This is a genomic window from Rhodococcus tibetensis (assembly GCF_024438035.1).
Classification (GTDB): domain Bacteria; phylum Actinomycetota; class Actinomycetes; order Mycobacteriales; family Mycobacteriaceae; genus Rhodococcus_F; species Rhodococcus_F tibetensis.
Genome location: NZ_JANFQF010000001.1, coordinates 226,101 through 456,786, shown reverse-complemented (window position 1 = coordinate 456,786; position 230,686 = coordinate 226,101). Strand labels below are relative to the sequence as shown.

The 230,686-nt window shown below is 66.1% G+C and carries 210 protein-coding genes, 5 tRNA genes, 6 pseudogenes and 3 riboswitches (1 of these 224 running past the window's edge); of the genes and pseudogenes, 107 read left to right on the top strand and 114 right to left on the bottom strand.

Going from position 1 to position 230,686, the window contains the following annotated elements:
* Positions 1-68 precede the first annotated feature (68 nt).
* Together NOF53_RS02255 and NOF53_RS02250 are read left to right on the top strand one after the other, a co-directional pair.
* Complete coding sequence (locus NOF53_RS02255) at positions 69-1,106, top strand: alpha/beta hydrolase (protein ID WP_255965330.1); 1,038 nt, start codon at positions 69-71, stop codon at positions 1,104-1,106.
* Between the two features lie 100 nt (positions 1,107-1,206).
* Positions 1,207-3,126, top strand: a complete 1,920-nt coding sequence (locus tag NOF53_RS02250) for a propionyl-CoA synthetase (RefSeq protein WP_255965329.1) — start codon at positions 1,207-1,209, stop codon at positions 3,124-3,126.
* A gap of 21 nt (positions 3,127-3,147) precedes the next feature.
* Here NOF53_RS02250 and NOF53_RS02245 read toward each other — a convergent pair whose 3' ends face one another.
* Complete coding sequence (locus NOF53_RS02245) at positions 3,148-3,732, bottom strand: TetR/AcrR family transcriptional regulator (protein WP_255965328.1); 585 nt, start codon at positions 3,730-3,732, stop codon at positions 3,148-3,150.
* A 93-nt stretch (positions 3,733-3,825) separates the two neighbouring features.
* Here NOF53_RS02245 and NOF53_RS02240 point away from each other — a divergent pair, with 93 nt between their 5' ends.
* Complete coding sequence (locus NOF53_RS02240; protein WP_255965327.1) at positions 3,826-5,052, top strand: MFS transporter; 1,227 nt, start codon at positions 3,826-3,828, stop codon at positions 5,050-5,052.
* Here NOF53_RS02240 and NOF53_RS02235 read toward each other — a convergent pair.
* Positions 5,039-6,379, bottom strand: a complete 1,341-nt coding sequence (locus NOF53_RS02235) for a cryptochrome/photolyase family protein (RefSeq protein ID WP_255965326.1) — start codon at positions 6,377-6,379, stop codon at positions 5,039-5,041. The two genes, NOF53_RS02240 and NOF53_RS02235, sit on opposite strands and share 14 nt — an antisense overlap.
* A 28-nt stretch (positions 6,380-6,407) precedes the next feature.
* Positions 6,408-7,325: a mechanosensitive ion channel family protein gene (locus tag NOF53_RS02230; protein WP_255965325.1), complete on the bottom strand. Its 918-nt coding sequence runs from the start codon at positions 7,323-7,325 to the stop codon at positions 6,408-6,410.
* A 71-nt stretch (positions 7,326-7,396) separates the two neighbouring features.
* On the opposite strand from NOF53_RS02230, the gene NOF53_RS02225 reads away from it, so the two are divergent.
* Positions 7,397-8,110, top strand: a complete 714-nt coding sequence (locus NOF53_RS02225) for a response regulator transcription factor (protein WP_255965324.1) — start codon at positions 7,397-7,399, stop codon at positions 8,108-8,110.
* Entirely contained in the window at positions 8,107-9,477 is a 1,371-nt protein-coding gene (locus tag NOF53_RS02220; protein ID WP_255965323.1) for a sensor histidine kinase, read from the top strand. Before NOF53_RS02225 ends, NOF53_RS02220 begins: the two co-directional genes overlap by 4 nt.
* A gap of 29 nt (positions 9,478-9,506) precedes the next feature.
* Here the strand turns inward: NOF53_RS02220 and NOF53_RS02215 are convergent, their stop codons facing one another.
* The 5 genes from NOF53_RS02215 to pdxH form a co-directional block, all read right to left on the bottom strand.
* Complete coding sequence (locus tag NOF53_RS02215; protein WP_109327431.1) at positions 9,507-9,869, bottom strand: FKBP-type peptidyl-prolyl cis-trans isomerase; 363 nt, start codon at positions 9,867-9,869, stop codon at positions 9,507-9,509.
* 46 nt (positions 9,870-9,915) lie between these two features.
* Positions 9,916-11,211, bottom strand: a complete 1,296-nt coding sequence (locus tag NOF53_RS02210; RefSeq protein ID WP_255965322.1) for a citrate synthase — start codon at positions 11,209-11,211, stop codon at positions 9,916-9,918.
* A 437-nt stretch (positions 11,212-11,648) separates the two neighbouring features.
* Complete coding sequence (locus tag NOF53_RS02205) at positions 11,649-12,611, bottom strand: aldose 1-epimerase family protein (RefSeq protein ID WP_255965321.1); 963 nt, start codon at positions 12,609-12,611, stop codon at positions 11,649-11,651.
* A gap of 41 nt (positions 12,612-12,652) precedes the next feature.
* Positions 12,653-13,942 (bottom strand): MFS transporter, encoded by a 1,290-nt coding sequence (locus tag NOF53_RS02200; protein ID WP_255965320.1) that lies wholly within the window; start codon positions 13,940-13,942, stop codon positions 12,653-12,655.
* Positions 13,939-14,640, bottom strand: a complete 702-nt coding sequence (pdxH, locus tag NOF53_RS02195; RefSeq protein ID WP_374212554.1) for a pyridoxamine 5'-phosphate oxidase — start codon at positions 14,638-14,640, stop codon at positions 13,939-13,941. Before pdxH ends, NOF53_RS02200 begins: the two co-directional genes overlap by 4 nt.
* A 243-nt stretch (positions 14,641-14,883) precedes the next feature.
* On the opposite strand from pdxH, the gene NOF53_RS02190 reads away from it, so the two are divergent.
* The gene (locus NOF53_RS02190) at positions 14,884-16,014 is read left to right on the top strand and encodes a citrate synthase 2 (RefSeq protein WP_255965319.1); all 1,131 of its coding nucleotides are present in this window, start codon (positions 14,884-14,886) and stop codon (positions 16,012-16,014) included.
* A gap of 41 nt (positions 16,015-16,055) precedes the next feature.
* On the top strand, positions 16,056-17,177 hold the full coding sequence (gene serC, locus NOF53_RS02185) for a phosphoserine transaminase (protein WP_255965318.1): 1,122 nt from the start codon (positions 16,056-16,058) through the stop codon (positions 17,175-17,177).
* Positions 17,178-17,226: 49 nt separating this feature from the next.
* Here serC and NOF53_RS02180 read toward each other — a convergent pair whose 3' ends face one another.
* Positions 17,227-17,712 (bottom strand): nucleoside deaminase, encoded by a 486-nt coding sequence (locus NOF53_RS02180; RefSeq protein ID WP_255965317.1) that lies wholly within the window; start codon positions 17,710-17,712, stop codon positions 17,227-17,229.
* Between the two features lie 440 nt (positions 17,713-18,152).
* Between NOF53_RS02180 and NOF53_RS02175 the strand changes: the two genes are divergently transcribed.
* The 4 genes from NOF53_RS02175 (at position 18,153) to NOF53_RS02160 (ending at position 21,167) form a co-directional block, all read left to right on the top strand.
* Positions 18,153-18,425 (top strand): WGxxGxxG family protein, encoded by a 273-nt coding sequence (locus tag NOF53_RS02175; protein ID WP_255965316.1) that lies wholly within the window; start codon positions 18,153-18,155, stop codon positions 18,423-18,425.
* 190 nt (positions 18,426-18,615) lie between these two features.
* Complete coding sequence (locus NOF53_RS02170; RefSeq protein WP_255965315.1) at positions 18,616-19,269, top strand: PAS and ANTAR domain-containing protein; 654 nt, start codon at positions 18,616-18,618, stop codon at positions 19,267-19,269.
* Positions 19,270-19,430: 161 nt separating this feature from the next.
* Positions 19,431-20,291 (top strand): septation protein SepH, encoded by an 861-nt coding sequence (gene sepH / locus NOF53_RS02165; RefSeq protein WP_255965314.1) that lies wholly within the window; start codon positions 19,431-19,433, stop codon positions 20,289-20,291.
* 78 nt (positions 20,292-20,369) lie between these two features.
* The gene (locus NOF53_RS02160; protein WP_255965313.1) at positions 20,370-21,167 is read left to right on the top strand and encodes a DUF6928 family protein; all 798 of its coding nucleotides are present in this window, start codon (positions 20,370-20,372) and stop codon (positions 21,165-21,167) included.
* 4 nt (positions 21,168-21,171) lie between these two features.
* On the opposite strand, the gene NOF53_RS02155 is transcribed toward NOF53_RS02160, so the two are convergent.
* Both NOF53_RS02155 and NOF53_RS02150 read right to left on the bottom strand, forming a co-directional pair.
* Positions 21,172-21,465, bottom strand: a complete 294-nt coding sequence (locus NOF53_RS02155; RefSeq protein ID WP_374212553.1) for a DUF2537 domain-containing protein — start codon at positions 21,463-21,465, stop codon at positions 21,172-21,174.
* Positions 21,462-22,268 (bottom strand): TrmH family RNA methyltransferase, encoded by an 807-nt coding sequence (locus tag NOF53_RS02150; protein ID WP_255965312.1) that lies wholly within the window; start codon positions 22,266-22,268, stop codon positions 21,462-21,464. The genes NOF53_RS02155 and NOF53_RS02150 overlap by 4 nt, the downstream gene beginning before the upstream one ends.
* A gap of 70 nt (positions 22,269-22,338) precedes the next feature.
* Here NOF53_RS02150 and NOF53_RS02145 point away from each other — a divergent pair, with 70 nt between their 5' ends.
* The 6 genes from NOF53_RS02145 to NOF53_RS02120 all read left to right on the top strand — a co-directional run bounded on the left by NOF53_RS02145 (position 22,339) and on the right by NOF53_RS02120 (position 29,106).
* Positions 22,339-23,178: an SDR family NAD(P)-dependent oxidoreductase gene (locus NOF53_RS02145; protein ID WP_255965311.1), complete on the top strand. Its 840-nt coding sequence runs from the start codon at positions 22,339-22,341 to the stop codon at positions 23,176-23,178.
* Positions 23,179-23,238: 60 nt separating this feature from the next.
* Positions 23,239-24,132, top strand: coding sequence for an AAA family ATPase (locus NOF53_RS02140; protein WP_255965310.1), 894 nt, complete (start codon positions 23,239-23,241; stop codon positions 24,130-24,132).
* A 5-nt stretch (positions 24,133-24,137) separates the two neighbouring features.
* Positions 24,138-25,253: a vWA domain-containing protein gene (locus tag NOF53_RS02135; protein WP_255965309.1), complete on the top strand. Its 1,116-nt coding sequence runs from the start codon at positions 24,138-24,140 to the stop codon at positions 25,251-25,253.
* 96 nt (positions 25,254-25,349) lie between these two features.
* Positions 25,350-25,883: a (2Fe-2S)-binding protein gene (locus tag NOF53_RS02130; protein WP_255965308.1), complete on the top strand. Its 534-nt coding sequence runs from the start codon at positions 25,350-25,352 to the stop codon at positions 25,881-25,883.
* Positions 25,880-28,255 (top strand): xanthine dehydrogenase family protein molybdopterin-binding subunit, encoded by a 2,376-nt coding sequence (locus tag NOF53_RS02125; RefSeq protein ID WP_255965307.1) that lies wholly within the window; start codon positions 25,880-25,882, stop codon positions 28,253-28,255. The genes NOF53_RS02130 and NOF53_RS02125 overlap by 4 nt, the downstream gene beginning before the upstream one ends.
* Positions 28,252-29,106 (top strand): FAD binding domain-containing protein, encoded by an 855-nt coding sequence (locus tag NOF53_RS02120; RefSeq protein ID WP_255965306.1) that lies wholly within the window; start codon positions 28,252-28,254, stop codon positions 29,104-29,106. Before NOF53_RS02125 ends, NOF53_RS02120 begins: the two co-directional genes overlap by 4 nt.
* 16 nt (positions 29,107-29,122) lie before the next feature.
* On the opposite strand, the gene NOF53_RS02115 is transcribed toward NOF53_RS02120, so the two are convergent.
* From NOF53_RS02115 to NOF53_RS02105, 3 genes are all read right to left on the bottom strand, one after another.
* Positions 29,123-30,454 carry an MFS transporter gene (locus NOF53_RS02115; protein ID WP_255965432.1) on the bottom strand — a complete coding sequence of 444 codons (1,332 nt, stop codon included), beginning with the start codon at positions 30,452-30,454 and terminating at the stop codon, positions 29,123-29,125.
* 95 nt (positions 30,455-30,549) lie between these two features.
* Entirely contained in the window at positions 30,550-30,981 is a 432-nt protein-coding gene (locus tag NOF53_RS02110; RefSeq protein WP_255965305.1) for an Rv0880 family HTH-type transcriptional regulator, read from the bottom strand.
* 33 nt (positions 30,982-31,014) lie between these two features.
* Positions 31,015-32,469 (bottom strand): NCS2 family permease, encoded by a 1,455-nt coding sequence (locus NOF53_RS02105; protein ID WP_255965304.1) that lies wholly within the window; start codon positions 32,467-32,469, stop codon positions 31,015-31,017.
* A gap of 77 nt (positions 32,470-32,546) precedes the next feature.
* Between NOF53_RS02105 and NOF53_RS02100 the strand changes: the two genes are divergently transcribed.
* Positions 32,547-32,795: a DUF2530 domain-containing protein gene (locus NOF53_RS02100; RefSeq protein ID WP_255965303.1), complete on the top strand. Its 249-nt coding sequence runs from the start codon at positions 32,547-32,549 to the stop codon at positions 32,793-32,795.
* 19 nt (positions 32,796-32,814) lie between these two features.
* Here NOF53_RS02100 and NOF53_RS02095 read toward each other — a convergent pair whose 3' ends face one another.
* From NOF53_RS02095 to NOF53_RS02085, 3 genes are all read right to left on the bottom strand, one after another.
* Positions 32,815-33,372, bottom strand: a complete 558-nt coding sequence (locus NOF53_RS02095) for a phosphatase PAP2 family protein (RefSeq protein WP_255965302.1) — start codon at positions 33,370-33,372, stop codon at positions 32,815-32,817.
* The gene (locus NOF53_RS02090) at positions 33,362-35,929 is read right to left on the bottom strand and encodes an ATP-binding protein (protein ID WP_255965431.1); all 2,568 of its coding nucleotides are present in this window, start codon (positions 35,927-35,929) and stop codon (positions 33,362-33,364) included. Before NOF53_RS02090 ends, NOF53_RS02095 begins: the two co-directional genes overlap by 11 nt.
* 176 nt (positions 35,930-36,105) lie before the next feature.
* Positions 36,106-36,909 carry a DUF3027 domain-containing protein gene (locus NOF53_RS02085; protein ID WP_255965430.1) on the bottom strand — a complete coding sequence of 268 codons (804 nt, stop codon included), beginning with the start codon at positions 36,907-36,909 and terminating at the stop codon, positions 36,106-36,108.
* Between the two features lie 89 nt (positions 36,910-36,998).
* On the opposite strand from NOF53_RS02085, the gene NOF53_RS02080 reads away from it, so the two are divergent.
* The 3 genes from NOF53_RS02080 (at position 36,999) to NOF53_RS02070 (ending at position 40,038) form a co-directional block, all read left to right on the top strand.
* A complete protein-coding gene (locus tag NOF53_RS02080) occupies positions 36,999-37,805 on the top strand; it encodes a glutaminyl-peptide cyclotransferase (RefSeq protein ID WP_255965301.1) in 807 nt (268 codons plus the stop codon).
* Positions 37,806-37,875: 70 nt separating this feature from the next.
* Complete coding sequence (locus NOF53_RS02075) at positions 37,876-39,546, top strand: MFS transporter (RefSeq protein ID WP_255965300.1); 1,671 nt, start codon at positions 37,876-37,878, stop codon at positions 39,544-39,546.
* 6 nt (positions 39,547-39,552) lie between these two features.
* A complete protein-coding gene (locus NOF53_RS02070) occupies positions 39,553-40,038 on the top strand; it encodes a DUF2771 domain-containing protein (RefSeq protein WP_255965429.1) in 486 nt (161 codons plus the stop codon).
* Between the two features lie 70 nt (positions 40,039-40,108).
* Here NOF53_RS02070 and NOF53_RS02065 read toward each other — a convergent pair whose 3' ends face one another.
* Positions 40,109-40,519 carry a cold-shock protein gene (locus tag NOF53_RS02065; protein ID WP_255965428.1) on the bottom strand — a complete coding sequence of 137 codons (411 nt, stop codon included), beginning with the start codon at positions 40,517-40,519 and terminating at the stop codon, positions 40,109-40,111.
* 143 nt (positions 40,520-40,662) lie between these two features.
* Between NOF53_RS02065 and NOF53_RS02060 the strand changes: the two genes are divergently transcribed.
* From NOF53_RS02060 to NOF53_RS02050, 3 genes are all read left to right on the top strand, one after another.
* On the top strand, positions 40,663-40,902 hold the full coding sequence (locus tag NOF53_RS02060; protein ID WP_255965299.1) for a hypothetical protein: 240 nt from the start codon (positions 40,663-40,665) through the stop codon (positions 40,900-40,902).
* Between the two features lie 53 nt (positions 40,903-40,955).
* Entirely contained in the window at positions 40,956-41,333 is a 378-nt protein-coding gene (locus tag NOF53_RS02055) for a YccF domain-containing protein (protein ID WP_255965298.1), read from the top strand.
* A gap of 235 nt (positions 41,334-41,568) precedes the next feature.
* Positions 41,569-41,782: riboswitch (cyclic di-AMP (ydaO/yuaA leader) on the top strand.
* Positions 41,783-41,791: 9 nt separating this feature from the next.
* Positions 41,792-42,373, top strand: coding sequence for a resuscitation-promoting factor Rpf1 domain-containing protein (locus NOF53_RS02050; protein ID WP_255965297.1), 582 nt, complete (start codon positions 41,792-41,794; stop codon positions 42,371-42,373).
* A 64-nt stretch (positions 42,374-42,437) separates the two neighbouring features.
* Here the strand turns inward: NOF53_RS02050 and NOF53_RS02045 are convergent, their stop codons facing one another.
* Entirely contained in the window at positions 42,438-42,626 is a 189-nt protein-coding gene (locus NOF53_RS02045; RefSeq protein WP_255965296.1) for a hypothetical protein, read from the bottom strand.
* A gap of 60 nt (positions 42,627-42,686) precedes the next feature.
* Here NOF53_RS02045 and NOF53_RS02040 point away from each other — a divergent pair, with 60 nt between their 5' ends.
* Entirely contained in the window at positions 42,687-45,002 is a 2,316-nt protein-coding gene (locus NOF53_RS02040; RefSeq protein ID WP_255965295.1) for a helicase-associated domain-containing protein, read from the top strand.
* Between the two features lie 108 nt (positions 45,003-45,110).
* Entirely contained in the window at positions 45,111-46,094 is a 984-nt protein-coding gene (locus NOF53_RS02035; protein ID WP_255965294.1) for an alpha/beta hydrolase, read from the top strand.
* A gap of 232 nt (positions 46,095-46,326) precedes the next feature.
* Here NOF53_RS02035 and NOF53_RS02030 read toward each other — a convergent pair whose 3' ends face one another.
* Together NOF53_RS02030 and NOF53_RS02025 are read right to left on the bottom strand one after the other, a co-directional pair.
* Positions 46,327-46,605: a hypothetical protein gene (locus tag NOF53_RS02030; protein WP_255965293.1), complete on the bottom strand. Its 279-nt coding sequence runs from the start codon at positions 46,603-46,605 to the stop codon at positions 46,327-46,329.
* Between the two features lie 214 nt (positions 46,606-46,819).
* Positions 46,820-48,229 (bottom strand): MFS transporter, encoded by a 1,410-nt coding sequence (locus tag NOF53_RS02025; RefSeq protein ID WP_255965292.1) that lies wholly within the window; start codon positions 48,227-48,229, stop codon positions 46,820-46,822.
* A 50-nt stretch (positions 48,230-48,279) separates the two neighbouring features.
* Between NOF53_RS02025 and soxR the strand changes: the two genes are divergently transcribed.
* Entirely contained in the window at positions 48,280-48,720 is a 441-nt protein-coding gene (soxR, locus tag NOF53_RS02020) for a redox-sensitive transcriptional activator SoxR (protein ID WP_255965291.1), read from the top strand.
* A gap of 199 nt (positions 48,721-48,919) precedes the next feature.
* Positions 48,920-49,435, top strand: a complete 516-nt coding sequence (locus tag NOF53_RS02015) for a ClbS/DfsB family four-helix bundle protein (protein ID WP_255965290.1) — start codon at positions 48,920-48,922, stop codon at positions 49,433-49,435.
* Positions 49,436-49,640: 205 nt separating this feature from the next.
* Here NOF53_RS02015 and NOF53_RS02010 read toward each other — a convergent pair whose 3' ends face one another.
* Positions 49,641-50,393 (bottom strand): LppU/SCO3897 family protein, encoded by a 753-nt coding sequence (locus tag NOF53_RS02010; protein ID WP_255965289.1) that lies wholly within the window; start codon positions 50,391-50,393, stop codon positions 49,641-49,643.
* Positions 50,394-50,565: 172 nt separating this feature from the next.
* Between NOF53_RS02010 and NOF53_RS02005 the strand changes: the two genes are divergently transcribed.
* Positions 50,566-52,245 (top strand): DNA repair helicase XPB, encoded by a 1,680-nt coding sequence (locus NOF53_RS02005; RefSeq protein WP_255965288.1) that lies wholly within the window; start codon positions 50,566-50,568, stop codon positions 52,243-52,245.
* 38 nt (positions 52,246-52,283) lie between these two features.
* The gene (locus NOF53_RS02000) at positions 52,284-52,952 is read left to right on the top strand and encodes a DUF3239 domain-containing protein (protein WP_255965287.1); all 669 of its coding nucleotides are present in this window, start codon (positions 52,284-52,286) and stop codon (positions 52,950-52,952) included.
* A gap of 1 nt (position 52,953) precedes the next feature.
* Here NOF53_RS02000 and NOF53_RS01995 read toward each other — a convergent pair whose 3' ends face one another.
* Both NOF53_RS01995 and NOF53_RS01990 read right to left on the bottom strand, forming a co-directional pair.
* Positions 52,954-53,517, bottom strand: a complete 564-nt coding sequence (locus NOF53_RS01995) for a GNAT family N-acetyltransferase (protein WP_255965286.1) — start codon at positions 53,515-53,517, stop codon at positions 52,954-52,956.
* Between the two features lie 29 nt (positions 53,518-53,546).
* Entirely contained in the window at positions 53,547-54,533 is a 987-nt protein-coding gene (locus NOF53_RS01990) for an LLM class F420-dependent oxidoreductase (protein WP_255965285.1), read from the bottom strand.
* An 88-nt stretch (positions 54,534-54,621) separates the two neighbouring features.
* Here NOF53_RS01990 and NOF53_RS01985 point away from each other — a divergent pair, with 88 nt between their 5' ends.
* From NOF53_RS01985 to NOF53_RS01970, 4 genes are all read left to right on the top strand, one after another.
* A complete protein-coding gene (locus NOF53_RS01985) occupies positions 54,622-55,800 on the top strand; it encodes a sensor histidine kinase (protein WP_255965284.1) in 1,179 nt (392 codons plus the stop codon).
* Between the two features lie 9 nt (positions 55,801-55,809).
* Positions 55,810-56,502, top strand: coding sequence for a response regulator (locus tag NOF53_RS01980; protein ID WP_255965283.1), 693 nt, complete (start codon positions 55,810-55,812; stop codon positions 56,500-56,502).
* Positions 56,503-56,638: 136 nt separating this feature from the next.
* Positions 56,639-57,388, top strand: coding sequence for an ABC transporter ATP-binding protein (locus NOF53_RS01975; protein ID WP_255965427.1), 750 nt, complete (start codon positions 56,639-56,641; stop codon positions 57,386-57,388).
* Positions 57,385-59,832, top strand: coding sequence for an ABC transporter permease (locus tag NOF53_RS01970; protein ID WP_255965282.1), 2,448 nt, complete (start codon positions 57,385-57,387; stop codon positions 59,830-59,832). Before NOF53_RS01975 ends, NOF53_RS01970 begins: the two co-directional genes overlap by 4 nt.
* Positions 59,833-59,867: 35 nt before the next feature.
* On the opposite strand, the gene NOF53_RS01965 is transcribed toward NOF53_RS01970, so the two are convergent.
* Genes NOF53_RS01965 through NOF53_RS01945 form a run of 5 tightly spaced genes read right to left on the bottom strand, consistent with a single transcriptional unit; the run spans position 59,868 to position 64,232 of the window.
* Positions 59,868-60,032 (bottom strand): hypothetical protein, encoded by a 165-nt coding sequence (locus NOF53_RS01965; protein WP_255965281.1) that lies wholly within the window; start codon positions 60,030-60,032, stop codon positions 59,868-59,870.
* Positions 60,029-61,372 (bottom strand): LLM class flavin-dependent oxidoreductase, encoded by a 1,344-nt coding sequence (locus tag NOF53_RS01960; RefSeq protein ID WP_255965280.1) that lies wholly within the window; start codon positions 61,370-61,372, stop codon positions 60,029-60,031. Before NOF53_RS01960 ends, NOF53_RS01965 begins: the two co-directional genes overlap by 4 nt.
* Before the next feature lie 24 nt (positions 61,373-61,396).
* The gene (locus tag NOF53_RS01955) at positions 61,397-62,290 is read right to left on the bottom strand and encodes an ABC transporter permease (protein ID WP_255965279.1); all 894 of its coding nucleotides are present in this window, start codon (positions 62,288-62,290) and stop codon (positions 61,397-61,399) included.
* A complete protein-coding gene (locus NOF53_RS01950) occupies positions 62,283-63,119 on the bottom strand; it encodes an ABC transporter ATP-binding protein (protein ID WP_255965278.1) in 837 nt (278 codons plus the stop codon). Before NOF53_RS01950 ends, NOF53_RS01955 begins: the two co-directional genes overlap by 8 nt.
* Before the next feature lie 42 nt (positions 63,120-63,161).
* Complete coding sequence (locus NOF53_RS01945) at positions 63,162-64,232, bottom strand: ABC transporter substrate-binding protein (protein WP_255965277.1); 1,071 nt, start codon at positions 64,230-64,232, stop codon at positions 63,162-63,164.
* Between the two features lie 282 nt (positions 64,233-64,514).
* Here NOF53_RS01945 and NOF53_RS01940 point away from each other — a divergent pair, with 282 nt between their 5' ends.
* Complete coding sequence (locus NOF53_RS01940; protein WP_255965276.1) at positions 64,515-65,435, top strand: sigma-70 family RNA polymerase sigma factor; 921 nt, start codon at positions 64,515-64,517, stop codon at positions 65,433-65,435.
* Here NOF53_RS01940 and NOF53_RS01935 read toward each other — a convergent pair.
* Positions 65,410-66,012 (bottom strand): carboxymuconolactone decarboxylase family protein, encoded by a 603-nt coding sequence (locus NOF53_RS01935; RefSeq protein WP_255965275.1) that lies wholly within the window; start codon positions 66,010-66,012, stop codon positions 65,410-65,412. The two genes, NOF53_RS01940 and NOF53_RS01935, sit on opposite strands and share 26 nt — an antisense overlap.
* A 144-nt stretch (positions 66,013-66,156) precedes the next feature.
* On the opposite strand from NOF53_RS01935, the gene NOF53_RS01930 reads away from it, so the two are divergent.
* Together NOF53_RS01930 and NOF53_RS01925 are read left to right on the top strand one after the other, a co-directional pair.
* The gene (locus NOF53_RS01930) at positions 66,157-67,344 is read left to right on the top strand and encodes a pyridoxal phosphate-dependent aminotransferase (protein WP_255965426.1); all 1,188 of its coding nucleotides are present in this window, start codon (positions 66,157-66,159) and stop codon (positions 67,342-67,344) included.
* Positions 67,341-68,372 (top strand): AraC family transcriptional regulator, encoded by a 1,032-nt coding sequence (locus tag NOF53_RS01925; protein WP_255965274.1) that lies wholly within the window; start codon positions 67,341-67,343, stop codon positions 68,370-68,372. The genes NOF53_RS01930 and NOF53_RS01925 overlap by 4 nt, the downstream gene beginning before the upstream one ends.
* 16 nt (positions 68,373-68,388) lie before the next feature.
* Here the strand turns inward: NOF53_RS01925 and NOF53_RS01920 are convergent, their stop codons facing one another.
* Positions 68,389-68,814, bottom strand: a complete 426-nt coding sequence (locus NOF53_RS01920; protein WP_255965273.1) for a VOC family protein — start codon at positions 68,812-68,814, stop codon at positions 68,389-68,391.
* 66 nt (positions 68,815-68,880) lie between these two features.
* Complete coding sequence (locus NOF53_RS01915) at positions 68,881-69,528, bottom strand: LysE family translocator (RefSeq protein WP_255965272.1); 648 nt, start codon at positions 69,526-69,528, stop codon at positions 68,881-68,883.
* A gap of 241 nt (positions 69,529-69,769) precedes the next feature.
* Here NOF53_RS01915 and NOF53_RS01910 point away from each other — a divergent pair, with 241 nt between their 5' ends.
* Positions 69,770-70,417: an alpha-ketoglutarate-dependent dioxygenase AlkB gene (locus NOF53_RS01910; protein ID WP_255965271.1), complete on the top strand. Its 648-nt coding sequence runs from the start codon at positions 69,770-69,772 to the stop codon at positions 70,415-70,417.
* Here NOF53_RS01910 and NOF53_RS01905 read toward each other — a convergent pair whose 3' ends face one another.
* Complete coding sequence (locus NOF53_RS01905) at positions 70,418-71,506, bottom strand: 3-deoxy-7-phosphoheptulonate synthase (protein WP_255965270.1); 1,089 nt, start codon at positions 71,504-71,506, stop codon at positions 70,418-70,420.
* A 243-nt stretch (positions 71,507-71,749) separates the two neighbouring features.
* Here NOF53_RS01905 and NOF53_RS01900 point away from each other — a divergent pair.
* From NOF53_RS01900 to NOF53_RS01885, 4 genes and pseudogenes are all read left to right on the top strand, one after another.
* Positions 71,750-71,938 (top strand): annotated as a pseudogene (locus tag NOF53_RS01900) (GntT/GntP/DsdX family permease); the annotation flags it as partial.
* Between the two features lie 25 nt (positions 71,939-71,963).
* Positions 71,964-73,217, top strand: a complete 1,254-nt coding sequence (locus NOF53_RS01895; RefSeq protein WP_255965269.1) for a CaiB/BaiF CoA transferase family protein — start codon at positions 71,964-71,966, stop codon at positions 73,215-73,217.
* Positions 73,214-74,152 (top strand): hydroxymethylglutaryl-CoA lyase, encoded by a 939-nt coding sequence (locus NOF53_RS01890; protein WP_255965268.1) that lies wholly within the window; start codon positions 73,214-73,216, stop codon positions 74,150-74,152. The genes NOF53_RS01895 and NOF53_RS01890 overlap by 4 nt, the downstream gene beginning before the upstream one ends.
* Positions 74,149-75,006: an NAD(P)-dependent oxidoreductase gene (locus tag NOF53_RS01885; RefSeq protein ID WP_255965267.1), complete on the top strand. Its 858-nt coding sequence runs from the start codon at positions 74,149-74,151 to the stop codon at positions 75,004-75,006. Before NOF53_RS01890 ends, NOF53_RS01885 begins: the two co-directional genes overlap by 4 nt.
* Before the next feature lie 20 nt (positions 75,007-75,026).
* On the opposite strand, the pseudogene NOF53_RS27655 reads toward NOF53_RS01885, so the two are convergent.
* A pseudogene (locus NOF53_RS27655) lies at positions 75,027-75,813 on the bottom strand (IclR family transcriptional regulator).
* 288 nt (positions 75,814-76,101) lie between these two features.
* Between NOF53_RS27655 and NOF53_RS01875 the strand changes: the two are divergent.
* Positions 76,102-76,569 (top strand): DIP1984 family protein, encoded by a 468-nt coding sequence (locus NOF53_RS01875; RefSeq protein WP_255965265.1) that lies wholly within the window; start codon positions 76,102-76,104, stop codon positions 76,567-76,569.
* A 265-nt stretch (positions 76,570-76,834) separates the two neighbouring features.
* On the opposite strand, the gene NOF53_RS01870 is transcribed toward NOF53_RS01875, so the two are convergent.
* Both NOF53_RS01870 and NOF53_RS01865 read right to left on the bottom strand, forming a co-directional pair.
* The gene (locus NOF53_RS01870) at positions 76,835-79,255 is read right to left on the bottom strand and encodes an ATP-dependent Clp protease ATP-binding subunit (protein WP_255965264.1); all 2,421 of its coding nucleotides are present in this window, start codon (positions 79,253-79,255) and stop codon (positions 76,835-76,837) included.
* A 175-nt stretch (positions 79,256-79,430) separates the two neighbouring features.
* A pseudogene (locus NOF53_RS01865) lies at positions 79,431-81,043 on the bottom strand (FAD-dependent monooxygenase).
* A 119-nt stretch (positions 81,044-81,162) separates the two neighbouring features.
* Here NOF53_RS01865 and NOF53_RS01860 point away from each other — a divergent pair.
* Entirely contained in the window at positions 81,163-81,354 is a 192-nt protein-coding gene (locus tag NOF53_RS01860; RefSeq protein WP_255965263.1) for a hypothetical protein, read from the top strand.
* 12 nt (positions 81,355-81,366) lie between these two features.
* On the opposite strand, the gene NOF53_RS01855 is transcribed toward NOF53_RS01860, so the two are convergent.
* From NOF53_RS01855 to NOF53_RS01845, 3 genes are all read right to left on the bottom strand, one after another.
* On the bottom strand, positions 81,367-82,773 hold the full coding sequence (locus NOF53_RS01855; RefSeq protein ID WP_255965262.1) for a CitMHS family transporter: 1,407 nt from the start codon (positions 82,771-82,773) through the stop codon (positions 81,367-81,369).
* Positions 82,774-82,881: 108 nt separating this feature from the next.
* Positions 82,882-84,180: an LLM class flavin-dependent oxidoreductase gene (locus NOF53_RS01850; RefSeq protein ID WP_255965261.1), complete on the bottom strand. Its 1,299-nt coding sequence runs from the start codon at positions 84,178-84,180 to the stop codon at positions 82,882-82,884.
* Entirely contained in the window at positions 84,180-84,944 is a 765-nt protein-coding gene (locus tag NOF53_RS01845) for a 3-oxoacyl-ACP reductase (protein ID WP_255965260.1), read from the bottom strand. The genes NOF53_RS01850 and NOF53_RS01845 overlap by 1 nt, the downstream gene beginning before the upstream one ends.
* A gap of 48 nt (positions 84,945-84,992) precedes the next feature.
* Positions 84,993-85,097: riboswitch (TPP riboswitch) on the bottom strand.
* 82 nt (positions 85,098-85,179) lie between these two features.
* On the opposite strand from NOF53_RS01845, the gene NOF53_RS01840 reads away from it, so the two are divergent.
* A complete protein-coding gene (locus NOF53_RS01840; protein WP_255965259.1) occupies positions 85,180-85,638 on the top strand; it encodes a MarR family winged helix-turn-helix transcriptional regulator in 459 nt (152 codons plus the stop codon).
* Positions 85,639-85,642: 4 nt separating this feature from the next.
* Positions 85,643-86,065, top strand: a complete 423-nt coding sequence (locus NOF53_RS01835; protein WP_255965258.1) for an organic hydroperoxide resistance protein — start codon at positions 85,643-85,645, stop codon at positions 86,063-86,065.
* Between the two features lie 19 nt (positions 86,066-86,084).
* Here NOF53_RS01835 and NOF53_RS01830 read toward each other — a convergent pair whose 3' ends face one another.
* Both NOF53_RS01830 and NOF53_RS01825 read right to left on the bottom strand, forming a co-directional pair.
* Positions 86,085-86,963 carry an oxidoreductase gene (locus NOF53_RS01830; RefSeq protein ID WP_255965257.1) on the bottom strand — a complete coding sequence of 293 codons (879 nt, stop codon included), beginning with the start codon at positions 86,961-86,963 and terminating at the stop codon, positions 86,085-86,087.
* A 40-nt stretch (positions 86,964-87,003) separates the two neighbouring features.
* Positions 87,004-88,986: a CocE/NonD family hydrolase gene (locus NOF53_RS01825; protein ID WP_255965256.1), complete on the bottom strand. Its 1,983-nt coding sequence runs from the start codon at positions 88,984-88,986 to the stop codon at positions 87,004-87,006.
* 191 nt (positions 88,987-89,177) lie between these two features.
* On the opposite strand from NOF53_RS01825, the gene NOF53_RS01820 reads away from it, so the two are divergent.
* Entirely contained in the window at positions 89,178-90,095 is a 918-nt protein-coding gene (locus NOF53_RS01820) for a pseudouridine synthase (protein WP_255965255.1), read from the top strand.
* Between the two features lie 22 nt (positions 90,096-90,117).
* Here NOF53_RS01820 and NOF53_RS01815 read toward each other — a convergent pair whose 3' ends face one another.
* Positions 90,118-90,687, bottom strand: a complete 570-nt coding sequence (locus NOF53_RS01815; RefSeq protein WP_255965254.1) for a transglycosylase family protein — start codon at positions 90,685-90,687, stop codon at positions 90,118-90,120.
* A gap of 288 nt (positions 90,688-90,975) precedes the next feature.
* On the opposite strand from NOF53_RS01815, the gene NOF53_RS01810 reads away from it, so the two are divergent.
* Positions 90,976-91,857: a universal stress protein gene (locus tag NOF53_RS01810; RefSeq protein WP_255965253.1), complete on the top strand. Its 882-nt coding sequence runs from the start codon at positions 90,976-90,978 to the stop codon at positions 91,855-91,857.
* 8 nt (positions 91,858-91,865) lie between these two features.
* Here the strand turns inward: NOF53_RS01810 and NOF53_RS01805 are convergent, their stop codons facing one another.
* On the bottom strand, positions 91,866-92,594 hold the full coding sequence (locus NOF53_RS01805) for a VIT1/CCC1 transporter family protein (protein WP_255965252.1): 729 nt from the start codon (positions 92,592-92,594) through the stop codon (positions 91,866-91,868).
* A 141-nt stretch (positions 92,595-92,735) separates the two neighbouring features.
* Here NOF53_RS01805 and NOF53_RS01800 point away from each other — a divergent pair, with 141 nt between their 5' ends.
* A complete protein-coding gene (locus NOF53_RS01800) occupies positions 92,736-93,518 on the top strand; it encodes an SDR family NAD(P)-dependent oxidoreductase (RefSeq protein WP_255965251.1) in 783 nt (260 codons plus the stop codon).
* Between the two features lie 16 nt (positions 93,519-93,534).
* Positions 93,535-94,599 (top strand): lysylphosphatidylglycerol synthase transmembrane domain-containing protein, encoded by a 1,065-nt coding sequence (locus NOF53_RS01795; RefSeq protein ID WP_255965250.1) that lies wholly within the window; start codon positions 93,535-93,537, stop codon positions 94,597-94,599.
* 1 nt (position 94,600) lies between these two features.
* Here the strand turns inward: NOF53_RS01795 and NOF53_RS01790 are convergent, their stop codons facing one another.
* From NOF53_RS01790 to NOF53_RS01770, 5 genes are all read right to left on the bottom strand, one after another.
* The gene (locus NOF53_RS01790) at positions 94,601-95,254 is read right to left on the bottom strand and encodes a TetR family transcriptional regulator (protein WP_255965249.1); all 654 of its coding nucleotides are present in this window, start codon (positions 95,252-95,254) and stop codon (positions 94,601-94,603) included.
* A 196-nt stretch (positions 95,255-95,450) separates the two neighbouring features.
* A tRNA-Phe gene (locus tag NOF53_RS01785) sits at positions 95,451-95,527 on the bottom strand.
* Positions 95,528-95,593: 66 nt separating this feature from the next.
* A tRNA-Asp gene (locus tag NOF53_RS01780) sits at positions 95,594-95,667 on the bottom strand.
* 94 nt (positions 95,668-95,761) lie between these two features.
* Positions 95,762-95,834: transfer RNA gene (locus NOF53_RS01775), tRNA-Glu, on the bottom strand.
* 98 nt (positions 95,835-95,932) lie between these two features.
* Complete coding sequence (locus tag NOF53_RS01770) at positions 95,933-96,589, bottom strand: TetR family transcriptional regulator (protein WP_255965248.1); 657 nt, start codon at positions 96,587-96,589, stop codon at positions 95,933-95,935.
* A 317-nt stretch (positions 96,590-96,906) separates the two neighbouring features.
* Here NOF53_RS01770 and NOF53_RS01765 point away from each other — a divergent pair.
* A tRNA-Lys gene (locus tag NOF53_RS01765) sits at positions 96,907-96,979 on the top strand.
* A 49-nt stretch (positions 96,980-97,028) separates the two neighbouring features.
* On the opposite strand, the gene NOF53_RS01760 is transcribed toward NOF53_RS01765, so the two are convergent.
* Complete coding sequence (locus NOF53_RS01760; RefSeq protein WP_255965247.1) at positions 97,029-97,613, bottom strand: TetR family transcriptional regulator; 585 nt, start codon at positions 97,611-97,613, stop codon at positions 97,029-97,031.
* Between the two features lie 126 nt (positions 97,614-97,739).
* Between NOF53_RS01760 and NOF53_RS01755 the strand changes: the two genes are divergently transcribed.
* The gene (locus NOF53_RS01755) at positions 97,740-98,213 is read left to right on the top strand and encodes a DUF4334 domain-containing protein (protein WP_255965246.1); all 474 of its coding nucleotides are present in this window, start codon (positions 97,740-97,742) and stop codon (positions 98,211-98,213) included.
* Positions 98,214-98,261: 48 nt separating this feature from the next.
* Entirely contained in the window at positions 98,262-99,350 is a 1,089-nt protein-coding gene (locus NOF53_RS01750; RefSeq protein WP_255965245.1) for an NAD(P)-dependent alcohol dehydrogenase, read from the top strand.
* Between the two features lie 10 nt (positions 99,351-99,360).
* Here NOF53_RS01750 and NOF53_RS01745 read toward each other — a convergent pair whose 3' ends face one another.
* A complete protein-coding gene (locus tag NOF53_RS01745; RefSeq protein ID WP_255965244.1) occupies positions 99,361-99,948 on the bottom strand; it encodes a hypothetical protein in 588 nt (195 codons plus the stop codon).
* Between the two features lie 471 nt (positions 99,949-100,419).
* On the opposite strand from NOF53_RS01745, the gene NOF53_RS01740 reads away from it, so the two are divergent.
* The 4 genes from NOF53_RS01740 (at position 100,420) to phoU (ending at position 105,522) form a co-directional block, all read left to right on the top strand.
* Positions 100,420-101,376, top strand: a complete 957-nt coding sequence (locus tag NOF53_RS01740; protein ID WP_255965243.1) for an acyl-ACP desaturase — start codon at positions 100,420-100,422, stop codon at positions 101,374-101,376.
* A 79-nt stretch (positions 101,377-101,455) separates the two neighbouring features.
* Entirely contained in the window at positions 101,456-102,598 is a 1,143-nt protein-coding gene (gene dusB, locus NOF53_RS01735; protein ID WP_255965242.1) for a tRNA dihydrouridine synthase DusB, read from the top strand.
* 119 nt (positions 102,599-102,717) lie between these two features.
* Positions 102,718-104,745 (top strand): LCP family protein, encoded by a 2,028-nt coding sequence (locus tag NOF53_RS01730; protein ID WP_255965241.1) that lies wholly within the window; start codon positions 102,718-102,720, stop codon positions 104,743-104,745.
* 81 nt (positions 104,746-104,826) lie between these two features.
* On the top strand, positions 104,827-105,522 hold the full coding sequence (gene phoU / locus NOF53_RS01725) for a phosphate signaling complex protein PhoU (protein ID WP_255965240.1): 696 nt from the start codon (positions 104,827-104,829) through the stop codon (positions 105,520-105,522).
* A 60-nt stretch (positions 105,523-105,582) separates the two neighbouring features.
* On the opposite strand, the gene pstB is transcribed toward phoU, so the two are convergent.
* From pstB to NOF53_RS01695, 6 genes are all read right to left on the bottom strand, one after another.
* A complete protein-coding gene (gene pstB, locus NOF53_RS01720; RefSeq protein WP_255965239.1) occupies positions 105,583-106,359 on the bottom strand; it encodes a phosphate ABC transporter ATP-binding protein PstB in 777 nt (258 codons plus the stop codon).
* 31 nt (positions 106,360-106,390) lie between these two features.
* The gene (pstA, locus tag NOF53_RS01715; RefSeq protein ID WP_255965238.1) at positions 106,391-107,299 is read right to left on the bottom strand and encodes a phosphate ABC transporter permease PstA; all 909 of its coding nucleotides are present in this window, start codon (positions 107,297-107,299) and stop codon (positions 106,391-106,393) included.
* A gap of 3 nt (positions 107,300-107,302) precedes the next feature.
* Complete coding sequence (pstC, locus tag NOF53_RS01710; RefSeq protein WP_255965237.1) at positions 107,303-108,388, bottom strand: phosphate ABC transporter permease subunit PstC; 1,086 nt, start codon at positions 108,386-108,388, stop codon at positions 107,303-107,305.
* A gap of 65 nt (positions 108,389-108,453) precedes the next feature.
* A complete protein-coding gene (gene pstS, locus NOF53_RS01705; RefSeq protein ID WP_255965236.1) occupies positions 108,454-109,572 on the bottom strand; it encodes a phosphate ABC transporter substrate-binding protein PstS in 1,119 nt (372 codons plus the stop codon).
* Positions 109,573-109,791: 219 nt separating this feature from the next.
* Complete coding sequence (gene mshD, locus NOF53_RS01700) at positions 109,792-110,703, bottom strand: mycothiol synthase (RefSeq protein WP_255965235.1); 912 nt, start codon at positions 110,701-110,703, stop codon at positions 109,792-109,794.
* Positions 110,703-111,458: a winged helix-turn-helix transcriptional regulator gene (locus tag NOF53_RS01695; protein ID WP_308213773.1), complete on the bottom strand. Its 756-nt coding sequence runs from the start codon at positions 111,456-111,458 to the stop codon at positions 110,703-110,705. Before NOF53_RS01695 ends, mshD begins: the two co-directional genes overlap by 1 nt.
* Positions 111,459-111,663: 205 nt before the next feature.
* Between NOF53_RS01695 and NOF53_RS01690 the strand changes: the two genes are divergently transcribed.
* The 5 genes from NOF53_RS01690 to NOF53_RS01670 all read left to right on the top strand — a co-directional run bounded on the left by NOF53_RS01690 (position 111,664) and on the right by NOF53_RS01670 (position 114,812).
* Entirely contained in the window at positions 111,664-112,443 is a 780-nt protein-coding gene (locus NOF53_RS01690; protein ID WP_255965234.1) for an LmeA family phospholipid-binding protein, read from the top strand.
* On the top strand, positions 112,440-112,904 hold the full coding sequence (locus NOF53_RS01685; protein ID WP_255965233.1) for a thioredoxin family protein: 465 nt from the start codon (positions 112,440-112,442) through the stop codon (positions 112,902-112,904). Before NOF53_RS01690 ends, NOF53_RS01685 begins: the two co-directional genes overlap by 4 nt.
* 234 nt (positions 112,905-113,138) lie before the next feature.
* On the top strand, positions 113,139-113,591 hold the full coding sequence (locus NOF53_RS01680) for a DUF4395 domain-containing protein (RefSeq protein ID WP_255965232.1): 453 nt from the start codon (positions 113,139-113,141) through the stop codon (positions 113,589-113,591).
* Between the two features lie 76 nt (positions 113,592-113,667).
* Complete coding sequence (locus NOF53_RS01675; RefSeq protein ID WP_255965231.1) at positions 113,668-114,504, top strand: sulfurtransferase; 837 nt, start codon at positions 113,668-113,670, stop codon at positions 114,502-114,504.
* A gap of 2 nt (positions 114,505-114,506) precedes the next feature.
* A complete protein-coding gene (locus tag NOF53_RS01670; RefSeq protein WP_255965230.1) occupies positions 114,507-114,812 on the top strand; it encodes a DUF1416 domain-containing protein in 306 nt (101 codons plus the stop codon).
* Positions 114,813-114,876: 64 nt separating this feature from the next.
* On the opposite strand, the gene NOF53_RS01665 is transcribed toward NOF53_RS01670, so the two are convergent.
* Positions 114,877-116,166 (bottom strand): cutinase family protein, encoded by a 1,290-nt coding sequence (locus NOF53_RS01665; RefSeq protein WP_255965229.1) that lies wholly within the window; start codon positions 116,164-116,166, stop codon positions 114,877-114,879.
* Between the two features lie 244 nt (positions 116,167-116,410).
* On the opposite strand from NOF53_RS01665, the gene NOF53_RS01660 reads away from it, so the two are divergent.
* Positions 116,411-117,133, top strand: a complete 723-nt coding sequence (locus NOF53_RS01660; RefSeq protein ID WP_255965228.1) for a heme-binding beta-barrel domain-containing protein — start codon at positions 116,411-116,413, stop codon at positions 117,131-117,133.
* A 279-nt stretch (positions 117,134-117,412) separates the two neighbouring features.
* Here NOF53_RS01660 and cydC read toward each other — a convergent pair whose 3' ends face one another.
* From cydC to NOF53_RS01635, 5 genes are all read right to left on the bottom strand, one after another.
* On the bottom strand, positions 117,413-119,092 hold the full coding sequence (cydC, locus tag NOF53_RS01655) for a thiol reductant ABC exporter subunit CydC (protein WP_255965227.1): 1,680 nt from the start codon (positions 119,090-119,092) through the stop codon (positions 117,413-117,415).
* The gene (gene cydD / locus NOF53_RS01650; RefSeq protein WP_255965226.1) at positions 119,082-120,785 is read right to left on the bottom strand and encodes a thiol reductant ABC exporter subunit CydD; all 1,704 of its coding nucleotides are present in this window, start codon (positions 120,783-120,785) and stop codon (positions 119,082-119,084) included. The genes cydC and cydD overlap by 11 nt, the downstream gene beginning before the upstream one ends.
* The gene (cydB, locus tag NOF53_RS01645; protein WP_255965225.1) at positions 120,782-121,819 is read right to left on the bottom strand and encodes a cytochrome d ubiquinol oxidase subunit II; all 1,038 of its coding nucleotides are present in this window, start codon (positions 121,817-121,819) and stop codon (positions 120,782-120,784) included. The genes cydD and cydB overlap by 4 nt, the downstream gene beginning before the upstream one ends.
* 11 nt (positions 121,820-121,830) lie before the next feature.
* Positions 121,831-123,324, bottom strand: coding sequence for a cytochrome ubiquinol oxidase subunit I (locus NOF53_RS01640; RefSeq protein WP_255965224.1), 1,494 nt, complete (start codon positions 123,322-123,324; stop codon positions 121,831-121,833).
* Between the two features lie 147 nt (positions 123,325-123,471).
* A complete protein-coding gene (locus tag NOF53_RS01635) occupies positions 123,472-124,344 on the bottom strand; it encodes an aminodeoxychorismate lyase (protein WP_255965223.1) in 873 nt (290 codons plus the stop codon).
* Between the two features lie 62 nt (positions 124,345-124,406).
* Between NOF53_RS01635 and ygfZ the strand changes: the two genes are divergently transcribed.
* From ygfZ to NOF53_RS01615, 4 genes are all read left to right on the top strand, one after another.
* A complete protein-coding gene (gene ygfZ / locus NOF53_RS01630; RefSeq protein ID WP_255965222.1) occupies positions 124,407-125,528 on the top strand; it encodes a CAF17-like 4Fe-4S cluster assembly/insertion protein YgfZ in 1,122 nt (373 codons plus the stop codon).
* Positions 125,525-126,208 (top strand): MOSC domain-containing protein, encoded by a 684-nt coding sequence (locus NOF53_RS01625; RefSeq protein ID WP_255965221.1) that lies wholly within the window; start codon positions 125,525-125,527, stop codon positions 126,206-126,208. Before ygfZ ends, NOF53_RS01625 begins: the two co-directional genes overlap by 4 nt.
* Entirely contained in the window at positions 126,205-127,158 is a 954-nt protein-coding gene (locus NOF53_RS01620; RefSeq protein ID WP_255965220.1) for an asparaginase, read from the top strand. Before NOF53_RS01625 ends, NOF53_RS01620 begins: the two co-directional genes overlap by 4 nt.
* A gap of 181 nt (positions 127,159-127,339) precedes the next feature.
* Positions 127,340-127,540, top strand: coding sequence for a DUF3073 domain-containing protein (locus NOF53_RS01615; protein WP_109327228.1), 201 nt, complete (start codon positions 127,340-127,342; stop codon positions 127,538-127,540).
* 106 nt (positions 127,541-127,646) lie between these two features.
* On the opposite strand, the gene purM is transcribed toward NOF53_RS01615, so the two are convergent.
* From purM to NOF53_RS01565, 10 genes are all read right to left on the bottom strand, one after another.
* On the bottom strand, positions 127,647-128,726 hold the full coding sequence (gene purM / locus NOF53_RS01610; protein ID WP_255965219.1) for a phosphoribosylformylglycinamidine cyclo-ligase: 1,080 nt from the start codon (positions 128,724-128,726) through the stop codon (positions 127,647-127,649).
* Between the two features lie 118 nt (positions 128,727-128,844).
* Positions 128,845-130,428, bottom strand: coding sequence for an amidophosphoribosyltransferase (gene purF / locus NOF53_RS01605; RefSeq protein ID WP_255965218.1), 1,584 nt, complete (start codon positions 130,426-130,428; stop codon positions 128,845-128,847).
* Between the two features lie 391 nt (positions 130,429-130,819).
* A complete protein-coding gene (locus NOF53_RS01600) occupies positions 130,820-131,203 on the bottom strand; it encodes a sterol carrier family protein (RefSeq protein WP_255965217.1) in 384 nt (127 codons plus the stop codon).
* 4 nt (positions 131,204-131,207) lie between these two features.
* Entirely contained in the window at positions 131,208-131,852 is a 645-nt protein-coding gene (locus tag NOF53_RS01595; RefSeq protein ID WP_255965216.1) for a CPBP family intramembrane glutamic endopeptidase, read from the bottom strand.
* Positions 131,849-133,618, bottom strand: coding sequence for an alpha/beta hydrolase (locus NOF53_RS01590; RefSeq protein ID WP_255965215.1), 1,770 nt, complete (start codon positions 133,616-133,618; stop codon positions 131,849-131,851). The genes NOF53_RS01595 and NOF53_RS01590 overlap by 4 nt, the downstream gene beginning before the upstream one ends.
* Before the next feature lie 3 nt (positions 133,619-133,621).
* Complete coding sequence (purL, locus tag NOF53_RS01585; RefSeq protein ID WP_255965214.1) at positions 133,622-135,943, bottom strand: phosphoribosylformylglycinamidine synthase subunit PurL; 2,322 nt, start codon at positions 135,941-135,943, stop codon at positions 133,622-133,624.
* Between the two features lie 144 nt (positions 135,944-136,087).
* A complete protein-coding gene (locus NOF53_RS01580; RefSeq protein ID WP_255965213.1) occupies positions 136,088-137,374 on the bottom strand; it encodes a M18 family aminopeptidase in 1,287 nt (428 codons plus the stop codon).
* A gap of 25 nt (positions 137,375-137,399) precedes the next feature.
* Positions 137,400-137,753: a VOC family protein gene (locus NOF53_RS01575; RefSeq protein WP_255965212.1), complete on the bottom strand. Its 354-nt coding sequence runs from the start codon at positions 137,751-137,753 to the stop codon at positions 137,400-137,402.
* A 57-nt stretch (positions 137,754-137,810) separates the two neighbouring features.
* Positions 137,811-137,975: a hypothetical protein gene (locus NOF53_RS01570; RefSeq protein WP_255965211.1), complete on the bottom strand. Its 165-nt coding sequence runs from the start codon at positions 137,973-137,975 to the stop codon at positions 137,811-137,813.
* A gap of 251 nt (positions 137,976-138,226) precedes the next feature.
* Positions 138,227-138,874 (bottom strand): nucleotide disphospho-sugar-binding domain-containing protein, encoded by a 648-nt coding sequence (locus NOF53_RS01565; protein ID WP_255965210.1) that lies wholly within the window; start codon positions 138,872-138,874, stop codon positions 138,227-138,229.
* On the opposite strand from NOF53_RS01565, the gene NOF53_RS01560 reads away from it, so the two are divergent.
* Positions 138,873-139,202, top strand: a complete 330-nt coding sequence (locus NOF53_RS01560) for a TetR-like C-terminal domain-containing protein (protein ID WP_255965209.1) — start codon at positions 138,873-138,875, stop codon at positions 139,200-139,202. The genes NOF53_RS01565 and NOF53_RS01560 overlap by 2 nt on opposite strands.
* Here NOF53_RS01560 and malQ read toward each other — a convergent pair.
* Positions 139,180-141,327, bottom strand: coding sequence for a 4-alpha-glucanotransferase (gene malQ, locus NOF53_RS01555; protein ID WP_255965208.1), 2,148 nt, complete (start codon positions 141,325-141,327; stop codon positions 139,180-139,182). The genes NOF53_RS01560 and malQ overlap by 23 nt on opposite strands.
* A 237-nt stretch (positions 141,328-141,564) precedes the next feature.
* Here malQ and NOF53_RS01550 point away from each other — a divergent pair, with 237 nt between their 5' ends.
* From NOF53_RS01550 to NOF53_RS01535, 4 genes are all read left to right on the top strand, one after another.
* Positions 141,565-142,212, top strand: a complete 648-nt coding sequence (locus tag NOF53_RS01550) for a HemK2/MTQ2 family protein methyltransferase (RefSeq protein ID WP_255965207.1) — start codon at positions 141,565-141,567, stop codon at positions 142,210-142,212.
* Between the two features lie 414 nt (positions 142,213-142,626).
* Positions 142,627-142,872, top strand: a complete 246-nt coding sequence (locus tag NOF53_RS01545) for a hypothetical protein (protein WP_255965206.1) — start codon at positions 142,627-142,629, stop codon at positions 142,870-142,872.
* 17 nt (positions 142,873-142,889) lie between these two features.
* On the top strand, positions 142,890-143,027 hold the full coding sequence (locus NOF53_RS01540; RefSeq protein WP_255965205.1) for a hypothetical protein: 138 nt from the start codon (positions 142,890-142,892) through the stop codon (positions 143,025-143,027).
* A gap of 14 nt (positions 143,028-143,041) precedes the next feature.
* Entirely contained in the window at positions 143,042-143,410 is a 369-nt protein-coding gene (locus NOF53_RS01535) for a hypothetical protein (protein ID WP_255965204.1), read from the top strand.
* Between the two features lie 15 nt (positions 143,411-143,425).
* On the opposite strand, the gene purQ is transcribed toward NOF53_RS01535, so the two are convergent.
* Positions 143,426-144,103 carry a phosphoribosylformylglycinamidine synthase subunit PurQ gene (gene purQ, locus NOF53_RS01530; RefSeq protein WP_255965203.1) on the bottom strand — a complete coding sequence of 226 codons (678 nt, stop codon included), beginning with the start codon at positions 144,101-144,103 and terminating at the stop codon, positions 143,426-143,428.
* Complete coding sequence (gene purS, locus NOF53_RS01525) at positions 144,100-144,339, bottom strand: phosphoribosylformylglycinamidine synthase subunit PurS (RefSeq protein ID WP_255965202.1); 240 nt, start codon at positions 144,337-144,339, stop codon at positions 144,100-144,102. The genes purQ and purS overlap by 4 nt, the downstream gene beginning before the upstream one ends.
* Before the next feature lie 115 nt (positions 144,340-144,454).
* Here purS and NOF53_RS01520 point away from each other — a divergent pair, with 115 nt between their 5' ends.
* Entirely contained in the window at positions 144,455-145,102 is a 648-nt protein-coding gene (locus NOF53_RS01520) for an MBL fold metallo-hydrolase (protein ID WP_255965201.1), read from the top strand.
* Positions 145,103-145,106: 4 nt separating this feature from the next.
* On the opposite strand, the gene NOF53_RS01515 is transcribed toward NOF53_RS01520, so the two are convergent.
* The 3 genes from NOF53_RS01515 to NOF53_RS01505 form a co-directional block, all read right to left on the bottom strand.
* The gene (locus tag NOF53_RS01515; RefSeq protein ID WP_255965200.1) at positions 145,107-145,811 is read right to left on the bottom strand and encodes a DUF2334 domain-containing protein; all 705 of its coding nucleotides are present in this window, start codon (positions 145,809-145,811) and stop codon (positions 145,107-145,109) included.
* 97 nt (positions 145,812-145,908) lie between these two features.
* Positions 145,909-146,403: a glutathione peroxidase gene (locus NOF53_RS01510; RefSeq protein WP_255965199.1), complete on the bottom strand. Its 495-nt coding sequence runs from the start codon at positions 146,401-146,403 to the stop codon at positions 145,909-145,911.
* A gap of 100 nt (positions 146,404-146,503) precedes the next feature.
* Positions 146,504-147,892: a cation:dicarboxylate symporter family transporter gene (locus NOF53_RS01505; protein WP_255965198.1), complete on the bottom strand. Its 1,389-nt coding sequence runs from the start codon at positions 147,890-147,892 to the stop codon at positions 146,504-146,506.
* Between the two features lie 160 nt (positions 147,893-148,052).
* Between NOF53_RS01505 and NOF53_RS01500 the strand changes: the two genes are divergently transcribed.
* Together NOF53_RS01500 and NOF53_RS01495 are read left to right on the top strand one after the other, a co-directional pair.
* Complete coding sequence (locus tag NOF53_RS01500) at positions 148,053-149,630, top strand: sensor histidine kinase (protein ID WP_255965197.1); 1,578 nt, start codon at positions 148,053-148,055, stop codon at positions 149,628-149,630.
* Positions 149,627-150,316, top strand: coding sequence for a response regulator (locus tag NOF53_RS01495; protein WP_255965196.1), 690 nt, complete (start codon positions 149,627-149,629; stop codon positions 150,314-150,316). Before NOF53_RS01500 ends, NOF53_RS01495 begins: the two co-directional genes overlap by 4 nt.
* A 21-nt stretch (positions 150,317-150,337) precedes the next feature.
* On the opposite strand, the gene NOF53_RS01490 is transcribed toward NOF53_RS01495, so the two are convergent.
* Together NOF53_RS01490 and NOF53_RS01485 are read right to left on the bottom strand one after the other, a co-directional pair.
* On the bottom strand, positions 150,338-151,621 hold the full coding sequence (locus tag NOF53_RS01490) for an NADH:flavin oxidoreductase/NADH oxidase family protein (RefSeq protein ID WP_255965195.1): 1,284 nt from the start codon (positions 151,619-151,621) through the stop codon (positions 150,338-150,340).
* Entirely contained in the window at positions 151,618-153,216 is a 1,599-nt protein-coding gene (locus NOF53_RS01485; RefSeq protein ID WP_255965423.1) for an MFS transporter, read from the bottom strand. The genes NOF53_RS01490 and NOF53_RS01485 overlap by 4 nt, the downstream gene beginning before the upstream one ends.
* 225 nt (positions 153,217-153,441) lie before the next feature.
* Between NOF53_RS01485 and NOF53_RS01480 the strand changes: the two genes are divergently transcribed.
* Positions 153,442-154,056, top strand: a complete 615-nt coding sequence (locus tag NOF53_RS01480) for a TetR/AcrR family transcriptional regulator (protein WP_255965194.1) — start codon at positions 153,442-153,444, stop codon at positions 154,054-154,056.
* On the opposite strand, the gene NOF53_RS01475 is transcribed toward NOF53_RS01480, so the two are convergent.
* Entirely contained in the window at positions 154,053-155,399 is a 1,347-nt protein-coding gene (locus tag NOF53_RS01475; protein ID WP_255965193.1) for a M20/M25/M40 family metallo-hydrolase, read from the bottom strand. The genes NOF53_RS01480 and NOF53_RS01475 overlap by 4 nt on opposite strands.
* A 127-nt stretch (positions 155,400-155,526) precedes the next feature.
* Between NOF53_RS01475 and NOF53_RS01470 the strand changes: the two genes are divergently transcribed.
* Entirely contained in the window at positions 155,527-155,877 is a 351-nt protein-coding gene (locus NOF53_RS01470; protein WP_255965192.1) for a MerR family transcriptional regulator, read from the top strand.
* A gap of 2 nt (positions 155,878-155,879) precedes the next feature.
* Here the strand turns inward: NOF53_RS01470 and NOF53_RS01465 are convergent, their stop codons facing one another.
* Together NOF53_RS01465 and NOF53_RS01460 are read right to left on the bottom strand one after the other, a co-directional pair.
* Positions 155,880-158,009, bottom strand: coding sequence for a S9 family peptidase (locus NOF53_RS01465; RefSeq protein WP_255965191.1), 2,130 nt, complete (start codon positions 158,007-158,009; stop codon positions 155,880-155,882).
* Positions 158,010-158,012: 3 nt separating this feature from the next.
* A complete protein-coding gene (locus tag NOF53_RS01460; protein ID WP_255965190.1) occupies positions 158,013-158,897 on the bottom strand; it encodes a phosphoribosylaminoimidazolesuccinocarboxamide synthase in 885 nt (294 codons plus the stop codon).
* A gap of 192 nt (positions 158,898-159,089) precedes the next feature.
* On the opposite strand from NOF53_RS01460, the pseudogene NOF53_RS01455 reads away from it, so the two are divergent.
* The 5 genes and pseudogenes from NOF53_RS01455 to NOF53_RS01435 all read left to right on the top strand — a co-directional run bounded on the left by NOF53_RS01455 (position 159,090) and on the right by NOF53_RS01435 (position 165,073).
* Positions 159,090-160,533, top strand: a pseudogene (locus tag NOF53_RS01455) (MDR family MFS transporter).
* Positions 160,534-160,648: 115 nt separating this feature from the next.
* Positions 160,649-161,785 (top strand): isochorismate synthase, encoded by a 1,137-nt coding sequence (locus NOF53_RS01450; RefSeq protein ID WP_255965189.1) that lies wholly within the window; start codon positions 160,649-160,651, stop codon positions 161,783-161,785.
* A complete protein-coding gene (locus NOF53_RS01445) occupies positions 161,782-162,555 on the top strand; it encodes an SDR family oxidoreductase (RefSeq protein ID WP_255965188.1) in 774 nt (257 codons plus the stop codon). Before NOF53_RS01450 ends, NOF53_RS01445 begins: the two co-directional genes overlap by 4 nt.
* A gap of 32 nt (positions 162,556-162,587) precedes the next feature.
* Complete coding sequence (locus tag NOF53_RS01440; protein ID WP_255965187.1) at positions 162,588-164,240, top strand: (2,3-dihydroxybenzoyl)adenylate synthase; 1,653 nt, start codon at positions 162,588-162,590, stop codon at positions 164,238-164,240.
* Positions 164,241-164,311: 71 nt separating this feature from the next.
* Positions 164,312-165,073, top strand: coding sequence for an NRDE family protein (locus NOF53_RS01435; RefSeq protein ID WP_255965186.1), 762 nt, complete (start codon positions 164,312-164,314; stop codon positions 165,071-165,073).
* 1 nt (position 165,074) lies between these two features.
* On the opposite strand, the gene NOF53_RS01430 is transcribed toward NOF53_RS01435, so the two are convergent.
* From NOF53_RS01430 to NOF53_RS01405, 6 genes are all read right to left on the bottom strand, one after another.
* Complete coding sequence (locus tag NOF53_RS01430) at positions 165,075-165,488, bottom strand: HIT family protein (protein WP_255965185.1); 414 nt, start codon at positions 165,486-165,488, stop codon at positions 165,075-165,077.
* A gap of 76 nt (positions 165,489-165,564) precedes the next feature.
* A complete protein-coding gene (gene purB, locus NOF53_RS01425) occupies positions 165,565-166,986 on the bottom strand; it encodes an adenylosuccinate lyase (RefSeq protein WP_255965184.1) in 1,422 nt (473 codons plus the stop codon).
* A 22-nt stretch (positions 166,987-167,008) separates the two neighbouring features.
* Positions 167,009-167,638: a TetR/AcrR family transcriptional regulator gene (locus NOF53_RS01420; protein ID WP_255965183.1), complete on the bottom strand. Its 630-nt coding sequence runs from the start codon at positions 167,636-167,638 to the stop codon at positions 167,009-167,011.
* Between the two features lie 77 nt (positions 167,639-167,715).
* Positions 167,716-168,141: a DUF1707 SHOCT-like domain-containing protein gene (locus NOF53_RS01415; protein ID WP_255965182.1), complete on the bottom strand. Its 426-nt coding sequence runs from the start codon at positions 168,139-168,141 to the stop codon at positions 167,716-167,718.
* 73 nt (positions 168,142-168,214) lie between these two features.
* A complete protein-coding gene (locus tag NOF53_RS01410; RefSeq protein ID WP_255965181.1) occupies positions 168,215-169,381 on the bottom strand; it encodes a pyridoxal phosphate-dependent aminotransferase in 1,167 nt (388 codons plus the stop codon).
* Positions 169,382-169,404: 23 nt separating this feature from the next.
* Positions 169,405-170,313, bottom strand: a complete 909-nt coding sequence (locus NOF53_RS01405) for a LysR family transcriptional regulator (RefSeq protein WP_255965180.1) — start codon at positions 170,311-170,313, stop codon at positions 169,405-169,407.
* A gap of 119 nt (positions 170,314-170,432) precedes the next feature.
* Here NOF53_RS01405 and NOF53_RS01400 point away from each other — a divergent pair, with 119 nt between their 5' ends.
* Both NOF53_RS01400 and NOF53_RS01395 read left to right on the top strand, forming a co-directional pair.
* The gene (locus tag NOF53_RS01400; protein ID WP_255965179.1) at positions 170,433-171,803 is read left to right on the top strand and encodes an MFS transporter; all 1,371 of its coding nucleotides are present in this window, start codon (positions 170,433-170,435) and stop codon (positions 171,801-171,803) included.
* Complete coding sequence (locus NOF53_RS01395) at positions 171,800-172,552, top strand: 3-hydroxybutyrate dehydrogenase (RefSeq protein ID WP_255965178.1); 753 nt, start codon at positions 171,800-171,802, stop codon at positions 172,550-172,552. Before NOF53_RS01400 ends, NOF53_RS01395 begins: the two co-directional genes overlap by 4 nt.
* Before the next feature lie 73 nt (positions 172,553-172,625).
* Here the strand turns inward: NOF53_RS01395 and purD are convergent, their stop codons facing one another.
* Positions 172,626-173,879 carry a phosphoribosylamine--glycine ligase gene (gene purD, locus NOF53_RS01390; RefSeq protein WP_255965177.1) on the bottom strand — a complete coding sequence of 418 codons (1,254 nt, stop codon included), beginning with the start codon at positions 173,877-173,879 and terminating at the stop codon, positions 172,626-172,628.
* Positions 173,880-173,926: 47 nt separating this feature from the next.
* On the opposite strand from purD, the pseudogene NOF53_RS01385 reads away from it, so the two are divergent.
* Positions 173,927-174,070, top strand: a pseudogene (locus NOF53_RS01385) (ArsR/SmtB family transcription factor); the annotation flags it as partial.
* 21 nt (positions 174,071-174,091) lie between these two features.
* Here the strand turns inward: NOF53_RS01385 and NOF53_RS01380 are convergent.
* Complete coding sequence (locus NOF53_RS01380; protein ID WP_255965175.1) at positions 174,092-176,194, bottom strand: ArnT family glycosyltransferase; 2,103 nt, start codon at positions 176,192-176,194, stop codon at positions 174,092-174,094.
* Entirely contained in the window at positions 176,191-177,435 is a 1,245-nt protein-coding gene (locus NOF53_RS01375) for a bifunctional glycosyltransferase family 2/GtrA family protein (RefSeq protein ID WP_255965174.1), read from the bottom strand. Before NOF53_RS01375 ends, NOF53_RS01380 begins: the two co-directional genes overlap by 4 nt.
* Before the next feature lie 85 nt (positions 177,436-177,520).
* Here NOF53_RS01375 and NOF53_RS01370 point away from each other — a divergent pair, with 85 nt between their 5' ends.
* Together NOF53_RS01370 and NOF53_RS01365 are read left to right on the top strand one after the other, a co-directional pair.
* Entirely contained in the window at positions 177,521-177,946 is a 426-nt protein-coding gene (locus NOF53_RS01370) for an HIT family protein (protein WP_255965173.1), read from the top strand.
* Positions 177,947-178,334: 388 nt separating this feature from the next.
* Positions 178,335-178,832: an SRPBCC family protein gene (locus NOF53_RS01365; RefSeq protein ID WP_255965172.1), complete on the top strand. Its 498-nt coding sequence runs from the start codon at positions 178,335-178,337 to the stop codon at positions 178,830-178,832.
* A 56-nt stretch (positions 178,833-178,888) separates the two neighbouring features.
* On the opposite strand, the gene NOF53_RS01360 is transcribed toward NOF53_RS01365, so the two are convergent.
* Positions 178,889-180,049 carry a helix-turn-helix transcriptional regulator gene (locus tag NOF53_RS01360; protein WP_255965171.1) on the bottom strand — a complete coding sequence of 387 codons (1,161 nt, stop codon included), beginning with the start codon at positions 180,047-180,049 and terminating at the stop codon, positions 178,889-178,891.
* 88 nt (positions 180,050-180,137) lie between these two features.
* Here NOF53_RS01360 and NOF53_RS01355 point away from each other — a divergent pair, with 88 nt between their 5' ends.
* Positions 180,138-180,608: a grhN gene (locus NOF53_RS01355; protein WP_255965170.1), complete on the top strand. Its 471-nt coding sequence runs from the start codon at positions 180,138-180,140 to the stop codon at positions 180,606-180,608.
* Between the two features lie 11 nt (positions 180,609-180,619).
* Positions 180,620-181,423: an MBL fold metallo-hydrolase gene (locus NOF53_RS01350; RefSeq protein ID WP_255965169.1), complete on the top strand. Its 804-nt coding sequence runs from the start codon at positions 180,620-180,622 to the stop codon at positions 181,421-181,423.
* Between the two features lie 116 nt (positions 181,424-181,539).
* On the opposite strand, the gene NOF53_RS01345 is transcribed toward NOF53_RS01350, so the two are convergent.
* The 3 genes from NOF53_RS01345 to NOF53_RS01335 all read right to left on the bottom strand — a co-directional run bounded on the left by NOF53_RS01345 (position 181,540) and on the right by NOF53_RS01335 (position 184,668).
* Positions 181,540-181,869 carry a glycosyltransferase gene (locus NOF53_RS01345; RefSeq protein WP_255965168.1) on the bottom strand — a complete coding sequence of 110 codons (330 nt, stop codon included), beginning with the start codon at positions 181,867-181,869 and terminating at the stop codon, positions 181,540-181,542.
* Complete coding sequence (locus tag NOF53_RS01340; RefSeq protein ID WP_255965167.1) at positions 181,853-182,719, bottom strand: glycosyltransferase family protein; 867 nt, start codon at positions 182,717-182,719, stop codon at positions 181,853-181,855. Before NOF53_RS01340 ends, NOF53_RS01345 begins: the two co-directional genes overlap by 17 nt.
* A 131-nt stretch (positions 182,720-182,850) precedes the next feature.
* Positions 182,851-184,668, bottom strand: a complete 1,818-nt coding sequence (locus NOF53_RS01335; protein ID WP_255965166.1) for an ABC transporter ATP-binding protein — start codon at positions 184,666-184,668, stop codon at positions 182,851-182,853.
* Positions 184,669-184,972: 304 nt separating this feature from the next.
* On the opposite strand from NOF53_RS01335, the gene NOF53_RS01330 reads away from it, so the two are divergent.
* A complete protein-coding gene (locus NOF53_RS01330) occupies positions 184,973-185,863 on the top strand; it encodes an alpha/beta fold hydrolase (protein ID WP_255965165.1) in 891 nt (296 codons plus the stop codon).
* Positions 185,864-185,921: 58 nt separating this feature from the next.
* Here the strand turns inward: NOF53_RS01330 and NOF53_RS01325 are convergent, their stop codons facing one another.
* Complete coding sequence (locus tag NOF53_RS01325; protein ID WP_255965164.1) at positions 185,922-186,542, bottom strand: hypothetical protein; 621 nt, start codon at positions 186,540-186,542, stop codon at positions 185,922-185,924.
* 282 nt (positions 186,543-186,824) lie between these two features.
* On the opposite strand from NOF53_RS01325, the gene NOF53_RS01320 reads away from it, so the two are divergent.
* The gene (locus tag NOF53_RS01320; protein ID WP_255965163.1) at positions 186,825-187,520 is read left to right on the top strand and encodes a hypothetical protein; all 696 of its coding nucleotides are present in this window, start codon (positions 186,825-186,827) and stop codon (positions 187,518-187,520) included.
* A gap of 66 nt (positions 187,521-187,586) precedes the next feature.
* Complete coding sequence (locus NOF53_RS01315; RefSeq protein WP_255965162.1) at positions 187,587-188,366, top strand: DUF899 domain-containing protein; 780 nt, start codon at positions 187,587-187,589, stop codon at positions 188,364-188,366.
* A 107-nt stretch (positions 188,367-188,473) separates the two neighbouring features.
* On the opposite strand, the gene NOF53_RS01310 is transcribed toward NOF53_RS01315, so the two are convergent.
* The 4 genes from NOF53_RS01310 to NOF53_RS01295 form a co-directional block, all read right to left on the bottom strand.
* Complete coding sequence (locus NOF53_RS01310) at positions 188,474-189,856, bottom strand: sensor histidine kinase (protein WP_255965422.1); 1,383 nt, start codon at positions 189,854-189,856, stop codon at positions 188,474-188,476.
* A 68-nt stretch (positions 189,857-189,924) separates the two neighbouring features.
* Complete coding sequence (locus NOF53_RS01305; RefSeq protein WP_255965161.1) at positions 189,925-190,641, bottom strand: response regulator transcription factor; 717 nt, start codon at positions 190,639-190,641, stop codon at positions 189,925-189,927.
* Between the two features lie 116 nt (positions 190,642-190,757).
* Entirely contained in the window at positions 190,758-190,880 is a 123-nt protein-coding gene (locus NOF53_RS01300; protein WP_255965160.1) for a hypothetical protein, read from the bottom strand.
* A 324-nt stretch (positions 190,881-191,204) separates the two neighbouring features.
* Complete coding sequence (locus NOF53_RS01295; RefSeq protein WP_255965159.1) at positions 191,205-191,327, bottom strand: hypothetical protein; 123 nt, start codon at positions 191,325-191,327, stop codon at positions 191,205-191,207.
* A 232-nt stretch (positions 191,328-191,559) separates the two neighbouring features.
* Positions 191,560-191,621, top strand: a riboswitch (guanidine-III (ykkC-III) riboswitch).
* An 11-nt stretch (positions 191,622-191,632) separates the two neighbouring features.
* Between NOF53_RS01295 and NOF53_RS01290 the strand changes: the two genes are divergently transcribed.
* Genes NOF53_RS01290 through NOF53_RS01280 form a run of 3 tightly spaced genes read left to right on the top strand, consistent with a single transcriptional unit; the run spans position 191,633 to position 193,190 of the window.
* The gene (locus NOF53_RS01290; protein WP_255965158.1) at positions 191,633-191,947 is read left to right on the top strand and encodes a DMT family transporter; all 315 of its coding nucleotides are present in this window, start codon (positions 191,633-191,635) and stop codon (positions 191,945-191,947) included.
* 47 nt (positions 191,948-191,994) lie between these two features.
* Positions 191,995-192,798: an ABC transporter gene (locus NOF53_RS01285; protein ID WP_255965157.1), complete on the top strand. Its 804-nt coding sequence runs from the start codon at positions 191,995-191,997 to the stop codon at positions 192,796-192,798.
* A gap of 47 nt (positions 192,799-192,845) precedes the next feature.
* Complete coding sequence (locus NOF53_RS01280; protein WP_255965156.1) at positions 192,846-193,190, top strand: hypothetical protein; 345 nt, start codon at positions 192,846-192,848, stop codon at positions 193,188-193,190.
* Between the two features lie 58 nt (positions 193,191-193,248).
* Here NOF53_RS01280 and NOF53_RS01275 read toward each other — a convergent pair whose 3' ends face one another.
* Together NOF53_RS01275 and NOF53_RS01270 are read right to left on the bottom strand one after the other, a co-directional pair.
* The gene (locus tag NOF53_RS01275; RefSeq protein ID WP_255965155.1) at positions 193,249-194,211 is read right to left on the bottom strand and encodes a ferritin-like domain-containing protein; all 963 of its coding nucleotides are present in this window, start codon (positions 194,209-194,211) and stop codon (positions 193,249-193,251) included.
* 622 nt (positions 194,212-194,833) lie between these two features.
* The gene (locus NOF53_RS01270) at positions 194,834-195,142 is read right to left on the bottom strand and encodes a MerR family transcriptional regulator (protein ID WP_255965154.1); all 309 of its coding nucleotides are present in this window, start codon (positions 195,140-195,142) and stop codon (positions 194,834-194,836) included.
* A gap of 389 nt (positions 195,143-195,531) precedes the next feature.
* On the opposite strand from NOF53_RS01270, the gene NOF53_RS01265 reads away from it, so the two are divergent.
* On the top strand, positions 195,532-195,918 hold the full coding sequence (locus NOF53_RS01265) for a hypothetical protein (RefSeq protein WP_255965153.1): 387 nt from the start codon (positions 195,532-195,534) through the stop codon (positions 195,916-195,918).
* 48 nt (positions 195,919-195,966) lie between these two features.
* Here the strand turns inward: NOF53_RS01265 and NOF53_RS01260 are convergent, their stop codons facing one another.
* Positions 195,967-196,284: a MerR family transcriptional regulator gene (locus tag NOF53_RS01260; RefSeq protein WP_255965421.1), complete on the bottom strand. Its 318-nt coding sequence runs from the start codon at positions 196,282-196,284 to the stop codon at positions 195,967-195,969.
* 486 nt (positions 196,285-196,770) lie between these two features.
* On the opposite strand from NOF53_RS01260, the gene NOF53_RS01255 reads away from it, so the two are divergent.
* The 5 genes from NOF53_RS01255 (at position 196,771) to NOF53_RS01235 (ending at position 198,499) form a co-directional block, all read left to right on the top strand.
* Complete coding sequence (locus NOF53_RS01255) at positions 196,771-196,914, top strand: hypothetical protein (protein WP_255965152.1); 144 nt, start codon at positions 196,771-196,773, stop codon at positions 196,912-196,914.
* Positions 196,915-196,956: 42 nt separating this feature from the next.
* Positions 196,957-197,136, top strand: a complete 180-nt coding sequence (locus NOF53_RS01250) for a hypothetical protein (protein WP_255965151.1) — start codon at positions 196,957-196,959, stop codon at positions 197,134-197,136.
* Between the two features lie 6 nt (positions 197,137-197,142).
* Positions 197,143-197,319 (top strand): hypothetical protein, encoded by a 177-nt coding sequence (locus NOF53_RS01245; protein ID WP_255965150.1) that lies wholly within the window; start codon positions 197,143-197,145, stop codon positions 197,317-197,319.
* 92 nt (positions 197,320-197,411) lie between these two features.
* Positions 197,412-198,311 (top strand): SigB/SigF/SigG family RNA polymerase sigma factor, encoded by a 900-nt coding sequence (locus tag NOF53_RS01240; RefSeq protein WP_374212556.1) that lies wholly within the window; start codon positions 197,412-197,414, stop codon positions 198,309-198,311.
* Between the two features lie 32 nt (positions 198,312-198,343).
* The gene (locus NOF53_RS01235; protein ID WP_255965148.1) at positions 198,344-198,499 is read left to right on the top strand and encodes a hypothetical protein; all 156 of its coding nucleotides are present in this window, start codon (positions 198,344-198,346) and stop codon (positions 198,497-198,499) included.
* 372 nt (positions 198,500-198,871) lie between these two features.
* Here NOF53_RS01235 and NOF53_RS01230 read toward each other — a convergent pair.
* Positions 198,872-199,602, bottom strand: a pseudogene (locus NOF53_RS01230) (alpha/beta hydrolase).
* Positions 199,603-200,133: 531 nt separating this feature from the next.
* Between NOF53_RS01230 and NOF53_RS01225 the strand changes: the two are divergent.
* The gene (locus NOF53_RS01225; RefSeq protein WP_255965147.1) at positions 200,134-201,051 is read left to right on the top strand and encodes an alpha/beta hydrolase; all 918 of its coding nucleotides are present in this window, start codon (positions 200,134-200,136) and stop codon (positions 201,049-201,051) included.
* A gap of 69 nt (positions 201,052-201,120) precedes the next feature.
* Here the strand turns inward: NOF53_RS01225 and NOF53_RS01220 are convergent, their stop codons facing one another.
* Together NOF53_RS01220 and NOF53_RS01215 are read right to left on the bottom strand one after the other, a co-directional pair.
* The gene (locus tag NOF53_RS01220; protein WP_255965146.1) at positions 201,121-201,546 is read right to left on the bottom strand and encodes an SRPBCC family protein; all 426 of its coding nucleotides are present in this window, start codon (positions 201,544-201,546) and stop codon (positions 201,121-201,123) included.
* Positions 201,547-201,879: 333 nt separating this feature from the next.
* Positions 201,880-201,951 (bottom strand) — tRNA-Thr (locus NOF53_RS01215).
* Positions 201,952-202,023: 72 nt separating this feature from the next.
* Between NOF53_RS01215 and NOF53_RS01210 the strand changes: the two genes are divergently transcribed.
* Both NOF53_RS01210 and NOF53_RS01205 read left to right on the top strand, forming a co-directional pair.
* On the top strand, positions 202,024-202,404 hold the full coding sequence (locus NOF53_RS01210; RefSeq protein WP_255965145.1) for a nuclear transport factor 2-like protein: 381 nt from the start codon (positions 202,024-202,026) through the stop codon (positions 202,402-202,404).
* Positions 202,405-202,426: 22 nt separating this feature from the next.
* On the top strand, positions 202,427-203,860 hold the full coding sequence (locus NOF53_RS01205; RefSeq protein ID WP_255965420.1) for a threonine/serine exporter family protein: 1,434 nt from the start codon (positions 202,427-202,429) through the stop codon (positions 203,858-203,860).
* Positions 203,861-203,951: 91 nt separating this feature from the next.
* On the opposite strand, the gene NOF53_RS01200 is transcribed toward NOF53_RS01205, so the two are convergent.
* The 4 genes from NOF53_RS01200 to NOF53_RS01185 all read right to left on the bottom strand — a co-directional run bounded on the left by NOF53_RS01200 (position 203,952) and on the right by NOF53_RS01185 (position 223,450).
* Complete coding sequence (locus tag NOF53_RS01200) at positions 203,952-204,203, bottom strand: MbtH family protein (RefSeq protein WP_109326935.1); 252 nt, start codon at positions 204,201-204,203, stop codon at positions 203,952-203,954.
* Positions 204,200-205,546 (bottom strand): lysine N(6)-hydroxylase/L-ornithine N(5)-oxygenase family protein, encoded by a 1,347-nt coding sequence (locus NOF53_RS01195; protein WP_255965144.1) that lies wholly within the window; start codon positions 205,544-205,546, stop codon positions 204,200-204,202. The genes NOF53_RS01200 and NOF53_RS01195 overlap by 4 nt, the downstream gene beginning before the upstream one ends.
* Positions 205,547-205,706: 160 nt before the next feature.
* Positions 205,707-222,488: a non-ribosomal peptide synthetase gene (locus tag NOF53_RS01190; RefSeq protein ID WP_255965143.1), complete on the bottom strand. Its 16,782-nt coding sequence runs from the start codon at positions 222,486-222,488 to the stop codon at positions 205,707-205,709.
* 158 nt (positions 222,489-222,646) lie between these two features.
* Positions 222,647-223,450 carry an alpha/beta fold hydrolase gene (locus NOF53_RS01185; RefSeq protein ID WP_255965142.1) on the bottom strand — a complete coding sequence of 268 codons (804 nt, stop codon included), beginning with the start codon at positions 223,448-223,450 and terminating at the stop codon, positions 222,647-222,649.
* Positions 223,451-223,562: 112 nt separating this feature from the next.
* Here NOF53_RS01185 and NOF53_RS01180 point away from each other — a divergent pair, with 112 nt between their 5' ends.
* Entirely contained in the window at positions 223,563-224,498 is a 936-nt protein-coding gene (locus NOF53_RS01180) for a methionyl-tRNA formyltransferase (RefSeq protein ID WP_255965141.1), read from the top strand.
* On the opposite strand, the gene NOF53_RS01175 is transcribed toward NOF53_RS01180, so the two are convergent.
* Both NOF53_RS01175 and NOF53_RS01170 read right to left on the bottom strand, forming a co-directional pair.
* Positions 224,486-226,240, bottom strand: coding sequence for an ABC transporter ATP-binding protein (locus NOF53_RS01175; RefSeq protein WP_255965140.1), 1,755 nt, complete (start codon positions 226,238-226,240; stop codon positions 224,486-224,488). The genes NOF53_RS01180 and NOF53_RS01175 overlap by 13 nt on opposite strands.
* On the bottom strand, positions 226,237-227,943 hold the full coding sequence (locus NOF53_RS01170) for an ABC transporter ATP-binding protein (protein ID WP_255965139.1): 1,707 nt from the start codon (positions 227,941-227,943) through the stop codon (positions 226,237-226,239). The genes NOF53_RS01175 and NOF53_RS01170 overlap by 4 nt, the downstream gene beginning before the upstream one ends.
* A gap of 158 nt (positions 227,944-228,101) precedes the next feature.
* Here NOF53_RS01170 and NOF53_RS01165 point away from each other — a divergent pair, with 158 nt between their 5' ends.
* Entirely contained in the window at positions 228,102-228,275 is a 174-nt protein-coding gene (locus NOF53_RS01165; protein WP_255965138.1) for a hypothetical protein, read from the top strand.
* Positions 228,276-228,308: 33 nt separating this feature from the next.
* Positions 228,309-229,847 carry an alpha,alpha-trehalose-phosphate synthase (UDP-forming) gene (locus NOF53_RS01160; protein ID WP_308213771.1) on the top strand — a complete coding sequence of 513 codons (1,539 nt, stop codon included), beginning with the start codon at positions 228,309-228,311 and terminating at the stop codon, positions 229,845-229,847.
* On the opposite strand, the gene NOF53_RS01155 is transcribed toward NOF53_RS01160, so the two are convergent.
* On the bottom strand, positions 229,826-230,686 hold the 3' portion of the coding sequence (locus tag NOF53_RS01155; RefSeq protein ID WP_255965136.1) for an NAD-dependent epimerase/dehydratase family protein. 141 nt of this gene lie beyond the right edge of the window; only the last 861 of its 1,002 coding nucleotides appear in the window; the start codon falls outside the window, past its right edge — the gene reads right to left on this strand; it ends in the stop codon at positions 229,826-229,828. The genes NOF53_RS01160 and NOF53_RS01155 overlap by 22 nt on opposite strands.

The following is a 230,686-nucleotide window of genomic DNA, read 5'->3' as shown; positions in this document are numbered from 1 at the left end:
GTGATGGGGAAATATTTTGACCATCACAGACGGTTGTCGGGCACCGCAGTCAAGCACGAGGAGCGGCTATGAGCGCGATCGGACACTGTCGGGCGCTCCTGATCGTCGCCGTCGTCACCTCGGCGAGTTTGTTCGGCGAGGTGGCCGCAGCTTCGGCGGACGAGTGGCGGGCGCTTCCCGCCGACAAGCCGGCATCGGCAGACGGATCTGTTCTCGACCACATCGAGCAGGTCGACGACCGCCAACTGAACATGTATGTCTACTCGGCGGCGATGGAGAAAGTGATTCTGCTCGAGGTGATCCGTCCCGCAGATACCAGCGTGCCCCGACCCACGTTGTACCTGCTCAACGGCGCCGGGGGCGGCCAGGATTCGGCAACCTGGAAGGCCAAGACAGACGTGGTCAGCTTTTTTGCCGACAAGAACGTCAATGTCGTCACTCCCGTCGGCGGCGCGTTCAGCTACTACACCGACTGGCAGAAGCCCGATCCCACCCTCGGCCTCAACAAGTGGACAACCTTCCTCACCGAGGAACTACCCCCGATCGTCGACGCCACGCTCGGGACGACCGGCGAGAACGCGATCGCCGGACTGTCGATGTCGGGCACTTCCGTCCTGAGCCTGGCCCAGCACGCACCCTCGCTGTATCGCGCGGTCGGCTCCTACAGCGGATGCGCCGAGACGAGCACCAAACCGGGTCGGGACTACGTCACCTTCGTCGTCAGTGCCCGCGGCGGAGACGTCGAGAACATGTGGGGACCGCCCGACGATCCGGATTGGGTGGCCAACGACCCGGTCGTCAACGCCGAGAAGCTGCGGGGAATCGACCTCTACGTCAGCAATGGTTCCGGGTTGCCCGGCCACCACGACACCCTCAACGGTCCGGATGTCAACGGGGATCCGGGTGTCCTGGCCAACCAGGTGATCGTGGGCGGAATCATCGAGGCGGGAACCAATCAGTGCACCTATCGGCTGGCCGACAGGCTGAACGCCTTGGGGATCCCGGCCACGTTCGACTTCCATCCGACCGGCACCCACTCGTGGGGCTACTGGCAGGACGATCTGCACAACTCCTGGCCGATGATTGCGTCTTCCCTCGGCATCTAGCTCTGCCGGTGTCCGCCTCTGCCGTTGTCTGTCGTGGCGTCACCCGCTATCACATAGGGTGTTTCAGGCCACAAGGTGAACGGCGAGAGGACGAACATCGATGAGCTCTCCGACAGCGAGCGCAGGACGTAGCTACGCAGATGTCTACCGCGAGAGCGTCGAACATTCTGAGGAGTTCTGGCTGAAGGCGGCTGCGGCAGTCGAGTGGGTCGAGGAACCGACGCAGGCACTCGACGCTACTTCCGCCCCGATGTATCGCTGGTTCCCGGGCGCACGGTTGAACACCTGTTTCAACGCCCTCGACCGCCACGTGCGGGACGGGCGAGGTGACCAGGATGCCCTCGTCTACGACTCGGCTATGGTGCCCGAGGCCTCCCGCACGTACACCTACACGCAGCTGCTCGACGAAGTGTCACGGTTTGCCGGTGTGCTCGCCGGACAGGGTGTGGTGGCCGGCGACCGCGTGATCATCTACATGCCGATGATCCCCGAGGCCGCCATCGCGATGCTCGCCTGCGCCCGCATCGGCGCGGTCCACTCGGTGGTGTTCGGTGGTTTCGCCGCGAAGGAACTGGCGACACGCATCGACGACGCCGGACCGGTGGCGCTGGTGACGGCATCGGGTGGTCTCGAGCCGGGGCGCACCGTCGAGTACCTGCCGATGGTGGCGAAGGCGCTCGAATTGTCGAGTACCCCACCGCATACGGTGATCGTCAAGAATCGCGACCACGTACCGGGATCGGCCGCCGACTACCGGAACGGCGCAGCCGCCTGGTTCGACTGGGACGCCCTGGCCGCCGATGCGTCACCCGCCCAGCCGGTTCCCGTGGCGGCCACGGATCCGCTGTACATCCTCTACACGTCGGGAACCACCGGTAAGCCGAAGGGCGTGGTCCGGGACAACGGCGGGCACGCGGTCGCGCTGACCTGGTCTATGTCGAACGTTTACGACATCGGACCGGGTGAAGTCTGGTGGACCGCCTCCGACGTGGGCTGGGTGGTCGGCCACTCGTACATCGTCTACGGGCCGTTGCTGGTCGGCGCCACCTCCGTGCTCTATGAGGGCAAACCGGTGGGCACTCCCGACGCCGGGGCGTTCTGGCGGGTGGTCTCCGACCACAGGGTCTCCGCGCTGTTCACCGCCCCGACCGCGATCCGGGCGGTCCGCAAGGCCGACCCCGACGCGAAAGAGATTGCCAACTACGATATCTCGTCGTTGAAGACGTTGTTCGCCGCCGGCGAACGCCTCGACCCCGACACTTATGCATGGGCCACCCGAGTGCTCGACCTCCCGGTAATCGATCACTGGTGGCAGACGGAAACGGGCTGGGCCATCTGCGCCAATCTGCGCGGGCTCGACCCCATGCCGGTGAAAGCCGGCTCCCCCACCGTTCCGGTTCCGGGTTATCGCGTCGAGGTGGTCGACGGTGAGGGGAACACCCTTCCGGCAGGGGCCGAAGGCAACATTGTGATCGGACTTCCACTCCCACCGGGAACCCTGACCGGGCTGTGGCGGGACACGGACCGGTTCGTGAAGTCCTACCTCGCCACCTTCGACGGCTACTACCTCACCGGCGACTCGGGATACATCGACGAGGACGGATACGTGTTCGTCCTCGGACGGAGCGACGACGTCATCAACGTTGCCGGGCATCGGCTTTCGACCGGCAGCATAGAGGCCGTGGTCGCCGGGCATCCGGCCGTGGCCGAGTGTGCAGTGGTGGGGATCCGCGACGAGCTGAAGGGTCAGCGGCCCAGCGGATACGTGGTCCTCAAGGCCGGTGTCGAGATCGATCCGGAGACCCTGCGGACGGAATTGGTCGCGATGGTGCGCGAGCAGATCGGTGCGGTCGCGACGTTCCGGGACGTCACCGTCGTGGGAGCCTTGCCTAAGACGCGCTCGGGCAAGATACTGCGCAAGACGATGCGTCAGATCGCCGACCACGAGCAGTACACCGTGCCCTCGACCATCGAGGACATCGCCGTACTCGAAGCGCTGGAGAAGCAGCTGCGGCAATGAGGTCTCCGGCGTGAACGTGCCTCAGGCGTGAACGGCCGCGTCGAGGGCTGAGTCCACCAGCGCTTCGATGCGATCCTCGGCGAGCGGATCCTGATCGAACAGGATGCGGTAGACGATCGGTGCGACCACGTGGTCGATCACCCGCTCGGTGACGCCTGGCGTGGCCGAGAAACTTTCGTCGCGGTGCAGAATCGTGTCGATCTGGATCCGGCAGAAGCCAGCACACTTGTTCTGCTTGGTGTCGTTGTCGGGGCGGGCCTCGTCACCGCTCATCACGATGTCGCGCAGTGCGTCCCGGCCCACCGGCGAGGACATCTCCTCGAGATACTCCTGGGCCCAGGCAACAAGGTCACCGCGCACACTGCCGGTCTCCCGCGGGGGCGTCTCGGGTCGCAGTCGCTCGATCGCCACGTCGGCGAACACCTCGGTGATGTCGCCCCACCGCCGGTAGATGGTGGACGGGGTGACCCCGGCGTCGGCGGCGATCATCGGCACGGTGATCTCGGCCCGGCCGCGTTCCTGAAGCAGTTTGCGGGTGGACGCGTGCACCGCCTGCTGGATACGGGCGCTGCGACCACCGGGGCGTGGACCTGGAACGGGGCTCATGAACTCCATACTAACGCGCATTCTTTGCATTAAGGACGACGGCAGCGTAGCTTCATAAAAGCAAATGCTTTGCTTTAAAGCTGGGAGTACTACATGACGATCCTTGCCGCACCCGACGCACTACCGAAGTCGCGACCCGAACTGCGTCGCGGCGCCGCCTTCACCCTCGTCGCCGTAGTGATCGCCACCCTGCTCGGCGCGTCCGCTGCACCGACGCCCCTCTACGAGGTCTACCAGAGCCAGTGGGGATTCTCGTCCCTGCAATCCACCTTGGTCTTCGGAATCTACGCTGTCAGTCTGCTCCTGGCGCTGCTCACCGTCGGCTCGCTCTCGGACTACATCGGCAGACGCCCCGTTCTCGTCACTGCTCTGACGTTCGAGGTGGTCGCGATGGCCATGTTCGCCTCAGCTGAGGGCCTCGGACTGCTCCTGACAGCCCGGGTAGTGCAGGGCTTTGCGACCGGCGCCGCAATCAGCGCGCTCGGATCCACCCTCATCGACCTCGAGCGCAGGCCCGGCCGCGGTTCCACCGTCAACAGCATCGCGCCCACAGTGGGTCTCGCCTTCGGCGCCATCGGATCGAGTCTGATCAGCGAGCACCTTCCGCGTCCGACCAGCACCGTGTTCCTCGTCTTCCTCGCGCTCTTCGCCCTCGAGACCCTGGGTATCTGGGCGGCACCAGAAACTGCCGTCCGGCAGCAGGGCGCGCTGGCCTCGATGCGCCCGACTCTCGCGGTACCGTCCCCCGCTCTGGGCATGCTCCTCCTCACCGGGCCGTGCCTGATCGCCGTGTGGGCGCTCGGCGGTTTCTACCTGTCACTCGGCCCCTCACTCGCCCGCAGCGCATTGGACGTCCACACGTCGCTGATCGGTGCCATCATGGTGGCGACACTGACGGGAACTGGGGCGATCACGGTCTTCCTGCTGCGCAACGTGGCGGCGCGGCAAGTCCTGCTCGTCGGCACCTCTGCTCTGATCGCCGGTGTGGCCGTCACACTCGTCGGCGCCGAAACGTCCTCAGCTGTGATTCTTCTGGCGGGAACAGCCGTCGCGGGGATCGGCTTCGGCGCCGGTTTCCAGGGGACAATTCATACTGTGATGCCTCTGGCCGCGCCCCACGAGCGGGCGGGACTCCTCTCGACCATCTACGTGATCGCCTACCTCGCCAACAGTGTCCCGGCGCTCGTCGCCGGATACTTGGTCGGCAAGGTGGGATTGGTCGACACCACCCGCCTCTACGGCGGACTCGTCATCCTCCTGGCCGCGGCAGCTCTGCTCGGGCTTCTCCTGCGCAAAACGCCAGTACTCACAGGGCCTTGATCTCGCCGTAGCGGGCGAGAGCTTCCTGCCGCTCGAGTCCGTGGTCGACGATCGGCTCCGGATATCCCTCGGGCCGAAGCGCTTTCAGTGAATGAACGGCCCGTCCGGGGATGCCACGCAGCTCCGGCACCCACTTACGCACGTACGAGCCGTCGGGATCGAACTTCTCGCCCTGAGTAATCGGATTGAACACCCGGAAGTACGGCGAGGGATCCGTGCCCGTACCCGCCGTCCACTGCCACCCGTGCTGATTGTTGGCGAGATCGCCGTCGACCAAACGGTTCATGAAGAACCTCGCTCCCCGCCACCACGGCAGGTGCAGATCCTTCACCAGGAAGGACGCAACGATCATCCGCACCCGGTTGTGCATCCAGGCCTCCGCCCGGAGCTGACGCATTCCCGCGTCGACGATCGGGAATCCGGTTCTTCCCTCGCACCACGCGGCGAACACCTCGTCGGCGTCGGCACCGGAGTCGAGTCGGATCGCGTCGAACTTGCGGTCGTAGTTGCCGCGCGCGCTGTCCGGCCGCTGAAAGAGAATGTCGGCGTAGAAGTCCCGCCATGCCAGCTGGCGACGATACGCTTCGGCACCCTTACCGCGGCGGCGCGAAAGGTCGCGGAGCATGGTGCGGGGATGGATGTTGCCGTATTTCAAATACACCGACATCCGGCTCGTCGCGTCGAGGTCGGGACGGTTGCGGGCGTCGTCATAGGAGTCGAGTTCGTTCTCCAGGAATTCCGTCCATCGCCGCAACGCCTCGGACTCCCCCGCGGCGACACCCTCGGATTCCGGCTCGGGGATTACTGCCCGCCGGACGGTGACGTCGTCCGGTTCGATCCAGTCGACCGTCGCGGCGCCGGTGTCGATCGGCGCACGCCACCCGTGGTCGATCCACTGCCTGAAGTACGGAGTGAACACTCGATACGGTTCGCCGTCCCCCTTGGTGACCCTGCCGGGCGCCACGGCATAGGGCGATCCGGTGGCGACCAGTCCGATGTCCTCCGCGACAGCCGCATCACGCTCGCGCCCGTACGGGCCGAAGTCGGCGCTCACGTGGACCTCACCGGCCGACACCGCCTCTGCAACCGCGGGGACCAACTCAGCTGGATTGCCCCGCACTACCAGCAACCGCCCACCGAGTTGGTCGTCGAGGGCACTCAAGCTGCGGAAGAGGAAATCCCGGCGCGGTCCGCCCGCAGCGCCGAGTAGCCGGTCATCGAGCACGAACAGGCCGAGCGCGCGGGCCCCCGCCTCGGCGACGGTGTGCAGAGTCGGAAGATCGGCGAGTCTGAGGTCGCGCCGGAACCAGACCAGTGCCGTGTCCATGCCTGCCACGGTACTGAAGTGGACCGTGTCAGGCGTCCACGCGGGCCGAGGACACGATCGAGAGGTACGGCGCATCGATGTCGTATTCCTCGAACGCCGAGAGAGCCGCACGCGCGAACGTCCGCTGAACCGCCCACTGTCGTCCCGGCCTGGTGCGAGCCGTGATGCGCAACGTCACCGATTCGGCTGTCACGGCGTTGACGCCCAGCATCTCGGGCGTTTCGAGCACGTCGGCTTCGATGGCATCACTCCGCGCGGCCTCCAGGATGGCGTCGAAGGCGACCTCACATGCCCGTTGGACGTTGGCGGCGTGCGCGATCGGCAGATCCACCACCGCAACCGCGTGACCCTGGCTCATGTTGCCCACCCGGACGATCTCACCGTTGCGGCAGTACCACAGCGTGCCGTTGACGTCGCGGATCGTGGTGACCCGCAGGCCCACCGTCTCGACGGTTCCCACGGCTTCACCGAGATCGACCACGTCGCCAACGCCGTATTGATCCTCGAGCAACATGAACACGCCCGACAGAAAGTCCCGGACGAGGTTTTGCGCACCGAATCCCAGCGCGAGACCGATCACACCGGCGGACGCGATGAACGGGGCGACATTTACCCCCAGGATCCCGAGGATCTGCAGCACACCCCAGATGAGAACGACGATCGAGACTGCGGACTTCAGTACCGACCCGATGGTGGTGGCGCGCTGCGCTCGGCGCTCGTTCACCATTGCTTCCTTGATGCCTCTCGGCGCTCGCTCACGCAGAGGGCGAAGCATCGCCGGTTTGTCGGTGGGAGTACGCCGCCGGGTCATACGTTCGATCAGCCGGTGCAGCGCGAACCGCAGGATCAACGCGAGTACCACGTAGATCGCTATCTCGGCCGGTCGGTGTATGAGCCAGTCCCGGTTGGTTTCGGTCAGTTCGAATGCCTGCAGCGAAGACAACATCGCACCCGAGTGTACGGACGGACACGGCCGGACCACCGCCATCCACCCCCTCCCCACGGCACAATGCAGGAGTGACCGCCACCGACTCAGCCAGTGTTCTCGTGGTCGACGACGACGAGGACGTGCGGACTTCGCTCGAACGTGGTCTGCGCCTGTCCGGATTCACCGTTCTCACCGCGATCGACGGCGCCGACGCGCTCCGCGTGGTCAGCGAGCAACGTCCGGACGCGATGGTCCTGGACATGAACATGCCCGTCATCGACGGCACCGGTGTCGTGACCGCGCTCCGCGCGATGAACAACGACATCCCGATCTGCGTCCTCAGTGCCCGCGACACCGTCGACGACCGAATCTCCGGACTGGAGTCCGGGGCAGACGACTACCTGATCAAGCCGTTCGTCCTGGCGGAGTTGATCGCCCGCATCCGGGCCATGCTGCGGCGGCACGGCACCACGTCCCCGGCAGGTGACGCCCCGGCGGCTCCGCCGATCCGCGTCGGTGCCCTCGAGATCTTCGTCTCGGCACGCAGGGTTTTTCTCGCAGGCCACGAAGTGATCCTGACCAAGCGTGAGTTCGAACTCCTCGAGGTCCTCGCCCGCAACGTCGGTATCGTCCTGAGCCGCGAACGACTGCTGGAACTGGTGTGGGGCTACGACTTCGTTGCCGACACCAACGTGGTGGACGTCTTCGTCGGATATCTGCGGCGCAAGTTCGAAACCGAGGGACAACCGCGCCTCCTTCACACCGTGCGCGGTGTCGGTTTCGTGCTGCGGGAGCCGTCGTGAAGCGCTCGTTCTCCCTCCGGACCCGTGTCGCGGCGGCCACCGCGCTCGGGGCGACCATCATCGTCGTGGCGTTGGGCATCCTCGTGGCGTTCGCCATCAACCGGAACAATCTGTCCCAACTCGACCGCCGGCTCGAAACGGCGTCCGACGTGCTGGTCCCCAACGCGGCGACGGCCGGACTGTTCCTCGGCGCGCTGGGCGACAAGGGTGCCTTCGCGATCACCATCCGATCCTCGGACGGCGACACCGTTCTGGTGAGCACACCCACCCGGCTACCCGCCCTCGAACCAGGGTGGCAGTCCGTCGACGTCGGCGGCACGGAGTACCGGGCGTTCACCGCGACGACACCCTTCCTCGGAACGCGGATTTCACTCGCCGTCCCGTACTCGGAGGCACAAGACGTCACCACCGAACAGCAGCGCCAGGTGGCCCTCGTCGGTGTCCTGGCCGTTGCCGCGGCCAGCGGCCTCGGCTGGTTGTTCGGCGGCCGGGCGGTTCGTCCCCTCGTCGACCTCACCGGCCGCATCGTTCGCCGCGAACCGGAGTTGACGCCCGCGTCCTCCGGCGTTCGCGAGGCAGACGAACTGGCCTCTGCGGCAGAATCGATGCTCCGTGATGTCGCCGAGGCGCAGAACGCCACCACCGCCGCGCTCGCCACCGCGCGCGACTTCGCCGCCGTGGCCGCCCACGAACTGCGCACGCCACTGACCGCGATGCGCACCGACCTCGAGGTGCTCACCACACACGACCTGACCTCCTCGCAGCAGAGCGAAATCTTCGGCGACCTGATCCGCGCCCAGGGCCGGGTTGAATCCACGCTGTCGGATCTGGAGCGGCTTGCCCGCGGAGAACTGTCCACCGACGAGGACTTCGTGGACTGCGACCTCGTCGACATCTGCGACCTCGCCGCCGAGGACGCGATGCGTCACCGTCCCGGACTCCAGGTCACCGTCGATGCCGCTCCGCTGACGGTCCGCGGGATGCCGGGTGGACTGCGGCTGACACTGGACAATGCGATCACCAACGCTGTCCGGCACGGGGGTGCGACAGCGGTCCGGATCACGCTGAGAGCCGTGGACGACGCCACCGTCATCACGGTCGACGACAACGGGTCGGGCGTACCGGACGCGGAGCGGACCCAGGTGTTCGAGCGGTTCCACCGCGGTACCAACGCCACCAGGAGCGGGTCGGGACTCGGGCTCGCGCTCGTCGCTCAACAGGCGGCGCTGCACGGCGGACGTGCGCATTTCGAGGACAGCCCACTCGGCGGTGCCCGGTTGGTCGTGGAACTGCACACCGCCGATGCACATCCGATGCCGCATCTCCCCGCGACGCAGAACGCAGAAAGTCCCGCCTCACCGAGGTGAGACGGGACTTTCTCGCGCAGAGCGGGAAGCTATTCCTTGGCGTCCAGGAGATCGATGACGAACACCAGGGTCTTGCCGGACAACTGGTGGCCGGCACCGGCCGGGCCGTAAGCGAGCTCCGGCGGGATGGTGAGCTGACGACGTCCGCCGACCTTCATGCCGGGGATGCCGTCCTGCCAGCCCTTGATGAGGCCGCGCAGCGGGAACTGAATGGACTCACCACGGCTCCACGAAGAGTCGAACTCTTCGCCGGATTCGAACTCGACACCGACGTAGTGCACGTCGACGGTGCCCCCCGGCACGGCCTCGGCGCCTTCGCCGACCACCAGGTCCTTGATGACCAGGTCGGTCGGGGCGGGGCCCTCTTGGAACTCGATCTCGGGCTTGGTCATGTGTCCTCCTCGGTGAGGGCTGTCTGGTTCGGCACAGGATCGCAGATCAGCGACTTGTGACGTCCTTGTAGTCACGCTCGGTGTAACCGGTGTAGATCTGGCGCGGACGGCCGATCTTCGTGGCGGGATCCTCGTGCATCTCCCGCCAGTGCGCAATCCACCCGGGCAACCGGCCCATGGCGAACAGGACGGTGAACATGCGCGTGGGGAAGCCCATAGCTCGGTAGATGAGGCCGGTGTAGAAGTCGACGTTGGGGTACAACTTGCGCTCGACGAAGTAGTCGTCGGTGAGCGCTGCCTCTTCCAGTGCCATCGCGATGTCGAGCAGTTCGTCGTCGCCACCGAGCTTGTCGAGGATGGTGTGCGCCGTCTGCTTCACGATGGCCGCGCGCGGGTCGTAATTGCGGTAGACGCGGTGCCCGAAGCCCATGAGCTTCACGCCGTCTTCCTTGTTCTTGACCTTGCGAACGAAATCGCCGGCGTTGCTGCCGCTGGCCTTGATCTCGTCGAGCATCTCGAGGACTGCCTGGTTGGCGCCGCCGTGCAGCGGGCCCCAGAGTGCGTTGATGCCACCGGAGATGGAAGTGAAAAGGTTGGCATCCGAGGATCCGACGAGGCGCACCGTCGACGTCGAGCAGTTCTGCTCGTGGTCGGCATGCAGGATCAGCAGCATGTCGAGTGCCTTGGCGATCTCGGGGTCGATCTCGTACGGCTCCGCGGGGAAGCCGAACGTCATCCGCAGGAAGTTCTCGACGAGGTTCAGCGAATTGTCCGGGTACAGGAACGGCTGTCCTACGGACTTCTTGTACGCATACGCCGCGATGGTCGGCAGTTTCGCCAGAAGCCGGATGGTCGACAGTTCGACCTGCTCGGGGTCGGCCGGGTCCAGGGAGTCCTGGTAGTACGCCGAGAGCGCGTTCACGGCGCTGGAGAGAACCGGCATCGGGTGCGCGTTGCGGGGGAACCCGTCGAAGAACCTCTTGAGGTCTTCGTGCAGCAGCGTGTGCCGGCGAATCCGGTCGGTGAACGACTCGAGCTGCGTTGCGGTCGGCAGCTCACCATAGATCAGCAGATAGCTGACCTCGATGAACGTCGACTTCCCGGCCAGCTGCTCGATCGGGTAACCACGGTAGCGGAGAATTCCGTTTTCACCGTCGATGTAGGTGATCGCGGAGCTGGTGGAGGCGGTATTGACGAAACCCGGGTCCAGGGTGGTGTACCCGGTGCTGGCCAGCAGCTTGCCCAGTTCGATACCGTCATTGCCCTCGGTTGCCCTGGCAATGGACATCGTGTGCTCACCACCAGGGTAGGTAAGCGTGGGCTTTGTGTCATTGTCAGGCACGAAGCATCCCTCTCAAGCTCAAACCAATGAGTAACAACTTCATTCAGGTAGAAACTAGTCCCACTCCAGCGCGCATGCCGCAGGAGGGTCCGCGGAAAGGGCCGGAACCCGCCCGCGCCGCCGAATGCCACGAGACGATGGCGGCGAGACCGGACGGCCCACTGCGCTACCCGATATTTCGTGCGGTGCGAACGGCCGGGATGAACGGCCGGTGGTCGCCCGACAGAGAAGAGGCGGCGTTACCTGCACCGATGGCATCACCAGTGCTCGAACGCACAATCGCGCCCGGAACGCGGTGAGGCGAACTTGCTCCGGATGGTGCCATCGGCCGGACCCGGCCGCGACAACAGATGAACCCCCGCGAGACTTATCGAACGGTGCGCATTCGGTGTTACACCGTCTCACTCTGTGGACACTTGCCGCCGCGGAGCGGATCGTCAGGAACCCACCGTCGTCATGCCCCATCGGCCGGACCAGTGCTGCCCGGGAGCGAGCACCAACTGGTCGATGCCGGAGTTGAAGGAATCCGGCGGACAGGTCATCGGTTCGAGGGCCAGTGCCCGCCCGCGACCCGGATAGGACTTGCCGTCCGCCGGGTCGGCGATGAAGGCCTGTAACCAGCCGAACTCGCGGCCCGCCCACAGCATGGTTCCCGTGCCGTCCGGGGCACGCAGTTCGTGGCGGGACCTACCGTCCGGGTCGACGTCCAGCGCGCTGAACGGCGTGTCGAGCGAGACCCCGGCGAGAGGCCGGGGGCTGGTGAAGTCGTAGTCGCTGCCGGCAACAGCCTGCGAGCCACCGTTCGGCAAGCGGCGGTCGTCCAGCGGCAACCGGGTGCCGGCGGACAGGTGCAGCGTGCATTCGTCGAGGGGAACGTCACCGACCCGGACGTACGAGTGCATTCCCATGCCGAACGGCGCCGGGATCGCCCCGGTATTGGTGGCGGTGTGGGTGACCGTCAGACCGGACGCGTCCACCGCGTATTCGACGGTGACCCGCAGCGGATACGGCCAGCCCTTGTGAAGTCCCACATCGATCGACATCTCGACGCGGTCCTCGGCACGGCTGACGACACGCCAGTCCCGGCGGCGGACGAAGCCGTGACTGGCGTTGCCGAACTCCGTGTCCGTGATCTCGAGCTGGTGGTCGATGCCGTCGAAGACGAAATGACCGTCACGGATCCGGTTGGGCCACGGCGCGAGGATCAATCCCGCCGACAGCGGCGGCCGGGACCCGAGTTCCCACGTCTCGGTCAGCGCCCGCGGGCCCTGCGGGGTGTCGCACTCGAGTTGCCGCAACCCGGCACCCGTGACTGCGATCTCGGCCCGGTAACCGCCCCCTCGGATCTCCACCCCGCTCGCTGTGGACCTCTTCGTTTCCGACGACTGCGGTTCACCCATGCACCACAGTGTGCCCGAAATCTGTGACAGGGCACAGGAACCTAACGAGCGACCTTGTATCGCATCAGCGCGGGGAACGCCACCGCCGCGATCACCACTCCGACGACGACGAGGACGCCGCCACCGGCCGCGGCCACGCTCGTTCCGACTGCAGCGGCAGCAGCGCCGTGCAGGACGTCACCGATGCGGGGGCCTCCCGCGACGACGACGATGAAGACGCCCTGCAAACGCCCGCGCATCTCGTCGGTGGCCACCTGCTGGAGCATCGTGCTGCGGAACGCTGCGGACACCATGTCGACAGCACCACCGAAAGCGAGAAAGGCGAGGGCTGCCCACAACAGGACGGGACTCTCGCCCGGGGACGCAACCCCCACCACGAGGCCGAAGCCCAGCATCGCCAGTCCCCACAGCACGATGCACACGACAACGGCACGCCCCTGCCGCCGCACCCTCGGCAACCAGCCGGAGAACACACCACCGGCCACCGCGCCCACGGACATCGCCGCGAACAGCAGTCCGAGCGCGACGCCACCGCCGGCGGGGTCACCGAAGGTGTCATGGGCGATCTGGGGGAACAGCGCCCGGGGCATTCCGAAGACCATGGCGATGATGTCGACCACGAACGACGCGAGCAGCACCTTCTGGGTAGCCAGGTACGCGAAGCCGTCGAACACTTCCCGGAATCCGGCGCGGCGTGACTCCCCCGTCGGCGGAATGGCCGGCAGCCGGAGTACCGCCCAGAGGGTGGCCAGAAGTGCTATCGAATCGACGAGATACAGCGTCGACAGGCCGACGGCCGGAATCATGACCCCAGCGAGCAGCGGTCCGGCGATCGCACCGAATTGCATCACCGTCATGTTCAGCGAGTTGGCCGCCGCCAGCTGTCGCATCGGAATGAGCCGCGGGATGATCGCGCTGCGGGTGGGCTGGTTCACGGCGAAGAACGCCTGTTGCAACGCCAGCAGTCCGAGTACCAGCCACACGTTGTCCAGGCCGAGCGCCGCCTGCACCCAGAAGAGCACGGAGGTCGCCCCGAGGCCGACCGTCGTGATCGTCAGCAAGGTGCGCCGATCCATGACGTCGGCGAGGGCGCCGCCCCACAGGCCGAACACGATCAGCGGTACCAGGGCGAACACTCCGGTCAGACCCACGTACGCGGAGCTGCGCGTGATCTCGTACACCTGCTGGGGAACGGCGACCACGCTGAGCTGCCCACCGATGACGGTGACGATCCCGGCAGCCCACAGGCGCCGGTAGTCCTTGTTCTCCAAGGGCGTCGTATCTGCGAGGAACCGTCTCGACCGACGACCTCTCGTCACTTGCCCGGTCACGGCTGCAGTCTCTCGACGGTCCAGCCGTCCCCGTGCCGCGACGTCCGGATTCGATTGTGCATTCGGTTGGCCCGGCCCTGCCAGAACTCGACTACCTCGGGACGGATGAGGATGCCACCCCAGTTCGGCCGCACCGGGATGTCGACGTCCACGCGGAAGCGCTCGGCGACGTGCAGGAGCGCTGCATCCAGTTCGGTCCGCGAGCCGATCGGCCGCGACTGCTCCGACGCCCACGCACCGAGCCGCGACCCCCGAGGCCTGCTGTGCCAGTACTCGTCGGTGACTTCGGCGCTGACCCGTTCGGCGGGACCGCGGACAGTGATCTGCTTGGCGATCGGCACCCAGGTGAAGGTCGCCGACGCGTACGGAACGGCCGCGAGCTGTCTCCCCTTGTCCGAGTCGTAATTGGTGAAGAACAGCACTCCGGCTGAGCTCAGACCCTTGCAGAGAACCGTGCGCGTGCAGGGATGACCGTTCTCGTCGACGGTGCCGAGCGTCATCGCGTTCGGCTCGGGAATTCCCGCCTCCACGGCGTCTTCGAGCCAGCGACGCATCAAGGGCAGCCAGCCGTCAGTCAACTGCTCGGCGTCCAGATCGGACTCTTCGGACGGTCCGGCGATGCCCTGATGTCCGTAACCGACGCGCATCGCCGCGAGGTCGTGGTTCGCCGGACCCGGCTGTTCTGCATCTGATGACACAGCGGAGAACGCTACTCCCGGGTATGCACTGACCGTCCCTCCGGTGACACCGGCTAAAGTTTTGGAGACCGAACCCGCCCCCGCCGGATCGTCGCCTCCACTGCGCGACACCACGAGGGTGGGAGGCCGATTGCGCGGACGACGAGTGCCTGCCCATCCCGCATGCACGATCAGCGCAGTTGTCGAACGCCGAGGCAGTGCCGCTCTGACCGGGGGCACTCGAACGAGGAGAGTCCACGAGCTATGTCAGCGAGCGCGGCAGTACCGGAGGATTTCGTCAGCGGACTGGAAGGCGTGGTCGCGTTCACCAGCGACATCGCTGAACCCGACAAGGACGGCGGCGCACTGCGCTACCGCGGAGTCGACATCGAGGACCTGGTCGACAAGCACGTCACCTTCGGCAACGTGTGGGCGCTGCTCGTCGACGGCCGCTTCGGCCCCGGCCTGCCCCCGGCCGAACCGTTTCCCCTCCCGGTACACACCGGCGACGTCCGCGTCGACGTCCAGGCCGGCCTCGCGATGCTCGCCCCCATCTGGGGATACCAGCCACTGCTCGACATCGACGACGACACCGCCCGCGAACAACTCGCCCGCGCCTCGGTGATGGCCCTGTCCTATGTTGCCCAGTCCGCCCGCGGCATCTACCAACCCGCCGTCCCGCAGAAACGCATCGACGAGGCCGAGACCGTCACCGAACGGTTCATGGTTCGCTGGAAGGGTGAACCCGACCCCGCCCACGTCGAAGCGATCGACGCCTACTGGGTCTCCGCCGCCGAGCACGGCATGAACGCCTCCACCTTCACCGCCCGCGTCATCGCCTCCACCGGCGCCGACGTCGCCGCCTCCCTGTCCGGGGCCATCGGCGCCATGTCCGGCCCGCTGCACGGCGGCGCCCCCGCCCGCGTCCTGCCGATGATCGAGGACACCGAGAAATCCGGCGACGCCCGCGCACTGGTCAAGGGCATCCTCGACCGCAAGGAAAAATTGATGGGCTTCGGGCACCGCGTCTACCGCGCCGAAGACCCCCGCGCCCGCGTGCTGCGCGCCACCGCCGAACGACTGAAGGCCCCCCGCTACGAAGCGGCTGCCGCCCTCGAACAGGCCGCCCTCGCCGAACTGCGTGAACGCCGCCCAGACCGGGCAATCGAGACCAACGTCGAATTCTGGGCCGCGGTCATCCTCGACTTCGCCGAGGTTCCCGCGCACATGATGCCCGCGATGTTCACCTGTGGTCGCACCGCAGGCTGGTGTGCCCACATCCTCGAGCAGAAACGTCTGGGCAAGCTCGTCCGCCCGGCCGCCATCTACACCGGACCCGCACCCCGCTCCCCCGAGTCCGTCGAGGGCTGGGACCAGATCGCCCACACCAGCTGAGCACCTCACCGGAAATATTCAGTAAGGAACAGAAAGTAGCGATGACCTCCACACCGATCATCCCCGCGGACCTCCTGCCCGCCGACGGCCGTTTCGGCTGCGGACCCTCCAAGGTTCGCCCCGAACAGCTTCAGTCGCTGGTGGAGGTGGGCTCCTCGGTGTTCGGCACCAGCCACCGCCAGAAGCCCGTCAAGGACGTCGTCGCCAGCGTGCGTTCCGGGCTCGCCGATCTCTTCTCCCTCCCCGAGGGATACGAGGTGGTTCTCGGCAACGGCGGCACCACCGCGTTCTGGGACGCCGCGGCGTTCGGCCTCATCCGCGAGAAGTCGCTTCACCTGACGAACGGCGAGTTCAGCTCCAAGTTCGCGTCGGTCGCGAAGAACAACCCGTTCATCGGTGATCCGATCGTCGTATCGGCCGAGCCGGGCAGCGCCCCCGAGCCCGTGTCCGACCCGTCCGTCGACCTCATCGGCTGGGCACACAACGAAACCTCCACCGGTGTCGCGATCCCCGTGTCCCGTCCTGCCGGGTCGGAGAATGCGCTCATCGCCATCGATGCCACCTCGGGCGCCGGCGGACTGCCGGTGAACGTTGCCGACGCCGACGTCTACTACTTCGCCCCGCAGAAGAATTTCGCGGCCGATGGTGGCCTGTGGATCGCGCTGATGAGCCCGAAGGCCCTCGAGCGGGTGGCGGAGATCAAGGATTCGGGTCGCTGGACCCCCGACTTTCTCTCGCTGCCCATCGCGGTGGACAACAGCTCGAAGGATCAGACCTACAACACGCCGGCAGTGGCCACACTCCTGTTGTTCGCGAACCAGATCGAGTGGCTGAACAAGCAGGGCGGCCTCGACTGGGCAACCTCGCGCACGGCGGATTCGTCCTCGCGTCTGTACCAGTGGGCTGAGGCGAGCGAGTACGCCACCCCGTTCGTCACCGATCCCGCGCACCGCTCGCAGGTGGTCGGGACCATCGACTTCGACGACAAGGTCGATGCCGCCAAGGTGGCGAAGATCCTGCGCGCCAACGGTGTTGTCGACACGGAGCCGTACCGCAAGCTGGGCCGCAACCAGCTGCGTGTCGGCATGTTCCCGGCGATCGATCCCGAGGACGTCTCGCAGCTCACGAAGAGTATCGACTGGGTCGTCTCGCAGCTCGGCTAGCGCTCGACCCGTATCAGCCCCCGGCATCGCTGCCGGGGGCTGACCTCGTTCAGTCGGTGGCGAGGAAACGGTGGAACGGGGCCAATGCCTCGTCCCCGAGGTGAGGGCCACTGACCTCGATTTCGACATTCGCGGAATCGACTACGTCGGAGCAGCGTAAGCCGAACCGCGGTCCGTCCGGGAGGATTCGGCCGAAGTCGTCGGACGACGCGGCGAACACCACCCGGCTGATCCCCGCCCAGACCATCGCGGCGCTGCACATCGGGCACGGCTCACCGCTGGCGTACATGGTGGCGCCGACGAGCTGTTCCGTTCGCCCTTCGGCGCAGGCGGTGGTGATCGCATCGAGTTCCGCGTGCTCGGTGACGTCGCCGGACGTGGCGACAGAATTGGCGCCCTCGCTGATGACGTGCCCATCGGAGCCGACGGCCACCGCGCCGAAGGGTTTGTTGCCGGCGTCGCCGGTCTCGTCGGCCAGTTCGATGGTGCGCCGCAGATGGGCGAGGTCGGTGCCGTCGACATCGGTATGGCTCATCGTCGGGGTCCACTTCTGTTCCGACTTCCCGTTCCCGGGCTCTGTCGATCAGTATGCGCGCCGCCACCGGGTCCTGGAGGCCGATCACGGCGGAGTTGTAGACGGTGATGTCCTATGTCCGACACCCCGGCGTTGGTCCGGGTGTGTTCCATCGCAGGGGTTCCAGCCCCACCGGCCCGAGAACGCGGATGCTCCGACGTGTAACGTTCTCGGTCAACAGAACTGGCCGCTGGCGTGCGCCTGGCCGTGATCGACTTCGACGCGATCCGACTTCGCGAGATACAACCTGGCATAGCGACGACCCGACTCCCGCTGTCCGGTTGCCCACGGGATCTACGCCTTTTGTTTTGCGGGAGAGCGCTTCGGGTACAGGGAACCTCAGCGATGGTCCGCGAAGCCGGACCGAGGCTCTCGCTACACCCGAACCAACAGGAGACACGATGCGCAAGACCATTGTCGCCACCTTTGCCGCTACCGCGATCACGTTCGGTGGCGTCGGCGTAGCCCATGCCACCGCTCCCGAAGTCGCAACCGGCACCTCTGTCGTGGCGCAGCAAGCGCAGGACGAGCACAGCGACAGCGAAGACAGCGACAAGACCGGACTGTGGGGGCTCCTGGGCCTCGCGGGCCTGCTGGGTCTCGCCGGGCTCAAGCGTCGGCACGAGCCGACCGTGCGCACCGACGCCGGGACCGACCCGACCCGCCGCCCCTGACCTGAGACCATGGTGATGCCCCGGCCGCGAGGCCGGGGCATCACCGTGTCAGCACATTGCCGGGCATGGGGCGGACTGACCGCTGAGGACTCTGCGCGCATCTTCGATCAGGAGTCGCGAACGGAGGGGCGGGCGGCCGAAATCGAACGCGCGACCCCTGCAACTCTCCGGCTACTGATGCGCTAGAAATATGGGCGTGGATTCAGAGCAGGTATTCGGTGGCGGCGAGCCGCAGCGGGTGGGCAGCTTCCAGTTCTTCCTGGACGGGCATCGGTGGGAATGGTCCGATGCCGTCGCCCGCCTGCACGGGTATCAGCCCGGCGAGGTGACACCGACCACCAAGCTGTTGCTCTCCCACAAACACCCCGAGGACCACCCACACGTCGCCCGGGCGCTGGACCGGATGATCAATGACGCCGAACCGTTCAGCAGTAAACACCGCATCATCGACACCGCAGGCAAGGTCCACCAGGTCGTGGTGGTCGGCGACCGCATGTTCGACGACACCGGCACGGCAATCGGCACGACCGGGTTCTACATCGACATCACCCACTCGCACCGCAGCGACGTCAAAGAGTCAGTCGACGAGGCGGTCGCCGAACTCTCCGAGTCACGGGCGGTGATCGATCAGGCCAAGGGCGCGTTGATGCTGGTGTACGGCATTCCTGCCGCCCGCGCCTTCGACGTCCTCGCATGGCGCTCCCAGCACACCAATACCCGGCTCCGCACCCTCGCCGAACAGATCGTCACCGGCCTCATCGAGTACGAACCCGACGCCGGTCTGCGCACCTGGTTCGATCATCTGCTGCTCAACGCCCACCAGCAAACCCGGCGACCGGAGTAGGGGACGGTTCCGCGGGCGGTGGGCGAAACGTCGAAGCGTAACGCGGACGTGATCCCTTTTGCCGGGATCGCACCCGCGCGTGTCCTCCCGCACCGGCTGTCACGAATGAATTACAGTTGGCGCGGTACATAGTCGCGAGCCGGCGCGATAAGGAGGTCAACGTGCGAGAGCTTCGAGTGATCGGTCTCGAGCCAGATGGTTCGCACGTCGTGTGCGCTGATGCTGATACCGGCGAAAAATTCCGGCTTCCCGCCGATGACAAGCTCCGCGCAGCATCCCGCGGGGACATCGCTCGACTCGGCCAGATTGAGATCGAAATGGACAGTCAGCTCAGACCCCGTGAGATCCAGGCCCGCATTCGCGCCGGCGCTTCCGTAGAGCAGGTGGCTGACGAGGCCGGTATTCCGCTGTCGAAGGTGGAACGCTTCGCCTACCCGGTTCTGCTCGAACGCTCCCGTGCCGCCGACATGGCGCAGGGTGGTCACCCCGTCCGCGACAACGGTCCCGCCGTTCCCACACTGGCAGAGATCGTCACCCAGGCCTTCCGGGCGCGCGGACACAACATCGACGACGCCACGTGGGACGCATGGCGCGACGAGGACAACCACTGGGTCGCCCAGCTGCAGTGGCAGGCGGGGCGCACCACCAACGCCGCGCATTGGCGGTACCAGCCGGATGCCCACGGCGGCACCATCGTCGCGCTCGACGACACGGCGTTCGACCTGATCGACCCCGACTTCGGCCGTCCGCTGCGCGGATTGGCGCCCGTGGCATTCGACGAGCCTGAGCAACTCGAATTCGCCGACTACCCGGTGGAGCCCCCTCTACCTGCGCCCGAGCCGGAGCGCATCGTCGAAGCCGAGTCCGACGTGCCCGAGCCGGTCGACGAAGACGACACCGCGCCCGAGCACACCGCACCGAAGATCGCCCCTCACCAGACCTCGAACAAGGACAAGCGCGGAAAGCCGTCGCTTCCTTCCTGGGACGACGTTCTGCTCGGCGTTCGCAGCAGCGGACGCTGATCACCGGCGCGGTGAGCGAGCCGGAGACACGCTCGTGGTCGTACTCTTTCAGGTAAGCACAGAAAGAGAGGGAGGACCGTGGGGGCGAAGGTATCAACGATCTGGTACGTAGACGCCCCTGATCCACTCGCGGTCCTACGTGGACACCCGCGATCCGATCCTGATGCCGCCCAGGCGCTCGCCAGCCGGCTCTACCCCGATCTCCTGGCCACGCCCACGGGTGCGGCAGTGCTGTCCGACGCGTCCGCGATCGACGGGGGCGGCACGGTGTATATCGGTTGCTACCCCGGTGTGACCGTCGTGTGCACGGCCGAGTTGGCGATCCCCCGTCCATCCACCCTGCCCGAAAACCGGGTTCTCTCTTCGGATTTCGAGCGGATCTACTACGTGGCGTCCAGGCCCGACGTCGCGTGGGGTTCGTTCGCGGTATGGGAGGACGGCAAAATGACCCGCTCGTTCAGCGCGACACCGGTACACATCCACGAAGACCTAGGTCTTCCCCTGGTGTGGGAAAGACCGTACTGGGCGGGCGAGTTCCCGCTGCAGTATCCCTCGGGGGTTCTTCCCGATCCGCAGTCGCTGCCGTTCCACCCACAACAATTCGCCGAAGCCGCCAACCGGAACTGGCTGGGATTCCGGTATACCGGACCCCGAGAGGACACCGAACTCGACCCGAAGTCCCTCCCGGTGCTCGCCTTCGCCGTTCACAGCCCGGGCGAAGGGCCCGACAAAGTGGAGGACGCGAACACGAATACGGAGGAGACGGTCGAGGCGAAGAAGGCCGCGCCGGAACCGGAGCCGGAATCGGTGCCCGTTGCCGTCGGTCCACACCCGGCCCGCAGGCCCGGACGCCTGCGCAGGTATTTCGGCTTCTGAGCCGTCAGGTCGCGCCCGCGAGCGCCGCGACCCATCCCGCGAGAACTCCCACGCCCAGCCCGTAGACCACCCAGCGCCACACTTGTGTCCGGCGGTATCGCCACGCCGTCGGCGCGACACCCGCCACTACGACCAGCTCCAGGAAGACCGCGAGCACCGGGTTGATGCGGGCCAACTGGGTGCCGAACGCGATCACCGCAACCGCCACGACAACCGCGGTGAATCCGGTGACCAGAAGCCCGGTGAACCACGGGACCCCGGCACCGGACACCGGCCGTGGTTCAGGCGGCACCGTCACCGACCCGTCCGGACGCGTTCGTAGAACGCCATCGCGGCGGCGGTGGCCACGTTCAGCGAATCCGTCCCCGGGGCCATCGGGATGCGGGCACGGACATCCGTGGCGCGCATGGCATGTTCGGTGAGGCCTGGGCCTTCCGCGCCGAGCAGGACGGCGACCTTCTCCCCCGTCATGGCCTCGGCCAAGGTGATCGCTTCGGGGTTCGGAGTGAGCGAGATCAACTGGAATCCGCGCTCGCGCAACGCGTCGAGGTCGCGCGGCCAAGCCGATACGTGTGCGAACGGAACCCGCAGGACATGCCCCATCGACACGCGAACCGCCCGGCGGTACAGCGGGTCTGCACATCCCTTGCCGAAGACGACGGCGTCCACTCCCAGTCCGGCGGCATTGCGGAACATCGAACCGAGGTTCTCGTGATCGTTCACTCCCTCGAGAACAGCGACCGTTCGCGCGTTGTCGAGCACCTCCGGCAATTCCAGCGGCACCGGTCGACGCGCCGCGGCCAGTACGCCGCGATTGAGATGGAATCCCACGACCTCGGCCATGACATCCGCCGTCGTTCGATAGAACGGGACGTCCACCCGAGCCAGGTCGTCCGCGAGTTCCCCGAGCCGGCGATCGACGCCCAGAAGCGCGATCGGGTCGAAACGAGAGGCAAGCAGGCGCTGAGCCACCAGCACGCCTTCCGCAATCACCAGGCCCTTACCTTCGGGAAGATCCGGGCGGCGATCCGAGGAGTTGAGATCGCGGAAGTTGTCCAGCCGCGAATCGGCCGGATCTGCTATGTCGATGACGGAAACCACTGGTCCATCGTGCCGTATGTGCAGAGTCACCCCGTTGACTCCCCACCACCGAACGCGAAAGCTCGAAGGGATGAAGCAACTGCACGGACGCACGGCTCTGGTGACGGGTACCTCCGGCGGCCTCGGCCGCGTCATCGCACGGGCGCTGGCGCGTGAAGGCGTCACCGTCGCGGTGTCCGGCCGGCGCGAGGATCGACTCGCGGAAGTCGTCGGTGAACTGCGTGCTCTCGGTGTGCGCGCCGAGGCCGTGCCCGGGGACCTGAACCGGCTGGAACAGCTCGATTCGCTCATCGAACGCACCGAGGCGGCAGTCGGTCCCCTCGACCTGCTGGTGAACAACGCCGGTGTGGAGAACGTCTCGGCCTTCACCCGACTCGACCCCGGCGAGCTCACCGCAATGGTCGACGTCAATCTCACCGCACCACTGCTTCTCACACGCCGAGTGGTTCCCGGGATGCTCGACCGCGGTTGGGGACACGTGGTGTTCATCTCGTCGCTGGCAGCGAAGATCGGTCCGGCGTACTGCGCGCCGTACGCCACGACGAAGGCGGGCCTGATCGGTCTCACCCAGTCGCTGCGGGCGGAGTACGCGGGCTCGCCCGTCGGCTTTTCCGTCGTGTGCCCCGGCTTCATCGCCGGCGACGGCATGTACCAGCGCATGACGGAACGTGGCATCAGGGCCGGCCGGATCACGGGCGAGACCACCACCGACAAGGTCGCCGCCGCCGTGATCCGGGCAATCCAGCGTGACCGGCCCGAGATCGTCGAGAGCGGAGCCCCGATCCGCCCGCTGCTCGCTCTGGGGCAGATCGCGCCGGGACTGGTCGAACGGGTGGCCGCGCGGTTCGGCGCCACCGCGATGTTCCGGCGGTTGAGCGAGGACCGCGGCAGGGTGGAGCCGGACGCTTGACGGCAGCAAGCTCCTCCGAGTCGCGTGTCCGGGGGCGGGCACTCACCTAGGCTCGCGTGGGTGAGGGATTCCACACCGACGGTCGGTTCGCCTGCGGAACTGGCGCGGGCGCTCGACGCCACGGGCTACCTCGCCGACGACGGCGTCGCGATGGCCGCGTTCCTCGCCATACGTATGGGACGGCCGCTGTTCTGCGAGGGTGAACCCGGCACCGGCAAGACGTCGCTCGCGACCGCGTTGTCGGAGGCGTTCGACCTGCCGCTGATCCGCCTGCAGTGTCATGAGGGCATCGACGCCGCGCAGGCGCTCTACGACTGGGACTTCCCGCGGCAGCTGCTGCACCTGCGGACGCTCGAGGCGGCGAGTAACGGCCTGCTCGAGGCCGACACCGTCGAACGCTCGCTGTACACCGAGCGGTTCCTGCTGGCCCGCCCATTGCTGCGGGCGCTCACCGAAGCGCCCTGCGTGCTGCTCGTCGACGAGATCGACCGCGCCGACGACGAGTTCGAGGCGTTCCTGCTGCAAGTATTGGATGAGAACGCCGTCACCATCCCAGAACTCGGCGAGGTGCGGGCGGCGACACCGCCGCTGGTGGTGCTCACCTCAAACCGCACCCGCGAAGTGCACGACGCCCTCAAACGCCGCTGCCTGTACCACTGGCTCGAGCACCCCGACCTGGCCCGGGAGGTCGCGATCCTGCGGCGCCGCATCCCCGGCATCGGCCCCGACCTCGCCACGCAGGTCGCCCGCGCCGTCCACTCCCTGCGGGAGATGGAACTCCTCAAGCCGCCGGGGGTGGCCGAGGCGCTGGACTGGGCACGCGCATTGCGCGAGCTCGACCGGGACGTGCTGGACGCGGAAACAGCCGCCGCGACGCTCGGCGCCGTCCTCAAGTACCGCGAGGACCTCGAACGGGTCGCCCGCGCCGGACTGGACCGGCTCCTGGCCGGGTGAGAACCATGTCCGCAGCACCGGACGCCGGCGATCCTCTCGTGGGGTTCGCCGGGTTTGCGCACGCCCTCGCAGCCGCGGGACTGCCGGTCGCGTCGGACGCCGTCGCCGCCTTCACCCGGGCACTCCGCGAGGTGGAAGTGGGCAATTCCGAACAGGTGTACTGGGCAGGTCGCGCGACGCTGTGCCGCGGTCAGGGCGACATCCCCCGGTACGACTCGGCGTTCGCAGCCTGGTTCGGCGGTACCGTTCCCGCCCGGGTGCCGCGAGCCGGGGAACTGCCTCGTCGTGCCCGAACCGCCGCCCTGACCACGACGGACGGCGGCGACACCGGTGGCGACGCGCCACATCTGCGGGTCGCCGCGGACGACACCGAGGTGTTGCGCCACCGCGACATCGCCGACCTCACCGCGGCCGAGCGCGCGCACCTCGCCGAGTTGATCGCCGCCCTGCGCCCGCGGCCCCCGACCCGCCCAGCCATCCGGATGCGCCCGGCCCGCCGGGGGACGGTGGACCCGCGCCGCACCGTGCGGGGCATGCTCGCGGCGGGCGGCGAACCGGTGCGGCCGAGCCTCCACCGCAAAGCCACCCGACCACGCCGGATGGTGCTGCTCATCGACGTGTCCGGTTCGATGAGCCCGTACGCCGACGCACTGCTGCGTTTTGCGCACGTCATCGCCCGCGGCAACCCGGGCGGCACGGAGGTGTTCTCGCTGGGCACCCGCCTGACCCGGCTCTCCCGGGCGCTGCGGGTCCGCGACCCGGAAGTGGCGCTCGCCGCAGCGGGCCGGGCCGTGCCCGACTGGGCGGGCGGCACTCGTCTCGGTGATACGCTGCGCGCGTTTCTGGACCGCTGGGGCAGGCGGGGCGTGGCCCGCGGCGCCGTCGTAGTGATTTTCTCCGACGGCTGGGAGCGCGGTGACCCGACCCTGCTCGCGGAGCAGATGGCTCAACTGCGCCGGCTTGCCCGCACCGTGCTGTGGGTGAATCCGCACGCCGGCGCTGACGGCTACGAGCCGGTGCAGTCCGGGATCGCGGCCGCGCTGCCGTACATCGATCGTCTGCTCGCCGGCCACAGCCTCGCGACACTGCAGGAACTGCTCGAGGTTGCACGCCGAACGTGACCATTCCGGAACGGGTTCCACGATTTCGGGTGTTGTTCGCGCTCTTTCGGCGCAGAGTAGGACGTATCACCTGGGGCTCCCGGCTTTGGAGGCGCGATGCGCATCACTGTCACCGTCGACGGAATAAAATACACGGACGAGGTGGAACCACGACTACTCCTCGTCCACTACCTACGGGACCGGCTCGGCAAGGTCGGGACCGTCATCGGCTGCGACACCGGAAACTGCGGGGCGTGCACCGTTCACCTGAACGGTCACAGCGTCAAGTCCTGCTCGGTGCTTGCCGTGCAGGCCGACGGCGCCGACGTCCTCACCATCGAGGGACTGTCCCGGAACGGGACCCTGCACCCCGTGCAGCAGGCGTTCCGCGACAACCACGCCCTGCAGTGCGGCTACTGCACCCCCGGCATGATCATGCAGACCCTCGACCTGCTCGCCGAGGAACCCGACCCGGACGAGCGGACAGTGCGGCTGGGGTTGGAAGGCAACCTGTGCCGCTGCACCGGATACCAGAACATCGTCAGCGCGGTGCAGGATGCGGCGCAGCGGTTGCGCGGCGGCAGCACCACCGAAACACCGACGGCGGCAGATGCCCCGAAGACCGACACCGCGCAGGGAGGTGTGCGATGACCGCCACCGCCGAACCGGAAATCGGCAAGGCCAGGAAGCGCAAGGAGGACGAGCATCTGGTCACGGGCCGCACCCGCTGGACCGACAACCTCGTGCTGCCGGGTATGCAGCATCTGGCGATTCTGCGCAGCCCGTTCGCGCACGCGCGCATCACCGGTGTCGACGCCACCGCTGCACGCGAGATGCCCGGTGTCGTCGCGGTCCTGACCGGCGCAGATCTCGCCGCCGAGCAGGGCAGCCTGCCGTGTGCCTGGCCGATCACACCGGACATGAAGTCACCGCCCGCCCCGTCCCTCGCGGTCGACAGGGTGAACTTCGCCGGCGAGGCCGTCGCGGTCGTGGTGGCGCGGAGCGCGTACGAGGCGCACGACGCACTCGAGGCGATCGACGTCGAGTACGACGAACTGCCGGTCGTGCTCGATCTCGCGGCCGCGGCCGCTGACGGCGCCGAACTCGTGCACCCGGATCTCGGGACGAACGTCAGCGCCACCTGGACCTTCGACTCCGCGGAGGCAGGCACGGGCGGCGACGTCGAGCAGGCCATCCGCGACGCGGAGGTACTCGTCGAGCGCACATTCCGGCAGCAGCGGCTGATCCCGGCGTTCATGGAACCCCGCTCGGTGGTGGTCGACCCGACCGGCGCTCAGATCACCATGTGGTCGGCCACACAGATCCCCCACATCCTGCGGCTGATGCTGGCGATGACGCTCGACATACCGGAGCACAAACTGCGCGTCGTCGCCCCGGATGTCGGCGGTGGTTTCGGCGGCAAGCTTCAGGTGACGCCGGAGGAAGTCATCGCGCTGCTCGTCGCGCGGCGACTCGGCAAGCCCGTCAAGTACACCGAGTCGCGTAGCGAATCGATGGTCGCGGCGCATCATGGGCGCGACCAGATCCAGAAACTGACCCTGGCCGCCCGCCGCGACGGCACCGTCACCGGAATGAAGGTGGAACTGCTCGCCGACATGGGCGCGTATCTGCGCCTGGTCACCTCGGGGGTGCCGATCCTGGGCGCGTTCATGTTCAACGGCATCTACAAGTTCCCGGCGTATCACTTCACGTGCACGAACGTGTTCACCAACAAGGTTCCCACCGACGCCTATCGCGGCGCGGGGCGGCCGGAGGCGACGTTCGCGATCGAGCGGATGATGGACGAGCTCGCGACCGAGTTGTCGATGGATCCGCTGGAACTGCGGGCGAAGAACTGGATCACCCACGAGGAGTTCCCGTTCGACACCGTGGCGGGCCTGACGTACGACTCCGGCAACTACGAGGCCGCCACCGCGCACGCGCGGGAGTTGTTCGACTACGACGGGCTCCGGCACGAACAGGCGGAGCGACGCGAGCGGAAGGACCCGGTACAACTCGGCATCGGGGTGTCCACGTTCACCGAGATGTGCGGTCTGGCGCCGTCGCGCACCCTCGGCGCGCTGGCATACGGGGCCGGCGGGTGGGAACACGCGGCGATCCGAATGCTGCCCACCGGCAAGGTCGAGGTGGTCACCGGTTCCTCGGCGCACGGCCAGGGACACGAGACCGCGTGGAGCCAGGTGGTCGCGGATCAGCTCGGGGTTCCGTTCGAGGACGTCGAGGTGCTACACGGCGACACCCAGACGTCGCCGCGTGGCATGGACACGTACGGTTCACGGTCGCTGGCCGTCGGGGCGATCGCGGTGGTGAAGGCCGCCGAGAAGGTGATCGCGAAGGCCCGGCCCATCGCCGCACACCTGATGGAGTGCGCCGAGGACGATCTCGAGTTCACCGAGGGCCGATTCCGGGTGAAGGGCACCGAGAAGGCGGTCGGCATCGCCGACGTCGCGCTCGCCGTGTTCGCCGCGCACGATCTGCCCGACGGGGTGGAGCCGAACCTGGATTCCGAGGCCACGTACGACCCGGAGAACTTCTCGTTCCCGCACGGCACGCATCTGTGCGCGGTGGCGGTGGACACCGAGACCGGGAAGGTCGGCATCCGGTCCTATGTGTGTGTCGACGACATCGGACACGTGGTCAACCCGCTGATCGTGGAGGGTCAGGTACACGGCGGACTGGTCCAAGGCATCGCGCAGGCCCTGTACGAGGAGGCGGTGTACGACGAGTCCGGCACTTTGCTGTCGGGTTCCTTCGCCGAATACCACGTACCGTCCGCGGCGGATCTGCCGACGTTCACCACGGGCCGCACCGAGACTCCCGCCACCGGTAATCCGCTCGGCGTCAAGGGGGTCGGTGAGGCGGGAACAATCGCATCCACCCCGGCCGTCGTCAATGCCGTCCTCGACGCCGTCCGCCAGTTCGGGGTGCGCGACATCGCAATGCCCTGTACACCGATGCGGGTCTGGAACGCCATCCGGTCCGCTCAGGGAGGTGCCCGATGATTCCCTCGACCTTCGACTACGTAGCCCCGACCACTGTCGAACAGGCGGTGGCCGCACTCACCGAGGCCGGGGACGACGCCAAGATACTCGCGGGCGGCCAGAGCCTGCTGCCGGTGCTGCGGCTGCGCTTGTCCTCGCCGAGCACTCTCGTCGATCTTGGCCGGATCGGCGAGTTGCGCGGTGTGCGCGAGGACGGCGACAGCATCGTGATCGGCGCGATGACCACGTACTACGACATGATTCGCGACCCGCTCGTCCACGAGCACGCGCTGCTGCTCGTCGAAGCGACGCGCACTGTCGCCGATCCGCAGATCCGTCACCGCGGCACGCTGGGTGGCGCTCTGGCGCATGCCGATCCGGCGGGTGACCTGTGCGCGCCCGCACTGGCACTCGACGCCACCCTGACCGCGGTCGGGACCGCGGGCAGGCGGAGCATTCCGGTCGCCGACTTCTTCGAGGGCTACTACACGACGGCGCTGCAACCGGACGAAATCCTTGCGGAAGTGTGGATCCCGAAGCACACCGGTTGGGAGGCGCGGTACGAGAAGTTCAACACCGTCGCGGAGGCGTGGTCGATCGTGGCGGTGGCCGCGACGATCCGGGTCGACGGCGGCACCATCCGTCAGGCCCGGGTGGCGCTGACCAACATGGGCTCCGTGCCGGTGCGCGCTCGCGGCGTCGAGGACGCGCTCGTCGGCAATGCCGCCGATCCGGAGTTGATCCGGGCGGCGGCCGAGCACGCGGCCGAGGGCACCGACCCGGTCACCGACGGTAACGCCGACGCCGACTACCGCAGCCACCTTGCGAGAGTGCTGACCCGGCGGGCCGTGGCGACGGCGGTCGGCGTCTGAACGGTCGCGGCAGCCGTCAGGGCCGCGAGTCGCGGCCGGCTTCCACCGCCTGCTCGGTGGCGTCGCACACCACGACCGGGTGCGGGTCGACGACGTTGTGCAGCTCGAACACCGGAAGGTAGCGGCCCGCATCCGGTCTGCGTACTCGCAGTCGCATTCGTTGGTGCCGCATCAGGTAGAGCGCTGCGCCGAGGCCGCTCACCAGGGAGATCGCACCTCCGATCACGAGGGGGGCCCGCGGGTCGAGGACGTCGGCGAGCCAACCCAGGACCGGACTGCCCAGCGGGGTGCCGCCGAGGAAGCAGAGCATGTAGATACCCATCACCCGGCCCCGCATCTCCGATGGCACCGACATCTGCAGGATGTTCATCGCTGCCGTGGTGAACGTCAGGGTGAGCGCCCCGGTGGGGACGAGCATGATCGCCACGAGGAGGTAGGTGGGCATGAGCCCGACTAGGATCTCGAACGCGCCGAACGCCGCCGCGGCACCGAGGAACGTTCGCAGTCGCGGCGGTGTTTTTCGCTTGGCGGCGATCGTGGCGCCCGCGAGAGTACCGATGGCCAGGGTGGTGGACAGCAGGCCGTAGGCGTCGGCCCCGTGCCCGAAGGTGTTGCGGGCGAGCACAGCCAGGCTTATCGAAAAGTTCAGCCCGAACGTCGACACCAGGAACACTGCAATCATGAGGACGCGCAGGTCTGCGCGGCCCCACACATAACGGAAGCCCTCGCGCACTTGCCCTTTGCCGCGTTCCGCGGACCGCGCAGTGAACAGCTCACCCGTATTCATCATCACCAGCGCCACCAGCACACCGGTGAACGTCGCAGCGTTCAGGAGGAATACCCAGCCTGTGCCGATGAGGGTGATGAGTACTCCGGACACCGCCGGGCCGATGATGCGTGCCGTGTTGAAGGTCATCGAGTTCAGTGCAATGGCATTGGAGAGCGAATCCTTGCCGACCATTTCGATGGTGAACGACTGACGGGCCGGTGCGTCGATCGCCGACGCGCAGCCGAGTACGAAGGCAATGAGGTAGACGTGCCACAACGCGACGACCCCACCGACGTCGAGCAGGCCGAGCACAAGGCCGCACAACGCCATCGACACCTGAGTCATGATCAGGATTCGCCGCTTGTCGTAACGGTCGGCGAGCACGCCACCCCACACCGACAGTAGAAGTGTCGGCCCGAACTGCAGTGCCATCACGATGCCCACCGCGAGGGCGTTGCCGTCCGAGAGAGTCAGGACGAGCCAGTCCTGCGCCACCCGCTGCATCCACGTCCCGACGAGGGACACGATCTGTCCCGACGCCCACAACCGGTAGTTGCGGGTGTGCAGAGCAGCGAACATTCCGGGCTTCTGCCGGTCGGGCGAGGCGGTATCAGGTTCGGGCGGCACCGTTCCATCTTGCTCCCGGCGCCGGAAGCGTTTGTGCTCCGGTACGACTACTCGGAGTCGGCGACGATGGAAGTGATGATGCCGACCGCGTCACGAAGTGTCTTCAACTGCTCCTCTTCGAGTCCGGACAGCCGCTCGTTCATCCAGGCTTCTCGCGCGTGCGTCTCGTCGGCGATCAGCGCGTGACCGGCGTCGGAGAGGGTGACGATGATCTGACGGCCGTCCGTGGGATGCGCTGCGCGCTCCACCAGTCCCAGTTCGACGAGCGAGGCGATGACGCGTGTCATCGACGGCGGCTGAACCTTCTCGCGGGCAGCGAGATTGCCCGGCGTCATTGCGCCGTCGCGGGCAAGGGTGGCAAGAGCCGACAGCTGGGTGAGCGACACCTGCGCGTCGACGCGGCGCCCACGCAGATGACGCGTGAGGCGCACGACGGCCAAAGAGAGGTCGCTGGCGAGTGCGCGCGTATCCGTGGTCACGGGAATGACAATACGGGACCGATGGGCGGTCGTTTACGTTACTGCGTCGGTGATCGGGCCCACGGCGAAGTACGCCACGAACAGCAAGGCAACCACCCACATCAAGGGGTGAATCTTCCTGAAACCGCCGCTCGCAGCGTTAAGGACCACCCAGGACACGAAGCCGACACCGATGCCGTTGGCGATCGAGTAGGTGAACGGCATGACGACGATGGTGAGGAATGCGGGCAACGCCACCGAGAACGTGGAGAAGTCGATGTCGCGGACCTGACCGATCATCATGGCGCCCACCACGACCAGCGCGGGCGCGGCTGCCTCGATGGGCACCACCGAGTACAGCGGAGTGAGGAACATCGCGGCCAGGAAGAGCAGTCCGGTCACGACATTCGCCAGGCCGGTGCGCGCGCCCTCGGCGATGCCGGATGCGGATTCCACGAAGACCGTGTTGGACGAAGCGGACGCGCCACCGCCGACGATGGCGCCGGTTCCCTCGACGACGAGGGCCCGTCCGATGTTGGGCAGGTTGCCTTCCTCGTCGGTGAGACCGGCCTCCTTGCCGAGGCCCGTCATGGTGCCCATGGCGTCGAAGAAGTTGGCGAGCACGAGGGTGAACACCAGCAGGCTTGCGGCCAGCACACCGATACGGGTGAAAGCGCCGAAGAGGCTGACGTCGCCGACGAGGCTCAGATCCGGGAGTTCCGCGACGACATCGGGAAGTGCGGGCACACTGAGGTTCCAACCGCTCGGGTTCACTCCGAGGGACGGGCCCACGCCGGCGACCGCCTCGATGATCGCGGCGAGCACGGTGGTGACGACGATGCCGATCAGCAGACCGCCGCGCACCTTGCGGACCACCAGAATGCCCATCAGCAGGACACCGAAGACGAAGGTCACTGTGGGCCAGGAGGAAATCGACCCGTTGATACCGAGGCCCACGGGGACTGTCGTTCCGGCCGCGTCGGGGATGCGTCGCACGAACCCGGCGTCCACGAGGCCGATGAACGCGATGAACATACCGATGCCGGCTGCGATCGCGGACTTCAGTTCGGGCGGAATGGCGTTGAAGACCGCGGTCCGGAAACCGGTGAGCGCCAACACGACGATGATGATTCCGTCGATCACCACCAACCCCATCGCCTCGGGCCAGGTGACCTGTGGCGCGATAGTGACGGCGAGGAGGCTGTTGATACCGAGGCCTGCCGCGATCGCGAAGGGATAGTTGGCGACGATGCCGAAGATGATGCTCATCAACCCGGCCACGAGCGCGGTGACAGCGGCCACCTGGTTGACGGGGAGGATGTTGCCGAGAACGTCCGTCTTGGCGACGGCATCGTCCTCTGAGAAACTGCCGAGGATCAGCGGGTTGAGCACCACGATGTATGCCATCGCGACGAAGGTCACCACACCGCCGCGGATCTCCGTGCCCACCGTCGAACCACGTTCGGTGATCTTGAAGTAGTTGTCGAGCAGTTTCGGAGGTGCACCCATGTCTTTGATCCCCATCGCCAGAAGTCGCGCGTCGCTACAGGAGATTAAGGCACGACGACGAGGGTAGCGTTCATTCGGTGGACGAGACCGTAGACCGCCAACCCCTCAGCCGGCGCCTCGCCGACCCGCGACCTGCGCTGATACTGGGCACGCTCGCGTGGGCGGTGGCGATCGTCGTGGTGATCGTCACGGGCGATCGGTGGGCGGATGCGCTGCCGACGTGTATAGCGGGCGTCGTCGTCGGGTTCCTCGGCTACGGATTGTTCGCAGTGCAGCGGCGGGCGGCGAGGCGAGGCAGTCGGGGGGCACAGCAGGGTCTGCTCTAGTGACACAGCAGGGTCTGCTCTAGGTGCGGGTGCGGGTGCGGGTGCGGGTGCGCGAGCGGGTGCCGGTGAGCAGGATCCAGAACGCCGCCCACACCCCGCCGAAGGCCCAGCCGGCGAGGACGTCGGTGATCCAGTGCGCCGCAAGGTACACCCGCGACAGCCCGACCATCAGCGTGTAGAAGGCGAGCACGGTCAGGGCTGCCGCCCGCACATGAGGTAGCGCGACGAGGCGAACGACGACGGTGCCGACGACGCCGGCCAGGATTGCCGTCATCATGGCGTGGCCGGACGGGAACGAATAGGTCGAGATGTCCACGAGCCGTTCCGAAAGTGGCGGTCGCTCGCGCCGGAACAAGAGTTTCAAGCCGCTCATCACCGCCCAGCCCGACAGCATCGCGCCACCGACGAGCAGCGCGTCCCGGCGGCGGTCCTGCAGAAGGAGAGTGGCGGTGAGCACGAGGGAGATGATCCAGGCGGCGACGGTTCCGCCGCTGTTCGTGATCACCGTGACGAGGTCGATCAGCCACGGCGGCCGCTCAACGACCGCCCCGTCCAGGACGCTGTGATCAACGGACATCGGCGACACCCCAGGTGGCTGCCGCCCAGGACGCGGACACGTGTGTGGTGCCCTCTTCGTCCACCCACCACGGAACGGTCATTTCGGTGTCGAATGCGCCGGTGAGCGATACGGTGAGCCGCGGGTGAACCACGACCTCGCCCTGAGGCAGGGGCCGGCCGAGGGTGGCGTGGGCGAGCACTGCGGTCGGGTCCTCCCCCCACGACAGCGGACGTCCCGTGCTGATCACGACACTTCGCAGTGCTGCGGAGGCCATCGACACATCGAGCAGGTCGGCCAGCGCCTCACCGGTGTCGAGGGAGCCGACGACCAGATGGTCGTGCGGGACTGCAGCGGACAACCACGGCTTGTCGAGCACCAGTGCGTCAGCAGGATCGATGACCGCCCCGGTGACCGCACGCACGTGGTCCGGCAGGTGGAGTTCGTCGAGGTCGAGCACCCGGGCGGCAGCCGCTGCCCCGAGCAGGGTGTGCGTCCGCATGATTGCCGCCGGGGACGGCTGCCGGTGCGCGTCGGCGAGACGATCCAGGAGTAGCTGCGCGAGTTCCGGGGAATCGACGGCAGGAGCGGCCAGTGCCGCAGCGAATACGGCCGACTCCGGGTGGTGGACCGCGTCCAGCAGCCCGGTGAAGGTGTCGTCGTCCGGCTCGCGGAGCAGGCCGAGGATCTGGCCGTCCAGTTCGGCGTTGTGCCGCAGCCACCACGCCGTGTAACCGCCGCGGTCAGCAAGCAAGGGGCGGGTCGACGGATCCGTCGCGAGCATGGTCAGAGCCGCCGACCAGCGCTCCTCGTCCACCAGGTCGAGGTCGCGTACGGCGTCGATCGTCTCGGGATCGTCATCGAGTGTGTCCCACCAGCGGTCTTCGTCGTCGAGGTCGTGATCGGGTCCGGTCGGCAGTTCGGCGCGCAGCACGGTGAAGCCCCAGCCCACACCGACGGCGCGCAGTGCGGTCTCGCCTACTCGCTCGGCGAAGGCCGAGTCCACCGACGTGAACGGTGCGTCGTCCACCAGCACCGCTGTGAGAGGTGCGCCGGGCAGCAGCAATTCGTCGGCGCCGCGTAACTCGCCGTCGACGTCGGGCAGGAGGAGTTCACCCAACCACGACGGCAGGGCGCCGGGATCGCCCCGCGCCGCGAGCGCCAGCACCACCGTGGACAGATCCGCCGCCGCCGCCGGGTCGTCGTGGTCGAGGTCCTCGATTTCGGCCCGCAAGGCCGGATCGGACAGCAGGTCGACGGCGGTCGCGGTCTTGGCACCGAGCCGTGACAGCAGCGGGTGCGCCGCCTCGGGATGGACCAGACGCGTCCAGTCGACGCCGAGAACGTCCCCGATGTCGTGGCCCAGCAACACCGTTCGCGGTCCCGTCACCGTGCGGCCGTCCGACAGCGGCACGGGAATGGACGCGAGTTCCTCGGCCGCGAGTGCGTCGACAGCAAGAGGTTCGAGCGCGGCATAGAGGCGAGCCCACCATGCCGGCTCGCGTACGACCCCACTGAGTAGTTCGGCGATGCGGGCGAGTCCGATCCGGTGGGTGTCGACGGTGGCCAGGGCGTGCGCCCAGCGTGGTCCGGACAGTTCCGGCACGACGAGGCCGTCCACGATGTCGGCGAGGAGCTCGGCGAGGTCGTCACTGAGTCCGGGAACGACCGCCGCCCGGTTGGGTGCCCTGTCCTTTCCGCCGACTGTGGGAAGCCACGGTTTCTCGCGGAGTTCGGCCAGGAGGTGCTCACGCAGCGCCGAATCGACCTCGCTGCGGGCGAAACCGGGAAGAGGAACCATGGCCAGTCGTTGTTTCGGGGGCAGTGCAGCCACGAAGTCGGCATAACCGACCGCCACCTCGGCAAGCGAAGCGCCGGGCATGACCCGACGGCGATCGGGCTGCATCGCAACGTCCGCGATCAGTAGCGCCGGGATCGACAGTTCTTCGTCCGAGCGGGTGGGGGCGCGCAGGACGTCGTCGGCAGACGGGCGGACGACGCTGTCGACGACGCGAACCAGCCAGCGGGCGCGCCCGGACACGAATTGCCACCAGTGGTCGCCCCCGATGGCGATGTCGGTCAGTCCGGATGCCAGCGCGTGCTCGTGTCTGCGGAACTCCCTGCCCCCCACGGTGATCGAGGCCAGTGAGGGAAGCTCGAGCAGCAGGTCGGGAGCCTCGCGGACCATGTGACCCAGCAACGCGGTTGCGTCGACGTTGTCGCGCAGGGTCAACACCACCTCGGACGTCGCGCCCGCGACAGGGAGGTTGGCGGTGGGCCACGCGAGCCGCAACGCCGGGACATCGGCACCGGGGTCGGCGCCGTCGAACTGCGCGAGTGCCGATCTCGTGCGCCGCGACGAGAAGACGACCGAACCGGACGTCGAGCGCAGCTCCACCTCGTCACTCACCGACAACACCGCGGTGAAACCGACCCCGTAGCGGCCGACCGTGCCCGCCGACTTGTTCGACGCACGGAGGGCGGCGAGAGCCTGCACCCCGGACTCGTCCAGCGGTGCACCCGTATTGGCGACGCTCAGTACGCGCCCGTCGAGGCGCACCGAAACCTCACCGAGCACGCCTGCGCGGGCTGCGGCGTCGGCTGCGTTCTGCGCCAGCTCGGTCAGCAACCGGTCGCGGTAGCCGGCGCGGACGAGATCCGACTCCGCGGCGGCGTCTTCCCTCAACCGGGTGGGTGAGGTGCGCCAGGCTTGCAGCGTCGATTCCCGAAGGGCACCCGTGCCGAAAGGATCGGCTAGCTGGTCGATGCGGATTCCTCAGCGTCGGAGTTCTCGGTGGCAGCGGTCTCGGTGGCGGTGTTCGCAGCCTTCGGCTCGGTCGGACCGTCGACCATCTCCACGGCGCCGTCGTCGTAGGCGTCGAACTGCGGCGAACCGGCACCCAACGGCAGGGCCGTGTCCGAGTGGGCGCCGCAACCGTAATCAGCGTCGACGACGTGTCCGTCCGCGGCCAGCTCGTTGCCGCACACTCCGAACGCCCCGTGCAGCGACCCCGCGAGCGGCAGGTAGAACCCGCACAGGGAACACGTGGACGGGGCAGCCTTGGCCATCTCCGAATCCGGGCCGTAGTCGCCGTCGTGCCAGCGTTGCGCGGCATCGAGACGACCCTCGAGGCTCATCACCTGTTTGCGGCCGAGCCCGATCTCGAGGGCGACGTCGTCGACCTCGGCGTCGCCGGTGGCGACGTAGCCGGGAACCAGTCGGTCGTCACCGGCCGGAGGTGCCAGCAGGTCCCCGGCCGACAGGTCACCCGGCCGAATGCGCTGATCCCAGGGAATCCAGTCGGGCGCTACAAGGGCATCGGGTCCGGGCAGGAGGGCGATCTCGCTGACCGTGGCATGATCCGCCTCGGGATCTGCGGCCACCACCACCGCCCACTGCCAGCCCCGGTAACCCGGAAGGTCGGCAACGAAACGGTGAGTCGCGGCGCACTCGTCTTCGGTGGTGACACCCAAGTACTCGCCGATTCCCCCGTCCTGCAGTTCGACCAGCGCGGTTCGGGCGAGCTCGACGGCGTCGGTCAGTACGGGACGCGCCATCGCGCGCTCGTCGGAAGAAGCAACACTCACACCCCCAGTTTGCCGCACCACCGCAAGTGCGTGCCCACCTGGGCTGTCATGCTGGTCCGATGACCGGCCGGAGGCACCTCGTCCCCGGCGTCGCGGCACCCCTTTGCGCAGTCGCGATGCTGGTGACCTCCTGCTCCGCGCAGGCACCCACGGCAACCGCCCCCACCGACGCCGAGCTGCGTGTGGAGATACTGCGCACCCTCGATCACGACCCCAATGCCTTCACCCAGGGGCTCGAGATCTCCGGCGGCGATCTCTTCGAGGGCACGGGCCGCAGCGGCGAGTCGTGGGTTCGGGCGACGGACCTGGACAGCGGCGCCGTCCGCGCTCGGGCCGAACTCCCTCCCCCACTTTTCGGCGAGGGCATCACCGTCGACGACGACACCGTGTGGCAGCTGACGTGGCGTGACGGCGTGGCCATCGCCCGAGACCGGGCAACCCTCACCGAGAGGCGACGGGTCGCGCTGGAAACCGAGGGCTGGGGCATCTGCGCGCTTTCCGGCAGTCTCGTGACCAGTGACGGCTCGCCGACACTCATCTTCCGCGACCCGGAAACCTTCGAACCGCAGCGCACCGTCCAGGCACGACGCGACGGGGTCGCCGTCACTCACCTCAACGAACTCGAGTGCGCGGACGACGGCACGATCTACGCCAATGTCTGGGCCACCGACACTCTCGTCCGCATCGACCCGGCCGACGGCCACGTCATCGCCGCGATAGACGCGGGCGCACTCCGCGACGCATTGCCGCCCGGGCCGCGGGACGTCGGCGTCCTCAACGGCATCGCCCAAATCCCCGGAACCGACCGTTTCCTGCTCACCGGAAAGTACTGGCCGCGCATATTCGAAGTCCGATTCGTTCCCTGACAGGCCGGTCCCACCAGCTTGCCCGGGGTTGCTGTGGTCGGATGTCTCTCGACTAGGACAGAATTGGGGAGTGACCGGACCGCGCGAACCCTTCGACCCCGACAGCAGTCGGGCGCCCCACGGCAATTCCGGACCCACGGCTCATCCCGGCTACGACAACTATCCTCCGGCGTCCCGCTCTGGGGGACGGCGTACGCCGTTACCGCCCTTGCATCCGGTGGACGGTGGGCAGCGATCCCGTTCCGAGGAGGAACGCGCGAACGCACCCAAAGCTCCACCGATGCCGCGCAAGCTCACCGTCACCCGGGTCGCCGCCATGCGCAGCCGCGAGCTGACGAACAAGACGATCGCCACCTTCCATCGGGCGGCGAAGGCCGACGGGGCCGACAAATCGGGGCTCACCGCACTCACCTATGCGGTGATGACCAACAACGCGACCGACGCGGCCATCGCCGTCGCGCTCGCGAATACCTTGTTCTTCTCCGCTGCGACGGGCGAGGACAAGACGAAGGTCGCGCTGTACCTCCTGATCACCATCGCCCCGTTCGCGGTCATCGCCCCACTGATCGGCCCGATGCTCGACCGCCTGCAGCACGGTCGGCGCGTCGCCCTCGCATCGTCGTTCGGGCTGCGTACCGTTCTCGCGGTCGTTCTGGTCTTCAATTTCGACAGTTGGGTGCTCTATCCCGCCGCCCTCGGGATGATGGTGCTCAGTAAGTCGTTCTCGGTCCTCAAAAGTGCGGTCACACCGCGTGTACTACCGCCCGAGATCGACCTCGTGCGGGTCAACTCCCGCCTCACCGTGTTCGGTCTGCTCGGTGGAACGATCGGCGCGGGCGCTCTCGCGGGTGGTCTCGCACTGGTCACCGGATCGTCCATGGCGACGTTGTGGTTGGCCGCGGCGATCACCCTTCTCGGCGCCTACCTGAGCATGCGCATCCCGTCATGGGTGGAGGTGACCGAAGGTGAGGTCCCGGCCACCCTCACCTACCACGGTGACGACCGGCATACCGAGGTCATCGACCGCACCCGCGTGATGGCTGAGGCGGACGCCGCCTCCAAGTCGGGTAAGCGCAGGCAACCGCTGGGGCGGGCGGTCATCACCGGCCTGTGGGGCAACAGCACCATCCGCGTTCTCACCGGGTTCCTCACCCTGTACATCGCATTCGTGGCGAAGTCCCGCACCGATCACGAACCACTGATCCAGGCCGCGATGCTGGGGTTGGTCGGGGCAGCAGCCGGCATCGGCAACTTCACCGGCAACGCCGCCGGCGCCCGCCTCAAACTCGGCCGTCCCGCTCTGATCGTGTTGCGCTGCACGGGCGCCGTCTGGGTGGTTGCGGTCATCGCCGCCGTCACCGACAATCTGCTGACCGCAGCCGTCGCCACCCTTGTCGGCTCGGCGGCGAGCGCCCTGGCCAAGGTGTCGCTCGACGCATCGCTGCAGCACGATCTGCCGGAAGAATCGATCGCATCGGGCTTCGGCCGCTCCGAGACGGTGCTGCAGCTCAGCTGGGTGGTCGGTGGTGCGCTGGGCGTCCTGCTTCCCACCGAGTACTGGATCGGATTCACCGTGGTGTCGGCGGTCATGACTGTCGGGCTCGTGCAGACCGTCCTCACCTACCGGGGCAGCACGCTGCTGCCTGGGCTCGGCGGTAAGCGGCCAGACCTGGCCGAGCAGGAAGTTACTCAGCCAATCTCGACCCACAGGGCCGACCGATCGACAGGAAATGTGACGTAAGTGAGTATGCAGGCGAGGACGAAGAAGACCCTGGCACTGATCACCGTGGGACTGGTGGTGGCCGCCGTGGCCTTCGTCGGGGTTCTGTACGTGCTCGTTCGGGACTCCGATCCCCGCCTGCCTGAGATCACCGCATTCGCGCACGGCCGTGCGGAGCAGGTGGCGCCACTGGCGTTCTGCAATCTCTATCTCGAGAACTGCGAGACCGGCGACCTCGCCGAACTCGACGTCCCCCCCGGCTCTACGTTGCAGTTGTCGCTGCCGCAGGAAATCGTCGACGCACCGTGGCGGATGGTCGTCGTCTACCAGGACCCGTCGGGTCAGGTCGTGGTGCAGGAGAGGGCGCACCGCGCCGGTGAGACCCGCTCGGTGACAGTGCCGTCGACGGAGGAACTACAGCTGGCCGGCGTCGAGATTCAGTTGCCGTCCGCCGTCGTCGACGAGCAGGGGCTGCCGCAGGCGCGGGCCGCCTGGTCGATCAAGACGGCCTGAGCGAACAGACAAAAGAAGGGACCCCCGCACCTCACTCTGTGCGGGGGTCCCTTCTTCGTGTGGGGTGCTGTCAGCTGTCGAGTTCCCGGGCGACCGCGCGGACCACCTCGGAGATCCGCTGAGCCGTCTTGCGGTCGGGGTACTTACCCTTACGCAGATCTGGCTGCACCTTCGCCTCCAGAAGCGTGATCATGTCCTCGACCATGCCGTGCAATTCGTCGGGAGTGTGCTTCTTCGCGGAAGGTTCCTTGCGCCCGGCGTTCTGGCGCAGCGACGGCGCGGGGTCGAGCACCTTCAGGCTCAGCGCCTGGGGACCACGCCGCCCGGCGGCCATGCCGAACTCGACGCGCTGGCCGGCCTTGAGGCCCTCGACGCCCTCGGGCAGAGCGGACGAACGCACATAGACGTCCTCCCCCTCCTCCTGCGACAGAAAGCCGAAGCCCTTTTCGACGTCGTACCACTTCACCTTGCCGGTCGGCACCGCGTTCACCCGCTCATCACTTGAAGTGCAATTGGTATGCAAAACAACGCGCCCCACCTTTGGTGCGGGACGCGCAGTACTCGCAGTCTACCTTGCACGCACTGCCTCCGGCATTCGGGTTTCCAGGCACTATCGTTGCAGGTGTGCACCCAGAACCGACTCCCCCGAGCACACCCCAGACCCCCCGCACGCGAGATGGCCTGCTGCGGGTGGCGCTCGTCTTGTTCGCGGTCGGGTTTCTCGCGATCGTGGCGATCTTCCTGACCCCCGTGGTCTCCGACAGCGACCCCGGCCTGGTCCTGTATCTCATCGCGCTCGCGTGCCCGATCGGGTTCCTTCTCGGCATCGCGGCGGCGCTCAGACAGGGCAGACGCGCACGCTGATTCGTGCACACACTCGGCGACCACAACCAGACCCTCACTACGACGGGAAGATCATGAGAATTCTGCTCAACATCATCTGGCTGATCTTCGGTGGGCTGTGGCTGGCCCTGGGTTACTTCGTGGCAGGCGTCCTCTGCTGCATCCTGATCATCACCATTCCGTTCGGAATCGCCTCGTTCCGTGTCGGCGTCTACGCACTGTGGCCGTTCGGGAAGACGGTCGTCGACAAACCGACGGCCGGGGTGGCGTCGTTGATCGGCAATGTCATCTGGGTCATCGTCGCCGGCCTCTGGCTCGCGATCGCCCACGTCGTCACCGCGGTTGCCATGGCGATCACGATCATCGGCATTCCTCTCGCCGTCGCGAACATCAAGATGGTTCCGATCTCGCTCATGCCTCTCGGCAAGGACATAGTCGACGCTCCGCGCTGATGTGACGTTACTCACATAACGGCTCGGTAACAGAAGGGCAACGGCTCGGCGATAGGCACGTCTCATCGCCACTAGCTGGGAAGAGTCCGCAGCGCCTCGAATAGTGGGCCGCATCAGGCACGGACACGCTGCGTTATCAAATGGTGACACTGAGGCCTCGGCCCGTTACCGTCGTCAGCGGTCGAGCAAACATCGGCCACATCCGGCCCGCCGCGCCAAACCTCGTCCCGCGGGTACCGGAGTCCCGACGAAGCATTCCAGGGACGAGGACGGGGGACCCACAGTCCTCCAGGGAACGCAAGTTTCCAGACGGACACCGGTCCGAATGTGCCACGCACACTCGGATCTTGGGGTGAAGCCAGACCCTCTCCAGCCAGGAGGGGTGAGGCCGGGCGACCTCTCAGCCCGAACCCGACAGCTGACCTCGCAGGCGCGTGTGGAGAGGATCTCGACCCACTATGAGCGGACGTCATCGCAAGCCCACCACCACCGGCCGTACCGTCGCCAAGGTCGCCGTCACCGGCGCCATCATGGGCGTCGCCGGAGCAGCCTTCTCGGGCACCGCGAACGCAGCCCCCGACTCCGACTGGGACCGCCTCGCGCAGTGCGAGTCCGGCGGAAACTGGGGCATCAACACCGGAAACGGCTATCAGGGCGGCCTGCAGTTCTCGCCCAGCACTTGGAGCGCACACGGCGGCAGCGAGTACGCCGCCACCGCCAACCAGGCTTCGCGTGAAGAGCAGATCGTCGTGGCCGAGCGTGTTCTCGACTCGCAGGGATGGGGCGCATGGCCGTCCTGCTCCTCGAGCCTCGGCCTGAGCAGCGCCCCCACCCAGCGCAACGCGCCCGCCACCGTGCCCGATGTCCCGCAGGCCCCGGCACTCCCCGACCTCACCAGCGGCGTTCCCAGCACCAACGCGGCCCCGCAGGCCGCGAACGTCGTCGACTCGGCCATCGACGCCGTCAAGGCTCAGGGAATCCAGATCGATCCCCAGATCCTGCAGCTCATCGACGCCAACCGGGCCCTGCTTCCGCAGTAAGTCCCAGCGACCAGAAGAGGGGCCCTGCACCATTTGGTGCAGGGCCCCTCTTCTGCCGTTTGTACTAGCGGTTGATCACCGTGTGCGGATGCGCGTACAGCAACGACTCCGCCGGCAGCGGGAACTCGGTGTCCTCGCCGAACGGGGACAGACCGCCCGCCCGACTCGACGACAGTTCGGTCACGGCGTGATCTCCATCGGCGGTGTCGGGCCACCCTGGATCCACATACTGCTTCTTCGAATTGTTAGCCACGGGGACATTTTGACAGGAGCGGTCGGCGACGTACAGCCCAGGTCTCTAATCTGATAGTCGATGACCGACACCGACGACACCGTCATGAGCCCCGGCGCCGCTGCGAGCACCCCTAGCGGCGCGAGCCTCGCTGACTGGCTGGCAGCACGCAGCGACGCCCACCTGACCGCCCTGCTGCGGGCACGCCCCGACCTGGCAGTGCCGCCGCCTGCCACCATCGTCGTTCTCGCCGGACGCGCGGAACAACGAGCGTCGGTGGCCCGCGCCGCCGACAACCTCACCTCGCTCGAGTTCGGCATCCTCGAGCTACTCGCACTCGAAAAGGCGGACGAGACGCCCGTCTCCCGGGCCACACTCCTGAATGCAGTGGGGTCACGGGTGACGAAGAAGACCGTCGACGCCACGCTCGACGTCCTGCTGTCACTGGCACTGGTGTGGGGTGACGCGGACAGTCTCCGCATCGTCCCCGCCGTCGTCGCGACCATTCCGTGGCGCGTCGGACGTATCACCGAGCCCACCGAGACTCTCGACGACGCCGCCATCACTGCCGCTCTCGCGCAGCTCGCGACAGTCGAACGCGACATCCTGGAAACACTCGCCCGCTCCACGTCCATCGGGCGGACGCGGGACGCGGCTCCCGGAACGCCGGCCGACCGGCCCGTCCCACGCCTCCTCGCCGCCGGACTCCTGCGCTGGGTCGACGACGAGACGGTGGAGTTGCCGTTCCAGGTTCGTCAGGTCTTGCGCGGTGAAGCCGCCTTCGACCCCACCTCGCTGACGCCACCCGCCGTGACCGGTCGCAAGTACAAGCCGGCTGACATCAATGCCGCCGCAGCGGGTGAGGCTCTCGAGCTGGTCCGCCACTGCGAGGACGTCGTCAAGGTTCTCGGGGAGGCGCCCGCGCCTGCCCTGCGTGCCGGCGGTCTGGGTGTCCGGGAGCTGCGGCGCATCGCGAAGGTGTCGGGAGTCGACGAGAACCGGTTGAGCCTGCTGGTCGAACTCCTCTCGGCGGCCGAGTTGATCGCGAGCGGTGCGCCGGATCCCGCTCCGCCGTCGGACAGCGGGGACAGTTACTGGGCGCCGACGACTGCCGTCGACAACTGGTTGAACGCGCCGATCGCCCGGCGATGGCACACATTGGCCGCCGGCTGGCTCGACCTACCGCGCATGCCGTGGTTCATCGGTATGCGCGACTCCAATGACAAGCCGGTCGCCGCGTTGTCGGAGGAGGTGCGCGCGCCGTCCGCACCCCGCGACCGGCAGGTCATCCTCGGGCTCCTCGCCGAACTGGGCAGCGGCCAGGCCGCGGCGCCCGCGGAATTGAGTCGACTACTCGCGTGGCGTCGCCCGCGGTGGGGTGCCCGACTGCGCGTCCACGCGGTGGAGCGGACCCTCGAGGAGGCCGCGACCCTCGGCCTCGTCGCCCGCGGCGCCCTCAGCTCTCCCGGCCGGGCGCTTCTCCACGGCGGTGACGCCGAAGCCGAGATGCACGCCTCGCTTCCCGATCCCGTCGACCACGTCCTCGTTCAGGCCGACCTCACCGTCGTCGCTCCGGGACCGCTCACCCCCGACCTCCTCGAGCAGATCACGCTGGTCGCAGATATCGAGTCGGCCGGTGCAGCGTCCATGTACCGGATCAGCGAAGACAGCGTGCGCAGGGCACTCGACGCCGGGATGACGGCCGCTGAACTGCACAGCCTCTTCACCACCCGGTCGCGCACCCCCGTCCCGCAGTCGTTGTCGTACCTGATCGACGACGTTGCCCGACGGCACGGACGGCTGCGGGCCGGAGTCGCCTCCTCGTTCGTTCGCTGTGAGGATCCCGCCCTGCTCGCCGAGGTCCTGGCGTCGCCGGTGGCTGCGTCGCTGGCGCTCCGCGCGCTGGCGCCGACGGTGGCGGTGTCGCATGCCCCGCTGCGGGAGGTACTGAACGAGTTGCGCACCGCCGGGTTCGCGCCTGCGGGTGAGGATTCGTCCGGAGCCCTGGTCGATCTCCGCCCGCGGGGGGCTCGGGTGCCTGCCCGGCGCAAGCCTCCTGGAAGTCGAGTCCCGGCCGTCGCCACCGACGCGCAGCTCGATGCGGTGGTCCGCACACTCCGTGCAGGTGATCTGGCCGCGTCGGCTCGCGGTCGTGGCGGCGTCCGCTCCGATGGTTCGCGAGCCAGCAGCGCCGCGACCGTCGCGTTACTCAACACCGCCGCCCGTGAAAAGAGCAGCGTGTCGATCGGCTATGTCGACGCGCAGGGGGTGGCGACGCATCGCATCGTGGATCCGGTGAGCGTCGGCGGCGGTCAACTCGACGCGTTCGATCCGGCCAGTGGCAGTGTCCGTCGCTTCACTTTGCACCGGATAACGTCCGTCGCCCGCGTCGACTGAGCGGCGCCCAGATAACGATTGTGCGCAAACGCCTGGACGCCGGGTTTCTGGGCAATAGCGTGTTACGGGTATGTACCTGGCCGGGGACCACTACCAGGAGGCTGGAACATGAGTGTTACCGCAACGCGGCGTCGGCGTGCGATATCGGGCGCCGTCGTACGTCTGATGGTCGCCGTGGTGATCCTGCCGTTGGCGTTCGTACTCGTCGGGGGCGGCACCGCTTCGGCGAACCCGTATGACCGATTGCGTGAACACTGGGTTGCCGCCCCGGGAGGTGTCGGGCACATCAAGGTACGCATCTGGCTGGCGAACAACGGCAGTAACAAGGCCCTCTACCTTCTCGATGGCCTCCGCGCGACCAACGATGTCAGCGGGTGGGAGCACGAAACCAACGCCGCGTGGCTGTCCGATCACGGAATCAATGTCGTCGAGCCCGTCGGAGGCATGTCCAGCTTCTACACGGATTGGTACGCCCCCAGTAACACGAACGGACAGCCCTACACCTACAAGTGGGAGTCGTTCCTCACCCAGAACCTGCCCGACTTCCTCGCGAACGTGTACGGCATCAGTCGGACGAGCAACGCCGTGGCCGGCCTGTCCATGGGCGGCAATGCAGCCCTCGTTCTAGCCGCCTATCACCGCGACCAATTCACGTTCGCCGGGTCGATGTCGGGGTATCTCAATCTCTCGGCACCGGGCATGCGCGAAGCCATCCGGGTGTCGATGCTCGACTCCGGCGGCTACAACTCCGACTCCATGTGGGGGCCGCCGTGGGATCCGGCGTGGCTCCGCAACGACCCCTTCGTCGTCGCCCCCATGCTTCGCGGACTCCCGATGTGGATCTCGGCTGGCGCCGGCCTCCCCGGCCCGCACGATCAGCCGCGATCCGCCATCGACGTCTTCAACGTCGGTACGGGCATGGGCCTCGAGGCCATCGCTCTGGCCCAGAACCGCGCCTTCCAGGTACGGCTCGACACGCTCGGCATCCCCGCGCACTACGACTTCCCCGCGTCTGGAACTCACTCCTGGGGCTACTGGCAAGATCAGCTCTGGGCAATGCTCCCGATGATGAAGGCCTCGATCGGCGCCTGAGCCGCACGCGGCCGGGCGGGGCAGCTGGACACGGATCACACTGATGAAGATCCACCGAGCAACAGCCAGCTGAAAGCGCCGGGATGATCGACTCGGCCACCTCAGGATCGACAGCAGGCGAAGATCGATTTTCACGTTCTATGCCCGTCCGTCAATGCGCATTCTGCGAATTGCTCCGGAGTCCATGTCACCAATGCATCAATGGGAAGCCCGGGCGGCGGTGCCACCGAACTCAGGTCGCGGTGTCCACGCGAAGCCGCGGAAGCATTCGGTTCAACGCACGGGCATCCCGGCGACGCAAAGACCCGCCCGCCAGCAACTCCCGCACCGTCTCGACCACACGGGCCGGAACGGCCACCTCCTGTTTGACCGCGCCACCAATCGCTTCGATCAGCGCCTTGTGGACCTGCCCGGTCTCGAGCGAGAAGCTCACATGATCGATCGTCTCCGCCGGCAGGACTGGACGCAACGCGGCAATCACCTCACGCGCAAACTTGTCAGCCCCCTCCATACATGGAGTGTGACACACAGCTCAGACAGATGCAGGTCCTGCGCTGCCCAGCCCTGCGAATTCGTCTCTGCCAGCTTCCATTTGGGGCGTGCCATTTCCCCCAGTGCAGGAGCTCTCGTTCGGCCCAGAAGTACGGACCCGGCCACCGTCGCCGAGGAAACCGTCGCTGCGATGAGGTCGAACCGTCGCGGTCGCTCCGGCGACGCCGGCCGGGTCAGGACGGTCCGGTGACTGCGCGTTCTACCTGCCGGGTCGCACGATACGCGGTGAACACACCGGCTGCCGCGATGACGCCGAGACCGAGGAAGAGCAGTTGTGCAGAGATGAGGGCCGACGGAGCGCCGAGGTTGACCAGCACACCGGCGACCGCGGACCCGACGGCCATGGCGATCAACTCGACCGTGTTGAGCCCGGCCGCGGCCTTGGACCCCTCCTGCTCGTCATCGGTGCTCCGCATGGCAGCAACCATCAGGTGAGGGAAAGCGAGCCCGATCCCGGCACCCGCGGCGGCCAGCGCGCCTGCCCACAGAATCGCCACGCCCAGTCCGGCGTCCTCACGCCAGAGGGCCGCAGTAAGGAGCAGACCTGCGGCGAGCACCAGAGGTCCAGCGATCTTCGCTGCCGTCTGCGCACGGGGGCGAACGATGTCGGAACTGAAGATCATGGTCACCGACCATCCCACCGACATCATGGCGCCGAGGAATCCCGCCGCGAACGGCACCAGTCCGGCGAGCCGTTGACCGAACAGGGGTGTGAAGGCCTCCGACACGGTGCCGGACGCCAGAACCGCGATGGTGAGGTAGATCCACTTCAGTGACGACGCCCGGGTGTACGTCGACTGCGGCAGCACGCGTCGCGGCGATCGCCGCTCCCAGGCCAGGAACAGAACGATGAACGCCACCCCGGCCGCAATCAGGACGAACATGTGGGTGCGGTTGCCGAGGATCCCCGCCACGCTGATCGCGATCGTCGCCACGGTCAGCAGTGTGAGCGACGTGGCGGGCACGGGTTCTCCGCCACGCACTCGCTCGGTGCGCGGCAATGCCCGGGGTGCGATCACAGCAATGGCGGCGGCGACCACTGCCAGCGTGACGAACGCGAGACGCCACTGGCCGAGTTGGGCGAACAGTCCGCCGATCGCCGGTCCGGCTAGAGTTCCGACGCCCCACATTGCCGAGACCAGTGCGGTCGCGCGGGCCCACAGATGTTCTGGCAGCGCCTGACGCAGTACGGCGTAACTCAGCCCCGCCAGCAGACCCCCGCCGACCCCCTGGACCGCACGCCCGACGAGAAGAACCTCCATCGACGGGCTGACGGCGCAGATGATCGTGCCGACGAAGAACGGCGCGAGAGCGAACAGATATGCACCGAGCGGCCCGCGGTGCGCCAGCAGCCTGCTCACGGTCATCGACGAGATCACGGACGCCACCATGAAGACGGTCGCGCTCCACGCATACAGCGATTCGCGACCGAGTTCACCGATGGCGGTGGGCAGCAGGCTCGTCGTCAGGAAGATGTTGACGGCGTGCAGGCCGACGCCGCCGGCGAGGACGACGGAGGTGGAGCGGTAGCGGGGTCCGAGCAGTTCGGACCAGCTGGCCGGTGACGGGGCGGTCGTAGTCATGGAAGCCAGGCTAAAATCTCGAGTGGACTCGAGGTCAAGGGGGTGATGGGATGTCTTTGGATCCGAAGGATCTGCTGTCGGTGGGGGAGGTGTCCCGTCGGACGGGTGTGGCCGTCTCGGCGCTCCATTACTACGAGCAGCTCGGACTGATCGCCTCGACGCGGACGTCCGGGAATCAACGCCGGTACGAACGCCACATGCTCCGCCGAATCTCGCTGATCGTGGTGGCCAAGCGGCTCGGGATTCCATTGGCCGATGTGGGGACGGTGTTCGAGACGCTCCCACCCGACCGGATGCCGACGATCCGCGACTGGCAGCGCGTATCGAAGCTGTGGCGGGTGCAACTCGAGGATCAACGCAAGCGAATCGAACGCCTCGAACACGAGCTCACCGGATGCATCGGGTGTGGATGCCTGTCGATGAAGGCGTGCTACCTGCTCAACCCGGAAGACGAACTCGCCGTGGAGGGTTCAGGTCCGAATCGGCTCTGAACGGGTCTCGGCCGCGGCGGATAGCTCCTGTAGCCGATCGCCGAAAGGGTGCCCAGTCGCAACGTCATCTATTTACGCTCCCCCAAGCACTTCGTGCACCGCGGTACCCCGGACACGAGCCGAAACCCGTTGCATAAGATTCGCTTTACCGGCGTTGCGTACGCAGCGTCGGGCGGCGACAGTGCCCGAGAGGTGAGGGATGGCGGTTCCGAACGACAAAGCCAGCTTGCTGACCGCGATCGATGCCAATTACATCAAGCTCGTTGCCGATCTCGCGCGGGTGCCGCCGGAACGGTCGCGGGAGCGGTCGCTGCCCGGGCACTCAACTGGGACGCTGATCAGTCCAGCCGACCTGGTCGCCTATCTCATTGGCTGGAACGAACTGGTGCTCACTTGGCACCACGACCGCGCTCTCGGAATCGAACCGGAGTTCCCAGCGACGGGGTACACCTGGAGCCAACTCGGAGAGCTCGCCCAGAGCTTCTACCGCAATTGTGCGTCGGAGTCGTGGGCCGAGCTGCTCGAGCGGCTCTCCGCGGCCGAGAGCCGGATCGTGGCATTGATCGACTCGATGAGCAATGAGGAGTTGTACGCCAAGCCCTGGTACAAGAAATATACGGCCGGCCGGATGATTCAGCTCAACACCGCATCGCCCTACAGCAACGCCCGCGGACGTATACGCAAATGGCTGCGCTCACAACATGAGCCACGTTGATGCCCGGGCCGATCGGTGGCTCGGGCAACGCCGTTACATTCGCCTCAGAGCTAGGGTGCGCCCGAGCCTTGACACCGATCGCCAATTGCGCTAATGCGAGAGTCGAGCAGATCGAATCGGAGATTGGCGTCGTCATCTCAACTCGTTGCTATCTCGACTCCGGCCCGCGGCGTAGCCGACCGGCAATACTCACACGTGACAGAAGCTAGCCGGTGAGGTTCACCTCGATGCAGTAGGTGCGCTGCGGCTCCGAGAAGGCGATGGGGAATGCGGCGTCGAATTGGTTGCAGAGGGATTCGTCCTCCTGGCCGTCGACGCGTTCGACCACTTTGACCGTGTCGGGTTCGGAGCAGGTGCCTGGGACGATTCTGCCGTCGTCCTCCAGGAGGTAGCACGAATTCTCCACCATGTTCGGGATGAGGCACAGCGTGCTTTCGACGGTGTCTTCCTCACCCACCAGCGTGTAGGAGAAGTAGTCGTCACCGCACTGGGCGTCACCGTCCTGCTTGGTGGCCACCTCGTAGGTGGCGTCGTCGTCGGAGCAGTCACGTTTTTCGTGCTCGGTGTCGGCGGCCGTGGTCGACGCGGATTCGAAGAAGACGCAGTCTCCGACGTCGAGGCTGTTCTGGTCGGCGCTGCGTACGACAAAGACGCCGACCGCGGCGACAGCAGCAAGGAGCACTACTGCGACGACGGCGAGGGTGATGAGCAGGCCCTTGCGCGACTTCTTCTGTGGCGGGTATTGGCCGCCGGGCGGGTATTGCCCGTACTGTCCGGGCGGCGGACCGTACTGGCCCTGCTGTCCGGGCGGCGGACCGTACTGACCTTGCTGGAAAGGCTGCTGCGGGTACTGACCCTGCTGATACGGCTGACCTTGCTGGTACGGCTGCTGCGGGTTGTTCGGCGGTTGGCCGGGGGTGTTCGGATCGGGACGTGAGGGGTCGGGGGGCTGGGTCATCTCAGGCCTCGTCTCTGGGGAATCCACCGGCTGACCTTTCAATTTAGGCTGCAACCGCCCGGAATGTGCTGGTATCGAGCCAGGTGAGAGGTGGCGACGTGGCGCGCCGACGCCCATACCAGGACAATGGACAGGCTGGCCAGATCCGGCGCCGCATGACAAGGAGGCTTTCGTGACCGACGGACCGTTGATCGTCCAATCCGACAAGACGTTGCTGTTGGAGGTCGATCACGAACGCGCGAACGACGCCCGACAGGCGATCGCCCCGTTTGCCGAACTCGAACGGGCGCCGGAACACGTCCATACCTACCGCATCACTCCCCTGGCCCTGTGGAATGCACGAGCGGCCGGGCACGACGCCGAACAGGTGGTCGACGCCCTCGTCAACTTCTCCCGTTATGCCGTGCCGCAACCCCTGCTGGTCGACATCGTCGACACCATGGCTCGGTACGGCCGCCTGCAGCTGGTGAAGAATCCTGCGCACGGGCTGACACTCGTCAGCCTCGACCGCGCTGTGCTCACCGAGGTGACCCGGCACAAGAAGATCGCTCCGATGCTCGGCGCCCGCGTCGACGACGACACCGTCATAGTCCACCCCAGTGAGCGCGGAAGACTCAAGCAGCTCCTCCTCAAGGTGGGCTGGCCGGCCGAAGACCTCGCCGGATATGTCGACGGCGAAGCCCACCAGATCGATCTCGACTACGACGGCACCTCCCCCGGATCGGCAGACGGCCATTGGCACCTGCGCGACTATCAGGAGATGGCAGCCGACTCGTTCTGGGCGGGCGGTTCCGGTGTCGTCGTCCTTCCCTGTGGGGCAGGCAAAACCATGGTCGGTGCCGCGGCCATGGCCAAGGCGAAGGCCACCACGTTGATCCTGGTCACGAACACCGTCGCGGGACGTCAGTGGAAGCGGGAGCTCATCGCGCGCACCTCCCTCACCGAGGAGGAGATCGGAGAGTATTCGGGTGAGCGCAAGGAGATTCGGCCGGTCACGATCGCCACGTATCAGGTAATCACGCGACGCACGAAGGGTGAATACAAGCACCTCGAACTCTTCGACTCCCGCGACTGGGGCCTCGTCATCTACGACGAGGTCCACCTTCTGCCGGCCCCGGTCTTCCGCATGACCGCAGACCTGCAGTCTCGTCGCCGCCTCGGTCTCACCGCCACGTTGGTGCGTGAGGACGGTCGCGAGGGTGACGTCTTCTCGCTGATCGGGCCCAAGCGGTACGACGCACCGTGGAAGGACATCGAGGCACAGGGATGGATCGCTCCCGCCGACTGCGTCGAGGTGCGGGTGACGCTGACGGACGCCGAACGCATGGCCTACGCAGTCGCCGAACCCGACGAGCGGTACAAGTTGTGTTCGACCGCACACACGAAGATCGCGGTGGTGAAATCGATACTCGAGCGGCATACCGACGCGCCGACCCTCATCATCGGTGCCTACCTCGATCAACTGGACGAGCTGGGTGAGGCGTTGAACGCGCCGGTCATCAAGGGCTCCACCAAGAACAAGGAGCGCGAGGAACTCTTCGACAGCTTCCGCGCCGGTGAAATCCAGACGCTGGTGGTGAGTAAGGTCGCCAACTTCTCCATCGACCTCCCGGAAGCGTCCGTCGCGGTGCAGGTTTCGGGCACGTTCGGTTCGCGACAGGAAGAAGCTCAGCGGCTCGGACGGCTCCTGCGTCCCAAGCAGGACGGCGGCCAAGCACACTTCTATTCCGTCGTCGCCCGCGACACCCTCGACGCCGAGTACGCCGCGCACCGGCAGCGCTTCTTGGCAGAGCAGGGTTACGCGTACCGGATCACCGATGCCGACGATCTCCTCGGGCCGGCTATCGGGTGACTCCGCCGCCGCGGCACCCGGGACTCTAAGCTGGTGCCGTGCGACATTTCGAGTTCACCGTCGATCGGGCCTACGCGAAGTCTGTGAATCAGACCTTCGCCGATATGCGACGCCTCCAGGTGTCCGCGGTCATCGTTGCCCTGCTGTTCGCGGCCGCGGCTGTGGGACTGATCCTGTTCGGGCATGCGTGGTCGATCATCCTCGGTGTCGTGGTGGCGCTCGTCGCGCTCACGTCGGTGTGGGTGGCGTTCTGGGTGCCGAAGAAGGTGGGCAGGATCGAAGACCTGTATGCGAAGAGCCCGCTGGTCCCGGCGGTGATCTCGGAGGTGCACCCGCGCGCGCTCACGCTGCTGTCGCTGATCGACGTGGCGAAGCCTGCCGCAGGTCGGCCGTCTTACGTCTTGGTCACCCGCAATGTCCCGATCCGCGCACATCAGAAGCAGAGCGTCGGTGACAAGGTGCCGTCGGTCGCGCTTCTGAACGACCGCAACACGCACAGTGCCGCCGACACCTGGGAGATGGTCAGTCCGATGCCCATCGCCTGGGGCACCCGCGACGCCTCGGTGCGCGCCCGCGCGGCCGAAGCCATCGATCAGGCGGAGTGGGAGTTCTTGCAGAGCAAAATTCCCGAGTCCGAGCACGTTCGGACGAGTCCCGATCAGCGAGTGGTCGTGTCCGAGCACGAGCTTCCGGAGAGCCTGCGCTGATCTAGTCGGGCCAGCCGTCTACCTGCGTCCGTGGATCCTCCGCCAGTAGCGCCGCCATCCACGAGTCCCGTCGAACGCCACGTTGGAGCAGTCCGCGGCGCTGCACTCCCTCGAACCGAAATCCCAGTTTCCGGGCCACCGCCGCGGAGCCGCGGTTGCCGACGAAGGCACGCCACTCGATGCGTTCGAGACCCATACCATCCGGCCGAAACGCGAAGCCACACACCACTTCGATCGCGGCTGTCATGAGACCGCGTGAGCGCGCATCGGCCGCGAGCCAGTAACCGATTTCGGACGCTGAGCTGTCGCGCGCGAGCAATCCGATCATCCCCACCGCGGGTCCGTCGGCGCGTTCGCGAATTGCCCAGACGGGGCTGCGATCCGCCCATCCGGAGGGGACGGTACGCCGCACGAACTGCTCCGCGTCCGATCGCGTATAGGGCGACGGCATGGTGGTCCACTCGGCGATCACGGAGTCGCTGCACGCGGCACAGATTGCGTCGATGTCGCCGATGACCGGCGGACTCAGCCACACGGAGTCGGTGTTCAGAGTGACGACGAACATGCCGCCACTGTAGGCCTGTGAGCGACCGATCAGCGCAGCGCCGGGAGCACTTCCTTCTCGAACAGTTCGATGCCGGAGGTGTCGTATGCGGCTTCGGGGAAGTAGAAGATGCCGTAGGTCATGCCCTGCGCCTTCAGGGCGGACAGCTTCTCGATGATCTGATCCGGGGTGCCCACACCTGGCATCCCACGGAAAGCGCCCAAAGTTCCCTCCGCCGCCTCGGCGCCCACATACGGGGTGACCCGCTCCACCAACGTGGCCAGTCGCTGCTCGACCTCGGCTTCGGTGGTTCCGATCGCGACGTTGTAGTTGGCCGACCGGACGATGGCATCGAAGTCGGTTCCGACGTCCTCGCAGTGCCTGCGGAGAATCTCGGACTTGTGGGCGAACCCTTCGAGGGTGCCGTCGAAGTTGGTGTACTGCGCGTACTTCGCGGCGATCTTCAGGGTGACCTTTTCACCACCACCGGCAATCCACAGGGGAATGCCGCCCTCTTGCAGGGGAAGTGGTTGCACGATCGCCCCGTCGACCTGGTAGTGCTTGCCCGCGAGGGTGGCAGTGCCGTTTACCCAGGCCTGGCGCATGATTTGAACGCCTTCGTCGAGGCGGCCGAGACGATCACCGGGAGAGGGAAATCCGTATCCGTAAGCGCGCCACTCGTGCTCGTACCAGCCACCTCCGATGCCCATATCCACTCGTCCACCCGAGATGAGGTCGGTGGTGGCGGCCACCTTGGCCAGATACGCGGGGTTGCGATAGCTGACCGCCGTGCACATCTGGCCGAGGCGCACCCGCGAGGTGACGGCAGCGAGAGCGGACATCAGGGTCCACGCCTCGTGGGTTGCCTCCTCGGTGGGCGCCGGGACGGTGTGGAAATGGTCGTACACCCACAGCGAATCCCAGGAGCCGCGGTCGGCGCGCAGCGAGAAGTCGCGCATCACCGCCCACTGCTCGGAGGGGTCGATTCCGACGAGGTCCAGACGCCAGCCCTGAGGAACGAACAATCCGAAGCGCATGAGAAGAATGTACCCACAGTCCGGGTAGTCCTGCAGGGAGCGGCGCCACCCGCGGCTGAATCGCCTGAGCAGGCGCTACCGTGGCAGCATGGCCCGCTTTCCTTCGACTGAACGATGGTATCGATGGAGCGCGGAGCACAGCCGCGGAATCGACGTGTGCGTAGCCGGTGTCGTCACCGTCCTCAGCCTCCTCACGGCGGCGGAGGCGAGCGTGGCCGCAGTGATCGTCTCGCTGGGCATGACGGTGCCGCTGGCCTGGCGTCGTTCGCACACCGTGGTGTCGGGGTTCGTGATCGCCGCGTTCTCGGTGCTGCATCTCGTCGTCATCGCGAACACCCTCCTGCTGTCCGTGGTGGCGGTCCCCATCGCGCTCTACGCCTTTGCTGCCTACGGTCCACGCTGGAGCAGTTTCACCGCGCTCGGTATCGCCATGGTCGGCGCGGTGGGCGCGACGACGAAATACTTCACCCAGAACAAGTCGTTCGAGATACTGGTGTACAACTCTCTCGCATTCGTCGCCTTCGTGCTTGCGGTGTGGGCCTTCGGTGACCTGCGACGAATTCGGATGAAGGAGTTCGACGGGCTCGCGGAGCGCGCTCGATTACTCGAACTCGAACGGGAGCAGGAAGCCGAGATTGCCACCATCAGCGAGCGCACGCGTATTGCCCGGGAGATGCACGATATCGTCGCCCACTCGCTGACCGTCGTCATCGCGCAGGCCGACGGCGGACGGTACGGGGCCGCCCAGGATCCCGCAGCTGCTGTCGCTGCGCTGGAGACGATCGCAGCCACCGGCCGGCAAGCACTGACGGACATGCGGGCACTGCTGTCGGTGTTGCGAGAAGACCGGCCCCGGGACTTCGCCGTGATTCCCGGTGCGCCGGACATCACTTCGCTCGTCGCAGACCTCCGCAAGAAGGGGGTGGACGTGCACCTGCGGGTCGAAGGGAGTCCCCGGGAGCTGCCGCCGGGGACGGGCCTGACCGCGTACCGGATCGTTCAGGAGTCGCTGACCAACGTGCTCAAACACGCCGGGCCGGGGGCACACGCCGGTGTCGAGATGAGCTGGACCGACCGCGATCTGACCCTGACTGTCGTCGACGACGGCCGTGGCGTTGCCGCGGCGCTCATCGAGCCCTCCGCGGGTGGGCAGGGTTTGATCGGAATGGAAGAGCGGGCACGACTCCACGGCGGCCGGGTGACGGCAGGTCCCAAACCCGGTGGCGGATATCGGGTCCGCGCCGTCCTCCCGTACGAGAAGCCCTAGGGTGAGGGCATGGACGAACACGGCGACCGCATCGATGTTGCGCTGATCGACGATCAGCAACTGGTCCGTGCGGGGTTCCGGATGGTCATCGATTCGCAGCCGGACCTGTCGGTGGTGGTGGAGGCGTCGGACGGACGGCAGGCACTCACCGAACTCGCGGCGAGGCGCGTCGATGTCGTCCTGATGGATGTGCAAATGCCCCGCATGGACGGCATCGAAACCACCCGGTTGCTGCTGGCCGCCGAGAATGCGCCGAAGGTGGTGGTACTCACCACGTTCGACAACGACGAATATGTCATCTCCGCAATCCGGGCCGGGGCGAGCGGTTTCCTCCTCAAGGACGTTCCGCCGGAGCAATTACTCGACGGCATTCGGACGGTACACCGGGGTGACGCCGTAATCGAGGCACGGGCCACTCGCCGGCTCCTCCAGCACGTAGGGCCACTGCTGGAGGACTCGATGGACCGCGCACAGCTGCCAGAGGAACTCACACCCCGTGAGGTGGAAGTCCTCGAGGCCATGGCATACGGGTTGTCCAACACGGAGATCGCGGCCAGGCTCCACATCTCGGAGACCACCGTGAAGACGCATGTGGGACGTGTCCTGTCGAAGACGCAGTCACGAGACCGTGTGCAAGCGGTGGTGTTCGCCTTCCAGGTCGGTTTGGTGCGCCGCTCGGACCTGCTCGGTACCGAGGACTGACGCCCAAACCGCATTCGTCCTACCCGAGGATGACGACGGCGAGCGGAAAGATGGCTCCGCGCTCCGACGCGCGCACCGCTTCACCTGCAATAACGTCGATTCCGTGATCACGGGTGACAACACGGAGGTCGGGACGATGCAGTCAGCGGTACATGCGAGCGGAGTGACCAAGGTATACGGCACGGGTGAGACAGCGGTGCGGGCACTGGGCGGTGTGGACGTCGACTTCGAGCGGGGCGCCTTCACGGCCATCATGGGTCCGTCGGGTTCCGGCAAGTCGACGCTCATGCACTGCCTGGCCGGACTGGACACGGTGTCGGCCGGTCGAGTCTTCCTCGGCGATACCGAGGTGACCGGGCTGGGAGATCGGGAGTTGACCGAATTGCGGCGCGAGCGGATCGGATTCGTGTTTCAGGCGTTCAACCTCCTGCCGGTCCTGAGCGCACGAGCAAACATGGTCTTGCCGATGCGCCTGGCGGGTAGCAACCCGTCGCCGCAGTGGATGGACGAAGTGATCACCAAGCTCGGCCTCACGCACCGGCTCGATCATCTCCCGCACGAGCTGTCGGGCGGGCAGCAGCAGCGGGTGGCTGTGGCGCGCGCTCTGCTTCCGCAGCCCGATGTCATCTTCGCCGACGAGCCGACCGGCAACCTCGACTCACATTCTGGCACAGAGGTTCTCGAACTCTTGCGTACCAGTGTGCGGGAGACGTCGCAAACAGTGGTGATGGTGACCCACGATCCGGTGGCCGCATCGTATGCGGACCGGGTCGTCCTCATCGCGGACGGCCTGCTCGCCGGTGAAATTCTTCAGCCGACAGTAGATGCCGTGATCGCGTCGATGCGCGCGCTCGGCGCGGACGACCTCGCGGGGGTGCAGCGATGAGGGAGCTGGCGTTGGCGCAGGCCCGGGCCCATGCGGGCAGGTACGTGGCATCGATTCTCGCAGTGGTCATCGCCGTCGGGTACATCGTGGCGACGCTGACCTTGAACTCCACCGTCGATGCCGGAATCAACAACTCGCTCGCGGCGCAATATCAGGGCACCGACGCGGTCGCCTCCGGTCCGGGCGCCACGGCGGCCGACCTCGCCCGGGTCCCCGGCGTCGCCGCGACGACCGACGACGTGAGCGCCTATATCCGAGTCGATTCCGCGATCGACGGAAAATCGTACGGTGACGCCATCTCAATCGCGGACGACAGTACGTTGCGGTGGCAGCAGGTCTCCGACGGAGAGCTGCCCACGGGGCTGGGAGAGGCGCTGGTGAGCAAGGACGCCGACATTCCCGTCGGCTCCGAGATCATCGTCACCGCGCCTGGGGCGAGCGACGGTGCGTCCACCAGTGTTCGCGTCGTCGGGCTGGTCGACCTCTCCGGTACCGCGCAGCGGATGCGCGGCACCACGGTCTTCGCGACGCCTGCCCAGCTTTTCCAGTGGGCCGGCGACGCCGCCGAGCACGAGGTACGCATCGCCGGTGACGGGTCACTGTCACAGCAGGAACTTGCCACCCGCGTCCGCGCGTCCTTGCCTGCCGACTCGACTGTGGTCACCGGCGCCGCGGCGACGAAAAATGCTGCAGGACAGTATCTCGGCCAGGCCGAGCTGCTGAGTACGATTCTTCTGTCCTTCGGTGCCATCGCAGTCGTCGTCGCGGCGCTGGTGATCGCCAACACCTTCGCGGTGTTGCTCGCGGCGCGGACTCAGGAACTCGCTCTCCTCCGATGTGTCGGTGCAACCGCGTCACAGGTGCGCCGCAGCATCCGGACGGAGGCGGCCGCAGTGGGGATCATCGCGTCGGTTCTCGGCGCCGGGGTCGGGATCGCGTTGGCCTGGGTTGTCGGGCGAGTGGCCACGGCGGCGGATGCACCGATCCCGTTGTCCACGTTGGATGTCGATTCCGTGTCGATCGGGGCCGGTGTGGCGGTGGGGATCGTGATGACGATGGTGGCGGCCTCCGCGCCCGGACGGGCAGCGACCAGACTGTCGCCGCTGGCAGCGCTGCAGCCGATGGAAACCAAGCCGGAGAGCGCGCGAATGTCGTTCGGCCGCAAAGTTCTCGGACTGGGGGCGCTGGCCGCCGGAGTCGCGGCGACCGTGATGGGGGTGTTCGGACAGCAGGTACTGGTGGCAACAGTCGGTGGGTTGCTCTCGTTCCTCGGCATCGCACTACTCAGCATCACCGTGGTGCCTGCGCTGATCAGCCGAGCGGGCATCGTTCTGGCGCGGTTGGCGGGGCCGGTCGGCGAACTTGCCGCGGGCAACGCCGGCCGGAATCCGCGCCGGACATCCGCGACGGCCACTGCCTTGTTGATCGGGGTGGCGTTGACCAGCACACTGGTGGTCGGGATCGCGACCGTGAAATCGACGGCCCCCGCAGCGATGGACGAACAGTTCCCGGTGGACGTGATGGTCAGCAGCACGGGGAACGAAGGGCTTCCACCGGAATTGGGTCCGCGGATCGAGGGGACCGCAGGTGTGGCGGGTGTTTCAGGACTCGAACGGGCCGGCCTCGTCCTCGATGGACGCGGAGAACTGGACGCCTTCGGAGTGTCGGGCAGTGCGGCACAGTCCGTGCTGCGGACGCCGATCACCCTTCCCGCGCCGGGTCAGCTGGTGCTCTCCCCCGCCGGACTGCGGGATTACGATCTCAGCCCCGGTGACACGGTGACGGTCCGAGGTGATCGCGACGCCGTCACACTTACGGTGGCCGAGGGCCTGGACGGTCAGCCCGCCCTCCTCGACCACACCGACATGTCGTCGGCGGCGTCCCCTGTGATCGACGCGTTCTGGATTCGCCTGTCCGACGGCAACTCCGACGAGCAGTCGCTGACCGCTACGGACCAGGTGACAGAAGTTGCCCGTGAGCTGGCACCCGGAAGCGACGTCCAGGGGATGATCGCGATGCGCTCGGCTATCGATTCGGTGCTCGACACCATGCTCATGGTGGTTGCCGGACTGCTGTCGGTTGCGGTGCTGATCGCCCTGATCGGCGTCGGCAACACGATGGCACTGTCCGTCCTCGAACGGAGCCGCGAATCCGGACTGCTCCGGGCACTCGGACTGACGAGAAAGGGGGTACGCGCAATGTTGATCTGGGAAGCCGTGCTGGTGACGGGTGTGGCGTCCGTGATGGGCGTTGTGTTCGGTCTGATCTTCGGGGCTGCGGGAACCGCCTCGGTGTTCGGATACGACGATGTGGCACTCAGCGCAATCCCTTGGTTGCAGCTGTTCGCCATCGCGGCGATCGGCGGGGTCTGCGGGGTGATTGCCGCCCTGCTCCCCGCCCGGCGTGCGGGGGCCGCCTCCCCGGTAGCAGCCCTGTCGAGTTAGCCACCCGGAGTCGCCTCGTCGAGCCCGCCCGGGTCCTAGGCCTCCTGCTTTTCGAGGGGGACGGAACCTGGATCGGTGCTCGGTCGAGGCGGCCACGGCGAGTACACGGGAATGACACGGAACAGCAGACCCGCGCCGAGCAGCGCGGCCGGGACGAAGACCGTGGTGACGAAGGGTGTGAGGCCGGTCGGACCGCTCATGCGCTCGCTTCGTCGACCGCGCCCGCGAACCGGTTACCGACGTCCGTGAGACCGTAGTGACCGCGCAGGGTGGTCGCGGTGTACTCCGTCCGGAACAGTCCGCGCTGCTGCAGGATCGGAACCACCCGATCGACGAAGTCGTCGAGTCCTCCCGGCAGGTACGGCGGCATGATTTTGAAGCCATCGGCCGCGCCCTGCTCGAACCAGATCTGCAGCTCGTCCGCCACCTGCTCGGGGGTTCCGGCGAAGGTGCGGTGTCCACGCCCGCCGCCGAGAAGTCCGATCAGCTGCCGCACGGTGAGCGAGCCGTCTTCGGCGAGATCCTTCACCAGCTGGTACCGGCTCTTGTTCCCTTGAATCTCGTCCAGCGGCGGCAAGGGTGGCAGCGGGGCGTCGAGGGAATGCCCGGTGAGATCGATGCCGAGCATCGTGGACAGCTGACGCAGCGAGTACGCGGGTGAGATCAGATCGGTGAACGACTGCTCCAGCGCCTCCGCCTCCTCCTGGGTGTCGGCGATGAACGGGACGATGCCCGGCAGCACTTTCAGATCACCGGCATTCCGGCCGTGCTTCACCACCCCCGCCTTCAGGTCCCGGTAGAACTCCTGCCCCTGCGCGAGGGTGCGTTGCGCGGTGAAGACGGCCTCCGCGTGCCGGGCCGCGAACTCCCTGCCGCTCTCCGAAGAGCCGGCCTGCACCAACAGCGGACGCCCCTGCGTTGATCGCGGGGAATTCAGCGGCCCCCTGACCTGGAACCGCGGCCCGTCGTGGTCGATCGTGTGAACCTTCCCAGGGTCGGCGAACAAACCGGTGTCCGGGTCGAGCACCACCGCGTCGTCTTCCCAGCTGTCCCACAGCGCGAGTGTTACGTCGACGAATTCCGCTGCCCGCTCGTATCTTCCGTTGTGGGCGGGAATACCGTCGACACCGAAGTTCGCCGCCTCGTCCGCGCCTGCCGACGTCACGATGTTCCACCCCGCCCGGCCACCGCTGATGTGGTCGAGCGAGGTGAACTTCCGCGCCAGGCTGTATGGATCGCCGTAACTCGTGGACGCCGTGGCGATCAGACCCACGTGTTCGGTGGCGACAGCGATTGCCGACAGCAGCGTGACGGGCTCGAAGATTGCCTGCGTGTTGTGCTCGAGCCGCGGACCGACCGCGAGTGTGTCGGCGAAGAACACGGAGTCGAGTTTGCCGCGTTCCGCGATCCGCCCGAGTTCCTGGAAGTGCTTCACGTCCAGAACGCGGTGAGCCTCGGTGCGCGGATGCCGCCACGCCGCCTCGTGATGTCCCACACCCATGAGAAACGCGTTGAGGTGGAACTGGGAATTCTGTGACATGTGGAGTTTCTTTTCGGTAAGTGGCTAGACCCGCCAGCGGGACAGCCTGCGTTCGATCAGTACGAGAACGGCGTTGAGCGTCAGCCCGAGAACGGAGATCGCGACGATACCCGCGTACATGTTGGGGATCTGAAAGTTGAACTGCGAGGCGGTGATCAGATAGCCGAGCCCGGCCTTGGCACCGACCATCTCGGCGGCGATCAACACGAGAATGGACGACGCCGCCGCCATGCGGATACCGGTGAAAATGGTGGGAACAGCGGCGGGCAGAACCACCTTCTGGAACAGGCGCACCGGCGAGAGTCCCAACGACGAGGCGGACTTGATCAACAGCGGATCGACGGTGCGCACACCGGAAATCGTGTTGAGGAGGATCGGGAAGGTGCACGCGTAGATCACCAGCGCGATCTTCGACTCCTCACCGATGCCGAGGATCAGGATGAAGACGGGCAGCAGGGCCAGTGCCGCCGTGTTGCGGAATAGTTCGAGGATCGGGTTCAGGAAGTCCGACACCGGTCGATACCAGGCGATGGCGATACCCAGCGGGATCGCGATCGCGACTGCCACGAAGAAGCCGGTCAGGGCGCGGGAAAGGCTCGCGGATACGTGCTGCCACAGCTCACCGCTGACAGCCAGGTCGAAGAATGCGTCGATCACCGTACTGAAGGGCGGTAAGAACACCTCGTCCACCAGCCCGACTCGGGGTGCGAACTCCCACAATGCGAGAAAGGCGACGATCGCGATGGAGGGCTTGAGGATTCGCCAGGCGACGGGTCCCAGCACCGCACCCGCGCGCTTCGCTGCGCCGGGCGTCGCCGGTACGGCTTCCGGTGTGGGAGACGTTGCGCGGGTCGACGGCGGAGCGGTGACGACGGGCGCCCGGTCGAGGTCCGCTGGTGTGGCGAGTGCGCTAGACATGAGCCTCCTCCTTCTCGATTACCTGTGCGCGCTCCACTTCACCGTGCAACAGCGTCCAGATCTTGTGCCGGTACTGCCGGAACTGTTCGTTGGAACGGACGTCCTCGCCACTACGGTCGATGTCGATGTCGACGAACGTCTTCACCCGTCCAGGCCGCGAAGTCAGGACCGCAACCCGCTGCCCGAGGTAGATGGCCTCGTCGATGCCGTGGGTGATGAACAGAATGGTCTTTCCGGTTGCTTTCCAGATGCGCAACAGTTCGTCCTGGAGCGATTCGCGGGTCTGCGCGTCGAGGGCGGCGAACGGCTCGTCCATCAGCAGCACTTCGGGATCGAAGGCGAGGCTACGGGCAATAGCAACACGCTGCTTCATCCCGCCGGACAACTCGTGCGGGTACCGGTCACCGAATCCGTGCAGGCCAACCAACTCGAGGTAGTGCTCTGCGAGACTCCGGCGCTCCTTCTTGGGCAGCCCCTTGGCCTCCAACCCGAACTCGATGTTGTGCCGCGCCGTGCGCCACGGGAGCAGCGCGTACTGCTGGAAGACGATGCCGCGGTCGAGACCCGGTCCCGTCACCGGCTTTCCGTCGAGGAGGATCCGGCCCGAGGTGGGCGTGCTCAATCCTCCGAGAAGGTCCAGCAACGTCGACTTGCCGCAACCGCTGGGTCCGACGAGGACGAGGAACTCACCGTCTGCGAGATCGATGTCGATGTCTTCGATTGCGGTGAACTTGTCCTTCGTCCCGCGCACGTCGAACTGTTTGGTGACGTGTTCGAGGCGGAGTTTGGGTGTCGTGATCAGCTCGAGGTCCGAGGCTGTGGCGCTCATGTCTGTCCTTCCAAACTTCTCCGTCAGTTCCGTTCGGTGTTGTCATTTCGTGGCCAGGGCCTGCCCGTCGGGACCGCTGTCCGCGTGGTACGTGCCATTGGCATACGGGTTGTACTCGTTCGTGTACACGTCGGCCGGTGTGAGCTTGCCGTCCTCGAGTTCACCGTTGCGCACGAGCCAGTCGGTCCACGTCTGAATTTCCTGGTCCGTGATCACTCCACCGGGGCCGGCGACACCGGGCGAGCGCCAGTAGTCGACGAGGTCGGTGTTCTCGTTGCGCCCGCGATTCGTGATGATGTCCTTGTACTTGGCGATCACCTGGTCGCGGGGTGTTGTCTGGGTCCAGCGGATCGCCCGAGCCGTGCCCTGCACGAAGTCGGCCACCGCCTCCTCGTTCTTGGCGATGAAGTCGTTGCGGAACAGCAGCGAGCCGTAAGTGAACGAACCGAAGATGGACTCGTCGGTGAACAGCGGGCGGATGCCGCCCTTTTCCACTGCCTTGTCCCGGAACACGCTCCCGAGCGTTCCGACGTCGACCTGCCCCTGCCGCAGTGCCTGTTCGGTGTTCACCGGCGGCACGACGGTGAGCTCGACCTGCTTGATCTCGTCCGGAGTGAGGCCTTCACGGGCCAGCCATTCACGGACCAGGAACTCGTGGTGCGCGCCGAGGGTGTTCATTCCGACCTTCTTGCCGATCAGGTCCCGGGCGGTGCGGATCGGGCTGTCCTCGAGCACGTAGTACCCGTTGAATGTCTCCTTGTCGGAGCCGTAATAGCCGATGACCGATGTGACGGGCGAATCTGCAGCGGCCAGCTTCAATACCGCACCGTTGAAGGCCCCACCGAAATCGGTCTGGCCGGTTGCGGCGTTCTGGATGCTCTGCGGCCCACTGGTGCTGTCGCCGATCCAGTTGAGTTCGACCTTCTGGTAGTAGCCGAGGTCGGCGGCAAGTTCCGAGAACGAGACCTGCCCGGTGGTTCCCTCGTAGCGCAGGACGGTCTTACCGTCGGCGGTCGTGACGGTCTTGTCGCTCGAGCAGGCGACGGCGAGGCTGGTGAAAGAAAGCAGGGCGGCCGTGACAGCCAGAGTCCGCGCAAGACGTGGACGAATCATCGAGATCTTCCTCAGGGTGATGCCCGCACACGGAAAAGGGCGGCGGGTCGGGTGGTGCGCGCACAGTTCGGCCCGGGACCGGAGGGGTCCCTGCCGGTCGCACAGTGCCTGCGAAAAGAAGGGTGCAGAAAAGCCAGGTCAGCTGCGACAGCTACAACACTGGAACATGGCAGGACTCCCTGACGTCGTGTGGTTGCCTCACAGTACGTCCGCTCCCCCCACCAGGGTCAACGGTTATACACACCACGGATTTTATGTCTGGATCGGACGTACGATGTCGGCATGCCGTCAGCGACGCTGGTAGACGAATTCGAGACTCACCGGCGGCATCTGTTGTCGGTCGCCTATCGGCTGACCGGAAGTGTCAGCGATGCTGAGGATGCCGTCCAGGAGTCGTGGCTGCGACTGGACGAAGAGAACTCAACGGGTATCCGGGACCTCCGAAGCTGGCTGACCACCGTGGTGGGCAGAATCTGCCTCGACCGGTTGCGGTCGGCCGCAGTGCGGCGGGAACACTATGTCGGGCAGTGGCTTCCAGAGCCTATCGTCACCGGGTTGGCACCGTCGGCGGAGCCGGATCCACTCGAAGCTGTGGTGCAGGAGGAAGACAACCGACTGGCAGCTCTGATCGTGCTCGACACACTCACTCCACAGCAACGTGTCGCCTTCGTTCTCCACGACGGTTTCGGGGTGCCTTTCGACGAGGTGGCAGACCTGCTCGGAATCGCGGTTCCGGCCGCGCGGCAGCTCGCGTCCCGCGCCCGTAAAGCCGCCGCCGCAACCACTCCCGCGGTGCCGGACGAGGAACATTCGCGTGCGGTGCAGCGACTTCTCGAAGCCCTCGCCTCGGGTGACATCGATGCGGTGGTCTCGGCTCTGCACCCCGGCGCCCTCGTCATCGGCGACGCCAACGGCACGACGAGCACCGCCGTCAACGTCATCCGCGGAGCGGACAGGTTCGCACGTTTCTACCTCGGTCTCATCCGAAAGTACGGCGCCGCCGCCTTCACCACCATGCAGCCGGTCCTGGTCAACGGCCAGCTCGGTTTCTTCAGCTCCGGGATCGCCGCCGACGGGACCCACCGCAGCTCGCCTCCGCGAGTGGGTGGGTTCACCGTCCGGAACGGACTCGTCTACGCCGCGTACGACATCGCGAATCCGGAGAAGCTCGTCGGGATCAGACTCCCGAACCGTCCTTCGTGACCCCGGCGTCGTCCGAGGCCCACGGCACCCGGCACGAATCGGTGCTGAAGCCCTGCTCGGTGATGCCCAGAGCCGAATACATCCGGGCGCGCATGTTCTCGATCCCGATCTGATACGACAGTTCGACGACGCCGTCCCTGCCGAAACGGCGTTCGAGGTCGGCCACCTGTTCGTCCGTGACGGTGGTGGGTGTTGCGGTCATCGCGTCGGCATAGGCGATGGCCGCACGTTCGTCCTCGCTGTACGCCGGTGAGTCGGCGTAGTTGCCGATGTCTTCGAGCCTCGCCGTGTCCAGCCCGTCGAGGCGTTGCAGCATGGTGCCGAAGTCCACACACCACGAGCAGCCGATCGTCCACGCGACGCGGTACACGGCCACCTCGCGGACATTCGCGGGAAGAACGGTCGAAGCCTTCTGCACCGCCATCTCGTGGCGCGCCGACGCGACGAAGAGTTTGCGGTGATGGGCGAGCACGGCGAACGGCTCGGGGACCTCGTCGAATTTGTGGGCAGCAAATTTGTACGCGACCTTGACCAACGGGCTCGCGTCCGCCGGGGCCACTGCGGGAATGCGGGGCATTGTGTCCTCCATCGTCACCGGGCGCCCTTCGCGCGCCGTCTACAGAGAAGACGAGACAGCCCCACAGAACGTGACACGGCCGTGTGCAGGGTTCTGTGCCACACCGACTACGCTGCAGTAATGCCCGAAACGCCGCGCAATCGCCTGTCGGCTTCGCCGCGTAATCGAACCGTCTCGCGCCTGCGGCCGTTCGCGTCCACCATCTTTGCCGAGATGACCGCACTTGCGGTGGAACACGATGCCATCAACCTCGGCCAGGGCTTCCCAGACACCGACGGGCCGGTGTCGATGCTCGACACCGCGCGTCAGGCCATCGCGGACGGCCTCAATCAGTACCCACCCGGCCCCGGGATGCCCGTGCTCCGGCACGCTGTAGCGGCCGACCGCCTGGCCCGATACGGGCTCGACCACGACCCCGATTCGGAGGTGCTGGTCACCGTCGGCGCCACGGAGGCGATCAGCGCGGCGATCCTCGGCCTCGTGGAGCCGGGTGAAGAGGTACTGCTGATCGAGCCGTACTACGACTCGTATGCGGCCTCGGTCGCGCTGGCGGGCGCGGTGCGCCGGACGGTGCCGCTCGTACGTTCCGGGGAGAGCTTTGCCGTCGACCTCGACGGACTCCGCGATGCGGTCACGAGCAAGACCCGGATGCTCGTGCTCAACACTCCGCACAATCCGACGGGCACGGTGTTCACGCGCGAGGAGCTCGAGGCCATCGCTCGCCTGGCCTGCGCGCACGACCTGCTGGTTCTCAGCGACGAGGTCTACGAGCACCTGGTCTTCGACGGCCGAACCCACACCGCCATCGCCACCCTGCCCGGCATGTACGAACGGACCGTCAGCGTGTCGAGTGCCGCCAAGACGTTCAACGTCACCGGGTGGAAGATCGGCTGGGCATGCGGCCCCGCAGAACTGATCGACGCGGTGCGCACCGCCAAGCAGTACATGTCGTTCGTGGGTGGAGGCCCGTTCCAGCCTGCGGTGGCCCATGCGTTGACGCACGAACAACAGTGGGTGAGACGACTACGTGACAGCCTGCAAACGAAGAGGGACGTTCTTTACGACGCTCTCGTCGCGGCCGGCCTCGAGGTTCGCTCCGGCGGGGGCACCTATTACCTCTGTGCCGACATCACTGGGATCGGCGAGCACGACGGCATCGAGTTCTGCCGCAACCTCCCCGCGCGCATCGGTGTCGCCGGTGTACCGGTCAGTGTGTTCACGGACCACCCCACTAAGTGGAAACCCTTGGTCCGCTTCGCCTTCTGCAAACAGGACCAGGTGCTCGATGAGGCTGCACGGCGACTGCGGGCGCTCGGAAAGCCTGGATCGTGACTGTCCGCACCATTCCCGCCGACTTCGTCCGGCGGTCACTGGAACTGTCGGCACGCAGTGGGGTCGACCTCTCCCCTGCACTGTCGGTCGCAGGAATTACGACGGCATCGCTGCAGGACCCACTGACCCGGCTGACACCGACCCAGGTCACCGCGTTCACGCAAGCGGTCTGGCAGATCACCGGCGACGAACTGTTCGGTCTCGGACCGGCTCCCGTGCCGCGCGGCACGTTTCGACTCGTGTGTCTGGCGTTGATCCACACCGCGGACCTGTCTGCCGCGCTCGAGCGGATGGCGGACATTCTCCGCGCACTGCCATCACTTCCCGCTCTCCACATTGCCCCCGGTAACCATGGCGGAACCCGAATTACGATCGATATTCGTCCCGGGGTGACGGTGCAGTCGGCCGAGGACCCGCAACTCTCGCTCGAGGCGGCGCGCGTCACCACCGACTTCCTCCTGATCCTCTTGCACCGCTTCGCGGCGTGGCTGGTGGGTAAGCGCGTGCGTTTGCTCGCGGTCGACATGCCGTATCCCGCGCCGCTTCCGCGCCTGGCCGAGAACTACGACCACATCTTCGGCGTTCCCGTCACCTTCGACTCTGCTATTCCCGCAATCGAATTCGACAACGCGGTGATGAAACTGCCGATCATTCAGACCGAGGAGACGCTGGAGGAATATCTCCGCGAGTCGCCGACGCTGTTGATGTCCGAGCGTGACTACGACAGCACGGCTTCGTCGCAGGTACGACGCGTCCTGGAACTGGGCATGAAGGGACGGACGTCCACCGCCGAGGACATCGCGGAGATGCTGTCGGTCAGCGTGCCCCACCTACGGCGACTACTCCGGCAGGAAGGCACCTCGCTCAATCAACTCCGCGAGGAAGTTCTGCGTGACGCCGCAGTCGCGGGGCTCCGACGCGGTGAGACGGTGGACGACCTGTCCGCTCGCCTGGGATTTTCCGAGCCCAGTGCGTTCCGGCGCGCCTTCAAGCGGTGGACCGGCACCACTCCCAGCACGTATCGCTGAGCTAGGGCACATCCCGTCAGGCGAGGCAGAACTCATTGCCCTCCGGATCGGCCATGGTGATCCACTCGCTCGGGCCCTGGCGTCCGCGGTGCAGCACCTTCGCCCCCGACCCCTCGAGCTTCTCGGCGAGATCTTCCCGTCCGTCTCCCACCCGCAGGTCGAGGTGCAGACGGTTCTTCACCGTCTTCGACTCGGGAACGAGCTGGAACAACACCCGGGGCCGCTCCGAATGTTCCGGATCTCGAATCGCGGCGCCCTCCCGCCAGACGAGAACACCTTCGAAGATCATCGTGTCGGATTCTTTCGCATGACCGGCCTGCACCAGACCGCGAATGAACTCCTCGTCGCTCGGCTCCACCTCCCAGCCCAGCGTCTGTGCCCACCACTTGGCGAGGCTGTGCGGGTTCTCCGAGTCGACTGTGACCTGAACTTCGTATCCCATTTTTCGACGGTATAGCAGGCCACCGACACGTCGAGGCGAGGTGCACCCGACGATCACCCGACAGGATCAGACCACTGCGGGGCGTCCCCGATCCAACGCGAGATGTACCGCGAGACCGCCCAGCACACTGCCCATCACGAATTTCTCAGCGCGCAGCCACAGTGGCCTCCCGGAGAGGAACCCGACGATAGATCCTGCCAGACAAACGATTACGGCGTTGACGACCAAGGCGACGGTAATTTGAACACTGCCCAGCAGCAAGCTCTGCGACCACACCGGGCCGGAGTCGGAGTCAACGAACTGGGGAATCATCGCCAAATACATCACCGCGATCTTCGGGTTGAGCAGATTCGTCGTGAGGCCCATCGCGAAAAGGCGGGCCGACGAATCCCGCGGCAGGCTCCGGCTCGACGCGAACGGCGTACTTCCCCCAGGTCGAAGTGCCTGCCACGCCAGCCAGCCGAGGTAGCACGCCCCCGCCAGTTTGAGGGCCGTATACGCCGCCGGAATCGCCGAGAATACCGCCGAAATTCCCAGCGTCGCTGCTGTCAGATAACACAGAAACCCGAGCGCGACTCCACCCAGTGAGATCAAACCCGCTGCTCGGCCCTGAGTGATGCTGCGCGAGAGCAGGTACAGCATGTTGGGTCCCGGTGTGAGAACCATTCCGAGCGCAATCGCCGCCACCCCGAGTACTGCCGTCGAATCGATCATGGCCGTGACGATCCCACCAGCGCCACTCGCCGTCACGGTCCAGTCCTGCCTCGGTGGACTGGAGGACGCGCACTATCCCAGCAGGCCTTCCCACAGACGCACCACTTCTCCGCAGAAGCACCGCTTTCAGGGCCCCAAAAGAAGTGCGCGCACCGAAACAGGGTGCATCTGAGCGCGGCTGCGATCACGCCGCTGGAAAATCGGGTGAACATACGTTCGAATCTCGAGGTAGCATGGCGGCATGACTTCCGCGGATGCGCGGTATGCGCTCCAGGCCTCACTGTTCGACGACGCAACGGGCGGCGTCGAACTCGGCGAGCTCGGCCCGACGGTGCAGCGTCGCACACTCACGGTCGGTGCGTGGGTCGACGTGCGGCCGGGCTGGATGACGGGCTCCGAAGAGCTGTTCACCACGCTCGCCGATTCCGTCCCCTGGCGTGCCGAGCGGAGGCAGATGTACGACCGGGTGGTCGACGTACCCCGCCTCGTCCGCTTCTACGGTGAGAACGAGTCGCTTCCCGATCCGCTTCTCGTCGCTGCGCGCGAGGCCCTGAGCACGCATTACCAGCCCGAGATGGGTGAGAGGTTCGTGACATCGGGTCTCTGCTTCTACCGGGACGGCTCCGACAGCGTGGCCTGGCACGGAGACGACACCGGGCGCAGCCGCACCGAGGACACTTTGGTGGCCATCCTCTCCCTCGGCACCGCGCGACCGCTCCTGCTGCGGCCGCGCGGCGGCGGGCCTTCGATCCGGTACTCACTCGGACACGGCGACCTTCTGGTGATGGGCGGTTCTTGCCAGCGCACGTGGGAACACTGCGTACCGAAGAGCAGCCGCCTGCTCGGACCGCGGATCAGCGTGCAGTTCCGCACGAGAGGCGTGCGGTGATCACTTCCGACGTGCGGCAACTGCCTGGGAGAGGCGGTCCAGCTGTGCCGCCGTCGTGTTCCAGTCGATGCACGCGTCGGTGATGGACTGCCCGTACGTGAGGTCCTCAGCCTTTCCGAGTGTGAGGTCCTGACGGCCGGCTTCGATGAAGCTCTCCACCATCACACCGACGATCCCCTTCTCGCCCTCCTCGAGCCGGGCTGCGATGTCGTTCAGCACATCGACCTGCTTCTCGTGGTTTTTACTGCTGTTGCCGTGGCTCGCATCGATGACGACCCGCTCGGGCAAACCCGACTTCCGCAACCGAGCGAGCGTGTCGGACACCGTCTCGGAGTCGTAGTTCGGGCCGTCGGATCCCCCGCGCAGAATCACATGGCAGTCGGGGTTACCCATTGTCCGAATCAGAGCGGCCTGACCGTCGAGGTCCGTGCCCGGGAACACGTGGCTCGCCGCAGCGGCCCTCGTTCCATCGACCGCTACCTGCACGTCACCCTCCGTAGAATTCTTGATACCCACCGGCATCGAGAGTGCGCTGCACAGCTGCCGATGCACCTGGCTGGCGGCAGTGCGCGCACCGATCGCGCCGTAGGTGACGAGGTCGGCGATGTACTGCGGCATGATCGGGTCGAGGAACTCGCAGCCGACCGGGAGACCCAGGGAGGACACGTCGAGCAGCAGCTTGCGACCCATGCGGATCCCGGTGTCGATGTCGAACGTGCCGTCCAGGTGCGGGTCGTTGAGCAGACCCTTCCAGCCGAGTGTGGTGCGCGGCTTCTCGAAGTAGACCCGCATCACGATGTGCAGGTCGTCGCGCAATTCCTCGGCCTTCGCGGCGAGCCGGCGGGCGTAGTCCATGGCGGCATCCGGATCGTGCACCGAGCACGGGCCGACCACGACGAGCAGTCGATCGTCCTCGCCGTTCAGCACGTTCACTGTGTCGGCGCGACCCGTACGCACCGTCGCGGCCGCGACATCGTCGGGCGCGAATTCACGGCGCACGAGAGAGGGCGCCACCAGGGGGCTGATGCTCACCGTGCGCTGGTCGTCCAGGCGATCAGTTCTGGGCGTGGTGTCGAGAGTGACAGTCATGGGTTGAGGTTCCTGTTCTCAGGCCGACCCTCGAAGACTGTGCAAATTCCCGCGAGCCGGTCTGTAATCCGGCTCTGGGGTGGACGTGATCAGCGCGTGGTTGCACCGACCGACCCACCCGGGGCCGGCCTGCTAAACCAGAAATACACGCGCTGCATGGCCACCACAGTAGCGGCTGCCCCCGATCGGCGCCACACCTACCCCAGGCCCCTGACAATTGTCACGGTGCGATCGTGACGGACCGTCGTCATCGCCCTCGCGGCCGGCGCCGGCTCCCTGTTCGCGGTGCACGTCACCAGCAACACCTTCTGGCTGCTGCAATCCTTGATGGGTCAGACCACACGAGGCACGCTGAAGACGTGTTCGGTGGGAGTATCGGTGGCATCGGTCGTCGCAATACTGCTCATCCTGCCCATGAGCCTCGTTCTCTGAGCGTCACTATCAGTTAAGGATCACCATGTTCTCCGACAACACCATTCGGCCACTCGACGGAGTGCGGGTACTCGAGCTGGGTAACTACATCGCCGCGCCGACCGCGGGCCGGATGCTCGCCGACTTCGGAGCCGAGGTCATCAAGGTGGAGCGCCCGAAGACCGGCGACGAACTGCGCAACTGGCGGCTCTACTCCGGCGACACCTCGATGCTGTACCGCACAATCAACCGCAACAAGAAGTCGATCGTGCTGGACCTGCGCACCGAGGAAGGCAGGCAGCTCGTCTTGGACCTCGCCGCCAAGTGCGACATCTTGCTGGAGAACTTCCGGCCCGGCACCCTGGAGAAGTGGGGCATCGGACCGGACGCGTTGAACGCGGCCAATCCGGACCTGGTGATCACCCGAATCTCCGCGTTCGGGCAGACCGGGCCGATGTCGCAGCAGCCGGGGTTCGCCGCGGTCGCTGAGGCCGCGGGCGGATTCCGTGAACTCGTCGGCGACCCGGACCGGCCACCGGTGCGGGTGGGGGTGTCGATCGGCGACTCGATCGCCGGCCTCTACGCGGCGTTCGGGGCGGTGATGGCCCTGTTCCAGCGCGAGGCCGCGAAGGTCGCCGGAACGCCGGGCCCGTCCCTGCCTCATCGGATCATCGATGTCGCGCTCAACGAATCGATCCTGTCGATGATGGAGTCGCTGATCCCCGACTACCTCGCGTACGGCATCAAACGCGAACGCGTCGGCGGCAGGATGGAGGGCATCGCCCCGTCGAACGCGTACATCTGCAACGACGGCAACAGCATCATCATCGCGGGCAACGGCGACGCCATCTTCCAGCGCTACATGGACACCATCGGCCGCCCCGACCTCGGCGCCGACCCCGACCTGTCCACCAACGCCGGCCGGTGGGCGCGCCGCGACGAACTCGACACGGCGATCGGTGAATGGACGATCCAGTACTCGCGCGACGAGGCGCTGAAGATCCTCGACACCGCCGGGGTGCCGTCGGGTCCGATCAACACCGCCGCCGACATCTGCAGCGACGAGCAGTACGCGGCCCGCAACATGATTCAGCAGTTCACCGTCGACATCGGTGAGGCCGAGCCGAAGCAGGTCGGGTTCCCCGGCATCGTCCCGGTGATCGGCGGCAAGTCGCTGCCCATCCGCAACGTCGGACCGGACCTCGGCGAGCACACCCGGGAGGTCCTCGAAACGGTGCTCGGCAAGACCCCGGAACAGATCGACTCCATCGTCAACGACACGGTAGGTGGCCTCTCATGACACAGTCCTTCGAATCACGCACCCTGCTCCGCGACGTCACCCTGCGTGACGGATTGCAGTTGACGGGCAAGATGCTGCCGACCGCCCGGAAGCTCGAGATCGCCCGGCGGCTCCTCGAACTCGGTGTTCCCGCGCTCGAGATCGGGTCGATGGCCCGCCCCGACCTCGTACCGCCGATGGCGAACACCGTCGAGGTGATCTCGGAACTGACCCCGGAGGAACTCGATCGCTGCTGGGTGTGGGTGGCGACGCCCCGGCACGTGGAGAAGGCCGCCGCCGCCGGCGCACGACATTTCCAGTACTGCTTCTCGGCCTCCGATTCCCACAACCAGGCGAACATCGGACGCTCCACCGAGGACAGCCTCGCCGCGATGCCCGCCGCGATCGAACTCGCCCAGCAGGTCGGCGGCAGCATCCAGCTGTGCATCGCGACGTCGTTCACCTGCCCGTTCGAGGGCCGGGTGCCCGAGCAGCGGGTCATCGACATCGCCAACGACCCGCGCGCCCACGGCGCCGTCGACGTCGTCGTCTGCGACACCCTCGGCCAGGCCGTCCCCGCCGAGGTGTACTCGCTCGTCTCCCGGGTCCGGCTCGAAACCCCGCAGCGCGGCATCGTCTTCCACGGTCACGACACCTGGGGTCTCGGGGTCGCGAACAGCCTCGCCGCGGTCGCGGCAGGCGCGATGACCGTCGACGGCGCCCTCGGCGGACTCGGCGGCTGCCCGTTCGCACCCGGCGCCAGCGGCAACACCGCCAGCGAGGACCTGCTGTTCGCCACCCGCCCGGACTGGCTGAACCCCACCACGTTCGGATCCTTCGTCGAACTGTCCGAGAAGACTCTCGCCGAACTCGGCGAAGCCAACCGGTCCAAGGCCGCGCAAGGCGCACGCTCCAATGCCACCGCGTTCGAGTGGGTCATCGGCGGCGGCCGATGAACCGCGCCCGGTTCTACGTCACCACCCCGATCCCCGAACCCGCTCTCACGCTGCTGCGCGGCGCGGGCAGCGTCGACGTTCCCGACGAGCTTCCGGACGCGGCCCGGCTGCGGGAGGTCTGCGTGTCCGGCGACTACGACGTGGTGGTGTCCCAGCTTCGCGACACGTTCGACGCCGATCTCCTGGCCGCCGCGAAGATCCGTGGTATTTCCAACTACGCGGTCGGGTTCAACAACGTCGACATCGGGGCGGCGACCGCGAACTCGATACTGGTCGGCAACACACCCGGTGTGCTCACCGACGCCACCGCCGACGTCGCGATGCTGCTGATCATGGCCACCGCGAAACGGGCACTGGCCTACGGGATGCAGGTGCTGTTCTGCCCGCGCCCGCCCGGTGACCGGCCGGTGCCGGACGAGGAACTCGGCGAATTCGCCGGACTCGTCACCCACACCGATTGGGACACCCTCGTCACCACCAGCGACTACCTGTCGCTGCACGTGCCCCTCAACGCACAGACCCGCCACCTGGTCGATGCGGGCGTGCTGGCGGCGATGAAGCCCTCCGCGATCCTGATCAACACGGCCCGCGGTCCCGTCGTCGACGAAACCGCCCTCGTCGCCGCCCTGAAATCCGGGGAGATCGCCGGGGCCGGGCTGGACGTCTACGAGGACGAACCCGCGCTCGCCCCGGGGCTCGCGGAACTGTCGAACACGGTCCTGCTCCCCCACCTCGGCAGCGCCACGGTGTCGGTGCGCGCCGAGATGGCGAGGCTGTGCGCCGAGAACGCCGTGGCCATGGCGCAGAACCGGATTCCCCCGCATCCGGTGAACCCGGAAGCCTGGAACTCATGACCGTCCTGATCGCCCACCACTCATGACGGGTAGCGGCCACCCAGCGTACGGGTGACCTGCTCGGCGCTGCCGACGAGCAGATCCACCCACTTCTCGCACTGTTCACGTGGCATGCGCAGTGTCGGCCCACTGATCGCCAGAGCACCGATCACGTCGGCGGACGAATCGAACACGGGCGCAGCCAATCCCGAGGCGCTGTCCTCCCGCTCCCCCGCGGTGATGGCGTACGCGTCGGCCCGGGCCTGGTGGATCAGTTCGCGCAGCACCGCGGTGTCGGTGACGGTGCCCTCGGTCATCGGCTCGATGGGGCCTGCGAGGACCTGTTCGGTGAGGTCCGGGTTCCAGGCGAGCAACACCCGGCCCGCCGATCCCGCGGGCAGGGGGGACGATCTTTCCGACGTACATGTTCCGTCGCAGCGCGTGCTCGGTCTCCGCGATGGCCACGCACACGCGGTAACCCTGCTCGACCCGGAAGAAGCTGGCGGTCTCGCCGGTGGCGTCGCGGATCTCCTTCAGCACCGGCGTGACGACAGCGAGTACGTCGAGTCCCTTGGTGGACGTCGCGGCCCAGAACGCCGTTTTCACGCCGATCCGGATCTGGTCGCCGGTCCGGTCGAGGAATTCCTGCGCCACGAGGTTGCTGACCAGCCGTTGGACCGTCGACGTCGGCAGACCCGTCGCCTGCTGGATCTCGCCCAGCGTCATCGACGGACGCGACAGGCTGAAGGCATCGAGGATCTCCGTGATCTTGCTCAGCACCAGCAACGGTTGGTGCTTGGAGGTCAATTCGCCGTCTTCCGCTCGCATGCCCTCGACGATAGTCGCCCCCACCAGCGCGTGAGTGCCGAAAAATCGATGGTCGCCTCGGGCGCGCGGATGTGGTACCTATTGAAGATGCTCGAATTCGACTCGACGAAAGGCGCATGAGCGCCCACCGAGATATCCCTCCGACACAACGGTTCGGGGAATTCACCCGCGCGTTCGACGCGCTTCGATCGCTCCCTTCGCGATGCCGCGACCCGTCCGACCCCAGACGGGCACTTCGTAGTCACCTATTTTCGATGCCCTACAACGACTTCGAGAAAGGAGGTACACATGAAGTTGGCTGAGGCACTGGCCGAACGTGGCGATCTGATGCGCCGGGTGGAACACCTGAAGTCGCGCATTCTCGCGAATGCACGACATCAAGAGGGCGAGTCGCCGGCAGAGGACGCCGCAGCCCTCCTCGTCGAACTCGAGGAGGTCCTGGACCGCTTGGAGGTTCTCGTCCGAAGGATCAACCGGACGAATACCTCTGCGCCCCTGGGCGATGCGAGCATCACGGACGCGCTGGCCCGCCGGGACATGCTGCGGATCCGGCACCGGGTGGTGTCCGCCGCCGCGGATGCCGCATCCGGACGTGAGCAGGACCGATACGGCAGGCAACTCCGCTCCGAACTCGTCTTCGTCGCGGCGTTGCCCGTCCGGGATCTCCGACGGACGGCAGACGATCTCGCCCGGCAGATCCGGGAAGTCGATCTGCAAGTGCAGAAGGAGAATTGGGAAGTCGAGCTACTCGACTGAACCAAGCTGGGTGGTAGGTAACCGTTCCGGAGGCGAGCACGCACCGCGGTCGGCGGCAATCCGGCCACTTCTCCTGCGCGGAGGGCAGCGCACCCCGGGCACACACCCGGATCACACTGCAGCCCTGCACACCGCACAGGTGACGGTGCACGAGGCACAACTCATCACCGGGTGCTGATCCGAGACGGCGAGGGCGGGCAAGGGGCTACCCACACACGTGAGTGGCAGAGCGTGCCGAAGCACGCCCTGCCACTCACGTCGGGGATCAGCCGACTACGAGGTCCAACTCGTCGTCGGACACTCCGACTGCGATGCTGCCACCCGCGACGAGGACGTCGTCGAGTAGCAGATCGGCGATCCGATCGTCGACGGCCCGCTGGATCGACCGGCGCAACGGACGCGCCCCGAACTCGGGCTGGTGTCCGTGCTCGGCAATCCAGTCGACCGCGGCCTCGCTGAACGAGATCTCGATACCCTTGGACTGCAGTCGCTTCCGGCTGTCGTCCAGCAGCAGGTCGGTGATCCGGTGCAGTTGCTCGGTGTCGAGCTTGCGGAAGATCACGATCTCGTCGATCCGGTTGAGGAACTCCGGCCGCATCGACTCGCGCAGCCGGCCCATCACCCGGTCCCGCAGCGGCTTCTCCGACGCCTCCGCGTCACCGGTGCTGAAGCCCAGTCCGCCCGACTTGCTGGAGATGATGTCGGACCCCAGGTTGCTGGTCATGATCAGAACGGTGTTCTTGAAATCCACCGTCCGGCCCTGACCGTCCGTGAGCCGACCGTCGTCGAGCACCTGCAGCAGCGTGTTGAACACGTCGGGGTGCGCCTTCTCGATCTCGTCGAGCAGGATCACCGAGTACGGGTTCCGGCGGACCTGCTCGGTGAGCTGTCCCGCCTCCCCGTATCCGACGTAGCCGGGAGGAGCACCGACGAGCCGGCTGACCGTGTGCCGTTCACCGAACTCGCTCATGTCGAGCCGCAGCATTTTGTTCTCGTCACCGAACAGCGTGGCGGCCAGCGCCTTCGCGAGTTCGGTCTTGCCCACTCCGGTCGGTCCGAGGAACAGGAAGCTGCCGACGGGACGGTCGGGATCGTTCATGCCGGTTCGGCTACGGCGCACCGCCCGGGCGATGGCCCGTACGGCGTCGTCCTGACCGATGACCCGCCGGTGCAGTTCGTCTTCGAGCCGGCGGAGACGTTCCTTCTCCTCCTGTGTCATCTGGCTGGCGGGAATGCCCGTCGACCGCGCCACGACGTCGGCGATCTGCTCGGCCGTCACGTCAGGCGTAATGTCCGACGCGTCGGCCTTGCCGCCGATGCGGGCTTGCAGCTTCGTGATCTGATCACGCAATCCCGATGCTTTCTCGTATTGTTCGCCGGCAACGGCCTGGTTCTTGGCCTCTTCGAGTTCCTCCACCTGCTTCCGGAGGGCCTCCACGTCGACACTCGGCATGCGTAGGCGCAACCGGGCCCCGGCCTGGTCGATCAGGTCGATCGCCTTGTCGGGCAGGAAGCGGTCACCGATGTACCGGGCGGACAGCTCGACGGCGGCGGTGATGGCCTCATCGGTGTAGCGCACGCCGTGGTGCTCTTCGTACCGGTCACGGAGACCGGACAGGATCGCCACTGCGTCCTCGATGCTGGGCTCCGCCACCGTGACAGGCTGGAATCGGCGTTCGAGCGCCGGATCCTTCTCGATGTGCTTGCGGTACTCATCGAGTGTGGTGGCGCCGACGATGTGCAGTTCGCCGCGGGCGAGCTTCGGCTTGAGGATGTTTCCGGCATCCATCGCACCCTCGGCTCCGCCACCGGCCCCGGCAATGGTGTGAACCTCGTCGATGAAGACGATCAGCTCGTCCTTGTGTGCGGCGATCTCGTCGATCACCTTGGTAAGGCGTTCCTCGAAGTCGCCGCGGTACCGGGTTCCGGACACCATGCTCGACAGGTCGAGCTGCACGATGCGCTTACCGGTGAGGCGGTCGGGCACGTCGCCGTCGACGATCCGCTGGGCCAGGCCTTCGACGATCGCCGTCTTGCCCACTCCGGCCTCACCGACGAGGACGGGGTTGTTCTTGGTGCGCCGAGACAGGATCTCGATGGTCTGTTCGATCTCGTCGGCCCGGCCGATCACCGGGTCGACGCCGCCGCCTCGGGCGCGCTCGGTGAGATCGAGACCGTACTTGTCGAGGGTAGGGGTGTCGGTGTCCAGGGCCTGCTCGACCGATCCACCTTGGATGGCGGTCTGCAGTCGTTCCGGGGTGATGCCCTCGGACGCGAGCAGGCGGCCGGCGGCGTGGTCCTGATCTGCGGCGAGCGCGAGGAACAGGTGCTCCGGATCGATGTAGGTGGAACCGAGCGCGCGGGCAAGCTGATGTGCCTCGAGCAGCGCGGTCTTGAGCGCACCGCTCAACGAGGGCACGGCGAACCCGGACGAGTTCCGGCCCTGCGGAAGACGCAGTTCGACGGCGTCCGACACGGCAGACGCGTCGGCGCCCGCACGTTGCATCAGCGTCTTGGTCGGGTCTTGCTCGGCCATGACACGAAGAACGTGCAGTGCATCGAGTTCGGAGTCACCGCGACCGGCCGCGAAACGCGCGGACGCTGCCATGAGTTCCTGGGTGGAGCGGCTCATGAGACGGCTGATGTCGATGCGACCAGGGCCCTCCGGCCCGAAGAATGCTGGCATTCCGAAGCCTCCTGTAGGAAGTTGAGCGTTACTCACTCAACTAACGTGCCAGTGCTCCGATCAATTCCCGGAGCGAGGGGGCGTTCACTGTGACGGCCGTCATACCGGTGGGGCATCAGCTGCCCGTCGGGACTCCCTACAACACCGAACAGCTGTCCGGTCTTCCCCGGCCGGCTCAGCGAAAGGTCGATTTCAGGTGTTCGGCGAGACCCTCGATCGAGACGGGCGCCATCCGGAAACCCAGATAGCCGTCAGGCCGGACGACATATGCCGCGCAGTTCTCCGCGCCGTACGCCGCCGCGAATTCGTGGGCGGCGTCCCGCAAGAGCGGAAGGATCGTTTCGCCGACATCGGCACCCGGGTGTGCGATCAGGTAGGTGTCGAGGAAGCCGTGGGCCGCCGTCGTCGCGGACGATGCAGCGGCCTCGAGGACGGCCAGACCACGCGCGTCGACCGAAGCGTCGGCGTACAGGAGCAGTGTGTGCTGCTTGCGTCCGAGTAGGGTGAACAGCCGGATCGGAAAGGCAACGGCAGCGCGGGTCAACCCACGCGCGTCGGGTGCTCGCTCACCGGGCCGCAGCGCAGGAGTGCCCTCGGCCCGGGACACGAGCGGGCTGTCGAAGTAGTCGATGAGCAGTTGCGCTTCGCGGCGCATCACCACTTCGGGGTCCGAAGATCCGGCGCCGATCCCTTCCCGCGCGCTGCGGATTGTGCGACCCACGACCTCCTCCCCGACCGGCCGCCGTTCGGCGTCATAGCTGTCCGTCAAGTCAGGGGCTGCGACTCCGGACACTGCAAGCGCAAGCTTCCACGCCAGGTTGTGGGCGTCCTGGATGCCGGTATTCATTCCCTGGGCGCCGGTGGGCGGATGGATGTGGGCGGCGTCGCCGGCAACGAACACACGACCCCGTCCGTAGGAGTCGACGATGCGGTGACTGATTCGGAATACCGAGGACCACCGAAGATTCGAGGCTGTGGTCGGTTCGGGAGCCAGCCTGTCGAGTACGGCTTGAATGTGCCCCAGCTGCGGTTTCGGCCCCACCTCGAATCCGTGCTGGATCTTGTCTGCGGGCTGGGCGCTGGTGTTCGAGAGTTCCGCGGGCACGAGCATCGACATCCGGTACCGATGACGACCGGGCAACGGAATGCACACGAGAAGGTCGTCGGGTCCGTCCTCCGTCCGGTGAACCGACCGCACTCCGTAACCACTCGGAAGCGACCAATCCACTTCGACGTCACCCAGCATGTACTGCTCGGCGAACGCGCCGCCCTCGAACGTGAGACCGAGACCCTTGCGCACCACACTGTGGGCGCCGTCGCATCCGATGAGGTACTGCGTCCGGATGGTGTCGCCGCCGTTGCCAGTCACCGTAGCGACCACGCCATTTTCGTCCTGCTCGAACGACACCAGGCCGATTCCGCGTTCGACCGTGGTGCCCAGGGACGCCAGGTGCTCGGCGAGAATGCGTTCGGTCTCGTACTGGGGGAGTCCGATGAATCCGTACGGCACATCGGCGGGCAATGCCAACTCCATGCGCCCGACCTCGACTCCGTCGACGTAGAGGATCTGTCCCCGGAATTGGATCGCCGCGTCGAGTATCCCCCGAGCAAGCCCATGCTTTCGAACACCTCGAGGGTGCGGGGTTGGATTCCCACCGCCTTCGCGTACTGCGGCGGCTCGTAGAGCGGATCTATGATGCGGCAGGAGATGCCGCGCCTGCGCAGCTCGATTGCCGCGGCGAGTCCTACTGGACCCGCTCCGGCCACCAACACTTCGGGATCGCCCACGAAGGCACCGCCTCACCAGGAGGGATCAACTTTCGATCAGTATGCCTGCCCGCCGGCGAAATCGGTGGCAGACGAGCTCGGAGTTTTTGAACGTGCGGCCGTGTGGGTAACCGTCGGATATGACGCACAAGGACACCGAGAAGCATGAGAACACATCCGGCCCGGCGACGAGCAGTACGGACAGCGGCAAGTCGGGTGCTCACACAGACGTGGTGTCCGATCCCGCGGAGGACGACAAGGGTTCGGGGGCGGATTGGAGCGGCGAAGGTGGCGCGACCCCGGAGGGGCCGGCCACCGACACGGAAGACTGACCGCCGCGACGATCACCAGGGAATCTGACCGACCACAACCCCGACCACCAGCATGGTCAGCGACACCAGCGCGGCGCGCCACAGCACCTTCTTGTGGTGGTCGGCCAGGGACACCCCGGCCAGGGTGACGAGCAGCAGGATAGCCGGGACCAATGGGCTCTGCATGTGGAAGGTTTGTCCGGTGATCGAGGCGCGCGCCATCTCGACCGGCTCGATGCCGTAGGTGGCTGCGGTTTCGGCGAGCACGGGCATCACACCGAAGTAGAAGGCGTCGTTGCTCATGAAGAACGTGAAGGGCAGGCTCAGGACGCCGGTGATGACAGCGAGGTGCGGTCCGAGCGATGGCGGGATGATCTCGAGTAACCACTGCGCCATGGCTTCGACCATGCCGGTGCCCTGGAAGACGCCCGTGAGCACGGCCGCGGCGAACACCATCGCCACTACCGAGACGATGCTCGACGAGTGCCGGGTGATGGCTTCCTGCTGTTCCTTGACGCGCGGGAAGTTCACCATCAATGCGATCGATGCCGCCACCATGAAGAGCACCGGGATGGGCAGGACGTCCATCACGAGAACGGCCAGCAAACCCACACTCAGAGCAGCGTTGAACCACAACAGTTTCGGTCGCAGGGTCGGCCGCTCGGGGTCCAGCCCATCGACGAATCCGTCGAGACCGTCGTCCGACCCGGAGTCACCGGAACCGCCACCGGGCGCGTGGCCACTGTCACCGCCACTGCCGCCGGAACCCACCCCGGTCCGGGCGGAGCCCGCGCCGACGAGCAGGCGCTCGGACGTCAGAACCAGGGTGCCGATGCGTCGTCGTTCGGAGTAGCCGAGCTGCACGGCGAAGAGCAGCACGATGACGAGTCCGGCAACGAGCGACGGGATCATCGGCACGAAGACGTCGGACGGGGAGATTCCGAGTGCCGCAGCAGCTCGGACGGTCGGCCCACCCCACGGAATGATGTTCATTGCACCGTTGGCCAGTCCCGCGACGACGGTGAGAACGACAGGGCTCACCTTCAATTTCAGGTACAGCGGCAGCAACGCAGAGGTGACGATGATGAACGTCGTCGACCCGTCACCGTCCAGCGACACCACCATGGCCAAGACCGCGGTTCCGACGACCAGCCGCATGGGATCGTTGCGGACGAGCCGCAGAATCACCTTCACCAGCGGATCGAAGAGCCCGACGTCGATCATGATCCCGAAGAAGATGATCGCGAAGAACAGCAATGCCGCAGTGGGTGCCAGCGCTTTGATCCCGTCGGTGATCATGTCGCCGATACCGAGACCCGCCCCGGCCGCGATACCGAAAGCGACCGGGACCGCAATCAACCCGACCACTGGGGTGGCCCGTTTCGACATGATCAAGAACATGAATACGGCCACCATCAGAAAGCCGAGTGCTACCAGCATTGCCACTCCTCGTCCGCACTTCGAAAGCCGCAGTGTGATCGCGACAACAGCAAGTGTTGATCGAGCGGGCGCTCACAGTCACTGTTACGGACGTAGAGAAGGTTGTGTTCATTGTGGTGGCGACGACAGATGCTCCCGCAGCGTTGCGGTCTCGTACTCCGTCCGGAACAGCCCACGCTTCTGCAGTACGGGAACAACCTCGTCGACGAACTCGGTCAGAGAGTCCGGATACATCGGCGGCATCAGGTTGAAGCCGTCGGCGCCGTCGGCGTGGAACCACCGTTCGATGTCGTCCGCGATCGACTCCGGGGTGCCGATCATCGTGCAGTGCCCACCGCCGGCGGCCAGGGTGCCCAGCAGCGCGCGGACAGTCGGCCGATCCTTCTCGATGATGCGCAGAATGGTGTCGTAGCGGCCCTGCGGTCCGGTAAATTCCGACAGCGGGGGCAGAGCGGGAACGGGCGCGTCCAGTTCCCACGTGCTGCAGTCCTGGTGTGTGAACAGGGACAGTTGCGCGATCGACTGCTCGACGGGCAGCAGCGCATCGAGTTCGGCCTTCTTCCGGTACGCCTCCTCGGTGGTCGATCCGACGTAGGTGACAAGACCGGGCATCACTGTCACGGCGTCGGCGTCGCGGCCCGCGGCCCGGATACGCCGCTTGACGTCTCCGTAATAGCTCTGAGCGGACTCGAGGTCGTAGGCAACGGCATAGATTCCTTCGGCGCAGCGGGCGGCCAGGTCGCGTCCCTGCTCGGAGGCACCGGCCTGGAACAGCACGGGACGTCCCTGCGGCGACCGCGGCACGGTCAGCGGGCCGTCCACCAGAAAATGCTTGCCACGGTGATGGATCGGTGCGATCTTCGCCGGGTCGGCGAACACCCCGTCCCGCTCGAGGACCAGCGCGTCCGCATCCCACGAATCCCAGAGTGCGAGAGCCACATCCACGAACTCGGCGGCGCGCGAGTAGCGCTCGTCGTGCGGTGGCATTTCCTCGAGTCCGTGGTTGCGGGCCTCCGCGTCGAACATGGAGGTCACGACGTTCCACCCCGCTCGGCCGCCACTGATGTGGTCGAGTGACGCCAGCATCCGGGCGGCATGGAACGGCGTGTAGAAGGTGCTGGACACGGTGGTGACCAAACCGATTCGCTCCGTCGCCCGGGCCATTGCGGACAACGCCGTCAGCGGTTCGAGGAACCACATCCCCCCGGCGGCAGGATCGCGTACCGAATGCCCGTCTGCGAAGAAGACCGCGTCGAGGCAGCCGCGTTCTGCGGTCTGCGCCAACTCTTCGTAATAGGTGATGTCGGCAAGCCGTTCCACCTGCGACGCCGGATGCCGCCAGGCCGCGCCGTGATGTCCGCACGCGAACAGAAACGCGTTGAGGTGCAGTTGCTTACGTGATGTCATCAGTCTTTGACCAATCCCCCGTCGACGACGAGATTCTGGCCGGTCACCGAACGCGACCACGGGGACGCGAAGAACAGCACCGCATCGGCGAACTCCTCCGGCGTGGTGACGCGTTGCAGGGGTGTGCTCGCCGCGATGAGATCGAACACCTCGTCCGGAGTGGCGGCGCTCGCATCCGTGGTGCGCAGCAACCCGCCCGACACCATGTTCACCGTGATGCCGTCGGCGCCCAGATCGGCGGCGAGCGTGCGGGTCAGTGACAGTGCTGCAGCCTTGGCCGCCGTGTAATCGTGGTAGGGAACCACGGGGTTCTGGAACAGGTTGGTGCCGATGTTGACGATGCGGCCGAAACCGAGCGAGCGCATGCCCGGTAGCGCGGCCTGCGTGGTGTTCAGGGTGGCCTTGACGCTCCCCCGCAGCTGCGCGTCGAAGGCGTCCCATGCGATGGCGTCGGCCTTGTCGCGGGCGTCGCCGTTGAAGGAGAAATCGGCGAGCGCGTTGTTGACGACCGTGGTGAGCGGTGAGCCGAAGTGGTCAGCCGCCGCGGCGAACAGGGCGTCCACCTGGTCGCGGTCTGTGACATCGGCCTCGAGCGCGATGGCCTGCCCGTCACCCAACCCCGCCGCAAGGTTTTCGGCCGCGTCCCGGCTACGACGATAGTTCACCACCACCCGCGCACCTTGCTCCGCGAACGAGCGCACGATGGCGGAACCGAGGCCCCGTCCACCCCCGGTCACGAGAACGATCTGCTTGTCGATCTGCATTGCACGCCTTTCGTCCGGCCGCGAGAAACGCCGGACGACCGCATGCAGCAGCGGTCGGCGCGACATCCCTTCGCTAGCACTACCTAGTTCAGGTTCGACGGGTGTGTTCTCAGCCGCCCAACCTTCCGCCGGGCAGCACCCCGTGTCACTGGCGACAGTCTAAGCGCTCCCGCAAACAGGAAAAGCGGTGCACGTCCTTATTGCGGGCAATTAAGTTGTGTGCAATCATTCTGTCGTGACCAACGCTCTCGCCCTCGACCACCAGGTGTGCTTCGCTCTCTACTCGGCTTCCCGAGCCATGACAGCCACCTACCGGTCGATGCTCGAGAAGTTGGGCGTGACGTACCCGCAATACCTGGTTCTCTTGGTGCTGTGGGAACGGGACGGCCGCGGCGTTCGCGACATCTGCGACGCCCTGGATCTCGATACCGGCACCGTGTCACCACTACTCAAGAGGCTCGAATCGCTCGGGTTGGTCGAGCGTCGTCGCGACTCGGCCGACGAGCGGCGGGTCGGTATCCACCTCACCGAGGCCGGGGACGAGCTTCGGCATTCTGCCGTCGGCATTCCGGCCGCACTGGCGCGCTCGACGGGTATGGATGTCGACGAACTCGTAGCCCTCCGGGACACCTTGAGTCGTCTCACCGAATCGCTACACCAGTACACCGCCACCGAACCCACGAAAAGGAAGTAATCCTGTGCAGATTCTCTACACCGCAGAAGCCCTCGCCACCGGAGAAGGCCGCAACGGCCACGCCCGCACCTCGGACGGCCGACTCGACTTCGACCTCGCCATCCCGGTCGAGATGGGTGGATCGGGCAATGGCACCAACCCCGAGCAGTTGTTCGCCGCAGGCTACGCCGCGTGCTTCCACTCCGCCCTGCAGCTGGTGGCCCGCCAAGCCAAGGCCGACGTCACCGACTCGGCGGTCGGTGCACGCGTCGGAATCGGCTCGGCAGACGGCGGCGGTTTCGGTCTCGCGGTCACCCTCGAGGTCTCGCTTCCCCATCTCTCTCGGGACGAGGCCCTCGACCTGACGGAGAAGGCACACCAGGTCTGCCCGTATTCCAACGCGACTCGGGGAAACGTCGAGGTTACCCTCGAAGTCACCGAGGACTAGACCTCCCGGCGGGCGTCGGTCACCCGAATGTGTACTCGACGCCCGTCAGGTTCTCGGACAACGACCACAGGGCGCGCGCGGTGTTCTCGTCCCGCGATTTCTTGCTGGACCCGACCACCTTGGGGTGGCCACGCTGCTCGAACAACCCGTCCGGCCCGAGGTAACTCCCGCCTGCCACCCCGGGAGCGGTGGCCGCGTACAGCATCGGCAGTGCCCCCATCTCCGCCGACTGCGCAAAGATCCGGTTGCCGACGGCCATCAGCTTGTCCTGAATCGACTCGGTGTGCGCCTGCAGATTGGTCGATGCGTACCCCGGATGTGCGGCCACTGCCTTGACCGGTGACCCCGCCGCGGCCAACCTGCGCTGCAACTCGTAGGTGAACAGAAGATTCGCGAGTTTCGACTGTCCGTACGCGCTCCACCGGTTGTACTTGCGGTTCTCCCAATTGAAATCGTCGAGGTCGATGGATCCCATCTGATGTGCCGCGCTCGACATCGTGACAACCCGGTCGGTGATCTTGCCGAGGAGTAGGCCCGTGAGCGCAAAGTGGCCGAGATGGTTTGTGCCGATCTGCATTTCGAAGCCATCGGCAGTTTTGCGTTGTGGAACGGCCATCACACCGGCGTTGTTCACCAGCACGTCGACCGAATCGATGCCGCCGGCGAAGTCCCGAACCGAAGCCAGGTCGGCGAGGTCGAGCCGGCGAACCTCGGCATTGTCACCGATGGTGCGCGCGACCGCGTCACCTTTTGTGGTGTCGCGGCAGGCGAGGACGACGTGAGCGCCCGCCTTGGCGAGTGCGCGCGCAGCCACCTCCCCCAATCCACTGTTGGCACCCGTGACGACGAACGTCCGGCCCTGCTGATCCGCGATGTCCGCTGCTGTCCACTTGGTCATGAGGGCAACCCTACGGATGTCGGGACGCGACGGAAACCCGTCACCACGCCGTCGCTCCGACCAGCGGAAGGTTGACGAAACTCGGCCTGTCCGACGACAACCGGACGTGCTGCGGTTTCAACTGGCTGTCCGCGAGCATCGGCCCGAGCGGCAGATACCGTGGAATGCTGCTCGCGTACACGTCGACCCGCAGCCGGTGTCCGGGCGCCAAGACAGCATCGGTGGGCACGAAGTTGATGTCCACGGGTGTGACCTCCCCGGGCACGAGGGGCTGGCGGGTTGCCACCGTCAGGTAGTGATGAGGTTCGGTGTAATCACCGTTCGGCGACTTCGTGCTCTGCGAATCGTCCACCGCACGCATCGACGCGGTGAGCGCCCCATTGGTCAAGGTCGTCGACGTACCGTCGGGGGCGACGTCGTTGAGTGTGACCGCCCAGAAACCGTCGGTGGCGTCGAGCACCGTCTCGAGATGCAGGTTGACGGGCCCCGACAACTCGGTGGGCCGGGTGACGGGAGCGCTGGTGAATGTGAGGCCTTCAGCCTCGTTGAAACGCGAGTCCCTGGTGCATGCCGTTCCGAAGATGACGGCGGCTCCTGCGGTTCCCTGCGCGCCGTCACGCGAGCACAGCGCTCGCAGGCCGGGGGCCACCGTGAGGTTGGCGGAGTCGGCCGGCTTGTCCGCGACGAGACTGCCGTCGATCGCGGCGTGAGCCGCCGTGCCGCTCGGCGCGTTCGACAGGTACATCCGCTGGTAGTCGACGCCGGCCCGGGGGAACGATTCGGTAGTGGTCCATCCGTTGCCCTGCTGATACAGCGTGACGGGGCCGTACCTGTCGATGCCGTTGTCTGCATTCTTCAACCACTTGTCGTACCAAGCGCGTTCGAGGACGTCGAGGCGCGGCGGCGCCCCCGGCTCCCCGAACCCACCACCGAAGTTGATGTGGTAGGCGTCGCTCATGATCAGCTGCTTCTCGCCCGCCGGCAGGGGGATGTCGTTGTAGACCCGGGGCTCGCTGTTGGCGAAGATGTCGTGCCACGCGCCGTAGAGCATCGTCGGCACCTCGATGTTCTCCACCTGGGCTTTGCGCTCCTGGTAGAACTCACCGTCCTGCGCCACCCGCAAGGTACCGGGATCCAGGTCGTTCACGGTGGGCGCGGTCATGGCCTCGATAAGGGCTGGGAACAGCGTCAGAGGATCACGCAGCCGATCCTGGAGCCAGGTCTGATCGAACCGCCCCTGCGCGAGCGCCTGCACGTCGGGCACGAACTTGAGCCCGTTGACCAGCGAGAGCCAGAGGGGCATGAAACCGACGCCAAGTCCGTCTCCGGTTCCGACGATGTCGCGGAGCAGATCGTTTCCCGGTTCGGTGGGGAAGATCGCCTTCAGGGCAGGCGGCTGATGACCCGCGGCCTGCAGGGAGTTGATGCCTGAGTAGGACACACCACCCATTCCGACCCTGCCGTCGGACCAACTCTGCTTGCTCATCCAGTCGATGATCTCGACGGAATCCCGCTGCTCGACCGGGCCGAGTGCCTGCCACTCACCTTGTGAGAAACCGGTGCCCCGAGCATCGACGACCACCTGCGTGTACCCGTTCTGCACGAGGTCGCGGTTGACGCCGAAGACACGCATGCCGCCTCCGGACAGCACTTTCGCGGCCTCGGTGATACCGTCGAACGGCGTCCCTGCGAGGTTGTAGGTATTCACCAGGTCGACGACAGTGTCTTCCAGCCCCGGCACCGCGAGCACGGAGTCGACGACATTGCCCACCAACTTCGTATACGGCGTGACATTGAGCACCGCGGGCATCTTGGTGTCGATCGGTTTGCCTGCCGCGTCGGCGGGGCGATAGACGTTGGCCTTCAGCACCGTCCCGTCGCTCATCGTGATGGGCACGTCCCAGTCGATCGCGACGACCGGATAGGCCGGCGGCGCGTCGACGGCGGCCAGCCACTGAACGGCTGCGGCTCCCCCGGTCGGGTCTGCCGATGCCGTCGGCGCAACAGCGATCCCCACTGCCATTGCTACCGCGACTGCCGATATCCCTGGTCGAAACGCCCAGCGACGCACGATCACCTAAAACCCCCGTGAACTCTCCGATGACGCGCCTCAAAGGCCAGGGTGGCCCGCGTCACAAACTTACCGGATAGTAACCATGGGTTCCGCGCCAGGTCAACGCCGGGTTACGGAGGAGCTCCACTACCGTCGATGGCGTGCCTGATGCCCCGCTTCCTGTTCGTGACGGCCTCAACCCGACGCGGTTGAGGCTGCCGGACGACGGACCGTGGCCCACCGTCCTCGAGTACCTCGTCGGCCGCTTCCCTCACGACGAATTCCGGCTCCGCGAGAAGGTGGCCGCTCGGGAGGTGGTCGACGAGAAGGGAGGCCCGGTCACCGAGTCGACGGCGTTCGTTCCGCGTAGGGACGTCTATCTCTACCGGGATCCTCCGGTGGAATCGCGGGTGCCGTTCGAGATCGAGATCCTGCATCGCGACGAGAATCTGCTCGTCGTCGACAAGCCCCACTTCCTGGCCAGCACACCCCGCGGCGCATACATCGTCGAGTCCGCACTCGTACGGTTACGCAGAGACCTCGGCCTTCCCGACCTGACGCCCGCACATCGGCTGGATCGCCTCACCGCAGGAATTTTGATCTTCACAGTGCGACGAGAGGTCAGGCGGGACTACCAATCGCTGTTCGATCGCCGTGAAGTGCGCAAGGAGTACGAGGCACTTGCCCGCTACAATCCCCACCTGAACCTGCCGGCAACGGTCCGCAGCCGCATCGTCAAACAACGCGGCGTCTTGAAGGCTTTCGAGGCGGAAGGGTCCGCGAACAGCGAGAGTCGCATCGAACTGCTCGAAATCCGCGGGGACGCCGCGCGTTATCGGCTACTCCCGCATACCGGCAAGACACACCAGCTGCGGTTGCATATGAGTGCGCTCGGCATCCCGATCTTCGGCGACAATTTCTACCCCGACTTCTATGACGTTGCCGGGGACGATTATTCGACTCCGCTGCGCCTACTCGCACGCTCCGTCGAATTCACCGATCCCTACTCGGGCGCGCACCGCCGGTTCGTCAGTGAGCGGACCCTCGACTGGCCGACGTCGCCTCTTCCGACGCAATGATGCTCGGCTGCAAGGTCGTCAGTCACTCCTGAGACGCCACCCTCTGCTCGAACACCGGACCGGACCCGTTCTGCTCCGCGAGCTTACGGGCGCTGTCCAGAGCTTCCTGCGCCGCCGCCTTCACCGCTGCCGATCTCTCGGCGGGAGTGAGATCCCCGTCGGGCACCGGTGCCGCGTCCGGAGCCTCGGTTTCTTCCGGATCCTCGGTCGGATCCGGTATCTCGGAAGCTTTCGGTATCTCGACCGGCTCGGTGGGCTCCGTGAGATACTGGCCGCAGTCCGGCCAGGCACCGACACCCTGGCTCTTCAGCACCGTCTCGGCGACACGGATCTGCTCCGCCTTACTGGCTTCCGACGGATCCCCCTTCCCGCCATGGGCTTTCCAGGTCTCCGGCAGAAACTGCAGACCACCGTAATAGCCGTTTCCGGTGTCGATCGTCCAGTCGCCGCCGCTTTCACACTCCGCGACAGCGTCCCAGTTGTGCGGCGCCGCAGACGCAGTTCCAGCGCCCAGGCCCAGCGGAACGGTTACGGCTGCGCCTACCGTGGCGATCCAGCCGAGGGCACGTTTCTCGATGTGGCATGTGGTCATGTCGAGTCCTTCCTCTCCGCACTTGCGGACGTGGTCGGCTTCTCCCCGTCGTGACCTCCTTTCGACACCTGTGAGGCAGAAGTGAAGTACAGAGGTTCGACTATCGTTTCGGGACAGCTGAATCTTCACAGTTCGAGATTTTCGATGCGGTTTCGAAGCCGTGTCGTGACGATGACGTTACATCGTGGCGGTGGGTCCGAAACGTCCGGAAACAGGGCACTGCGGGCCCGGCAATAGGGCACTGTGGACACCGGAAGTCGAGTACCGCCGGACCGAAGGGAACCAGACGTGAGCACACCTGCCAGCCATTCCGTCGTCGTCGGCCTCGACGGATCCGCCGCCTCCACAGCCGCCGCCACGTGGGGCGCCGCAGTCGCAGCGAAATGGGGCGCCACACTTTCACTCGTCCACGCGTTGCCGCAGGACGGTCCGCTGTACAGCCCGGCGTCGATCATGCTGGAATCCCAGTTCCTCGGCCAGTTGCGGGAGGACGGCGAGGCCATCATCGGCACTGCGAAGGCGCTACTGGGACAGCAATATCCGGACCTCGAAATCGAGACCACCATCAGCCCCGGGCCGGCGGGCACGGCGCTGCTCGAAGCCGCCGACTGGGCCCGGCTCATCGTGCTGGGTTCGACGGGAGCAGGCGCGTTCCGTTCGGTTCTTCTCGGGTCGACGGCGCTGCACGTGGCCAATCGCGCGGAATGCCCGGTCGTCGTGCTGCGCGGCGAAGGAAGCCCGCCGGACGAGCGTCCCGTCGTGGTCGGAGTCGACGGCAGCGAACTCAGCGGTGACGCGGTGTCGCATGCGTTCGAGTTCGCCTCCTTCTTCGGTGCATCCCTCGTCGCGGTACACACCTGGCAGGGCTCCCCGACGTTCGGAGCGGGCGGCACCGGCATGTTGGTCGACTGGGACGCGGTGAAACAGGAAGAAGCCGCGGTCCTCTCGGAGGGCTTGGCCGGTGAGTCGGAGCGATATCCGGACGTCCCCGTGACGAAGGTGGCTCAGCAGGGTGCCGCCGCGGACGTCATCCTGCAGCATGCCGCAGGCGCCCAGATGATCGTCGTGGGCAGCCATGGCCGCGGGCCCCTTCTCGGCGCTCTGATGGGATCGACGAGCCAGAACCTGCTCCATCACGCCACCGTTCCGGTCATGATCTGCCGAAGCTGAGACGCCGGCTACGTGATGCTGGTGCCCACCAGCTGGCCGATCCCGTAGGTCACCAGCATTGCGAGTGCGCCGCCGAGCGCCACCCGCAGCACGGCGCGGCTTCGCCGAGCGCCACCGAGGGCAGCACTCACCGACCCGGTGAGGGCCAGCGCGAGCAATACGGCCAGGAATGTCACCGGGACGCGAAGATGCACCGGCGTGAGAAGGATTGCCATCAGCGGGATGGCAGCACCGAGGGTGAAGGACAGCGCCGAGGACCCGGCAGCCTGCCACGGATTGGTCAATTCGTCCGGGTCGAGACCCAACTCGACGTCCACGTGCGCGGCGAAGGCATCGTGCTCGGTGAGTTCGCGTGCTACCGTGCGAGCGGTGTCTTCGCGCAACCCCTTTCGCTTGTAAATCCCCACGAGCTCTTCGAATTCGGCATCCGGCGTTTCCGAGAGTTCCCGTCGTTCCATCGACAGCAACGCCCGTTCCGAGTCGCGCTGCGTACTCACCGAGACGTATTCGCCGAGAGCCATGGACACTGCACCGGCCGCCAGACCGGCGAAACCTGCGGTGAAGATCGCCGATCGTTCGGTGGTAGCTGCCGCGACACCGATCACCAGCCCGGCCGTCGACACGATGCCGTCGTTCGCACCGAGTACCCCGGCCCGCAGCCAGTTGAGGCGACCGGCCAGGCTGGGCGAGTGCGGTTCCACAGCAGGATGCGAGGACTCGGCTCGATGTGCGGACATGGGTTCAGGCTAAGTCGGTGCGGGCCCGCCGGAAAGCGAGGCAAGGCTGCGCTCTCGCTTACTTCACTCGCCGACCAAGCAGTTGCTAGGTTAGTGGCGGCTCGACCCCGACCAGGCTCGTCCCGACCCTTTGGAGTCCTCATGGCGACACCCGGCAACAGCACTCCCACACGGCAACTGTCCGCGCTGGTCACCGGCGGCACCGGCGGTATCGGTTCCGCCATAGCGCGGCAGCTCGCGGACCTCGGGCACCACGTGGCCATCACCTACCGGTCCAACGCGGATGTCGCGGCAGACCTGGTGACCGAACTCGAGCACCGCGGCGTCAGATCCGCAGCCTTCTCCACCGACCTCGTCGACGAACCTCGCGTCGCCGAGGTCGTCCGGCAGACGGTCGAGCACTTCGGCGGGCTCGACATCCTGATTCACGCAGCGGGACCGCACATTCCGATGGTCCACCTCTCGCAGATCACGCCGAAGGATTACGCCGTCCATCTCGAACAGGAAGCTGTCGCGTTTTTCACCGCCGTCCGCGCCGCCCTCCCGGCCCTACGGGAATCCGCAGGCTCCGTGGTCGCGGTCACGACCGCCGCCACCAGCCGCTACCCCGTCCGCGACGGTCTCTCGGCAGGCACCAAAGGTGCTGTCGAGCAACTGGTCAAGGGGTTCGCGGCCGAGGAGGGTCGCTTCGGAGTCCGCTTCAACTCGGTCGGCCCGGGCATGCTGACCGACGGAATGGCGCAGCGCCTCATCTCTTCAGCCGATCTCGACCAGCGCGCCCTCGACGTGGCCATGAGCCGCATCCCGCTTCGCCGTTTCGGCACGGCCACGGACATCGCCGAGGCAGTGTGTTTCCTGGCGAGTGACCGTGCGGGGTTCATCACCGGACAGAAACTCGACGTCGACGGTGGATACACGGCGTAACAGGCCGCCATGTGTAATGGAGGCATATGACCGACGCCGAGGACACCCGCACAACGCCGCGCGGGCGTCGGATCGCGTGGGTGTCGGCGCCCTGCTCGTCGTAGTACTCACCGTCGAAGCAGTTCTGATCTGGCCGGATCTCTCGGAGAGCGTGCGCAATCTCGGTGACCTCCACTGGGAGTGGGTTGCTGCGGCGGTCGTGGCGTCACTGGCGTCGATGTCGAGCTTCGCGCGTGTGCAGCGGTGCCTGCTGGGCGTCGCCGACGTCCACATCCGTCAGAGCCAGTCGTTGTCGGTCACCTTCGCGGCGAATTCATTGAGTGTGACTCTCCCCGGTGGCCCGGTTCTCGCTACCACCTTCACCTACCGTCAGACCCGGATCTGGGGTGCAACACCGGTCGTCGCCACCTGGCAGCTGGTGATGGCAGGGGTTCTGCAGGCGATCGGCCTTGCCGTCGTCGGTCTGGCCGGCGCCCTTCTCGTGGGCGCCGAGACCAACCCGTTCTCCCTCGTGTTCACGTTCGGCGGTCTCTGCGTTTTCCTCGTCGTGGCCCAATATGCGGCGTCGCGGCCGGACGCCCTCGAAGGTGTGGGCATCACCGCTCTCCGGGCAGTCAACTCACTGCGAAAGAATCCGGCAGTGACCGGGGTCCGACAGTGGAAGCACATCGTCGACCAGATGGGTGCCGTACGGATGGAGCGCCGCGACACGGCCCGCGCGTTCGGATGGTCGTTGTTCAATTGGGTCGCCGACGCCTCGTGCCTGGGGTTCGCGTGTTACGCCATCGGCGGGCAACCCGCACTCGCCGGGCTCGCCGTCGCCTACGCTGCAGGCAACGCCGCCGGTTCGGCGATCCCGCTTCTGCCCGCCGGGCTCGGGGTCATGGATGCCGTGCTGGTCCCCGCACTCACCGCCAGCGGAATGACCGGCGCCGAGGCGGTGTCGGCGATTGTCGTCTACCGGCTGGTGAGCTTCCTGCTGATGGCGGCCATCGGCTGGGTCGTGTTCGCGCTGAGGTTCCGCGGTGCGCAGCAGAACGATGAGGGACCCGACATTCCACCGCTGTGGGGTAAGGCGTAGATCAGCCGCCCAGTCGCCGGAACACGAGGCGGACAGCCAAACTGAGGTGGGCTATCACCTCGTCCACCGAGATTCGACCGGCCACCCACGACACCAGGCTCGACATCCAGACGTCACCGATCACGCGTATCGCGTTCAACTGGTCGTCCGAAACCTTTTCGACACCGATGGTTTTGGCGAACATCTCGGTCATCAACGCGCCGAAGGCGTCCAATTCGGCCGAGGCCGACGCGTCGGCGAACATGAAGGCCCGAACCAGCGCCTCGTATCGCGGACGGTCCTTCTCCAGTACTTCGGTGTTCTTCCGGAGAACGAACAGGATCCGCTCGGAGGGAGTGTCACCGGGAATCACGACGTCCTCGAAGCGAGCGCGCATGCCCTCGAACACCATCAGGAGCCCCATGACCAACATGTGGTTCTTCGACGGGAAGTACCGGTACACCGTTCCGAGGGCAACCCCGGCCCGATCTGCGATTGTCCGCATCTGCACGGCGTCGTAGCCGCCCTCGGAAGCGAGTTCCATGGCCGCCGCGACGATGCGCTGATAACGCTCCCGCTGCGGTGCCTTCGCTGCCCGTGAGGGGAGTTGTCCGTGACGCAGCAACGACAGCAGTCCGTCGCGGCCCGTGGTCAACGGCTCTTCAGCAGTGCTCATGGAGGTCAGCCTAGCGACTCACCGGACGAGCTCACCCCTGGCGGCAATCCGATCGGAGCGCGAACCGTTCCTCGCCTTCCGCCCCGGCGAGCGCTGCGTGGCTCATCAACACGAGAGACCTTCGACACGTTGCGGCATCGTTCGACGTCGGAATGAAAAAACTCCGCTGTCGATGATCCGACAGCGGAGTGTGACTTGGTGGCCAGGGCCGGGATCGAACCGGCGACCTTCCGCTTTTCAGGCGGACGCTCGTACCAACTGAGCTACCTGGCCGGACGGCACCGGAACCGAATGCCTATCGCATTGCGTATCCGATACTGGGTACCGGATACGCATCTGCGACCCTGACGGGACTCGAACCCGCGACCTCCGCCGTGACAGGGCGGCGCGCTAACCAACTGCGCCACAGGGCCTTGCTTGTCCTGCTGTGCTTCACGAAGTGAAGCGATACTGCGTGTCACTTTTACTGCCGTCGAACCATACCGCATGCTCGACACCGGTCAAACGTACCCCCTACGGGATTCGAACCCGCGCTACCGCCTTGAAAGGGCGGCGTCCTAGGCCGCTAGACGAAGGGGGCCCGTCGGATTTCTCCGAACCAGTACCTCAACGGCGTTCCGTTGGGAGCTTGGATAGCTTAGGACACGGATCGAGAAAATCCCAAATCGCCAGGTCACGCTACAATTCGGGCAGTTCGGAACCGCATTCGGGCCAGCCCTGCTCGGCGAACTTCGCGAGCCATTGCTCGGATGCCATGGCCGCGAGGACCACTTCGAGTGATTCCTCGAAGCGCTCCGCCAGATCGCCCTTCAGTTCCGTCAGGTCCGACATGTACCGCTGACCGGCCAGCGACGCCGCCAACACCCGGGTGAACTTCTCCGTGTCGGCGCCCTCCCGCAGCAGCCCTTCATTCTGGGCACGGATGGCGAACTCGTAGGCAGTGCGGCCCCACACCTTCGACCCGCCGGATTGCACGTCCGCATAGAACTCGGGCTCGATGATCAGCCGGAACTCGGCTTGAACGATGACGCTGACGTGGAAGAGTTTGGCCAGATCGACGACGAGGCAGTGCAGCGCTTCGAACGGGCCGAGGTCGGTGCGGCGTGTCCAGCGTTCCGTCAAGCCGGTGAACTGCTCCACACCCGCCTGCAGTACAGCCCGGGCGAGCTCCTCCTTGGACTGGAAGTGGAAGTACATCGCCCCCTTGGTGGCGTTCGAGCCCTCGAGGATCGTGTTCACCGATGCAGCGGCATAGCCGCGCCTGGCAAATTCGATCGCGGCCGACTCCACCAGTGCCGCGCGAGTACGTCGCGCACGCTCCTGTTGACGTGCCATGGCGGTAGATCCCTCTCCAGCTGTTCTGGGCTCCGACGTTCAGGAACGCGAAGTCTCACATAACAGTATGCCCGTTTTGAAAAAACCGACACAACAGTCTGTCCGCTATGAAAATTGGCACTGGAGCCAACTTCGGGAACTTTATGAGCCTCTAAACCGACCTCTGCCAAAAACACACCGAGTGGTATAATTTGGTTCGGCTCGGGTGCGCTGCAGGGGGTGCGCACCCGAGCCCATCTGTCGGTCTGAAGGCGGCACCGCGTTTCGGGGGGTGCTGTTCTCATTCCGGCGGACCGCGCACTAGACTCTGGCCGCGCGCCCCTATAGCTCAGTTGGTAGAGCTACGGACTTTTAATCCGCAGGTCGTAGGTTCGAGCCCTACTGGGGGCACTATTCCCCTTACTCGGCGTCTTGCCGAGTAAGGGGTTCAACGTCCACTTCACGGCTCGGCGTCCGGCACCGCAATCAGTCGCCGGACCGCCTCCACAGCGGTCTGCCTTCGTTCCGCGACGCCGCGCCGGGCCGACCTTCCGTTCTGCAGCGCGGGACGGGACGCCGCGAGCGTGCGAGCGATGTCGGTGATCACCAGAAGCAGCTCGCCGGCGTTCCACGACGAGTCGATGAACCCTGCTTCCTGGCCGCGGCGAATCTCGGCGATCTTCGGCCGGAGGGTACGAATCCGCACATCGTCCTCGCCGCCTGGTTCTGGCATCTCCAGATCGGCCCATTCCTGCAGCCTCGCATTTTCGGGGTGAGCCAGGTAGTTGTCGAACAGCCGGCCGACGTAGCCGGGCAGGTCGTCTCCGCGCAGTGCCGTCTCTTCTGTCGTTTCGGCGATCCACTGGTGCGAGACCGCATCGAAGAGCGCTTCCTTGCTGTCGAAGTAGGCGTACAGCCGATCCTTACTGGCCCGCGCCGCCGCCGCGATGCGATTGATCCGCGCCCCGGCCACTCCGTGGCGAGCGAACTCCTCCTTCGCTGCAGCGAGAATCCGCTCCCTCGTGGCTTCACCGGCTGAACGCATACGGACATCCTAAATTGGCCGTTGCCGAACTATCTGGTTCGGCGTAACCTCCAGGCTTGACGAACTGAATGGTTCGCGAACGTCGCGTCGAGCGTAGACTCCACGCGCTCTCCCGAAGGACTGTCCATGGACCTCGATCATGCCCGCAGCACGTTCAGCACTCTCCGCCGACTCGAGAGCGGCGTATCCCCCGACGACCTCGATGCCGTGTGGGCGGCTCTCGACACGGTGCGCGCCGAGGACATCCTCGGACAGTGGAAGGGTGACGACTTCGCCACCGGACATCGTCTCCACGAGAAGCTGTTCGCGAGCCGTTGGCACGGGAAGACGTTCAACTCGCTGGACGATGCCAAACCCCTCATCTGCCGCGACCCGGACGGCAATCTCTTCTCCGATGTCGCGAGCGGCAACGGGGAGGCAAGCCTGTGGAACATCGAGTTCCGGGGTGAGGTGACCGCCACGATGGTCTACGACGGCGCGCCCATCTTCGATCACTTCAAACGGGTGGACGAGTCGACCTTGATGGGCATCATGAACGGCAAGTCCTCACTCGTCCTGGACGGTGGACAGCACTACTACTTCCTCCTCGAAAAGGACTGAGGCGGTGACGGATCGACGAATTCCACCAGCGACACCGAGGACGCCCCCATGCTGATGAAGGCGGCACTTTCCCGTGGCCCCGAGTACCCCTTCTCGCTCGAGACGGTAGAACTCGATCGAGCACGTCCCGACGAGGTAGTAGTGCGGATCGTCGCCACCGGCCTGTGCCACACGGACCTCTTCGCCAAGTCGGTGCTTCCGGCCGCACTGGGGCCTGCAGTTTTCGGGCACGAGGGCGCCGGAGTCGTCGAGGAGGTGGGCGCACTGGTGGAGACCATTTCGCCGGGCGACCACGTGGTGCTCACCTATCGGCACTGCGGCGCCTGTCGGCAGTGCCGTGGCGCGAATCCCGCCTACTGCGAACGCGCACACCAGCTCAACAGTTCGGGAAGCCGACCGGACGGATCGACGACGATCACGCTGGACGGCGAACGTGTGCGGGGTGCCTTCTTCGGCCAGTCCAGCTTTTCCGAGTACGTCGTGGCGACGGCAGACAACGTGGTCGTGGTGGACAAGTCCGTGGATCTCATCACGGCCGCGCCCTTCGGGTGCGGGTTCCAGACGGGCGCGGGCGCAGTGCTGAATGTTCTTGCACCGGAGGAAGATTCGAGCATGGTGGTCTTCGGCGCCGGAAGCGTCGGGTTCGCAGCCCTCCTCGCTGCCCGCGCGAGGAGGGTTGCGACACTGTGCGCCGTAGACCCCCTCCCCGCGCGACGTGCCCTCGCCGAGGAGTTCGGTGCCGTGTCCATCGATCCGACCACCCAGGACGTTGCCGCGGAGATTCGCGCACTGACCGGTGGCGGCGCCACCCACACACTGGATACGACGGGAATTCCCACCGTCATCGGCCTGGCCGTCTCAGCCCTGCGGGAACGAGGCACCGCGGTAGTGGTCGGACTCGGCGCACCGGAAGTGACGGTGGACATCCAGGACTTGATGCGCAAAGGCAAGACTCTGCGCGGCTGCATCGAAGGCGACTCGTCCGTGCAGTCCTTCATTCCGCAACTACTCGCCCTGCATTCGGAAGGGAGGTTCCCCGTCGACCGGCTCATCACCCGATACTCGTTCGAAGACATCAATCGCGCCGTGGCCGATCAGGCTTCGGGCAGCGTCGTCAAACCGGTATTGGTGTGGTGATCGGCATTCCTCAGCGTGCGGAGGGCGCCTCGCCGGTTCCTGTCGCCGTGCCCTTCGGGTTCGCATCAGCGCGGAACTCGGCCAGGTCCTCACCACGCTTGCGGTAGGTGTACGTGAGGCCGATGACGCCGAGGAAGACGATGACACCGAGGATCGCCCCTGCCAGTGACGCCCCCCGGAAACCAGGCGCGTCCACGTCCATGATGCGTTCGCCCGCATGTGCCGCACTGTTCCCTCCGAGCACCACGCTGAGCGTCAGGAGGTTGGGCAGCGCGATGATCACAGCGACGACGAGCGCGACCACCTGCATCGGCTTGAATCGGCGCCGGCGGAACAATCGCCACGCCGCGCGGAACAGCAGGAGCGGAATGAGGGTGCACAGCGTGCCGAACAACAGCCCCCAGAGGATTCCGGCACCGAAGCTGCCGTCGGCCAGACCGCCGACATTCTGCGCCCACGCTCGCGGAAGATAGGCCGCCAGAATGAAGTAGGCGATAACCAGCACTACCAGGATCGCGGCGATCGCGATGGCCTTCCTGGCCCAGACCGGCAACCGAGGCTTCGCCGGCGTGGTGGAAGCGCTGCTGTCGGCCGTCATCGTTGATCCCCCTGCATCGGCACAGTTGCCATGAAACGATTGTTGGCTGTCCCGCCGCGCAGCGCAACCATGTGGCGACACCGACGACGAGAGGCCTCTTCTCTGGGTGTCGGGGTTCACATCGGCGCACGACACACCGAAGAATCCCGACACGAAACGGTCGGGAATCACCCCGCGAATGATTCGAGCGCATAACGACGACCTCGGAAAACGCCGCAATCTGTGAGGGCACACAATGCCCGGGCGACGGACGTGATGATTTTTCCCGCATAACGGCGCAGGTCACTACCTATCCGCGACTCCCAGTACACTGTTGTGTAACGGTCGGCCGCGCTGCGGCGACAGACCCCGGAGATTCGATTACGGAACCGTAACTTCGTCGGTCTCCGGCGCACCGAAGACGTTTACCGACGTACTTACGGTGCCGTAGGCTGAACGACAGTCACAGTGAGCTATATGGAGGCTAAACACATGGCGAGGGATCTGACCCAACTCGAACTGCTGCAGGAGCTGCTGCCGGTCGCAGAAGAGAACGTCAACCGTCACCTCTCCATGGCCAAGGAATGGCACCCGCACGACTACGTTCCGTGGGACGAAGGCCGAAACTTCGCTGCTATGGGCGGAATCGACTGGGACCCCGAGCAGTCGCAGCTCGACGAGGTCGCCAAGGCCGCCATGATCACCAACCTTCTCACCGAGGACAACCTGCCCTCGTACCACCGTGAGATCGCCGAGAACTTCTCGCAGGACGGCGCCTGGGGCACGTGGGTCGGCCGCTGGACCGCCGAGGAGAACCGTCACGGAATCGTAATGCGGGACTACCTCGTCGTTACCCGCGCCGTGGACCCTGTCCAGCTCGAGCGCTTCCGCATGGAGCACATGACGAACGGCTTTGCCTCCCCCGCCGATGTCGATGCCGGCTTCCTCCACTCCGTGGCCTATGTCACTTTCCAGGAGCTGGCAACCCGGGTGAGCCACCGCAACACCGGTAAGGCCTGTAAGGACCCCGTCGCCGACAAGATGCTGCAGCGCATCGCGGCCGACGAGAACCTGCACATGATCTTCTACCGCAACATGTGCGGTGCAGCGCTCGATCTCGCGCCGGACCAGGCACTCGAGGCGATCAACATGATCGTCCAGAACTTCCAGATGCCGGGCGCCGGAATGCCGAACTTCCGCCGCAACGGTGTACTGATGGCCAAGCACGGCATCTATGACCTCCGTCAACACCTCGAAGAGGTCGTCATGCCCGTCCTGCGCAAGTGGAACATCTTCGAGCGGTCCGACTTCACGGCCCGAGGCGAAGAGATCCGCGAGTCGCTCGGCGCGTTCCTCGAGAATCTCGAGGGCCAGGCCACCAAGTTCGAGGAGCAGCGCGACCGCATGCTGGCTCGCGAGGCCAAGAAGCGCGAGCAGAAGGCTTCCTAGTCGAAACAGCTATCCTGTGCCCGGTACCGGATTCGGTGCCGGGCACATTTTTTTGTCATCACTTTCCCAGAGGTCACCAATGTCATCCCTTCGAATCGGTTCGCTCGCGCTGCGCAGTCCGGTGGTGCTCGCTCCCATGGCAGGCATTACCAACGTCGCGTTCCGCACGCTGTGCCGGGAGCTCGAGACCGCGCGGGCGGGAAGCACGTCCGGCCTCTACGTCTGCGAGATGGTGACCGCCCGGGCCCTCGTGGAACGACAGCCCGCGACCCTCCACATGACCACGTTCGGGCCGACGGAAACGCCGAGGTCGCTGCAGCTGTACACAGTCGATCCCGATACCACGTACGCGGCGGCGAAGATGATCGTGGACGAGAACATGGCCGACCACATCGACATGAACTTCGGCTGCCCGGTGCCCAAGGTGACGCGCAAGGGTGGCGGCGCGGCCCTGCCGTACAAGCGCACACTGTTCAGCCGGATCGTCGCTGCCGCCGTCAAGGCCACCGAGGGCACCGACATCCCGGTGACGGTCAAGTTCCGGGTCGGCATCGACGCTGAGCACCACACGCATCTCGACGCCGGCCGCATCGCCGCGGCCGAGGGTGCCGCTGCCGTCGCACTGCACGCGCGCACCGCAGCGCAGCGGTACTCGGGTACAGCCGACTGGAACGAGATCGCCCGGCTCAAGGAACACGTCACGGACGTTCCCGTTCTCGGAAACGGTGACATCTTCGCCGCCGAGGACGCTGCCCGCATGATGGACCAGACCGGGTGCGACGGCGTCGTCGTCGGCCGCGGATGCCTGGGCAGGCCGTGGCTGTTCGCCGAGCTGAGCGCCGCGTTGAACGGCCAACCGCTACCCACCCCGCCCACCCTCGGCGAAGTCGCGGCCATCATCCGCCGGCATGCCGAACTCCTCGCCGCTCACCACGGGGAAGACAAGGGCCTCCGAGAGCTGCGCAAGCACGTCTCCTGGTATCTGCGCGGATTCCCCGCCGGCTCCGATCTGCGCGTGGCCATGGCCCTCGTCAGCACCCTCACCGAGCTCGACGACCTGCTCGCCCAGCTCGATCCGTCGATCCCCTTTCCCAAGGACGCCGAGGGTCCCCGCGGACGGCAGGGCTCGCCGGGAACTGTCGCCCTCCCCGAGGGCTGGCTCGACGACCCCGAGGACTGCCTGGTCCCCGCAGGAGCGGACATGATGCACTCGGGTGGTTAGGAGAGGGAAGGCGAGTCGCATCGCTTCCCGAGTGGAGCGCCGACGCTCGATAAGTACTATGACTGGAATCCGTCGGCGCCGACGGAGGTCCGGGTCGGCGGAAAGGGCAGGTTGTATCGGTGGGTGATGATCACACTTCGGATGCCCCGACGCCCGAAACTCGCGCCCCCTGGGAACGCCCTCTCGCCGATCAACACTATCGGGAGGCACAATCGGGACGGCAACGTCGACTTCCCCCCCGCCAGCCACCCCCGGAACTGCACACTCCTGAGCGTCCGGCTCCGTCCGACCGCCGTTCGCCGATAGAGCACTCGGACGCGTCGCGCCACGACAGCGGCCGCGCCGGCCGCCGCGCGGCAGGCGGACCTACGGAGGGCCTCTCCGTCGCAGACCTCGTCAAGAAGGTCGCCGGAGACGAACCGGGTAGGCAGGATGACCCGGACAAGACCGAGACGATCCCCCCCGTCGACGAGCGTCATCCTCCGCCCGGTGCCGTCCCCCCACGGAAGCCGACGTTCACTCCTTCACCTTCGGAACCTCCTACCGGTGACGCAGATACCGGCTGGCACGCCGACGCCGAGACCACCGCGACACCCCAGGTCGTCGGCAATCCGGCATTGACGCGTCTGGCGTTGAGCAAGAGCCGTCGACGGCGCCGCCTGCGGGCCGCGGGACGCGGGTTCGTGGCGTTGGTCGCAGTGATCGCGCTCGCCGGAACGGGAATCGTGTGGGGCTACCTACGTTCCACCGAAGGCAAGTTCGACCAGATCGCTGCCCTCGACACCGAGTCGACGGACATCGTCGACGCCGGTGGACAGACCGGTGACGAGACCTATCTCATCGTCGGCACCGACACCCGGGCCGGTGCGAGTGGTGCGATCGGTGCCGGAACCGTTGACGACGCCGAGGGTTCGCGCGCCGACACCGTGATGCTGGTCAACATTCCGGCCGATCGCAGCCGCGTGGTGGCGGTGTCGTTTCCCCGCGACCTCGATGTCGAGCGCCCGGTCTGCCAAGGCTGGGATAACGACACCGGGACATACAGCGAAGAAACGTTCCCCTCCGCCGAGGGCGACAAGCTGAACGCCACCTACGCACTGGGCGGGCCGAAGTGTCTGGTGAAGGTGATCCAGAAACTGTCCGGTCTGAAGATCGGCCACTTCGTCGGCATGGACTTCGCCGGTTTCGAGTCCATGGTGAACGAAATCGGAGGCGTCAAGATCTGCACCACCCAGCCGCTCGAGGACTACGTCCTCGGAACGGTTCTCCCGCAGGCCGGCACCCAGGTACTCGACGGTAAGACTGCACTGAACTTCGTGCGTGCACGTCATGTGGAGGCGGAAGGCAACGGCGACTACGGCCGCATCAATCGTCAGCAGCGGTTCCTGTCTGCGCTGCTCCGCGGAGCCCTGTCCAGTCAGGTGCTCCTCAACCCCGGCAAACTCAACGGGTTCATCAACGCCTTCACCCGGGACACGTTCGTGGAGAACATCGACACCAAATCGCTGGTCACCTTGGGACGTTCATTGCAGAACGTCGACGCGGGCGCAGTCACGTTCCTGACCGTCCCGACTGCAGGAACTACCGAGTGGGGAAACGAAATTCCGCGCACCGATGACATCAAGGCCATCTTCCGCGCCATCATCGACGACGCCCCGCTGCCCGGCGAGAAGCGAGCCGAACCGATCGAGGCCGCAGCGTCTGCCCCGACGCCGACACCGAGCGCACCTCTCTCCGTTTCTGCGGTAGACCCGGCCAGCGTGTCCGTGCAGGTGTCCAACGCTTCCGGCGAATCCGGGTTGGCCGCGACCACCGCAGACGCACTGGCGGCGCAGGGCTTTCAGATCTACAACGTCGGCAACTACACGGCCACGAGTGCCGAGACGGTCGTCCGGTTCTCCCCTGGGCACGAAGCGGAAGCTGCAACCCTCGCGTCGGCATTCCCGGGCGCGATTCTCGAGTCGACCTCGGGTCTGGGCACGGTAGCCGAGGTGGCGATCGGTTCGAACTTCTCCGGGGCGGTGGACGTACCGAGTGCAATCGACACTCCGCTGGACATGTCCAGGGTGCGTGTCGGCCAGCCGGAGGACGTCGAAATTCCCGCTGATCTCGCGGTGGTCAACGCCGGTGACGCGTCCTGCGATTGAGCGCTGATCAGGCACGTCGTTCACCCTGCGTTCACCCCGCGATCGTGACTTGGACTCCCGTGCACCGTAGGCTGTGACCTCATGCGCGTGGCTTACAACGAACAAATGACCGAGCTTGCCGACCTGCTCGGTGAGATGGCGGGGCTTGCGGGGGCCGCCATGGAGCGGGCCACCCAGTCACTGCTCCAGGCCGACCTCACCCTTGCCGAGCAGGTGATCGGAGAGCACGACCAGATCACCGATCTCAGCACCATCTGCGAGGAGCGTGCGTTCGCCCTCCTCGCCCTTCAGGCGCCCGTCGCCGGTGACCTCCGCTCCGTCGTCAGCGGAATCCAGATCGTCGCCGATATCGACCGCATGGGAGCCCTCGCCCTCCATGTCGCGAAGATCGCGCGCCGCCGACATCCGAATCACGTTCTGCCCGAGGAGGTCAACGGCTACTTCGCGGAGATGGGGCGCATCGCCGTCTCCATCGGTGCAGCAGCCCGTGAGGTTCTCGAGACGCGAGACCCCGAGCGCGCCGCACGTCTCCGGGAGGAGGACGAGGCGATGGATGACCTGCACCGGCACCTGTTCACCGTCCTCATGGATCGTGAATGGAAGCACGGCGTAGCCGCCGCTGTCGACGTCACCCTGCTGGGCCGTTTCTACGAGCGTTTCGCCGACCATGCCGTAGAGGTGGGCCGTCGCGTCATCTTCCTGGTCACCGGCAAGCTGCCCGACGAGACCGGCCCGGTCGCCGACGCCGACAACCTGACCACCTACCCCGAGACGTAAGAGCAATTCCACACACGAACGCCCCGACCGGAATCCGGTCGGGGCGTTCGTCGTTGTGCTCTATCCGAAGCGGCCCGAGATGTAGTCCTCGGTGGCCTTCTGTGTCGGGTTGGAGAAGATTTTCTCTGTGTCGTCGATCTCCACGAGACGGCCCGGCTTGCCCGTCGCCTCGAGGTTGAAGAACGCCGTCTGATCACTCACCCGCGCTGCCTGCTGCATGTTGTGGGTGACGATGACGATGGTGAAGTCCTTCTTCAACTCGGTGATGAGGTCTTCGATCGCAAGCGTCGAGATGGGGTCGAGAGCGGAGCAGGGCTCGTCCATCAACAGCACGTCGGGTGATACCGCGATCGCACGCGCAATGCACAGACGCTGCTGCTGACCACCGGAGAGGCCGCCGCCGGGCTTGTCGAGACGGTCCTTCACCTCGTTCCACAGGTTCGCGCCGCGCAGTGAGCGCTCCGCGACCTCGTCGAGGCGCTTCCTGTTGCGCTCGCCCTGCAGTTTGAGACCGGCCACCACGTTGTCCTTGATGGACATCGTCGGAAAGGGGTTGGGTCGCTGGAACACCATGCCGATGGTCTTGCGGACACCGACCGGATCGGTGCCGGAACCGTAGATGTCCTCGCCGTCGAGGAGGATCGAACCCTCCACGCGCGCACCGGGAGTCACCTCGTGCATACGGTTGAGGGTGCGGAGAACGGTCGACTTGCCGCAGCCGGACGGTCCGATGAAGGCAGTCACGTTCCGCGGGGGAACCGACAGCCCGACATCGGCGACGGCATGAAACTTGCCGTAGTAGATGTTGACGTCCTTGAGATCCAGACGCTTGGCCATTACCGGCTCCCTACTGATGTGTGTGTATGTGTCACTTGCTACGAACCTGTGAGAAGTGGCCGATGACCTTGGCCAGAACGTTGAGGACGGCGATGAGGAGAATCAGCGTCAGCGCCGCGCCCCAGATGCGGTTGGTGCCGGCATCGGTGGGGTTGTTCATCTCGGCCACCATGACACCGGGCAGTGTCCCCATTTCACCACCGAACAGATCGAAGTTGATGAAGGGTGCATAACCGACGAGGATCAGCAGCGGAGCAGTTTCGCCCATCACCCGGGCGAGGGCCAGCATGACACCCGTGATGATGCCCGGCAACGCAGTGGGAAGCACGATCCTGGCGATCGTCTTCCACTTCGGAACACCGAGCGCGTATGACGCTTCTCGCAGGTCCTGGGGAACGATACGAAGCATCTCCTCGGTACTGCGGATGACGACAGGGACCATCAGCAACACCAGCGCGAGCGAGACTGCGAATCCCGACTTCGGGAACCCGAAGGTTGCGATCCACAGCGCGTAGATGAACAGGGCGGCCACGATCGACGGGACACCGCTGAGAATGTCGACCATGAAGGTGGTGAGCTTGGCCAGCCGCGACTTCCGGTCGGCGTACTCGACGAGATAGATCGCCACGAAGAGGCCGAGCGGGATGGACAGTAGCGCGCAGACGAGTCCTTGCAGAATGGTGCCGATCAGCGCGTGGTACACGCCGCCGCCGGCAGCCGAAGACGTCAAGCCGCTGAGTGAGTGCGTGAACCAACTGGCCGAGGTCAGGGCGGGAATTCCCTTGGCGATCGCGGTGAACAGCACCCACACCAGAGGAACCAGCGCTACGAGCACGGCCAATGTGACGAGCACGGTCGCGGTCAGGTCCGTGACACGGCGCCGGGTGCCGACACCACGGAAGGTGGGCGCCTTGACCGGCTTGTCGAGGGTCGCGGTCATGGGTCAGTCCTTCTTTCCTGCGATCACGGCGCGGGCTGCGGCGTTCACGACGAAGGTGAGCACGAAGAGCACGAGACCGGCGGCGATGTAGGCGCCGGCCTGGATGTCGTTGTTGAACTCGGCGTACCCGAGGGCAATCTTGGAGGCGATGGTGGCGCCACCGTCGAACAAGGACCAGGAGAACGATTGCGACGTGGTCCGCAAGATCAGGTACAGCGCCATGGTTTCCCCGAGAGCGCGACCGAGGCCGAGCATGGAACCACTGATGTAACCGGACTTACCGAACGGGATGATGGTGGTCCGGACGACCTCCCACCGGGTGGCACCGAGCGCAAGCGCCGCCTCGATGTGCGCGGTGGGCGTCTGGACGAAGACTTCCCGGGTGACCGCGGTGATCACCGGGAGGATCATCACACCGAGCACGATGCCCGCGGTGAAGATGGTGCCGCCGCCCAGAATGGATCCGCTACCGGTCGCGAACAACGGGAACCATCCAAGATTCTCGTTCAGCCACACGGCGAACGGTCTGATCGCCGGGGCGAAGACGAGGAGGCCCCACAATCCGTAGACGATCGACGGCACCGCGGCGAGCAGGTCGATCACGTACGCCAGCGGGCGCTTGAGCCAACTCGGTGAGTATGCCGTGAGAAAGATCGCGATCCCGAGAGCCACCGGCATTGCCAGCACCAACGCGAACACCGACACCAGTACGGTCACCTGGAAGAGGTCGAGAACCCCGAAAGCCATCGCATTGATGTCCACGGTGACCCACTCGCGACTGGTGAGGAAGTTCACCTCGTTCCTGCTCAGAGCAGGAACCGCGCGCCAGACCAGGAAAATGCCGATCGCCCCGATGAGAACGGAGACGAATATCGCCGAACTGGTGGCGAGTGAGCGGAAAACTCGGTCTCCGGGCCTGGTTACCGCCTTGCCGGGCGTCCCTCCCGCCGAAGTCGGGGTCGGGGTCGGGGTCTCGGCCTGGGTAGAACTCAACTCGGCCTCCGTCGTGCCGTTCGGACCGCCCACCCCGGCGCCGCCGGAAGCGGCGCCGGAGGTGCGAGGTGCTGATTCGGTGGGCGCTTCACTCATCTGCGCTCGCATTCCTTCTCGTCAGAATATAGAGATTGGGGCGGTCCGAACGAACTGCCGACGAATCAGCCGATCGCGGCGACCGACGCGTTCAGCTTCTCCTTGAAAGCGTCGGGCAGCGGCACGTAGCCCTGCTCGGCCAGGTTTGCCTGGCCCTCGTTCGCGGCACTGGTCAGGAACGACTTGACAGCAGCTGAGGTGTCGGCGTCGTAGCCCTTGGAGCAGACAACTTCGTAGGTGGCGAGCACGAGCGGGTATGCGCCGGCCTCCTTGGTACCGAAGATGGATCCGAGGTCGAGGGTGAGGTCACCCACGCCCTCACCCTTGAACTTCGCACCCTCGATGGCCTTGGCGGCAGTCTCGTCGGTCAACTCGACCGGACCGGAGCCGTTGTCGATCTGCGCGGCCTTCAGCTTGTTCTGGTCGGCGAACGACTTCTCGACGTACGTGATCGCGCCGGGAGCGGACGCAACAGCCTGCGCGACGCCGGCCGAGCCCTTGGCACCCTCACCGATACCACCGGTGAAGTCGGAGCCTGCACCAGTGGTCCAGGCACCGTTGGATGCGGCGCCGAGGTACTGCTGGAAGTTGTCGGTGGTGCCCGAGGAGTCCGAGCGAATGATGGCGGTGATGTCCTGATCCGGGAGGGTGGCGCCCTCGTTGAGTGCGGCGATCGCCGGGTCGTTCCACTTCTTGATGGTGCCGTTGAAGATCTTCGCCGTCACCTCACCGTTCAGCACGAGGTCCTCGACGCCGTCCAGGTTGTACGCGATCGCGACGGGCCCGAAGACGAGGGGAAGGTTCCATGCCTCGCCGCCGACGCAACGGGCCTTCGCCTGCTCTGCCTGCTCGGCCTTGATTGCCGAGTCGGAACCGGCGAAGTCGATCTGCCCGGCGATGAACTGCGTGCGTCCGTCACCTGAACCGCTGGGGTTGTAGGCGAGGTTGACGGTCTTACCCTTTTCCTGGCAGACGGAGATGTAAGTGGACACGAACTGGTCCATCGCGTTCTTCTGCGCCGAGGAACCGGCGGCAGAAAGGTTTGCCTTGCCCTCGCACGTTGCGTTGGACGCAGCAACGTCGACTCCGCTGGACGCGGCGTTGTTGTCGCTGCCACACGCGGCCAAGGTCATGGCACCCAGGGCCACTGCACCGAGCAGGGCACCATTGCGCTTGAAATTCACCTAGGTCCTCCGGAAATATCGTCTCGCCCCACGATCGGGCGGCGACATGAGGCGCGGATCGCTGGTTGAATCCTGCACCAGGCAACACGGCGCTGCCCATGGAGAAACCTAGGGGTAGTGAATGTCCAGTTGGACCACGATCGGTGAACGGAAAGTGAACAGACCACGCATTCGTCCAGATTTCCCGGACGTACGACCGACCGGAACGTAGTGAGATCGTCAGCGGCGCGCGTAGGCCACGTCGACGTGGAACGACTCGAAACCCAGACGCCCGTAGGTATGGAGGGCGGCGGTGTTATCACCTTCGACGTAGAGCAGCACCGCCCCGATTCCACGGTCGCGCAGATAGTGCAGTCCGGCCAGCGTGAGGAAGCGACCCAGCCCGCGCCCCTGCGCGTCGGGGTCGATCGCGACGACGTAGACCTCACCGATAGCCGGATCGTCACCCTGCGCCGGGTGCACCTTCGTCCAGTGGAAGCCGAGCAATGTGCTCTCGTCCGATGTCGCGAAGGCCATGAACAGTCCCGCCGGATCGAACCAGTCCTCGGCGCGACGCTCCGCAATCTCGCGTGGGGTCCACGAGCCCTGCTCGGGGTGCCAGGCGAACGCAGCGGCGTTGACTCGCAGCACCTCGGAGTCGTCCTCGACGCCGCGGTAGGCACGTAGTGTAATACCCTCCGGCGCAACGAGATCCGGAATATCGGCACCGGCGAGCGGACGCCTCAATTGCAACAGCTCACGCGCGCCGGTCAGCTGAAGACGCTGCGCTACCGCCTGTGCAGCGGGCAGATTGCCGTGCGCCCAGACCCGCGCACCCTGGCCGCCCTCGTCCAATGCCTCGGCGACCAGGCGGCCACCGATTCCGCGGCCACGCGCCTTCGGGTCTACCGCGAGTTCCGCCATCGCGGGGTGCTCGCCGTGACCCGGCTGCAACTGCGCGTAGCCGACCACACGGTCTTCGTCGGTCCACACCAGGTGTCGAACCTCGGCGACACCGGCCAACGCGTGAATCCCCTGCTCCGACACCGGCGCGGTTCCGTCCGCCTCGGCTGCCCGCGCCAACAGCGCGGATACCTTGACGGCCTGCGTCGCGTCGAGCCGGTCCTGCCAGGACTGCACCGAAGCACTCATCAGATCGCCGGACCCTCGGCCGACTCGAAGTCGATGTCGTCGGCATCCATGTCGTCGACGGGCGCGACAGGCGCACCCGACTTGGCCCGGGCGGGCCGAACGGCTTTGTACCCCACATTGCGGACTGTACCGATCAAGGATTCGTACTCGCTGCCCAGCTTCGCCCGTAGGCGTCGGACGTGCACGTCGACGGTGCGCGTGCCACCGAAGAAGTCGTATCCCCACACTTCCTGCAGCAACTGTGCGCGGGTGAAGACCCGCCCCGCATGCTGTGCCAGATACTTGAGGAGCTCGAATTCCTTGTAGGTGAGGTCGAGGGGGCGGCCGCGCAGACGGGCCGTGTACGTGCCCTCGTCGATGACGAGTTCGCCCAGCGTGATCTTGCCGGAGGCCTCCGGGCTGGCGACGCCACCACTGCGCCCGACGAGCAACCGCAGACGTGCGTCGACCTCTGCCGGTCCGGTGCCGGGCAGAAGGATATCGTCCAATCCCCAATCGGAATTGACGGCCACCAGGCCACCCTCGGTCAGTACGGCCACCACCGGTACGGCAGAGCCGGTACTTCCCAGCAGCCTGCACAGGCCACGGGCGGCGGCGAGATCCGTCCGCGCGTCCACCAGGGCGACATCAGCGGAGCTCGCTTCCAGAAGCGAAGACACCTCCGTCGGAGCAGGCCGCACCGAATGCGCCAACAGGGAGAGGGCCGGTAGGACCGCATCCGGGTTGGGGTCGGAGGTAAGAAGCAGTAGCTCCACACAGCCTCCCATCTCGTCACCGTCGTCCCCGACCGGCCGACTGGTGAGACGGCCGGGTGCAGGTAGATCGACACTGAAGGTATCGACACTTTTGTCGGTGACAGAGTAGCGCGCCACCTGAGCTGTTCGTTGCACCGAACCCCCCAGGCCCGGCGCCGATGGTTGCACCGGCGCCCCCGGTCACCCTGTCGGTCACAATGGGGCCGTGCGGAAACTCATCATGGGAATCGTCTTCCTCGTCGCCCTCGGTCTCGTCGTCGACTTCGGCGCAGCGGCCTACGCCGAGTACCGGGTGTCGAGAGAGCTGAGGGCGGGCGCGTCGCTCACGGCGGACCCGGAGGTCACGGTCCACGGGTTCCCGTTCCTCACTCAGGCCTGGGAAGGCGAGTACGACAACATCGAGATCCGCGCGCAAGGCGTACAGAGCGACGTCGTGGGTGAAGTGACGATCGAGTCCACCCTGCAGGGCGTGTCAGCGCCGCTGTCCGATCTGGTGGACGGCACGGTGCAGGCTCTTCCCGTCGATCACCTGACGGGCCGGATGCTGATCGACGCCACCGATCTCGGCAGATTCCTCGGTATACCGGACCTGCAGGTGTCGGCCCCTCCGGCGAGCAAATCGGACGGCACCGGCGGGTCGGGTGGCTCGGGTATGCCCACGGCAGGAGGGGTCGTCCTCACGGGCACGGTTCCGGTGGGACCGATCGAGACCACGGTCAGCGTGCAGGCCGACCTCGTCCTCGAGGGAGGTCAGGTGAAGATCGTGGCCAGCGACTTCTACTTCGGACCGGAGGGTCACGCCGACTTCAGCATCCCCGACCCCCTCGCTCCCGGCATCCTCGGACTCTTCACCCGCACGATCGACCCCCGGGAACTGCCGTTCGGGGTCCAGCCCACGCAGGTCTACGCCGAGGGTTCACAAATAGTCATCGAAGGGGTAGGTGACGACGTCACGATCGACCTGAACGAATTGCAGAACAGATGACCGGAATCACATTGTTGATCGTCACATTGCTCGTCGCGATCGCGTTCGGGCTGGTGTGGCAGCGCAGACAAGGCAGGGTCCGCACCACGAGCGAGTCCGATTCTCCCGTGACCGACGAACGGCGGCGCCTGCTCGAGGCCGCCGGCGCGGCAGCATCTGCAGATTCGGCGACCGTGCTGCATTTCTCTGCGGACTGGTGCGGGCCGTGTGCCGCTGTGCGCAGGGTGGTCGGACAGGTCGTGAACGACCTCTCCGAAGAGCCCCACCCGCCGGCAGAGGTGGAGCTCGACATCGACGAATATCCCGCTCTCGCCAGGGAACTGGGCGTCCTGTCCCTGCCGACGACGTTCATTCTGGACAGCGACCTGCGCGAACGCTTCCGGGTATCCGGAGTGCCTGCCGCGGCCGACCTGCGCGCTGCGCTTGAACCACTCTCCCGGCCCCCCGCTTCAAATTCCTGAAGAACCGGGTAAACTCACCGACGTGCAATCCAGCCACGAGCTCATGCTCACCCGACGCCGCACGGTTGACCTGTGCCGCCTCGGGGCTTGTTGCTGTACCTGCTGCTGATCACCAGGACTGTCACTTTCTGCTGACACCGCGGACCGCTCACGTGATCGAAACCCGATGAGGACGATGTTCGTCGCCCATCGGAGCCAGGCAAGCATTCAGCACTCACCGCAGGAGCACCTCTCATGTCCACAACCCTCGAAGTCGAGCAGGTCGATGTCCGTGGCCCACGGTTCGCCGCCTGGGTCACCACCGCCGTCCTGGTCGCTGTATTCGTTCTCTCCGTGTTCTCACTGCTCGCCGCGGGCGTCCTGCTCGCCCTGCAGGCCGTCGTCTTCGCAGTCGGCGCAGCCACCGGGCCGCGCCGCAGCCCGTACGGCCGAGTCTTCGGCGCACTCGTCGCTCCCCGGCTCGCCCCGGTAACCGAGAAGGAACCCGTCGCACCGCTTCGGTTCGCCCAGCTCGTCGGTTTCGTCTTCGCCGCGGTCGGAACCATCGGCTTCCTGGCCGGTTCCGGCATCGTCGGCGGCGTTGCCACCGGCTTCGCCCTGTTCGCCGCGTTCCTCAACGCCGCGTTCGGCTTCTGTCTGGGCTGCCAGATCTATCCACTGATCGCGCGAGCGCGCGTCAGCGCCTGACCGCTTTACTCCCCTGACCGTCCTACACCACTGCACCATCCACCCGAAACCGAGTAAGTACACCGAAAGGAACACCATGGCTCGCTCCGATGTCCTAGTCTCCGCCGACTGGGCTGAGCAGAACCTCAATGCCCCCAAGATCGTTTTCGTCGAGGTGGATGAGGACACCAGCGCATACGACGGCGGCCACATCGAGGGTGCCATCCGCCTCGACTGGCGGAAGGACCTGCAGGACGGCGTCCGTCGTGACTTCCTGAACCAGCAGCAGTTCTCCGACCTCCTGTCCGCCAAGGGCGTCGCCAACGAGGACACCGTCGTCCTGTACGGCGGCAACAACAACTGGTTCGCGGCCTACGCGTACTGGTACTTCAAGCTGTACGGCCACGACGACGTCAAGCTGATCGACGGCGGACGCAAGAAGTGGGAGCTCGACGGACGCCCCCTGTCCAAGGAGACCGTCACCCGCCCGGCCACCCAGTACAAGGCCGAGGCTCCCGACCTGTCGATCCGCGCGTTCCGCGACGAGGTCATCGACTCCATCGGCAACAAGAACCTGATCGACGTCCGTTCGCCCGACGAGTTCTCCGGCAAGATCCTCGCGCCGGCGCACCTGCCGCAGGAGCAGGCCCAGCAGCGTGGACACGTCCCCACGGCCATCAACATCCCGTGGAGCACCACCGCCAACGAGGACGGCACCTTCAAGTCGGACGACGACCTCGAGAAGCTGTACTCGGAGAAGGGGTACGACGAGTCGAAGCCCACCATCGCGTACTGCCGCATCGGTGAGCGCTCGAGCCACACCTGGTTCGTGCTCAAGGAAATCCTCGGCAAGTCCGATGTCAAGAACTACGACGGCAGCTGGGTCGAATACGGCTCACTCGTCGGCGCCCCGATCGAGTTGGAGGTTCACTGATTATGTGTGGAGCACCCGTCCAGACCCAGACCCTGCCCGCAGGCGTGAACGTGGAGAAGGAAACGGTCATCACCGGCCGTGTCCTCGCCACTGACGGCCAGCCGATCGGTGGAGCGTTCGTGCGCCTCCTCGACGGCAGCGGCGAGTTCACCGCCGAGGTCGTTGCCTCGGGCACCGGTGACTTCCGCTTCTTCGCCGCCCCCGGCGACTGGACGGTGCGTGCACTGTCCAGCTCCGGAAACGGCACCGCCACGGTGAGCCCGAGCGGGGCGGGCGTTCACAACGTCGACGTCACCGTCGGCGAGTAATTCCACCGCACAACAGAATGGCCCCGCTCCGCATCCGGAGCGGGGCCTTTCTCGTCCCCAAGGTCTAGTTGCCCGGGGTCGTCGCATCGGTCTGCGCTGCTGTGCCGCCGCCATTCTCGGCATGAGCCAAGTCGGTGATCCAGTCGACCAGTTTCTCGCTCTCCCAGTACCAGGGGTCGTTGGGGTTGTTGTTCCAGTAGAACAAGTGCTGGATGAACCCGAGGAAGATATACGGCTCGACCACCAGGTCGAAGATGTCCTTGTTGTCCTCGACGAATCCGGCGCCTTCGTCGGCCAGCTTTGCCTGCACCACCTCCGAGCCGGGCCCCATCGCCCAGTTCAGCGCCTCGACAACCTGCTTGTTCGTCAGCTCGATGTCGCGGTCGGGGCCATCGGGGTCGTAACTGAGGTCCGCCACTTTCCGGAGCACGTCGAGGAACGACTCGTCCGAAGCGAACCAGTCCTCGTGGGTGATGATGTGCACGATCGAGCGCGCAGCCATGCCCGACACCGCTGTCGCGAAGTCGGACAACGTCTCGCCCGGGTTCAGCAGCGTGAAGTGCATCTGACCGAGCACTCCCAACGCGAGTTCGAGGACCGCAATTTCCTGCGGCGCGTCGCACGCGATGTCGTACGGCCTGCACGCGTAGGTAATCTTTCCCTCCAGCGCGCCGTAGTCGGCCGGCTCGGACGCCATGAATCCCCCACCCGCGGGGCCAGTGTTCCCGAGCGAAGGAGTCCCCGCGGGCCGGTACGGGTCGCCGATCAAGGCCACCCCGGCGATGTCGTCGGCGGTCACCAGCGCAGTGGCGTCACGGTGGCCCAGTTCGCGCGCCACCCTTTCCACGACCTCGGCGCCGACGCTGTACCCGACGAGGACGTACTCGGTGGTGTCACCGCACTTCGTCTTGTTCTCGTCGAGGATCCGATTGGTCGACGCGACACCGGCCGTCATCGAATCTTGATACGTGGGAACGGGTTCGAGTAGACCCACACCGTAGGTGGAGGGATACGGGACGTACATCCATCCCACCTTCCCGGGCTCGTCCGCGTTGCGCGCCCCGGTCGGCACCGTCACGTTGCCCACCCAGTTCGACCAGAGCTGGCGCTCCTCGTCCGTGAGGGGGTCGCGGTCTTCCGTCGAATCGGTGGCGCCCGACACGGCCACGATCAGCGCATCCGGGCAGTCGGCGGCGTAATTGTTGGGATCCACCCGGTCCGTGTCGGCACTCCCCGAGCCGACACTTCCCGTATCCGGCGCCGCCACCGCGACACCCGGTATCGCCCACGCGAAAAGAACTGCTGTGGCGATGATCACACCTCTCGCGAGTAAATCGGAGCGTGGGCGCAGCATGAAACCTCCGTGATTAATGCGGAACGACCTGGCCGGATGGAGAAAAGAGAATCCTGGTCCCGAAGGCCAGCGACGCGGAAACGGTACTAGGCATCCACGAACGCTGCTCCCGTTTCGACCGTTCGAATGCGCCGGTTTAAGATGTCAGCGTGGTTATCTTCTTCGAGGTACTTCTTGTCCTTGCCGCCGTGTTGATCACGTGGTTCTCGCTGTACACGATCTACCGCCTGGTCACCGACGAGTCGTGAGTTCCTCTTCGGACGCAGGCGCAGATCCGTCTTCAGACCGGCCGGCTTCCGACGAGCAGGCCGGTGATTCGGCGGCCGTTCGTCGCGGCAGTGGAGACGCAGCTGTAGCGGCCGCCATCGAGCGTTCAAAGTCGACGGCGTCGCGCAACATTCCCCTGCTTCCGGACCTTCCGCTGCCCGAGGACACCGCGAATCTGCGTCTCGGCCCGGACCTCAACAACGAACTCTTGGCGGTACTGCCCCTCGTGGGTGTATGGCGCGGAGAAGGCGAAGGCCACGACCCCGACACCGGCGACTACCGATTCGGGCAGCAGATCATCGTGTCCCACAACGGTAGCAACTACCTGAGCTGGGAATCGCAGTCCTGGGTTCTCGACAGCGAGGGCGAATACGTCCGCCCTGATCTCCGCGAATCCGGTTTCTGGCGCATCAGCGGCGACGGCATTCCCGGTAGCACCAACGAAGAAGTCGTCGAGCTGCTACTCACCCACAGCTCCGGCATCGTCGAATTGTTCTACGGTCGCGCCCTCACACAATCGTCGTGGGAACTCGCCACCGACGTCGTCATCCGCAGCACCTCCGGTGACCTCGTCGGCGGCGCCAAGCGTCTCTACGGAATCGTGGAAGGCGGCGACCTCGCCTACGTAGAGGAACGCATCATCGCCGACGGAGAACTCCTCCCGCGCCTCTCCGCGCGCCTCACCCGCTACATCGGCTGACCCCACCCGTGAGTAATCGTCAACAGTCCGCGGTTGACATGTGCGCACAGGCGCGGAGCGCAGAACGGCCCCCGAGCCTTCCGGTGCGGGTGCACCGGAACCGATCTGGACCAGACCGGGGGCTCGGAGGCCGGGTAGCTGCCTGGGATTCGCTCGCCGCTCGCACGGTCAGTGAATTCCGTCAGCGGTAGCGGCTAGCTGGCAGCCACCTCACGTGTCCGTATGTCATTCAACTTCAGACCACCTCCTTCCTCGTGTACTCAAGAAAGTACGCCGCACTCACGGCGTCGGCAACGTATTTTCGCTCTCCGCGTTCTCGACGTGAATCACCAGGTCAGCGCTGGTATCCTGCGGCAGCTGATGAGTGACCACGACGACGGTGCGCTGCCACGACACCAGATTTCCGTCCCCCTCGAGGAGATCTCTCAGCAGTTGCGCCCCGGCGTCCGCGTCGAGATGCTCGGTGGGTTCGTCGAGCAACAGCACGTCGGCTGGTGAGAGGAGGGCGCGGGCAAGCAACAACCTGCGGCGTTGCCCGCCCGACACGGCCCGAGCGCCGCCGGCGAGTGTGGTGGACAGGCCCTGCGGCAGCCGCGCCACCCATTCGCCGAGCCCCACGGAATCGAGGACGTCGAGCGCTTCGTCCTCCTGTAGATCGCCGCGCGCGACGCGCAAATTTTCGAGTACGGATGTGTCGAAGAGGTGCGCGTCTTCGGCGAAGAATCCGATTCTGCGCCGCAGGGAGTCGGGCCGGACTTCGGCCAGGTCGGCACCGTCGACGTCGATTTCTCCCGACACCGGCGGCAGCAGTCCGGCGAGTGTCATCAGCGCGGTGGTCTTGCCTGCGCCACTTCCGCCGACGATCGCGACCCGGGCACCCGGCGGGAGGTCCAGGTCGATCGGTGCCGTTGTCTTGCCGCCGGGCCACCCGCACCGCAGGCCGGTCGTTCGCACGTGCATGGGACCGACCAGTTCCCGGTCTCCGGGATGGGGGTCGGGGGCGGCGACATCGAGCAGCGCGAGGATCCGCCGTGACGCGATCCTGGCCCGGCTCAGCGCCACAGCGGCCGCGGGAAGGGCGCTGGTCGCCTCGAACGCCGACAGCGGCACGAGGACGAGGATGCCGAGGGCCATCGGGCTCATCGTCCCCGACGAGTACAGGTTCACGCCGATGAGCAGCGCACCGATCACGCTCGCCCCGACCGCGAGCGGTGTGGCGGCGTCCGCGAACGCGCCGGGCACAGCGGCGCGGTCGGTCGCTGCGACGGCGGCCCGCTCGGCGCCGACTGCACCGTCGACGGTGCGGTCGAGTTGTCCGGCCACTCTCAACTCGGCTGCGTGATCCAACGCCGTGACTGCCTCTTCGCTGAAGCGTGCCCGAGCATCGGCGCCGTCCGTCTCGGACATCAGCGCTGCCCGGGCAGAGAGTGCCGGCGCGGCAATCCCGGACACGGCGAGCGAGACCGCGAGAATCAGCGCGGCGCCAGGAGAGATGACGGCGAGGATGCCCACCGCTGCCCCGGAGAGGACGACCGCGACGGCAATGGGCACGAGCGCACGCACCACGACATCGCCGAGAGTGTCCACGTCCGCCCCGGTGCGGGCGAGGAGGTCGCCGCGGCGCAGTCCCGCCGCGGCGGCGGGATTTCCGGCGGCCAGCCGCTGATACAGCCGACTACGGGCGGACGTCGTCCCCCTCAGAGCGGTGTCGTGGGTGGCCAGCCGCTCGAGGTAGCGGAACACCCCGCGGGAGATCCCGAGGGCCCGGACCGCGACCACCGCGACACTCAGATCGAGGACGGGCGGCATCTGCCAGGCTCTCGTGATCAGCCACGCCGACAGCGCAGCGAGTGCCAGTGCGCTGCCCAGGGTGGCCACACCGGCGGCCACGGCACGCAGCACTCGCCTCGGCGCGAGTTCGAGGAGCAGGAGGGCACGCAGGAGCGGGTCAGTCGGCATCGGCACGCGCCTCGATCACGGAATCGGCGGCCGCCAGCACACTGGGCCGGTGGGCGATCACGACCACGGTCTTCCCCGCCGAAGCGAGCCTCCGGAGGGAGGCGAGCACGGTCGATTCAGACCTGTCGTCGAGGTGCGCGGTCGGCTCGTCGAGAACCAGGACGGGACGCCGGGTGGCGAGCACCCGGGTCAGCGCGAGCCGCTGACGCTGGCCCAGCGACAAGCCCTCGCCACCCGTACCGACGCGAGTGTCCCAACCGTCCGGGAGTTCAGCGAGAACGGAATCGAAACCGGTTGCCGTACAAGCTTCCTCGACGTCCACCACGTCCCCGATCAGCCGGAGATTCTCGTCCAGGGTGCCGGGTACGAGAACGGGACGTTGCGGGAGCCAGGCCACATGCGCCCACCACGCCGTCCGGTCGAGTTGTGGGACGGGCATTCCGGCCACGCGCACCTCTCCGGCGTCCGGTTCGGTGAGGGCCAGAAGAACCTGCACGGCGGTCGATTTGCCGGAGCCGTTCGGTCCGGTCAGCACAGTGACGCGACCGGGCTCGAACACTCCGGACAAGGCACGCGGAGCCATGCCGTGGCGCGAACGTACGCTCACTCCGTCGAACTCGATCCTCGCTCCTCGTGCGTCGATGCCGCTGGTCCCTGCGCCGCTGACGGGACGGTCGGCATCGATCACCGCGAATGCCCGGTCTGCCGCCGCCATTCCGTCTTCCGCGGCATGGAAGCGGGTTCCGACCATTCGCAGCGGGAGATACACCTCGGGCGCGAGGATCAGCGCCACTATTCCTGCCTCCAGGGTCATTTCCCCGTAAACCAGGCGCAGACCGATACTGACAGCGACCAACGCGACGCACAGGGTCGCGAGCAGTTCGAGCACCATGGACGAGAGGAATGCCACCCGCAGGGCGGACATCGCGGTGCGGCGGTGGGCGTCACCGAGTTCCCGCACTCGCACGGCTGGGCCGTGCTCACGCCCCAACGCACGGAGCGTGGGCAGACCGGCGAGTAGGTCGAGCAGCTGTGAAGACAGTGCCGTCATCGCAGTCAGCGTCTTTGCCGCCTTGCCCTTGGTCAGCAAACCGATGAGGACCATGAAGATCGGGATCAACGGCAGGGTGACGAAGATGATCGCCGCCGACGTCAGGTCCGCAAAGGCGATGACCACCAGAGTCGCGGGGGTAAGTGTGGCCGCGAGAACCAGGGCGGGCAGATAGCCGGTGAGATACGGCAACAAACCATCGATTCCGCGGGTGAGTACCGTCGCGATCTCGTCCCGCCGCACGTCGAGGTCTCGGGGTCGCAGCCGGACGGCGGCCGTGAGGACTTCACCCTTCAGTTCTGCCACCACCCGGCTGGCCGCACGATGCGCGAACCTTGATTGCAACCAGGTGCCGAGAGTTCGAACTCCGGTCGCCACTACGAGAATCGAGAGTTCGGTGGTCCATCGACGCACGTCGGTGGCGTCGTCGACGATGATTCCCGCGAGAATCCGTCCGAGGGCCAGGGCCGACAGGACGACCATCGCGACGTTGACAACCGACAGCCCGACGGTCAGGACGAGATAGCCGCGGGCCGCGGCGGAGTAGCGCCACAACCGGGGATCGATCGGCGGGCGGGAACCGGTCTTCCCGGTGGGCCGCTCACCGGGGAGACGAAGTTCCGCGCCTGTGTCGACGCTCATCTGCGCCCGAGTGGGAGACCGATCGACGGCGGGATGTGCTTGGTCGAAATACGTTGACGGAACACCCAGTACGTCCAGCCCTGATAGATGAGGACCACGGGAGTGAGGAACGCAGCCGCCCAGGTCATCACTTTCAGCGTGTACGGACTCGACGACGCGTTGTCGATCGTCAAGCTATAGGCGGCGTCGAGGGTAGACGGCATGACTTCGGGGAAGAGCGACGCGAACAGCAGCACCACGCTGGCGACGACGGCGATCGACGTCAGTGCGAACGCCCAGCCCTCGCGTCCGGCGCGCGTGAGGGCGATCACCCCGACGAGAGCCGCGGCTGCTGCCACCACCAGGATCCAGGTCCACCCCTTGCCGTACGCCAGCTGAGTCCACAGGACGAATCCCCCGGCCACCGGAACTGTAGGCAGTGCCAGCCTCGTCGCCAGTTCGACGGCGTCGACGCGGACGTCGTCGGCGGTCTTGAGCGCCAGGAACACGGCACCATGCAACGCGAACACGAGCGCCGTGGTCAGCCCACCGAGCAGCGCATAGGGATTGAGCAGATCGAGAAGACTCGAGGTGACCTGCTTCTCGGCATTGATGTCGACGCCCCGCACAATGTTCGCGAAGGCCACACCCCACAGCACCGCGGGAACCCACGACCCGAAGACGATGCCCCAGTCGCACCGCCGGCGCCAGGTGTCGTCGTCGATCTTGCCGCGGTACTCGATGGCACAGATTCGCACGATGAGTGCCACCAGAATCAGCAGGAGCGGGAGGTAGAAACCGGAGAACAACGTGGCGTACCACTCGGGAAACGCTGCGAACAAGGCGCCGCCCGCCGTGATGAGCCACACCTCGTTGCCGTCCCACACCGGGCCGATGGTGTTGAGGACAACTCGCCGGCGAGTGTCCCCGTCGGCGTCCTTGCGCCTGCCCAGCACCGGCATCAGCATTCCGACGCCGAAGTCGAATCCCTCGAGCACGAAATACCCGGTGAAGAGCACCGCGATCAGGATGAACCACACTTCTTCGAGTCCCATGACCGTCTCCCCTAGTAGGCGAACGAGAGTTGTTTGGGCGTGTCCGGCTCCTCGGGTTCCTCGTCGTCGCCCGGTGGATGGGCGTCGTGCTCGAGCGGCCCTTCGACGGCGTAGCGACGAATCAGCTTGAACCACACCACGCCCAAAGCGCCGTACAGAAGAGTGAAGGTGATCAGGGAGAACCACACGGTCCACACCGAATGATGCGACACGCCCTGGTCGACGGTCAGCCGGATCATGTCCACTCCGGTGGGATTGGGCGCGACAACCCATGGCTGGCGGCCCATCTCGGTGAAGATCCAGCCGGCGCTGTTGGCGAGGAAGGGTGTAGGGATCGCGGCGACACTGAGCCACGAGAACCACTTCTGATCAGGAACCCGGCCACCGCGCGTGAGCCACAGCCCAGCCACCGCAAGCAGAGCGGAACCGGCGGCCAGACCGATCATGGCGCGGAACGACCAGTAGGTGACGAACAGATTGGGGCGATAGTTACCGGGACCGAATTGCTCTTCGTACTGGGCCTGTAGATCCTCGACGCCCTGCAACGTCACCCCGGTGAACTCGCCCTCGGCGAGATAGGACAGGACGAACGGCACGTCGAGCACGTGCGTCACACCATCGCAGTTGTTGTGGGTGCCGACCGTGAGAATGGAGAAGTCGGGGTCGGTCGCGGTGTGGCACAGCGATTCTGCCGACGCCATCTTCATGGGCTGCTGCTCGAACATCAGCTTGCCTTGCACGTCGCCGGTAAAGACGAGTGCGGCACCTGCGGCGATCACCACCAGCAGCGACAGCCGCGCGGCCGGACGGAACATGGTCCGTGCGTCACCTTCCAGCTTCGCCGCCTCGGGTGCGGTGGCCGTCTTCGCCCGTCGCATGCTGCGCACCATCCACCATCCGGCGATACCCGCGACGAAGGTTCCTGCCGTGAGGAACGCGCCGGCCACCGCATGGGGGAAGGCCGCCATCGCCGTGTTGTTGGTGAGTAGCGCCCAGATGCTGGTGAGTTCGGCGCGACCGGTGTCGGGGTTGTAGGTCGCCCCGACGGGATGCTGCATGAAGGAGTTGGCCGCGATGATGAAGTACGCGGACGCATTCACCCCGATGGCGACCAGCCAGATGGTAGCCAGGTGGACGAGCTTGGGCAGTCGGCCCCAACCGAAGATCCAGAGTCCGAGGAATGTCGACTCGAGGAAGAATGCGACCAGACCCTCGAGCGCCAGCGGAGCTCCGAACACGTCTCCCACGAAGCGAGAGTATTCGCTCCAATTCATGCCGAACTGGAATTCCTGCACGATGCCGGTTGCGACACCGAGCGCGAAGTTGATCAGGAAGAGCTTGCCGAAGAACTTGGTGAGTCGATACCAGTGGGTCTTACCAGTGACCACCCACATCGTTTGCATCGCGGCGATGAGCGGCGCGAGCCCGATCGTCAGGGGGACGAGGATGAAGTGATAGACGGTGGTGATGCCGAACTGCCACCGGGAGACATCCAGGGTATCCATGGCTACTCCGAAACTGGGCCCGTGGACAGGCTTCGGGGTCGAGGCGTGGGCATCCGCTCGATCCCTGTGCGCCTGGTCCTGCCGAGGCAGTCTTCCCTTGCAGTCTCCCCTTGCAGGACCTGGCTACTACCGAATGTAGTAGGCCTGTCAAGCCTCGGCAGACTCGGAGCCCGCGGTCTCCACCGCGAGGTCGACCAGCTTCACGATCTCGTCAGCGAGAGGGGGCTCCGGCAGCACCAGCCCGTCGATCTTGCGCACCCGAGCAGCCATGGTGACACTGGAGATCATCCAAACACCCTCTGCCGTAATGAGATCTGCGGGACGCAGCGCGGCGTACTCGCAGCGGAAACCCCTTCCGGTCGCCACCTCGTACAGCGCCTGCTGCGTGGTCCCCGGGAGGATGCCGTGCTCCGGCGGCGGCGTGAGAAGCGTTTTGTCCCGGGCGATGACCACAGTGGAACGTGGCCCTTCCAACACATTGCCCTCGCTACTGACGAAGATCACATCGTCGGCACCCAGTGTCGCCGCATACCGCAACGCCGCCATGTTGGTCGCATAAGACAAGGTCTTGGACCCGAGTAGCTGCCACGGCGCACTCGCCGACAGGTCCACGGAATACCCACGCGCCAGTGTGAGAACCGACACGCCGTCTCGACGAGCGTCGAGAATCCGCCCGGCGACAGCACCGATCGTGACGAAAGCCGTCGGGTCGCCACCGGACTCCCGGCCCCGGGTGAGCACCAGACGCATCGCGCCCTCGCGTTCGGAACCCCACTGCTCCACGGCAAGGTCGATGGCAAGGCGCCACTCGTCGAGACCCTGCATCGGCAGAGCGAGGGCCCGGGCCGACATCACCAGACGTGACAGATGGGGTTCCACCTTGAGCGCGCGGCCACCGCGGACCAACAGCGTCTCGAAGACGCCGTCGCCGCGCACCACAGCCAGATCGTCCGCGTACAGGAGCGGTGCGTCCGCATCGCGTACCTCGTGGTCCAGCGTCACCAGCACTGCATCAGACATGTGGCCCACCCTATCCACCCTGCCTGCGGCCACACCCCCTCCATGGTCCCTAGACTGGGTTCGTGGTCGACAAACTGCCCGTTTCACCCAGTCCACTTCTCACGGCCCCGGGCGCGGTCCGAGCGCCCGACGACTCGCCGGACGCCGGGGTCGCATGGCATCACGGCGACCCACTCGGGGAACAGCGCAGCGCAGAGCGTTCCGCCGTCGTCATCGATCGATCGCACCGTTTCGTGCTCGCTGTCAGCGGTTCCGAACGGCTCACTTGGCTACACACCATTTCGAGCCAGCACGTCGCCGCCCTTGCCGACGGCGCGAGTGCCGAGAACCTCAGCCTCGACCTCAACGGCCGCGTCGAGCACCACTTCGTGCAGACCGATCTCGACGGCATCACGTGGATCGACACCGAGACCGATCGCGGACCCGACCTCCTGTCGTTCCTGACCAAGATGGTGTTCTGGGCCAAGGCCGAACCCCGCGACGGGAACGAACTGGCGGTCCTCACCGTGATCGGACCGGACGCCGCCGTGGTGCTCGACGGGGCCGGAGCCGCCGCACCCACCGAGCCGTACGCCGCTGTCGCGCTCGCGGGCGGGGGGTTCGTTCGTCGCATGCCGTGGCCCACCGATTCCTCGTTCGACCTCCTCGTGCCACGCGAGCAGCTCACCGATTGGTGGGCCCGGCTCACTGCGGCGGGTGCTGCACCGGCCGGAACGTGGGCATTCGAAGCACTCCGGGTAGCGGCCGTCCGGCCCCGCCTCGGGCTCGACACCGACGACCGCACCATTCCGCACGAAGTCCGGTGGATCGGCGGTCCTGCCGAGTACGGGGCCGTCCACCTGGAGAAGGGCTGCTATCGCGGGCAGGAAACGGTGGCTCGTGTCCACAATCTCGGCAAGCCGCCTCGCCACCTCGTTCTGCTGCACCTCGATGGGAGCGCCGACGGTCGCCCGGAGGTCGGTGACCCTGTCACGGCAGGCGGTCGCGCAGTGGGCCGTGTGGGTACGGTGATCGACCACCACGAATTCGGGCCCATCGCTCTCGCTCTGATCAAACGTTCCATCCCCGTCGACACCGAGCTGATCACCGGGCCGTGCTCCGCCTCCATCGACCCCGACTCCGTTCCCACCGAGGAGGCCGTGCAGGCCGGCCGGGCCGCCATCGAGCGGCTGCGGGGCCGGTGAGCGGCGGGGCAGGGGCGGTCGGCGAGGTGCTGGCCGTCTGCGTCCTGCACACCGAGCGAGACAGTGGTGTCCGGCGGGTCGAACGCACAGCGATCGACAAGCGTCCGGTGGACGGGCCGGTACGTGTGACGACCGCCGGGTTGGCAGGGGACTACGTCTGCGACACCAAGTACCACGGGGGCTCGTTCAAGGCCGTGTATGCCTACCAGGAAGACGAGGCGCGGCGGTGGGAGTCGGAGCTGGGCCGCGAGCTTCCGCCGGGCTGGTTCGGCGAGAATCTGCGGGTCCGTGGCATCCCGACGAGCGACGCGGTGATCGGTGAGCGCTGGCGGATCGGCACCACCGAACTGGAAGTGGACAGCCCCCGGACACCCTGCCGCACCTTCGCGGTGTGGGCAGGCGAGCAGCACTGGGTCAGGCGCTTCACCCAATGCGGGGACACCGGGGCGTATCTGCGGGTGGTAACGGAAGGGTCGATCAGTCCCGGTGACACCGTGCACCGCCGCCACGTCCCGGCCCACGGTGTCACGGTGCGCGACCTCTTCAGCGGCCGCGAGCCGGAGCGCTGCGCGTCTCTGCTCGCACAGCAGAGGGATCTCTCGCCGGCCGCCGCCCAGATGGCCCGGCGCATCGTCGAGCGAGCGGGCATCGCCGAATCGCAGGACCAGGTGACGACGTGAGCATCGAAATCGTCGAGGTGGTTCGGTCGGGGTTCCGCGAGTGCCTCCATCGAGGGTCAGCCGTAATCCTGGGTCCGGACGGCGATATCGCCCTGGCACTCGGTGAGGTGCACACCCCGATCTACCCGCGTTCGTCCAACAAGCCCTGGCAGGCAGTGACCCTCCTCCGAAACGGCTTCACGCCGACGAGTCCGGAGGAGCTCGCCATCGCCACCGCCTCGCACGAGGGGGAATCCGACCACGTCGAACTGGTCGAGGAACTACTCCTCCGTCACGGACTCGACGAGGACCAGCTCCGCTGTCCCGCCGACCTCCCGTCCAACGAACTCGCCCGCGCCGAATTGCTCGCTGCCGGAGAACTCCCCCGGCCCCTGTACATGAACTGCTCGGGCAAACATGCCGCGATGCTCGCTACTTGCCTGGCAAACGACTGGCCGTTGGACAGCTACCTCGAGCCGACGCACCCGTTGCAACTCGCGGTCGTCGAGACCCTCGGGTCGATCAGCGGTGACGTCGATGCCGAGTTGGGTATCGACGGGTGCGGCCTCCCGATCGTCCCGCTTTCGTTGACGCATCTGGCGCGGGCATTCGCGCGGCTCGTCACGGCCGAGCCCGATTCACCGGAGCGGGCCGTCGCCGATGCCATCCGGGAGCACCCCTATCTGGTTTCGGGGACCGGAAAGGACGACGCCCGGCTGATGCCGGTGGTACCCGGGCTGGTGTCGAAGGCCGGCGCGGAGGGGGTCTACGCCGGAGCGCTGCCGGACGGTTCCGCCTTCGCCCTCAAGATCGAGGACGGCCACGAGCGGGCCCGTTTGCCGCTGGCGGCAGCCCTGTTGCACAGGATGGGCGCGGAGTGGACGGAAGACCTCGCGGCCCTCGCTTCACAGCCCGTACTCGGCGGCGGCGTCCGGGTGGGAACCGTCCGCGCGATTCCCGGAACGTTCTGAGCCGAATAATTTCGCCATTCTGGCTGCTCGCGGACGCGGTGAGACACAACAGACACCGCGACAGGCGGTGGATGGAAGCGCGAGCGAGTTTTCCACGCTAGAGTGTGGGCAGGAACTTACACACTCAAACGGGGCCGCCAAATTCCCCAGGCCGCCCCGCGAAAGCGCGAGGGGGTCAGCCATGGGCCGCGGCCGGGCTAAGGCAAAGCAGACCAAGGTTGCACGCGAGTTGAAGTACAGCGTACCGACCACGGATTTTGACAGCCTGCAACGAGAGCTCTCAGGTGGGTCGTCCAACTCGCATCGGGACGAGGTCTTTGCTGACCAGCGTGCCGACAGGGAGGGTTACTCCTTGGAGGACGATGACGACTGGCGGCGCTGATAGTAGCGACAATGAAATGAGGGGGAGCCGAGTCCGGCTCCCCCTCATTTCCACATCTTCAGCCGGATAGGGCCACTAGCCCGCCCCGTCCGGCTTTGTCAGATCCTCAGAATCGCGGGTGATCGCCGGCGAGTTGTGCGCGCAACTCCGACGCGTCGTGCGACTTCTTGATGCTGCCCAACGTCCAGCAGTCGATGTGCCGTGCCGTCAGGACGGCCAGCGCACGATCCACATCCTCGGGCGCCACGATGGCCACCATGCCGACGCCCATGTTGAACGTCTGCTCCATCTCACTGCGCTCGACCCGGCCGCGCTGCGCGATCATCGCGAAGATGGGAGCCGGGCTCCAGGTTCCGCGGTCGAGTTCGGCGACGAGACCCTTGGGCATGACGCGCGCCAGGTTGTTGGCCAGTCCTCCACCGGTAACGTGGCAGAACGTGCGCACGTCGGTCTCGGCGGCGAGAGCCAGGCAGTCCTTCGCGTAGATCTTGGTCGGCTCGAGCATTTCTTCGCCCAGCGTGCGGCCGAACTCGTCGACATGTGCCGTCAAGCTCATGTGGTCGATCTCGAGCAACACCTTGCGGGCCAGCGAATAACCATTGGAATGCAGCCCCGAGGAGCCCATGGCGATGACGACGTCGCCGGGACGGACCCGCTCGGGACCGAGGACCTGATCGGCCTCGACCACGCCGATACCGGTCGCGGACAGGTCGTAGTCGCCGTCGGCCATGACGCCGGGATGCTCTGCCGTCTCGCCGCCCAGCAACGCGCAGCCGGCCTGGATGCAGCCTTCGGCGATGCCGCTCACCAGCTCGGCGACCCGCTCGGGGACGACCCGTCCGACAGCAATGTAGTCCTGGAGGAACAGCGGCTCGGCGCCGCACACCACGAGGTCGTCGACGACCATCGCGACCAGGTCTAGGCCGACCGTGTCGTGCTTGTCGAGTGCCTGGGCGACGGCGAGTTTGGTGCCGACACCGTCCGTGGAGGCCGCGAGCAGCGGCTCCTTGTAGTCACCCTTGAGCGCGAACAGACCCGCGAATCCACCCAGACCACCGAGAACCTCGGGACGGCTGGCCTTCTTGGCCAGGGGCGCGAAGAGTTCCACCGCCCGATCGCCTGCGGCGATGTCGACTCCTGCGGCGGCGTAGGACGCTCCAGGGCGACTTGTCGGATCCTCGGTCATGTGGTTGTTACTCCAGCCTTCTGTTGCTCGTCAAAGTGGTGTCGGTCGGGCAATCGAGTGCTGCGATTGCGCCCTTACGGTACCGGAGCACATTCGACGGCCGACCCGATGTACTGGTCTAGGGCCGGCTGAGCGCGTGCGCGTTGTCGTTCTCCCGGGTCGCGGGACCGCCGGCTGCGCTCTCGAGCATTCCTTCGAGGACGTTCTTGCCCATCGACGTTTCCGTCGGGAGCGCGATGGGATAGGTGCCGGTGAAGCAGGCCGTGCACAGCCGCGAGGCCGGCTGCTCGGTGGCCGCAATCATGCCGTCGGTGGAGATGTAACCGAGGGTGTCGGCACCGATGGAGCGGCGCACGCCCTCGAGCATCTCGTCGAAGCTTCCGGGTTCGGCTCCACCGCCGGCGCCGTTGGCGATCAGCTCGGCCGGCGACGCGAAGTCGATGCCGTAGAAGCACGGCCACTTGACCGGCGGCGACGCGATCCGGACATGGATCTCGAGCGCACCTGCCTCCCGCAGCATCCGGATGAGCGCGCGCTGAGTGTTGCCTCGGACGATGGAGTCGTCCACCACGACGAGGCGTTTGCCGCGGATGACTTCCTTGAGCGGATTGAGCTTGAGCCGGATACCGAGCTGGCGGATGGTCTGGGAAGGCTGAATGAAGGTACGGCCCACGTAGGCGTTCTTCATCAGGCCTTGGCCGTACGGAATTCCCGACCCCTGCGCGTAACCGACCGCGGCCGGCGTGCCCGACTCCGGGACCGGAATCACGAGGTCGCCGTCGGCGGGATGCTCGGTGGCGAGGCGACGGCCGATCTCGACGCGGGTGGAGTGCACCGAACGGCCGGCGATGACGCTGTCCGGGCGTGCGAGGTACACGTACTCGAACACGCAGCCCTTGGGCTCGGGATTCGCGAAGCGGGAAGAGCGGACTCCGTCGGCGTCGATGGCGAGAAGTTCGCCGGGCTCGATGTCGCGGACGAAGGACGCGCCGACGATATCGAGTGCGGCCGTCTCGCTGGCCACTACCCAACCGCGGTCGAGGCGGCCGAGACACAGTGGGCGGATGCCGTGCGGGTCACGGGCGGCGTAGAGGGTGTGCTCGTCCATGAAAGTAAGACAGAACGCGCCGCGCAGCGTCGGCAGTAGCTTCATGGCCGCCTGCTCGATGGTGCTGTCGGTGGCGGCATGGGCCAGGAGCGCACCGACGACATCCGAATCGGAGGTGGCGCCGCCCGGGCGTTTGTCGTTGACCAGCCCGGCTTCACGAGCACGTCCGGCCAGCTCCGCCGTGTTCACCAGGTTGCCGTTGTGCCCTAGGGCGATGCCACTGCCCGCAGCGGTGGTCCGGAAGATCGGCTGGGCGTTCTCCCACGTGGTCGATCCTGTGGTCGAGTACCGGCAGTGCCCGACTGCGACGTGGCCGGGCATGGCCGCAAGCGTCTGCTCGTCGAATACCTGACTGACCAAACCGAGGTCTTTGAACACCAGCACCTGGGAGCCGTCCGCGACCGCGATCCCTGCCGCTTCCTGTCCACGGTGCTGTAGGGCATAGAGCCCGTAATAGGTGAGTTTCGCCACATCCTCTCCCGGCGCCCAGACACCGAAGACTCCGCATTCTTCGCGGGGTTCGTTCTCGTCCTCGTCGGACGGGTTCGAAGAGAGGAGATTAGGACTGTTGACCGACAGATCGGCTCTGGTCACCGGGGTGCTCCCTGGGGATGGGCGTGTGAGGGGCAACCACAGTCTACGTGCCGTCTGCGGTGGGCTCGGCTGCGGTGCCTGATCGGTGTGCCCCAGATCCCGGACGGACGGGCTTGCATCGATTGGTTTCGATACCGATCGGAAGCTGGATCGACTCGAGTGTGGTCTTTTCCGATGAACGTCCGCACCACGACTCCGGCCGCGCCCCCACGCCTCCCTGAGGCCTTCGAGGGCGTCATCGGGACACCACTTCCGGTGCACGTCCGATGCTGGACGGCTCCGAGGCGGGGGCCGATCCGGACCTCACCGTGTTCCCGAACCGCCCGGCGATCCGCAGAATGCTGTGGTCGCCGAACGAACTGGGATTCGTCCGGGCCTCGGTGTCCCATCGCTACACCCGGAGCAAGGGTAACCAGTGGGCGATCTCGCCGGCGCGGCTTCCCGACACCGTGACGCCGCCCTTCGTCGCCTCGCGGAAGTCGATCAGGCCCGTCACGAGCAGCAACCATGTCCGCGGGTCGGTCTCCACCACATTGGGCGGCGTGCCCCGCGTGTGGCGCGGACCCTCGATGCACTGCACGGCGACGAACGGGGGAACCCGCACCTCGACACTCGACCCGGGCGCCACCTGCTCGAGGGTCCGGGCACTGAGCCGGACTGCTGCAGCGAGGACCGGCCGGGACGGCTTCTCTTCGGTGTCCCCGCGTAACCACGGGCCGATTTCGAGGACAGCTGCCCTCATCTCGGCTGGGTCTACGGCTCGACGCGGCGGCATTCCCTCAATCTACTGGTCCAGATTCCGCGGCCCGGGCTGCCACCGCTCCGGCGACGTTGACCGAAAGGTGCAGCAGTGCGGGCGCGACGACGCTGTCGCTCCGCCGCCTCAGCCAGTCGAACAACTCTCCCGATGCGGCCGTGAAAATCACCGTGGCGACGACGTTGTCGCCGGCGAGCCGTGCAGCCCGAATATGCCACAACCCGAACGTCGCCGCGTGTATCGCACGTGCGGTGCACGGTGACCACGCCCGTCGCAGGACCGCTGCCAGAACGCTGCGGAACAGCAGTTCCTCGGCGAGCACCGTGCCCACCGGTATCCGGAAACCCACCCAGCCGTAGAAGTCTGCGGAGCCGGCAGCGAGCCGTATCCGGCTACGCCACGTCGGTGCCACGACGGCAGTTGCACCGGCCGCCAATGGAATCAGCGAGGCCATCGCGCCGTACCGTAGTCCCGCAGGCACTCTGGACGGGGACAGCCCGAGTTCGCTCCGGGTGTACCCGGCGGCACGCGCGGCCCCCGCCGCGATCACCGCCGATCCGGCGCCTGCGACAGCCCGCCCGTACGGCCCCCACCCGCACCGCGGAAGTATCCCGTTGTTCCACACCACGACCGCCGCCGCGACGAAGACGGCCGAGGATCTGCTCACTTCTCGGGACCGTCACTACCGGCGAGCATGTCGAGCGCCGACCGGACCCGCAGGGTGTCGAGTGGTGTCCATCCTTCGGGCTGAGCGACGGTGACCCATCCGTCGAGGACCAGCGTCCCGTAGTTGTGGCCGTGCCCGTCCGGAACTCCGGCCGCATTGGTGAGGTCGACCGACACCTGCCAGAACGTCACGAAGGGAAACCACTTCATGGACGGCGATCGGTCGTCGCCCGGCGGTTCCGTCAGCCAGTCCGGTCTGGTGAACGCAAGGTCGGGCGACCACCACACCACTGGGTCGGACGCGTGCTGCACGTAGAGGATGCGGGGCGAGAGCCACTCACCCGTGTTGTCGACCATGTCGGCGGCGTCGTCGGCGAATCGCACCACCAGACCTGCGGCGTATTCGGGATCCACCTCGGAGGTTCCCGGATCACGACGCTCGATCAGTTGCCCCCACAGGCGGTTCGTATTGGGCGGGCCCACCCAGAGCACACCGTCGACGGTCTGCCGGATGTCGGTCAGCGAGTCGAAGGCACCCTCTCCCGCCTGAGTGCCGAGACTCTCGCCGTAGACCAGCAGTTTGGGGCGGGTCGCCTCGGGTTCCTGGAGCCAGCGCTCGTGCACCCGGCCGATGAGTTGTCTTCCCGCCTCGGCGGCCTTGTCGCGGTCGGCGAGAAAAGACACCCAACTCGGCAGGAAGGAATACTGACTGGCCACCAACGCGGTGTCGCCGTTGTGGACGAGCTCGATCGCCTGCGCTGCAGTGGGATTCACCCATCCCGTGCCCGTGGTCGGGATGACGACGAGCACTTTGCGCTGAAACGCGCCGGTCCGCTCGAGTTCGTCGATGACGATGTCCATGCGGGCGTCTGGGTCCTCGGCCGTCTCGAGGCCGGCATAGACGCGGATCGGGTTCTCGGCCGGAGTGCCGTTCGCTGCAGTGAGCCCCGCTGCGTCCAGACCGCGGGAGACGAAGTTCCGGCCCTCGAACCCGAGCGTGTTCCACGGCGCGAATGATTCCGGGCTGCCCGACTTTTTCGGGTCGACCGGCTGCAAGGCACCGTCCCGGGTGGACGAATTCTGCAGGCTGAACGCTGCATTGGCGCCGGCGTAGATTCCGCGTAACAGAACCCCGTCGACGAGGAGGAGGAACAAAACCGTGACGATGAGGATGCCTGCCGTCGTGGCGGTGGAAATAGCGAGGTGCCAGCGCCGGATCAGGCGGCCCGCTATCCATCGCACCCACTCGCGCAGCAGCCGCCACACCGCGATGATGGCGCCACCGACGAGCAGGCTCAGCCCCCCGGTACGGATGTATCCCGTGGTGGTGGTGCCCTCCGCACCCATCAGCGCGGCAATCTCACGCTGCCATGCAGCGGAGTACCCGAGCATGACAAGGCTGACCACCACGGAGGTGACCGTGACGAACACCTTGATGGTGGTGGACCGTGATTCCGGCAGCGGCCACCAGGCCTTGCGGCGCAGGAAGTATCGGCGCGCAGCCCAGCCGAGCGCCGTTCCCACCGCGTAACCGATCGCGGCATTGATACCGCCGATCAGACCCTGGAACAACCAGTCACGAGGCAACAATGACGGCGTGAGTGACCAACAGAAGAACAGCGTCGCACAGGCGATGCCGGTGACGTCGAGGCCCAGGAGACGCCACACTCGCTCGAGCCGGGGGTCGCGAAGACGGATCGATCCACCGAGCCGCGGGCGTTCCCGCGGCTCGGCGTCAATTCTGTCCAGCGCCCCCGATTCGACCACGCATTACCCGAACAACGCCGGCAGGGTCGCCTCGGACGTCGCGCGCAGTTCGGCGAGGGTGACCGAGAACTGTCCCTGAATCTCCACGGAGTCGGAGCCCTCGTCCACCACACCGATGCGCACCCACGGGAGGTTACGTGCCGTGCACATTCCGGTGAAGCGAGTTTCCTCGGTACGCGGAACGGCGACGAGCACGCGGCCCGACGACTCGGAGAACAAGGTGACGAACGGATCGGCGTCATCGGGAAGCAGGATGCGGCAACCGGTTTCACCGGCGAGCGCAGCCTCGACGACAGCCTGCGCGAGACCACCTTCCGACAGGTCGTGTGCGGCAGACACCAGACCGTCACGCGAAGACGCCAGGAGAATGTCGGCGAGAAGCTGCTCGCGTTCGAGGTCGACCCGCGGGGGGACGCCACCGAGATGTCCGTGCTCGACCTGCGACCAGATCGATCCGTCGAATTCGTCGCGCGTCTCACCGAGCAAGATCAGCGTTTCACCGGGTTCGAGACCGAGGCCAGTGGGGATGCGCCGATGCACATCGTCGATGACGCCGAGCACGGCCACCACCGGGGTGGGCAGGATGGGCGTGGAACCGGTCTGGTTGTAGAAGCTGACGTTGCCGCCGGTGACGGGGATGCCCAGCTTGGCGCAACCATCGGCCAAACCGCGCACGGCCTGCTGGAACTGCCACATCACTCCCGGGTCCTCCGGGGAGCCGAAGTTGAGGCAGTTGCTGACGGCCTTCGGGGTGGCTCCGGTGACGGCAACGTTGCGGAACGCCTCGGCGAGTGCCAGCTGCGCCCCGGTGTACGGGTCTAGTGCGGTGTAGCGACCGGACGCGTCGGTGGCCAGGGCGATGCCGCGGCCCGTCTTCTCGTCGACGCGGATCACGCCCGAATCGGCGTTCTCGGCCAGGACGGTGTTGCCACGCACGTAGCGGTCGTACTGCTCGGTGATCCACTTGCGGCTGCACAGCGCCGGGGACGCGAGCATCTTCAGCAGCGTCGCCTTCAGTTCGTCGGCCGATTCGGGACGCTTCAGTCCGGCGGTGGTGTTGGCGACGAGGGCGTCCTGGCTCGCGGGACGCTGCACGGGCCGCTCGTACACGGGGCCCTCGTGGGCGACGGTGCGCGGCGGCACGTCGACGACGGTCTCGCCGTGCCAGGAGATGGTGAGCCGCTCGCCGTCGGTGACCTCACCGATGACGGTGGCGAGGACGTCCCACTTCTTGCAGACCTCCATGAACGCGTCGACGTTGTCGGGGGTGACGACCGCGCACATGCGTTCCTGGGACTCGCTGGACAGCACCTCGGCCGCGGTCATGCCGGTGGCGCGCATCGGGACCTGCTCGAGGTTGATGTGCATGCCGCCGTCGCCGGCCGCGGCCAGCTCGGACGTGGCGCAGGACAGGCCGGCGCCGCCGAGGTCCTGGATACCGACCACGAGCTTCGCGGCGTACAGCTCGAGACAACACTCGATGAGCACCTTCTCGGTGAACGGGTCACCTACCTGCACAGCAGGAAGCTTCTTCCGGCTTTTCGATGCTCCAGCTCCGCCTTCGGCTTCGTGTTCGTCCCCACCCTCGTCGCCGTCGAACGTCTCCGACGCCAGGACGGACACGCCGCCGATGCCGTCGAGGCCGGTGCGCGCACCGAACAGGATGATCTTGTTACCGGTGCCCGAGGCGAAGGCGAGGTGCAGGTCCTCAACACGCATGGCACCCGCGCACAGCGCGTTGACCAGGGGGTTACCAGCATAGGACTCGTCGAACACGGTTTCGCCACCCACGTTGGGCAGACCGAGGGAGTTGCCGTAGCCACCCACACCGCGCACCACACCGTCGACGACACGACGGGTGTCGGGGGCGTCCGCCGCGCCGAAACGCAGCTGGTCCATGACGGCGATGGGCCGCGCGCCCATGGCCATGATGTCGCGGACGATGCCGCCGACGCCCGTGGCCGCACCCTGGTAGGGCTCGACGTAGGACGGGTGGTTGTGGCTTTCGACCTTGAAGGTGACCGCCCAGCCGTCACCGATGTCGACCACTCCGGCGTTCTCGCCGATACCGGCGAGCATCGAGGAGCGCATCTCGTCCGTGGTGGTCTCGCCGAAGTACTTCAGGTGCACCTTGGACGACTTGTAGGAGCAGTGCTCACTCCACATCACCGAGTACATCGCCAGCTCGGCTTCGGTGGGGCGGCGGCCCAGGATCTCCTTGATACGGGCGTACTCGTCGTCCTTGAGGCCCAATTCACTGAAAGGCTGCGCAACTTCGGGGGTCGCGGCGGCGGCTGTGACGGTATCGACCGGGTGTGCTGACACTGGAGGTGTGGTCCCTTCCCTACGGGAGTCAAGAGCGGCAAGCCGGAGTCAGGGCCGGCCGGTGAGCCGGGTGGCGACGAGCCGTAGGTCAGTCTATCCGGCACCTTCTTCCTCCATCGACCTGACGCTCACCGCCCGACCGCGTCACGCCGTCGGTGTGAGGAACGCCGCAAGGGCGTCGGAGTATGCCCGCACGTCGCGGGCACCCATCAGTTCCCGCGAGGAGTGCATACCCAGCTGAGCGGCGCCGACGTCGACGGTGCTCAGACCGGTTCGTGAGGCGGTGATCGGGCCGATGGTCGACCCGCACGGCAGGTCGGCGCGGTGCACATACCTCTGCAACGGGACTCCGGCCTGATCGCAGGCCAGCGCGAATGCTCCCGCGCCGGCCGCGTCGGTGGCGTAGCGCAGATTCTGATTGACCTTGAGCACCGGCCCGGCGTTGACGGCGATCTGGTGTGCGGGCTCGTGGCGGTCCGGATAATTGGGATGCGTGGCGTGCGCCATGTCGCCCGACGCACATACCGAGCCCGCCATCGCTTGCAGAAATTCTTCTCGCCCGCCGCCTCGGCCGAGGACGATGCGCTCGAGGACGGTGTTCAGCAGATCCGAGAAAGCCCCTCGATCCGACATGCTGCCCACCTCCTCATGATCGAAGAGTGCGAGCACGGGTACGTGATCGCCTGCCGGGTACTCCGCGGCCGCGAGCAGCGCTTGGGTTCCGGCGTAGCAGGTGCCCTGATTGTCGAGCCGCGGCGCGCTGACGAGATCCTGCTCTGTCCCGACCAGCGCACTGGGGGCAAGGTCGTGGGTCATCAGTTCCCAGCCGAGCACGGAATCGGCGGGCACCTCCACCTGGTCTGCCACGAAGTCGATGAAGGATCGAGGCCCCGAACCGACACCCCACACCGCGTTGAGGTGCCGCTGCGGGTCGAGGTGCACTCCCTTGCGGTCCTCCGACAGGTGGATCGCGAGCTGCGGCACCCGAAGAATCGGCTGGTCGATGCGGACGAGTTTCTGTTCCACCACATTGCCGACCCGCACGCTGAGCCGCCCGGAGATACCCAGGTCACGGTCGAGCCACGAATTGAGCCACGCACCTCCGTACGGCTCGAGACCCACGAGCTGCCACCCTGCCGACCACAGATCGGGGTGCTGCTTGACGCGCAGATTCGGGCTGTCGGTGTGCCCACCGACGATGCGGAACGGCGCCGTGCGTCCGACCCGCTCGGTACTCCACGCGATGAGCGATCCGCCGCGAACCAGGAAGTAGCGTCCTGGTTCCCCGGGCCACGATTCGGTCTCGTGGAGCTCGGTGAAACCGTTGCCGGACAGCAACATCGACACCGTCGCGCACACATGAAACGGCGACGGTGACGCATCGACGAAAGTGCACAGGCCCTGGGCGTCGGCCCACGTAGTGGAATGCATGGAGCCAATCATGCAGGACGCGATGCTAGCCGTGTCGACCCGAGACGCAGAACTGGTTGCCGTCGGGATCGGCGAGGGTGACCCAGCGGAATCCGTCCATCTCGCGCTGCGCCACCTCCGTCGCGCCCTCCGCGTTCAGTTTGCTCACTTCACCGTCGAGGTCCTCGGACGTGAGGTCGAGGTGGATGCGGTTCTTTCCGGGCGTGGGGTCGTCCACTTTCTGGAACGCGAGTTTATACGGCGAGTTCGGAAGCGCGAGGACATAGAACCATCCGTCGTTTTCCTGCTCGATCGTGCCCGCGGTCTGCTTCGCCCACCAGGCGGCCAGGGGTCCGGGCTCTGTGCTGTCGAAGGTGATCATGCCGAGTTCGAGTGCCATGGGCGCACGATAGTCCCGCCCACCGACAAGGTCTGGCGCGCCGGCGACACCGCGGTGTCACTCCCGTGCCGGCGTGATATGCAGGATCCCGAGGATCGACAGTAAATCCTTACACTCGAGGGCATCACGCGAGCGCGACGCGACCGCCCGCTGCGCTTTCCGGATCGTCTCGGCATCGATTTCGTGCTCCACCTCGAAGACGGAAGCTCTGCGTTCGGCCACGTCGATTTCCTTCCCCGATGTGTCATCGGCGGTGTTGGTACTCAAAGAACAAGCGCGGGCAGCCAGAGCGCCGCAGGTAGTTGCACGTCTGCACCGCGGTCTCCCGATCACCGATCGCCTCGCGCAAATGGCAACCGCCCACCTCGTGCTCGGACACGAGAGCCCCGTATTGTTCGGCCATCCGCCATCAGCACGGCCACACCCCATTTCCTCCACGGTGTGGCGTAGGGCGGCACCCGCGCCCCAACGCCTCACATCGGCGTCGGCGCACTTCCTGACCGACCGGTGACAACGTCCGTATACCCTGGTGCCCGCAATCGAATCACCGCCGGGCGACCCTGCAACAGCTGGCTCCCGTCGTCGAGCACTACCTCCTGGAGAACCCTCACCGCGGCATCGACACCCCCCGCAACCCGCAGTTCGGCTGCGAGTTCGGCACTACGATGACGGACCGGTTCCGCATCGATCCGCGCGAGCGCGTCGCGCAGTTCGGCCACGGTAGCCGTCGAACTGTCCACTCGCACCGCGACACCCGCCGACACGAGCGCGTCCGCATTCTCGAATTGGTCGGCGGCCTGTGGGGCTGCGATCATCGGAGTTCCGGTGAACATGCCTTCGCTCGACCCACCCATTCCGGCATGCGTGAGGAAGGCATCCGCCTGGTGCAGGATGTGGAATTGCGGTACCCAGCGATGCACCTCCACCGAGGCGGGCACGGGTCCGAGTTCTGCTTCGTCGACGTGCTTCCCGATCTGCAGCACTACGTGCCAGCCGTCGAGGTCGCCGTACGCTTTCACGCACCGACGATAGAAATCGGCCTGGTCGGTGAAAGCGGAGCCGAGCGAGATCAGCAAGACCTTGTCGGCCTTGCCGGACTCCGGCGATCTGACGGCCGACATGAGGCTGGTACTGCGGGCCACGGTCGACGAGTTCACGTCCCCCGACTTCGAGCCGCTGTTCCGTGCGCTGTCGATCGAGTCCCTGCAAGACCCGCGGCTGCAGGAGCAGATCGTCGAACGGATCTATCGCCCGCAATTCGCCTACGTGGAGGAGCGTTTCCGCTCGGCCCGGGAAGCTGGACAGATACGACAGGACGTCGATCTCACGATCGCCTTCGAACTCTTCATGGCACCGATGTTCTACCGCTGGCAGAGCGGAGCCGAGCCCCTCACCCACGACCATGCGGACGCGGTAGTCGACCTTGTCATGCGGGCCCTTGCGCCGTGACTGCCTCGCACCCGACGTAGCTGTAGTCAGCCCGAGCCAAATCCTCGAGTCCAACCGCCCTACCTGAGGCGTCGGCGAGAGGAATCTTCCAGTTCGGGTACTGGGCATCACCGGTGCCCGGTTGATTCTGGATGCGGTGCTCACCGACGAGGTCGACGAGTGCGACGCCCAGCAGCATAGAGGGACTCCGGCCGATCAACGCGTACAACGACTTCACGATGTCCTCGATCGACGCATCGTCCTCCGACAACCCACGATCGCGGGCCATCAGCAGGACGGATTCCCGCTGAAGCGCGTCGTGCTCCTTCTCGGATTCGAGGTCGCGTTCGAGAAGACCCAGCCGCGAGCGCAACTCGATGTGCTCGCCCGCGAGATAGCCGGCAGTCGGTGGAAGGTCGTGTGTTGTCACGGAAGTCAGGCACAGAGACCGGTACTTCTCGGGCGGAATGGGCCCGTCGTCGTCGCGTTCGAACCACAGAATCGACGTTCCCAGCACCCCTCGTTCGGCGAGATACTCCTGCACCATCGGCTCGAAGACGCCCAGATCTTCACCGATGACCACGGCCCCTGCCCGTTCCGCCTCGAGGGCGAGAATCCCGATGAGGGCCTCGTGGTCGTAGGTGACGTAAGTCCCTTCCGCCGGGGATGCGGCACCCGTCGGTATCCACCACAGCCGGAACAGACCGAGGATGTGGTCGACGCGCAATCCACCCGCATGCTTGAGTACGGTGCGCAGCATGTCCCGATACGGGGCATAGCCCAATTCGGCGAGCCGATCCGGCCGCCACGGTGGCTGATCCCAGGACTGCCCCTGCTGGTTGAAATCGTCCGGTGGGGCGCCGACCGTAATACCCTCTGCGAGAGCAGATCCGAGCGACCACGCGTCGGCTCCGCCGTGCTGGACGCCGACGGCCAGGTCATGCACCACGCCGATGTCCATACCTGCCGCGCGAGCCGCGTGCTGCGCCTCGGCGAGTTGTTCGTCGCAAATCCACTGCAGCCAGGAATGGAATTCGATCCGATCGGAGAGCTTGTCCTGCTGCGCTCGCACCCATTCGCTGTCGGGTGAGGACGCCTTCGTCCGCCATCGCGGGTCCCGCGCAGACATTCTCTCGGCGAGGGCGCACCACGTCGCGAAGTCGCGGAGGCCGTCCCCTTCGGTGCGGCGGAAGTCGTCGAACGCCTGCTGCCGGCTCGGGCTGCGCTCGACACGGAACACCCGCTCGAGCACCCGAAGCTTCGCCCGGTAGGACCTGTCCCTGTCGATCCGGTCAGCCTTGCCGTTGGCCCGCTCGAAGCGTGCCGCCGCCTCCCGCATACGGGCGTATCGGGCCCGGGGCAGGTACGCGGCCTCCCGGATGTTCTCGACGCGGATGTACAGCGGATTGACGAACCTGCGCGTAGTAGGCAGGTAAGGCGACGCCTCGACCGGTGGCTGCGGTTGCGCCGCGTGCAGTGGATTGACCAGAACGTAGTCGGCGCCGTGCACGGAACCGAAGATCGAGGCCATATCGCCCAGATCACCGAAGTCGCCGACACCCCACGAATGACGGGATCGCACCGAATACAACTGGGTGAGGACTCCCCACCGTTGTCGATCGTTGAGGGAATCCGACGTCGACAACCGGGCCGGGGTGACGACGAGCGTGCACGACGCAGTGGTGTCGGACGGCTCACCCCCTTCGCTGTGTGTCGATGCACGGATCTTGTGCCATCCGGCGGGTACATCCGCCGGGACAGCGAAGGTCGCGCGGCCGACCAGGGCGCCGTCGACCTCTCGCGGATCGACCCACACGTCGAGCTGCCGTGCCTGGACGTCGTCGCCGAATTCCGTGACGATCGTGATCCGCACCGGGTCACCGTGCGGCACGTGGACCGCGAACCGCGTCTCGGTTCCGTGCACTCCGACAACCACCGGCGGCAGCATGCGCCGCCACGGGGCCAGCTCACACTCGGCGAGCGCACGCTCGACCTCGGAGTCGGTGCCGGCCGGCACGTCCATGGCCGTGAGGACGCTGCGCAGGGTCTCGTCCCCGACCTCGTGACGTTTCTCGTCCCAACCCTTGTACGACGTCGCCACGCCGTGCCGGGCCGCTAGATTCCGCAACTGCTGGCTGTAGGTCACCCTGTCGATCGTGCCAGGTCGACGGTGTGCTCGCGCGCCTTGTTCGCAGCGTGCTGATCCCCCACTGACCGGGCCACGATCGGTACCGGCATGCCTCCTGGCCACGCGCCTGATTGATCCGACCGCGTCCCGGGTAATTGGACCCCAATCGACATTGCCGTTCGACTCGACATTGCCGGGAGTGCCAGGTGAGAGAGTTCGGACTCGCCCGGCACTCTCACCGACCAAGGAGCCCAGATGCTGCTACGTCTTCCTGGAGTCTATCGTCCGCAGGACGATACGGAGATGCTGGCTGACGTGATCGCAGCCGAGGAACTAGGGCCTTCCTCGCGGGTTCTCGACCTCTGCGCGGGCACCGGTGCATTGAGCGTCCGGGCCGCAGAAGCTGGTGCCGGTTCGGTCACCGCGGTGGACGTTTCGCTCCGGGCCGTGCTCAGCATCCGGCTCAACGCGCTGACGCGAAGACTCCCGATTCGCGTTCTTCGGGGCGATCTCACCGAATCGATACGGGCCGAGCGATTCGACCTCGTGGTGTCCAACCCCCCGTACGTTCCCGCACACGACGACGCCCTTCCCAACAGAGGGGTTGCGCGGGCGTGGGACGCGGGCAAGAACGGCCGCGCGCTCCTCGATCGGATCTGTGCTCAATCGCCGGACGTGCTGGTTCCCGGCGGTGTACTTCTCCTCGCCCAGTCCGCGCTCAGCGGTATCGAGAAGACCCAGACGATGCTCGAAGAGCGGAACCTGAAGGTGGAGATCGCGGCCACGGCAGACATTCCGTTCGGGCCGGTACTCGAAGGGCGACGGAAGATGCTCGAGGACCGTGGCCTGATCGAATCCGGGCAGTCCCGCGAGCAGATTGTCGTGATCCGGGCGGTCAAGTAGTCCGGCACCATTTCGATCGCGGTGACAACACCAATTCGATTACTGTGTGACAACGGTTTTCCAGTCGCTACTCGTCAGTTTCATTGCGGAAACATTTCCGGCACGCTATCCTGAACGAAGGTTGAGCACGCAGCCGACGCCGGATTTTGCCGCCGCGCGGGTATTTCAACGCTCAACCCCACTCGGCTTTCGCGATTTTCGCGCCTTCCTTCGCTGATCGATGTACGCGTCTCCGTTCGGATTCGACCGGACGTTCAATGGGAGCTCTGCCATTACACGATGATTCGGCATCGAGCCGAGGACACTCCCTCGATCAGCGCTCGATTGCAACTTATTTCGAAGAGAGAACTGATGTCCCACAACGTAGTTGATTTACGGTCACAGTCCTTACGCCAGCAACCCACCAAAGGTGACGTGCTGGCCACGGCTGAGCGCATCCTGATCGAGTGCCGCGGGTACAGCAGCGACGCAGCGTTCGACGAGCTGATGGATGTTGCGCGCCGCCATCACGTGGATGTCCGCCGCGCCGCCGAACGTCTCATCGATCTCGCGGCAAAGGATTCCCGCGTGGTGGCGGAGGCCCATCGACTCCATGGCACCGAGACGGCCGCTCTGGACGAGACCTGGGCACCGATGCTCGCCAATCGTCACGCAAGTTGAAAGAGCCGATACCGACCATGACCGGACCGAAGACGCAGACCGTGCCCGTAGCGGCGACTCCCCCAAAACGTGGGTCGTCGATGAGTACCGAAGAGATCAAAGCGCGCATCGAGGCAATGTTCGCGCAGGACGAAGCCCGCGAGGACCGCGGCTGACAACGGAGTGTCGTGTGACGTCGAGAGTGAAGCACCAGGTGCGGCGGTTGTTGTTCATCGGGAACCCTTCCCAATTCATCGAAGTGATTCATTGGGCCGCGATGCGGGCTTGGGCGACCGGACACGGGCTGGAAACCACACGGACATTCGCCGGCGGGCCTGTGGTGTGCGCGGTTGCCACCGAAGATGTTCTGGATGGCCTCTGCCTTCCTTCCGAGGCCACCATGTTGCAGCGGGTCCGTAGCGAGCGCATTCCGTGCATCTGTGTGCACGACGCTCCCGAACGCATCATCGAGGAAGTCGGTGCACTGACTCCCGTCACGGCGGTGCACACCGACACCGATGCCGAGCCGCTCATCGAGAGCGACAAGGCATCGGCGTAGAGCAAAAACGCCAGGTCAGGCAGAGATGACGCTGTCGAGGACGGAGTAGAACATGCCGAGTCCGTCGTCGCTGGGTCCGGTGAGAGCTTCGGTGGCGTGCTCCGGATGCGGCATCAAGCCGACGACGCGGCCATTGGCGGAGGAGATGCCGGCGATCCCACGCTGAGAACCATTGGGGTTGTCGCCCGCAAACCGGAAGACAACCCGGCCTTCGCCCTCGAGTTCGTCCAGCACTTCCTTCGACGCCTGGTAGCGGCCCTCACCCGATTTCAGCGGAATGAGAATCTCGGCACCCGGTTCGTAACGGGAAGTCCATGCCGTCGACGTGGATTCGACGCGGAGCCATTCGTCGCGGCAGATGAAATGCAGGCCGTCGTTGCGGGTCAGCGCGCCCGGTAGGAGGCCGGCTTCGCACAGCACCTGGAAACCGTTGCAGATACCGAGGACAGGCATGCCACTCCGAGCTGCCTGGATGACCTTGCCCATGACCGGCGCGAAACGGGCGATCGCGCCTGCACGCAGGTAGTCACCGTACGAAAACCCACCCGGGACGATGACGGCGTCGACACCCTTGAGGTCGGCATCGCCGTGCCAGAGGTTCACGGCCTCGCCGCCGGCGAGTTTCACCGCGCGGACGGCGTCGACGTCGTCGAGGGTGCCGGGGAAAGTAATGACTCCGACGCGTGCGCTCATGCCTCGACGCGCCTCACGGTCCAGTCCTCGATCACCGTGTTGGCCAGCAGGGCCTCGGCGATCTTCTCGAGCTGCGAGTCGTCGACGCTGCCGTCGACCTCGAGCTCGAATCGCTTACCTTGACGGACATCCGAGATTCCAGCGAAACCGAGCCGCGGCAGGGCTCCGGCAATGGCCTGCCCCTGGGGGTCGAGAATCTCGGCCTTGGGCATGACTTCGACGACGACACGGGCCACGTGCTGCTCCTCGTTAGTAGTGCGCGAGCCCAGAGTGGAACACCGGGCACTAGGGAGTTTACCGGGCCACCGGTGTGCAGCCCGCATCGGACGGAAGCGGCGCATACTCGAATCCATGCGACTGACTCACTTCGGCCACAGCTGCGTCCTCGTCGAGTTGAACGGTTCCACCATCCTTTTCGATCCGGGCAACTTCTCCCACGGATTCGAGGGCATCACCGGGCTCGACGCGATACTCGTCACCCATCAGCACCCGGATCACGTCGACCAGCAACGACTGCCCGCCCTCGTCCAGGCGAACCCCGGCGCAGCCCTGTATTCGGATCCGCAGACCGCCGCGCAACTCGGTGGCGGGTGGACGGGGGTGCACGCCGGCGACGAGTTCGACATCGGCAACGTGCACGTCACCGGCACCGGCGGGACGCACGCGGTGATTCACCCCGACATCCCCGTGATCGACAACACGGCGTTCCTGCTCGGCGATGCCGGCAACCCCGCGCGGCTGATGCACCCGGGCGACTCACTGTTCGTCCCGGAACAGAAGGTCGACGTGCTGGCCCTGCCCGCCGCGGCGCCGTGGCTGAAGATCTCCGAGGCAATCGACTACCTGCGTGCCGTCGCGCCGCGCGTCGCCGTACCCATTCATCAGGCGATCATCACCGACCAGGCCACCGGGATCTTCTACGGTCGCTACTCCGACATGGCCCCCACGGGAACCGAGTTCCGCACCCTTCCCAGCGAATCGAGCGTCGAGGTCGCGTGACGGGTCAGGCAGCGCCCATTCGTGGAAGGCGCGGTTGCCACCTATATACCGTCGGCTCCGCGCCGTGCCGAAGGGCCAGGTCGACGGCGTCGAGTAGCGCCTGCCGCGGACCCGGTGTGCCCAACTGTTTGGCCGTGACCGCGAGACGCACCACTCCCCCGCGCTTGGCCGTGCGGCCCGAGCCGTGAACGAGCGCCCGGCACCACCACGGTTCCGCCCGGAACCCCTCGCCGATGCCCAATACGCGCGACCGTACGGCCGATCCCCGCTCGAGGTCATGAATGGCAGTCATATTCGCGAGAAGGCGAAAACCGGCGGAAGGCAAGGCCGCGACAGCACCTTGCGACGCCAGCCAGCGCGGCGGCGCGAACACCCGGGTGCGCAGGCCGGTCTGCTCCATCACACGGTCGGCGGCGATCAACCGCAGTCGGGCTTCGTGCTCGGGGAGTGCCGCAAACTCCGCGCGACGACGTTTGGTTGCAGCCTGGTCATAGCCGTGCAGGACGACGGCGTCACCCTGTGACCGGCGCATACGCAGCCAGTCCTGTGTCGCCGAGTCGTTGACCAGGCGGTATTTGTCTTTCAGTCGCGGAGCGACCAGCAGCGACAGCGGCACGCCCCGCGCGTCCATCTCCTCGGCGAACGCGGCGGCGAAGTCGCGCGTTTCCTGTCTGAGTCCTGACACCGACACGAGCAACTGTCCGGTCATGGCTTCAGGGTGACAGCCCAAGGTGAACACAAGGCAAAGGTCGTGCGCCTTTCTGGTCGCCGGGACAACCGGAAAGGCGCACGGGCGCCGGGGGCGCCTACTTCGGCAGGACGGCCTCGATGGCTGCGACGACCTCGGGGGCGTCGGGTTCGGTGCGGGGACGGAACCGATTCACGACGGTGCCGTCGGGTGCGACGAGGAACTTCTCGAAGTTCCATTGCACGTCCCCGGCCTCGCCCTCGGCGTCCGCGGCCTTGGTCAGCTCTTCGTACAGCGGATGACGGTTCTCTCCGTTCACCTCGATCTTCTCGAACAAGGGGAAGGTGACGCCGTAAGTGGTGGAGCAGAACGTCTCGATCTCTTCGGGGGTGCCGGGCTCCTGTCCCATGAATTGGTTGCACGGAATCCCGATGACGCTGAGGCCGCGGCCGGCGTAGTCCACCGCCAGCTGCTCGAGGGTCTTGTACTGCGGGGTGAGCCCACACTTGGAGGCCACGTTCACCACGAGGACTGCGCGCCCGTCGTATTCGCCGAGCGAGGTGGGCACGCCGCCCAGGGTGTTGATGGCAATGTTCTGCACAGGAGTCGTCATGACACCCAACGTAGCGACAAAAGGGTTGTGCGCCCAGGCGTGAGATCCGCCCGGGCGCACAGCCCTTCCTTCATCCGTACGTGGTGTCAGTTCGTATCTTTCAGTGGGTGAGCAGTACGCGTGCGTCGTCCTCGCGGGCAGCAGGCGTCGCCTTCTCCTCCTCGACGACCTCGCCGTGACCGTCGTCGACCATCGTCTCCTCGTCGAAGGGCAGCTTCCCGTCGAGGACGTTGCGGACGCGGTCGTTGTCGACGGTGTGGGTCCACGAACCGACGAGCAGCGTTGCAACGGCATTTCCGGAGAAGTTGGTGACGGCGCGCGCCTCGGACATGAACCGGTCGATGCCGACGATCAGTCCGACGCCGTCGAGCAGTTCCGGGCGATGGCTCTGCAGTCCACCGGCGAGGGTGGCGAGACCTGCACCACTCACTCCGGCGGCGCCCTTGGACGCGATGATCATGAACACCAGCAGCGACAGCTGCTCGGGGAACGAGAGCGGCTGGCCCATCGCATCGGCGATGAAGATCGATGCCATGGTCAGGTAGATGGCGGTGCCGTCGAGGTTGAACGAGTATCCGGTCGGGACCACGACACCGACGGTGGTGCGCTCGACGCCGATGTGCTCCATCTTCGCGATGAGGCGGGGCAGGGCCGATTCGGACGAGGACGTGGCGAAGATCAGCAGGTATTCGCGTGCCAGGTACCGGACGAGCTTGAAGATCGAGACGCCGGCGACGACGCGCAGGATGGAGCCGAGGACACCGAACACGAAGATCAAGCAGGTCAGGTAGAAGCCCAGCATCAAGGTGGCAAGTTGCACGACCGCGCCGAGTCCGGTCTGTCCGACCACGTTGGCGATGGCACCGAACGCGCCGATGGGAGCGAGCCACAGGATCATCGACAGGATCTTGAACACGAGTTTCTGCACGTAGCCGACACCGCGCAGGATCGGCTCACCCTGCTTACCGAGGGCCTGCAGACCGAAGCCGACGAGCAGTGCAACGAACAGCGTCTGCAGGACGCTTCCCTCGGTGAGGGAGGAGAGCAGCGACGTGGGGATGATCGAGCCGAGGAACTCCACGGTGCCGCCTGCACCGTGCGCCTTCTCGGCCAGCTGGGCGCCGGTTCCGGCGGTGTCCGGGCTGATGTTCAGGCCGCTTCCCGGGTCGAGGAGGTTGCCCACCACCAAGCCGATACCGAGGGCGACGGTCGACATGCCGATGAAGTAGGTGAGAGCGAGCCCGCCGACCTTGCCCACCTTGGCCGCTGCCTTCACGGATCCGATTCCCAGCACGATGGTGCAGAAGATCACCGGGCTGATCATCATCTTGATCAGGTCGACGAACATCGTGCCCAGGACGCCGAGCGACTTGCCGGCCCCCGGCGCAAGCCATCCGACGAGAACGCCCGCAATCACGGCGACGATGACCCCCATGTACAACCAGTGGGTACGGTCACGCTTCTTCGTTTTCCCTGTCGCAGTGCTCATGGGGTGGTCCTCCAGTTCGAATGGCAAGCTGATCGGTAAGCCGGGTAGTGACCGCGATCACGTCTTGTAGAGAATCTTGTAAGCGATCGCTCGGTTGGAGAAGTTTGTGTTCATTACGTTCAGGAGAGCTGCGGTGCCTCACCAACTGCCGAGACAGCCCATGAGCGTGGCGCGTCAGCTGTTCCTCCTACAGCTGGTGGTATTGACGCTGGTGATCGCTGCGGGAACCTTGCTCGCGGTCCTCGATCAGCGACGCGACAGCGACGACAGCACCCGGCGCTCGGTGACGGCGGTGGCCACGGCCCTCGCATTGTCCGACGGCACCGTCGCCGCTCTGCGCACTCCTGATCCCAGCGCGGTCCTCCAACCGCAGACCGAGCGCATCCGCACGGCCACCGGAACCGATTTCGTCGTGGTGATGGCGCCCGACCGCACGCGTTTCACGCACACCAGTCCCGAGCTCATCGGCGGCACGTTCACCGGAAACATCGAGCGTGCGCTCGCCGGGGAAACGTTCACCGAGACGTACGCCGGTTCGCTGGGCCCGTCCATCCGGGCGGTCGCGCCCATCTACGACGGCGGCCGCCTCGTCGGTCTCGTCTCCGTAGGTGTCACCCGCGAGAAGATCGGCGGCCAGGTGGCGGAAAGCCTGCCCACCATCTTCACGGTCGCCGCAATCGGACTCGTGGTGTCCGCCGCCGGCTCGTTCCTGCTGAGCCGGCGGCTGCGCCGTCAGACACTCGGAATGGCGCCCGACGAACTGCGGCGTATGTACGAGCATCACGACGCCGTCCTGCATTCGATCGGCGAGGGTCTGGTGGTCCTCGGTCGAGACAACGGCGAAGGCGCCACCGCCGAGGTGGTGAACGACGAGGCCCGTCGTCTCCTCGACCTATCCGACGGCCCGGTACCCGTTGCCGCCCTGCCACCGTCGCTGCGCACGGCCGCTTCCCCTTCGGACACCGGCGAGCCGCGCGACGAGATACATCTGACCACCGATCGCGTGCTCCTCGTCAGCCGTGAACCCGTCGAATGGGAGGGCCGACGCATCGGTACGGTACTCACCTTGCGTGACCGCACCGAAATGCAAAGTGTCATGGGCGAACTCGATTCCGTGCGCGGATTCGCCGAGTCATTGCGTTCGCAGGCCCACGAGTCGGCGAACCGGCTACACACGATCATCACGATGGTGGAATTGGGCCGCTACGAGGACGCGATCGCGTTCGCCACGGATGATCTGCGCCTGTCACAGGAACTGATCGACCGGCTGATGACGGCAGTACACGAACCGGCGCTGGCAGCACTGCTGCTCGGCAAGGTGGGTGTGGCAGCGGAACGAGGTGTCGACCTGATCGTCACCGAGGACACCGCGTTGGGCCCGGTCGCTCCGCTGACACCGCGTGAACTGGTCACGCTGGTGGGTAATCTCGTGGACAATGCCATCGACGCCGCGCGCGGATCTGCCGAGCAGACGACAGACGGTCCCTGGGTGGAAGTCACGGTATGTGAGGAGGATTCGTCGATGGTGGTGCGTGTTGCGGACAGCGGTCCGGGCATTCCCGCGGAGGAGTTCGACAAGGCCGCTACCCGTGGCTATTCCACGAAGTCCGGCCAGCGTGGATTGGGACTCGCCCTCGTCGTCCAGGTCGTGGTGCGCCACGGAGGGACGATCCGCACGGAACCTTCACTGGGGTCGATGATCGTCGTCGAGATACCGATCACCGGAGCGGCTTCGTGATTCGAGTGATGATTGTCGAGGACGAGCCACTGATCGCCGAGGCTCATCGTGCGTACGTCGAGCGGGTGCCTGGGTTCTCCGTGCATACTGTCGTCCATGACGGCAGCAGTGCGATGCGCGCCGTCGCGGAGGCGGGCGGCACCGAGGATCCGATCGATCTCGTTCTGCTCGACTTCGGTTTGCCGGATTCGAGTGGTCTCGACGTGGCGGCCGCACTGAGCGGGATCCGCCCCAGCCCCGACGTCATCGCTGTCACCTCGGCCCGCGACCTCGAGTTGGTGCGTACCGCGGTGGCCCGCGGGATAGCGCTGTATCTGCTGAAGCCGTTCACCTTCGCCGCTTTCCGTGACAAGCTCGAACGGTATCGCGAGTTCCGGGATGCGCTTCCGGCCGGGAGCAACGCGTTGAGTCAACAAGACATCGACCGGGCAATGTCCGCCCTCCGCACCTCCGACGAGCGCGCGAGCGCCCCGAAGGGTGTTGCCCCGCAAACCCTCGACCACGTGTCCGCGTGCATCCGCGACGCGGCGGGGCCCCTGACTGCAGCCGAGGTGGCCGCCGCGATCGGAGTGTCGCGGGTGACCGCATGGCGGTACCTCGAGCGACTGGCCGACGACGGCGTCCTCGCCCGGCACACGGAATACGGCCGGGCGGGACGACCGCAGGTACGGTACGCGCTGCGCTGAGGAAGACCTGCCGTTTCTCGGTCAGCCACCCCGCTTGCTACGGAGGGCGCCGACGCCGTTCCGGTTGATCATCGACGCCGCCGTCTTCCACCACGGCCGTTCGAGGTCGGGGTCCTTTCCGGCGCCGAGCCGGTCCAGTTGGTCGGTGTGCCACTGCAGGTCCAGGGCCCCGTCCAGAGCCCGGAGATTCGCGACCCTGGACAGCCTGCCGCGCAGACCGAAGGACACCGGGATGGTGTCGACTCGATCGTCACCTGCCACGAGAAGTGCCGATCCCGCATCGGGGGTGGTCACCGTCGGCCGGCCGAGACCGATTACGTCGCATGCTCCGGAATCGACGGCCTGAGCCATGGCGGAGCGCGAGCGGAATCCGCCGGTGACCGCAAGCGGTACGTCGCCCGCCGACTCGCGCACCGACGCGGCGTAGTCGAGGAAGTAGGCCTCCCGCTGCCTCGTACTGGTGGATACGCTGGCATTCCGGCCCATCATGGCCGGGGATTCGTAGCTACCGCCACTGATTTCGATCAGGTCGATGCTCTCGGCAGACAGCTGCTCGACCACCGAGCGTGACTCGGTCTCGGTGAATCCCCCGCGCTGGAAATCTGCGGAGTTCAGTTTGATGCCGACAGCGAAGCCCGGTGCAACGACGGAGCGGATCCGGCGGACTACTTCGAGAACGAACCGCATCCTACGTTCGGAGTCGCCGCCCCAGCGGTCGGTGCGCTGATTCGACAGCGGCGAGAGGAACTGGGACACCAGGTATCCGTGCGCACCGTGTATCTCCACGCCGTTGAAGCCGGCCGTCTCTGCGACACCCGCAGCCGCGGCGAATCGATCGATGATGTTCTCGATCTCGGAATCGGTCAGCTCGCGTGGTGTGGTCATGCCGGGAATGTTCGACGCTATCGCCGAGGGGGCGACGGGACGCGTACGGGTCACCAGCGGATTCGCCTGCCGTCCGGGGTGGTTCAACTGCATCCAGATCGGTGCGCCACCGTCCTGTGTGGCCTTGGCCCATCGGGTGAGCCCGTCGAGGTCGCGGTCGTCATCGAGGACCACATTGCCCGGTTCGCCCAGTTGGCTGCGATCGACCATGACGTTTCCCGTGACGACGAGTCCGTAGCCGCCACTGCCCCAGCGGGTATAGAGGCGTTCGAGGCGAGAGTCGGGACCGTGCCCCTCGTTCGCGAGTCCCTCACTGAGTGCCGCCTTCATCAGCCGGTTGGGCAACAACTGACCACAGCGAAGCTCGAGCGGATCGGTCAGCTCGGTACTCGTGTTCTTCACCGTCTGTTCGTTGTTCATACGAGCGATTCCTTCGACGTCGATGCCGGACTCTTCTCGGATGGCTCTTTCCAGGCCAGCAGGACGGAGTCGCCTGCAGGCTTCCACGGCAGGAAGACGGCCACTGCCACAGCGACGAGAAGTGAGACCGACACGGTGACGTAGGAGGCTAGTTGGAAGCCTTCCAGCGACGCCGCCTTCATGGCGTAGACGAGATCGGCCTTTTGCTGTGCGAACGCGGGAATGGTCGGTCGCTTCACGATTTCGAGCACGCTGATCACGGTTTCACGCGCAAAGCTCTTCTCGTAGGGCGTCATCAGGAAGTCGGGGATCGCATCGACGCGTGGTCCGATCTTGGTGGTGTACACCGAAGCCACGATCGACCCCAGTACTGCGACGCCGAGGGTGCCGCCCGCCTCGCGGGTCGTGTCGTTCACAGCCGAACCGGCCCCGGCCTCCTCGAGCGGCACCGAAGACATGATCGACTCGGTGGCCGGTCCCTGCACGATCGCCAGCCCCAGTCCCATCAACACCATCGACACGACCACCGCCCCCAGGTACGGGGTTTCGACCTTCACCTGCCCGGCGATGAACATTCCGACACTCATCACGACGAGACCGAACACGATGACTGCTGTGGTGCCGATCCGTTGCGCGATCAGCGTGGCCAGCGGCGCGCCGACGGCGATGGCAGCGGCGAAGGGCAACGAGTGGATCCCGAATTGCAGCGGCGTCAGTTCCATGACGCCCTGGAAGTACTGGGTAATCATGAAGAGGAATCCGAACATGCTGAAGTAGGCAACCGCGATCGCCAACGCCGGCAGCGAGAACCGCCGAATACGGAACAGCGCCATATTGAGCACCGGCGAATCCGTGCGCAATTCCCACCACACGAACGCCGCGAAGAACACTACCGACAGGGCGTAGCCGGACAGGCTGATCGCCGAGACCCATCCTTGGTGTGGCGCTTCGATGATCGTCCATACCAACGTGGTCACACTGAGGAGCGAGAAGGCGATCCCGAGCAGGTCGATCCTGCCGACGTGCGTGGTCTTCGACTCCGGGACGAGGAGTCGAGTGAGAACCAGCACGACCACCGCCACCGGTACGTTGATCCAGAACACCGAGTGCCACGAGAAGTGCTCGAGGAGCCAGCCACCCGCGGTCGGGCCGATAGCGATGGCGATTCCGGCCATGGCCGTCCAGGCGGCAATGGCAATCGCCCGTTCCTTTACATCGTGGAAGATGTTGATGATCAGCGCGAGAGTCGCGGGGAACACCGCGGCGGCGAACACACCCATGGCGGCCCGCGCGGCGATCACCTGACCCAGGTCGGTCGCGAGGGCTCCGCCCACCGACATGACGGCGACACCGGCCAGTCCGATCATCATGACCCGCCGCCGCCCGTACCGGTCACCGAGGTGGCCGAACGCGAGCAGCAACCCAGCGAACGTCAGGGTGTAGGCGTCCACCACCCACTGCAGGCCACTGATGTCGGTGTGCAACTCCACGCCGAGAGAGGGCAGCGCGACGTTGACGATGGTGTTGTCGAGGACAACGAGCAGTTCGGCCAGGCAGATGACGAAGAGTGCAAGGTAGCGCGCTCTTCGGCTCAGGCCGCTGTCGGTAGTTCGAGGCGCGGCTGAATGTACCGCCGTTGAGTGTGGCACCGGAATCGACTCCTCGTCGCTGTTATGCGGGCTTGCATATCTCCTGCGGCGACGATAGACGTAACCGCTCGTAACAGTCAATGTGTGTCGTCGCTCATATCCCGCACAAAGGGCGCATGATCGGGATACCCATCACCCGAAACATGTCGAAGAGCTATGCTGGTCGACATAATGGGAAGACGAACGACAGCACGCGACCGAATGCTGCTGAGCGCGGTCACCCTCTTCCGCGAGAGGGGCGTGGAAGCGACGTCGCTCGCCGACGTCGTCGCTCACGCGGACGCCCCGCGCGGATCGATCTATCACCATTTCCCCGGCGGCAAGAGTCAACTGGCGGAGGAGGCCACGCACCGGGCAGGCGGCCTGATGGGCGCCCTCATCAGCGAGAGCCTGTCGAACAAGGGGCCCGTCGAGACTCTCGTCCTGATCATCGATCTGTTCCGCCGCGAACTGGTGGACACGGACTATTCGGCCGGGTGTCCGGTCGCAGCAGGCGCGCTGCAGGGCGGCGAATGCCCCACAGCCAAGGATGCGGCGGGTGAGGCCTTCAGCTCCTGGGAAGCCACCATCGCGGCCTCACTCTGGCAACAAGGCGTACGCATGTCCCGCGCGCAGTCGATCGCGACCATGTCGATCTCCGCGATCGAAGGCGCACTCGTGCTGTCGAGAGCGCAACGCAGCACGCAGGCACTCGACCGGGTGGCCGCCGAACTCGTTGCGATGGCCGAGGACGTGCTCGCGCAGGCGGCATCGACCGGCCGAAGAGCTGACGGACCGGAACGCTAACGCCAGTCGCGGATCAGCCTGGTGAAGAACTCGATTCCGTGACGCAGCCCGGACACCGCCAGGCGTTCGTCAGTAGCGTGAATGAGCCTCCGACTCACGGCGTCGAGCTCGAAGGGATAGAAGCGATAGACATACTCGCTGATCCTGGCCATGTGCCGCGCGTCGGTGGCCCCCACCACCAGAAACGGTGACACGATGGCCCCGGGAAAGGTATCGGCCACCACCTGCCGGAGTCGCGCGAACACCTCGTCGTCCGTACGCGACACCGGTGACGGTTCGGTTGCGCCGAGGACGTCGAGCTGTATGCCGTTGTCGCGAATCATCCTTCGTATCCGCTGGGCAGTGCCGTCGACGGTCTCACCCGGCAGTATGCGAATGTCGAGCACTGCACGCGCGGTCTCCGCCATCACGTTGTTGCCGGCGCTGCCCTCGAGGACGGTGGCGACTGTCGTGGTGCGGCACATGGCGTTCATGAGGGCACCGGTGCGCGGCAGCACTCTCGCTACCAGTGGTCCGAGCTTGTCCGTCCGGGACAGCACCGCACCCAGCGGACCTTTCGCGTGGACGCCTGCGGTGGTGAGCAGGTCGACGGTGGGCCCGGTGAGCCGGGCAGGGAACTTGTGGTGGTCGACGCGGGTGATGGCGCGGGCAAGCCGGGCGGTGGCAGTCTTCCTCCCTGGCATCGATGCGTGACCACCGGGATCCTTCGCCGTCATCTGCAGATCGAGAATCCCTTTCTCGGCAGTCCCGATCACCGCGATCGTTGCGTCGACTCCCGGGAACGCGTCGCCGGCAACTCCACCGCCCTCGTCGATGACGACACCGGGAACAATGCCGCGCTCGCGAAACATCGCTACCACTTGGGCAATACCGTCTCCTCCCACCTCCTCGTTGTGGCCGAAAACCAGATAGACGTCACGCACCGGAACGACACCACTGTGCAGCAGTCCTTCGACTGCCTCGAGAATGCTGACGAGCACGCCCTTGTCGTCGATGGCGCCGCGCCCCCAGACGGCCTCGTCCGCCACTACCCCGCCGAACGGTGGATGAGTCCATCCGTCTTCGTCCGCGGGCACGACGTCCTGGTGCGCCATCAGCACGATCGGCCTGTCGGGCACACCGACGTCCCAGTGGTAAACCAACGAATGCGAAGCGACGATCTCTTTGTCCAGATGCGCCCGCACCAGCGGATACTGCTCGTCGATGAGACTTCGGAACCGCGCGAAGTGCGTCCAGTCCGTATGCGCGTCTCCCCGAGTGGACACTGTGGGGACGCGGAGCATCGCCGCGAATCGCTCCACCGCTCGCGCCAGGTCGATCGTCATCTCTGCCACGAGCGCCATCTCCTCGCCACTTCGGAACCAGGCTGTTCACCAGCCTAAGCCTGTAGCGTTCGCAATAGGTTCGCTATTGCCTCAGGACTAGAGTGGGACGAGCAAGCCGGTACGCGGTCCAGGCAGGAGGACCCCAGTGTCAGGAACAACAAAGTCTCGATCCCGACGCGGCGTCTACGGCATTTCCGTGGCCTCGGAGCTGTCCGGATTCGGCATTCAAGCGCTGCGCCTCTACGAGCAGTACGGACTGGTCTCGCCTGCCCGCACCAGCGGCGGCAGCCGCCGTTACAGCGACTACGACATCGCTCGGCTCGAACGCGTCGCCGAACTCATCGCCGCCGGGGTCAACCTGGTGGGCATCGGGCGCATCCTGCACCTCGAGCACCGCACCGAGTCACTCGAGCGGGACAACGCCCGACTTGCCGCCGACAACGACCGTCTCCACTCCGACAACGCCCAGTTGCGCGCGGAGCAGACGACGACCTGACGTCAGGCCCTCCCGACGATGTGGAGCACCCAGGCGAACTCGAACGCCACTTCCTTCCACTTCTCGTAGCGTCCGCTCACCCCACCGTGGCCCGCGCTCATCTCGGTCTTGAGGAGCAGCGGCGAGTCGCCGGTCTTGGTAGCCCGGAGCTTCGCCACCCACTTGGCGGGCTCGACGTAGAGCACCCTCGTGTCGTTGATACTGGTGATCGCGAGGATGGCCGGATAGTCCTTGGACTCGACGTTCTCGTACGGGCTGTACGAACGCATGTACTCGTACACCTCGGGGTTCTCGAGCGGGTTACCCCACTCGTCCCACTCGATCACCGTCAACGGAAGCGATGGATCCAGGATGGAGGTGAGGGGGTCCACGAAGGGAACGTTGGCGAGGATGCCGGCGAAGAGTTCGGGCGCCAGATTGGCCACGGCCCCCATCAGAAGACCACCGGCGCTGCCGCCGTCCGCGACAAGTCGATTCGGAGTGGTGCGGCCGGTCTCGACGAGATGGCGTGCGCACGCGACGAAGTCGGTGAAGGTGTTCTTCTTCGTCAGCGTCTTGCCGTTCTCGTACCAGTGCCGCCCCATCTCGCCGCCACCACGCACGTGAGCCACGACGAACACGACTCCGCGGTCGAGGAGCGAGAGGCGCGCGACGGAGAACGCGGGATCCATGCTGGCCTCGTACGAGCCATAGCCGTACAGGAGCATCGGCGCCGGTCCGGCCGCGGCATCGGCACGCTTCACGATCGACAGTGGAATTCGGGTACCGTCGTCGGCGATTGCCCAATCACGTTGCTGCACATAGTTGCCGGCATCGAAGTCGCCGAGCACGGGCTGCGACTTACGCAGCGCCAGCTCACCCGTCGACAGCACGTAGTCGTAGACCTGCCCGGGCGTGATGAACGAGGTGAACGCCATTCGCAGGGTGGGCTGCTGCCATTCCGGATTGGCGCCGAGGCCCACGCTGAAGAGTTCCTCGTCGAAGGCGATCTCCGTGAATTCGCCGTACCCGTCCGCGCCGAGCGGCCAGATCGCCAAACGTGTCAACGCTTCCCGCCGATAACTGAGCACCAGGTGGTCGGCGAAGGCGTCGACCTCCTCGAGCCGCACATCCTGACGGTGCGAGATCAGGGTGGTCAAGGACGTCGGGTCCGACACCGGCGCCTCGGCAAGCACGAAGTTCTCGGCCTTCACCCCGTCGACGACATCGTTGTGCATGATGAGAAAGCGATCCTCACCCGCGACGACCGCGTGTTCGACGCCGTATTCGACCCCGTCGCGCCGCGGCAGAACCGCCCGGAACTCGCCTTCGGGGTCCGCCGATTCCAGGACCCGAACTTCGCTGGTGATCTTGGAACCCACCCAGATCATCAGATACTTTTCGCTGCGGGTGGATCCGACGGAAACCCAGAACCGTTCGTCGGGCTCCCGGTACACGGCGACGTCCTGTCCGCGATCGGTGCCGAGCCGGTGACGCCACACGGTGTCGGGGCGCCAGGACTCGTCGACCGTGAGGTAGAAGACGTGTCGGTGATCGATCGCCCAGGTGACTCCCGGTGCGGTGCCGGTGATCTCGTCGGGCAGCAATTCACCGGTCTCGAGGTTCTTGAATCGGAGCGTGTAGCGCTCGTCGCCGACCACGTCCACCGAGTACGCGAGCAGCGTGCCGTCGTGGCTGAGCGAGAAGGCGCCGATGGAGAAGAAGTCGTGACCCTCGGCCTCCGCGTTGCCGTCGAGCAGGACCTGCTCACCGGGGAGTTCGACGCCCGGGGTCAGCTCCGGCGGAGTCCAGTCGTCCGGACCCGCGATCGGGGTCCGGCACTGCACGCCGTACTGCTTGCCCTCGATGGTCCGGGCGTAGTACCAGTACTCGCCCATTCGCGTAGGCACCGACATGTCGGTTTCCTGCGTCCGGGATTTGACCTCCGAAAAAATCTGATCCCGCAGCGGAGCCAGGTGTGCGGTCTGCTGCTCGGTGTAAGAATTCTCGGCTTCGAGATAGGCGATCACCTCCGAGTCTTCCTTGTCGCGCAACCACTCGTACTCGTCGACGAAGGTGTGCCCGTGATGGACTCGCTCGGTGGGAACCTTCTTGGCGACCGGCGGTGTCAGGATCTTGTTCTCGGCGGTCATCTCTCAGCCCACCCACTCCGCGAACGACAATCCCGAAATGCGCTCGTACGCCTCGATGTAGCGCTCACGCGTGGCCGCCACGATCTCCGCGGGCAGCGGCGGCGGGGGTGTATCGGATGCGCGGTCCCAGCCCGACTCGGGGCTGGTGAGCCAGTTGCGGACGAACTGCTTGTCGAAACTCGGCTGCACCTTCCCGGCCTCGTATCCGTCGGCAGGCCAGTAGCGGGAGGAGTCGGGCGTGAGGACCTCGTCGGCCAGGACCAGGTTGCCCTTCTTGTCGAGCCCGAACTCGAGCTTGGTGTCGGCGAGAATGATGCCGCGGTCCGCGGCGAAGTGGGCCGCCCTGCCGTAGACGTCCAGGGTGTCGTCCCGCAGTTTGATCGCCAGATCCTGGCCTACCTTGTCGACCACCACATCGAAGGTGATGTTCTCGTCGTGCTCCCCCAACTCCGCTTTGCTGGCCGGGGTGAAGATCGGATCGGGGAGCAGGCTGGCCTCCACCAGCCCCTCGGGCAGTGCCACCCCGCACACCGAACCGGTCTCGTTGTAGTCGATCAGGCCGGAACCGGTGAGGTAACCGCGGGCGACGCATTCGATCGGAACCATCTCGAGCTTGCGCACCACCAGCGCGCGGCCGAGGACCTCTTCGGGGATGCGGCTGTCGTCGGGCTCACCCGCCAGATGGTTGTTGCCACCGAGCACGCCGAAGAAGAAGACACTCATCGCGGTGAGTACCCGACCCTTGTCCGGAATCGCGGTACCGAGAACGTGGTCGTAGGCCGAGATCCGATCGCTCGCGACCAACAGCAGGTGCTCGTCGTCGATCGTGTAGAGGTCGCGGACCTTGCCACCGGCCAGATGGGCGTAGGAATCGAGTGAGGGGCGCACGGTGAGCCAGCCTATCGGTCCTGACGGACACACCGACGGCTGACCTTGCGGCGCTCACAGCGCTCCGGCGTCGGCGGTGCGCTCTACCGTGACGTCATGGCCCCTGAGCCGACCGCGCGGAACAACTCCCGAGCCATGTCGTTACCGTGGGTTACGAACACGGTGTGGTCCCAGGGACGAAACAGGTGAGCAATGACAACCGACGCAGCGCCCGTCGACGTCGGGTTCCGGTCGGAGCGCGGACCGGTACTGGTGTCGCTGATGCTTACGACGTCCCTGGTCGCCCTCGACGCCACCATCATCTCCACCGCGGTTTTCACCATCGTCGGCGATCTCGGCGGTTTCACGCAGTTCCCGTGGCTGTTCTCCATCTACCTACTCACCCAGGCCGTGTCCGTCCCGATCTACGGCAAACTCGCCGACATCTTCGGCCGGAAGCCGGTCATGCTGCTGGGGATCGGGATCTTCGCGCTCGGGTCGGTCCTCTGCGGGTTCGCTTGGAGCATGCCTGCGCTCATCGCCTTCCGAGCCGTGCAGGGCCTCGGGGCAGGCGCGGTGCAACCCCATGAGCATGACCATTGCCGGCGACATCTACACGCTCGCCGAGCGCGCGAAAGCGCAGGGCTACCTCGCGAGCGTGTGGGGCATGTCCGCGGTGGTCGGACCGACTCTCGGCGGCGTGTTTTCCGAGTATCTGTCGTGGCGCTGGATCTTCTTCGTCAACATTCCGCTGTGCCTTCTCGCCGCGGTGATGTTGATCCGCAACTTCGACGAGAAGCGGGCACGCGCCCGGCGGTCGATCGACTACACGGGGGCCGGGTTGCTCGCCGTGGGCGCAACGCTCCTCATCCTGGGCCTCCTCGAGGGCGGCCAGGCGTGGGCGTGGAGTTCGCCGACCAGTCTGGGGATCTTCGCTGCCGGCGCCGTGTTCCTGTTCGTCTTCGTCCTGGTGGAACGACGAGCCGCTGAACCCATCCTGCCGCTGTGGGTATTGACACGACGGGTGCTCGCGGCGAGCAGTGTCGTCTCCCTGCTGGTCGGCGCGATCGTCCTCGGCCTCACCACGTACGTCCCGACCTTCGCGCAGGGTGTGCTCGGGACAGGAGCATTGGTGGCCGGGTTCGCGCTCGCGACCCTCACCATCGGCTGGCCGATCGCCGCATCGCAGGCCGGGCGTGTGTATCTCCGATTCGGATTCCGCATCACCGCAACAGCGGGAAGTCTGCTGGTAGTGGTCGGCACCGCCCTCACTCTGGGACTGTCCACCGAATCGAAGGTGTGGCAGACAGCGCTCTGCTGCTTCGTCATCGGCGGCGGAATGGGCCTCGTCGCCAGCCCCACCCTCATCGCCGCGCAGTCCAGCGTCGACTGGTCGGAGCGCGGTGTCGTCACCTCCACCAACATGTTCGCCCGGTCCATCGGCAGCGCGGTCGGGGTCGCCCTCTTCGGGGCCCTCGTCAACGCCCGCCTGGGCGGTGCCGAGAATCCCGCCCCGGCCGACCTCGCCGAGGCACTGCACCTGGTCTTCGCCGCCGCCCTCGGCGCCGCCGTCGTACTCGTCCTCGCTGCTGTCGCAATGCCGAAGAAGTCCGCCACCGCGCCCGCACCGAGCACTGCGGAGCCGATCAGCGAATAGCCACTCCTCGGGTGTAGGGCGAGATGCTCGGGTCACCGAATCGACGAACGTCCAAAGGTAAGGCTAACCATATAGAGTGGGTCCGGAGTTGCTAGTTTTCGAGAGGGGATCGCACATGGAATCGACGGCAGTCGCCGAGTCCACCGACATGGATTCACCGTCGAACACGCCGTTCATCCTCTCCCGCCCCCACGGCACGGTCATTGCCGACGGAACCCGAACGCAGTACGACTCCACACTCGCGGCGACGAAGGCGTTGCGTGACGGTCGTGCCACCGCGATAGTCGGTGCGCTCCCCTTCGACCCCGCACATCCTGCTGCGCTCATCACACCGCATGTCCTGCGCCACGAACCCGGAAGCTGGAACGGCAAGTCGCTCAGGGTTCCGCGCATACGGATCGGCTCATCGCTCCCGACGGAGGCCGAGCATGTCGCTCGGGTGGCGGCCGCGCTCCGCGAATTGCGGGCGCCCGATGCGACTCTGGCCAAGGTGGTCCTCGCACGTTCGCTCATGCTGCACGCAGACGAACGTCTGCACCCCCACGCGCTGCTCGGCCGACTCGTCGCAGGTGACCGGGGCGGCAACGGTTTCAGCGTCGCTCTCGGAGCGGCCGGCAGCACCTGGTCCGGAAAGCACCTCGTCGGTTCGAGTCCCGAAGTACTGATCCGACGCCGAGGAGACGTGGTGAGCTGCCACCCCCTGGCCGGTTCTGCGCCGCGCCACAACGACCCCGAGTCGGATCGTCGGACCGGTGAAGCTCTCGTCGTATCCGAGAAGAATGTGCGTGAACACGCACTGGTCGTCGACGCGCTCCGGGCGAGCCTCGCACCGCTGTGCACCGAACTCGACATCCCCGACCGTCCGACGCTCACCAGCACACCTCAACTCTGGCACCTCGGCACACCCGTCTCGGGTCGGCTGCGAGACCGCTCGGTCACGGCCCTCGACCTCGCCGTCGCGGTACACCCGACGCCCGCCGTCTGCGGCACTCCCACCGACGCCGCACGCCGGCTGATTGCCGAACTCGAAGGCGGCCGCGGCTTCTACGCCGGCGCAGTGGGCTGGACCGACTCCGAAGGGGACGGCGAATGGATGGTCGGAATCAGGTGCGCAGAAATCGATGCGCAGGGCACCACGATCGTCGCGCACGCGGGCGGCGGCATCGTCGCCGGGTCGGACCCCGACGACGAACTCGCCGAGACGACAACCAAATTGGGCACGATCCTGACGGGTTTGGGAGTGCAGCTGTGAGCGATGGAGTCACCCTCGTCGTCGGCGCCGCCCACGGTATCGGGCGGGCCACCGCCGTCACTCTCTCCCGGCGCGGCCATCGCCTGGCGCTTCTCGATCGCGACGGCGACGGCCTGACAAGCACCGCCACACTACTGGACAGCGCGCCGCTCGCCACCGCCGTCACCGACATCCGCGACTCCGGCTCCGTCACCGAATCCGTGCGACGCATCGAGGACCGGCACGGACCGGTCACCGCACTCGCGCACGTGGCCGGAATACTCGAAACCGGTTCGATCCTCGACGCCGATCCTGCGAGCTGGCGACGCGTCTTCGACGTCAACGTCACCGGACTGGTCAACGTGCTCAGAGCCGTCGGAATCGGAATGCGCGAGCGCAGAGCAGGTTCCATCGTCGTGGTAGGTTCCAATGCCGCCGGGGTGCCCCGCACCGGCATGGGCGCGTACGGATCCTCCAAGGCTGCAGTCGCGATGATCGTACGGGTCCTCGGACTCGAACTGGCCGAGTACGGAATCCGCGCCAATATCGTTGCACCGGGCTCGACCGACACCGCCATGCAGCGGTCGCTGTGGTCCGACCCTGCCGACGACGCGGGAGCCCGCGCCGCGATCGACGGCGATCTCGCGTCGTTCAAGGTCGGTATCCCCCTGGGCCGGATCGCGGAGGCGGCCGACATCGCCGATTCCGTCGAGTTCCTGCTGTCCGATCGCGCGCGGCACATCACTATGCAAGCCCTCTACGTCGACGGTGGCGCCACCCTCCGAGCGTGACACCCGTTTACCATGCTGCGAAAGGACATTCGATGACCACGAGCGTGCGCGCTCCCCTCACCGAAACCACCAGCTTTCCCGCATCCTTCGCCGAGAAGTACCGGCGGGCAGGATATTGGACGGACGAAACATTCCAGCAGTTCCTGGGCGCTCGCGCAGCAGAATTCGGGGATGCCGTTGCTGTGGTCGGGCCGGACGCTGCCGGGGTCGAATCGAGTCTCACCTACCGCGAACTCGCCGACCGCGCCGATCGTGTGGCGGCCGGACTGTTCGACCTGGGCGTCCGCTCCGGTGATCGGGTCGTCGTGCAGTTACCGAACATCGTCGAATACGTGGAGGTGATCTTCGCGATCTTCCGCCTCGGCGCGCTGCCCGTGTTCGCCTTGCCGGCGCACCGGGACCACGAAATCTCGTACTTCTGCACTTTCACCGACGCGGCCGCATACATCGTCACCGACCGGCACGCCGGTTTCGATTATCGAGAACTGGCCCGGCAGGTGGTCTCCGCGTCGGAGCATCCGCCGACGGTGATCGTCGCCGGAGACGCGCAGGAATTCGTTGCGCTCGAAGAGCTGCGGAGCCCGGCGCCGATCACACTCGAGTCGCCAGTCGACGCGGAGTCGGTGGCCTTCCTGCAACTGTCGGGCGGGACCACCGGTGTGCCGAAACTGATTCCCCGTTCGCACGCCGACTACCTCTACTCTGTTCGCGAGTCGGCTCGCATCTGTGGCGTCGACGAACGAACCCGAATGCTCGTGGTTCTGCCTGCAGCGCACAATTTCCCGATGAGCTCGCCCGGAATCCTGGGTGTGCTGCACGCCGGCGGCCGCGTGATTCTGGCGCCCGACCCGAGTCCCGACACCGCCTTCACCCTCATAGAACGTGAAGGCGTCACCATGGCGTCACTCGTCCCACCGCTCGCACTGGCATGGTTGGCCGCCGCCGACCGCACCGAACGCGATCTGTCCAGCCTCGAGGTGCTGCAGGTCGGCGGCGCGAAGTTCGCCGCCGAGGCCGCCAAGCGAGTGCGACCCGAGCTGGGATGCACAGTGCAGCAGGTATTCGGCATGGCAGAGGGCCTCGTCAACTACACGAGACTCGACGATCCGGAAAGCACACTCGTCTCGACACAGGGCAGGCCGATCAGCCCTGACGACGAGGTGCTCGTGGTCGACGACCACGATGTACCCGTTCCCGCGGGCACCTCCGGGCACCTCCTCACTCGCGGCCCGTACACCATCCGCGGGTACTACCGTGCACCCGAACACAATTCGACGGCATTCACCGAAGACGGTTTCTACCGCACCGGTGACATCGTTCGCCTCACCGACGACGGTTACCTCGTCGTCGAGGGCCGGGCGAAAGATCAGATCAACCGCGGTGGCGAGAAAGTGGCTGCAGAGGAGGTCGAAAACCACCTCCTGGCGCATCCCTGCGTCGCCGATGTCGCGGTGGTGTCGATGCCGGACCCCTACCTCGGCGAACGCAGCTGCGCCTTCGTGGTCGTCCTCGGTGAGCAACCGAAAGCAGCGGAACTCAAGAAGTTCGTGCGCAGCCGCGGCCTCGCGGAGTACAAGGTCCCCGACAAAGTGGTGTTCGTCGAAGAATTTCCGGTCACGGGCGTGGGCAAGATCAGCAAGTCCGAACTGCGCCGAGCCCTCGAGAAAACACTCGTGACACCGTAGGTCCGCGCTGAGGTGATGCGACCCACACCATCGACTTCGGCACCGGCTCAGCGCGCACTACTGTCAGGGGCATGTGTCTGGTCCTGTTCGCGTGGCATACCCACCCCGACCTCCCGCTGGTCGTGGCAGCCAACCGCGACGAGTTCTACGCCCGCCCCACCGAGCCGCTGCATCGCTGGGACGAGGGCTTCGTCGCAGGCCGCGACCTCCTCGCGGGCGGCACCTGGATGGGGGTCAGCGACAGCCTGCGGTTCGCGGCGGTGACCAACGTCCGCGATGGTTCCCCTGCCGCCGGGGCGTTGTCCCGCGGACGGCTGCCCGCGGATTTCCTCGTCTCCGAGGACTCGGCGGCCACTCGTGCAGACAGCGTTGCCACAACGGGCAGTGCGTACGGCAGCTTTAACCTGCTCGTCGCCGACCGGGAGGAATTATGGTGGTCCACCAATCGGCCGCACGGCCACCGCGAACGTGTCGAACCCGGCATCCACGGGTTGTCCAACGCCGAACTCGACACCCCATGGCCGAAGGTCAGCGGAGGCACACGCGCGTTCGGCGCCGCCCTCGCCGCTGACGACGGCAAGCCGGACACCGACCTCGAAACGTATTTCACCGTCCTCGCCGACAGCGAGCCGGCACCGTGGGACTCATTGCCCGACACCGGGGTCGCGCCGGACCTCGAACGGGCACTGTCATCGCGTTTCATCCATCACGGCGAGTACGGCACCCGGGCATCGACCGTCCTCCGGGTCCACTCGGACGGCACCTATGACATCACCGAACGTCGCTTCGACCCGAACGGTGTCACCCGCGAAGTCCGCTTCGACTCCACGTAGGTCAGGTAAGCGCCGAACGGATGACCCCGGCAGTCTGTTCCAGTGCATTCCGGCTGGGTGAGGTCGGCATTCCGCGCAGCCCGAATCCGTCACCGTTCGTGCGAGGGACGACGTGCAGGTGAACATGGAAAACTTCCTGGCCCGCCGCGATTCCGTCGGCGAGGAAGAGGTTGACTCCATGGGCTCGTAACGGCCCGTGCCGCAACGTGGTCGCGATGCGCTGTCCTGCGGTGAACACTGCGGCGCCGTCGACGGGGTCGAGGTCGGACAGACCGGTCGCATGCCGCTTGGGGACCACCAGCAGGTGTCCGGGAGTCCACGGCCGGATGTCCATGAAGGCCATTACGTCGTCGCTGTCGTACACGACGCTGGCTTCGGCGTGACCGGCGACGATTTCGCAGAAAGTACAGTTCACGGGTAGGCACCTCCGGTGCTTGTGCGTGGTTGACGAGTGCCTGCACTCGTTAACCACGCACGGGCGGCGAAGCCGCCTACAGAATTGGGGACGGCTGGTAGGCAGCCGCTTCGGGGTGTGAGTCGACGAGCTTCTGTACCTCGGTGACGACTGCGGCAACCTGAGGTTCGGCCGCACCGATGAACGCCTTCTTGTCGGCGAGCGCCTCGTCGAGGGCTGCCCGGTCGAGGGGTAGCCGGTCGTCGGCGGCGAGCCGGTCGAGGAGGTCAGGTTCCTTGCCCTGCTCGCGCATGGCCAGCGCGACGGCGACGGCGTGTTCCTTGATGACCTCATGTGCTGTTTCGCGCCCGACACCGGCCCGCACGAGGGCCATGAGGACCTTCGTGGTGGCGAGGAACGGCAGGTAGCGGGTGAGTTCTTTTTCGATGACGGCCGGGTAGGCACCGAACTCGGCGAGCACCGTGAGGAACGTTTCGATCAACCCGTCGATCGCGAAGAACGCGTCCGGCAGGGCGACCCGGCGCACTACGGAGCAGAACACGTCACCTTCGTTCCACTGCGCACCTGCGAGTTCTGCGGCCATCGACGCGTAGCCGCGGAGAACGACCTGCAGTCCGTTGACACGTTCGCAGGAGCGGGTGTTCATCTTGTGGGGCATCGCGGACGACCCGACCTGGCCGGGTTGGAAGCCCTCGGTGACCAGTTCGTGGCCGGCCATCAGTCGGATGGTGTGAGCAAAGGACGACGGTCCGGCGGCGACCTGAACGAGCGTGGACAGCACGTCGTGGTCGAGCGAGCGCGGGTACACCTGTCCGACGCTGGTGAACACGTGGGAGAACCCGAGGTGCTGGGCGACCTTCCGCTCGAGGGTGTCGAGTTTGTCGGCGTCGCCGTCGAGAAGGTCGAGCATGTCCTGCGCGGTTCCCATCGGACCCTTGATACCGCGCAGCGGGTAACGGTCGATCAGTTCGCGCAGCCGGGTGAGCGCGACGAGCAGTTCGTCGGCGGCGGACGCGAAGCGCTTGCCGAGGGTCGTGGCCTGCGCCGCAACGTTGTGGGATCGGCCGGCCATGACGATGCCGCTGTACTCGGCGGCACGCTCGGACAGCCGTGCGGCAACCGCGACGCCGTGCGCGTACACGTGCTCGAGCGACCGCAGGATCTGCAGCTGTTCTACGTTTTCGGTGAGATCGCGGCTGGTGAGGCCCTTGTGCACCTGCTCGTGACCGGCGAGGGCGTTGAACTCCTCGATGCGGGCCTTCACGTCGTGCCGGGTGACCCGTTCGCGGGCGGCGATGGAGTCGAGGTCTACCTGGTCGATGACCCGCTCGTAATCGGCGAGAGCCTCGGCCGGCACGTCGATCCCGAGTTCCGCCTGGGCACGCAGCACGGCGAGCCACAGCTGGCGTTCGAGCACGATCTTGTGCTCGGGCGACCACAACTCGACGAGTTCGGGGCTGGCGTAACGGTTGGCGAGGACGTTCGGGATGCGGGTCACGAGACTTCAGTTTACGGCGACGCTAGAGGTGAACGTGGTCCGGCCGGTCCAGCGCCGGCGCGACGAGGTCGACGACGTCGAGCAGCATTGCGCGGGCCAGCCCACGAAGGTCGGGGTCGTGCTCGCCGAGGGCCGTCACCACGGCGCCGTCCACGGTGGCGACCAGACGACGCAATTGTCCTTGCCGTACGTCGCGGTCGGAACGGCGCAGCGCCTCGGTGAGGATGTCGTCGAGCTGTGCGCGCAAGCGGAGCTGAACCTCGCGTAGTTCGGGTCGCCGCGCGCACGCGGTGAGCCGCTCGTATCGGCAGATCAAGCGTTCGCGACTGCAGTCGCTGATCAGAACGGGCCCGACGAGTAGTTCCACGAGCAGGTCGACGGTGGACTCGCGACCGCGACGACGGTGGGTGACGTCGTCGACTCGCGCCCGCATGACGTTGAGGTCGCGTTCACCGTTGCATTCGACGGCTTTCGCGATCAGGTCTTCGAGCGACGCGAAATAGTAGGTGGTGGATGCCAGCGGAAGGTTCGCGCGCGCGGCCACCGACCGATGCCGCACCGCCTCGAAGCCGCCCTCGAGGAGTAGGTCGGCGGCAGCCTCGACCAGCGCCTGTCGGCGCCGTTCGCCCTTGGGAGTTGCCGCTGTCGACACCAATTCATCCTGCCAGCCGGGGGTGCCGCACCAGGGCAGATTGGACTACAGACTGGGAAGTCCGCGCTGTGACGAAGTCACCAGGCTCGACACGAACGGCGACCGAGATGATGCCGTGCGAGGACGAGCCAGATGATGGGAAGGAAGACGAGGGGCGGGACGCGGACGACGGCGACCCACAGGACCGCGGCAAGTACGGCCATCACGAACAGCAGCGTTCGCAGGGCTGCGGCCTCCCGTCCCGGATTCCGACGGATCGGCTCGGGTTCGGGTTCTGGTTCGGTGCCGAAGCGCTGTTCGCCCGGAAGGTCCGCGAACAGTGGTGCGAGGTCAGCCGCAGTCTTGGCGAGATACGCCTGACGGACTCGCGCATCGAACTCGTCGGTGTCGAGGCGTCCGGCCGCGAAGTGTGCGGCGAGTGCCGTTGCGGCCTGCTCCCGCTCCAGGGTTCCTATGCGGAGTCCACCAGGAGTGGAGGGGTCTGGGTTGCTGATTTCGCTCATGGTTTCGCCTCTTGCCCGCGTGCGCCGCAACACTGTAATCCTGGTCATAGTGTAGGCCGACTTCGGTCGATCGCTAGAGCCATCGACGCAGCCGGATCAGTGCTTCGCGCACCTCGGCAGTGGACCCGGCGAACGAGAGCCGAATGGTCCAGTCCCCGTGGACGGTGTCGAAGTCGATGCCGGGTGCCAGCGCCAGCCCGGTGTCCTGCAGCAATCGCGAGCACCACAGTGTCGACGTTTCGCCATGGGACCCGCCGAGGAGATGCCCGATGTCGGCGTACACGTAGAACGCGCCGTCCGCGGGGGCGAGATCGGTGATGCCCAGTTCCGGTAGTCCCGTGAGAAGCAGTTCGCGGTTCACGGCGTAGCGCTGGACGTGGGAGTCGAGTTCGGCCCGCGACTCCGGTGTGAACGCCGCGATGGCCGCGTACTGCGAGATGGCCGGCGGGCACACCGTCATGTTCGACGCCAGGCGCTGCAACGCTCCCCGCAACCCGGCGGGCACCAGCATCCACCCCAGCCGCCAACCCGTCATCGAGAAGTACTTGGACACCGACCCGACGACGACGGATTCCCGCGACGTCTCCCATGCGCTTGTCATCGTCTGCCCGCCGTATCCGATCCCGTGATAGATCTCGTCGGAGATCAGGAGGGTGCCGCGGTCGTCGCACCACCGGGCGAGAGCGGCCAGTTCGTCCGGGTCGATCACGGTTCCGGTGGGGTTGGCGGGACTCGCGACGATCAGACCGGCAGGGGGTTCGGGGAGCGCCTCGAGCATCGCGACCGTCGGCTGGAATCGGGTATCGGCACCGCAATCGAGTTCGACGACGTCGCAACCGAGGGCGGCGAGGGTATTCCGGTACGCCGGGTAGCCGGGGCGAGCGACGACCACGGTGTCGCCAGCGTCGAACGCGGCCAGGAACAACAACGTGAATGCTCCGGACGAACCGGTGGTCACCACCACGTCCTCGGCGTCGACCTCGATACCGGATTTGGTGGAGTGGTACTCGGCGATCGCATCGCGGAGCCCCAGAATCCCGAACGTTTCGGTGTAGCCGAGCAGGTGTCCGTCGAGGACCTGCCGGGTGGCGCTCAGCACGGGCTTCGGCGCGGGCGTGGACGGCTGACCCGCTGCGAGCGTCAGCACGTCCCCGTGGGTGCGTTCGCGCTCGGCGGCGGCCTTCCACACGTCCATCACGTGAAAGGTCTGAATGTCGGATCGCTGGGATTCGGAGCGCACACCCTGACGCTAGCGTGACACCGTCATCGCCCGGCCAACGCGTCCCGGTGGGACTCCACCGTCTCGCGGACGGCAGCCACGACTGCAGCGACCTCGGGTCTGCGAAGCGACTCGGGACGCGCGACGAGCCAGTACGCGAGCGTCGCCTCCACCTGTCCGGGCAGGACCCGCACGAGGTCGTCGTGCCGGTCGGCCATGAAGCACGGCAGCAGCCCGATCCCCGCGGCGGCGCGGGTGGCCTCAACATGGACGAACACGTTGGTCGAGGTCACCGATTCCCGCATCGACACGGTGAGCCGGCGCGCGAGGTCCAGTTCGTCGACCTGCAGCATCGAGTCGATGAAGTACACCAGGGAATGGTCGGCGAGTTCCGCGACGGTCCGGGGAAGGCGCTGCCGTGCGAGATACGACTGCGACGCGTACAGACCGAGGGCGTAGTCGGCCAGCCACACCGCCTCGGCGCGGTGCACCTGCGGTTTGCCCACGACGACCTCGATGTCGAGACCCGAACGATGCTGTGAGGCCCGGCGGGTGACGGCGACGATCTCGACGGACACCTCGGGGTGCTGTCGGCGGATCAACGCGCCAGCGGGTGCTGCGATGTACGCGCTGAACCCGTCGGTGGCCGAGACGCGCACGACGCCCTTCAGACCCTCGCCGCCACCGGGTTCGGCGACGAGACCGTGCACGGCCGCTTCCACCCGTTCGGCCGCCGTGAGGGCCTGCTGTCCCAGTTCGGTGAGTTCCCATCCGCCCGCGGCCTTGACGAGGACTCGACCACCGAGGGTCTTCTCGAGATTCGCGATGCGCCGGGAAATGGTGGTGTGGTTGACACCGAGGTCGTCGGCAGCGGTATTGAAGCGACCCGTGCGTCCCACTGCAAGCAGTACCAGCAGGTCATCTGCGCTGGGCAGAGCCGTCCCTGAAGTCATGTCTGCATATTTGCACACCGCGACTGCATCATGGGGCATTGTGTGCGCACAAATATGCATCAATACTCGGCAGACAACACCCGATGTGTCCCCAGTCACAGGGCAGCAAGGAGCGGCAGATGAGCGTCGACGAGACACTACGCGCGGAGGAGACCCCTTCGGGGCTGAAGAAGGTGGTCGGTGCATCGATGGCCGGCACCGTGGTCGAGTGGTATGAATTCTTCCTGTACGGAACAGCGGCGACCCTGGTATTCAGCAAGGTCTTCTTTGCGGCCGGAGGCAATGAGCTCGACGCCATCATCGCGGCATTCGTCACGTACGCGGTCGGTTTCGTGGCCCGTCCGCTCGGCGGCATCGTCTTCGGCCACTTCGGTGACAAGTTCGGCCGCAAGCAACTGCTCCAGTTCAGCCTCGTCCTCGTGGGCACGGCCACGTTCCTCATGGGCTGTCTGCCTACGTTCGCTCAGATCGGCTACTGGGCGCCCGCGTTGCTCGTCACGCTTCGCTTCGTCCAGGGCTTCGCGGTCGGTGGCGAATGGGGCGGCGCGGTACTGCTCGTCGCCGAGCACAGCCCCGACCGATCACGCGGGTTCTGGGCTTCCTGGCCGCAGGCGGGAGTTCCGGCCGGCAACCTGGTCGCCACCGTCGTACTGCTCGTCCTGACGACGACGCTGCCGGATGCAGCCTTCTTGAGCTGGGGCTGGCGCGTGGCCTTCTGGCTGTCCGCCGTGATCGTCCTGGTCGGCTACTACATCCGCACCAAGGTGACCGACGCTCCGATCTTCCTCCAGGCCCAGAAGGATGCCGAGAAGATCAAGGAGACGTCCTTCAACGTCTTCGAGGTGGTCAAGCGTTACCCGCGTGGCGTCTTCACCGCGATGGGACTTCGATTCGGCGAGAACGTCATGTACTACCTTGTCGTCACCTTCTCGATCACCTACCTCAAGGTCGTGGTCCACACCGACACTGCACAGATCTTGTGGTGGATGCTGATCGCCCACGCGGTGCACTTCGCGGTGATCCCACTGGTGGGCCGGTTGTCCGACAGCATCGGCCGGCGCCCGGTGTACATGATCGGTGCGGTGACCGCGGGAACCTGGGGCTTCTTCGCCTTCCCGATGATGAACAGCGACCACAACGCCGTCATTCTCGGCGCCATCGTCATCGGCCTGGTGTTCCACGCCTTCATGTACGCGGGACAGCCCGCGATCATGGCAGAGATGTTCCCGACCCGGATGCGCTACTCAGGCGTCTCCCTCGGTTACCAGGTGACGTCGATCGTGGCCGGCTCCCTGGCACCGATCATTGCGGCGAGTCTGTTGAACAAGTACCACTCCTCGGTGCCCATCGCGATCTATCTGGCGATCGCGTGCCTCGTCACCGTCGTCGCCGTGATCGTCGCCCGAGAGACCAAGGGCATCTCGCTCGAATCGATCGACGCAGCCGACGCCCGCAATGTGGCCGCGGAGAAGGCAGGAGCGGCAGCATGACCGTGCTTGACCTCTCCGGCCGCACGGCCCTCGTCACCGGCGGTGCGAGCGGGATCGGTGCAGCATGCGCGCGACACCTGGCCGCTCGTGGAGCACAGGTCACCGTCGCAGACCTCGACGATGTCGCGGCAAAGACGCTCGCCGACGACATCGACGGAACGGCCTGGCACGTCGACCTTCTCGACACCGACCAGCTCACGGATCGGCGCTTGGATACGGATATCCTCGTCAACAACGCCGGTATCCAGACCGTCAATCCCATCGAGGAATTCCGCCCCGAGGACTTCCGGCGCATCCAGACGCTGATGGTCGAGGCGCCGTTCCTACTGATCCGTGCCGCGCTACCGCACATGTACGCACAGGGATTCGGGCGGATAGTGAACGTCTCCTCTGTGCACGGGCTCCGGGCCTCGGCATTCAAGGTGGCATACGTGACGGCCAAACATGCGCTCGAGGGCATGTCCAAGGTGACCGCCCTCGAGGGTGGCCCCCACGGCGTAACCAGCAACTGTGTCAACCCGGGTTACGTGTCGACACCGTTGGTGCAGAAACAGATCGCCGATCAGGCACAGCTGCACGGCGTCAGCGAGGCCGACGTGATCGAGAAGGTGATGCTCACCGAGAGCGCGATCAAACGGCTGGTGGAACCGGCCGAGGTCGCGTCCCTTGTCGGATGGCTGGCGTCGGCGGATGCCGGCATGGTCACCGGCGCCTCGTACACCATCGACGGCGGGTGGACGGCGCGATAACACTCAACGAAGGACGTGCACCCCTGAATTGCTCAGGGGTGCACGTCTTTCGGTGCCGAAATCAGGAACAGACTCAGGGAATGGCGATACGGCCCTCGACCGCGGCCAATCCGATGTCCTTGCGAAAGTGACCGCCGGGCAACTTGATCGCGGCAATCCTGGCGTAGGCGTCCTCACGCGCTTCGCCGAGGTCCGCGCCGACCCCGACGACACTGAGCACACGCCCACCCGCCGACACCACCTGGCCGTCGACAAGCTTCGTGCCGGCATGGAGAACGCCCTCCCCGTCGGCGCCGCCGATCACGTCTCCGGTGCGCGGCGTCGCCGGGTAGTGCTCGGCGGCGACCACGACGGTGACCGCCGAACCGTCGTGCCATTCGAGCGGCGCGACCTGATCGAGCGTTCCGGTGGCCGCCGCGTTCAGCAGCTCGCCCAGCGGACTCTTCAGAAGGGCGAGTACCGCCTGGGTCTCGGGGTCACCGAAGCGGCAGTTGAACTCGACCACAGCGGGGCCGTCTTTGCCGATCGCCAGGCCCGCGTACAGCAGGCCGCTGAACGCGCTGCCCCGGGCGACGAGTTCCGCCGCGACCGGCTTGACGACGTCGTCGACAATCTGGGTCACAGTCTGCTCGGGCAGCCACGGCAGCGGCGTGTAGGCGCCCATGCCGCCGGTGTTGGGTCCGGTGTCGCCGTCGCCGACGCGCTTGTGGTCCTGGGCAGGCAGCAGCGGCACGACGGTCTCGCCGTCGACGACGCAGAACAGCGACACCTCGGGACCGTCGAGGAAGGATTCGAGGAGAACGGGGTGACCGTTCTCGAGCAGTTCGGCCGCGTGATCGCGGGCGGCGTCCCGATCGGTGGTGACCACGACTCCTTTGCCTGCTGCGAGGCCGTCGTCCTTGACCACCCAGTTGGGCCCGAAGCGGTCGAGTGCTTCGTCCAGCTTGGCGGGCGAGTCGACGATCTCGCTGTGCGCGGTCTTCACACCGGCGGCGGCCATGACGTCCTTGGCGAACGCTTTGGAACCCTCGATGCGCGCGGCGTCGGCCGATGGGCCGAAGCAGGCGATGCCTGCCGCGCGGACGGCGTCCGCAACACCCAGTACCAGCGGGACCTCGGGGCCCACCACGACGAGGTCGGCGTCGAGCTTCTTCGCGAGATCGGCGACTGCCTCCCCGGAAGTGATGTCGACGGAATGCTGCTCGGCGATCTTGCCGATCCCGGCGTTGCCGGGCGCGCACATCAGGGCACTGACACCCGGGTCGCGGGCGAGGGCGAGAAGGAGGGCATGTTCACGGGCTCCGGAGCCGATAACGAGTACGCGCACGGGTGTCAGCCTACGGGCCGCGGGGAACGGGATGTCCGGAGCGTGCGCTCTACCACCACCTGCGCGCACTCAGCGGGGCTCGCATCGTCGAGCAGGAGTCGAGGAACCACCACCGCATCGCGGCGGCGAAGGTGGTGCCATTGCTGGTCATCACCCTCGCCGCCGCGGATGTCGGGGAACACCCCCTGTGAGTACTGATTAGCCGCGGGCGGTTAATCAGTACTCACAGGGGCGGTCAGGTCGTACAGGGTCACGCCGTCGACCGTGACAGCGGTGAAGTTCTCCTGCACCCACGTCGAGATCTCCGATGCAGTTCCGTCTCCACCCATTCCGCCGCCTCGGCCGCCGGCGATGAAGTAGTGGATCTTGCCGTCCGCCACGTACTGCTGGAATTGCTCCAGCGTGGGTGACGGATCGCTGCCGTTGAAACCGCCGATCGGCATGACCGGGTCCTCAGTGGCGAGCTGGTAACCGGACGCGCTGTTGGATCCGATGGCCGCTGCCACCCAGGTGTAGTTGCCGGAGTCCTGTTCGAGCAACGCCACCAGTTCCGCGCCCGGTTCGCTACCGGAGAGCAGTCCCCCGGCAGCGCCAGCGCCCATGGCACCCATACCGCCCATCCCGTCGGGGGCTCCTGCCACCGCGCCGTCCGTTGCGCCGGAGACGGCACCGCCCGGCATCGCGGGTGCGGCGGCGCCGTCCGAGCGGCCCATGCGTCCGGCACCGTCCATGCCGGGGGCACCCATTCCGGGGCCACCCATTCCGCCGGGGCCGCCGCGGGCGCCTTCGACGTCGGGTCCGGCCGAAACGATCGAACCGGTGTGCGGCGTCGCGATGGTGTCGACTGCGTAGGCCGCCGGTCCGGCGAGCCCGGTGAACAGCGCGGCCAGCGCGACGACGGCAGCGACACGGCCTCGGGTCAGCGCAGGAACCAGCACGGCAGCCGCGGCGACGACGCCGACGACGACCACGGCCCATTTCAGCCACGGCACGAACGACGCGCTGCGTTCGAGCAGAACCCAGGACATGGCCGCGGTGACCAGCAGTGTCGCGGCGAGAACCGCCCGCACCCACAGCGTGTCCCGTCGACGCCACAGCGTCACCGAACCGATCGCCACCAGCGCAGCCACCGCCGGTGCGAGTGCGACGGTGTAGTACGCGTGGAAGATACCTGCCATGAAGCTGAACGTCAGTCCGGTGAAGAGCAGCCACAGGCCCCACACGAGGAACGACGCGCGCTGGGTGTCGACGCGAGGCGCCCTGCCGCGCAGTGCGAGACCGGCGACCAGCAGGATCAGTGCGGCCGGGAGCATCCAGGCGATCTGACCGCCCTGAGCCGATTCGAACATCCGCGTGATGCCGGTGCTGCCCCAGATACCGCCACCGGGGCCGCCCGGGGGCATGCCGTCGCTCGCCATGGCCTCGCCCATGGCGATTGCTGCGTCCCCGCGACCGCCACCGCCAGGCGTGACGCTGCCGGTCTCCTCACCGTTCAACCGGCCGAGACCGTTGTAGCCCAGCGTGAGTTCGAGGATCGAATTGTTCTGCGAACCGCCGATCCAGGGCCGCGACGACGCCGGCCACAGTTCGACGATCAGTAGCCACCAGCCCGCGGAGACGATCATCGCGCCGAGCGCGGCGAAGCACTGGGCGAGGCGTTTGCCGAACTTCGGCGGACCCGCGACGAGATAGGTCAGGGCGAGCGGCGGGACGACGAGCATCACCTGAAGCTGCTTGGTCAGGAACCCAAAACCGACGAACACGCCGGTCAGCACCATCCACCGGGTGCGTCCGTCCTCCACGGCCCGCAGCGTCGCCCACACGGAGGCGATCATCAGCAGCACCAGCAGGGCGTCGGGATTGTTGAACCGGAACATCAGCACCGCGATCGGCGTCAGCGCGAGCACGAGACCCGCGAGCAGACCGGCCGGGGCGCCGAACCACCGCTTCACCGTGGCGTACAGCAGGGCGACGGAACCGACGCCGAGCAGTGCCTGCGGTACCAGCATCGCCCAGGAGCTGAGGCCGAAGACCCGGACCGACAGCGACATCAGCCACAGCGACATCGGGGGCTTGTCGACGGTGATGGAGTTGGCGGCGTCGGAGGATCCGAAGAAGAACGCCTTCCACGATTCCGAACCCGCCTGGACCGCGGCCGCGTAGAACGAGTTGGCCCAGCCGGAGGCGCCGAGCCCCCAGAGGTAGGCGACCGCGGTCCCGACCAGAAGGGCGCCGAGCGCCCAGGGCTCCCACCGCCTCCGGGCGGGAGGTGGTTCGGCCGCGTCGACCTTCGGTTGTTCGAGGGTCGTCGTCATGCGTGAACTCCTTCGGGGCGTGCGTTCCGGAACACCCAGCGAAGGGCTATGAAACGAGTGATGGTGGCGACGAGATTGGCGAGAACGAGGACGGCGAGTTCGACGTGCTTGGATGCATCGGGAGCTGCCGCGTGGAGGACGAAGAGGGATCCGCTGGTGAGGAGCAGGCCGAAAGCGAACACGAGTAGCCCCTGTACTTGATGCCGGGCTGCGCCCTGCGTTCCACGCACCCCGAAGGTGAACGCACGATTCGCTGCCGTGTTGAGCACGGCGGTCACGAGGAGTGATGCCGCGTTGGCCCACTGCGCGCCCATGATCGGATGGAGAACCAGGTACAGCAGCGCGTAGGCCAGAGTGGACGCCACTCCGATCACCGCGAATCTGACCAGCTGCCCGACCATTCCCCGGGGCACGCCCGGGACGAGCGGCTCACGACCGAAACTGGTGCGAAGGCTGCCCAGCGGCAACGAGCCCGTGGACAGCGCGCGGCCGACCCGCCAGACCCCCTTCAGGTCGGCGACCGCGGTCGCGACGATGTCGACCCGACTGTCCGGGTCGTCGACCCAGTCGACCGGGACTTCGTGGATGCGCAGGCCCGCACGCTCGGCGAGGACCAGCAGTTCGGTGTCGAAGAACCAGCCGGTGTCCTCGACAAGCGGGAGCAGGCGCTGGGCTATGTCCGCCCGCATCGCCTTGAACCCGCACTGTGCGTCCGAGAATCGTGCGTGCAGTGCTCCACGGAGGATGAGGTTGTAGCTGCGGGAGATGAATTCGCGCTTAGGACCCCGGACCACACGGGACGAGCGGACGAGCCGCGAACCGATCGCGATGTCCGAATGCCCCGACAGCAGGGGCGCGATCAGCGGCATGAGGGCGTTGAGGTCCGTCGACAGGTCTACGTCCATGTAGGCCACGACCTCGGCGTCCGATGCACTCCACACCGCCCGCAGCGCCCGGCCCCGCCCCTTCTGGTCGAGGTGGACGACGCGAACATCGGGAACTTCGGCGGCTAGCCGTTCCGCCACCGCGAGGGTGGCGTCGACACTGGCGTTGTCGGCGATGGTGATGCGAGCGGAGTAGGGAACGCTGTCGTCGAGGTGCCGCCGCAGCTGGCGCACGCAGCGTTCGAGGCCGGCTTCCTCGTTGTACACCGGCACGACAACGTCCAGCACGGGCGAGGTCGGCGAGGTCTCGGTTCGTACCGGTGCACTCGATGCGCGGGAGAGGGAATTCGTCGTCATGAGTACAAGATCGGCCCGTACGCTCCGGCCTCCCTGGACACGGCCTGCGAGTTTCCTGTCAATGGCAAACGATTAATCTCGGGTCATGGGATCTGTATTCAGCGCAATCATCAACGGAGATCTGCCCGGACGATTCGTGTGGGAGGACGAGGACGTGGTCGCGTTCCTCACCATCGCACCCGTCACGCAGGGCCACACCCTGATCGTGCCCCGGAAGGAAGTGGACCACTGGCAGGAGGTCGACGGCGAGCTGTGGACCAAGGTCATGAATGTGGCCCGCACGATCGGGCAGGCCGTGGGTCCGGCGTTCGACGCCCCCCGCGCCGGCCTGTTGATCGCCGGACTCGAGGTCCCTCACCTGCACGTGCACGTCTTCCCCGCGTACGACCTCGGTGATTTCAACATCAGCAATGCCGATCCTGATCCGTCTCAGGAGTCGCAGGACGAGGCCATGACCAAGCTGCGCGGGGCCCTCCGGGATCTCGGTCACGCAGACAACGTGCCCGACTGAGGTAATCCGACGCCTGCTCCCCCTCGCCCTCGCCACTGTGCAACAGTTTCAGCGACCTTGTTGCGCGGGCGACGATGCTGCAGGACCGCGACACGAAGGCCCCGCAGAAGAAAAGGAGAGCCCGAGGCCGAGCCAAAAGGTTGACTCATTACCGATCATCGTCGGTCACTCCGGCCCGATCTGAAACCCGTGCTGATTTATTCGATGAGCGTCTCCGTGGACGGCTTCATCGCCGACCGCGAGGGCGTGTTCGGGTGGACGACCCCTAGCGACGAGCAGGTTCGGTTCCACACCACGCAGACCAGCGAGCTTGGCGGGTACCTGTGCGGCCGCAGGCCTACATGACGTTCCCTCGCTGGCCTTCGCCCGCCTCAGTTAGGCTTGCGTGATGGCCACGCCTTCCACAGTCGAGCAGTCGCGGGCGATCCCGATCGCGCCCGAGCAAGCCTTCGACGTGACGCTGCCGATCCCGCTGACCGCGATCTTCTCCCGCCGCTACGCCCTGCTGCCGCCCATCAAGCAGGTCCGCGGGCAGGACGGGATCTGGGGCCGGGTCGGACAGTCGCGCACAGTGGTCACCACTGACGGTGGAACGATGCGCGAGCTGCTGACAGGCGTCGATGCCCCGCACTCGTTCAGTTACCGGCTCAGCGACATCACCGGCCCGCTGCGGCCGCTGGTAGACAGCATCGACGGAACGTGGGAGTTCGTTCCACACGGAACCGGAACCAAGATCACCTGGCGATGGGTCCTGCACTCGAGGGGCATTGGGGCACTCGTCATGCCGCTGGTCACCTCGATGTGGCGTGGCTACGCACGACAGGCACTCGAGCTGCTGTCCGAGCAACTGCTCATGTCAGAGTCCACCGAGCGCACACCAGACTGAAGCTATCGGCTGATGGCGATTGACCACAGCTCGAGTGGACTCCGGTCACCGATCGTCTACTGACCTGTGCGGCGCCGACGATCCGCGGGCCAGGGGCCACCCCGCAGCGGCCGGTCGGCGAGCGTGCGTTTCTCGTTGTCGCGGAACCGTGGTTCGTAGTGGTGAAAGAACACCCTGCCGACCAGGTCGCGTCGGCTGCGGACGCCGGTCTTGTCGAAGATGCTCTCGAGATGTTTCTGGACGGTGTACGCAGATACGGAGAGTGCGGCCGAGATCTGCGAGGTCGACGCCCCCTGCAGCACCATCGCGGTGACTTCCTTCTCGCGCTCGGTCAGCCCGTAGGCCGACATCAGCAGGGGGTAGAGCCGGCTGGGGTGCGCGGGTTCGACGATCACGGCGATCCGCTGGGTGCCGGTCGATGCGAGGCACGCACCGTGCAGTACCAGCCACGCTCCGGAGCGGGAAAGCACCCGTGAGAGCGCGACCTCGCCCACGTGATCGCGGTCTTCCGCGGAACGCAGCACCCGGGCGGCGAGAGCTATCACGGCGGCCGGCAACTCGCCGCGATCCCAGTTCCCGCCGGGAAGATCTGCCATCCAACGGTCGACACCAGGGGTGGCGGACTCGATGTCCCAATTGTGGTCGAGGACGAGCAGGCCCGGCGAATCGGAATATTCCGGCTCCTTCGCCTGCCCGTACAGCAACGCACGTCGGGCGCCGCCGGCGAGGACCGGCGAAATCTCACGGAGGAAAGACTTCTCCGTGTCGGTGAACAGGGGCATGCCCTCGTCCCGGTAGAGCGAGAGCGCTCCCCAGTTCTCGCCGGAGCGGGTGCGTAATCGGGCGATCAACTCCTGATCGCCACCGAGTGTGCGGTTTCGACGCCAGCGCGGGCTGCGCGACGGATCACCCTCAGCTGCGTCGTGCAGCGTGGAAATCCCAGTGGCCGAACCCATTACACCGGGTACCGACTGGACATCGTCCTCGTAGTACTCGGCGGCCAGCCACTCACGGGGAAACTCGTCCATGCCGAAGTGATAGTGGCTGGTCATCAGCAAAGACAACGGGTCGACCGTAAACCAGCACGGCGTCCAGTAGTACGGGACCACCCCGGCGACGACCTCCGATGCGTCCTGCCACAACGCGACGAGGCCGCGCGGTGCGGCGCACACTCGTGCGATCTTGTCGGCCGCGCACTGCACGGAATCCGTGCTCACTCGTCAATAGTAGGAGCCCGGATCGACCGCCGGAAATACCAGAAATCTGGAATGGTGCCCCCGCCGTGCCGGGCCTAGCGTCGGGGACATGTCCAAGCCCGATACCGCGAATGTGCGGCTGAGTCCCCCGTCTCCCCAATTGATGCGGCTGGTCAATCCGTTGGTCCGGCGTGCCCTCACGACCCGGTCCTGGGGTCGGCGCATTCGGCGCCAAGGACTGATCGAGTTCACCGGACGGCGTACTGGGCGCATCATGCGGGTGCCGGTGTGCCTGCACGACGTCGACGGTGGCACGCTGATCTTCACCGAGCGGCCGTGGCGGTTCAACTTCGCCGGCGGCGCACCCGTGACGGTCACCCACCGCGGCCGGGTTCGCCGGGGGCGCGCACTGTTGCTCGATGCCACCCCTGCCGAGGCAGGCGCCGCATTCCGTGCCGCTCTCGACGACGGGGCGTCGCCGTTCGAACTCGGCCTGAAGGTTCCCAGGGGATACGTGCCGACCGAAGCCGAGCTGGCCGAGATCGCCCGGTCGCTGATCCGCGTCGACTACGACGACTGAGGAGAGTTCCCATGCGCATCAACAGAATACGTCCCGACATCGTGGTCCTCAGCGACGAACTGGAAGTACCCGGCATCGGACATCTCCCGGTGAACGCCTACGTTCTCCGGGCCGCCGAACCGGTGGTCGTGGACACCGGACTGAGTCTGCCCGGCCGCGGGTTCCTGGAGGCACTCGGATCGGTGGTCGACCCCGCCGACATCGAATGGGTGTGGCTGACCCATCCGGACCGCGATCACACCGGCTCGCTCTTCGACTTGCTCGACCAGGCACCCCACGCCCGGCTGATCACCACCTTCGCCGGTGTCGGCATCATGTCGTGCGAACGGCCCGTCCCGTTGGACCGCGTGTACCTGCTCAACCCCGGGCAATCCCTCGACGTCGGCGACCGACGGCTGACCGCGCTGCGTCCGCCGCTGTTCGACAATCCGAGCACGGTCGGTTGCTTCGACGACCGCAGCGGATCCTACTTCTCGTCCGACTGCTTCGGGGCCCCGCTGGAGACCGCGGAGCTCGCCACCGCCGACGACATCGGCTACTGCCTGCCGAGTGCCGTACGCGCCGCCCAGCATCTGTGGGCCACAGTGGACAGCCCCTGGGTGCACACGGTGGACCAGGAGAAATTCATGGCCACCGTGGCGGCCCTGAGTGCTCTCGAACCCCAACGGCTCCTGAGCACTCACCTTCCACCGGCAGACGGCCGCACCGCCGAGTATCTCGAGATGCTCGCCGCCGCCCCGCAGGCCGATGCCTTCGTCGGTCCCGACCAGGCCGCCCTCGAGCAGATGCTGGCGGGTTTCGAACCGGCACGCTGAGAGTCCTGAGGGGGTGAAGCGCAACCTTGGTCCAGCCGTCCTCTCAGGGGTCCGCTTGTGGCACGGGCCGCAGGCTCGACGTCGGACGGTTTCATGGTTCGGCCACTGGTGCCGGTTCAGCACGACCTTCCCTGACCCATCAGACGTTCACAATCTTCGATTATCGTTGTAGGGGATGGTATTTCGTCGATCTCTTCGCACACCCTTTGTGCGCCGAGACGTAAGGAATCCGAGGCCAAAGTACTGAGTGCGGATCGGCGGATCTCATCCGACGTCAGCGTCATCGGATCGAGCGTGATCCCAGCGTCGAGGGCTGTCAGCCGTTCGGCGTTGAGTTCCTGATCCGCCCCCATCGGAAGGGCGATCACAGGGGCGCCCCAAGCCAGCGCGCCGATGACACTCCCCGAACCCGCGTGGTTGACGACGAGATCACAATGCGGAAGCACGGCCGATTGGGGTACGAAGCGTTTCGATCCGGACGTTGTCGGCGACGACCGGGATGCTGGCCGGATCGATGTTCATACCGACCGTCGCGAGAACGCGCACAGGGAGCCGTCGCAATCCCTCGAGGACGCGGATGAACAAGTCACCGGACTCGGTGTTGAAGACGGTGCCCAGCGTCAGGTACACCCGACCCGGCTCGTCTCCTGCGGCAAGCCAGTCAACGGCAGCCTGCCGGCCGGTGTCGCGATCGAATTCCGGCCGGACCGATACCGCAGTTTCGGCAAGCGGGAAGTCGGGGTGCCGGAAGGACGGCGGAACGGGTGAAACGATGAGGTTCCGGGTCAACTCTGTGCAGCCGGGATCGTCCCGCAGGCCGTGTACTGCTCGGAGCCGCGCTACTGGCTCATGGATGTGTTCGACGCGGGTCAAAGCGCCGGAGGCGATGACGTTGACGACGACGCGCGGGATCTCGGCCTGTTCGGCCGCGATCATGGCTCCGAAGTCCATCTCGTCGCAGACCAGTAGATCCGGCGCCCAGCGATCGATGCTCTGCCGAACGTCGCGCAAGCGCCTGGTTGCGAGAGCGCCCGCGAAATACGCGCCGATCACGGAGAACTCGTGGTCGAGATCTGGGCCGGCGAGTATGCCCGTCGACTGGTCCGTAGGCGGTGGGGCCGAACTTCCGCACGGAAAGTACGCGTCGAATCCGCTCGTGCCGTCAATGATGTTCGCTTGGCCGCATACGCCGACAGCGTGCCCGGCATTGCGGAGCGCTCTTGCGACCGGGAGCATCAGATTCAGATGGCCTATCCCGCCGGCGAAGGAGAACAGGACCTTTCTGACAGGCAGCACGCCACCATTCTGGCGTAGGACCGGCTAGGCCGATTCAGGCACCGGTCAGTGGAACGAATCCAAACATAGCGCTCGATGTTGCCGAAGGATTGGTGACCGGTCGCCAATCCGCTTCGGGCAGTACCCGCTTGTCACCACCTCGGTTCTGAAGCCGGTGCCGGTTGCTGGTTTGCCCGGATTTTGTTTGGAGTGCCGATCAGCTGGTGGTGGGCGAGTTCACGATAGAGCTCGCTGGTCCCGAGCAACTCGTTGTGGGTGCCGACCGCGCGGACCCGCCCGTGGTCGAGGACGATGATCTGGTCGGCGTTCTTCACCGTCGCGAGCCGGTGCGCGACGATGACGACGGTCTGATCGGCTCCGGTGGCCTCGAGCGCCCTCTGGAAGATCTCCTCGTTGCGGCTGTCGAGGCTCGACGTCGGCTCGTCCAACAGCAACAGCGGTGGTCGGGCGAGGAGTGCGCGGGCGATCGCCAACCGTTGCCGCTCGCCACCGGACAGGCGGATCCCGTGCTCGCCGATCAGGGCGTTCAAACCCTTGGCCTCGGTGTCGATCCGGTGGCGTAGATTGACGGTGTCCAGGGCCGACCAGCACTGCTCGTCCGTCACCTCGGGCGCGGCCAGGATGAGGTTCTCCCGAACGGTGCCCGAGATCGCGGGCGCGTTCTGTTCCACGTAACCCAGCTGCGAGCGCAGCACGGTCCGCGGCAGGGAAGTGATGTCCACCCCGGCGAGTTCGATGCGGCCACCGTCGAGGTCGTAGAACCTTTCGACCAGAGCGAGGAGGGTGGATTTACCGGCGCCGGAAAGTCCGACGATCGCGGTCCGGGAGCCTCGCGCGACGGTGAAGCTCACCGAGTCGAGCACGAGATGGTTTGGGCGGTACCCGAAGCGGACGTCGCGGAACTGGATGATCGGCGCCGACGATGCCGACGGAGACAGTTGCCGGTGCGTGATGGTGTCGGTGGCGTCCTCGGCGGGAATCTGCTGGATGTCGGTGATGCGTTGCAGGGCGCCGAGGGCGGCGGCGAGGGACTGCACCGCGGTGAAGGCGGTGTTCACCGGGTCCATGAACAACAGCATGAACAGGATGAACGTGACCAGCTCGGCGACGGTCAGATGGCCGGTGGCCACCCGGTAGCCGCCGACGCCGAGGATGACGAGCAGCGCCGCGTGCCCGGTGGTCTGCCGGAGCGGTTGGATCGCGGCGCCGGATCGGGCCGCACGCACCCCGGCATCGAAGGCCGCCCGGACCCGGTCGCCGAGCCGGGCACGGGCGCGTTCGGTGGCCCCGTTGGCGCGGATGACGCTGATCGCCGTCAGGGTCTGGTTCAGGTCGCCGGTCAGGTCCCCGAGCCGGGACTGGGTCTCGAATGTCAACGCTCTCAGTCGCCGAGTGACATGAAGTGACGCTGCGACCACGATCGCAACGACCAGGACAGCGACCCCGGCCAGTACCGGGTCGAGCAGCACCATTGCAGTCAGCGCGCCGACCAGGACGAGGATCCCGCCGAGGGGTTCGACCAGGCAATCGGTGAGGGCGGCGCGCAGCAGGGTGGTGTCCGAGGCGACCCGGGAGACCAGATCGCCGACGTGGCGGCTCCGGTACTCGCTCATCGGTAACTGCAACAGGTGCCCGATCAGTTCGGTCCGGGCGGTGAGCACCACACTCTCTGCGGTCCGTTGCAGCAGGTAGTACTGGATCGTGCCGAAGACCGCGCCGACGGTGAGGAACCCGACCAGCGCCCACACCAATCCGCCGAGCGGGGCACCGTCTCCGACCGCGCTGATGATCCGGCCCACCAGCACCGGTTGCGCCAGACTCAACCCGGCGGCGGCCGTGGACAACACCACCGCCGCCCCGAGTAGCCGGCGATGCTCACGGGCATACGGCCACAACGCACGCACACCACCCCGGCCGGCAGTGCCTGCTTTTCCTCCCCGCGGATCCATACGCCCCCAAACCCCAGAAATAAGTTCCACCATCATATTTAGGTCCGGCCAGAATGTCGGTTTGAACGCATCTACGGTGGCCGGCACCTCGCCTGCCAGCTGCGATGGTTGATCGGGCGCGGTGAGGTCAGCGCCGGCCGCCTCCGTGGAAGGGCAGGCGCGGAGGGAAGTAGGAACTGGCGGCAGGAGAGCGTTCAGCCGAGACGAACGAACGGTCAAGCCTAAAATGGGAAACGGAGTATCTGCAGTTTCGACACCGGTCCAACCCAGTTTCGATATCCGGCCAACACTGTGAGGAGTCCGCGTGACAAGAGAGGGAAGCATCCAGGTCGGTAACCGGACCGTCACTTATCTCGAGGCCGGTGACCCGGGCGGACCACTCGTACTGCATAACCACGGGGGACCCTCGAGCCGATTGGAGGCTGAGTTATTCGATCGGTCTGCGAAGGCCATTGGATTGAGATTTGTCTGCGCGGATCGGCCGGGCATAGGCGGGTCCGATCCTCAGCCGGGCCGCACCTTCGAAGGCTGGGCAAATGACCTCCTGCTGCTTGCTGACTCCTTTGGCGCACAACGATTCGCGGTAACTGGATGGTCCGAGGGTGGACCTTGGGCCTTGGCGGCCGCCGCGTACCTAGACCCCGCGCGCCTCGCCGATGTCGTCTGCATCGCTGGTGGCAACTACGGCACGTTTGGACCGAACTGGGCCGCGAAGTATCTCAGCAGCGTGGACGCGCTGGGCGGTCGCCTGGCGCTTCACTTCCATCCCGGCTTCACGCTCATGTACGAACTGCTTGGTATGAGTGCCAAGCACTTTGAGGATCGCTACGCCAAGGCCATCAAGCAGACGGTGAGCACCGCGGATCGGGAGGTGCTGGCCGACAAGGAGGTCCTCGAGGCGTTTCTGAGAGCAGCGCGAGAGTGTTTCCACCATGGCGCAGATGGACTCGTCGTCGACGCCACGATGCTCTACAAGGCTTGGCCGTTCGACATGACGACAGTGAAGCGCCCGATTCATTTCTGGCAGGGCAGCGCGGACACTCTGGTGCCCGAAATCATCAACAAGACAGTGGCGGACAAGACCCCGGGAGCTATCTGGCATCCGATCAGCGGTGGTGGTCACTTCATCGCCCTCAGTCACGCCTTCGACATTCTCACGCTGACAGCGAACGGTCTTGCGCCGGAACCAAGCTGATTCTCCTTGCGTCACGGAGAATTCCTGACGGCAACCGAGGAGGTCCCGGCGGGTGAAACTATGCCGTTTCAGCCTTCTCGACCGCTTCGCGAGTGAGATCAGTCAGTTTTCCGATATTCTCGGCGGTAGCCGGGTGTCCGGCAGAAGTCACCCCGATGACGTACTCGCCGGCAAGCGCACCGTACCCGATGTGCGTTTCGTCTCCCTGAGTTACGGCGCCGGCGAACGCCTTGTCGCCGACATCGGATGGCGCCGGTAGCGCTACGAAACCCTGGACGACTTCACTTTTGTCGATCGCTTGCTCAAATGCGGACGATGCCGAGGTGGGGCTGGAGTATTGATCTGCCGAAACGGTTACTCTTCTGCCGTCACCCCCTTCGTAGATCACCATTCTCGTCGCTGCAGGGACACCGGAAGCAGTAGAGTTTTCAGTCGCCGTGGTCTGTTGATCTATCTCCGGGAAGTACTTCTGTACTACCTCGAGCCCGACCAGAACCTCCTGAGGCAACAGGTTCGTCCCGGATGTCGTCACGTCTTGCTGCGATGACGCACCAGACTCCGTGCGCTGTTGTCCGCACCCACCAGCCAGCAAGACTCCTACCAAGGCGATCGAGCCGAGGGCGAGAGACGCGCTACTGCCGATACGTCGCATGCGGTATCCCTCAGTTGGTTGCACCACGCTCGGCACCCCCTATTGCTCGTAACGATGTTGATGGCAATGCCTCATTGTGTGCCTAGCCCATGAGCCAATCGACCAGAATTCGCATGACACCAAGTATCTCCGCTCCCGCAGCCCCGGACAATCGTCGCGCTTCGTTCCGCAGTACCCGAGTGCCGATTTCCCCGGTCGCCGATCCTGAACTGGAACGGCCGGTCCGGTCGCGATTGCGGTCGGAAGACCCTTTTGGAAACCTTGACGGATAGGTGTCGACGGAACAGCTTGGAAGGTGACCTCCGATCCATGATGCTGGCGAATGCCTGTGAGCTGTATCGAGACGCAGGCCTTGTCGGGCAGCCGGCTGCCGCTGTCACCAGCCTGGCCTTTGTGGTTGCCGGTCTCGCGGTGGTCGCGCGTCGTCGGCATGGCGCGCCGACCGTGATTTTCGGCCTGCTCGTCGTCGCGGTCGGCGCCGGGTCGCTCGTTCAGCACGGACCCAACCCGCCGTGGCAGGCCTACGCACACGACATGCCGATCGCAACACTGCTCTCCTACGTAGCCGTCGAGGCCGCGTCCGACAGGTTCGGCCGTCGCCTGTCGCCGGGCTGGTGGCTCGTTGTTCCACTCGTCATGGTTCCCACCGTGGCTGCCGGCTCGACTGCATCCACGATCGTGCAGGCAATGCTCGCGACGGTCGCGGTGGGACTCAGCCTTGAACGCGCTCGCGTCCGTCCGCAGCTGCGGCGCGCGACGGTCGTTGCGGCAGTACTTCTCGCGTCCGGCGCTCTGCTCGGCGCCATCGGCGACCAAACGTCGATCTGCCGGCCGAATAGTGTCCTGCAGGGCCACGCGCTGTGGCACGTTCTCGCCGCCGCTGGATTGTGGCGGCTCGCGTCCACGATCGGTGCATCCGCCGATACGGTAACGCCATGGCGCGCGGGGCCGGGTTCGCCGCCGACGACGAGCAACGACGGCAACTTTCGTCGACCGACGACGTAAACGGTGGTAGCCGCGGCCCAGAGCCGCCTGAGACGATTACATGTGCCCTACGAGAGGAGACGAACGATGACAGCGTCCGATCCACAGGTCACTACCCGCGAGCAATGGCTCATCGCGCGGCGCGAGCTACTCGCGCAGGAGAAGGACCTGACCCGACACCGCGACCAGGTCAACGCGGCCCGACGCGCGCTACCAATGGTCGAAATCACCGAGAACTACGTCTTCGACGGTCCCCGCGGCAGGGCCAAACTTGTAGACCTGTTCGACGGCCGCAGTCAACTCCTGGTCTACCACTTCATGTTCGAACCCGATGCCGACGAGGGATGCCCCTCCTGTTCGTTCACGATGGACAGTGTCGGCGACCTCCACCACCTCTATGCTCGGGACACATCGTTGGCGGCCGTGTCGCGCGCACCGCTGCACAGACTCGAGCGCTACCGACAGCGGATGGGCTGGGCCTTTCCCTGGTACTCCTCGCACGGCAACGACTTCAACTACGACTTCCACGTCACTCTCGACGCGGGGGTCGCACCGGTCGAATACAACTACAAGGACCAAGCCGAGCTCGAGCGGATGAACCCCGCCTGGAAAGGGTGGTCCGGCGAAGAGCACGGTGTCAGTGCATTCCTCCGCCATGGTGAGCGAATCTTCCACACCTATTCCGGCTACGCGCGCTCCACCGAAATACTTCTCGGCACCTACCACTGGCTCGACCTCACCGCCCGCGGCCGCCAGGAAGACTGGGAATTACAACCCCGCCGCGGCGACGACCCGTTCATGAGTTGGCTGCGCCGCCATGACGAATACGAACCAGACGTGATTGCAAGAGCGATAATCCCCGACTGACCGCTACTCGAGGCTCACGGCTCGCGGTCGGGAGCCGCCAGAGAAGGTCCCGGCGCCCAGCCGACAAACACAGACCCCACGCACCCTGCCGGACACCGGCGTGTGATCTAGACCGACCGGGGCAGTTCCACCCGGAAGGTCGCGCCCTCACCCGGCCGGCTTTCGACCGTCACGGTGCCCTGGTGCGCCGCCACGAGCGCCGCCACGATCGACAGGCCGAGTCCGCTTCCACCACTCTCACGGGTGCGTGACGCGTCGGTTCGGTAGAAACGTTCGAACACCCGCGCCGCATCTTCCTCGCTGAGACCCGGGCCGGTGTCGGCGACCTCCAGCACGACGCTGTGCTCCGTGGTCTGCAATCGAACCATCACGTCCGCGGTCGCGGGAGTGTGCCTGACGGCGTTGGCAAGTAGGTTGCCGAGTACCTGCCGCAGCCGCGCCTCGTCACCGAGGACTTCGGGAGTTCCCGGTCCGGAACCCACTTCGAGGGCGAAGGACCGGTCGGGCGCCACCGCGCGGGCGGCATGGACTGCGTCCGACACCACGGACAGCAGGTCGACCGGCCGATTCTCGAGCGGCCGCTGGGCGTCGAGCCGAGCGAGCATGAGCAGGTCCTCCACAAGCAAACCCATCCGGGAGGCCTCTCCCTCGATACGCCTCATCAACGTCTCGGTGTCGGTCATCGCACCCTGCCGATACAGCTCGGCGAACCCGCGAATGGTGGTCAGCGGGGTACGCAGTTCGTGGCTGGCGTCGGCGACGAATCGCCGCATCTTCTCCTCGGAGCGGCGGGCCGACTCCTCGGACGCCTCGGTTGCGGCGAACGCATGCTGAATCTGGGCGAGCATTCCGTTCAGAGCGACCGACAAGCCTCCGATCTCGGTGCGGTTGTCCCGCTCCGGGACACGCCGATGGAGGTCGCCGGCCGCGATCGCGGCGGCGGTCTCCTCGACTTCGGCCAGAGGGCGCAGGCTGCGACGGACGACGAAGTAGGCGACGACGCCCAGCGCGATGAGCACCACCGTGCCGATGACGAGTTGCAGCACCACCAATCGGTTCACCGTTTCGTCGTTCTCGGTGAGAGTGACCGCCACCGTCGTCTGGGTGCCGCTCGCCGCGGTGGTGCTGAGCACGCGCCACTGGACATCGGATCCGCCGGTGGAGCCCACCGTCACGGGAACAGGAGGGGGATCGTTCGGGATTGCGGGAGCACTGGATTCGTCGTTGATCTGAAAGAGCACCGTTCCGTCCGGCGACACGGTACGCACGTAGAACGGGCTGGGCGGTCGTCCCGGGTTCGGCTCGTCCGGGGGCGGGAGTGGACGCAACTCACGCGGCTTGGCCCACCCCTGCGCAGCCTCGCGGAGTTGGTGGTCGATCCGGCTCGTCAAAGAGGTCTCGAGTGCCGAGGTCACTGCGATACCTGACGCGAGCAGCCCGAGGGCAGCGAGCAGAAGCACCGCACCCACCAAAGTGATCCGCAACGGCATCGCCCACACCCAACGCCTACCCGCAGGACCGGCAGCCGCGACAGAGCTTTCGAGCACGGATGGGGTGGTCATCGCCGCGGTTCGCGCATCACATACCCGACTCCACGAAGGGTGTGGATCAACGGTGTCTCCCCCGTGTCGACCTTGCGACGCAGATAGGAGACGTACGACTCGACCACCCCGACCTCACCGCCGAAGTCGTAGTTCCACACGTGATCGAGAATTCGGGGCTTGCTCAGAACCGTGCCGGCGTTGACCATGAAGTACCGCAGCAGGGTGAACTCCGTGGGTGACAGCGACACCAGCACCCCCGCTTTCCACACTTCACGGGTGTCGTCGTCGAGTTCGATGTCGGCGAATGTGATGCGCGACGATCGCTCTTCGACCGACACCTTGCCGGATCGGCGGAGGATCACCCGCAGCCGTGTCACCACTTCTTCGAGACTGAACGGTTTGGTCACGTAGTCGTCGGCGCCGAGTGTGAGGCCGCTGATCTTGTCTTCGACCGCATCCTTGGCAGTGAGGAACAGAACGGGCGCGTCCACGCCATCGGCGCGCAGGCGACCCAGCATCCCGAAACCGTCCATCCCCGGCATCATGACGTCGAGAATGACGGCGTCGGGCCGAAAAGTGCGTGCCGTGTCGAGACCCTCCGTGCCACTCGACGCGGTGGCCACCTCGAAACCTTGGAAACGCAGGCTGACGGACAGCAGTTCGAGGATGTTCGGTTCGTCATCGACGACGAGGACTCGGGCTTCGACGGGCTTCTCATTCACGAAACCCATCATCACGCGAAACGCTGCATACTCGCTGTCGGTTCCCTGGGAAGTCCCTGTGAGCCTCCCAGGGAACCGTGGCGGGCGGTACGACACCCGTCGTCAATTGACGACGGGTGTCTCCCTCAGTTGACGACGATGTTGAGATTGAGGACTACGCCACCGAACGTCAGAATCGTGTTGGCCAGACCGAGCGTGACACCGCTGTTGAGTGCGCCGAGTAATCCGAGCATCATGTTCTCCATCATCTCCCCTGTTTCAGGGCGGACTTCCGTGTCGAGCCGATTACGCGCGTTTCTTGCGCGTTGTCGAGAACAATAGGTGAATCGCCGCAAATCCGTGGCGACACACGTAACGGATTTTCCCGAGATTTCTCACCCAGACTTCTTCAGCGAAAAGAGTCGAAATTCAGGAGCAATGAGCGAAGATGGGAAAGTTGCGCCTTCCGCAGGCAGGCGCCCCCAGAGTGCGCCACAGCCCCGCCGCAGTGGGCGCGGCGGGGTCTCGATCGAGGATGTGATGAAACTTCGTGTCCCGCTGTTGGTCTGACAGCGGTCGACGTCGACCGGTTCTCAGGCGACCACGTTCAGGTTGAGAATCACTCCCCCGAACGTCCCAATGGTGTTGGCGACCCCGAGGGTGAACGCGCTGTTGATTGCGGCGAGCAGTCCGAGCATCATGATGTGCCTCGTCATCGTCGGTGGAGTGCGCACGGAATTCACGCATTGTGCTCGACAATAAACAAGCGAGCTGCGATCCGCTGCACTATTCGACGCATTCGCCGGCACGACCTTGCATCGGGAACAATGGTTTCCCGCCGGTGTCGGGAAATGTAATCTCCGATCGCGACGACGGGGCTGACTTATCTTGTTTTTCTTCTGCACGGCTGGGCGCCCGATCGGACCATACACACCTTCGGTACCGTGAAGAGCGTCGATACGACACCCGGACGAGCGCACCGTACCCGGCCAGCGACAAGACGGTGCTCGGGAGAGTTGTCATGGCGTGGATCGTGCTGGTGCTGTCGGGTGTGCTGGAGGCGGTCTGGGCCACCGCTCTCGGTCGGTCCGAGGGCTTCACCAAGATCGGCCCCAGTGTCGTATTCGTCATCGCACTGATCCTCAGCATGGCAGGGCTGGCATTCGCGATGCGTACTCTGCCGACCGGTACGTCGTACGCGGTCTGGGTGGGCATCGGCGCTTCCCTCACTGTCGGTTTCGCCATGGTCACCGCTGCCGAAAGTACGTCGCTCGTGAAGATTCTGCTGGTTGTGGCCATCGTGGCGTGCGTCGTGGGACTGAAAGTCCTCCACTGAGCGCTCGAGCCGCGAAATGCTTGTGTGTCGCGGGTTACAGTAACCGTATGAACGTGGTCTCGTTGATGACCCTCCCGGTACGCGCCGGGCTTGCGGCGGCCGATGTCGGCCTCGGAATCGCCGAGGCCACCTTGGCGACGGTCCGCACAGCGGTGGCGGGCACCGGTGTCGTGACCGGCATGGGTTCCCAGGGCAGTCCGCTGCAGATGATCAGTCAACTGTCCTCACTGGCGGCGAACGACCGGCCACTCGGACAGGCACTTCAGCCCGGCGGACCGCTCGACCGACTGCTCGCGCCCGGTGGTCCGGTCGACCGACTCACCTCGGAGGGCGGCACCCTCGAACGCCTCCTCGAACCCGGCGGACCGTTGGACCGGGTGCTCGCGAAGGACGGCCCACTCGACCGCGTGCTCGCCGAGGACGGCACCCTCGAGCGTCTGCTCGCCAAGGACGGACTCCTCGACCGCCTCACCGCCGACCAGGGTCCCCTCGAACGGCTCACGGCCGCCGACGGCGCCGTCGAACGACTCACTGCGCAAGGCGGCATCGTGGATCGTGCGCTGGCCGAAAACGGCATCCTCGACACGCTGCTGTCCGAGGGCGGCGCCTTCGAACGGCTGATTGCCGAGGGTGGACCGCTCGACCAGATCGTCGCACTCTCGGAGACCTTGACGGCGCTGGCACCGAACCTCGAGCGGATGAGCGCGAGCGTTGATCTGTTGCAGGACACGGTCGCTGTCCTGAGCGCCGCAGTCGGTCCCCTCGGGGAACTCGCGGGCCGCCTTCCGGGCCGCTGGCTCAAGGGCAAGGGCGATCGACCGGGCATCGATTACACGCTCGGACCCGCCTGACGCGTGCGCGGTTCGAGCGGCGCCGGCCACTCTGGTATGTATTTCGCATGACCCGAACCATCGTTGCGCTGTTGATCCCCGCCGCCCTTCTCCTCGGGGCGTGCAGTTCCGAATCGACCAGCACCGTCACCGAGGTGAGCGCAACGACGCAGGAGGCGGAGGCGGCGGCCACCGACCTACCCACGGTCGCCGATCTGTGCGCCGGACTGCTCCAGTACGCGAACAGCGCCGAGGCCCGCGCACAGCAGAGCGGCGAACCGTTCGACCGCACGAAGGCTCTCGAAAGTCTCTTCGACCAGTCGGCCCTCACCCCGGAATGGAAGGACGCTCCTCAGGAACGTAAGGATCAGATGGTCAAGGCTTACGACGCGGCCAAATCCGGCGCCTGCTGACCGCATAAAGAATTCCGCCGGCCCCCTGAGGGGACCGGCGGAATTCTCTTATAAGGGGTCAGCTGATACCGGCGACTTCCTGCGCGATGGACGCGAGATGGGTCTGCGCGGCGGAGACGACGCCGTGCCGGTTCTTGTGCGCTTCCTCGTAAGCAACGATCGTGCGCACGTCGGCGGGATCGGTGAGTTCCTTGACCGCAGCGACTGCCTGCGACACGTTCAGGTCGTCGTAGTCGTCGATCGGAAGCTCACCCGAATCGACGACGCCACCTGCGGCGCGAGCCGAATGGATGGCGTCGGCGACCCCTCGAGCGCCTTCCCTGCGGGTGACGCTTTCCGCAGTTTCGAGGGCCGCGTCACGCGAGGCGGACAACGTTTTCACCGCGACATCGCCGGCATGTGCGCCGCGGCTGAGCAACGCACTGAGCAGGGGCGGCGTGGTGCGTGCCGTGTCCAGTGCTCGATCGATTCCGCGCGCGGACCAGGTAACCGGGACGTTGAGCAGCCGAATCGTAGTTCCGGCGGCAGCCTGGAACGGGGTGCGCCGCAGCGCGGCCGGACCGCCGAGCGCATCCTCGGCCAGAACTGTGGTCAGCCAGTCCACGGTCGCGGAATGTGCTGTGATCAACCGGTCCGCGAGACCGACAACCCCCGGTTCCTTCACGACTGTGGCGAGTGCCTTGATGTAACGCGCGCGGTCGAGGAGCTGATGCTCGAGAGCGAGATCACCCAGGAGTGCCTCGTCGAACGGCTGCGCCTGCTCGGCCATCGCCTTGAGCACGGCCGAAAGCCGGCCGAGGAACGGCCCGATGACCTCGGGCACACCGCCGAGCTCACGGATGGCGCGTTCGATGGCCTCGGCGCGTTGACGTCCGTTTTCCGCGTTCTCCGTGAGCTCGCGGCGAACAGCCTCGGTGCGCGCCTGGGCGATGCGGGTCTCTGCTACCTGAATCTCGGTGTTCGTGAGGTCGAGAACTGTGCGCAGCTGAGTGATCAGCGTTGCGGTGGTTGTGCTGGTCATATATTTCTCCTTCGATTGCTGATGTGGCGGACGAATTCGGTCAGATCAAGCTCGAGATGAGAAATGCGGCCAGAATCACTCCAATCAGTACAGAGGTGGCAGTAGCGGCGGCAAGAACCACCGAACCGGTCACGGTCGCCGTGGGTACGGCTGCAATGAGGCCTGCGGTCAGCGCGGTGCCAACTGAGAAGCGCCGATCGGGCGCATCGGGGGAAGACCTTGCGTGTCGGGGCGTATGAGGGCAGAAAACGTCATGTGCGGCGAGAGTCATGGTTCAGGTCCCGTCTTGCGTCGAGTCTGGGCCAGATGTCTTCGGGCGTACACACCGGAACTGGCGTTCCCGGTGCGACGCCGGCCGCGGCCTTCTGCACGACCAGCGTGTCGCTAGCTACCACCGTCGCGAATCGTTGAGAAACTTATCTGCTCCGACGGATATAGATTTTATCGTATCGGCTGACGACAGAAGTTCAACCCTCGAATGTAAAACAATTGGCACGAAATCAGCTTTCGGCGGCTGAGTAGCGTTTGACCAGGCCCGATAGAGAGCGGACGCGTCCCACTGCTCGAGATCATTCTGTGATTTCAGGTGTCCGACAACGAAATGACCCTTGCGCGCCGTTCGTCAGGCGGTGGCCGCACCGCGTGCGACGCTGTTCAACCGCGCCAGGAGATCGGCGTTCTCCGCTTCGAGGTCGAGAATCCGCTGGATCCCCGGCATGTTGACGCCGCCTTCGATGAGCTCGGCGATTCGTCCGAGACGAACCAAATCTTCTTCGCTGTAACGACGGGTTCCGCCGCTGGTCCGGGCCGGCGTCAGCAATCCGCGCCGTTCGTACAACCGCAATGTCTGCGGCCCGATTCCGGTCAACTCCGACGTGACCGCTATCCCATACACCCCGCGTCGCGACCGGGGCATGGTGTCGAACACCATGTGTGGCTCCCTTCTTCTCAAGGAACCAGACGATGTTAACAGAAGGATGAAACCAATCTGCGACAGCGGATATAGATTTTGAATCGGCCTCCCACCATTCACCCGAACTCGCGCGAATACAGGCTCGAAGTTCCTCGGCAGCAACTGGATTGATCGATGCGCCGACCATGCCACTCCTCGGCTGGGCGATGAACATGGCCGCGTGCATTGCGATCGCGGTTCGCCGCGCCTCGACGGGTCCCCAATTGACCGACGGGCTGCGACAGGCCGAGAATCCAGTGCCGTAATCTTTGGTGCGAACCGACACGAATCTCTGGCTTCGAGGAGAGGTTCGTGGAGGTGTCGTGACCAGGAGTGTCACGGCCTCTGCGCCCAGAGACGAGAGAACGGTGCCCCGCACTCAGGAACACGCCGAACGTTACCGCGACGCACTCACCGCGCTCGCTGCGGCCACTCAGCGGCCAGCGAACGTCGTCAACACCGGCGCCGGCTACGCGATCCGCGTGGATTTCGAGTACAACCGCTACCTGCTGGCGTCGAACGGCACCGATGGACTGGTCGATCAGACCGACCCCGCCACGTTGTGGCGGGTGAGCCTCCACCAGGGCACCACCGACGGCACTGCCGACCAAGTCCTTGCGACCGCAGAGCATTCGTGGCTGGTCGACGCATTCGATATCGCTTTCGCAAACATTCGCGCCAGCGGCAAGTGGCAAGCGGCCGACGCCTCGTTCGACGAGTTCAATCCGACGAACGACGATCAGACCGCGATCTGACCAAACGAGAAGTTCGCCCGCCAGCACATTCGCGGCGCGGGCGCGTGTTCAGACCCCTGCGTGCGGCGAGTTCTGAGACTTGACTACCTGTTCCAATTCGGCGTTTCGCGCCGCCAACAGCGCGTTCTGCGTTTCCAGTTCGAGGATCTGACGGATGCCGATCAGATTGACTCCGTCGGCGACGAGTTCGGTGATCTTGTCGAGGCGCGCAATATCGTCTTCGCTGTAGCGGCGTGTACCGCCACCGGTACGAGTGGGCGTGATCAGCCCGCGGCGTTCGTACAACCGCAGTGTCTGGGGCCCGATGCCCGTCAGCTCCGACGTCACCGAGATCCCGTAGACACCTCGCTTCGAACGAGGTGGCATCTGAGAGGACGTCACCGGATCTCCCTTCTTCTCAGGGAATACCAATCCTATCAAGGATCGACAGACACAATGTGACGCGGGGGGTACAAATTCGGTCGAGCCGGACTTCTACTCGGTGAGCCCGGAGACAATCTCCGCCATGGCCGGGGCACCGCACAACTCCGGCCTCCGCCCCTCGCACCGGAACTTATGCACCGAATGTCACCTTTTCCGACAACGCTCCGGGCGCGAAGCAGGGTTTCACGGCCCCCGAGATCGCGGATAACCCGCACGTCAGACGTTTTTCGGAGACTGCCCCCGGCGCGTGACCGGAGCCTTGTCGCGCAGATACCGGTGCGTTGGACGAGCAAAATTCTTGATTGGTCCGCTTGAACTTCTAGCCCCAGCGCTGTACAACAAAATCTATCTTCACCAACGCAGATAAGTTCTCGGTCAGATGTCGAGCGGCACCGCGCGACAGCGTTCCGGGCGCAGGAAAGGAAAACGATGGCCAGCCGGCAAGCAGACTCGTCCCCCAACGACGGAGAGGTTCTGGTCCTGCGAGCGGGCAGCGGTGGAGCCATCGTCAGTGGCTTCCTCGCCACGCTCGCCCTCAGCGCCTTCACGGTCCTCGAATCACTTCCGACCTGACACGACCCGGAACGAACTCACATAGGCGTCGAAAGGACCAGGGTGACCAAGCGACCGTCTCTGATCGGCCCAGTCGCCGCCCAGTGCGCAATCGGCCTGTCCGTCATCGCCTGCTTCACAGCCGTGACGTCCGGTTCGATCCCCCTTGCCGCGTTGGTCAGCACAGCCCTCCTCGGAGTTGCCGGCCTCTCCGCTGCCACCCGCCGATCCGCTCGAGAATGAGAAAGCATGCACGCCACCCGACAGGACTCCATGATCATGCCCACTACTTCGTCGTCCCCCACCCCCACCCGAATCGCCAACATGCGAAGCGGGGGCGCGATGAGCACCGAGGAGATCAAGGCACGCATCGAGGCCATGTTTGCAGTCGAGGACGCCGACGCCTCCCCGGCTCTCGTCGACTAGGCCGGACCCCGCTATCCGGAACGAAGATCCTTGCCGACACCATCAGCGCTCCGCTGATACCGGCCGGTCAGAGAAGGGCTGAGTACATGACCATGTCCACCCCGCTCGCCGAAGCACCCCGCGAGCTCCGCCACACCACCGCGACCTCCTCGACGACGTGCCGGAAGCTACCCAGGACACAGATCTCCGTGGATATCCCGCAACGCACTCGCCCCCCACGGACCACTCCGGACACCACCCACCGCGAGCGCGATCAGTACCGTGACGTACCGGCGCAATGTGAAGCGATTGCTCAGCTGGATGCCTCTGATCCGCTCCGGGAATTGATGCGCGAGAAGCTGATCGAACGTTGCCTGCCACTCGCCGAACACATCGCCCGGCGATTCCACGAACGCGGAGAACCGCTGGACGACCTGATCCAGGTCGCGCGTCTCGGACTCGTGAAGGCTGTCGACCGATTCGACGCGAGCTACGGCGCGAACTTCGTGTCCTTCGCCGTCCCGACCATTACCGGCGAGGTGCGCCGCCACTTCCGCGACACGGGGTGGGCCATGCGCGTGCCGCGAAGCATGCAGGAACTCCACCTCGCCATCACGGGCGCCACAAAGGAACTGACCACCACGCTCGGACGCGCGCCCACCGCAAGTGAATTGGCGAAGGCACTCGACATCGACAAGAGCGAAGTCCTCGAGGGATTGCGCGTGGCCAATGCCTACAGCACCCTGTCGGTCGACTACCCGCTCACCGACGACGAACGGCCTCTGTCGGAGACGCTCGGTGATATCGATCCGGCTTTGTCCCGCGTCGAGGATCACGTCACGGTCCAACCGCTTCTCGACTCGTTGCCCGACCTCGAACGCACCGTGCTCGTGCTGCGCTTCTTCGGCAACATGACGCAGTCACAGATCGCAGCGCGGGTGGGCGTGTCGCAAATGCAGATCTCACGACTGCTGACCAAAACACTGAAAGATCTGCGAACCAAGCTCGAATGACTCCGTTGTCGTCTACACGGAAAGGAATGCCGATGATCAATTTCATCGACAAGGTCAGAAGACGAGTCCGGGCTCGTCGTCAGGGCGACATCACGGACACCGCGAGCCGCCGGGACAGTGGGTCGACGGTGGACCCCGGAGACAGCGCCGACCCCGCCGCCCTTCTGAGGCAATCTTTCATCCCGTAGCGGACGATCCCGGAGACGGAGTGACTTCAGTCGGTCAGGCAAGAGGACGCGTCTGTACGCCGAGGAATTCGACACCAGCACCGGCCGCTCTCGGGAACTTTCCGCAGGTCTTCTCCCGGGCAAACCGCTCCGGGTTCGTCACCCGTCCGTACGCATCTTCCGGTGGATTCTCCACAGCATCGCCTCCAGTCCGACGCACTGACAGCGGGCATCGCCTCCGACTCCACGCATCCTCGGCAACCACTTTTCCCGACGATGCTGGCGTGCGCATCTGCTTGCCACCGCTGTCGAGGAGGGCCGAGGGCCCGTCCTCGATTTGCGGCATCCTGGCCGACAGATCCTATCGTCTGCTGCCGGCCCGACGGGCCGGCCTCACTTCAGGTGCCGGGCGAAGAACCGGTTCCCGTCGTCCCCCTCGAACTGCGGGACGCCGGTGTGCCCGCCCATATTGGCGTGCAGCGTCTTCTCCTTGGCGCCGAAGGCGTCGAACAGGTCCAGGGCCAGTTGCCGGTCGTTTCCTTCGTCGTCCCACTGCAGCAGGACCTGCAGCGGAATGGTGACCTGCCGGGCCTCCTGGAACATGCTGCGGGGTACGAAACTCCCGGCGAACAGGAGGGCGGTCGAGATGCGCGGCTCGAGCACCGCCAGCCGGATGCCGATCGCGATCACCCCTCCCGAGTACCCGACCGGGCCGCCGATCTCGGGCAGCGAAAGGAGGGCGTCGAGGGCGGACCGCCATTCCGGGACCGCCTTTTCGACCAGCGGGAGGACGAGCCGGTCGACGATCTCGTCGTCGACCGGCTCGCCGGCCTCCAGCGCCCGGCGAAGGTCGGCGCGGGCCTCCTCGGCGGCGGGGAACGGGGCCGGTCACCGCTCCCGGGGAGCTCGATGGTGGCCGCGGCGTATCCCTCCGCCGCGGCGTGCCGGGCCCGGGCCACCAGTCGGGGGTACATCATGCGCAGGCCGCCGGGGTGGCCGATCAGGATCAGCGGCGCCGGTGCGGATGCGGATCTGGGCGTCCACAGGATGCCAGGGATCTCGCCGAGAGTGAATTCGCGTTCGAGGACGCCGTCGTCGAGGCGCTGTTCGGAAGTGAATCGCATTGTCGTGCCTTTCGGGAATGCTCTTGGACGGCGCTCCCGGACGACCTATCGCCCGACCGTGACCCCAGAGGGGAGCACCCATGTCGATACTGCGTTCACGGGTACCACCTCCTCGTTGCACGGCCTCTGGAAAAGTAGCAGTGGTCACCGTGGTCCGCCAACAGGTTTTTGCGCAGGCTCCGGGCCGGATGCCACGGAGCCACTCGCCTGAATGCCAAGGCCGCCGGTTCTTCTCGTGCGCCTGGTCGCGGCGAGACAGCGCGGTAGGACCGCGCGGTCAGCGCAACCTGGAGGGACCGCGAGCAAGATCAGCAATACCTACATTCGCGATGGCGCTGCCCGCGGCAAGGTCCTGCTCGCCGTGGCGGTATCGAGCCGTACTGCGGCCGAACTGTTGCCGGCAAGACCGAGATCGTTTGCGAGAGCGTTCTGAGCGTGCCGAGGATCACGCAAAACCCAAGTCGGTTGAACGGTGCCGAGCGCGGCACGGCGATAGCGTCGTGATGAGACTTCGGAGTGTGAGGAGGGCGCGTGCGGTTCGCGCTGAACGATTTGTTGGCTGACGTGCCTGAGGAGCAGGTGGATGAAGCTCGGAGCTTCTACAACTCGCGGGCGGCTGGCCGTGGCCCCAACACTCCTGAGGAGTTGAGGGAAGTACGGGCGACGCGGTCCGCTCCTTCTCCCGCCGATCCACCTGCGATTGAAGAGATGGTCGAAGCCGCGGGAGTGCGCGTCCCGGTCAGGATCTTCATTCCCACCGGCGGGCGAGCGCGGGGCGTTTATCTGGACATTCACGGTGGTGGCTTCTACATGGACTCCGCAGCACGAGAAGACGTGCGCAACCGCGAACTCGCAGAGGCGCTCCACATCGCCGTCGTCAGCGTCGACTACCGGTTGGCACCCGAACACCCGTGGCCTGCCGCACCCGATGACTGTGAAGCGGCGGCGCTCTGGCTCATCGAACACGCCGATGCCTACCTCGGATCATCCCGACTGGCGATCGGGGGGCGATCGGCGGGAGCAACACTCGCTGCAGCAACCCTGCTCCGACTGAGAGACCGAGGAGCCGTGGACAAGTTCACCGGCGCCGCACTCCAATTCGGCACGTATGACTCGAGCGCGCAGACTCCGGCCGGACGTCGGATCGCGGACGAATACTTCATCCAGGCCTACGTCGGCCACGTGGAAGATCGCACTGCGCCAGACATCTCTCCTATCTACGGCGACCTCCGCCGCCTTCCCCCGGCGCTGCTGGTCGTCGGAAGCAAAGACGTGTTGTTGGAAGACAACCTCGCGATGGCAGGTCAGCTCTCCGCCGCCGGTAACGACGTCGAGCTCCGGATCTATCCCGAGTCGCCACACGGGTTCACGGGCCACCCCACGGCAATGGCCAGGACGGCGCTGAGCGGCGTCCATTCCTGGCTGCTCGAGCGGGTCGCCCAACCGTAGGATCACTCGAAGGCGATCACGGTGGGAGCGCTCCGCAGGTCGATCGGCAGATGTCTAGCCTTCGGGCGATCAGGACGGGGACGTCGGTGCAAGCTCGCCCAAGTGGTGCAGTGAGTTGGTGAGATGCTCAGGACCGAACGGCGGGAACTGGAGGTACTCCCGGATGAACTGCGGCACCGCCGACCAGTCGTAGGTGAGCGTGACCTCAGTCTCGGACGGACCACGCGGCACCAGATCGTAACGCCAGATCCAGCCGCCGAACTCCAGGTGACCGTCGTCCTTCTCCTGCCCCGTCAGCCAGCCAATGGCGCGCGGCGGGTCCAGCACCTCGACCTGGTTGGCCACCTGGTAGTCACCGTTTGGATGGTTGGGGTGGTACATGTTCATCCGGAAGATCTGCCCCACCTTCGCTAACCGAACCTGGACCGGGACGAGATCGCGGCCCGCGGCACCGACATTGCCCGAATCAGTGCATGCATGCGTCAATTCACTCACGCATTCTGACTGAAGCCCTCGGCGAGTCGTATCCCGGACTGCACAATCTCGACCCGACGGGATACGGCCCGCACCCTCCACGTTAAACCGCCCCCGGACGGACCTCAATGGCCAGTTCGACGGCGGTCTTCGTCGTTTGGCAGGGGACATTCATCGCACCGGTGACAGCGATGGCGTCGCACCAGCTCGACCGTCGAGACCTTCCACCGCCGAACCACGCACACCACCGATCCCGCCGGCAGCTGAAGCTCGGAGTGGGCCGCCACTCGTACTCACGGCAGTACATCGCCCAGGTCTCGCCGGCGTGACGAAACGCGTCGAAGAGAGTGGTTGAGCCTCCTGTCAGGATTGAACTGACGACCGCTCGCTTACAAGGCGAGTGCTCTACCACTGAGCTAAGGAGGCGGACACGCGCGCCCATCATATCCATATGGAGAACGCCGTCGACTTCCGGCCATATTGGATAGCGTTGATGTCATGAGTACCTCGGAGATCGCCACTGTCCTTGCTTGGCACGACGCCCTCAACTCCGGCGACATCGACACGTTACTGTCGCTGTCGAGTGACGACGTCGAAGTGGGTGGGCCGAAGGGCGCGAGTCAGGGCCTGACGGCGCTGCGCGAATGGGCGTCGACCGTGAACATCACGCTGATTCCGAAGCGGATGTATTACTACGACGGGGTCATTGTCGTCGAACAGCAGGCCACGTGGGCGACCGCACCCGAGGAGACGAGTATTGTGGCGTCCGCGTTCCGAGTAGTCCACGATCAGGTCATCTCCACTTTCCGCCACGAGACACTCGATTCGGCGTTGAAAGCTACAGATTTGACCGAGAAGGATCGTGTCTCAGACACGTAGGATGGCGAAGCTCACAGAGGGTATGGCAAAGCTCACAGACACGCTCCAGCGTTTGACCGGCGACCGCCGCGCCACCGTCGACACGGTGACGGCGGCGCCGACGCCACTCCAGCCGATCGACCTCACCGACGATGCGGTGGTTGCCGAGGTTCTCGACCTCGCCGTCCGGGTGGGTGAGGTACTGCTCGCGTCGGGGACGGGCGCGATGGACACGGCCGAACAGGTGCAGTTCATCGCCGCGACCTACGGCCTCGCGCAGTGCGACGTGGACGTGACCTACAACTCGATCGTCCTTTCCGCCTACCGCGGCCCCACCCTTCCGCCGGCGAGCACGATGCGGATCGTGCACTACCGCTCCATGGACTTCACCCGCCTCGCCGCGGTCGACCGCCTCACTCGACGTATCCGCCGCGAGGCCGTCACTCCGAGCGAGGCCCACGAGGCACTGACTGCGGTCACCACGGCGCCGCACCCTTACAGCCGGTGGATCGCGACGCTGGCGTGGTCGTCGATGGCCGCGTCCATCTCCGTGTTGATGGGTGGTGGGGTGCTGATGGCCTCGGTCGCCTTCCTCACGACAATGGTGATCTACCGGGTCAACCGCGTGCTCAACCGGGTGGGGCTGCCGTTCTTCTTCCAGCAGGTGGCGGGCGGTCTCGTGGCCGCTGCCCCGGCTGCCACGCTCTACACGTTCCAGGATCAGCTGGGAGTCGACGTCAGACCGTCACAGATCATCGCCGCCGGTGTGGTGGTGCTGTTGTCCGGATTGTCGCTGGTCGGCTCCGTCCAGGACGCCATCACGGGGGCACCGATCACTGCGGCGGCCCGGTTCTTCGAAGTGGTCATGATGACCGGCGGCATCATCGCCGGCGTGGCCATCTCCCTGCGTGTCACCGGGTTGTTCGGTTCCACACTTCCGCCGGTCAACGTGGAGATCAACGAGCTCACTCAGCTGCCCGTGCTGGTCATGTCGGGGGCGTTCGCCTCGATGTTCTACGCGCTGGCCTGCTACGCCGAGCAGCGCGCGCTGACGGCGGCGTGGATGGGCGGCGCGGCCGGCTCGCTGGTTTACATGGTGGCGCACCAATTCGGAGTGGGACCCATCATCGGCTCCGCCCTCGCGGCGACGGTGGTCGGTTTTGCGGGTGGCCTGATGGCTCGGCGAGCGCTCACACCGCCTCTGGTCGTCGCCGTGGCCGGCATCACGCCACTGCTACCGGGTCTCTCGCTGTATCGAGGCCTGTATGCGCTGCTCAACAACGAAGTGGTTATCGGACTCAGCTCGTTGCTGGCTGCGTTCGGTATCGGTTGCGCACTCGCGGCGGGCGTCACTCTCGGCGAATGGCTGGCCCGGACCCTGCGACGGCCGCGCATCCTGCGTTACACAGAGAACATCCGCCGCCCCGTCATCAAGACGAGGCGGCGGAAGCCTGTGGAAACGCCCAGGGCAGCCTGAAAGACACGGAACCGTTCGATCCGTCCCCTGCGGGGCGGATCGAACGGCCGTAGGCTCGGTGAGCTGTCACTGCAGTGCAGCTCCGTTCAGGTCAGCTCTTGTCGACGCTGTGACGACCACCTGACTTCTCGTCGGCCTCCATGGCCTCACGCAGGCTTTTCGGCCGCATGTCCGTCCAGTTCTTCTCCACGTACTCGAGGCATGCTGCGCGGCTCTCTTCGCCGAAAACCACACGCCAGCCCGCCGGCACCTCAGAGAACGTCGGCCACAGAGAGTGCTGCTCTTCGTCGTTCACCAGCACGTAGAAGCGGCCTTCTTCGTCATCGAATGGATTGGTGCTCATCTCGCCTCGCTTGTCGCATACGTGTCCTGTGCGTTCACACTAGCAAGCGTGCCGATCCGGCCGCGCCGTGTTACGACAGATGTCAAGATCTCTCCCGCCCGCACGGCAACGTTCGACAGGAGCGACGACGTGATTCCGTGCGTTTTCTCCGTGCCGCCCTGAAGATAGATTCCCGCTGTGACGTCCGGCGAAACCGCCAACCGATAATCACGACCCACCTCACGCGGCGGGTGCATCTTCGGTGCGAGGTCACCGAGAAGCGGTTCGAGATGCGCCGGGGTGAACCCGGTGGCAAGAATCAACGCATCACAGGCGAGTGTGTCGGTGAGGCCGTCGACGGCGCTGCGTACCGCGACGTCGATACCGTCCGAACTCTCCTCGACGGAGACGATCTCGGACGCGCGGCGCATGAAGAGCCGGCGACGACCACGTACCCGCTCCTGGTATTCCTTGGCATACAACTCGTTGATGAGTTCGATGTCCACAACTGAATAATTGGTGCTGCGATGGACATCGAGCAGCCGCAGGCGCTCCACTTCGGGTGCGCCGTGCAAGTCGTCCACGGCCTCCGGGTCGAAGATGCGGTTGGCGTAAGGGCTGTCGTCCGCCGGGCTGTAGCCGTACCGCGAGAAGACGCTGTGGACTTCGGCTTCGGGGAAGTTGCTGTGCAGGTACTGAACGATTTCGGCTGCACTCTGACCGGCACCGAGGACGGCGAACCGCTGGTGGACGGGGGCGGGCAACTCACCGATACGGAACAGGAACTGGTGATTGTGGAAGCAACGCATGGATTGAGAGGCCCACTCCGGGATGCGCTCCTGGAGACCGGCCCCCATCACGACGTTGCGGGCGATCACCGCGGTGCCGTCGGACGCTCGGACCTCGAAACGGTCGATTGTTCCGTCGCTGTTGCGGATTCCTCGCACTGATTCCACCGCAGTGCCGTACTGGACGTCCGCGCTGACGCGTCCGGCCGCCCACTGCAGGTAGTCGTGAAATTCGTGGCGCGTGGGAAAGAACGTCTGGTGGTTGACGAAATCGACCAGACGTCCGCGCTCGAACAGGTAATTGAAGAAGGTGTACGCGCTACGGGGATTGCGGAACGTGACGAGGTCCTTGGGAAAGGCGATCTGCATTGTCGCCCCGTCCAGCAGCATTCCCGGGTGCCACGCGAAACGATCCTGCTTTTCGAGGAACTGTGCGCTGATCTGCTCGCCCGGCGCGCAGTTCATGTTGTGTTCCTCGATGGCAATGGCCAGCGCGAGATTCGCAGGTCCGAACCCGACACCCACGACATCTCGCACTGGGAGATCCGTATCGACCATTTCCGGCGATTCGTTCATAGCATGCTGTCCCGTCCTCGACGCCGCGTCGCACCCGACCCAGCTGCCGTCTGCCCTAGAAAGTAGTGAAGCCTATCCTTATTTTGAGCACAGTACCAAGAAGAAGGCCGGTCCGGGACGGCCATCTCGGCACCGACCCTGCGATCCGGATCACGTGTGGTCATGCCGCTTCCCCGCTCCAGGTCGCCACCAGCGCCGTCAACTCCGCCGCCCACCTCGCCACGGTGTCGAACTCCAGGACCGCCGAGGAGAAGGAGAAGTAGGCGTGCACGGGCCCGTCTCCGACGGGCTCGTAGAAGCTCAGCGTGAGATCTGCGTCCGGCACGCCGACCGGTACCGGCATCAACCCGCCCAGCGCACCCAGGTGCGACAGCCGTGCCTGCTCGTGATGCACCAACATGATCTGCGGACGCATCACCGGGGAATCGTTTCCGTCGAGCGCATCCACTACATCGGCGAAGGCGATGTCCTGGTTGTCCAAGGCATCGAGGTTGCCCGCGCGGATGCGTCGCAACAGCTCCGGGCCGTCCGGTTCTCCGCTCGTATCCGTCCGCAGCAGAACAATGTTGAAGAAGCAGCCGATCAGGTGGTCCAGCGCCTCCTCCGAGCGTCCCGCGACCAGAGACCCCATCGGGATGTCCGTACCGGCGCCGTGACGTGTCAGCACGGTCGCAAGCGCAGCCTGCAACACCATGAAGAAACTGGTTCCGGTACGGCTCGCCAGCGCATCGATGGCGGCGTGCAGATCCGCGTCGATCTCCACGGGCACGATCTCCGCGCGCGGGGGGGTCTGCGGATCCGGGCGAGGCAACTCCAGCTCCGCCGGCATTCCGGCCAACCGCTCCCGCCAGTACGCGAGCTGCCGGGCGTGCCGGCTGCCCGGATCGGCCGGATCGCCCAGCAGCGCACGCGACCACACGACGTAGTCGGGGTAGCTCACGGGCAGTGGTTCCCACTCCGGTGCGTTGCCGTCCGAACGCGACGCGTACGCGCCCAACAGATCCCCGAGCAACGGCACCACCGACCACTCGTCCACCGCGATGTAGTGCATCACCAGGAGCAGGGCCTGCGTGCCGTCCGCGCCACCCACGAGATGCGCTCGGAGCGGCGCCTGCTCGGTGAGATCCATCGGCTTCTGTGCCAGGGCAAAGACCGTGCGGTGCACGTCGCCGTCGCCGTCGCCGACGTCGACCACGTCGAGGAACGGCCGAACCGCTTCCTGTGCAATGACGGTGCCGTCGATCTCCACACACACGGTGCGCAGCGGTTCGTGGCGGGACGCGACATCGCCCAACGCCTGCGCCAGGATCGCTGGATCGACCGTCCCACGAAGCTGCAGGGACAGTGCATGGCTGGCTGTGGCGTCGCCCCCGGCCGCGCGGAACTGCTTCCAGAACCGACGCTGCGGTCCGGACAGCGACACCACGTCCGGGCGCGGGTACACCGGTGCAAGTACCGGTCTCCCGCTTCCACCGGCGTCGAGCACGATCGCCGCGAGCTCGGCCACCGTGGACCGGTCGAAGATGTCCCGAATGCCGATGTCGACACCGAATCGCTGACGGATTCTGCCCACCAACCGCATCGATGCCATGGAGTTTCCACCGAGGTCGAAGAAATTGTCATGGATCCCGACCGACGGCAGGTGCAGAATCTCCGCGAATGCCTCGGCGATCTCCTTCTGTTCCGGCGTCCGGGCGGTGCCGTCCCCGGTAAGCGCAGACCAGTCCGGCAGGGGAAGTGCCTTGCGGTCGAGTTTTCCGTTCGGCGTCAACGGCAGATCCCCGTCGAGCACCACCACGAGAGTCGGCACCATGTAATCGGGCAGTCGTGCGGCAGCATGCTCGCGCAACGCCCGCGGGTCCACGGAGTCGGACACCAAACCGTCGGACGGGGTCACGTAGCCGACGAGCCGGACGATGTCGCCTTCCCGATCCGCTACCACAGCAGCCTGTTTGACACCCGGATGGCTACCGAGCGCCGCGATGATCTCACCGAGTTCGATGCGGAATCCACGGATTTTCACCTGATCGTCGACACGCCCGAGGAAATCGATGTTGCCGTCTGCCCGCCAGCGCGCCCGGTCACCTGTCCGGTACATCCGCGAACCGGCGGCACCGAAGGGCGAGGACACGAAGCGCGCCGCAGTGAGGTCGGGCCGGCCCAGATAGCCACGCGCAAGCCCGCGTCCGGCGATGTACAACTCCCCCGCCACACCGGGCGGGACCGGCTGCAGGCGGTCGTCGAGCACGTAGGCCTGCTCGTTGGGGTCGGGAATGCCGATCGGCACGGCCGAGGTCCAACCAGGCTCGGCCTGCCACAGGGTGTTGTTGACGGTGGCCTCGGTGAGGCCGTAAGCAGCAAGCAGATTGAGCCGTTCCGCCCATCGTCCGATCAGCTCGGGTGGCACCGTCTCCGTGCCCACCAGCACCGTGCACCCCTCGGGAACAACGCATCCCGCGGGAAGAGCCGCCAACAGGGACGGCGGGATGATCGCGTGCGTCACCGCCTGCACGGCCATGAAGTCCGTGAGTTCTGGTCCTGCCACCCGGGCGTTATCCGGGACGATGACCAGACGCGAACCCGTGCACAGGGCCATCGACAGCTCGAAGACCGCCACGTCGAAGCCGATCGACGCGAACTGCATCACCACCGAACCCGGAACCAGTCGCATCCGCTCCTCCGCCGTGGCCACCAGGCTGGGGATGCCGTCGTGGGTGAGGATCGCGCCCTTGGGTTTTCCGGTGGAACCCGACGTGTAGATGACGTACGCGACGTGGTCCACACCCCGGGGCGGACACGGCAACTTCTCATCGTGCGCGGTGTCGAATTCGGCGACAATCGATGCATCGTCGAGGAGGACGCGGACGAGTCCGTCCACCTCCGCGATGCGCGGACTCTCCGAAACCGTTGTCACGAGTACCTGCGCGCCGGAGTCGGAAAGCATGTACGAGATGCGGTCGGACGGATGGTTCAGGTCGAGCGGGAGATAAGCGGCGCCCAACTTCAGTGCGGCGAGGACCACGGCGACCATGTCCACCGACCGGGGAACCGCCAACCCGACAACGCTTTCGACGGACACACCGCGGCGATGCAGCAGTGTCGCAATGCGGTCGGCGCGTGCACTCAACTGCGCGTACGACGCCTGACCGTGCTCGTCGACCACAGCGACGGCGTCCGGGGTGCCTGCTACGTGACGTGCGAACGCCTCGTAGAACGTCTCCTCCGCGACGGGCAGAGCGGTGTCGTTGAACCGTCGCACCACCAGTTCTCGTTCCTCGTCGAGGAATACGTCGAGATCGACGACCGGGACGTCCGACTGCGCTGCGATCGCATCGAACACGGCGATCTGCCGTCGTGCGATTTTCGCAGCGGTGTCCCGGTCGAACAGGTCACTGCCGTACTCGAGGCGCAGTTCCACCCGCTCCTCGTCGAGAAACTCGGTGTAGTTGAACACCAGGTCGAACTTGGCCGTGCGTTCCTCGAACTGCACCGGGGTCACCGAGAGTCCGGGAGCGACCGCCGATTCCACCGTGCGACTGTGGTAGCCGACCATCACCTGGAACAGGGGATTCCTGGCCAGGGTGCGGCCGGGATTGACCCTCTCCACGACCGCCTCGAACGGCACGTCCGAGTGAGCGAATGCGGCCAGGTCGACGCCCCGGACCCGATCCAGCAACTCGTCGAACGTCGGATTGCCGGACACGTCCGTCCGCAACACCACGGTGTTGACGAAGAAGCCGATGAGCTCGTCCAGACCCTGCTCACTTCTTCCCGCGACCGGTGCCCCGATCGGCAGGTCGTCACCCGCACCCAACCGATGCAACAACGCCGCGGATGCCGCGTGCATCACCATGAACATGGTGGTGCCGGTGGCACGCGCCAGCGCACGGAGCGAACGAGTGGTGGCAGCATCCAGCACCGACTCGATGGCTCCGCCCGAGAAGCTGGGCCGCGCCGGGCGAGTGCGGTCGGCGGGAAGCATTAGTTCTTCGGGTGCCCCGTCGAGTGTCGTCGCCCAGTAGTCGAGTTGACGGCTCACCAGGCTCGACGGGTCCTGTGGATCGCCCAGCATCTCCCGCTGCCACAGGGTGTAGTCGGCGTACTGCACGTCGAGCGGTTCCCATACCGGTGCCGAATTCTGCGCGCGGTGGGCGTAAGCCGTCATCAGGTCCCGCAGGAACGGGCGGTCGGACCACTCATCGGTGGCGATGTGGTGCAACACGATGGCCAAGACCTGCTCGTCACCGACCCCGATGACGGCCGCTCGGACCGGGATCTCCGTCGCCAGATCGAACGGGTGACCGACCGCGTCACCGACCAACCGGACGAGGTCGGCGTCCGTGCCGTCCACCACGGAGACTTCGGGTCGCACGTCGCCGAGGATCACCTGCACCGGCTCGCCGTCGTGCTCCCCGAACACGGTGCGAAGCGACTCGTGCCTCACCACGACGTCGGTCAGCGCCTGCTCGAACAGCGCAGGGTCGAGCGGGTCCCGCAGTCGCAGCACGATCGGGAAGTTGTAGGCGCCCGAGTACCTGTCCATCTGCTGCAGCAGCCAGAGACGTTGTTGCGCAGCCGAAAGGGGAAGGTGCTGGGGCCGCGATCGGGCGCTCAGCACGGGACGCGTCGACCCCGTGTTGCCCCGGATCCGGTCGGCCAGCTCGGCGACGGTGGGAGCCTCGAACAGGTCGCGCATAGCGAGGTCCGTGTCGAGCGCGGCTCGCGCACGGCTGATCAGGCGAGTAGCCAGCAGTGAGTGCCCGCCGAGGTCGAAGAAGTTGTCATCGACGCCGGGAGCCGGGACTCCGAGGATTTCGCCGAACAGCTCGGACAGCACCCGCTCGGTGGTGTCGCGCGGTTCGGTGCGCGCACCGGCATGGGCGCCGAGCACCTCGTCCGCCGAGGGGAGCGCCTTGACGTCGAGTTTGCCGTTGACCGTCATCGGCAGCGACTCGACCTCGATGACCGCGGCGGGAATCATGTAGTCCGGCAGGGTGGCGCGCAGCGCCCGTGCGTACTTGTGGTTGTCCTGGCTACCAGAAAGGCGCACGGGGACGGCGTAGCCGACGAGTCGCTTGAAACCACCCGCGCCCGAATCGACCACGACCGCGGCCTGGCGCACGTCGTCCAGCGCTTCGAGGGCGGAGGAAATTTCGCCGAGCTCGACGCGGTGACCGCGAATCTTCACCTGATCATCGGTACGGCCGAGAAAATCAACACACGCTAGTACATTTCCCCTCGCTCCGCTCGACCAGACGGCGCGGCGGCGGACCAGATCACCCGTCCGATACATACGTATGGATGAGCCGAACGGATCGGCGACGAACCGCTCGGCCGTCAGTGCGGATCGGCCGAGATAACCGCGCGCCAGCCCGACTCCCGAGATGTACAGCTCACCGGGAACACCATCCGGGACCGGACGCAGCCAGGCGTCCAGCACATACGCCGAGGTGTTCCAGATCGGGGTTCCGACCGTCGGAGTGACGCTGTCGCCGGTGCCTGCCCCGAGGGTGTTGATCGTGTACTCGGTGGGGCCGTACAGGTTGTAACCGCACGTTCCCTCGGTGTCCCGCAACCGGTTCCATACCGAGTCCGACACGGCCTCCCCGCCGAGCAGCACCAGAGGAGGCCGATGACGTCCGTCGCCGTCATCGAGCAGTCCTTCCTCGAACAGATGTTGCGCATACGTGGGCGTGACGTTGACGACGTCGATCCGGTGGGCGTCGCAGTAGGACACCAAGGCTTCGGCGTCGCGCCGGAGGTTCTCGTCGCAGATGTGTACCTCGTGGCCTTCGACGAGCCACAGCAATTCCTCCCACGACATGTCGAATGCGAACGACACCGTGTGGGCGATGCGTAGACGCCTGCCTCCCGCGGCACTCACCACGGGTTCGAAGATTGCCTCGCGATGGTTGAACTGCATGTTGGTCAAACCGCGGTACGGCGTGACCACGCCCTTCGGTTTACCTGTCGACCCCGACGTATAGATGACGTACGCGGGATGGTCCAGCCGTCCCGGTGTCCCCGGAACGAAACTCCCGAGTTCGAGATCGGACAGCGGCTCCGAAGACACGGAGCCGAGGAGGGCGGGGTCGACCAGAAGAACGTCGACGTGCGCCGCGGCCAACGTGTCCGCGACCTCGGAGGTGGTCACCAGGGTCACCGGGCGTGCGTCGTCGAGCATGCCCACCAGTCGCTCGGCCGGGTGGTCCAATTCGAGCGGTAGGTACGCGGATCCGGTGCGCAACACTGCGAACAACGCCACGACCATCTCCACCGACCTCGGGAGCGCGAGCGCGACGATCTTCTCGGGGCCTGCGCCGTGACCCAGCAGGAGCCGGGACATGCGGTTGATGTCGGCGTCGAGTTCCGCGTACGTCACTGTGCGGTCCCCGAAGACGAGGGCCGAGTGGTCCGGGCGCTGCCGGGCGGCGTCCGCGAACAGGTCGGCGATGGTCGCGTCGGGCAACACCTTCGTTGCCGGCGGGGTGCCCGCGGCTGCCCCCGGGATGCTGCCCACCATCCCGAACATATCGGTGGACCACTGGGCGAGCACGTCCACGAATCGGGCCAGCATGGCCTCCACCCGCGACTGCGCCATGCGATCGGGGTGGAACTCGAACTTCACCTTCACACTGGTGCCCGGCGTCACGACGACGGTCAGCGGGTAGTGGGTGTGGTCTATGCTGTCGCCACCGCTGATGTCGTGGGCGGCGTTGAGCGCCGACACCTGGTTCTCGTCCACGAAATTCTGCAGCACGTACAGCACGTCGAAGAGTTGGCGATGATTCGATACTCGCTGGATGGACGCCAGACCGAGGTAGTCGTACGGGGTCAGCGCCAGCCGCTCGGACTGGGTCCGGCGCAGCAGATCGGTGACGCGCTCGCCCGGACGCAGCGTCAGGCGGACCGGCACCGTATTGAGGAACATGCCCGCCACGGCGTCGAGGCCCGGCACCTCAGGGGGACGACCGGCCACAGTGGTGCCGAACACCACATCCTGTTTTCCCGTTTCGATCCCGAGTACGACGGCAAGGGCCGCGTTGAGCACGGCGTTGAACGTGACACCTGCCCCACGTGCAGCGGCCCGGAGCCGCTCACTGAAGTCCGCATCGAGCACGGCATCTCGGCGCTGGGGCGGCTGTGGCTCGTCCACCACTGCGGCGGCCAACAGAGTCGGTTCCTCGAGACCGCGGAGCGCCTCCGTCCATGCCTCCTGCGCCGCGTCCGCGTCCCGTGTGGCCAGCCAGGTCAGGTAGTCCTCGAACGTGCCCTCGGGAGCGGCGAAGCTCGAGTCGTCCCCCGCCGAGTCGTAGAGGGCGAGAAGCTGACTCACCACGAGGCCGTTGGACCAGCCGTCCCACAGCAGGAACTGCCGGTTGACCACCAACCGGTCGTGGTCGTCCTCGAGACGCAGGACCATAACGCGCCACAGCGGCGGGGCCGTCAGATCGAACGGGGTCAGCCGATCGCGGGCGGCCAATTGTTCTGCATAGTCGGCCCGTTCGGTGTCGCCCAGATCGCGAAGATCGAATTCGGTGATCGGCACATCGAGCTCGGCGCTGAAGAACTGCACCGGCGTCGAGAGTCCTTCACTGACGAACCCTGCACGGAGGGTGGGGTTGCGCCGTTGCAGGGTGCGCAGGGCAGCAGCAAGCCGGTCGAGGTCCAGACGGTGCGCGAAATCGAGGGAGAACTGTGCCGTGTAAATGTCCGAACCTGCCGCGAAGCCTGCCTGGAAGTACAACCCCTCCTGAAGGGGTGACAGAGGAAGCACCGTCTCGACGCCCGCGGGACAGGTCGCCGCGATGCGGTCTATCTCATCCTGGGTCAGGTGAACCAACGGCAGATCCGACGGGGTCAGCAGGGCCGGCCCCCGGTGTTCGGATACGGACTCCGCCAATTCTCCGAGAGCCGACACCCAGCCCTCGCTGAGCGCGATCGCGTCGTCCTCGCTCAGGTCGTCTGCCGACCAGGCGAAGACTGCGTGCAGCTGCGAACCGTGTTCGCCGTCGTCGCAGAGCGCGTTGACCACCAACCGGTAGGGCGCACCGAAGTCGGCGCCGGGATCCGTGACGAGGGAATCGGATTCGGCGGCAGGCGTCCACGCCCCGGACCCGGCGTGCGGCATCCGGCCCAGGTAGTTGAACAACACCTGGGACTCCGGCCGAGACCCGAGGATCCGAGCGGTCCGCGCGTTGACGTACCGCAACATCCCGTACCCGATTCCGCCGTCCGGCGCCGCACGCAGCTGTTCCTTCACCGCCTTCAAGGTGTCGAGCGCGCCCCCGGCACTGCGCAACCGCACCGGAGCGACGTTGGTCAGCCAACCGACCGTGCGCGAGAGGTCGAGGCCAGGGGTCAATTCCTCACGGCCGTGCCGTTCGAGGTCCACCAGCAGGTCGTGATTGCGGCCGCTCGCTGCGAACCATCGGTCGACGGCCAGCCGCAGTGCGGCGACCAGGACGTCCGTGACGTCAGCGCCGACTGCGACCGGAACGGTGGTCAGCAGCGCGTTCGTGAGTGCGGAGTCCAGACGCACCGTGCGGCGGGCGCCGCTGCCCACCACCGCGGTACCCGAGGCACCGGGCACGAGGTCGGCGCCCGGTTCGGTGACCTCGAGCCAGTGGCCGAGTTCAGCGAGACGTGCGGGCTCGTGCGCCTGTTCGGTCACGATTCGCGAGAACCCCCGCAGCGAGGTGGACACCGGATCGAGCGCCGACGGCTGCCCGCTGTCGGCGGCCACCCACGCCATGGCAAGGTCTTCGACCAGGATTCGCCACGACACCCCGTCGACGACGAGGTGGTGGGCGACGAGCAGCAGCCTGCCGAGCGCGTCCGGCCCCGCGTCGAACCACACGGCCGACACCATGGTGCCGCTGTCGGGGTCGAGCCGGTCGGTGGCTGCGTCGGATTCCGCTGCCACCAGCTGACGCAGTGCCTTGTCGTCGAGTCCAGTCGCGTCGACCCGGCGGAACGACGCCTCCGCCGACTCTGTGATCTCGAGCGACCACACGCCGGGTGCATGCCGGGTCAGGTGCTGACGAAGGCCGTCGTGATGCGCGATTATCGAGCGGAGCGCGGCTGTGAGCACGTCGGTGCTGGTGCCGGCGGGGGTGTGCAGGAGGACGGCCTGGTTGAAACGGTCCTTGTCGCCACTCCACTCGGAGAGCCGGTGGACGACGGGAAGCGGTAGCAGCGCGCCCGTTCGAGCGCCGACCGGCGCGGCGGTTTCGGCAACGACTGGGGCATCCCCTGCCAGCCGGGCGAGGGCCGCCGGCGTCCGCTGTTCGAAGATCTGGCGTGGCGTGATCGTCATTCCTTCGCGGCGCGCGAGATTGACCAGGCGGATGGCCAGAATGCTGTCCCCACCGAGCATGAAGAAGTCGTCGTCCACTCCGACCGTGTCGAGTCCGAGGACTTCGGCGTAGCGGGCGGCGAGCATCGCGGCGGTGTCATCCCCACCGGCGAGCGCTGATGCCGCCGGAGCCGGGAGCGTGGGCGCCGGAAGCGAGGTGCGATCCAGCTTGCCGCTCGGGGTGAGCGGGAAAGCGTCGAGCACCACGAAGAGGACGGGAACCATGTACTCGGGAAGAGCGGATTGCAGCCGGGCGCGAACGTCGTCGAGATCGACGTCGCCTACGACGTACCCCACCAATTGTTGCCTGCCCGGGCGGTCCGAACGCACGACGGCGGCCGCCTGCCGCACCCCGGGACAGGCAGACAGGTGTGCCTCGATTTCACCGAGCTCGATACGGAAGCCCCGCAGCTTCACCTGATCGTCCACTCGGCCGACGTACTCGACGGCACCATCAGGGTTGATCCGTGCGATGTCGCCGGTGCGATACATGCGAGTACCGGAAGACGAGAACGGGTCGGCGACGAAACGCTCGGCACTCAGCGCTGCCCTGCCGAGATATCCGTCGGCCACCTGCGGTCCGGACAGGTAGAGCTCTCCCGATGCACCCGGCGGCACCGGATGCAGGTACCGGTCGAGGACGTACAGTCCGGTGTTCGACGTCGGGAAGCCGATCGGCACCGACGACGCCGCAGCGTCGATGTTCTGCACGGACGCCGCGTAACTCACCTCCACCGACGCCTCGGTCGGACCGTACAAATTGTCGACTTCCACGCCCGGCAGCACTTCGGCCACCCGGCGTGCCGACGCCACCGGCAGGGCCTCACCGCTGCAGGCGATGATCCGCAATCCAGTGCAGCCGGCTGCGGCAGGTTCCGCGAGGAACGCCTCGAGCATGGAGGGGACGAAATGTGCTCGGGTTACCGATTTTCCGACGATGACGTCGGCGAGGTACGCGGGATCCTTGTGTCCGTCCGGGCGCGCGAGGACGACGGTAGCGCCCGCGACGAGGGGGCCGAAGAGTTCGGGCACCGACACGTCGAAGCTGGCGGGGGTCTTCTGAAGCACCCTGTCCGATGCGGTGATCGGCCGGAAGGTTTGCATCCACAGCAGTCGGTTGACGATGCCGGCGTGAGGCACGACGACGCCCTTGGGCCGTCCGGTCGAACCGGACGTGTAGATCACGTATGCGGGATGGCGCGACGACGAGCCGATCTCGGGCAGCGGCACCGACGAGTAGTCGTCCGCATCGCTGACGCGCACCAGCGGGACGCCGGCGTCCTGGACGAGTGCGGCGGAACCGCTGTCGGTGAGCACGCAGACCGGGCGCGCGTCACTGATCATGTATGCCACACGTTCTGCGGGATAGCCGGTATCGAGCGGAACGTACGCTCCGCCGGCCTTCCCGACCGCCAGAAGGGACACCATCAGATCGAGCGAACGTGGCAGCGCCACGGCCACCCTCGTGCCCGGGAGCACGCCGCGCTCGATCAGCAGTCGTGCGAGACGGTTTGCCCGGGAATGCAACTCGGAGTAGGTGAGCTGTTCGTCCTCGAACACGACGGCCACCGCGTCGGGCGTCCGAGCCGCCTGCTCCACGAGAAGGGCGGTGAGAGTCGTGTCGGGAAACGCCCGCCGCGCGTCGTGCACCGCCGACGCGGCCGGCCGGGGCGATACCAGAGCCACACTCGACACGGTTTGGTCGGCGTCACGGGTCACCTCCCGTAGATAGGCCACCATCGATTCGGCGAACCGGTCAGCCGTCACCGAATCGATGCGCGACGCGTCGTACTTCAGCTCGAGGGTCAACGTGTCGCCAGGCACGACGATCAGCGTCATCGGGTAAGGCGGATGCTCGTCGAAGCGCACGTTCGTCAGATGCACAGTGCCGGACGGATCGACGGCAGCGCCCTCACCCAGCGGGTAGTTCTCGAAGACGACGAGTGTCTCGAACATGTTCTCGAGGCCCGCTGCACGGCGCAGTTCGGCCAGGCCGACATACTGGTGATCGAGGAGCGCGGACTGCTCGTCCTGCCAACGCGTGAGCGCCTCGGCCACCGCCTCGGTGGGCCGATACCTCAGTCGCGCCGGTACGGTGTTGATGAACAACCCCACCATGGATTCGATCCCTGACAGATCGCCGCCGCGGCCCGACACCGTGGAACCGAACACCACGTCGTCCGTGCCGGTGAGCCGGCCCAGGACGAGCCCCCACGTGCCGTGGACGAGCGTGCTGAGTGTCAACCCGCGGGCCCGGCCGACTGCGACGAGTGCGTCGGTATCCGCGGACGGCAGCCCCACCCGCACGCTGCGAATGCCGGATTCGCCCGGTGCCGCAGTGCGGGGCAACTCCACCTGCTCCGGTACATCCCGGAGCGCCTCCCGCCACACCTCGAGCGACGCATTCCGGTCCCGCGCCGCGAGCCACTCGAGGTAACTGCGGTACGGGGTGGGTGCCGGCAACGCCGGCGGTGTGTTCGCCGCACTGTAGAAAGCCAGCATCTCGCGCAGCATCACCGGCACCGACCACCCGTCGGCGATCACGTGGTGAATCGACTGCAGCAGAAGGTACTTCTCCGACTCCACCTGGGCGAGGGTGTAGCGCAGCAGCGGTGGGCGGTCGAAGACGAATCCGCGAGCACGATCCGCGGCCAGCACCTCTTCGACCCGCTGGTGCGGGTTCGCGACTTCGGTGAGGTCGAGCACATCCATCGGTACCCGGACACCGTCACAGATCACCTGCACGATCCGGCCGTCCGACACGGACGACAGTGCGGTGCGCAGAGCAGCGTGCCGATCGACCACGGACTGCAATGCCCGGTGCAGTGCGCCCGGGTCGACCGGCCCGCTCAGCTCGATCACCTGTTGGACCACGTAGGGATCGGAGCCCGTGTCCTCGAAGACCGACTGGAAGTAAATGCCCTCCTGCAACGGCGTCAACGGGAGCACATCGGACGGCGCCGACAAGGCGTCCACATCCTGCTGCGTCAATCCGGCCAGCGGGAAGTCCGAGGGTGTGCGGCCGCCCAGGCGTTCGATCGCGGCCACGGCCGACAACGCCGTCGACCACTCCTCGGCGAGCGCCTCGACATCGTTGCGCCCAAGAATCCCGGGCGCCCAAGTGAATGAAGTACTCAACACCGGACCGTCTGCACCGTCTTCGGCGATCACGTCCAAGGTCAGCACGTGCCCGAGCGGCATGCGCGGGTCGTCGGCGCCGCCCATCGCGCGAGGCAGCCAGTCGGCGTCTCCACCGGACGTGACTCGGCCGAGGTAGTTGAAGAGCACCTGAGGAGTCGGTGCGTTCTCGAGTACAGGGACCGAGTCACCGAGGTATCGCAGTGCGCCGTAACCGAACCCGGCGCCCGGGATGCTGCGCAGCTGCTCCTTGACGGCCTTCAGCGCCGACGCCAGCCCCTCGTCGTCGTCCACGACACCGGCGTCGATCGACACCGGATACACCGTGGTGAACCAGCCGACAGTTCGAGAGAGATCGACCGCGGGCCCGCCGGGCGCGCGCACGAGGTCCTCTTCGCGTCCGTGACCCTCGAGGTCGAGCAGCATCGTGCCCGGCGTTACGTCCCCTCGACGAGCGACCTGCCACCGCCTCGCAGCCACGGCAAAAGCGGTGAGCAGCACGTCGTTGACAGAGCCGGAGAACGCCGCGGGAACGGTTGAGAGCAGAGGGCGGGTGAACTCGGGCGCCAGAGTCACGGTGAGGGTCTCGGCATCACCGGCCAGGTCGACCGTGGGGTCGAGTGGCCGGGATCCCAGCATCGGGTCGGGAGTCGACGTCACCGTCTTCCAGAACGACAATTCGGAATCGAATGCGCCGGCCCGTGCGCGTTCTTCGAGCAGCGCGGACCAACGGCGCAGCGAAGTGCCGACGGGGGCAAGGGCGGGCTCGGCGCCGGAAAGGAGTGCCGTTCCCGCGTGCGCCAAGTCTTCGAGAATGATGCGCCAGGACACACCGTCAACCACCAGGTGGTGGCCGACCAGAAGCAGTCTGCCCGGACCGGAGGTGGCCCGGAACAGGACGGCCTGCAGCATCGCGCCGCGGTCAGGATCGAGCCGGCCGAGCGCTGCGGAAGTTTCGGCGTCGAGTAGCTGGGGATCGAGCTGATCTACGCTCCCTTCGACCTCGACGACACGCAGAGCGTCGGACGCCGACGCGGGATCCCAGTGCGGCACAGACAGTGTCCACCGCTCCCCACGGATCAGCCGCGCTCGCAGGGCGTCGTGCCGCTCGAGTACGGCCGAAAGCGCTCCGCGCGCAGCCTGTTCACCGAATGCGGGCGGGGTCTGCACCAGCACCGACTGGTGGAACCGGGTGATGTCGTCTCCGGCTTCGCTGATGCGGGCGAGGATCGGAGTGCCGGTGACAGTGCCGAACGCGACATCGTCCGTGTCGGCCGCTGCCACCTCACGCCCGGCCTCGGCCCGGGCGAGCGCTTCGGCAGTGCGGAGCTGGAACACCTCGCGCGGACTGATCGAAAATCCTTCCCGGCGAGCATGATTTACCAACGAGATGGCGACGATACTGTCACCGCCCAGCGCGAAGAAGTCATCAGAGACACCGACCGACTCCACCCCCAGGACTCCGGCCATCAACCCGCACAGCGATTTCTCGACGGCGGTACGCGGGGCGACCTTGTCACCCGCTGCTCCGAGGTCGCGTTCAGGCAGGGCCCGCCGGTCCAGTTTGCCGTTGGGCGTGAGCGGGAACCGGTCGAGAATCACGAAAGCCGAGGGCACCATGTATTCGGGCAGCCTCGACGACACCCATTCCCGCAGCCCGGAGTTGTCCAGTGCCGAACCGGAGTCGGGCACGACGTAGGCGGCGAGATACTTGGCGCCGGTCGGTGTCTCGCGCACGACCACTGCGCTGTGTCGCACCTCGGGGTGAGCGACGAGTCCAGCCTCCACGTCCTCGAGTTCGAGGCGCATACCCCGGATCTTCACCTGATTGTCGGCGCGGCCGAGAAAGTCGAGCGAACCGTCGGCGCTCCATCGAGCCAGGTCGCCGGTGCGATAGAGGCGTGAACCGTCGTCGGCGAAGGGATTGGCAACGAAGCGTGCCGCTGTCAGAGGAGACGCGCCGACATACCCGCGTCCGAGCAGGAATCCGCCCGCGTAGAGCTCACCACTCGCACCGAGCGGTACCGGGTTCAGGTGCCCGTCCAGAACGTAGAGCTGGGTCCCGGGATTGGGACGGCCGATCGACGTCGCGATCCGTGCGGCATCCTCCCGATAGACGACGTGCGACACACCGATGGTGGCTTCCGCGGGGCCGTACCCGTGATACAGCGTCGTCGACAACTGGGCACGGAAACGCTCGAACAGCTCTGGTGTGAGAACCTCACCGCCACACCACACATGCTTCAGCGCGGACAGCTGCTCCGTGCCGCGCGACAAGTCGAGAAGAACGTCGAGCATCGAGGACACGAGGTAGACGAATGTCACCGACTCTCGCGCAATGAGGTCGAGCAGGTACTGAGGGTCGCGCTCCCCGCCGTGCTCGGCCACCACCAGCCGTCCGCCCGACACCAGTGGCAGTAGGATTTCGTTGACCGAGATGTCGAAAGACAAGGGGGCCTTGAACAAAGACGTGTCCCCGGCTCCGAACTTCAGAATTTCGTCACGCTGCCACAGCAAGCGTGCGCATACCGCTTCGTGACGGATCATCGCACCCTTGGGCCGGCCCGTCGATCCCGAAGTGAAGATGACGTACGCCAACCGGGAACCCTGCATGGTGACGGCGGGCATGTCGGTGGCGTTGTCCGCGTGCGCCCAGTCCGCCAGGTCGACCGGGACTGCGCTGCTACCGGCGTCCGCCACCCCGCCGGGCCCGGTGAGGACGAGGCTCACCCCCGCGTCCTCGAGCACAGCGACGCGACGCCCCCGCGGCCAGGACGGATCGAGGGGAACGAACGCGCCACCCGCGCACACCACGGCCAGAAGGCCGACCACCATCTCCGCCGAACGCGGCAACCCCACTGCCACAACGTCCTCGGAACCCACACCGCGCTCACGCAGGTGATGGGCGAGTTGGGCCACCCGCTCCCCGAGCTCGCGGTACGTGATCCGGACCTCGCCGGCCACCAGCGCCTCCGCATCCGGGGTGCGATGCACCTGCTCCTGGAACAGTACGGGGATCGTCACCGACTCGTGTGCGCGGCCGGTGTCGTTGAACTCCACCAAGAGTTGGTGACGTTCGGCCTCCGTCAGTGGGTCGAGAGAGGACACGGCCGCGACGGGATCGGCGACGAACTGGCCCACGAAATGTTCGAGCCGTCGACGGTGTTCCTCGAGTTCGGCGGCCAGGCCGTGCGGCGCCCGCAGATCGATCTGGATGGCTTCCGAATCCTGTCCTCCGCGGATGGAGAAGTCGAGGTCCGAGACCGGTCCGGTGGCCGAACTCCGCACCCATGCGGGGAAACCGCCGAACGTCAGCGAATGCTCGAACATCATCGAATTGATGCCGGGTCCGAAGATCTGGCGATCCGGGTCGAGCGACCGCAGGTCCCGGGCCAGGTCTTCACCGCGGTAACGACCGTGCCGCAGCACCGAGATGAGGGTCGTGTCGATGCGCCGGGCCAGCGCGGCCACCGTCATGTCGGAATCGACCTGAATCCGCAACGGCAGGATGGTGGAGGCCATACCGGGCACTCGGCGCATGTCGCGCCCGACCCGCGCCGTCATCGGCAGCGACAAGGTGAGGTCGCGCCTGCCGGTGATCCGGTGGATGTAGGCCATCACGATCGCAAGCGGCAGCCGGGTGCGGCGGATTCCGGCATCGGCGGCGAAGGCGTACAGGGCGTCGGCGTCTTCCCCGTCGATCTCGACCACTGCCGAGATCGGCGCTTCCGACCGTTCGTCCACGGGAGGGAGCAACCGCGGAGGTTCCGGTGCGTCGATCACCTGCTGCAGCCAGAACTCGCGATCGGCGGCGAATCGCGCGGACCCGCGGTACTCACGGTCGGCGGCAAGGAGCGTGTCGAGGGACCAGGGGCCTGCGGCGGTCTCGAGGTCGGGGTTGTCGTAGCGCTCGACGACATCGGCCACCAGCAGGGTGATGCCGTAACCGTCGATGATGCTGTGGTGGTAGCGCTGGTACCAGATCAACGATTCGTTGTCGGTGCGCAATAAAGCGTGGTGGAACAACGGTTTTTCGTCCCCGACAGCGACCACGGTCTGCATGTCGCGTTCCATCCACGCGTGCGCACTGGACTCCGGGTCGTCTTCGGCGCGCAGATCGACGACGCTCAGAGTCCAGTCGTCGCGAGCCGTGGGAACCTGGAGAAGTTCGTCGCCGTCTCCCCGCTCGAAACGCACGTGCAGCGCTTCGGCGCGTTCGACCGTCTTGCGGACAGCGATGATGGTGCGGTCCAGATCGACCGGACCGGCAACCTCGACGACCAGCGACAGGTTGTACACCGGGCTGCCCGGGTTCAACTCCTGACCGACCCAGACCTCGGACTGCGCGGCAGTGAGTGGCAGCGCGGTCGGCGTAGACACTGAGGTGCGAACGCTCTCAGTGGAGGGAAACCGAGGCTGGGCAGCCGCCGAGTCGTCCGGTGACATGGGTGATCCGATCGTCCGTCGAGAGTGCTCGTCGCACGACGGGCACCCGAGGAGTTTAGGTTAGGCTACCCACCAGCAACAACCGGTTCCCAGCTTCTTCGCAGGTGCCGAATATCACTGTAACGCCCGGGACTCAACCTCTACGTCGATCGAAACGGTCAGTCCGCCAGGAATTCCAGCAAGACCTTGTTGATGACCTCGGGCTGCTCGAGGTAGCCGTAGTGCCCGACATCCGGGATCTCGTAATAGCGAGCCGACGGAATGGCCTCGGCAACCTCCCGTGAGAGATACGGCGGAATCATGCGGTCGTCGGCAAACCCGACCGACAGACACGGTGTGGTAATCGCCCGGTATGCCTGCCGTCGATCGAACGTGCGGTCCATCTCCATCTGGGCGCGCACACCCGCGGACGTCCGGCCGCCGCTGAACTCGAAGAGGTCGAGCCAGTCCCTGGCGGTGTGCGGGTCCACAAGCGATGCGGGAGACAAATTCATCACCGCAGTGACCGCCGCCCGATACTTGGCCGGAAGCTCGACGCCGCTGTCGTGCAGCGCGCGCTCACCCTCGGTGAGCGTCTGCTGGAAGTAGTCCATCCGGGCGTGGCCGGCGAGGAAGGCGGCCTTGTACACCAGGTCCGGGCGCGTCAACGCGAGTTCCTGAGCGACCCGGGCACCCATCGAAGTACCGACGACACGCGCGGGACCGCCACCGAGGTGTTCGATCAGTGCCGCGGTGTCCGCAACGAGGTCGTCCATGGTGATGCCCGCCACGCTCTCGGCGGAAGGAGCGATGCCCCGGTTGTCGAAAGTGCAGACGCGATAGCCCGCATCGACGAGCGCGGGGGTCTGGTGGAGATCCCACACCCGCCCCGGGCTCCCGGTGCCCATGATGAGTACCACGAGATCTCCGGACCCCTTGACCTGGTAGTTCAAGGATATTCCGTTGATCGTGGCGATCGTCATTTCTGCCTTCCTTCCATGGGCGGCCTCACCGATGTGGGGTTGGATAGCCTAAGCTCGCATTGCTGCCGCTTCTTTGCGGCGCTGACCGTCAAGCTCGTCCAGGAGGACCGCGTTGAGAGTCGCCACACTCGGATATCAAACCTGGGGTCACCGTACCCTGAAGGCCCTGCTCGAGTCCGAGCACGAGGTCGTCCTCGCGATCACGCATCCCAAGAGCGAGCACGTCTACGAACAGATGTGGGCCGACTCCGTTGCGGATCTGGCCACCGAACACGGCGTTCCCGTTCACATCGCGAACAAGCCCGACGAAGACTTCAAGGCGGCACTGAAACAGGCTGACCCCGACATCATCGTCGCGAACAATTGGCGCACGTGGCTGCCGCGGGACGTCTTCGACTCGCCCCGCTACGGCACACTCAACATTCACGACTCCCTCCTACCCAAATACACCGGCTTCTCGCCGCTCATCTGGGCGCTCCTCAACGGTGAAGAAGAAGTCGGGCTCACCGCTCACCTCATGGACGAGGAACTCGACGCGGGCGACATCGTCCTGCAGCGGTCCACCCCGGTCGGACCCACGGACACCGTCACCGACCTGTTCCACCGCACCGTCGACATGATCGGCCCGATCACCCTCGACGCTCTCGACCTCATCGCCTCCGGCCGCACCGACTGGACACCTCAGGACCGCTCGCAGGCCACCTTCTTCCACAAGCGTGCGCCCGAGGACAGTCGCATCGATTGGACCTGGCCGGCCGACGCCATCGAGCGGCTCGTCCGCGCACAGTCCGACCCGTATCCCAACGCCTTCACCCACTACAAGGGCCAGCGCATCCGGGTCCTGAAGGCCTCGGTGTCCGAAGGCAACTACGGCGGAACCCCCGGGCGTGTCTTCATCCACGAGGGCGACGGCATGGTCATCGTCGCCGGACCCGACGCGCGCACCGGGAAGAACAAGGGACTCAAGATCCAGCGCGTGCGCCTCGACGACGGCACCGAACTGGCCGGCATCGAGTTCTTCCCCCACGGCGGCGGCTACCTGGGCTGACGCCCGTGCCACGCCGACCAGAGCTGCGCGTAACGACCGCCCGCGGCGACGAGCGCGCGATGTGTTCCTTCCTCCACGATCCGGCCCTTTTCGAGTACGACGACGCGGTCGGCGGTGGCGGCCTGGGTGAGCCGATGCGCCACGACCAGCGTGGTGCGACCGCGGGTCGCGGCTTCGGCGGACGCCTCGAGGTCCCGGGCACCGGCGCTGCCGGCTTCTGCAGTCGCCTCGTCTAGGACGGCGACTGCGGGATCAGCGAGGACGAGGCGGGCAAGGGCCAACTGCTGGGCCTGCGCCGCGGTCAGTTCGTGCCCACCCTCGCCGACGACGGTGCGAACACCCTCGGCCAGCGCGTTCACCCAATCGGCCGCACCGACCGTCTTCAGTGCCATTGCCGCGTCTTCCTCGGAAGCACCGGGCGCCGCCAGCCGTAGGTCGTCGATGAGGGGCCCGGCGAACACATGCACCTCTTGGCTGACGATGGCCACCCGACGCCGGAGCTCGCGCGGCGGCAGCTCCGACAGCGCCGTGCCACCGATGCGCACCGAACCCGACGTCGGGACGATCGACCCGGCCGCAATCGCCGCGACAGTGGTCTTCCCGGCCCCGGTCGAGCCCACCAGCGCGACACGCTCGCCGTGATCGACGCGCAGGCTGATGCCGTGCACCACCTCGTGCTCGTCGTCGTAAGTGTGCCGGACATCGACCAGTTCGAGTGTCGATTCCGCGGCAGCCGGGACCCCTGCGACTCTGACGGTGTCGTCTCTTCGCCCCACCACTCCGACAAGCCGCGCGAGACTCGCGCCCGCAGACTGCACCTCGTCGAAGGTGTACATGAGCATGCCGATCGGATTGAACAATCGGTGGAAGAGCAGGGCGGCGGTGGTGGTCTGCCCGACGGTCACGAGGTCACGCTGCACCAACGCGAAACCCACGGCGAGGATGGTCGCCAGACCGACGAACTCGGCGCGGTTGCCGCGCCCCGCGAAGCGGGTGAAGAGTGCGAACACGCCGACGGACAGATCCCGGGTTCTCCGTGAGGCGTCGTCGATCTTCCCGAGGTGGCTGTCTTCGAGACCGTAGGCCCGCACGGTGCTTGCGCCCTGCATGCTGCTGATCAGCGCCTGGGAGCGCTCGCCCATCGCCACGCGTTCATTCGCGTAGACGGGGGCCGAGCGCGGGAGGTACCAGCGCATGGCGAGCGCATACATCGGCAAGGCCACCATGCCCGCGAGCCCGAGACGCCAGTCGATGCCGAGCATCGTCATGACGCTCAGCAGCACCAGAAGTATCGCCGTCACGAGGTTGGGCACCACATCGGTGACGGCCTTGCCGATCACAGCCACGTCGTCGCCCACCCGGGACAACAGGTCGCCCTTGCCGACGCGCTCGATCGTCTGGACCGGAAGGCGTAGCGCACGGTCGATTGTCCGCTCCCGCAGATCCGCCAGGATGCCCTCACCGAGACTTCGAATGAGGAACGACGCATAACCGGCGCAGGCCCCACCGAGCACAGCGGCCGCGGCGATCACCGCGACCACCCACCCGATCGTCGACGGCGGAGCGCCGTCCTGCACCCGGTCGACAAGAACACCGAACACAAAGACGGGCACCAGTGCCATCGCAGCGGCGGTGGCCGCGACCAGCAGGGTGAGCAGGCTTCGTCCACGCCGCCGGCCAAGCTCGGTTTTCAGCCATGCCCAGGTGCGGCCTGCGGACGCGATGGGGAGCAGTTCACTCATCGCAGCACCGCCCGCCGGTATTGCGCGTCCTCGGCGGCCAACTGTGCGTGCGTGCCCTCGGCGACGACCGTTCCCTCGCCGAGGACGACGACGCGTTGAGTCACCGACAGCAGCGCAGGGCTGCTCGTGACGAGAACAGTCGTCTGGCCGCTGCCCACGGAGTCGCTGTGCCGCAAGTCGGCGATTCCTCCGGCGATCATGTGTTCCGTCACCGCGTCCACCGCGGTCGTCGGATCGTGCAGCACCAGCACCGGTGACCTCCTCATGAGCGCCCGGGCGAGCGCAACGCGCTGCCGTTGTCCGCCGGACAGGGACGACCCGCGGTCCGTCACCTCGTGCTCGAGACCGTCCGGGTGTGCATCGACGACATCCACCGCTGCGGACGCCCGAAGCGCCGCCTGGACCTCGCCTTGCGGCGCATCAGGTCGGCCCGCGGTCACATTGGATGCAACCGTTCCGGAGAACAGGTCACCGTTGTGGGGTTCGACCAGCACCGTCCGTCGCGCGTGCCTCAGGTCTGCATCCGAGAGTCGCACTCCCCCGACGGTCACCTCTCCGTCGTAGTGCTCCGGAGAGACCTGCCCGGACAGCAGTGCGGCCAGCGCCTCGGCGTCCTGCGGCCGGTAGGCGACGACGCCGAGTAGCTCACCGGACTCGACCCGAAGGTCGAGAGCGGTGAGCGACCGGTACGTCACACCCGACAACGACAGTTCGCTGCCATCGGGGATGAGCCCTGACCCCGCAGGCAGCAGCGGTTCCGCGTCCAGAACCAACGCCACCCGATCTGCCGACGCCCGGGTGAGAGCGAGGGATCCGGGGAGGCCCGCCAGGACGCCGAGCGGTTCGATGAAGAATTGCGAGAGGCCGACCACGGTGATCAGCTCCCCGACCGTGATCCGCCCTTCCAGTGCGAACCATCCCGCGAATCCTGCGATCCCGACGGCGAGCAGTGCGCTGACGGTCATCGACACGCCGGTGAAAGCCGCGGAACTTCTCGCGGTGTGGAGGGTGGCGTCGAGGGCGTCCCGGCTCGCGCTCCGGTAACGCTGCGAAGCCGCTTCCTCGGCGCCGATCCCGCGGAGTGGACGAAGCCCGCTCACCAGGTCGGTGGCCATGGCGGAGGCCCGCGCGACCGCGGTTTGCTGGTCGGTGGCTCGTCGGGTGATGAGCGGGGCCGCACGTTGCAGGAGCCCGAGGATGACGGGTGTCCCGATGAGAACGGCAAGTCCGAGTGGGACGTCGATGAGCAGCAGTGCGACAGCCGACCCGATGGCAGCGGTGAGGGCCGAGGCAGCGCGCGGCGCGAGGTCTGCGACGAAGGCGGATCGATCGGCATCAGTCGAGGACACGGAGAGCAACTCCCCGGCGCGTAGGTCGGTGCGCACGCCGCGGGGGTCGAGTATTCGGTGCGCCACCTCCATCCGCAGTTTGTGTCCCTCGCTCTGCATCGCCAGCACGATGAATCGGGCGCCGAACCGCCACGCTGCGGTGAGAACGAGGAAAAGCAGAGCCAATGCACACATCCAGGCGACCAGAGCTGACGTGTCGCCCGTCGCGACCGCACGGTCGACGATGACTCCGATTGCGATCGGCACGAGCGTTTCGGCCACCTGATGCACGCAGACCAGAACTGTGCCGAGACCGAGGCGCACACGATTGCGCACCAGAGCTCGACGCAGAATTGCGTTGCCACCAGTCTTCACGCGGACAACTCCCAACCTGACGGTTCCCGACAAGTAAGCAGACCCTAACTAGAGGCACACTATCGGAAGGGCAACTAGCGTCGACGTGCCCGGTTCTCATAGAGTCGCCGATACGAACTACTGCGTGCGACGCAGCAGCAAGCCCCGAGAGGACAAGAATGGCCGCGAACACGACCGCCGAGACCGACATCGCGGACGAGGATCTCGAACCCTTGGCCGACGAGACGGCCCGCCAGGCGCAGCGCGTTGTCGCTGCATACGCCGAGGATGCCGACGAGTGCAGAATGCTGCTCTCGATGCTCGGAATCGGACCAACCACCAAGCTCGACTGATAATTTCATCCACATCGACCGCGAAGGAAGCCCGTGGCCCTCAGCTCGGAATCGTCAGTTTCGTCATCGAGTTCGACATCTGACCCTGTCTCCGGGCAAGCCACCTTTGTCGTCGTGGCGAATCGACTTCCTGTCGATCTCGAGCGGCTTCCGGACGGCACCACCAAGTGGAAGCGGAGCCCCGGCGGACTCGTCACCGCGCTCGAGCCGATCTTGCGTCGCAACAAGGGTGCATGGGTCGGCTGGGCCGGTGTCGCCGACGCCGACCTGGACCCGGTGGTCGAGGACGGGCTCGAGCTCTACCCCGTCCCGCTGAGCGGCGCCGAAATTCGCGACTATTACGAGGGCTTCTCCAACGCCACCCTGTGGCCGCTCTACCACGATGTCATCGTGAAGCCGGAGTACAACCGCGACTGGTGGAACGCCTACGTCGAGGTCAATCGCCGGTTCGCGGAGGCCACGTCCAAGGCCGCGGCGCACGGTGCCACCGTGTGGATTCAGGACTATCAGTTGCAGCTCGTGCCGAAGATGCTGCGCATGCTCCGCCCCGACCTCACCATCGGTTTCTTCCTGCACATCCCGTTCCCGCCGGTCGAACTGTTCATGCAGATGCCGTGGCGAACCGAGATCGTCGAGGGACTTCTCGGTGCGGATCTGATCGGCTTCCACCTACCGGGTGGCGCGCAGAACTTCCTGTTCCTCGCCCGGCGCCTCGCCGGCCAGCCGACGTCGCGGGGCAATGTCGGTGTCCGCTCCAAGCTCGGCGTCGTGCAGGTCGGATTCCGGACCGTCCGGGTGGGGGCGTTCCCGATCTCCATCGACTCGGGAGAGCTGGACGAACAGTCACGTTCCAAATCGATCCGCGACCGTGCGAGGCAGATCCGCAAGGAGCTGGGAAACCCGAAGCACATCATGCTGGGCGTCGATCGACTCGACTACACCAAGGGCATTGACGTCCGACTCGCCGCGTTGCACGAACTGCTCGACGAACATCGCGTCGACCCTGCTGACACCGTGATGGTGCAGCTTGCCACGCCCAGCCGTGAACGGGTCGACAGTTACGTCCAGATGCGCGACGACATCGAGCGGAAGGTGTCGCGCATCAACGGTGAGTACAGCGAGGTCGGCCGTCCGGTGGTGCACTACATTCATCGCCCGATCCCGCGCGAAGAACTGATCGCTTTCTTCGTCGCCGCCGACGTGATGCTGGTGACCCCCCTCCGTGACGGCATGAACCTCGTCGCCAAGGAATATGTGGCGTGCCGTAGCGATCTGGGCGGCGCCCTGCTGCTCAGCGAGTTCACCGGTGCGGCGGCCGAACTTCGCCAGGCGTTCCTCTGCAATCCGCACGACCTCGACGGCGTCAAGGACGCGATGGAGCAGGCCCTGAACCAGCCCCGCGAAGACGGGCGCCGGCACATGCGAGCGCTGCGCCGGCAGGTGCTCGCCCACGACGTCGACCGCTGGGCGAAGGCATTCCTCGACGCACTGTCGCACAGCGGGGCAGCCGGGCCGGCGTTGATCGCCCCAGCCGAGGCCGACGAAGCCGACTACACGGCCGAGGACAACTGACTGCGGCGTCCCAGCTGACCGGAGGTCACCAGGAACGCGACGAGATCACGGATCGTCTCGTCGGCGGGACGTGGGACATAGCCCAGTTCGGAGGCTGCTTTCGAGCCGTCGATGACGGGTGCCGCGAGCAGCGCCGCCATCGCCGATCGGGACAGCACGTCGGAACCGAACCTGGCTCCGATGGGTTCCGCGATGGGCAGCACCCGTTCGATCACGCTCAAGGGGAACGAGTAGAGCGGGCCACGACGGCCTGCCGCGTGGGCGGCCTTCCGCACGGCGTCGTGCATGCCCAGCATGTGCCCGGAGATCAGATAGTTTTCCCCGGTCCGCCCCTTCTCCCCGGCGGCGATCAATCCGGCGGCCACGTCCCGAACGTCGACGAAGTCGAACGCTCCCTGCACAGCGGCGGGCACCCGGCCGCGAGCGGCGTTGCGTAGCAAGCTGTTCACACGGGAGAGCCCGTAGTCCACCGGGCCGTACACGCCGGTGGGGTTGCAGATCACCGCATCGAGCCCGGTGTCGATCACCGCACGCAGTTCGATCTCGCCGGCCCACTTGGACCTGTCGTACACGGGGATCGACGCGTCCACGGACCTCGGCGACTGCTCGTCGAGCATTCCACCGCAGTCGCTCTGATCGAACGAGTGCACGGAACTGCAGTGCACCATCCGCCGCACACCCACCGCGAGCGCAGCCTCGGCCACGGTGCGGACACCCTTGGTGTTCACGGTCCACGCCAGATCGTCCTTCTGCGCGAGGGTGATCATGGCGACGAGGTGATACACCATCTCGACACCGTCGAGGGCCCTCTTCATGGATTCCACGTCCAGCACGTCACC

Bases quoted from the DNA above. Each gene is read 5' to 3' on its own strand.
- NOF53_RS02180 (WP_255965317.1), bottom strand. From the start codon at position 17,712: ATGAGCCATACCGATGTCGACGGCACCGACCTCGCCCATCTGCGGCGC.
- NOF53_RS02125 (WP_255965307.1), top strand. From the start codon at position 25,880: ATGACCGCCACCGCCGAACCGGAAATCGGCAAGGCCAGGAAGCGCAAG.
- NOF53_RS02255 (WP_255965330.1), top strand. From the start codon at position 69: ATGAGCGCGATCGGACACTGTCGGGCGCTCCTGATCGTCGCCGTCGTC.
- NOF53_RS01875 (WP_255965265.1), top strand. From the start codon at position 76,102: ATGAAGTTGGCTGAGGCACTGGCCGAACGTGGCGATCTGATGCGCCGG.
- NOF53_RS01245 (WP_255965150.1), top strand. From the start codon at position 197,143: ATGCACGCCACCCGACAGGACTCCATGATCATGCCCACTACTTCGTCG.
- NOF53_RS01375 (WP_255965174.1), bottom strand. From the start codon at position 177,435: ATGACGACGAATTCCCTCTCCCGCGCATCGAGTGCACCGGTACGAACC.
- NOF53_RS02055 (WP_255965298.1), top strand. From the start codon at position 40,956: ATGAGAATTCTGCTCAACATCATCTGGCTGATCTTCGGTGGGCTGTGG.
- pstC (WP_255965237.1), bottom strand. From the start codon at position 108,388: ATGAGTGAAGCGCCCACCGAATCAGCACCTCGCACCTCCGGCGCCGCT.
- NOF53_RS01205 (WP_255965420.1), top strand. From the start codon at position 202,427: ATGGCAAAGCTCACAGACACGCTCCAGCGTTTGACCGGCGACCGCCGC.
- NOF53_RS01910 (WP_255965271.1), top strand. From the start codon at position 69,770: ATGACTTCCGCGGATGCGCGGTATGCGCTCCAGGCCTCACTGTTCGAC.
- NOF53_RS01310 (WP_255965422.1), bottom strand. From the start codon at position 189,856: ATGCCGTTGCGGATCACTTTGGTGGGTGCGGTGCTTCTGCTCGCTGCC.
- NOF53_RS01990 (WP_255965285.1), bottom strand. From the start codon at position 54,533: ATGCGCTTCGGATTGTTCGTTCCTCAGGGCTGGCGTCTGGACCTCGTC.
- NOF53_RS01260 (WP_255965421.1), bottom strand. From the start codon at position 196,284: ATGCCACCTCGTTCGAAGCGAGGTGTCTACGGGATCTCGGTGACGTCG.
- NOF53_RS01580 (WP_255965213.1), bottom strand. From the start codon at position 137,374: ATGCATTCCACTACGTGGGCCGACGCCCAGGGCCTGTGCACTTTCGTC.
- NOF53_RS01520 (WP_255965201.1), top strand. From the start codon at position 144,455: ATGCGACTGACTCACTTCGGCCACAGCTGCGTCCTCGTCGAGTTGAAC.
- NOF53_RS01685 (WP_255965233.1), top strand. From the start codon at position 112,440: ATGACCGGAATCACATTGTTGATCGTCACATTGCTCGTCGCGATCGCG.
- NOF53_RS01415 (WP_255965182.1), bottom strand. From the start codon at position 168,141: ATGAGCGAAATCAGCAACCCAGACCCCTCCACTCCTGGTGGACTCCGC.
- NOF53_RS01175 (WP_255965140.1), bottom strand. From the start codon at position 226,240: ATGAGTGAACTGCTCCCCATCGCGTCCGCAGGCCGCACCTGGGCATGG.
- NOF53_RS02130 (WP_255965308.1), top strand. From the start codon at position 25,350: ATGCGCATCACTGTCACCGTCGACGGAATAAAATACACGGACGAGGTG.
- NOF53_RS01890 (WP_255965268.1), top strand. From the start codon at position 73,214: ATGACACAGTCCTTCGAATCACGCACCCTGCTCCGCGACGTCACCCTG.
- NOF53_RS01745 (WP_255965244.1), bottom strand. From the start codon at position 99,948: ATGACGGCCGACAGCAGCGCTTCCACCACGCCGGCGAAGCCTCGGTTG.
- NOF53_RS01200 (WP_109326935.1), bottom strand. From the start codon at position 204,203: ATGAGCACCAATCCATTCGATGACGAAGAAGGCCGCTTCTACGTGCTG.
- NOF53_RS01350 (WP_255965169.1), top strand. From the start codon at position 180,620: ATGCGCATCAACAGAATACGTCCCGACATCGTGGTCCTCAGCGACGAA.
- NOF53_RS01285 (WP_255965157.1), top strand. From the start codon at position 191,995: ATGAACGTGGTCTCGTTGATGACCCTCCCGGTACGCGCCGGGCTTGCG.
- NOF53_RS01305 (WP_255965161.1), bottom strand. From the start codon at position 190,641: ATGGGTTTCGTGAATGAGAAGCCCGTCGAAGCCCGAGTCCTCGTCGTC.
- NOF53_RS01850 (WP_255965261.1), bottom strand. From the start codon at position 84,180: ATGACATCACGTAAGCAACTGCACCTCAACGCGTTTCTGTTCGCGTGC.
- NOF53_RS01275 (WP_255965155.1), bottom strand. From the start codon at position 194,211: ATGACCAGCACAACCACCGCAACGCTGATCACTCAGCTGCGCACAGTT.
- NOF53_RS01270 (WP_255965154.1), bottom strand. From the start codon at position 195,142: ATGGTGTTCGACACCATGCCCCGGTCGCGACGCGGGGTGTATGGGATA.
- NOF53_RS02205 (WP_255965321.1), bottom strand. From the start codon at position 12,611: ATGGGTGAACCGCAGTCGTCGGAAACGAAGAGGTCCACAGCGAGCGGG.
- NOF53_RS02145 (WP_255965311.1), top strand. From the start codon at position 22,339: ATGAAGCAACTGCACGGACGCACGGCTCTGGTGACGGGTACCTCCGGC.
- NOF53_RS02175 (WP_255965316.1), top strand. From the start codon at position 18,153: ATGCGCAAGACCATTGTCGCCACCTTTGCCGCTACCGCGATCACGTTC.
- NOF53_RS01255 (WP_255965152.1), top strand. From the start codon at position 196,771: ATGGCCAGCCGGCAAGCAGACTCGTCCCCCAACGACGGAGAGGTTCTG.
- NOF53_RS02235 (WP_255965326.1), bottom strand. From the start codon at position 6,379: ATGGACACGGCACTGGTCTGGTTCCGGCGCGACCTCAGACTCGCCGAT.
- NOF53_RS01365 (WP_255965172.1), top strand. From the start codon at position 178,335: ATGGCCACGCCTTCCACAGTCGAGCAGTCGCGGGCGATCCCGATCGCG.
- pstB (WP_255965239.1), bottom strand. From the start codon at position 106,359: ATGGCCAAGCGTCTGGATCTCAAGGACGTCAACATCTACTACGGCAAG.
- NOF53_RS01450 (WP_255965189.1), top strand. From the start codon at position 160,649: ATGGAATCGACGGCAGTCGCCGAGTCCACCGACATGGATTCACCGTCG.
- NOF53_RS01885 (WP_255965267.1), top strand. From the start codon at position 74,149: ATGAACCGCGCCCGGTTCTACGTCACCACCCCGATCCCCGAACCCGCT.
- purQ (WP_255965203.1), bottom strand. From the start codon at position 144,103: ATGAGCGCACGCGTCGGAGTCATTACTTTCCCCGGCACCCTCGACGAC.
- NOF53_RS01185 (WP_255965142.1), bottom strand. From the start codon at position 223,450: ATGACGATCGCCACGATCAACGGAATATCCTTGAACTACCAGGTCAAG.
- NOF53_RS01290 (WP_255965158.1), top strand. From the start codon at position 191,633: ATGGCGTGGATCGTGCTGGTGCTGTCGGGTGTGCTGGAGGCGGTCTGG.
- NOF53_RS01565 (WP_255965210.1), bottom strand. From the start codon at position 138,874: ATGTCGGCCGTCAGATCGCCGGAGTCCGGCAAGGCCGACAAGGTCTTG.
- NOF53_RS02015 (WP_255965290.1), top strand. From the start codon at position 48,920: ATGGCGGTTCCGAACGACAAAGCCAGCTTGCTGACCGCGATCGATGCC.
- cydB (WP_255965225.1), bottom strand. From the start codon at position 121,819: ATGGGACTCGAAGAAGTGTGGTTCATCCTGATCGCGGTGCTCTTCACC.
- NOF53_RS01540 (WP_255965205.1), top strand. From the start codon at position 142,890: ATGACCGGACCGAAGACGCAGACCGTGCCCGTAGCGGCGACTCCCCCA.
- NOF53_RS01335 (WP_255965166.1), bottom strand. From the start codon at position 184,668: ATGGATCCGCGGGGAGGAAAAGCAGGCACTGCCGGCCGGGGTGGTGTG.
- NOF53_RS01935 (WP_255965275.1), bottom strand. From the start codon at position 66,012: ATGCCCCGCATTCCCGCAGTGGCCCCGGCGGACGCGAGCCCGTTGGTC.
- NOF53_RS01870 (WP_255965264.1), bottom strand. From the start codon at position 79,255: ATGCCAGCATTCTTCGGGCCGGAGGGCCCTGGTCGCATCGACATCAGC.
- NOF53_RS01805 (WP_255965252.1), bottom strand. From the start codon at position 92,594: ATGTCCGCACATCGAGCCGAGTCCTCGCATCCTGCTGTGGAACCGCAC.
- NOF53_RS01500 (WP_255965197.1), top strand. From the start codon at position 148,053: ATGAGCGTGGCGCGTCAGCTGTTCCTCCTACAGCTGGTGGTATTGACG.
- NOF53_RS02240 (WP_255965327.1), top strand. From the start codon at position 3,826: ATGACGATCCTTGCCGCACCCGACGCACTACCGAAGTCGCGACCCGAA.
- NOF53_RS02080 (WP_255965301.1), top strand. From the start codon at position 36,999: ATGACCGGCCGGAGGCACCTCGTCCCCGGCGTCGCGGCACCCCTTTGC.
- NOF53_RS01795 (WP_255965250.1), top strand. From the start codon at position 93,535: ATGGAGGCATATGACCGACGCCGAGGACACCCGCACAACGCCGCGCGG.
- NOF53_RS02230 (WP_255965325.1), bottom strand. From the start codon at position 7,325: ATGTTGTCTTCGCTGCAGGCATTCGAACTGACCGAAACCAACCGGGAC.
- NOF53_RS01760 (WP_255965247.1), bottom strand. From the start codon at position 97,613: ATGCGTTCAGCCGGTGAAGCCACGAGGGAGCGGATTCTCGCTGCAGCG.
- NOF53_RS02115 (WP_255965432.1), bottom strand. From the start codon at position 30,454: ATGTTCGCTGCTCTGCACACCCGCAACTACCGGTTGTGGGCGTCGGGA.
- NOF53_RS01380 (WP_255965175.1), bottom strand. From the start codon at position 176,194: ATGACGACGACCCTCGAACAACCGAAGGTCGACGCGGCCGAACCACCT.
- NOF53_RS01510 (WP_255965199.1), bottom strand. From the start codon at position 146,403: ATGACGACTCCTGTGCAGAACATTGCCATCAACACCCTGGGCGGCGTG.
- NOF53_RS02135 (WP_255965309.1), top strand. From the start codon at position 24,138: ATGTCCGCAGCACCGGACGCCGGCGATCCTCTCGTGGGGTTCGCCGGG.
- NOF53_RS01295 (WP_255965159.1), bottom strand. From the start codon at position 191,327: ATGACGAGGCACATCATGATGCTCGGACTGCTCGCCGCAATCAACAGC.
- NOF53_RS01280 (WP_255965156.1), top strand. From the start codon at position 192,846: ATGACCCGAACCATCGTTGCGCTGTTGATCCCCGCCGCCCTTCTCCTC.
- NOF53_RS01550 (WP_255965207.1), top strand. From the start codon at position 141,565: ATGCTGCTACGTCTTCCTGGAGTCTATCGTCCGCAGGACGATACGGAG.
- NOF53_RS01465 (WP_255965191.1), bottom strand. From the start codon at position 158,009: ATGACCGCCGAGAACAAGATCCTGACACCGCCGGTCGCCAAGAAGGTT.
- NOF53_RS01950 (WP_255965278.1), bottom strand. From the start codon at position 63,119: ATGAGCGCCACAGCCTCGGACCTCGAGCTGATCACGACACCCAAACTC.
- NOF53_RS01895 (WP_255965269.1), top strand. From the start codon at position 71,964: ATGTTCTCCGACAACACCATTCGGCCACTCGACGGAGTGCGGGTACTC.
- NOF53_RS02120 (WP_255965306.1), top strand. From the start codon at position 28,252: ATGATTCCCTCGACCTTCGACTACGTAGCCCCGACCACTGTCGAACAG.
- NOF53_RS01315 (WP_255965162.1), top strand. From the start codon at position 187,587: ATGACAGCGTCCGATCCACAGGTCACTACCCGCGAGCAATGGCTCATC.
- NOF53_RS02070 (WP_255965429.1), top strand. From the start codon at position 39,553: ATGCAGGCGAGGACGAAGAAGACCCTGGCACTGATCACCGTGGGACTG.
- NOF53_RS01395 (WP_255965178.1), top strand. From the start codon at position 171,800: ATGACCGTGCTTGACCTCTCCGGCCGCACGGCCCTCGTCACCGGCGGT.
- purM (WP_255965219.1), bottom strand. From the start codon at position 128,726: ATGACCGAGGATCCGACAAGTCGCCCTGGAGCGTCCTACGCCGCCGCA.
- NOF53_RS01355 (WP_255965170.1), top strand. From the start codon at position 180,138: ATGTCCAAGCCCGATACCGCGAATGTGCGGCTGAGTCCCCCGTCTCCC.
- NOF53_RS02040 (WP_255965295.1), top strand. From the start codon at position 42,687: ATGACCGACACCGACGACACCGTCATGAGCCCCGGCGCCGCTGCGAGC.
- NOF53_RS01640 (WP_255965224.1), bottom strand. From the start codon at position 123,324: ATGGATACCCTGGATGTCTCCCGGTGGCAGTTCGGCATCACCACCGTC.
- NOF53_RS01405 (WP_255965180.1), bottom strand. From the start codon at position 170,313: ATGACTTCAGGGACGGCTCTGCCCAGCGCAGATGACCTGCTGGTACTG.
- phoU (WP_255965240.1), top strand. From the start codon at position 104,827: ATGCGCGTGGCTTACAACGAACAAATGACCGAGCTTGCCGACCTGCTC.
- NOF53_RS01475 (WP_255965193.1), bottom strand. From the start codon at position 155,399: ATGGCGCTCGTGGCAGAGATGACGATCGACCTGGCGCGAGCGGTGGAG.
- NOF53_RS01665 (WP_255965229.1), bottom strand. From the start codon at position 116,166: ATGCTGCGCCCACGCTCCGATTTACTCGCGAGAGGTGTGATCATCGCC.
- NOF53_RS01815 (WP_255965254.1), bottom strand. From the start codon at position 90,687: ATGACCACATGCCACATCGAGAAACGTGCCCTCGGCTGGATCGCCACG.
- NOF53_RS01490 (WP_255965195.1), bottom strand. From the start codon at position 151,621: ATGAACAACGAACAGACGGTGAAGAACACGAGTACCGAGCTGACCGAT.
- NOF53_RS01515 (WP_255965200.1), bottom strand. From the start codon at position 145,811: ATGACCGGACAGTTGCTCGTGTCGGTGTCAGGACTCAGACAGGAAACG.
- NOF53_RS01920 (WP_255965273.1), bottom strand. From the start codon at position 68,814: ATGGGATACGAAGTTCAGGTCACAGTCGACTCGGAGAACCCGCACAGC.
- NOF53_RS02095 (WP_255965302.1), bottom strand. From the start codon at position 33,372: ATGTCCGTTGATCACAGCGTCCTGGACGGGGCGGTCGTTGAGCGGCCG.
- NOF53_RS01675 (WP_255965231.1), top strand. From the start codon at position 113,668: ATGGCTCGCTCCGATGTCCTAGTCTCCGCCGACTGGGCTGAGCAGAAC.
- NOF53_RS01955 (WP_255965279.1), bottom strand. From the start codon at position 62,290: ATGTCTAGCGCACTCGCCACACCAGCGGACCTCGACCGGGCGCCCGTC.
- NOF53_RS01915 (WP_255965272.1), bottom strand. From the start codon at position 69,528: ATGATCGATTCGACGGCAGTACTCGGGGTGGCGGCGATTGCGCTCGGA.
- NOF53_RS01300 (WP_255965160.1), bottom strand. From the start codon at position 190,880: ATGATGGAGAACATGATGCTCGGATTACTCGGCGCACTCAACAGCGGT.
- dusB (WP_255965242.1), top strand. From the start codon at position 101,456: ATGTCATCCCTTCGAATCGGTTCGCTCGCGCTGCGCAGTCCGGTGGTG.
- NOF53_RS01845 (WP_255965260.1), bottom strand. From the start codon at position 84,944: ATGCAGATCGACAAGCAGATCGTTCTCGTGACCGGGGGTGGACGGGGC.
- NOF53_RS01825 (WP_255965256.1), bottom strand. From the start codon at position 88,986: ATGGCAGTGGGGATCGCTGTTGCGCCGACGGCATCGGCAGACCCGACC.
- pstA (WP_255965238.1), bottom strand. From the start codon at position 107,299: ATGACCGCGACCCTCGACAAGCCGGTCAAGGCGCCCACCTTCCGTGGT.
- NOF53_RS01940 (WP_255965276.1), top strand. From the start codon at position 64,515: ATGCCGTCAGCGACGCTGGTAGACGAATTCGAGACTCACCGGCGGCAT.
- NOF53_RS01770 (WP_255965248.1), bottom strand. From the start codon at position 96,589: ATGGCACGTCAACAGGAGCGTGCGCGACGTACTCGCGCGGCACTGGTG.
- NOF53_RS01505 (WP_255965198.1), bottom strand. From the start codon at position 147,892: ATGAGCACTGCGACAGGGAAAACGAAGAAGCGTGACCGTACCCACTGG.
- NOF53_RS01965 (WP_255965281.1), bottom strand. From the start codon at position 60,032: ATGAGCGGTCCGACCGGCCTCACACCCTTCGTCACCACGGTCTTCGTC.
- NOF53_RS01960 (WP_255965280.1), bottom strand. From the start codon at position 61,372: ATGTCACAGAATTCCCAGTTCCACCTCAACGCGTTTCTCATGGGTGTG.
- NOF53_RS01240 (WP_374212556.1), top strand. From the start codon at position 197,412: ATGTCCACCCCGCTCGCCGAAGCACCCCGCGAGCTCCGCCACACCACC.
- NOF53_RS02250 (WP_255965329.1), top strand. From the start codon at position 1,207: ATGAGCTCTCCGACAGCGAGCGCAGGACGTAGCTACGCAGATGTCTAC.
- NOF53_RS01975 (WP_255965427.1), top strand. From the start codon at position 56,639: ATGCAGTCAGCGGTACATGCGAGCGGAGTGACCAAGGTATACGGCACG.
- NOF53_RS01945 (WP_255965277.1), bottom strand. From the start codon at position 64,232: ATGATTCGTCCACGTCTTGCGCGGACTCTGGCTGTCACGGCCGCCCTG.
- NOF53_RS01600 (WP_255965217.1), bottom strand. From the start codon at position 131,203: ATGCCGCCGCGTCGAGCCGTAGACCCAGCCGAGATGAGGGCAGCTGTC.
- mshD (WP_255965235.1), bottom strand. From the start codon at position 110,703: ATGAGTGCTTCGGTGCAGTCCTGGCAGGACCGGCTCGACGCGACGCAG.
- NOF53_RS02035 (WP_255965294.1), top strand. From the start codon at position 45,111: ATGAGTGTTACCGCAACGCGGCGTCGGCGTGCGATATCGGGCGCCGTC.
- NOF53_RS02105 (WP_255965304.1), bottom strand. From the start codon at position 32,469: ATGGGTGCACCTCCGAAACTGCTCGACAACTACTTCAAGATCACCGAA.
- NOF53_RS01680 (WP_255965232.1), top strand. From the start codon at position 113,139: ATGTCCACAACCCTCGAAGTCGAGCAGGTCGATGTCCGTGGCCCACGG.
- NOF53_RS01615 (WP_109327228.1), top strand. From the start codon at position 127,340: ATGGGCCGCGGCCGGGCTAAGGCAAAGCAGACCAAGGTTGCACGCGAG.
- NOF53_RS01800 (WP_255965251.1), top strand. From the start codon at position 92,736: ATGGCGACACCCGGCAACAGCACTCCCACACGGCAACTGTCCGCGCTG.
- NOF53_RS01980 (WP_255965283.1), top strand. From the start codon at position 55,810: ATGGACGAACACGGCGACCGCATCGATGTTGCGCTGATCGACGATCAG.
- NOF53_RS01440 (WP_255965187.1), top strand. From the start codon at position 162,588: ATGACCACGAGCGTGCGCGCTCCCCTCACCGAAACCACCAGCTTTCCC.
- NOF53_RS01995 (WP_255965286.1), bottom strand. From the start codon at position 53,517: ATGTTCGTCGTCACTCTGAACACCGACTCCGTGTGGCTGAGTCCGCCG.
- NOF53_RS02190 (WP_255965319.1), top strand. From the start codon at position 14,884: ATGTCAGCGAGCGCGGCAGTACCGGAGGATTTCGTCAGCGGACTGGAA.
- NOF53_RS02215 (WP_109327431.1), bottom strand. From the start codon at position 9,869: ATGACCAAGCCCGAGATCGAGTTCCAAGAGGGCCCCGCCCCGACCGAC.
- NOF53_RS01370 (WP_255965173.1), top strand. From the start codon at position 177,521: ATGGGATCTGTATTCAGCGCAATCATCAACGGAGATCTGCCCGGACGA.
- NOF53_RS01755 (WP_255965246.1), top strand. From the start codon at position 97,740: ATGGACCTCGATCATGCCCGCAGCACGTTCAGCACTCTCCGCCGACTC.
- NOF53_RS02085 (WP_255965430.1), bottom strand. From the start codon at position 36,909: ATGGCGCGTCCCGTACTGACCGACGCCGTCGAGCTCGCCCGAACCGCG.
- NOF53_RS01860 (WP_255965263.1), top strand. From the start codon at position 81,163: ATGACGCACAAGGACACCGAGAAGCATGAGAACACATCCGGCCCGGCG.
- serC (WP_255965318.1), top strand. From the start codon at position 16,056: ATGACCTCCACACCGATCATCCCCGCGGACCTCCTGCCCGCCGACGGC.
- NOF53_RS01235 (WP_255965148.1), top strand. From the start codon at position 198,344: ATGATCAATTTCATCGACAAGGTCAGAAGACGAGTCCGGGCTCGTCGT.
- NOF53_RS01210 (WP_255965145.1), top strand. From the start codon at position 202,024: ATGAGTACCTCGGAGATCGCCACTGTCCTTGCTTGGCACGACGCCCTC.
- NOF53_RS02030 (WP_255965293.1), bottom strand. From the start codon at position 46,605: ATGGAGGGGGCTGACAAGTTTGCGCGTGAGGTGATTGCCGCGTTGCGT.
- NOF53_RS02050 (WP_255965297.1), top strand. From the start codon at position 41,792: ATGAGCGGACGTCATCGCAAGCCCACCACCACCGGCCGTACCGTCGCC.
- NOF53_RS01750 (WP_255965245.1), top strand. From the start codon at position 98,262: ATGCTGATGAAGGCGGCACTTTCCCGTGGCCCCGAGTACCCCTTCTCG.
- NOF53_RS01560 (WP_255965209.1), top strand. From the start codon at position 138,873: ATGAGGCTGGTACTGCGGGCCACGGTCGACGAGTTCACGTCCCCCGAC.
- NOF53_RS02245 (WP_255965328.1), bottom strand. From the start codon at position 3,732: ATGAGCCCCGTTCCAGGTCCACGCCCCGGTGGTCGCAGCGCCCGTATC.
- NOF53_RS01740 (WP_255965243.1), top strand. From the start codon at position 100,420: ATGGCGAGGGATCTGACCCAACTCGAACTGCTGCAGGAGCTGCTGCCG.
- cydD (WP_255965226.1), bottom strand. From the start codon at position 120,785: ATGAGCGTCGACACAGGCGCGGAACTTCGTCTCCCCGGTGAGCGGCCC.
- NOF53_RS01165 (WP_255965138.1), top strand. From the start codon at position 228,102: ATGGCCGCGAACACGACCGCCGAGACCGACATCGCGGACGAGGATCTC.
- NOF53_RS01855 (WP_255965262.1), bottom strand. From the start codon at position 82,773: ATGCTGGTAGCACTCGGCTTTCTGATGGTGGCCGTATTCATGTTCTTG.
- NOF53_RS01985 (WP_255965284.1), top strand. From the start codon at position 54,622: ATGGCCCGCTTTCCTTCGACTGAACGATGGTATCGATGGAGCGCGGAG.
- NOF53_RS01790 (WP_255965249.1), bottom strand. From the start codon at position 95,254: ATGAGCACTGCTGAAGAGCCGTTGACCACGGGCCGCGACGGACTGCTG.
- NOF53_RS01830 (WP_255965257.1), bottom strand. From the start codon at position 86,963: ATGACCAAGTGGACAGCAGCGGACATCGCGGATCAGCAGGGCCGGACG.
- NOF53_RS01320 (WP_255965163.1), top strand. From the start codon at position 186,825: ATGATGCTGGCGAATGCCTGTGAGCTGTATCGAGACGCAGGCCTTGTC.
- NOF53_RS01575 (WP_255965212.1), bottom strand. From the start codon at position 137,753: ATGGCACTCGAACTCGGCATGATCACCTTCGACAGCACAGAGCCCGGA.
- NOF53_RS01970 (WP_255965282.1), top strand. From the start codon at position 57,385: ATGAGGGAGCTGGCGTTGGCGCAGGCCCGGGCCCATGCGGGCAGGTAC.
- cydC (WP_255965227.1), bottom strand. From the start codon at position 119,092: ATGCCGACTGACCCGCTCCTGCGTGCCCTCCTGCTCCTCGAACTCGCG.
- NOF53_RS02170 (WP_255965315.1), top strand. From the start codon at position 18,616: ATGGGCGTGGATTCAGAGCAGGTATTCGGTGGCGGCGAGCCGCAGCGG.
- NOF53_RS01905 (WP_255965270.1), bottom strand. From the start codon at position 71,506: ATGACTGTCACTCTCGACACCACGCCCAGAACTGATCGCCTGGACGAC.
- NOF53_RS02010 (WP_255965289.1), bottom strand. From the start codon at position 50,393: ATGACCCAGCCCCCCGACCCCTCACGTCCCGATCCGAACACCCCCGGC.
- NOF53_RS01635 (WP_255965223.1), bottom strand. From the start codon at position 124,344: ATGTCTGATGCAGTGCTGGTGACGCTGGACCACGAGGTACGCGATGCG.
- NOF53_RS01195 (WP_255965144.1), bottom strand. From the start codon at position 205,546: ATGAACGAATCGCCGGAAATGGTCGATACGGATCTCCCAGTGCGAGAT.
- NOF53_RS01190 (WP_255965143.1), bottom strand. From the start codon at position 222,488: ATGTCACCGGACGACTCGGCGGCTGCCCAGCCTCGGTTTCCCTCCACT.
- NOF53_RS01435 (WP_255965186.1), top strand. From the start codon at position 164,312: ATGTGTCTGGTCCTGTTCGCGTGGCATACCCACCCCGACCTCCCGCTG.
- NOF53_RS01400 (WP_255965179.1), top strand. From the start codon at position 170,433: ATGAGCGTCGACGAGACACTACGCGCGGAGGAGACCCCTTCGGGGCTG.
- NOF53_RS02025 (WP_255965292.1), bottom strand. From the start codon at position 48,229: ATGACTACGACCGCCCCGTCACCGGCCAGCTGGTCCGAACTGCTCGGA.
- NOF53_RS01480 (WP_255965194.1), top strand. From the start codon at position 153,442: ATGGGAAGACGAACGACAGCACGCGACCGAATGCTGCTGAGCGCGGTC.
- soxR (WP_255965291.1), top strand. From the start codon at position 48,280: ATGTCTTTGGATCCGAAGGATCTGCTGTCGGTGGGGGAGGTGTCCCGT.
- NOF53_RS01670 (WP_255965230.1), top strand. From the start codon at position 114,507: ATGTGTGGAGCACCCGTCCAGACCCAGACCCTGCCCGCAGGCGTGAAC.